Source organism: Niveibacterium umoris (genome assembly GCF_014197015.1).
GTDB lineage: Bacteria > Pseudomonadota > Gammaproteobacteria > Burkholderiales > Rhodocyclaceae > Niveibacterium > Niveibacterium umoris.
Map to the genome: position 1 here is coordinate 1 of NZ_JACIET010000003.1, position 219504 is coordinate 219504.

170 protein-coding genes and 2 pseudogenes are annotated in these 219504 nt (G+C 65.4%); 92 read left to right on the forward strand and 80 right to left on the reverse strand.

Annotated features, from left to right (window positions below; translation table 11 throughout):
* A partial coding sequence (locus GGR36_RS19470; protein WP_183637317.1) for a VCBS domain-containing protein occupies positions 1-3138 on the forward strand: 3138 nt, incomplete at its 5' end.
* A gap of 111 nt (positions 3139-3249) precedes the next feature.
* On the opposite strand, the gene GGR36_RS22165 is transcribed toward GGR36_RS19470, so the two are convergent.
* A complete protein-coding gene (locus GGR36_RS22165; RefSeq protein WP_183637319.1) occupies positions 3250-3873 on the reverse strand; it encodes a TetR/AcrR family transcriptional regulator in 624 nt (207 codons plus the stop codon).
* Between the two features lie 180 nt (positions 3874-4053).
* Between GGR36_RS22165 and GGR36_RS19480 the strand changes: the two genes are divergently transcribed.
* The gene (locus tag GGR36_RS19480; protein WP_183637322.1) at positions 4054-5361 is read left to right on the forward strand and encodes a DUF4397 domain-containing protein; all 1308 of its coding nucleotides are present in this window, start codon (positions 4054-4056) and stop codon (positions 5359-5361) included.
* Between the two features lie 83 nt (positions 5362-5444).
* Here GGR36_RS19480 and GGR36_RS19485 read toward each other — a convergent pair whose 3' ends face one another.
* Both GGR36_RS19485 and GGR36_RS19490 read right to left on the reverse strand, forming a co-directional pair.
* The gene (locus GGR36_RS19485) at positions 5445-7373 is read right to left on the reverse strand and encodes a bifunctional diguanylate cyclase/phosphodiesterase (protein WP_183637325.1); all 1929 of its coding nucleotides are present in this window, start codon (positions 7371-7373) and stop codon (positions 5445-5447) included.
* Positions 7374-7382: 9 nt separating this feature from the next.
* The gene (locus GGR36_RS19490) at positions 7383-8033 is read right to left on the reverse strand and encodes a transglutaminase-like cysteine peptidase (RefSeq protein ID WP_242533465.1); all 651 of its coding nucleotides are present in this window, start codon (positions 8031-8033) and stop codon (positions 7383-7385) included.
* A 308-nt stretch (positions 8034-8341) separates the two neighbouring features.
* On the opposite strand from GGR36_RS19490, the gene GGR36_RS19495 reads away from it, so the two are divergent.
* Complete coding sequence (locus GGR36_RS19495) at positions 8342-10150, forward strand: TolC family outer membrane protein (RefSeq protein WP_183637333.1); 1809 nt, start codon at positions 8342-8344, stop codon at positions 10148-10150.
* A gap of 67 nt (positions 10151-10217) precedes the next feature.
* On the opposite strand, the gene GGR36_RS19500 is transcribed toward GGR36_RS19495, so the two are convergent.
* Entirely contained in the window at positions 10218-11312 is a 1095-nt protein-coding gene (locus GGR36_RS19500) for an aromatic ring-hydroxylating oxygenase subunit alpha (protein ID WP_183637335.1), read from the reverse strand.
* A gap of 152 nt (positions 11313-11464) precedes the next feature.
* Here GGR36_RS19500 and xseB point away from each other — a divergent pair, with 152 nt between their 5' ends.
* The 4 genes from xseB to folE2 all read left to right on the forward strand — a co-directional run bounded on the left by xseB (position 11465) and on the right by folE2 (position 15485).
* Positions 11465-11710, forward strand: a complete 246-nt coding sequence (xseB, locus tag GGR36_RS19505; protein WP_183637338.1) for an exodeoxyribonuclease VII small subunit — start codon at positions 11465-11467, stop codon at positions 11708-11710.
* Complete coding sequence (locus GGR36_RS19510) at positions 11707-12600, forward strand: polyprenyl synthetase family protein (RefSeq protein WP_183637341.1); 894 nt, start codon at positions 11707-11709, stop codon at positions 12598-12600. Before xseB ends, GGR36_RS19510 begins: the two co-directional genes overlap by 4 nt.
* A 39-nt stretch (positions 12601-12639) precedes the next feature.
* On the forward strand, positions 12640-14517 hold the full coding sequence (dxs, locus tag GGR36_RS19515; protein WP_183637344.1) for a 1-deoxy-D-xylulose-5-phosphate synthase: 1878 nt from the start codon (positions 12640-12642) through the stop codon (positions 14515-14517).
* A gap of 146 nt (positions 14518-14663) precedes the next feature.
* Positions 14664-15485, forward strand: a complete 822-nt coding sequence (folE2, locus tag GGR36_RS19520; protein ID WP_183637348.1) for a GTP cyclohydrolase FolE2 — start codon at positions 14664-14666, stop codon at positions 15483-15485.
* Positions 15486-15651: 166 nt separating this feature from the next.
* On the opposite strand, the gene rpsI is transcribed toward folE2, so the two are convergent.
* Positions 15652-16044 carry a 30S ribosomal protein S9 gene (gene rpsI, locus GGR36_RS19525; protein ID WP_425576921.1) on the reverse strand — a complete coding sequence of 131 codons (393 nt, stop codon included), beginning with the start codon at positions 16042-16044 and terminating at the stop codon, positions 15652-15654.
* 18 nt (positions 16045-16062) lie between these two features.
* Positions 16063-16491 carry a 50S ribosomal protein L13 gene (gene rplM, locus GGR36_RS19530; protein ID WP_183637354.1) on the reverse strand — a complete coding sequence of 143 codons (429 nt, stop codon included), beginning with the start codon at positions 16489-16491 and terminating at the stop codon, positions 16063-16065.
* Between the two features lie 482 nt (positions 16492-16973).
* Here rplM and GGR36_RS19535 point away from each other — a divergent pair, with 482 nt between their 5' ends.
* Positions 16974-17390 (forward strand): OsmC family protein, encoded by a 417-nt coding sequence (locus tag GGR36_RS19535; protein ID WP_183637357.1) that lies wholly within the window; start codon positions 16974-16976, stop codon positions 17388-17390.
* Positions 17391-17467: 77 nt separating this feature from the next.
* Here the strand turns inward: GGR36_RS19535 and coq7 are convergent, their stop codons facing one another.
* Positions 17468-18088: a 2-polyprenyl-3-methyl-6-methoxy-1,4-benzoquinone monooxygenase gene (gene coq7, locus GGR36_RS19540; protein WP_183637853.1), complete on the reverse strand. Its 621-nt coding sequence runs from the start codon at positions 18086-18088 to the stop codon at positions 17468-17470.
* On the reverse strand, positions 18081-18620 hold the full coding sequence (locus GGR36_RS19545) for an RNA pyrophosphohydrolase (RefSeq protein WP_183637360.1): 540 nt from the start codon (positions 18618-18620) through the stop codon (positions 18081-18083). The genes coq7 and GGR36_RS19545 overlap by 8 nt, the downstream gene beginning before the upstream one ends.
* A gap of 115 nt (positions 18621-18735) precedes the next feature.
* On the opposite strand from GGR36_RS19545, the gene GGR36_RS19550 reads away from it, so the two are divergent.
* The 7 genes from GGR36_RS19550 to GGR36_RS19580 all read left to right on the forward strand — a co-directional run bounded on the left by GGR36_RS19550 (position 18736) and on the right by GGR36_RS19580 (position 24623).
* Positions 18736-20481: a proline--tRNA ligase gene (locus GGR36_RS19550; RefSeq protein ID WP_183637363.1), complete on the forward strand. Its 1746-nt coding sequence runs from the start codon at positions 18736-18738 to the stop codon at positions 20479-20481.
* 8 nt (positions 20482-20489) lie between these two features.
* A complete protein-coding gene (locus GGR36_RS19555) occupies positions 20490-21125 on the forward strand; it encodes a lytic transglycosylase domain-containing protein (RefSeq protein WP_183637377.1) in 636 nt (211 codons plus the stop codon).
* 89 nt (positions 21126-21214) lie between these two features.
* A complete protein-coding gene (locus GGR36_RS19560) occupies positions 21215-21598 on the forward strand; it encodes a COG4315 family predicted lipoprotein (RefSeq protein WP_183637379.1) in 384 nt (127 codons plus the stop codon).
* Between the two features lie 18 nt (positions 21599-21616).
* Positions 21617-22120, forward strand: coding sequence for a sigma-70 family RNA polymerase sigma factor (locus GGR36_RS19565; protein ID WP_183637380.1), 504 nt, complete (start codon positions 21617-21619; stop codon positions 22118-22120).
* Between the two features lies 1 nt (position 22121).
* On the forward strand, positions 22122-22898 hold the full coding sequence (locus GGR36_RS19570) for an anti-sigma factor family protein (protein ID WP_183637383.1): 777 nt from the start codon (positions 22122-22124) through the stop codon (positions 22896-22898).
* A gap of 82 nt (positions 22899-22980) precedes the next feature.
* Positions 22981-23919: a protein-methionine-sulfoxide reductase catalytic subunit MsrP gene (gene msrP, locus GGR36_RS19575; protein WP_183637386.1), complete on the forward strand. Its 939-nt coding sequence runs from the start codon at positions 22981-22983 to the stop codon at positions 23917-23919.
* A gap of 53 nt (positions 23920-23972) precedes the next feature.
* Positions 23973-24623 carry a protein-methionine-sulfoxide reductase heme-binding subunit MsrQ gene (locus tag GGR36_RS19580; protein ID WP_183637389.1) on the forward strand — a complete coding sequence of 217 codons (651 nt, stop codon included), beginning with the start codon at positions 23973-23975 and terminating at the stop codon, positions 24621-24623.
* A 10-nt stretch (positions 24624-24633) separates the two neighbouring features.
* Here GGR36_RS19580 and GGR36_RS19585 read toward each other — a convergent pair whose 3' ends face one another.
* The 10 genes from GGR36_RS19585 to GGR36_RS19630 form a co-directional block, all read right to left on the reverse strand.
* A complete protein-coding gene (locus GGR36_RS19585; RefSeq protein ID WP_183637392.1) occupies positions 24634-25956 on the reverse strand; it encodes an HlyD family type I secretion periplasmic adaptor subunit in 1323 nt (440 codons plus the stop codon).
* Positions 25949-27619 carry a type I secretion system permease/ATPase gene (locus GGR36_RS19590; protein ID WP_183637395.1) on the reverse strand — a complete coding sequence of 557 codons (1671 nt, stop codon included), beginning with the start codon at positions 27617-27619 and terminating at the stop codon, positions 25949-25951. The genes GGR36_RS19585 and GGR36_RS19590 overlap by 8 nt, the downstream gene beginning before the upstream one ends.
* Positions 27616-29667, reverse strand: coding sequence for an O-linked N-acetylglucosamine transferase family protein (locus GGR36_RS19595; RefSeq protein ID WP_183637398.1), 2052 nt, complete (start codon positions 29665-29667; stop codon positions 27616-27618). The genes GGR36_RS19590 and GGR36_RS19595 overlap by 4 nt, the downstream gene beginning before the upstream one ends.
* Complete coding sequence (locus GGR36_RS19600; protein WP_183637400.1) at positions 29664-31400, reverse strand: O-linked N-acetylglucosamine transferase, SPINDLY family protein; 1737 nt, start codon at positions 31398-31400, stop codon at positions 29664-29666. The genes GGR36_RS19595 and GGR36_RS19600 overlap by 4 nt, the downstream gene beginning before the upstream one ends.
* Positions 31397-33157: an O-linked N-acetylglucosamine transferase, SPINDLY family protein gene (locus GGR36_RS19605; RefSeq protein ID WP_183637403.1), complete on the reverse strand. Its 1761-nt coding sequence runs from the start codon at positions 33155-33157 to the stop codon at positions 31397-31399. The genes GGR36_RS19600 and GGR36_RS19605 overlap by 4 nt, the downstream gene beginning before the upstream one ends.
* Before the next feature lie 11 nt (positions 33158-33168).
* Positions 33169-33687, reverse strand: coding sequence for a class I SAM-dependent methyltransferase (locus GGR36_RS19610; RefSeq protein WP_183637405.1), 519 nt, complete (start codon positions 33685-33687; stop codon positions 33169-33171).
* A complete protein-coding gene (locus tag GGR36_RS19615; RefSeq protein WP_183637408.1) occupies positions 33684-35870 on the reverse strand; it encodes a methyltransferase domain-containing protein in 2187 nt (728 codons plus the stop codon). Before GGR36_RS19615 ends, GGR36_RS19610 begins: the two co-directional genes overlap by 4 nt.
* A gap of 82 nt (positions 35871-35952) precedes the next feature.
* Positions 35953-36552 carry a class I SAM-dependent methyltransferase gene (locus GGR36_RS19620; protein WP_183637411.1) on the reverse strand — a complete coding sequence of 200 codons (600 nt, stop codon included), beginning with the start codon at positions 36550-36552 and terminating at the stop codon, positions 35953-35955.
* A gap of 30 nt (positions 36553-36582) precedes the next feature.
* The gene (locus GGR36_RS19625) at positions 36583-38901 is read right to left on the reverse strand and encodes a tetratricopeptide repeat protein (protein ID WP_183637414.1); all 2319 of its coding nucleotides are present in this window, start codon (positions 38899-38901) and stop codon (positions 36583-36585) included.
* Between the two features lie 55 nt (positions 38902-38956).
* On the reverse strand, positions 38957-47851 hold the full coding sequence (locus GGR36_RS19630) for a beta strand repeat-containing protein (RefSeq protein ID WP_183637418.1): 8895 nt from the start codon (positions 47849-47851) through the stop codon (positions 38957-38959).
* A 434-nt stretch (positions 47852-48285) separates the two neighbouring features.
* On the opposite strand from GGR36_RS19630, the gene GGR36_RS19635 reads away from it, so the two are divergent.
* From GGR36_RS19635 to glgX, 5 genes are all read left to right on the forward strand, one after another.
* A complete protein-coding gene (locus GGR36_RS19635) occupies positions 48286-50469 on the forward strand; it encodes a TonB-dependent receptor plug domain-containing protein (protein WP_183637421.1) in 2184 nt (727 codons plus the stop codon).
* A gap of 89 nt (positions 50470-50558) precedes the next feature.
* Positions 50559-51062 (forward strand): YfiR family protein, encoded by a 504-nt coding sequence (locus GGR36_RS19640; protein WP_183637424.1) that lies wholly within the window; start codon positions 50559-50561, stop codon positions 51060-51062.
* Positions 51059-52957, forward strand: a complete 1899-nt coding sequence (locus tag GGR36_RS19645) for an ATP-binding protein (protein ID WP_183637442.1) — start codon at positions 51059-51061, stop codon at positions 52955-52957. The genes GGR36_RS19640 and GGR36_RS19645 overlap by 4 nt, the downstream gene beginning before the upstream one ends.
* Before the next feature lie 161 nt (positions 52958-53118).
* A complete protein-coding gene (locus GGR36_RS19650; protein WP_183637456.1) occupies positions 53119-55776 on the forward strand; it encodes a polysaccharide deacetylase family protein in 2658 nt (885 codons plus the stop codon).
* Positions 55777-55932: 156 nt separating this feature from the next.
* Positions 55933-58068: a glycogen debranching protein GlgX gene (glgX, locus tag GGR36_RS19655; RefSeq protein ID WP_183637459.1), complete on the forward strand. Its 2136-nt coding sequence runs from the start codon at positions 55933-55935 to the stop codon at positions 58066-58068.
* Between the two features lie 21 nt (positions 58069-58089).
* Here glgX and mog read toward each other — a convergent pair whose 3' ends face one another.
* Positions 58090-58677, reverse strand: coding sequence for a molybdopterin adenylyltransferase (gene mog / locus GGR36_RS19660; RefSeq protein ID WP_183637462.1), 588 nt, complete (start codon positions 58675-58677; stop codon positions 58090-58092).
* Positions 58674-59249 (reverse strand): ribosome biogenesis factor YjgA, encoded by a 576-nt coding sequence (gene yjgA, locus GGR36_RS19665; protein WP_183637465.1) that lies wholly within the window; start codon positions 59247-59249, stop codon positions 58674-58676. The genes mog and yjgA overlap by 4 nt, the downstream gene beginning before the upstream one ends.
* A 70-nt stretch (positions 59250-59319) precedes the next feature.
* On the opposite strand from yjgA, the gene pmbA reads away from it, so the two are divergent.
* The 3 genes from pmbA to GGR36_RS19680 all read left to right on the forward strand — a co-directional run bounded on the left by pmbA (position 59320) and on the right by GGR36_RS19680 (position 63217).
* Positions 59320-60663 (forward strand): metalloprotease PmbA, encoded by a 1344-nt coding sequence (gene pmbA, locus GGR36_RS19670; RefSeq protein ID WP_183637468.1) that lies wholly within the window; start codon positions 59320-59322, stop codon positions 60661-60663.
* A gap of 181 nt (positions 60664-60844) precedes the next feature.
* Complete coding sequence (locus GGR36_RS19675; protein WP_183637472.1) at positions 60845-61957, forward strand: TRAP transporter substrate-binding protein DctP; 1113 nt, start codon at positions 60845-60847, stop codon at positions 61955-61957.
* Positions 61958-62248: 291 nt separating this feature from the next.
* The gene (locus tag GGR36_RS19680; RefSeq protein ID WP_183637475.1) at positions 62249-63217 is read left to right on the forward strand and encodes a TerC family protein; all 969 of its coding nucleotides are present in this window, start codon (positions 62249-62251) and stop codon (positions 63215-63217) included.
* A gap of 38 nt (positions 63218-63255) precedes the next feature.
* Here GGR36_RS19680 and GGR36_RS19685 read toward each other — a convergent pair whose 3' ends face one another.
* Positions 63256-64938 carry a TRAP transporter large permease gene (locus GGR36_RS19685; protein ID WP_183637479.1) on the reverse strand — a complete coding sequence of 561 codons (1683 nt, stop codon included), beginning with the start codon at positions 64936-64938 and terminating at the stop codon, positions 63256-63258.
* Positions 64938-65540, reverse strand: coding sequence for a TRAP transporter small permease subunit (locus GGR36_RS19690; RefSeq protein ID WP_183637482.1), 603 nt, complete (start codon positions 65538-65540; stop codon positions 64938-64940). Before GGR36_RS19690 ends, GGR36_RS19685 begins: the two co-directional genes overlap by 1 nt.
* A 129-nt stretch (positions 65541-65669) precedes the next feature.
* Between GGR36_RS19690 and GGR36_RS19695 the strand changes: the two genes are divergently transcribed.
* The 4 genes from GGR36_RS19695 (at position 65670) to ribD (ending at position 69322) form a co-directional block, all read left to right on the forward strand.
* Positions 65670-66302, forward strand: coding sequence for a histidine phosphatase family protein (locus GGR36_RS19695; protein WP_183637485.1), 633 nt, complete (start codon positions 65670-65672; stop codon positions 66300-66302).
* A 99-nt stretch (positions 66303-66401) separates the two neighbouring features.
* A complete protein-coding gene (gene glyA / locus GGR36_RS19700) occupies positions 66402-67652 on the forward strand; it encodes a serine hydroxymethyltransferase (RefSeq protein ID WP_183637488.1) in 1251 nt (416 codons plus the stop codon).
* Positions 67653-67742: 90 nt separating this feature from the next.
* On the forward strand, positions 67743-68231 hold the full coding sequence (gene nrdR / locus GGR36_RS19705; RefSeq protein WP_183637490.1) for a transcriptional regulator NrdR: 489 nt from the start codon (positions 67743-67745) through the stop codon (positions 68229-68231).
* Entirely contained in the window at positions 68228-69322 is a 1095-nt protein-coding gene (gene ribD / locus GGR36_RS19710) for a bifunctional diaminohydroxyphosphoribosylaminopyrimidine deaminase/5-amino-6-(5-phosphoribosylamino)uracil reductase RibD (protein WP_207064550.1), read from the forward strand. Before nrdR ends, ribD begins: the two co-directional genes overlap by 4 nt.
* 12 nt (positions 69323-69334) lie before the next feature.
* Here the strand turns inward: ribD and GGR36_RS19715 are convergent, their stop codons facing one another.
* From GGR36_RS19715 to gpmA, 5 genes are all read right to left on the reverse strand, one after another.
* Positions 69335-70090, reverse strand: coding sequence for a HesA/MoeB/ThiF family protein (locus tag GGR36_RS19715; RefSeq protein ID WP_183637493.1), 756 nt, complete (start codon positions 70088-70090; stop codon positions 69335-69337).
* Positions 70091-70158: 68 nt separating this feature from the next.
* Entirely contained in the window at positions 70159-70620 is a 462-nt protein-coding gene (locus GGR36_RS19720; RefSeq protein WP_338086727.1) for a hypothetical protein, read from the reverse strand.
* A 32-nt stretch (positions 70621-70652) separates the two neighbouring features.
* Positions 70653-72056, reverse strand: a complete 1404-nt coding sequence (locus tag GGR36_RS19725) for a S41 family peptidase (protein ID WP_183637861.1) — start codon at positions 72054-72056, stop codon at positions 70653-70655.
* Between the two features lie 44 nt (positions 72057-72100).
* Positions 72101-73420: a peptidoglycan DD-metalloendopeptidase family protein gene (locus GGR36_RS19730; RefSeq protein ID WP_183637496.1), complete on the reverse strand. Its 1320-nt coding sequence runs from the start codon at positions 73418-73420 to the stop codon at positions 72101-72103.
* Positions 73421-73433: 13 nt separating this feature from the next.
* Complete coding sequence (gpmA, locus tag GGR36_RS19735) at positions 73434-74180, reverse strand: 2,3-diphosphoglycerate-dependent phosphoglycerate mutase (protein ID WP_183637499.1); 747 nt, start codon at positions 74178-74180, stop codon at positions 73434-73436.
* 153 nt (positions 74181-74333) lie between these two features.
* On the opposite strand from gpmA, the gene GGR36_RS19740 reads away from it, so the two are divergent.
* The 5 genes from GGR36_RS19740 to GGR36_RS19760 all read left to right on the forward strand — a co-directional run bounded on the left by GGR36_RS19740 (position 74334) and on the right by GGR36_RS19760 (position 77027).
* The gene (locus GGR36_RS19740) at positions 74334-74747 is read left to right on the forward strand and encodes a rhodanese-like domain-containing protein (protein ID WP_183637502.1); all 414 of its coding nucleotides are present in this window, start codon (positions 74334-74336) and stop codon (positions 74745-74747) included.
* Between the two features lie 10 nt (positions 74748-74757).
* Positions 74758-75024, forward strand: a complete 267-nt coding sequence (gene grxC, locus GGR36_RS19745; protein WP_207064548.1) for a glutaredoxin 3 — start codon at positions 74758-74760, stop codon at positions 75022-75024.
* An 87-nt stretch (positions 75025-75111) separates the two neighbouring features.
* A complete protein-coding gene (gene secB / locus GGR36_RS19750; RefSeq protein WP_183637505.1) occupies positions 75112-75573 on the forward strand; it encodes a protein-export chaperone SecB in 462 nt (153 codons plus the stop codon).
* 6 nt (positions 75574-75579) lie between these two features.
* A complete protein-coding gene (locus GGR36_RS19755) occupies positions 75580-76020 on the forward strand; it encodes an SH3 domain-containing protein (protein WP_183637508.1) in 441 nt (146 codons plus the stop codon).
* Between the two features lie 20 nt (positions 76021-76040).
* On the forward strand, positions 76041-77027 hold the full coding sequence (locus GGR36_RS19760) for an NAD(P)H-dependent glycerol-3-phosphate dehydrogenase (protein ID WP_183637511.1): 987 nt from the start codon (positions 76041-76043) through the stop codon (positions 77025-77027).
* 3 nt (positions 77028-77030) lie between these two features.
* Here GGR36_RS19760 and GGR36_RS19765 read toward each other — a convergent pair whose 3' ends face one another.
* Positions 77031-78020 (reverse strand): substrate-binding domain-containing protein, encoded by a 990-nt coding sequence (locus GGR36_RS19765; RefSeq protein ID WP_183637528.1) that lies wholly within the window; start codon positions 78018-78020, stop codon positions 77031-77033.
* A 206-nt stretch (positions 78021-78226) separates the two neighbouring features.
* Between GGR36_RS19765 and ptsP the strand changes: the two genes are divergently transcribed.
* From ptsP to GGR36_RS19790, 5 genes are all read left to right on the forward strand, one after another.
* A complete protein-coding gene (gene ptsP / locus GGR36_RS19770) occupies positions 78227-80710 on the forward strand; it encodes a phosphoenolpyruvate--protein phosphotransferase (RefSeq protein ID WP_183637531.1) in 2484 nt (827 codons plus the stop codon).
* Complete coding sequence (gene pfkB, locus GGR36_RS19775; protein WP_183637534.1) at positions 80707-81678, forward strand: 1-phosphofructokinase; 972 nt, start codon at positions 80707-80709, stop codon at positions 81676-81678. Before ptsP ends, pfkB begins: the two co-directional genes overlap by 4 nt.
* Positions 81679-81715: 37 nt before the next feature.
* A complete protein-coding gene (locus GGR36_RS19780; protein ID WP_183637537.1) occupies positions 81716-83461 on the forward strand; it encodes a PTS fructose-like transporter subunit IIB in 1746 nt (581 codons plus the stop codon).
* Positions 83462-83586: 125 nt separating this feature from the next.
* Positions 83587-84933, forward strand: coding sequence for a chromate efflux transporter (chrA, locus tag GGR36_RS19785; protein ID WP_183637540.1), 1347 nt, complete (start codon positions 83587-83589; stop codon positions 84931-84933).
* Complete coding sequence (locus GGR36_RS19790; protein ID WP_242533461.1) at positions 84924-86165, forward strand: MFS transporter; 1242 nt, start codon at positions 84924-84926, stop codon at positions 86163-86165. Before chrA ends, GGR36_RS19790 begins: the two co-directional genes overlap by 10 nt.
* A gap of 5 nt (positions 86166-86170) precedes the next feature.
* Here GGR36_RS19790 and GGR36_RS19795 read toward each other — a convergent pair whose 3' ends face one another.
* From GGR36_RS19795 to dnaE, 9 genes are all read right to left on the reverse strand, one after another.
* A complete protein-coding gene (locus GGR36_RS19795; protein WP_183637545.1) occupies positions 86171-87238 on the reverse strand; it encodes a calcium:cation antiporter in 1068 nt (355 codons plus the stop codon).
* A gap of 74 nt (positions 87239-87312) precedes the next feature.
* The gene (locus GGR36_RS19800; protein WP_183637548.1) at positions 87313-87777 is read right to left on the reverse strand and encodes a tRNA (cytidine(34)-2'-O)-methyltransferase; all 465 of its coding nucleotides are present in this window, start codon (positions 87775-87777) and stop codon (positions 87313-87315) included.
* Between the two features lie 3 nt (positions 87778-87780).
* Entirely contained in the window at positions 87781-88257 is a 477-nt protein-coding gene (locus GGR36_RS19805) for a WbuC family cupin fold metalloprotein (RefSeq protein WP_183637551.1), read from the reverse strand.
* Positions 88258-88318: 61 nt separating this feature from the next.
* Positions 88319-88981 (reverse strand): hypothetical protein, encoded by a 663-nt coding sequence (locus GGR36_RS19810; protein ID WP_183637554.1) that lies wholly within the window; start codon positions 88979-88981, stop codon positions 88319-88321.
* A 100-nt stretch (positions 88982-89081) separates the two neighbouring features.
* Positions 89082-90431, reverse strand: a complete 1350-nt coding sequence (locus tag GGR36_RS19815; RefSeq protein WP_207064547.1) for an HD domain-containing protein — start codon at positions 90429-90431, stop codon at positions 89082-89084.
* Positions 90424-91827 (reverse strand): efflux transporter outer membrane subunit, encoded by a 1404-nt coding sequence (locus tag GGR36_RS19820; protein ID WP_183637557.1) that lies wholly within the window; start codon positions 91825-91827, stop codon positions 90424-90426. The genes GGR36_RS19815 and GGR36_RS19820 overlap by 8 nt, the downstream gene beginning before the upstream one ends.
* The gene (locus tag GGR36_RS19825; protein WP_183637560.1) at positions 91820-94963 is read right to left on the reverse strand and encodes an efflux RND transporter permease subunit; all 3144 of its coding nucleotides are present in this window, start codon (positions 94961-94963) and stop codon (positions 91820-91822) included. The genes GGR36_RS19820 and GGR36_RS19825 overlap by 8 nt, the downstream gene beginning before the upstream one ends.
* A gap of 12 nt (positions 94964-94975) precedes the next feature.
* Complete coding sequence (locus GGR36_RS19830) at positions 94976-96106, reverse strand: efflux RND transporter periplasmic adaptor subunit (RefSeq protein WP_221229639.1); 1131 nt, start codon at positions 96104-96106, stop codon at positions 94976-94978.
* Between the two features lie 337 nt (positions 96107-96443).
* Positions 96444-99950, reverse strand: coding sequence for a DNA polymerase III subunit alpha (gene dnaE, locus GGR36_RS19835; RefSeq protein ID WP_183637566.1), 3507 nt, complete (start codon positions 99948-99950; stop codon positions 96444-96446).
* A gap of 139 nt (positions 99951-100089) precedes the next feature.
* Here dnaE and GGR36_RS19840 point away from each other — a divergent pair, with 139 nt between their 5' ends.
* The 3 genes from GGR36_RS19840 to GGR36_RS19850 are packed head-to-tail and all read left to right on the forward strand — an operon-like array spanning position 100090 to position 102481.
* Entirely contained in the window at positions 100090-100551 is a 462-nt protein-coding gene (locus GGR36_RS19840) for a hypothetical protein (RefSeq protein WP_183637570.1), read from the forward strand.
* Positions 100548-101297, forward strand: coding sequence for a hypothetical protein (locus GGR36_RS19845; protein ID WP_183637573.1), 750 nt, complete (start codon positions 100548-100550; stop codon positions 101295-101297). Before GGR36_RS19840 ends, GGR36_RS19845 begins: the two co-directional genes overlap by 4 nt.
* Positions 101298-101320: 23 nt before the next feature.
* Positions 101321-102481, forward strand: coding sequence for an alpha/beta hydrolase (locus GGR36_RS19850; RefSeq protein WP_183637576.1), 1161 nt, complete (start codon positions 101321-101323; stop codon positions 102479-102481).
* Between the two features lie 4 nt (positions 102482-102485).
* On the opposite strand, the gene GGR36_RS19855 is transcribed toward GGR36_RS19850, so the two are convergent.
* Positions 102486-103007: a YbjN domain-containing protein gene (locus tag GGR36_RS19855; protein WP_183637579.1), complete on the reverse strand. Its 522-nt coding sequence runs from the start codon at positions 103005-103007 to the stop codon at positions 102486-102488.
* Positions 103008-103158: 151 nt separating this feature from the next.
* Between GGR36_RS19855 and GGR36_RS19860 the strand changes: the two genes are divergently transcribed.
* The gene (locus GGR36_RS19860) at positions 103159-103581 is read left to right on the forward strand and encodes a hypothetical protein (protein WP_183637582.1); all 423 of its coding nucleotides are present in this window, start codon (positions 103159-103161) and stop codon (positions 103579-103581) included.
* A 9-nt stretch (positions 103582-103590) separates the two neighbouring features.
* Positions 103591-106650: a CHAT domain-containing protein gene (locus tag GGR36_RS19865; RefSeq protein ID WP_183637585.1), complete on the forward strand. Its 3060-nt coding sequence runs from the start codon at positions 103591-103593 to the stop codon at positions 106648-106650.
* Positions 106651-106686: 36 nt separating this feature from the next.
* On the opposite strand, the gene GGR36_RS21995 is transcribed toward GGR36_RS19865, so the two are convergent.
* The 3 genes from GGR36_RS21995 to gltS form a co-directional block, all read right to left on the reverse strand.
* Positions 106687-110172 carry a fibronectin type III domain-containing protein gene (locus GGR36_RS21995; protein WP_244971071.1) on the reverse strand — a complete coding sequence of 1162 codons (3486 nt, stop codon included), beginning with the start codon at positions 110170-110172 and terminating at the stop codon, positions 106687-106689.
* Positions 110173-110289: 117 nt separating this feature from the next.
* Positions 110290-110613 carry a hypothetical protein gene (locus GGR36_RS19875; RefSeq protein WP_183637588.1) on the reverse strand — a complete coding sequence of 108 codons (324 nt, stop codon included), beginning with the start codon at positions 110611-110613 and terminating at the stop codon, positions 110290-110292.
* A gap of 115 nt (positions 110614-110728) precedes the next feature.
* On the reverse strand, positions 110729-111934 hold the full coding sequence (gene gltS / locus GGR36_RS19880; protein WP_183637592.1) for a sodium/glutamate symporter: 1206 nt from the start codon (positions 111932-111934) through the stop codon (positions 110729-110731).
* A 166-nt stretch (positions 111935-112100) separates the two neighbouring features.
* On the opposite strand from gltS, the gene GGR36_RS19885 reads away from it, so the two are divergent.
* From GGR36_RS19885 to GGR36_RS19900, 4 genes are all read left to right on the forward strand, one after another.
* A complete protein-coding gene (locus tag GGR36_RS19885; protein ID WP_183637596.1) occupies positions 112101-112781 on the forward strand; it encodes an SDR family oxidoreductase in 681 nt (226 codons plus the stop codon).
* Positions 112782-112849: 68 nt separating this feature from the next.
* Positions 112850-113461 carry a hypothetical protein gene (locus tag GGR36_RS19890; protein WP_183637600.1) on the forward strand — a complete coding sequence of 204 codons (612 nt, stop codon included), beginning with the start codon at positions 112850-112852 and terminating at the stop codon, positions 113459-113461.
* Between the two features lie 63 nt (positions 113462-113524).
* Positions 113525-114178 carry an SOS response-associated peptidase gene (locus GGR36_RS19895; RefSeq protein WP_183637603.1) on the forward strand — a complete coding sequence of 218 codons (654 nt, stop codon included), beginning with the start codon at positions 113525-113527 and terminating at the stop codon, positions 114176-114178.
* Positions 114179-114431: 253 nt separating this feature from the next.
* Positions 114432-117146: a CHAT domain-containing protein gene (locus GGR36_RS19900; protein ID WP_183637607.1), complete on the forward strand. Its 2715-nt coding sequence runs from the start codon at positions 114432-114434 to the stop codon at positions 117144-117146.
* Between the two features lie 131 nt (positions 117147-117277).
* On the opposite strand, the gene GGR36_RS19905 is transcribed toward GGR36_RS19900, so the two are convergent.
* From GGR36_RS19905 to GGR36_RS19915, 4 genes are all read right to left on the reverse strand, one after another.
* On the reverse strand, positions 117278-119137 hold the full coding sequence (locus tag GGR36_RS19905) for a tetratricopeptide repeat protein (RefSeq protein WP_183637610.1): 1860 nt from the start codon (positions 119135-119137) through the stop codon (positions 117278-117280).
* 147 nt (positions 119138-119284) lie between these two features.
* Positions 119285-119809 (reverse strand): REP-associated tyrosine transposase, encoded by a 525-nt coding sequence (locus GGR36_RS19910; protein WP_183637613.1) that lies wholly within the window; start codon positions 119807-119809, stop codon positions 119285-119287.
* Positions 119810-119942: 133 nt separating this feature from the next.
* Positions 119943-120134 carry a hypothetical protein gene (locus GGR36_RS21710; protein WP_221229640.1) on the reverse strand — a complete coding sequence of 64 codons (192 nt, stop codon included), beginning with the start codon at positions 120132-120134 and terminating at the stop codon, positions 119943-119945.
* 987 nt (positions 120135-121121) lie between these two features.
* Complete coding sequence (locus tag GGR36_RS19915) at positions 121122-121577, reverse strand: beta-barrel domain-containing protein (protein ID WP_183637616.1); 456 nt, start codon at positions 121575-121577, stop codon at positions 121122-121124.
* 395 nt (positions 121578-121972) lie between these two features.
* Between GGR36_RS19915 and GGR36_RS19920 the strand changes: the two genes are divergently transcribed.
* Positions 121973-122314, forward strand: coding sequence for a zinc ribbon domain-containing protein YjdM (locus GGR36_RS19920; RefSeq protein ID WP_183637619.1), 342 nt, complete (start codon positions 121973-121975; stop codon positions 122312-122314).
* Between the two features lie 299 nt (positions 122315-122613).
* Here the strand turns inward: GGR36_RS19920 and GGR36_RS19925 are convergent, their stop codons facing one another.
* Positions 122614-123168 (reverse strand): porin family protein, encoded by a 555-nt coding sequence (locus GGR36_RS19925; protein WP_207064546.1) that lies wholly within the window; start codon positions 123166-123168, stop codon positions 122614-122616.
* A gap of 468 nt (positions 123169-123636) precedes the next feature.
* Between GGR36_RS19925 and GGR36_RS19930 the strand changes: the two genes are divergently transcribed.
* The 3 genes and pseudogenes from GGR36_RS19930 (at position 123637) to GGR36_RS19940 (ending at position 127591) form a co-directional block, all read left to right on the forward strand.
* On the forward strand, positions 123637-125091 hold the full coding sequence (locus GGR36_RS19930) for a hypothetical protein (protein ID WP_183637624.1): 1455 nt from the start codon (positions 123637-123639) through the stop codon (positions 125089-125091).
* Between the two features lie 558 nt (positions 125092-125649).
* Positions 125650-125793: pseudogene (locus GGR36_RS19935) on the forward strand (PhnA domain-containing protein); the annotation flags it as partial.
* An 82-nt stretch (positions 125794-125875) separates the two neighbouring features.
* Positions 125876-127591 carry a SulP family inorganic anion transporter gene (locus GGR36_RS19940; RefSeq protein ID WP_183637629.1) on the forward strand — a complete coding sequence of 572 codons (1716 nt, stop codon included), beginning with the start codon at positions 125876-125878 and terminating at the stop codon, positions 127589-127591.
* A gap of 9 nt (positions 127592-127600) precedes the next feature.
* On the opposite strand, the gene GGR36_RS19945 is transcribed toward GGR36_RS19940, so the two are convergent.
* Positions 127601-128986: a TFIIB-type zinc ribbon-containing protein gene (locus GGR36_RS19945; protein ID WP_183637632.1), complete on the reverse strand. Its 1386-nt coding sequence runs from the start codon at positions 128984-128986 to the stop codon at positions 127601-127603.
* Between the two features lie 75 nt (positions 128987-129061).
* On the reverse strand, positions 129062-129964 hold the full coding sequence (locus GGR36_RS19950; RefSeq protein WP_183637635.1) for a LysR family transcriptional regulator: 903 nt from the start codon (positions 129962-129964) through the stop codon (positions 129062-129064).
* A 218-nt stretch (positions 129965-130182) separates the two neighbouring features.
* Between GGR36_RS19950 and GGR36_RS19955 the strand changes: the two genes are divergently transcribed.
* Positions 130183-131364 (forward strand): acyl-CoA dehydrogenase, encoded by a 1182-nt coding sequence (locus GGR36_RS19955; RefSeq protein ID WP_183637638.1) that lies wholly within the window; start codon positions 130183-130185, stop codon positions 131362-131364.
* Between the two features lie 10 nt (positions 131365-131374).
* A complete protein-coding gene (locus tag GGR36_RS19960) occupies positions 131375-132586 on the forward strand; it encodes a CaiB/BaiF CoA transferase family protein (RefSeq protein WP_183637641.1) in 1212 nt (403 codons plus the stop codon).
* A gap of 23 nt (positions 132587-132609) precedes the next feature.
* On the opposite strand, the gene GGR36_RS19965 is transcribed toward GGR36_RS19960, so the two are convergent.
* Positions 132610-134073: a BCCT family transporter gene (locus GGR36_RS19965; protein ID WP_183637644.1), complete on the reverse strand. Its 1464-nt coding sequence runs from the start codon at positions 134071-134073 to the stop codon at positions 132610-132612.
* Between the two features lie 222 nt (positions 134074-134295).
* Here GGR36_RS19965 and GGR36_RS19970 point away from each other — a divergent pair, with 222 nt between their 5' ends.
* Together GGR36_RS19970 and GGR36_RS19975 are read left to right on the forward strand one after the other, a co-directional pair.
* Positions 134296-136266, forward strand: a complete 1971-nt coding sequence (locus GGR36_RS19970) for an acid phosphatase (RefSeq protein WP_183637647.1) — start codon at positions 134296-134298, stop codon at positions 136264-136266.
* A gap of 189 nt (positions 136267-136455) precedes the next feature.
* A complete protein-coding gene (locus GGR36_RS19975; protein WP_183637650.1) occupies positions 136456-137292 on the forward strand; it encodes a class I SAM-dependent methyltransferase in 837 nt (278 codons plus the stop codon).
* Between the two features lie 24 nt (positions 137293-137316).
* On the opposite strand, the gene GGR36_RS19980 is transcribed toward GGR36_RS19975, so the two are convergent.
* The 4 genes from GGR36_RS19980 to GGR36_RS19995 form a co-directional block, all read right to left on the reverse strand.
* Positions 137317-138648, reverse strand: coding sequence for an N-acyl amino acid synthase FeeM domain-containing protein (locus tag GGR36_RS19980; RefSeq protein WP_183637653.1), 1332 nt, complete (start codon positions 138646-138648; stop codon positions 137317-137319).
* Positions 138649-138868: 220 nt separating this feature from the next.
* Complete coding sequence (locus GGR36_RS19985; RefSeq protein ID WP_183637656.1) at positions 138869-140212, reverse strand: 3-oxoacyl-ACP reductase; 1344 nt, start codon at positions 140210-140212, stop codon at positions 138869-138871.
* Positions 140213-140218: 6 nt separating this feature from the next.
* Positions 140219-141502 carry an acetyl-CoA C-acetyltransferase gene (locus tag GGR36_RS19990; RefSeq protein ID WP_183637659.1) on the reverse strand — a complete coding sequence of 428 codons (1284 nt, stop codon included), beginning with the start codon at positions 141500-141502 and terminating at the stop codon, positions 140219-140221.
* A gap of 134 nt (positions 141503-141636) precedes the next feature.
* Positions 141637-142434 carry a substrate-binding periplasmic protein gene (locus GGR36_RS19995; protein ID WP_183637661.1) on the reverse strand — a complete coding sequence of 266 codons (798 nt, stop codon included), beginning with the start codon at positions 142432-142434 and terminating at the stop codon, positions 141637-141639.
* Between the two features lie 228 nt (positions 142435-142662).
* Here GGR36_RS19995 and GGR36_RS20000 point away from each other — a divergent pair, with 228 nt between their 5' ends.
* From GGR36_RS20000 to GGR36_RS20020, 5 genes are all read left to right on the forward strand, one after another.
* Entirely contained in the window at positions 142663-143523 is an 861-nt protein-coding gene (locus tag GGR36_RS20000) for a Rossmann-like and DUF2520 domain-containing protein (RefSeq protein WP_183637664.1), read from the forward strand.
* Positions 143524-143762: 239 nt separating this feature from the next.
* The gene (locus GGR36_RS20005; protein WP_183637667.1) at positions 143763-144161 is read left to right on the forward strand and encodes a hypothetical protein; all 399 of its coding nucleotides are present in this window, start codon (positions 143763-143765) and stop codon (positions 144159-144161) included.
* Positions 144162-144385: 224 nt separating this feature from the next.
* Complete coding sequence (locus GGR36_RS20010) at positions 144386-145051, forward strand: class I SAM-dependent methyltransferase (RefSeq protein WP_183637670.1); 666 nt, start codon at positions 144386-144388, stop codon at positions 145049-145051.
* Positions 145052-145135: 84 nt separating this feature from the next.
* Positions 145136-145606 (forward strand): cache domain-containing protein, encoded by a 471-nt coding sequence (locus GGR36_RS20015; protein ID WP_183637673.1) that lies wholly within the window; start codon positions 145136-145138, stop codon positions 145604-145606.
* 86 nt (positions 145607-145692) lie between these two features.
* Positions 145693-146355, forward strand: coding sequence for a pseudouridine synthase (locus GGR36_RS20020; protein WP_183637676.1), 663 nt, complete (start codon positions 145693-145695; stop codon positions 146353-146355).
* Between the two features lie 6 nt (positions 146356-146361).
* On the opposite strand, the gene GGR36_RS20025 is transcribed toward GGR36_RS20020, so the two are convergent.
* Positions 146362-147246, reverse strand: a complete 885-nt coding sequence (locus tag GGR36_RS20025) for an EamA family transporter (protein ID WP_183637678.1) — start codon at positions 147244-147246, stop codon at positions 146362-146364.
* A gap of 126 nt (positions 147247-147372) precedes the next feature.
* On the opposite strand from GGR36_RS20025, the gene GGR36_RS20030 reads away from it, so the two are divergent.
* Complete coding sequence (locus GGR36_RS20030; protein WP_183637682.1) at positions 147373-147930, forward strand: flavin reductase family protein; 558 nt, start codon at positions 147373-147375, stop codon at positions 147928-147930.
* 6 nt (positions 147931-147936) lie between these two features.
* Here the strand turns inward: GGR36_RS20030 and GGR36_RS20035 are convergent, their stop codons facing one another.
* Positions 147937-148680 carry an N-acetylmuramoyl-L-alanine amidase gene (locus tag GGR36_RS20035; RefSeq protein ID WP_183637685.1) on the reverse strand — a complete coding sequence of 248 codons (744 nt, stop codon included), beginning with the start codon at positions 148678-148680 and terminating at the stop codon, positions 147937-147939.
* A 177-nt stretch (positions 148681-148857) separates the two neighbouring features.
* Here GGR36_RS20035 and GGR36_RS20040 point away from each other — a divergent pair, with 177 nt between their 5' ends.
* The gene (locus GGR36_RS20040; protein ID WP_183637688.1) at positions 148858-149760 is read left to right on the forward strand and encodes a metallophosphoesterase family protein; all 903 of its coding nucleotides are present in this window, start codon (positions 148858-148860) and stop codon (positions 149758-149760) included.
* On the opposite strand, the gene GGR36_RS20045 is transcribed toward GGR36_RS20040, so the two are convergent.
* The 4 genes from GGR36_RS20045 to GGR36_RS20060 all read right to left on the reverse strand — a co-directional run bounded on the left by GGR36_RS20045 (position 149761) and on the right by GGR36_RS20060 (position 154359).
* On the reverse strand, positions 149761-150498 hold the full coding sequence (locus GGR36_RS20045) for a 2OG-Fe dioxygenase family protein (RefSeq protein ID WP_183637690.1): 738 nt from the start codon (positions 150496-150498) through the stop codon (positions 149761-149763).
* 79 nt (positions 150499-150577) lie between these two features.
* On the reverse strand, positions 150578-151513 hold the full coding sequence (locus tag GGR36_RS20050) for a VTT domain-containing protein (RefSeq protein WP_183637693.1): 936 nt from the start codon (positions 151511-151513) through the stop codon (positions 150578-150580).
* A gap of 66 nt (positions 151514-151579) precedes the next feature.
* Positions 151580-153349: a sensor domain-containing diguanylate cyclase gene (locus GGR36_RS20055; RefSeq protein WP_183637708.1), complete on the reverse strand. Its 1770-nt coding sequence runs from the start codon at positions 153347-153349 to the stop codon at positions 151580-151582.
* Between the two features lie 86 nt (positions 153350-153435).
* Positions 153436-154359, reverse strand: a complete 924-nt coding sequence (locus GGR36_RS20060; RefSeq protein WP_183637711.1) for a LysR family transcriptional regulator — start codon at positions 154357-154359, stop codon at positions 153436-153438.
* 120 nt (positions 154360-154479) lie between these two features.
* Between GGR36_RS20060 and GGR36_RS20065 the strand changes: the two genes are divergently transcribed.
* From GGR36_RS20065 to GGR36_RS20095, 7 genes are all read left to right on the forward strand, one after another.
* Positions 154480-154896, forward strand: coding sequence for an organic hydroperoxide resistance protein (locus tag GGR36_RS20065; protein WP_183637714.1), 417 nt, complete (start codon positions 154480-154482; stop codon positions 154894-154896).
* A gap of 42 nt (positions 154897-154938) precedes the next feature.
* The gene (locus GGR36_RS20070; protein ID WP_183637717.1) at positions 154939-155946 is read left to right on the forward strand and encodes an NADP-dependent oxidoreductase; all 1008 of its coding nucleotides are present in this window, start codon (positions 154939-154941) and stop codon (positions 155944-155946) included.
* Positions 155947-155962: 16 nt separating this feature from the next.
* Complete coding sequence (locus tag GGR36_RS20075; protein WP_183637720.1) at positions 155963-156763, forward strand: acyl-CoA thioesterase; 801 nt, start codon at positions 155963-155965, stop codon at positions 156761-156763.
* A 203-nt stretch (positions 156764-156966) separates the two neighbouring features.
* Positions 156967-158232: a M48 family metallopeptidase gene (locus GGR36_RS20080; protein ID WP_183637723.1), complete on the forward strand. Its 1266-nt coding sequence runs from the start codon at positions 156967-156969 to the stop codon at positions 158230-158232.
* Positions 158233-158299: 67 nt separating this feature from the next.
* Positions 158300-160177 (forward strand): diguanylate cyclase, encoded by a 1878-nt coding sequence (locus tag GGR36_RS20085; RefSeq protein WP_183637726.1) that lies wholly within the window; start codon positions 158300-158302, stop codon positions 160175-160177.
* Between the two features lie 55 nt (positions 160178-160232).
* Positions 160233-160616: a DUF6394 family protein gene (locus GGR36_RS20090; RefSeq protein WP_183637729.1), complete on the forward strand. Its 384-nt coding sequence runs from the start codon at positions 160233-160235 to the stop codon at positions 160614-160616.
* A 10-nt stretch (positions 160617-160626) separates the two neighbouring features.
* The gene (locus GGR36_RS20095) at positions 160627-162330 is read left to right on the forward strand and encodes a potassium channel family protein (protein WP_183637732.1); all 1704 of its coding nucleotides are present in this window, start codon (positions 160627-160629) and stop codon (positions 162328-162330) included.
* Positions 162331-162375: 45 nt separating this feature from the next.
* Here the strand turns inward: GGR36_RS20095 and GGR36_RS22175 are convergent, their stop codons facing one another.
* On the reverse strand, positions 162376-162846 hold the full coding sequence (locus GGR36_RS22175) for a YMGG-like glycine zipper-containing protein (RefSeq protein WP_183637737.1): 471 nt from the start codon (positions 162844-162846) through the stop codon (positions 162376-162378).
* A gap of 163 nt (positions 162847-163009) precedes the next feature.
* Positions 163010-163804: a pseudouridine synthase gene (locus GGR36_RS21715; RefSeq protein ID WP_207064545.1), complete on the reverse strand. Its 795-nt coding sequence runs from the start codon at positions 163802-163804 to the stop codon at positions 163010-163012.
* Between GGR36_RS21715 and GGR36_RS21720 the strand changes: the two genes are divergently transcribed.
* Positions 163781-165001, forward strand: coding sequence for a hypothetical protein (locus GGR36_RS21720; RefSeq protein WP_207064544.1), 1221 nt, complete (start codon positions 163781-163783; stop codon positions 164999-165001). The genes GGR36_RS21715 and GGR36_RS21720 overlap by 24 nt on opposite strands.
* A gap of 32 nt (positions 165002-165033) precedes the next feature.
* On the opposite strand, the gene GGR36_RS21725 is transcribed toward GGR36_RS21720, so the two are convergent.
* Together GGR36_RS21725 and GGR36_RS22005 are read right to left on the reverse strand one after the other, a co-directional pair.
* Positions 165034-165372, reverse strand: a complete 339-nt coding sequence (locus GGR36_RS21725; protein WP_242533471.1) for an FKBP-type peptidyl-prolyl cis-trans isomerase — start codon at positions 165370-165372, stop codon at positions 165034-165036.
* Positions 165361-165702 (reverse strand): annotated as a pseudogene (locus GGR36_RS22005) (FKBP-type peptidyl-prolyl cis-trans isomerase); the annotation flags it as partial. The pseudogene GGR36_RS22005 and the gene GGR36_RS21725, both read right to left, overlap by 12 nt.
* A gap of 291 nt (positions 165703-165993) precedes the next feature.
* On the opposite strand from GGR36_RS22005, the gene GGR36_RS20115 reads away from it, so the two are divergent.
* From GGR36_RS20115 to GGR36_RS20130, 4 genes are all read left to right on the forward strand, one after another.
* Entirely contained in the window at positions 165994-166470 is a 477-nt protein-coding gene (locus tag GGR36_RS20115; RefSeq protein WP_183637743.1) for a ferritin family protein, read from the forward strand.
* Between the two features lie 127 nt (positions 166471-166597).
* Entirely contained in the window at positions 166598-167614 is a 1017-nt protein-coding gene (locus tag GGR36_RS20120) for an AI-2E family transporter (protein WP_183637746.1), read from the forward strand.
* 43 nt (positions 167615-167657) lie between these two features.
* Complete coding sequence (locus GGR36_RS20125) at positions 167658-168806, forward strand: GGDEF domain-containing protein (protein WP_183637749.1); 1149 nt, start codon at positions 167658-167660, stop codon at positions 168804-168806.
* Entirely contained in the window at positions 168803-169981 is a 1179-nt protein-coding gene (locus GGR36_RS20130; protein ID WP_183637752.1) for a GGDEF domain-containing protein, read from the forward strand. The genes GGR36_RS20125 and GGR36_RS20130 overlap by 4 nt, the downstream gene beginning before the upstream one ends.
* Before the next feature lie 6 nt (positions 169982-169987).
* Here GGR36_RS20130 and GGR36_RS22180 read toward each other — a convergent pair whose 3' ends face one another.
* Together GGR36_RS22180 and GGR36_RS20140 are read right to left on the reverse strand one after the other, a co-directional pair.
* Positions 169988-172663: an HAD-IC family P-type ATPase gene (locus GGR36_RS22180; protein WP_183637755.1), complete on the reverse strand. Its 2676-nt coding sequence runs from the start codon at positions 172661-172663 to the stop codon at positions 169988-169990.
* Positions 172663-173616: a D-2-hydroxyacid dehydrogenase gene (locus tag GGR36_RS20140; RefSeq protein WP_221229641.1), complete on the reverse strand. Its 954-nt coding sequence runs from the start codon at positions 173614-173616 to the stop codon at positions 172663-172665. The genes GGR36_RS22180 and GGR36_RS20140 overlap by 1 nt, the downstream gene beginning before the upstream one ends.
* A 307-nt stretch (positions 173617-173923) precedes the next feature.
* Between GGR36_RS20140 and GGR36_RS20145 the strand changes: the two genes are divergently transcribed.
* Positions 173924-174691, forward strand: a complete 768-nt coding sequence (locus tag GGR36_RS20145; protein WP_183637881.1) for an IclR family transcriptional regulator — start codon at positions 173924-173926, stop codon at positions 174689-174691.
* A gap of 63 nt (positions 174692-174754) precedes the next feature.
* Here the strand turns inward: GGR36_RS20145 and pbpG are convergent, their stop codons facing one another.
* From pbpG to GGR36_RS20160, 3 genes are all read right to left on the reverse strand, one after another.
* Positions 174755-175801 carry a D-alanyl-D-alanine endopeptidase gene (pbpG, locus tag GGR36_RS20150; protein ID WP_183637757.1) on the reverse strand — a complete coding sequence of 349 codons (1047 nt, stop codon included), beginning with the start codon at positions 175799-175801 and terminating at the stop codon, positions 174755-174757.
* A gap of 74 nt (positions 175802-175875) precedes the next feature.
* Entirely contained in the window at positions 175876-177114 is a 1239-nt protein-coding gene (locus GGR36_RS20155) for a patatin-like phospholipase family protein (protein ID WP_183637759.1), read from the reverse strand.
* Between the two features lie 69 nt (positions 177115-177183).
* On the reverse strand, positions 177184-179463 hold the full coding sequence (locus GGR36_RS20160; RefSeq protein ID WP_183637762.1) for an NADP-dependent malic enzyme: 2280 nt from the start codon (positions 179461-179463) through the stop codon (positions 177184-177186).
* A gap of 300 nt (positions 179464-179763) precedes the next feature.
* Here GGR36_RS20160 and GGR36_RS20165 point away from each other — a divergent pair, with 300 nt between their 5' ends.
* Positions 179764-181596, forward strand: coding sequence for a phosphoenolpyruvate carboxykinase (GTP) (locus GGR36_RS20165; protein WP_183637765.1), 1833 nt, complete (start codon positions 179764-179766; stop codon positions 181594-181596).
* A gap of 80 nt (positions 181597-181676) precedes the next feature.
* On the forward strand, positions 181677-182864 hold the full coding sequence (locus GGR36_RS20170; protein ID WP_183637768.1) for a pyridoxal phosphate-dependent aminotransferase: 1188 nt from the start codon (positions 181677-181679) through the stop codon (positions 182862-182864).
* A gap of 49 nt (positions 182865-182913) precedes the next feature.
* On the opposite strand, the gene GGR36_RS20175 is transcribed toward GGR36_RS20170, so the two are convergent.
* Positions 182914-183651 carry a transglycosylase SLT domain-containing protein gene (locus tag GGR36_RS20175; RefSeq protein ID WP_183637781.1) on the reverse strand — a complete coding sequence of 246 codons (738 nt, stop codon included), beginning with the start codon at positions 183649-183651 and terminating at the stop codon, positions 182914-182916.
* 686 nt (positions 183652-184337) lie between these two features.
* Between GGR36_RS20175 and GGR36_RS20180 the strand changes: the two genes are divergently transcribed.
* Positions 184338-185621 (forward strand): hypothetical protein, encoded by a 1284-nt coding sequence (locus tag GGR36_RS20180; RefSeq protein ID WP_183637784.1) that lies wholly within the window; start codon positions 184338-184340, stop codon positions 185619-185621.
* 47 nt (positions 185622-185668) lie between these two features.
* Here GGR36_RS20180 and GGR36_RS20185 read toward each other — a convergent pair whose 3' ends face one another.
* From GGR36_RS20185 to GGR36_RS20215, 7 genes are all read right to left on the reverse strand, one after another.
* A complete protein-coding gene (locus GGR36_RS20185) occupies positions 185669-186802 on the reverse strand; it encodes a ribonucleotide-diphosphate reductase subunit beta (RefSeq protein ID WP_183637786.1) in 1134 nt (377 codons plus the stop codon).
* Positions 186803-187167: 365 nt separating this feature from the next.
* Entirely contained in the window at positions 187168-190017 is a 2850-nt protein-coding gene (locus tag GGR36_RS20190; protein WP_183637789.1) for a ribonucleoside-diphosphate reductase subunit alpha, read from the reverse strand.
* A 249-nt stretch (positions 190018-190266) separates the two neighbouring features.
* Complete coding sequence (ampD, locus tag GGR36_RS20195; protein ID WP_183637792.1) at positions 190267-190866, reverse strand: 1,6-anhydro-N-acetylmuramyl-L-alanine amidase AmpD; 600 nt, start codon at positions 190864-190866, stop codon at positions 190267-190269.
* An 8-nt stretch (positions 190867-190874) separates the two neighbouring features.
* Complete coding sequence (locus GGR36_RS20200; RefSeq protein ID WP_183637795.1) at positions 190875-192257, reverse strand: sigma-54-dependent transcriptional regulator; 1383 nt, start codon at positions 192255-192257, stop codon at positions 190875-190877.
* Positions 192254-193798, reverse strand: a complete 1545-nt coding sequence (locus GGR36_RS20205) for a sensor histidine kinase (protein WP_183637796.1) — start codon at positions 193796-193798, stop codon at positions 192254-192256. Before GGR36_RS20205 ends, GGR36_RS20200 begins: the two co-directional genes overlap by 4 nt.
* 1 nt (position 193799) lies before the next feature.
* Positions 193800-194036, reverse strand: coding sequence for a PP0621 family protein (locus tag GGR36_RS20210; RefSeq protein ID WP_183637800.1), 237 nt, complete (start codon positions 194034-194036; stop codon positions 193800-193802).
* 47 nt (positions 194037-194083) lie between these two features.
* Entirely contained in the window at positions 194084-195241 is a 1158-nt protein-coding gene (locus GGR36_RS20215) for a methionine aminotransferase (protein ID WP_338086731.1), read from the reverse strand.
* A 136-nt stretch (positions 195242-195377) separates the two neighbouring features.
* Between GGR36_RS20215 and GGR36_RS20220 the strand changes: the two genes are divergently transcribed.
* The 5 genes from GGR36_RS20220 to GGR36_RS20240 all read left to right on the forward strand — a co-directional run bounded on the left by GGR36_RS20220 (position 195378) and on the right by GGR36_RS20240 (position 201503).
* On the forward strand, positions 195378-197603 hold the full coding sequence (locus GGR36_RS20220; protein ID WP_183637805.1) for a GGDEF/EAL domain-containing response regulator: 2226 nt from the start codon (positions 195378-195380) through the stop codon (positions 197601-197603).
* A 126-nt stretch (positions 197604-197729) separates the two neighbouring features.
* Positions 197730-199019, forward strand: a complete 1290-nt coding sequence (locus tag GGR36_RS20225) for a putative bifunctional diguanylate cyclase/phosphodiesterase (RefSeq protein ID WP_183637806.1) — start codon at positions 197730-197732, stop codon at positions 199017-199019.
* Positions 199020-199073: 54 nt separating this feature from the next.
* A complete protein-coding gene (gene mtnA, locus GGR36_RS20230) occupies positions 199074-200114 on the forward strand; it encodes an S-methyl-5-thioribose-1-phosphate isomerase (RefSeq protein ID WP_183637808.1) in 1041 nt (346 codons plus the stop codon).
* Positions 200111-200746: a class II aldolase/adducin family protein gene (locus tag GGR36_RS20235; protein ID WP_183637809.1), complete on the forward strand. Its 636-nt coding sequence runs from the start codon at positions 200111-200113 to the stop codon at positions 200744-200746. Before mtnA ends, GGR36_RS20235 begins: the two co-directional genes overlap by 4 nt.
* Position 200747: 1 nt before the next feature.
* Positions 200748-201503 (forward strand): substrate-binding periplasmic protein, encoded by a 756-nt coding sequence (locus GGR36_RS20240; protein ID WP_183637811.1) that lies wholly within the window; start codon positions 200748-200750, stop codon positions 201501-201503.
* On the opposite strand, the gene GGR36_RS20245 is transcribed toward GGR36_RS20240, so the two are convergent.
* The 3 genes from GGR36_RS20245 to GGR36_RS20255 are packed head-to-tail and all read right to left on the reverse strand — an operon-like array spanning position 201500 to position 203768.
* Complete coding sequence (locus tag GGR36_RS20245) at positions 201500-202336, reverse strand: hypothetical protein (RefSeq protein ID WP_183637813.1); 837 nt, start codon at positions 202334-202336, stop codon at positions 201500-201502. The genes GGR36_RS20240 and GGR36_RS20245 overlap by 4 nt on opposite strands.
* A 44-nt stretch (positions 202337-202380) precedes the next feature.
* Positions 202381-202875, reverse strand: coding sequence for an LEA/WHy family protein (locus GGR36_RS20250; protein WP_183637815.1), 495 nt, complete (start codon positions 202873-202875; stop codon positions 202381-202383).
* Positions 202876-202880: 5 nt separating this feature from the next.
* Positions 202881-203768 carry an NAD(P)-dependent oxidoreductase gene (locus GGR36_RS20255; RefSeq protein ID WP_183637817.1) on the reverse strand — a complete coding sequence of 296 codons (888 nt, stop codon included), beginning with the start codon at positions 203766-203768 and terminating at the stop codon, positions 202881-202883.
* 84 nt (positions 203769-203852) lie between these two features.
* Here GGR36_RS20255 and ybiB (GGR36_RS20260) point away from each other — a divergent pair, with 84 nt between their 5' ends.
* Positions 203853-204764, forward strand: coding sequence for a DNA-binding protein YbiB (ybiB, locus tag GGR36_RS20260; RefSeq protein WP_183637821.1), 912 nt, complete (start codon positions 203853-203855; stop codon positions 204762-204764).
* A gap of 78 nt (positions 204765-204842) precedes the next feature.
* Here ybiB (GGR36_RS20260) and GGR36_RS20265 read toward each other — a convergent pair whose 3' ends face one another.
* Complete coding sequence (locus GGR36_RS20265) at positions 204843-206456, reverse strand: methyl-accepting chemotaxis protein (RefSeq protein WP_183637824.1); 1614 nt, start codon at positions 206454-206456, stop codon at positions 204843-204845.
* A 258-nt stretch (positions 206457-206714) separates the two neighbouring features.
* Between GGR36_RS20265 and GGR36_RS20270 the strand changes: the two genes are divergently transcribed.
* From GGR36_RS20270 to GGR36_RS20310, 9 genes are all read left to right on the forward strand, one after another.
* Complete coding sequence (locus GGR36_RS20270; RefSeq protein ID WP_183637827.1) at positions 206715-209447, forward strand: nitrate reductase; 2733 nt, start codon at positions 206715-206717, stop codon at positions 209445-209447.
* A 130-nt stretch (positions 209448-209577) separates the two neighbouring features.
* Positions 209578-210552 (forward strand): DNA-binding protein YbiB, encoded by a 975-nt coding sequence (gene ybiB, locus GGR36_RS20275; RefSeq protein ID WP_183637830.1) that lies wholly within the window; start codon positions 209578-209580, stop codon positions 210550-210552.
* Between the two features lie 123 nt (positions 210553-210675).
* Complete coding sequence (locus tag GGR36_RS20280) at positions 210676-211188, forward strand: disulfide bond formation protein B (RefSeq protein WP_183637833.1); 513 nt, start codon at positions 210676-210678, stop codon at positions 211186-211188.
* A 96-nt stretch (positions 211189-211284) separates the two neighbouring features.
* Positions 211285-212043: a hypothetical protein gene (locus tag GGR36_RS20285; RefSeq protein ID WP_183637836.1), complete on the forward strand. Its 759-nt coding sequence runs from the start codon at positions 211285-211287 to the stop codon at positions 212041-212043.
* Positions 212044-212409: 366 nt separating this feature from the next.
* The gene (gene nirB, locus GGR36_RS20290) at positions 212410-214854 is read left to right on the forward strand and encodes a nitrite reductase large subunit NirB (RefSeq protein WP_183637839.1); all 2445 of its coding nucleotides are present in this window, start codon (positions 212410-212412) and stop codon (positions 214852-214854) included.
* A gap of 134 nt (positions 214855-214988) precedes the next feature.
* Complete coding sequence (gene nirD / locus GGR36_RS20295) at positions 214989-215324, forward strand: nitrite reductase small subunit NirD (protein WP_172197008.1); 336 nt, start codon at positions 214989-214991, stop codon at positions 215322-215324.
* 21 nt (positions 215325-215345) lie between these two features.
* Positions 215346-216155 carry a type IV pili methyl-accepting chemotaxis transducer N-terminal domain-containing protein gene (locus tag GGR36_RS20300; RefSeq protein WP_183637842.1) on the forward strand — a complete coding sequence of 270 codons (810 nt, stop codon included), beginning with the start codon at positions 215346-215348 and terminating at the stop codon, positions 216153-216155.
* A 4-nt stretch (positions 216156-216159) separates the two neighbouring features.
* Positions 216160-217374 (forward strand): nitrate/nitrite transporter, encoded by a 1215-nt coding sequence (locus tag GGR36_RS20305; RefSeq protein WP_183637846.1) that lies wholly within the window; start codon positions 216160-216162, stop codon positions 217372-217374.
* 97 nt (positions 217375-217471) lie between these two features.
* Positions 217472-219154: a protein kinase domain-containing protein gene (locus tag GGR36_RS20310; RefSeq protein WP_183637849.1), complete on the forward strand. Its 1683-nt coding sequence runs from the start codon at positions 217472-217474 to the stop codon at positions 219152-219154.
* The last annotated feature ends 350 nt before the right edge of the window (positions 219155-219504 follow it).

Here is a 219504-nt window from a genome sequence, read left to right on the forward strand (position 1 = left end):
GTCACCGACGTGGATTCGGGTGAAGCCGTGTTCCAGACCCCGGCCACGCTGGCCGGCACCTACGGCACCTTCACCTTCAACACCACGACCGGTGCGTGGACCTACGCTGCGAACAACAGCCAAGCCGCGATCCAGTCGCTCGGCGCAGGCCAGTCGCTGACCGACTCGATCACCGTGAAGTCCGCGGACGGCACCGCTTCGCAAGTGATCTCGGTGACCATCAACGGCACCAACGACGTACCGGTGATTCAAGGCGGTGCTGCGGGAAGCGTGATTGAAGCCGGCGGCGTGAACAACGCTATCGTTGGCTCCCCAACGACCTCAGGTACGCTCTTCGTGATCGATACCGACGCAGGCCAATCGACCTTCCAGGGCGTCGCGCCCGCTTCGCTCAACGGCACCTACGGCACCTTCACCTTCAACGCCGCGACCGGCGCGTGGACCTATGCGCTGGACAACAGCAAGGCGGCCACGCAAGCACTCACCGCTGGCCAGATCGTGCATGACAAGCTGACCGTCACGAGTCTGGATGGCTCCGCGACCAAGGCGATCGATGTGACCGTGACCGGCGCGAACGACACCGCTGCGATCACCGGAACCGCCACCGGCACGATGACCGAGGACGTTGCCGTCACCTCGGGCAACCTCACTGCGTCGGGCAACCTGGCGGTGACCGACGTGGATTCGGGTGAAGCCGTGTTCCAGACCCCGGCCGCGCTGGCCGGCACCTACGGCACCTTCACCTTCAACACCACGACCGGTGCCTGGACCTACGCTGCGAACAACGCGCAGTCCGCGATCCAGTCGCTGGGCGTCGGTCAATCGCTGACTGACTCGATTACCGTGAAGTCGGCCGACGGTACGGCTTCGCAGGTCATCAGCGTCACGATCAACGGCACCAACGACGTGCCGGTTGCCGTGGCGGACACGGCTGCAGTCAAAGAGGACACAACGCTGACTGCCACCGGGAACGTGATCACCAGCGCGCCGGGCAGGGATACCGATGCCGACGCGACCGATTCGCTCACGGTCACCGGCGTAGCCAGCGGTACACCGGCGCTTGCCCCGGTCGGCGCTGTGGGCACGGCCGTTGTCGGCACCTACGGCACGCTGACGCTTAACAATGACGGCACCTACAACTATGTGCTGAACAATGGCAGCACGGCCGTGCAGAACCTGATCGCCGGACAGGTGGTCAATGACTTGTTTACCTACACGATCAGCGATGGCCATGGGGGCTCCGCGACGACGACACTGACCGTGGCCGTCACCGGCACACAGGACCTTACCGCGGGTACGCCGTCAGTCGTGAATGTGACGGCGACGGGCCTCAACGGCGAGTACTACGGTTACAACGAATCCGCCACGCCCGGCGCCGGCTACCGCACCCACAGCGACGACGGCACCGCCACGTTCGGCAACCACCTGGTGGCGGGCAACCTCAATTCGGTTGAGGACATGTATGCCATCATCAACGGGCGCAACGCGCTCGGCGGTGGTACGAACAACCTGGTCGGCACCTCCGCTACCGCGACGACCAATGTGGCTGATGTGACGTTCAAGGCGCGGACGCTGGACTACGGTTTCAACCCCACCGTCAATTCCGCGCTAGGCTCGAACAGCAACGTCGCGCCGGGGACCGCCCTGCCTGCCGGGGATGGCAACGCGAGCTCGACCACGCGTGGGCTGAGCAACTTCCTCGATCAGGATCAGCCGACCGGCATGGTGCAGATCGGCGCCGGCAATACCGGCGGCACCTCGGGGCTGGGCAAAACCACCGACGCGGCGGTGCGGCTATCGGGCCAGATGTACGTGCAGCACGGCTCGTATGACTTCCGCGTCACCGCCGACGATGGCTTCCGCCTCAACGTCGCCGGCCAGACCCTGCTCGAATACGACGGCAACCAGGGGCCGACGACGCGGATCTTCACGAACGTGCAGCTCGGCGATCTGAACGGCGGTCTGCAGGCCTTTGAACTGCTGTACTGGGAACAAGGCGGCAACTCGCGCCTGCGGATCGAGTACAAGCCCAGCGGTGACCCGGCAGCCAGCTACCAGGTGATGGGGCTGACGAACACCGCGCTGTTCACCAGTGAATCGGCGCCGACACTCACGGATCCGCGCATCCAGGATCTCGTCTATGACGCGGTCAGCGGCTCGTGGCAGCTTCGCACCGGCAGCATTCTCGACGGCGATGCCTCGAACAATACGATCACCGGTGGTGCGAGTCGCGACTGGCTCACCGGCGGCGCCGGCGATGACACGCTCAACGGCAACGGCGGCGCAGACGTGCTGGACGGCGGGTCCGGGAACGATGTCCTCAACGGCGGAGCGGGCAATGACATCCTGACCGGTGGATCCGGCACAAACACGCTGACTGGCGGCACCGGGGATGACACCTACCGGCTTACCACCGGCAATGACACGCTGGTTGAAAACGCCAGTGAAGGCACCGACACGGTCATCCTGGACAGCACGTATTACGCAGCCCACCCGGCGGTGACCACATTCACACTCGCGGCCAACTTCGAGAACCTGACCGCAGAAGGCACATTTGCCATCAATCTGACTGGTAACGCTGCCAACAACCGGATCGAGGGCAACAGCGCCAACAACGTCATCGATGGTGGCGCGGGCAACGACTACATCATCGGCGGCGGCGGCAATGACACGCTCACCGGGGGCAGCGGTTCAGACGTGTTTGCGTGGCGCCTCGCCGACGCCGGCCCGACCGGATCGCCGGCCTCCGACACGATCACCGACTTCACCTATGGCGGCGGCTACAGCAACGTGCAATCCGGTACGGCCGGAGTTCCCACAGGCGGCGGCGATGTGCTCGACCTGCGTGATCTGCTGCAAGGCGAACACACGAGTTCGGGCAACACAGGCAATGCCGCGTCGGCCGTCGAGATCAGCAATCTGCTCAACTACATCGACGTACAGATTTCCGGCGCCAACACGATCCTGCACATCAGCAAGAACGGTGGCTTCACGGGTGGCACGTTCAATGCCGCCGCCGAAGACCAGACGATCACCTTGCAGGGCGTGAATCTCTACACCGCAACCGGCGTCACCGCAGGGGACGAGTCAACATTGTTGAAGACGCTGATCAAGAACGGGACCCTGGTCGTGGATTGAGCAAGCGGCTCTTCGGTCAGCAACGCAAAAAAGGGCAGCGCATCAGCGCTGCCCTCTTTCATGCACAACCGGCGACGGAAACTCCGGCGCCGCGCACCGCGCGCCCGGCCTTCACATGCGCGGCGTCCGGACTCCGTCGAAGAACAAGGTCAGCATCGTCTGCACGATCGTCTCGTCGTCGAGCGCCCCGCCCCGCTTGAGAAAGTCGATGGTCGGATCGCAGGTCCGCGCATAAAACGACAGCAGGATGGCTTCATCCGGCAGATCGGTGCGCAGCTTGCCTGTGGCTTTGGCGAACTGGATCCAGAAGCCGAGTCGGCTGGACAGTTGCACCACCAGCGCGACATAAGCATCGTCTTTCGTCAGCGCATCCACCAAGGCCGAGTTGCTCGATGGCAGGGTCGGCAACCCGCCCGCCAGACGCAAGCGCAAGGCCCACTCCAGCACCGCCCGCAAGGACTCGTCCGGCCCCAGCTCGGGCGAAAGTGTGTCGATGTACGCAAGCACACGCCCGAGCATCCGCCGCATCGTCGCGGTCGCCAGTGCCTCCTTTGACGCGAAGTGCTTGTAAAGGCTTGCTTTTGCGATGCCGACAGCAGCAGCGACCTCGTCCACCGTCGTCTGATCGTAACCCCGGTTCGCCAGCAATTCGTGCGCGGCATCGAGGATCGCGTCTTCACGCGCCTCGAACTGGCGCTGCTTGAAGCTGGGTTTTTCGTTCACCACCGGTTCCATGCGCGAATTCTAGCCCAATACCGGCGCAAAAATACCGCGCCGGATACAAAAAGTCCATCTTGTATATTTTGTGACTGCTTAGTATAAATAGTGACACGGAGGTTGATTTGGGAACTGATTGTTCTCATCTCCCGGATCGCTCCGCTCACAAACCCGGTTTTTCGCCAAGGAGAGCTCCCAATGAAACTGGTACGCGCATGGCTGACATCTCTCATTTCCATCGGCGTCCTCGCCGCTTGCGGGAGCGACGACCCGACTCCGCCGCCCACGCCCAAAGCCAGCCTGCGTGTGGTTCACGCCAGTGCCGATGCGCCGGCTGTTGACGTGTATCTCGGCGGCAGCAAAGCGCTCACCAACGTGCCGTACGGCGCGGCAAGCAGCTTCCTGCAGGTAGCGGCCGGCAGCCCGGAGGTCAAAGTCACACCGACCGGAGCAACCACGCCGGAGGTGATCAAGGCGACGCTGACGCTCGCCGCCAACAGCTACACCACGGTCGTCGCCGTCGGCAGCCTCGCCGGCGGCACAATCGAACCCTTGGTGATTGCGGAAGACGGCACCGCCCCGGAAAGCGGCAAACTCAAATTGCGGGCGGGCCATGCATCGCCCGGCGTGCCGGCAGTGGATATCTATGTGACGGCACCGGATGCAGCGCTCTCGAGCGCCACCCCGGCCGTGGCCAACGCCGCTTACAAGGCCGTCAGCAACGCGCTGCAGATCCCGGGCGGCGACTACCGCATCCGCGCCACGCTTGCCGGCACCCAGACGGTTGCCTACGACTCGGGCAAAGTGACGCTGGCCGCGGGCTCGGATCTGGTGGCTTTGGCGGTGCCCGCCAGCGGCGGCAATTCGCCAGTGAGTCTGTTGGTGCTGACACGCGCTGCCGACACGCCGAAGCTATCGATCCCCGACGCGACGGCCCAGGTCCGTGTGATGCACGCTTCACCCGACGCCCCGGCGGTTGACGTCTTGGTGGATGACGTCAAGGCACTGTCCGCCGTGCCCTTCCCCGCTGACTCGGGCTACCTGAGCCTGCTGTCCGGCGCACGCAACTTCAAGGTAAACGCCGCGGGCACCGCGACCACGGTGATCAACGCGACACCGACACTGAGCGCAGGAAAGTCCTACTCGGTGTTTGCGGTCGGGTTCCTGTCGGGTATCGAAGCCCTGTTGCTTGAGGACGATCGCACGGTCAACGCCAACCTGGCGCGCATCCGCGTGATCCACGGATCGCCCGATGCGCCTACCGTCGATGTGCTGGCGAACGACGCGAAAGTGCTGAGCAACGTGCCGTTCAAGACCGCCAGCAGCTACCTTGAAGTGCCGGCCGGAAACTATGTCTTCAAACTGAACCTTGCGGGCACGGCCACCACCGCCTTCACTTCACCATCGGTCGCGCTGGAAGCAGGCAAGGTCTACACCGCCATCGCCATTGGATCGGCCGCCGGCGGCGCCCACCCGCTGACGATCAAGTTGCTGACTGATCGTTAACCCTCTGCTCGGCGGCGTTCCGAACCCGGGCGCCGCCATTTGCCACGCCAGCGCGCCGCAACCGAGTTGCAGCGCGCCCCGCCCTATGCCTGGCCGCGCTTGCTCACTGCCGGCCCGGTAACGCCAGCCACACCCAGCTCGGCCAGCATGTGCCATTCCGCTTCGCTGTGGACGCGCTCGGCGATGACCTGGATGTCGAGCCCGCGCGCAACATCGGCGATCGCCTTGACGAGACGCTGGTTGCCGGCGTTTTCCTCGATGCCGGCGACAAAGCTGCCATCGATCTTCAGGTAATCCACGCGCTGGGCGTACAGGCGCGGGATCGCAGAAAAATGCCGGCCAAAGTGTTCGATGCCGAGCTTGACGCCAAACTGCGAGAGGATCGGAGAGATTGCCGCGAGCCCCGAGAGTCCGTGATCCAGCCCGCCTTCGGCGACTTCCACCCACAGGCGACGCGCGGCCGCGGGTGCAGCCGCGAGCAGTTGCTGCAGGCCTTCGCGGAAGCGCAGGTCCTGCAGCGAGATCGGAGACAGATTCACCGCAATGGCGCCGCTGTGCGTCAGCAGGCGCTGCAACGCAAGTTCGACGGCCAGCAGGTCAAGATCGCAGGTGATTCCCAATCGATCGGCAGCCGGCATGAACTGGCCGGCGGTCCAGGGCGGGCCGTCATCCGGGGCGCGCATGCGAATCATCGCCTCGTCGTGCCATGGGCGGCCATCGACATGCACGACCGGAAAGGTCGCCAGCGCAAAACCACGCGCATGCAGGGCGCTGCCCAGCAGGTGGCGCCATTCTTCATGCGTGCGGGCAGCCAGCGGCGCTTCGTCGGTATTGACCACCGGCTCGCTGCGCCCGCCGCTCTCCGCGCTCATCAGTGCCGCATCCGCCCGCGCCAGCACCGTACCCAGTTCGTCGCCGCGCTTGTACAGCGCGACCCCGATGTGGCCTACCGGAGACTGGTCGGCGTGGCCGTGGCGGTGCAGCGCGTCGAGCCCGCGCGCCGCGGCCGATGCGAGTTCGCTTGCCAGCTTGGCGTCACCGCCGGGCATCAGCCAGGCAAAGTCAGCGCCATTGAGCCGAGCCAGCAGGTGGTCGTCCTGGCGCACGGCAAGCTCGCGCAGAACGTCCGCCGTCGCGCGGATCAGCGCATCTGTGCGCTCGCGACCGAGGCGTCGATTCACCTCTGCAAGATCGGCAAGGCGGATCAGCGCGATCGCGCCGCTGGCCGCACTGTCGTCACCGTCGAGTTCGCTGCGCAGGCGGCCGGTGAAGAATCCACGGTTGGGGAGCGCCGTCATGGTGTCGCGGTTGGCGTCCGAACGCAGATCCTCGATCCGGCTGGCCTGCTCGGCGAACATGGCCTTGACCTGTTCGACCATCAGGTTGAGCGCACGCACTGCGCTGCGCAGTTCCAGCACACGCGGTTCAGGCATCGTGATGAAGCGGCGCTCGCCGATTGCAGTCGCCTGCTGCACCATTTCGCCGATCGGCCGCTGGATCCAGCGCATCATGCGCGTGACGCCCCAGCCCAGTAGCACCGCCAGCACGGCCATCACCGCGAGCAATTGCAAGGTGCCGCGCCACAGCGCGTCATAGGCGAATCGCTTGTGGGCGACGACTGTAACCCTGCCTGCCTGCGTCCAGCCATCACTGACCAGCGCTTCGCCGGGTTTGACCGCGATCGGCAGCAGATGCACGAACCACCCCGGCGCCGCCGTCTCCACCTGGGCGTGCTGCCGTTCGAACAAAGTCTTGCCGGTCACGTCCGAAAATCGCACCAGTTCGAAGTGCCCTGAATCGAACAAGGCGGTGACCATCAACTCGCGCATTGCGGGGTCCTTGGCGTGCTGGGTCATCGACAAGGCGAGCGACGCAGCGCCATCGGCACTTTGCGCAAACAGTTGTTGTTCCAGGTAGTTGCGGGCCGTGATCGTGCTGACTGAAAAACTGCCCAGCCAGGCAAGCACACTCGCAACAATCACCGTGATCCAGAGTTGTCGAAGCAATGACATGAGTTCTCCTCAGGGCGTGTAGCCCTCGGCCTTCATTTTGAGCAGCAGGTCTTTCCACCGCGACAGCCGTTCGACCGACGAGACGGCGCCCCCGGCATACACGCCTTCGGCATTGAAGCTGAACACCGGCACCAGGTCCGGCCGCTGAGCAGCCGGGCGGATCTCGCCGATCAGGTTGTCAAGAACCAAGGGCTGGGCATCCGGCGTTTCGTAGTAACCCAGCACCATGTGCGCCTGCGTGATGGAGCTGTTCGGCCCGCCGATGCGTGCCTTGACGTAGATGAGGCGCAGCTTTTCGGCCGGCACGCCAAGCTCGCGCAGCGTGAAGTACTTGCCGATCGTGTAGTCCTCGCAATCGCCCGCGCCCTTGCCCAGCATTTCGATCGGCGTCGCCCAGTAGTCCGGCACACCCCAGACGGCCGAGTCGTCCTCGAAACGGACACGTCGATTGAAAAAGTCATTCACGCGGCGCAAGGTCTCGGCGCCACTTGCGGACTTGCCCGCTGCGACCAGCGCTCGCCATTCCATCACCAGATTGCCGGCAGCCTGCCCGTAACGCTTGGTGGCCAGCGCCACCAGCGCCGCATCGTCGGCCCAGCACCACAACCCGGCAGCAAGTGCAATGCAGATCGTAGCGGCGCCGCAGACAGTCGCGCGCATCGCCCTACCACACGCGGGAATCTGCAGAAGCCTAGGCAAAGTCATGCGCGGCATCGATTCGCTCGCTGCCAGAGCCTTCGAGCAGCCGGAGCCCGACCGCCGCGACCGGGCAGGACGCACCCGGCTCGGGATGCCGAATCGCTAAATTCGCAAAAACCCGTTAAATACACAGATAGATGTGTGAAATTAGGCACGCAATCGGGCTCAAGCCTTTGTTTTCCTTGATGTTACGTGAATAATCCTCGCCAGATCTCGCGCACACGCCGACAGAAGCGTGACGCGCGCATACCAACAAGGACACTTCGTTCATGCAATTTGGAAAACCTGTCTTGCTCACAGCGCTGATCGGGGCAATCGTTTCGGGGGCTGCCGCCGCGAGCAGCAACCTGCCTGAAGCCGTTGAGCAAGCCATCATGCACAACCCCGAGGTGATGGCACGCTATCACGCGCTGCGCGCCGCAGAAAACGAGCAAGGGGCGGCAAAGGGCAACTGGTTGCCGCGACTTGACGCGCAAGCCTTTGCCGGCCAGGAAAAACGCAGCTATCCGAGCCAGAAGACCGACTGGTACGACCACCCTGGCGCCAGCCTGGAACTGCGGCAACTGCTGTTCGACGGCTTCGCCACCTCAAGCGACGTCAAACGACTCGGCTATACCAAGCTGGCCCGCTACTACGACCTGCTCGGCACCTCGGACGACATCGCCCTGGCCGCCGCTCAAGCTTACGCCGACATGGTCCGCTATCGCCGCCTCGAAGAACTCGCGCGTGATAACTGGGCGACACACCGCGAAGTCTTCAGCCAGATCGAGGATCGGGTGAAGGCTGGCGTCGGGCGCCGTGTAGACCTGGAACAGGCCGCAGGCCGCCTCGCACTCGCCCAGTCAAACTGGCTGACCGAGACATCGAACCTGCATGACGTCACCGAGCGCTATCGCCGCATCGTTGGCCAGATGCCCGCCAACACGCTGGCCGCGCTGCCGGATGTCGCTGCGGCGCTGCCGAAGAGCGTCAATCCGGTCGCAGAGGCCGTCAGTGCCAACCCGGCCTTCCGTGCAAGCGTGGCGTCGGTGCGGGCGGCACGGGCGGAAACCGACCTGCGCCGCGCCAGCTACATGCCGAGCGTGGAACTGCGCGTCGGCCAGAACTGGGACCGTAACCTTGACGGCGCGCCGGGCAATTACAGCTCGACGCAGGCGCAAGTGGTGCTCAACTACAACCTGTTTCGCGGCGGCTCCGATCAGGCTCGTGTGAAGCAATCGGCGGAGCTTTACTACGCAGCGGTCGATATCCGCGACAAGACCTGCCGCGACGTGGCGCAGCAAACCGGCATCGCGCTCAACGATGTGCGAGCGCTGCGCGAGCAGATCACCTATCTGGAACAGCACGCGTTGTCGACGCAGAAAGCGCGAGACGCCTATCGCCAGCAGTTCGACATCGGTCAGCGCACCCTGCTCGATTTGCTCGACACCGAAAACGAGCTGTTCGAAGCACGGCGTTCGCTGGTGCGCACGCAAACCGACGCGCTGGTTGCCGAATACCGGCTGCTCGCGCAGGCGCACCGCATCCTTCCGGCCCTGAACCTCGCGCCGATGGCCAAGCAGGCGCCCGACGAAGACCGCCGTGACGGAGAAGCGGAAGACGCCGCCATGACCTGCGCGGCACACGTGGTGGTCGCCCGCCCGCTGGATCTGACCGCTGCCATGGCCAACCGGCCGCCCCGCACACCAAGCCCCGCACCTGCTGACGCGAAGCCGGCGGCACCGAATGACGCCGAGATCGAACTGCCGGTGCGCGCATGGGCAAAAGCATGGGCCAGCAAGGACGTCGCGGCTTACTCTGCGTTCTACTCCAGCGCGTTCACGCCGGAAAACGGCCGCTCGATCGAGCACTGGAAGTCGTTCCGCAACAAGTACGTCGCCAAGAACGGCCCGATCTCGCTCGATATCGGCCAGATTTCGGTACGCCGGGTAGACAAGGACACGGCTGAAGCGACCTTTCCGCAGGACTACCGCTCGGACGACTACAAGGACAAGGTGCTGAAGACGCTGGTGTTCAAGCGCGAGGGCAATGCCTGGAAGATCGTGCGCGAATACGCCAATCCGCCGACGCATTACTGAGCACCCGCGCGCTGAAATGCAAACGCCCCGCATCCGCGGGGCGTTTTCGTTAGCGGGCAAGCGTTCGTCAGCCCAGATGCGGCGCCATCACGCGGCGATAGAACTCGTGAAAGTGCTGCATGCCGTCTTCCATCGGCGTCTGGTACGGCCCGACTTCGTTGCGCCCCTCCGCCATCAGCGCGCGGCGCCCACGATCCATGCGCTCGCCGATCTCGTCGTCCTCGATGCAGGTCTCCATGTAGGCGGCCTGCTCGGCCTTGATGAAGTCCGGTTCGAAGGCAGCGATTTCTTCCGGGTAGTAGAACTCGACGATGTTGGTGGTGCGGTTGACATCGCGCGGCACCAGCGTGCTGACCACCAGCACATGCGGATACCACTCGACCATGATGTTCGGGTAGTAGGTCAGCCAGATCGCACCGTGCTTGGGCAGCTCGCCGCCGTAGTAGTCGAGCACCGCCTTGTGCCACTTCGCGTAGCTGGGCGAGCCTGCCTTCGCCAGCGAAGTAATACCGACGCGCTGCACCGAGTACCAGTCGCCGAACTGCCAGGTCAGATCATCACAGGTAACGAAGTTGCCAAGCCCGGGGTGGAACGGCGCAACGTGGTAGTCCTCCAGATACACCTCGATGAAGGTCTTCCAGTTGTAGTTGCACTCATGGACCTCGACGTGGTCGAGCACATAACCGGTGAAGTCCAGCTCGCCCGCGACCTGCATGCCGGCAAGATCCTGGTTTGCCGAGCGCGGCCCTTTGAAGAGCAGCCCTTGCCATGACTCAAGGCGCTGCTTGTTCAAATGCAGACAAGGGTTCTGCGGGAACTGGGGCGCGCCGATCAACGCGCCTTCCTTGTCGTACGTCCAGCGGTGAATCGGGCAGACAACGTTCTCGGCCTTGCCGGCCCCCTGCAGCATGATCGCCTGGCGATGGCGGCAGATGTTGGACATCAGCCACACATCATCCCGGTTGCGGATCAGCATTTTCGAGTGATCCATCCACTCGATCGAGCGATAATCCGATTCTTCCGGGACCATGAGCTCATGGCCCACGTAACCAGGTCCGGCATCGAAGATCAGGCGTTTCTCCAGTTCGAAGACCTTTTCATCGAAATACCATGACACGGGCAGTTGCGAGACTGCCGGCGCCAGCTGTTCACGCTGAGACATATGGGGAACCTTACCTCCACCGCCGGCCACGGCCGGCTCGCGAAAAAGCGACAAAGTATAATTAAACCAATGACCTACGAAAAGTCTTTCAGCTCGGGCATGATACCCCTCCCGCCCGGGAACTCCACGCCTTCACGGCTCACGTAATCTCGATGGCCAAATCCAGCGACAAACCCAAGTCTTTCGAGGCGGCAATGTCCGAACTCGAAGCAATCGTATCCGCCATGGAATCGCCCGATCTGCCGCTCGAGCAAGCGCTGGCGCACTACGAACGCGGAACGAAACTGCTGCGCTTTTGCGAAGGCACGCTCAAGGATGCCGAATCGCGAATCCGCATCCTTGAGGGCGATCGGCTGGAAACCTTCAGCGGCGACGCAGACGAAGAAGCCGCGCAATGACAGACAGCCAGTTCAGCACCTGGATGCGTGAGCGCCAGAGCGCAACCGAAGCCGCCCTCGATCGCATCCTCCCGGGCTCGCATATCGCACCGCAGCGCCTGCATGACGCGATGCGTTACGCAACGCTCGGCGGCGGCAAGCGGGTTCGCCCGCTCCTCGTGTTCGCAGCCGGTGAGCTTGCCAGCGCGGGCCCCCGCGCGCTGGAACACGCCGCCTGCGCAGTCGAGTTGATCCACGCGTATTCGCTGGTGCATGACGACATGCCGTGCATGGACGACGACGTGCTGCGCCGCGGCAAGCCGACCGTGCATGTCGAATACGACGACGCCACTGCGCTGCTCGTAGGCGACGCGTTGCAAACGCTGGCCTTCCAGGTCATCGCCGAACCGGGGCTGATGGCCGACTCCGCCCGCCAGCTCGAAGCAGTGACCCTGCTTGCCCGCGCCTCAGGCTCGCGCGGCATGGCCGGTGGGCAGGCGATCGATCTGGCATCGGTCGGCCAGACGATCAGCCGCGAAGCACTCGAAGTCATGCATCTGCACAAGACCGGCGCACTGATTCGCGCGTCGGTGCAACTTGGGGCGCTGTGCGGTGACGTCCCCCCTGACGCACTTCAGGCGCTCGACCGTTTCGGCAAGGCCATCGGCCTGCTCTTCCAGGTAGTCGATGACATCCTGGATGCCGAAGCGGACACCACCACGCTGGGAAAGACAGCGGGCAAGGACGCCGCGAACAACAAGCCGACCTATGTCACCTTGCTCGGCGCGCCCGAAGCAAAAAGGCTGGCCGCGGAACTACGCGCCGAAGCGCGTTCGCACCTTGCCGCGTTCGGCGATCGCGCCGGGCGTCTGACCCAGCTCACCGACTACATCGTGGACCGTTCATTCTGAAGAAACGGCCCGACACGCCATTTGGGGACCCTGTTTGAAATGACCTCTTTTCCCTTGCTTGACCGCATCGAAAGCCCGCAAGAGTTGCGCAAGCTCGATCGCAAGGAGCTGCAGCCGCTGGCCGACGAGTTGCGAGGGTTCTTGATCGATTCGGTCTCGAAGACCGGGGGACACCTCTCGTCCAACCTTGGCACGGTCGAGCTGACCATCGCGCTGCACTACGTCTTCAACACGCCTGAAGATCGCATCGTCTGGGATGTCGGCCACCAGACCTACGGACACAAGGTCCTCACCGGCCGCCGCGAAGGCATGGCGACGTTGCGCCATTACGAGGGCATCTCCGGCTTCCCGCGACGCTGCGAGAGCCCCTACGACACCTTTGGCACCGCCCATTCGTCGACCTCGATCTCCGCCGCACTGGGCATGGCGATTGCCGCTCAGCGCGCAGGGCAGGCACGCAAGGCTATCGCCGTGATCGGCGACGGCGCGATGAGCGCCGGCATGGCATTTGAGGCCCTGAACAATGCCGGCGTTGCCGAAAGCGACGTCTTGGTGATCCTCAACGACAACGAGATGTCGATTTCGCCGCCCGTCGGCGCGCTCAACAAACATCTGTCGCGCCTGCTGTCCGGCCGCATCTTCAACGGCGCCCGCGACATCGGCAAACGCTTCCTCGAGCAACTGCCGCCGCCGGTGTTCGAGTTCGCCCGACGCACCGAAGAACACGTCAAGGGCATGATGATGCCGGGCACCCTGTTCGAGGAATTCGGCTTCCGTTACTTCGGCCCGATCGACGGCCACGACCTCGACGCCCTGGTGCCGATGCTGCAGAACCTGCGCGACCTCAAGGGCCCGCTTTTCCTGCATGTTATAACCCGTAAGGGCCAAGGGTACAAACTCGCCGAGAACGACCCGATCCTTTACCACGGCGTGGCGAAGTTCGATCACACCGAAGGCATCGCGACCGGCGCGCCGAAGACGGGATCGAAGCAAACCTTCACCCAGGTGTTCAGCGACTGGCTGTGCGATATGGCCAACGAAGATCCGCGGTTGATGGCCATCACGCCGGCAATGCGTGAGGGCTCTGGGCTGGTGCGGTTCGAACAGGAGCACCCCGACCGCTACTTCGATGTCGGCATCGCCGAGCAGCATGCATTAACGTTCGCCGCCGGTCTCGCCTGCGAAGGCGCGAAACCTGTCGTCGCGATTTATTCCACATTTCTGCAGCGCGCCTACGACCAGCTCATCCACGACATCGCGCTGCAGAACCTCCCGGTGGTGCTGGCGATTGACCGTGGAGGGCTGGTGGGCGCCGACGGCGCCACGCACCACGGCGCCTACGACCTCTCCTTCCTCACCTGTATCCCGAATATGGTGGTAATGGCCCCGGCCGACGAAGATGAGTGCCGCAAGATGCTGACCACCGCATTCAGGCACGACGGCCCCACCGCGGTTCGTTATCCGCGTGGCAGTGGCACTGGCGTAATTCCCGACGCGGCGCTCACGCCGCTCCCGATCGGCAAAGCCGAAATCCGACGCAATGGCACGCGTGTCGCGCTGCTCGCTTTTGGCACCCTGCTCTCAAGCGCCCTGAAAGTCGGCGATGCGCTCGATGCAACCGTAGTGAACATGCGTTTCATCAAGCCGCTTGATTTGGAAACACTGCGCGCGGTCGCCGAATCCCATGAACTGATCGTCACGCTCGAAGAAAACGCCGTTATCGGCGGCGCAGGCTCCGAAGTGGCGCGCGGGCTTGAGGAACTGGACATTGCCCGTCCGATGCTACGGCTGGGCCTGCCCGATCGATTCATCGACCATGGCGATCAGGGCCAGTTGATGAAAGAGATCGCACTCACCGCCGATCAGATCGTCGCGCGCATTCGCACCAAGATGGACGCTATCGGCCTAATAGTTTAGTAACTTAGTCGGGAATGTTAGGATGGCGCCTTGATTACGGGCGCATCCGCCCCCACCTCCCGAAGATCCCGGGGCGCCAGCCCAAGCTCTCGCAGGACCACGCCTCCTCCCGGCCAATCCGATGCGCGCCCGGCAGGAAAGGACGTATGGAAACGACGAACACCCCCGACGTTGCAGCCACGATGGCCGACGTCCAGAGCAGCGAAGATCGACGACGACTCGCCATCAACAAAGTCGGCATCAAGTCGATCCGGCACCCGGTCAAGGTTGCCGACCGCAGCGGTGGCATTCAGCACACCGTCGCCACGTTCAGCATGTACGTGGGATTGCCGCACAACTTCAAGGGCACCCACATGTCGCGCTTCATCGAGATCCTCAATGGGCACGATCATGAGATTTCGGTCGAATCCTTTGAACCGATGCTGCGTGAGATGGTTGAGCGCCTGGAGGCAGAGACGGGACACATCGAGATGACCTTCCCCTTCTTCATCAACAAGGCGGCGCCGGTATCCGGCGTGCAAAGCCTGATGGACTATGAAGTCACCTTTGTCGGAGAGGTGAAGCCGGGAGGTGAATGCGAATTTACGATGAAGGTGCTGGTGCCGGTAACCAGCCTTTGCCCGTGCTCGAAGAAGATTTCGGATCGCGGCGCGCATAACCAGCGCTCCCACGTCACGGTTACCGCGTTCGCCAAAGAACGCGTCTGGATCGAGGAAATCGTCCAACTCGTCGAGTCGGAAGCGTCATGCGAACTGTTCGGCCTGCTCAAGCGCCCGGATGAAAAGTGGGTCACCGAGCGCGCCTACGACAACCCGAAGTTCGTCGAGGACATGGTCCGGGACGTTGCCGGACGCCTTAACGCAGAGCCGCGCATCTACGCCTACACCGTGGAATGCGAGAACTTCGAGTCCATCCACAACCACAGCGCCTATGCGTTGATCGAACGCGACAAGCGTACCGCGCACTGAAATGTATCGCCCGCCGTGTCGGGCGGCGAACGGTGAGCGCATTCAGAAGAAGGGACCGCATGCGGTCCCTTCTTCTTTTGCAACGACGTCCGAGCGGGCAAATTGCTGCTCCGAAAATAACAATGGCCCGCATAGCGGGCCATTGTTTGAACAGCGAATACAGCGATCAGCGCTTCGAGAACTGCTTGCGACGACGAGCGCCGTGCAGACCGACCTTCTTACGCTCGACTTCACGCGCATCGCGCGTCACAAAGCCGGCCTTCTTCAGCACGGGCTTCAGCGTCTCGTCGTAGTCGATCAGCGCGCGGGTGATGCCATGACGCACCGCGCCAGCCTGGCCCGACTCGCCACCACCATCAACGTTCACGAGGATGTCGAACTTGCCGACGGTCTCGGTCACTTCCAGCGGCTGACGCACGATCATGCGACCGGTTTCACGCGAGAAGAACACGTCGACCGGCTTGCCGTTCACAACGATGTTGCCGGAGCCCGGCTTGATGAAAACACGTGCCACTGCAGTCTTGCGGCGGCCCGTGCCGTACTTGTAAGGATTCGCGATCGCCATTGCTTCGCTCCGTTAGATTTCGAGGGCCTTCGGCTGCTGGGCGGCGTGCGGATGCGTATCGCCAGCGTAGCACTTGAGCTTCTTGAGCATCGCGTAGCCGAGCGGACCCTTGGGGAGCATGCCCTTGACGGCCTTGGTCAGAACGCGATCCGGGAAGCGCTGCTGCAGCTTCTGGAAGTTTGTTTCATAGATGCCGCCCGGATAACCCGAGTGACGGTAGTACTTCTTGTCGAGAGCCTTGTCACCCGTAACGCGAAGCTTTTCGACGTTCACGACGACAATGAAGTCACCGGTGTCGACGTGCGGGGTGTAAATGGCTTTGTGCTTGCCGCGGAGGCGACGCGCGATTTCCGAGGCAAGACGGCCCAGAACCTTGTCGGTCGCGTCCACCACGTACCAATCACGCGTAACTTCGTGCGGCTTGGCAGAAAACGTCCTCATGAGAATGTCCCTTGATTTCTTCTAGGACCCGTCAAGGCCCAAATGCGGAAAGCCGGCAATTCTACGCGCCAACTTCCCATAAAGTCAAACACTGATCGGAAACTGCAAAAAAAAACGCAGCCCGAAGAGCTGCGCCAAGTCCACACCAAAGGAGGAGGGTGGAGGAGACAAACCCGGGATTGGTTCGGCTCACGCGTTCGGAGCCAAATCAATCACTACGGAACGGATTATGCGTGACGTAACTTGTGCAACGCAAGAGTTGCGAGCCACTTCGCGAACGAGGCTCTTTATGTTCGAATAAACCCTGCTTATGGCGCTTTAAAGACTTGGATTTATTGATATTTTTCTAATGACTGAATGGTCATTCAAATTTCAAGTACAGCGGTTTCACAACAACCTGTGCTGCGCCGCAGCAATTCGCTCGGCAGGCTAGAATGAAGAACTTGCCCAAACTCCCGGATCAACAACTATAAGGACGAGCTATGGAATGCAGTGTGAAGTGGGTGGATGGCGCCACCTTCCTGGCCAGCACAGGCAGTGGGCACCTGCTCACGATGGAAGGCGCGGCCGATGCGGGGGGCCTGAACCGTGCCCCGCGTCCAATGGAGCTACTCTTGGCCGGTGCAGGCGGATGTTCGGCGTTCGACGTCGTCACGATCCTGAAACGAGGACGCCACGCGGTGACCGGATGCGAAGCGCAACTGACGGCGGAGCGCGCTGAAACCGATCCGAAGGTGTTCACCCGGATTCACTATCACTTCGTGGTTCGTGGCAAGGCCCTGAAGCATGAAGCAGTCGAGCGCGCGGTCAGCTTGTCTGCCGAAAAGTATTGCTCGGCCTCGATCATGCTCGGCAAGACGGCCGAAGTGACACATGACTTTGTGGTCATTGACGAGTAAGGCTTCATGACCCCCAACAAAAAGGCGGCCAGTCGGCCGCCTTTTTGTTGGGCTGATCCAAAAACGACGACGCCGCGTCAAACCCAGTAAGCCATCCGCGTCATCACTCCGGATGCCAGTTTCATGGCTGCTCGCACCGGGAGAGGCAAGTCTGCCGCACCCAACACGACTGCGGTCTCCGCATGACCCACCTCATCCCGGCGCATCTGTTCGAGGATCGCAAGACTACGGCTGTCCTGATGTGGCACACGCGCCATATGGCCAGACAGATGCGCCTCAACTTGTCGTTCAGTTTCGGCCAAAAATCCAAGGTTCCAACGATCGCCGAACTTGCCTGCGACGACGCCTATCGAGAGTGCTCCGGCGTACCACAAGGGATTCAACAGACTCTTGCGCCCGCCGAGTTCCTTGATCCTGAGTTCGGTCCAGGCAAGGTGCTCGGTTTCCTCGTCGGCGGCCCGGCGCAACGTTGCGGTCACGGCGGGGTCCCGCGAGGTCAGGGCTTGCCCCTGGTAGAGCGCTTGGGCGCAGATTTCCCCGACGTGATTGACGCGCATCAGCCCGGCAACGTGGGTCTTCTCTGCCTCCGACAACTCCGCATGGGGCTGGTCGGTGCCCGGCGTCGGCCGCACGCTGCGCGCGGGCGCAAACACCGTGCGCAACGCGCGATCAAATTCAATGATGAATCGGTCAATCATGATTGCTCGGATGCGCCTCGCTGAGAACGTAGGCCGGCGGCCGTTCGGGTGGATGTGAGCCACGGAACAAGACGCCAGACAACTCGTTGAGCGCCAGTCGATAGACCTGCCGCTTGAACTCGATCACCGCATCCAGCGGCACCCAGTAGCCGGCCCAACGCCAGGCGTCGAATTCCGGCTTCTCGGTTGCACGCAAGGTGACATCCGAATCGCGCCCGATCAATCGCAACAGGAACCAGATCTGCTTCTGCCCGCGATAAGTATTTCGCCACTCCCGCTTTACCCAGTGGCGTGGAACGTCGTACCGCAGCCAACTGCGCGTGCGACCAAGGACCTTCACGTGTTCCGGCCGCAAGCCTACTTCCTCGTAGAGCTCGCGGAACATGGCCTGCTCAGGCGACTCCCCGTGGTTGATACCACCTTGCGGGAATTGCCAGGAATGCTCACGGATACGTTTTCCCCAGAAGACCTCGTTTCGCGCGTTGACCAGGACGATGCCGACGTTGGGGCGATAACCGTCCCGGTCGAGCATGAAAACCACCTGAAAATTAGCTGAACTGTCGCGAATTCTTCCACATGCAGCAAACGAAGGAAAGCGGCCGCCCGTGCGCTAAAATGCGCGATTGACCCAAATTCAGCGATTCGACATGCGCGCACGCCAGTTCTTCATCACGACCCTCAAGGAAGCCCCCGCCGACGCCGAGATCGTCAGCCACAAACTGATGATGCGGGCGGGCATGATCCGCAAACTCTCCGCGGGGATCTACAACTACATGCCGATGGGCCTGCGGGTGATCCGCAAGGTCGAGAACATCATCCGCGAGGAGATGAACCGCGCAGGCGCCGTCGAACTGACGATGCCGCTGCTGCAACCCGCCGAGCTTTGGCAGGAAACTGGCCGCTGGGACAAGATGGGTCCGGAGATGCTGCGCCTGCAGGATCGCCATGAGCGCGAATTCGCCTTCCAGCCGACATCGGAAGAGGTCGTTACCGACATCGCGCGCCAGGAACTGAAGAGCTACCGCGCCCTGCCCAAGAACCTGTACCAGATCCAGACCAAGTTCCGCGACGAGCGCCGGCCTCGTTTCGGGGTGATGCGCGGCCGCGAGTTCATCATGAAGGACGCCTACTCCTTCGACCGCGACGTGGAATCCGCAGGCAAGAGCTACGAGCAGATGTACGCGGCCTACCGCAAGATTTTCGACCGTCTCGGCCTGACCTACCGCGCCGTCGCCGCGGACACCGGCGCGATCGGCGGTGACCGCTCGCACGAGTTCCAGGTGATCGCCGAAACCGGCGAAGACGCCATCGTGTATTGCCCGCAGTCGGAGTACGCCGCCAACATCGAACTCGCCGAGGCCCTGCCGCTGCTCGCCGAACGCGCCGCGCCGACGCAGGCAATGACCAAGGTACCGACCCCCGGCAAGACCGCATGCGCCGACGTGGCCGCCCTGCTTGGCACCGCCCTCGCCAACACGGTGAAGTCGCTGGTGCTGGCCACCGACGAAACCGACGACAGCGGCGCCATCGTCAAGAGCACCGTCTGGCTGCTACTGGTTCGCGGCGACCACGACCTCAACGAGGTCAAGGCGGGCAAGGTCGAGGGTCTGAAGAATGGCTTCCGCTTCGCGACCGAAGCCGAGATCGTCGAGCACTTCGGCTGCAAACCGGGCTACCTGGGTCCGATCGGGCTCAAGAAACCGGTCAAGGTTGTCGCTGATCGTACGGTCGCACTGATGAGCGATTTCATCACCGGTGCCAACGAGGCTGACTTTCACATCGCGGGCGTCAATTGGGGCCGTGACCTGCCGGAACCGGATCTGGTCGCCGATATCCGCAACGTCGTGGAAGGTGACGCGTCGCCGGACGGCGCGGGTACCCTCGCGATCCAGCGTGGCATCGAAGTCGGCCACGTGTTCTACCTCGGCAACAAGTATTCGAAGGCGATGAACGCCACCTTCCTCGATGAAGACGGGAAGCCGAAGTTCTTCGAAATGGGCTGCTACGGCATCGGCGTGACCCGCATCCTGGGCGCGGCGATCGAGCAGAACCATGACGCACGCGGCATCATCTGGCCGGATTCGATCGCGCCCTTCACCGTCGCGATCTGCCCGATCGGCTACGACCGTGCGGAAGACGTGAAGGTCGCCGCCGATGCGCTGTACGCCGACCTGACCGCTGCCGGCATCGACGTGATCCTCGACGACCGGGGCGAACGGCCGGGCGCGATGTTCGCCGACTGGGAACTGATTGGCGTACCCCACCGCGTCGTGCTGTCGGATCGTGGCCTGAAGGAAGGCCAGGCCGAATACCAGGGCCGACGTGACGCGGAAGCGACCAAAGTCGCAGTCGCCGAACTCGCGGCCTTCGTGAAAGCCCGACTCGCGCCGTAAATATCGGTATGAAGCGCCTCCCTGCCCTCCTCGCCACGACGATCGCCCTGCTCTGCGCCCAGCCCGCCCTCGCGGGCGCGCAGCGCGAGGAAGACCTGTCGGCAAGCGTACGGGCAGCGTTGCATGGGGCGGTAGCCGACCGTGCGTCGCCAGAACCCATCTTCCCCAGCGCGATGGAGCGCGTGCGCTGGCTTGGTGAAATGTCGGACCGCCTCTACAAGCGGGTACCCGATCCCAAGGAACGGATCGACTTCCTGAAAACGGTGTACTACGAAGCCCAGCGCGCGGGGCTCGACCCCCAGCTGGTGCTTGGTCTGATCCAGGTCGAAAGCGGCTTCAAGAAGTACTCGGTCTCGCCCGCCGGCGCGCGCGGCTACATGCAGGTGATGCCGTTCTGGGTACGCCAGATCGGCACGTCAGACCAGAATCTGTTCCACCTGCGCACCAACCTGCGCTATGGCTGCACGATCCTGCGGCACTACCTGAACATGGAAGACGGGGATCTGTACCGCGCACTGGGCCGCTACAACGGTAGCCTCGGGCGCCCCGAGTACCCGAACATGGTACGCGCGGCCTGGGAACGGCAGTGGGGCTGGAAACCGGTCGAACGGCTCGCGCAGGAAACGCCTCAAGCGCGCAACTGAGCGCGAGCCGGGAAGAATTGCAAGCCGGGCGGAATAAAACGCAGCGCCCACGTGTTTGGCAGGTACCACCCCAACGAAAGGACACCGCCATGCGCACCGCACTTGCCACGCTTTCCGCCGCCACCCTGTTGCTCGCCGCCTGTGCAAGCACGCCGCCGGCCCCGCCCGCCCCGGCAAGCGCCCGCGAGGGGGTGCTGACCAACGCTGCCGGCATGACGCTCTACACCTTCGACAAGGACAGTGCGGGCAGCGGCAAGAGCGTCTGCAACGGCCCTTGTGCAACAAACTGGCCGCCCTTGCTGGCTGCGCCGGGTGCCGCCGCGCAAGGGGACTGGACCCTGGTCACACGTGACGACGGCACGATGCAGTGGGCCTACAAGGGTAAGCCGCTCTACCTGTGGGCCAAGGATGCCAAGCCCGGTGATCGCACCGGCGATGGCTTCAACAAGGTCTGGCGCATCGCAACGCCCTGATCCGTCTGCGGGCCCGCCGTGCTGCCGCACGCCACGCTGATCGCCGAAATCCCGCGCCTGCGCCGCTACGGCCGGGCGCTGACCGGTGATCGCGCGCGTGCAGACGATCTGGTGCAGGACACGCTTGAGCGCGCCTTGCAGCATCGGGAGAAGTGGGCCGGCGGCAGCGCGCGCGCCTGGCTATTCACGCTGATGCACCGGATCTGGTTGAACCAGGTGCGGCGCCCGCAGGCCGACTCTCTTGATGACGGTGACCTCGCGCCGGATCAACCGGTCGCGGCCCTCCAGGATCGCTGGGGGGACAGCCGCGATCTCGAGCAGGCGCTTGCCCGATTGCCCGACGAGCAGCGCGAAGTGCTGCTGCTCGTTGCGCTCGAAGAGTTCAGCTATGAAGAGGCTGCCGAGGTGCTCGGAATCCCGGTCGGAACGGTGATGAGCCGGCTCTTCCGTGCGCGAGAACGCCTGCGGCGGATGCTCGAGCGCAGCCCGTTCCCGCAGCCAGCCCTGAAGCGGGTCAAGTGACATGACGACATCCGATACGCCGCTCTCGCCGGATACGTTGCAAGCCTGGGTCGACCGCCAGCTCGATGCCGAAGCCGCAGCCCGGGTTGCCGCCGCCATCGCCGACGATCAGGTGCAGACCGCCACCGTCGCCGCCTGGGTCATGCAACGAGACGCGCTGCATACCGCTTTCGATCCGGTGCTCGACGAACCCATACCGGCCCGGCTGCTGGCCGCCGCACGACCGCGCCGCCGCCCCTGGGCGGCCCTGTCGGCCGCCGCCGCAGCGGGTCTCGTTGCGGGCGTGCTGGCCGGCTACGCCCTGCCGCGCCCTGCGCCGCAACCGGATCCGCTCGCCGCGCTGCCCCGCGCTGCAGCCATCGCCCATGCGCTGTATGCCCCGGAGGTCAAGCATCCGGTCGAGGTCGGCGCGGATCAGCAGGCCCATCTTGTCGCCTGGCTCTCGAAACGGCTGGACCGCCCGATTCACGCGCCAGACCTCAGCGGACGCGGTTTCCAGCTCGTCGGTGGGCGCCTGCTGCCGGGCAGCGACGGTGGCGCGGTTGCACAACTGATGTACCAGGACGATGCCGGTCTGCGCCTGACGCTTTACGTGCGGCGCAATGCCGCCACCACAGAAACCGCCTTCCGTTTCGCGACCGAAGACGGTGTTTCGGTGTTCTACTGGGTCGACCACGGCATGGGCTATGCGCTCTCTGCCGCCGCGCCGCGCGCGCGCCTGCTGGAGATCGCGGAACAGGTGTACCGGCAATTCCAGGGGGATGGGCCTCCGGGTTGAACCGCTTTGACTGGCGAAGATCGAAGTGCTGTAAGTTCGACCGCACATTCCCGGTCTCCTCGCAAAAGCCAAGGAGCATCCCATGCTGATCCGCGTCACCCACGATTCCTGTCCGATTGCGCCGTCGGAGATCACGTCCGAGACCCTTTACCGCGGTCGGCGCGACTTCGTCCGCGCCGCAGGCCTTGGCGGACTTGCCCTCGCAGCCCCTTCGGCCTTCGGTGCGGCGAAGCTCGGCGAGATCCACAAGAGCCCCTACTCTGCCGACGAACGGCTCACGCCCCAGAACAGCGTCGTCAGCTACAACAACTATTACGAGTTCGGCACTGGCAAGGAAGACCCGGCGCGCAACGTTGGCCGCTTCAAGTCGCGGCCGTGGACCGTTCGTGTCGAAGGCCTGTGCGCCAAGCCGCGCACCTTCGCGATTGAAGACCTGCTCAAGCTCGCGCCGATCGAGGAACGCATCTACCGCATGCGCTGCGTCGAAGGCTGGTCGATGGTGATCCCGTGGAACGGCTTCCCGCTCGCCAGCCTGCTCAAACAGGTCGAGCCGCTCGGCAGCGCGAAGTTCGTGGAATTCACGTCTGCGGCAGACCGCGCGAGCATGCCGGGCCTCGCGCTTCCCGTGCTCGACTGGCCCTATACCGAAGGCTTGCGGCTGGACGAGGCCATGCACCCGCTCACGCTGCTCGCGGTCGGCCTGTATGGCGAAGAACTGCTGGCCCAAAGCGGCGCGCCACTGCGCCTGGTGGTGCCCTGGAAATACGGCTTCAAGGGCGCGAAGTCCCTCGTGCGCATCCGCCTTACTGACAGCCAGCCGGGCACCGCCTGGAACAAGGCCGCGCCCAACGAGTACGGTTTCTATTCGAACGTGAACCCGGACGTCGATCACCCGCGCTGGAGCCAGGCGAGCGAGCGGCGACTGGGCGAATTCGGCAAACGCAAGACCCTGCCCTTCAATGGCTACGCCGACCAGGTCGGCAAGCTCTATGCAGGCATGGATCTGAGAAAGTTCTTCTGATGTCACACGCGTCGCAACCAACCACCACACACCGCCCCCCCACGCGCGCCCCAATGGCCAGTCAGATCACGCTCGCCAAGTGCGTGCTGTTCGCACTGTGCCTGCTACCGCTTGGCTGGTATCTGAACGGGCTCTGGCAGGACCAACTCGGCGCCAATCCGGTCGAGGCGATCACCCGCGCCAGCGGCGAATGGACGCTGCGCCTGCTGCTCGTCACGCTCGCGATCACACCACTGCGCCGGCTCACTGGATGGCACTGGCTGATCCGCCTGCGCCGCATGCTCGGCCTGTTCGTGTTCTTCTACGCCAGCCTGCATCTCGCGACCTATGTTTGGCTGGATCAGTTTTTCGACTGGGCAGCAATCGCCAAGGACATCCTCAAGCGCCCCTTCATCACCGTCGGCTTCGCTGCCTTCGTGCTGCTGGTGCCGCTCGCTGCGACATCCAGCAACTTCGCCATCCGCAGGCTCGGAGGCCGACGCTGGCAAGCGCTGCATAGCAGCGTCTATGCCATCGCGGTGCTGGGCGTGCTGCACTTCTGGTGGCTCGTGAAGCGCGACGTCACCGAGCCGCTCATCTATGGACTAGTGCTCGCGCTGCTGCTTGGCGCACGAGCCTGGTGGCGCGAGCTGGAACGCCGGCGACAGAGCGCTCTGGTGCCGACGCGCAACAGCGCCTGCTGCGCGGGCGCACAACGGCCCTAGGGCGGTTTCCTCAGCGCTCGCGGAAGGCGCGGGACAGAGATAGGCGTACGGGATCAAAAAGGTAGCCGATGGCACTGCGCTCCCGCGTTTTGAGGAATACCTCGATCGGCATGCCCGGCTGGATCGCCCCGATCTGCGCGGCCTTGAGGGAGGCGCGGTCCAGCGTCACCTCGGCCGAGTAGTAGGGGGCACCGGACGGATCGCTCAGGACATCGGCCGAGACATAACTGAGGCGCGCAGCCACGAGCGGAGTGCTGCGCATCTGGAAAGCCAGCAGGCGGACCTCGGCCGCCATGCCAGGTCGCACCTCCGAAATCGCATCGACAGGCAAGCGCACTTCCGCGACCAGCCGGGCGTCGGCCGGCACGATCTCCATCAGCACTTCGCGCGGCATCAGCGCCGCCCCGACCGTATGCACCTTCAGGTTCATCAGTACGCCGTCGCTGGGTGCGACGACCGTCTGGCGCTTGAGTGCATCGCTCGCCGGTCGCCCGCGCTGGGTCAGCTCCACCATGCGGGCCGCCGACTGTTTCTGCTCCTCGATCGCAGATTCACGATAGGCATTGCGCAGTGCCTGCTTGCGCAGCTCCATCTCACCCCGCTTCTGCGCAGCACGCGACATGTTCGCGCGGTTCTCGGCGAGTCGGGACTGGTAATCAGCCAACGCCCGGCGCAGGTCAAGCAGCCGTGTCGGCGACACATAGCCTTGTGACTGCAGGGGTTCGTTGATACGCACCTGCGCCTCGGTGGCCGCGACTGCCGCCTGGTCTGACTCGACCTGCTTGTGTAGCGCCGAGACCTCGCGCTCGACTTCGAACAGTTGCTTGGATGTGATGTCGAGTTGCAGGTCGAGCGTGTGTCGCCTTTGTTCGAACAGCAGTTCCTCGGCCTTGAGAAGTTCTGCATAGCCCGGTGTAGTCGCCCGCCGGGTCAGTTCCTTCGGCCAGTCGACGCGTGGCGAGAAGGCAACCTCCTGTCGCAGGCGCGCCTGCCGCGCCGTCTCGGCAAAGATCTGCTGCGCCACCAGTTCCGAGTTCGCCGCCACTTCGGCGTCTTCAAGCTCGATGAGGGCCTGACCCGCCTTCACATGGTCGCCGTTGCGGACAAGGATGCGCTTCACGGTGCCGCCGTCACGATGTTGCACGACCTGCCTGGCACCGCCCTCGACACGGATGAGTCCGCGGGCAACGACTGCGCTGTTCAGTGGCGCCAACGCCCCCCATACGAGCAGGGACAGGGCGCACAGGACCGTCGCCCCCGTCGTGAGCCTGGACCAGCGGAGAAGCTCGTGCTTTGCACTCACCCGCAGGGTGGGCGTCTGACGCTCAGCCATGCGCCACCTCCCCGCTCACACCGAGCTTCTCGAGCACCAGTTCGCGTGGCCCGTAGAGCGCCGCCGCGCCATCGCGCATCACCAGCAGGCGAGCCGCCCTGTCCAGCAGGTTGCGGCGGTGCGAGACCACGACCAGGGTCTTGCCCGCGGCCTGGAGCTGGCTGAGCGCATTCCGCAATGCGAGTTCCCCTTCCGCATCGAGGTTCGCATCTGGCTCGTCAAGGATGACGACCGCAGGGTTGCGGTAGAGCGCCCGCGCCAGCGCGACCCGCTGACGCTGCCCCCCGGACAGGGCGGCTCCGCCGACGCCGATCTCGGTGTCGTAGCCCTTCTGCAGGCGCAGGATCATGTCATGGGCGCCGGCCAGCATGGCCGCCCGAATCACGTCGTCGGAATCCGGCACCGTCATGCGCGCGATGTTCTCTGCCACCGTACCCGGGAAGAGTTCAACATCCTGCGGGACATAGCCGATCTGCGCCCCGAGCGCCTCGGGTGTCCACTGGCTCAGCTCCGCCCCGTCGTAGCGGATCGCGCCGCTCTGGGGACGCCAAACGCCGGTGAGCAGACGAAGCAGGCTTGATTTGCCCGAACCGCTCGGGCCGATCACACCGAGGAATTCGCCCGGCTCAAGCTGGATCGACACGCTCTTGATCAGGGGCAGCTGCCCGGGCGCGACGGCGAACACGACACGCTCGACCTCGAGACGCCCGGCCAGCGGGGGCAGCGTCGTCACCGCGCTGGCGGGCCGCGGCGCCGAGAAGGCTTCATCGAGCCGGCGATAGGCCTGGATCGCATCGATGATGTCCTTCCAGCCGGCGATCAGATGCTCCACCGGTGTCAGGGCGCGCCCGAGGATCAGCGTGGTCGCCATCATGATGCCAGGCGTGGCGTGCTCTGCGACGACCAGCCAGGCGCCGACACCGACCATGCCGACCTGGATGAACTGCCGCGCGAAGCGGCCAAGGCCGCCGAACAGCGCAACGATACGGCCCGACGCATATTGGTGGTCGAGGGCCCCCCGGTTGATCGCACTCCAGCGGACTGCCAGCGCCGGGAACATGCCCATTGCCCGGACCGCCTCGGCGTTACGCATGCTGATATCGACATAGGCCGAGGCCTCGCGCGAGGCCTCTGTCAGGCCGACGAAGGGGCGTTTGGCGAGACGGTTGTTGAGCAGCGAGAGGCCGACGAGGACAGCGGTCGAACAGGTTGCCAGCGCGCCCAGCACTGGATGGAAGACGAAGATGAGCAGCAGCAGCAGCGGCAACCAGGGGACATCCATCAAACCGGTGAAGCCCGCGCCGGAAACAAAGCGCCGGAGCGAAGCGACATCGCGCATCAGGTATGCGTGCCGATGGAAGCCCGGCTGCGCAGCATCTTCCATGACAAGCCGCAGCACCCGCTCGCCCAGTTCCTCATCCAGAACGAGCGCGAACGCAGTCAGCATGCGGCCGCGGAACCACTCCACAGCGAAGTAGAACAGCAGCGTCACGACGACGATCAGCGTGAGCCAAGCCAGTGTATCGGTGCTCTGACTCGAGAAGACGCGGTCGAAGACCTGCATCATGTAGATCGCCGGCGAGAGCAGGAGCAGGTTGAGCAGCAGGCTCGCGAGGAAGGCCTGCAGGATCACGCGCCGGTACTCCCAAACAAAGCCCTTCATCGCGCACCTCCCGACTGTGCTGGCCCGTACTGCATGGCGGCCGGAGGCAAGCCAGCGCACCATCGCGCCCACATCGCCCGGTACAGCGACTCCATCGCACGGGTGAGCCGGGGCGAATCGAACAAGGGCAGACGGTCGCGCTGCTCGACGAGGTGCCGGCGCAGGCGTTCGCGCGTCTGTGGCTCGCGGGCCAGCTGCACCGCGAGCGCGCGATAACGGGGCCCATCCGCCGCAGCCAGCGATTCGAGCCCGACCGCCGCCAACAAGCTGGACGCCACCCGAGACGCGAAGGTCTGACCAGGCCAGGTGACCACCGGCACCCCCGCCCACAGCGCGTCGCTGCAAGTGGTGTGCGCGTTGTAGGGCCGGGTGTCCAGAAACACATCCGCATTCTGCAGGCGTCCAAGGTGTTCCCGCAGCGGTTGGTTCTCCGCGAAGACGATGCGATCGCGCGCGACGCCGCGTCGGGCCGCCTCGTCCCTGAGCCGCATCTCGGCCCAGGCGTTGGATTTGAGCAGCCAGAGGACGCTGCCCTGCACATCCGTGAGGATCGCGCACCAGAGATCGAACATTTCCGAGGTGATCTTGTAGGTGTGGTTGAAACACGCGAAGACCACAGCCTCTTCCGGAAGGCCGCAGCGTTTGCGTTCTGGACGCGCACCGATCTCGCGCTTCCTGTCGTTGCACTGATAGGTCACCGGGAGATAGGCAAACGCCTCGTCGTAACAAGCCGCATGCCCAGGTGGCGTGACGATGCGGTCGGTGAGGATGTAGTCGGCCATGCCGTTCCCGAGCGTCCCCGGGTAACCGAGGTAGTTGACCTGCACCGGCGCCGGCCGCAACGCGAGGACCGGGCTGCCGGTGTCCTTCGTGTAGCCCTTCAGATCGACGAGCACATCGATGCCCAGCGTATGGATGAGACGGGCGATGTCGGGCCAGGATCGCCCCCTGAGGTCATGAAAGTGTTCGAACGCGGCCATCAGGCGCTTGCGCATCGAACGCCCGTCGTCCGGCCCGAGGGAAAACGCGTGGACTTCGAACTGCGTCCGGTCGTGAAGTTCGAACACCTCGGCCATAAGCCAAGCCGTCGCGTGGTCATGAAAGTCCGAAGACAGGTAACCCAGGCGCAGCCGACGCTGTCCGGCCGGCCGGGCATGCACGAAGGGGGCCGACTGCGCGAGACGGCGCAACGAGGCGTACTGCACCTCCGCCCAGCGACGCGCGCACTGCTGTTGCTCGGCCTCGTCCGAATCGATCGCCAGGAAGGAGAACGGGAACACTTTGCCCGACCGTGCGCCCATCTCGCGCAGCCGTGCCGACAGCGCCGGCACCTCGTCCCACTGGCAGGTCGTCTGGAGCTGGCGCAGGAGTCCGTTGAGCGCCTCGACATAGTCGGGCTGCAGACGAAGCGCCTCGCGGAAGTGGGCGATCGCCTCGTCGAGGACACCGGTGTCGGTCAATGCGTTGGCGAGGTTGTAGTGCGCCATCGCAAAGGAAGGCCTGGCCGTCAGCGCCCTGCGGTAGTTGTCGACCGCCTCCGCAAGCCGGCCTAGTTTCTGCAGCGCGCCACCCAGGTTGTTCAGGGCATCGGCGTAATCCGGCCGGATCGCCAATGCGCGCTGGTACTGCTCCGCTGCGGCGGGAAAGTCGCCTCTGTCCTTGGATACGTTCCCCAGATTGTTCCAGGCCTCGACATACTCCGGAGCAAGACGCAGCGCTTCACGCAGCGCGGCCTCCGCCTCATCGAGCTTGCCGGCTTCGCGCAAGGTATTGCCGAGGTTGTTCTGCAGTGCGACTTCGCCGGGCGCAAAACGCAGGGCCTGCCGCAAGAACGCTTCCGCCTCGTCGAGCCGGCCCTGCCGCTTGACCGCCAGCGCCCGCAGATGCAGCGCATTGACGTCGTCCTTGCGCCTCGCCAGCACCGCAGCAGCGAAGCGCTCGGCGTCCTCGTTCCGGCCCGCCTCCAGGGCAGCCAGGGCTTCGGCCACACCGGCCTCGCCCCTCGATGCAGCGTTTCCGGATGCGGGATTGTGCGTCGAACGTTTCACCGTTTTGCTTCCACCAAGGACAGGAACACCCGCTCCAGCGCGCCGGCCAGACCGGATGCGTCGCAGAGGGCTGAGCGCTTCAGGGCATCGCGCAGGCAGCAACGCCACATGATGAGGGTCGACGGGTCATGCGCCAGACGGGTCGCCGCATCGAGATAAGCCTCATCCGTGCTCGCCACCCATTCAGGTGCCCGGACTGCATGGGCGACCAGCAAACCGTGTCGGCCCAGCATGCCGATCGCCGCGGCGCGTGTCACGACGGGCACGCCCATCCAGACGGTATCGAGCGTGGTCATCAGCCCGTTGAAGGGAAACGGGTCAAGCGCGATGTCCACCCGGTTGAAACTCGCAAAGTAGTCCGCACCGAAGGAGATCCCCTCGAAGACGAGGCGTTCGGCATCGATGCCATGCCGGGCGAACTGTGCCCGCAGCGCCTCGCAATGCGTCGCATCGCCATAGCAGCGTGACTTGAACAGGATGCGCGCCCCCGGCAGTCTCTGCAGCAGGCGGGACCAAAGTGCGATGACGGCGGGCGTTGTCTTGGCGGGGTTGTTGAAGGCACCGAAGGTGACATAGCCATTGCGCAGGCATGGAGGATCGCCGCAGGGCACCTCGGACTCGGGTGCGCCATAGGCGACATAGGGTCGATTCAGGTGAAGGACCGGCTCCGAAAAGAAGGCCTCGGCGCCTGGCGGTACGACATCGTGGTCGACGATCACGCCGTCGATCGCCGAGACACCCGTCGTACCGGCGTAACCCAGCCAGCTCAGCTGAACCGGCGCGGCCCGCCGGGCGAAGACGGGCAACCGGTTGCCGGCGGTGTGGCCAGAGAGGTCGACCAGGACATCGATGCCGTCACTCGCGACGCGATCGCCCAGCGCGTCATCGTTGAGTGCTGCGATATCGACCCAAGCATCGGCGGCCGCCCGCAGCCGTTCGCTGTAGCGATCCCGGACCGTATTCTGCGCATAGAGCGTCCAGTGGGTCCGGCCCCTCGTGCGCGCTTCGAGCACCGGCAGGATCAGGCGACCGACCGGGTGGTTGTAGAAGTCCGCGCCGACGAAACCGACGCGCACCAACGGGCCGCCCGCCGCCGACCGCGCCGGGAAAGGCGCCCGGCCATGCAGCAGGGCCTCCCCCACTCGCCTGGCGACGCCCAGGGTTTCCGCAGGAGAGACATCGCCCGAATAGTTGAGCACCAGCATCAGGTTCGACTGGGCGCGCAACAGCGCAGGATCGAGTTCCGCCGCGCGGCGGTAGGCTGCAATCGCCCCCTGCAGGTCACCGGCCCCCTTGAGCGCATTGCCGAGGTTGTTCCAGAGCACTCCCGATGGCGCAATCGCCAGAGCCTGTCGATAGCATTCGGCGGCCTGCGCGGCCTGTCCATCGTGGTCGAGGGCGGCTCCGAGGTTATTGAGTGCCTCGATGCCTGGTGCGAGCGCCACCGCACGGCGCCCTGCCACAATGGCTTCGCGTACCGCGCCGGTGTGGTTCAGCGCCGCCGCGCAGTTGCTCCAGGCGGTCGCACGCTCGGGCGCCAGATCGGTCACCCGCCGGAAGCATTCCGCGGCGCGCCCGTAGTCGGCCAGCCGGAAGTGCGCGAGTCCCGCCAGCTCCCAGGCGTCGGGGTCAAGGGGGTTCTCGGCAATGGCGGCCTGCGCGGCATCTACCGCCGTTGGCAGCAGCCCCTGGGTCAGTGCGGCACGCGCCCGCTCGATCAGCCCCTGCGTCATCGCTGCGCCTCCGCACACCATGCCTGCCAGGCCGTACGCAGCCGGATCTCGAGATGCCGCGTGAACAACCGTCCGTTGCACAACGGCGCCTCGGCAACAACCCCACGCATGCTCAGCCGGAGCATCGCCAGCATCTCCCGGTCGGTGACCAGCCGGGAAGCGATCCGCGCATAGGCCTCCTGGCTGTCTGCGATCCACTCCGGAAAGCCCGCGGCCGCCAGGTGCGACACGGTGTGGTTGGCGGAGAATCGCTCGCCGCGCAGCGTGACGACCGGCACGCCCATCCACAGGGCGTCACAGCTGGTGGCGCCACCCGAGAACGGAAACGGATCGAGCGCGACGTCGATGTCGGCGTACTGCCGCATCATCTCGGCGTAGGAGGAAGCCCCCCTGAACTCGATGCGCGGGGCGGCAACGCCATGCTGCGTGAGAATCGCGAGAACCCGCTCGCGCGCCATCGGGTCAGCGTAAGCGGCGGATTTGAGGACCAGCCGCGCATCGGGCACGCGCAGCAGGATCGAGGCCCAGCTTGCCAGCACCCCCAGATTGAGCTTGGCAGGCTTGTTGAAACAGCCGAACACCGGCTCGCGTGAGCTGCGCGGAGCCGGGGTCGGCGCAGCGTCGGGTGGAGTCCAGCACTGGAATGAATACGGCAGGCGGATGACGCCCTCCATGCCATGCAGGTCACCGGACACGGGGGCGACATTGGCGTCCGCGATCAGCGCGTCCATCGCCGGTACGCCGGTCGCCCCCTCGTAGCCCAGCCAGGTGAACTGGAGTGGGGCAAGGCGGCGCGAGAACGCCCGCAGGCGACCACGGCCGGTGTGACCGTTGAGGTCGATCAGGATGTCGATCGCGTCCTCCTCGACACGGCGAGCAAAGCCCGCATCGTCAAGCCGCCAGGTCTCGGTCCAGTGCGCCACTGCAGCGCGCATGCGGGCTGTCAGGGCGTCTGCGTCCGGCGCCTCGCAATAGGCATACACCTCGAAAGCATCAGCGTCGTGGTGGCACAGTGCGCTGGCAATGAACACGCCGGCAGCGTCGTGCCGGAAGTTCGAGGAGACATAGCCGATACGCAACCGTCGCCGCGGATCAGATTGGCGGGCGGGAACGGCCGTCGCCACCGCGGGCGCATGGCGCTCGGCCCACGCTCGGTGCTCGGCGGCGATCTGTGCGCCGCTGCAATCGGGATCGTAGTGCAGCAAGGTCAGCAGGTTGCTGTGGAACTCGGCCCGCTCGGGCGCGAGCGCGACCGCACGGCGAAAAGCAGCAATCGCCTCACCGACCTCGCCGACTTGCCAGCACAAGCGACCAAGGTTGTTCCAGCTTTCCGCAAAATCGGGCGCGATGCGCACCGCATGGCGCAAGACCTGGCTCGCGCGGGCATACGCCTGCAGCGCCGTCAGGGTGCTGCCGAGTGCATTCCAGGCCTGGAATGCCGCGGGATTAAGTCTGAGCGTCGCCTCGTAGGCTTCGACTGCCGCGGGCAGGTCGCCCTGCAGCACACAGGTGTTGGCGAGGTTGAACCATGCTTCGGCCAGCTCGGGCTCGCGCTCAATCGCACGGCGATAAGCGGCAAGGGCAACATCCAGTTGCCCAGTCTGGCGCGCCACGATGCCGCAGAGCATGTGGTAGCGCGCCGAGTCCGCCCCGGCTCTTGCGGCCTCATCAAGGACAGACAGTGCCTGCACGCGGTCGCCCGCGCTCCAGGCTGCCAGCGCCTGCGATACACGGTCTTCCGCAGACGGAACGGCCATGGCCGGAAGGCTCACCGCCCCGATCGGCGGGTCAGCGTCACCACCAGATCATTCACGGTGTTCTGCAGATGCCGCGCTGCATACCACTGCACCGACGTATCCCGTGAGGCCCACTCGCGGTCGATCGCAAACGCATGAGTGAAGTCGAAATCGCAATGGATCGGGTAGTGGTTGAGCTTGTTGACGTCCCGCCAGGGCTTGTTGAAGTAGGCGTAGGAGCTTTCGCAGACCGGCGGCCACTTGTGCGTCGGATCCTGGATGGCGCGCATCGAGGCCCAGTAGGGGGTGATGATCGTGGCCTTCCCGTCCGGCACCAGCACGCGCCAGAGCTCGTGCATGAACGCAATGCGCTCGTCACCGTCGAGATGCTCGAAGAAATGACTGCACCAGACTTCCTCGACCGACTGGTCAGCCCAGGGCCAGGGCGTCGTGCGCAGATCGAAGACGGTATCCACCCCCTCGCAGGCGGCGATATCGACGCCGAGGAAGCCCTCCCGTTTGCGTTGTCCGCAAGCCAGATCCAGTTTCATGCGCTTCCTCCGACATCCGGCCTGCGCCGGGCAATGATCTCCATGCAGGCCTTGTACCGCTGGCTGACGCCGTAGCTCACCAGGTCGAAGCCTTCCGCATCGAGGATCGCAGCCAGGCTGCGCCGCGAGAAGTTGTGCAGATGCTCGAGTTCATGCCAGTAGGGGTTCGCCCCCGCCGCGTCCATGCCGCGCCAGGCAGCACAGTCCATGTTCGGGCAGGAGACGAACAGCAGGCCGTCATCCTCAAGCAGGGCGCGCACCTTGCGCAGCGCATCGCGCGGGAACGGCACATGTTCCAGCACATCGGCGAGCGAAACGACAGAGAACCGCCGCTCGGGGACAAAACGCTCCAGATCCGCGCAGACCGCGCGGTAGCCCAGATCGCGCAGGCGCTTGGCCGCCTCTTCGCGCACGTCCAGGCCGGTCGCCTCGAAACCGAACTCGGCGGCCGTGAATACCAGGCCCCCTGCTCCGCAGCCCACGTCCAGCCAACTCAGCGCACCGGAAAAGACACTCCCTGCGCGCGGATGCTGCGCCAGCACCCGCTCCACCACCCTCGACCAGGTAAAGCGCTGGGCATCGAAGTCCCCGCCCCCCAGTTGCCCGGGATGTGCGCGCCGGAACAACTCGGTCAGCCCGTCTGCGGTGTAGCGCGCCGAGGCAAACACGTGGCCACATGAAGCACAGGTGCGCCAGCCGATTGTCGGCGGCAGCGGTGGGTGCCAGAGCGCATGGGCGCGACAGTCCCACACCCCGACGTCCCTCAGGGATTTACCCGCACAGAGCGGACACACACTCACGGGCTCCGTCAGGAGCGGGCCGCCAACATGGCCACGCCCGGAGACAAGGGCCTGCAGATCGCGCACGATCGCTGAAATCGGTGTCTGCCAGTCACCCAGCGCCGGTTGCCGGTAGAGACGAAGGGATGCGTACCACGCGGAACGTTCGCCGGCATGCCCCCAGCGCCAGTCCGGACTTGCATGCAGCAGGACCCAGGCTGGCTTGCCCAGGGCGCCAGCGAGATGGGCGACCGAAGTATCCGTGGTGATGACCAGGTCAAGGGCTGCGATGATTGCCGCCGTGTCGGCGAAGTCGTTGATCTCCGGGCCGAGCGCGGTGAAGTTGGCTTGACTGAGCGCTTCTGCGTCCCGTTCGCCATCGCCCTTCTGCAGCCCGTAGAACGCAACACCCGGCACCTGCAGGACGGGCAACATCGGGCCCAGCCGCGGCGAACGCCAGCGATCGTTCTTGACGTTCGGGTTACCCGCCCACACCAGGCCCACGCGCAGAGCGTCGGAACGAAGGCGCTCTGCCCATCGGGAAACATGCTCGGGTGGCGGAACCAGGTAGGCAGCATCGCCTTGCAGAGCGTCAGCACCAATGCCGAGGTAAAGCGGCAAACTGAGCAGCGGCACATGACAATCGAACTCCGGCAAGGGGCTGCCGGAAGTGACAAGCAGGTCGACGCCCAGGTGGGCTCCGACCAGAGCGCTCAGCGGCGCATGAACTTCCAGCACGACTCGCGCGCCGAGGGCCTTGAGGGCAGGCAGGAAGCGCAGGAACTGAATCGCATCACCGTAGCCCTGTTCCGAGTAGACCAGCACCGTGCGCCCCGCAAGCGCTTCACCCTGCCATGCGGGTTGTCGAAACTCCCTCGGCGCAGGCTGGCCTCGACGCCAGCGCCATTCATATTCTCGCCAGCCTTCGGCATACCGGCCTGCGGCCAGCAGCGCCAGGGCGTGGTCCCAGTGGATATCCGCCGAATCGGGTCGCAGCGCGAGCGCGCGCTGGAACCATGTTTCGGCCTCATCGAGCCGGCCGAGAGCATGCAAGGTGGCGGCCACCCGGTTGCAGCCTTCAGCCCAGTTCGGGCGAGCCTCGGCCGCCGCGAGGAAGCAGGCGAGCGCCGCTTGCTGCTCGCCCTGATCCATCAACAGGTTGCCCAGGTTGTGATGGGCGTCGGCGTAATGGGGCGCGGCAGCGATCGCCTGGCGGTAGAGGCGCTGCGCCTCGGCCACATTTCCGGCCCGGCGCGACAGGATGCCCAATAGCGTGAGCGCCTCCGGACGCGCAGGCGCCTCGACAAGCACGGCACGGCACAGCTTCTCGGCGCGCACGAAATCCTCCCCCGCGTACGCCTGAAGCGCAGCATTGAGCTGCTCGAGGATTTCGGCTTCGTCCATCTCTGAAGGTAACGGTGTCGACGCTGCCGAGTTTAGCGAAGGGTGTCAGCTCCGGTACGGCAAATAGCGCGACACAATGGCCTCATTCCTCCGTTTCGCGGTCGCCCTTCCTGGCGATGAGCACAAACTTCGACTGACGGATGACGTTGTTTTCACGTCGCGCCGCCTCGAACACTCCTTCACGATCCACCTCCCCGGCCTGCAAGCGCCGTTGCCACCAGGGGTCAAGGTCGATCTCCGTCGACACAAGATCGAAATCGATTCCGAGATACAGGCCAAGCGGTGTATTCGCGGCCCCCTGTTCCACCCACCGACGATTGGCCTTCTGGCTGAACATCAGCAGGCCGTCGCCGGTCACGGCGCGCACATGCGTCGGATCGTTCAGGAAGCTGTCATGCCGCGGATGGGGCACCACGATGTGCACGGCGGCCCCGTCGCAGCAGACCCGCCAGAGTTCCCGCATCAGTCCGAGGTAGACATCGGGGGCGGCCCCGAGATGCTCCAGCACATGCAGCAACTGGACCTCCGCGACGGAGTCATCTCCCCAGGGCCATGGGAACTGCTCGAGATCGACGACCGCATCGGGTTCGCACGCCGGGTACTTGTCGACGTTCAGGAAGCCGGGCAGCTTGCGATGCCCGCAGCCAAGGTTGAGTCTCAGGCGCGCACTGGTGTCGTTCATGGGCGATGACGTCATGGTGGGGTGTCGGAACTATGCGGCCAGACCTGCCAGCGCGGCCACGTCGAGCAGAGAGGGCAGCTCGCCCCGCTCGTGCCGCAACCACATCTCCCCGTAGGCCGCGTCGAGCGCCCGGGCAAAACTGGCGGTGTCGAACAGGCTGCATCGGGAACGCAGGGTCTGAACGCGATCGCGCATGGCCTGCAGGCGCGCGGGCTCGTGGGCGAATTGCAGCGCAAGCGCCCGATAGCTATCGAGATCCGGCGTGATCAGTTCCGGCATGCCCAGCGCATGCGCCAGACTCGCACCAACGCGCGCCGCAAAGGTAGCCCCCGGCACGGTGATGACGGGCACGCCGGCCCAAAGCGCATCACTGCCGGTCGTGTGCGCGTTGTAGTAAAGCGTATCGAGAAACAGATCGGCATGGACATGGCGCGCCAGATGCTCAGCCTTCGGCAGCGGCGGCGCGAAGACGAGACGGGAGCCGGAAACCCCCTGCGCCTCGGCCTCCCGGCGGAGATTGGCGATGGCCGTCGGGTTGCCGGCATAGAGCCACAAGACGCTACCTGGCGTCTGTCGCAGGAGGTCCATCCAGATCGCGAAGATGCGGGCATCGATCTTGTAGGGCGAATTGAAGCAGCAAAAGACGAAGGCGCCCTCCGGCAAGCCGCACTCGGCCCGCGTCGGCGACGCTGCCATCGGCTGCTCCGAATCGTTGACCTGATAGCTGCCGGGCATCCACACAACCTGCTCGCTGTAGTCCGCAAGTGCCTCGTCAGGAATCACGACGCGGTCGGCGATGATGTAGTCGAACCAGGGAGCACCAAGTGTTCCGGGGTAACCCAGCCACTGCACCTGGATCGGCGCAGGGCGCCACGCGAAGATCGCGGGCCGGGCGCTGCCGGTATAGCCCTTCAGGTCAACCACGATGTCGATGTCGCATGCGCGGATCGCGAGCGCCGCCTCCCGGTCTGAAAGCGCGGAGAGATCGTGGAATGCGTCGCAGTCCTCGACGATCCGGCGGCGATAGTGGCTGCCATCGTCGTGCCCGTAGGAGAAGCCGATCACTTCGACGCGCGCGCGGTCATGCCGGCTGAACAGGCCGAGCATGAGATGGGCGGTGGCATGGTTGTGATAGTCGGCCGAAACATAGCCGATGCGAAGGCGCCCCGCCCGGCGCTCACCCCTCGGAGGGAGCGGCGCCGGCACGGCGGCGCCAATCCAGTCTGCGTAGCGTCGGGCAATCACCTGCTGCTCCGCTGGCGTCGCATCCACCGGCAAGGCGGTGAACACGAACGGCGACGGCGGGCTGCCGGCCCCTTGCCAGCGCAAGGCAGGTTCGAGCAGACGCTCGCGCAGACGATCCATGCCGCGCCAGTCGCAGAGCTTCTGCTGCACGTGGATCGCCTCGGTCAGCAAAGCGATATCGTCGGGGTAGCGATCCAGCCCCTCCCGATAGGCAGCGAGCGCCTCATCGAGCTGCCGCAAGGCGTGATAGGCGTTGCCGAGATTGAGGAACAGCACCGGATTCGCCAAGCCCTGCGCGCGCGCCTGCAGGTAGCAGCCGACGGCCTCGCGCCAGCGGCCGGTTCGCGACAGCAGTGCGCCAAGATTGTTCTGGACCTCGGGCACGGTCGCTCGCAAGTTCAGCGCGGAGCGATAGGCTTGTTCCGCCTCCTCGTGGTGGCCCTCCTCCTTGAGCAGATCGCCCAGTTTGATCTGCGCATTCAGCGTTTCCGGCGCGAGCCCGACCAGCTGCCGGAGGCGTGCAATCGCCAGATCACGCCGACCGCAGCGTTCGCACGCCAGTGCGCTGTTGTAAAGCACCGCCGGGTGCTGGGGCTGCACTTGCAGGGCGCGTGCGTAGGCCGCCTCGGCCTGCTGCGGGCGCCCCGCGACAAAATGGGCGTTGCCCCGCATCTGCCAGAGTTCGGCGGGGTCCACCGTGGTCTCTGCGCCTGCGGCGGAAAGCGCCTCGTCGCAACGGCGGGCATCGATGAGCGCTTCGCAGAGTGCGACACGCAAGGGCAACGCCGCCGGCGCCCGGCTCAGCGCCTCGCGGTAGTGATCGATAGCCTCTTGGGTGCGCCCGGCGGACTTCAGGAGATGGGCGAGGTTCACATAGATGTCGGCACGATCCGGCTGCAGCGCCATCGCACGACGAAAACACGCCTCGGCTTCGGGGATTGCGCTCCGGGCGCGAAGGCAGATCGCGAGCATGAACCACGCATCGCTCTCGCCTGGATCGGCAAGCAGCCGGTCTCGCGCCCCTGCCTCGGCCACTTCGAATCGCCGCTCCTGCACGGCCCGCCACAGGTCGGTCACGCCATCCATCGCATCCCCTGCAAGCATGAAAAAAGGGCTGCCGGAGGCAGCCCTTGGAGTGTGCTAGGAAAGCGGAACTGACTCAACTCCAGAGGAAATCACTCTGATCCAGACTCGACAGCGACACGCCGGTGAGCTTGATCTGCATATCGACCGTCTGGTTGCCGTCAAGGTCGATCTCAAGCACCTTCGTTGTGTCATTGAAGCGGGCCTCGGTGTAGCCGCCACCACTGAAGGCAACGGTGCCGCCCCCGATGAAGTCGAACGCCCCGGACAGCAGCCCCTGGAAGACCAGCGTATCGGTTCCGTCGGACTGGAAGTTCGAGATCGTATCGGCTTCGCCCACCGCCGAATCCGCAATGGCGGTATAGACGAAGAGATCGCTGCCCGTTCCGCCCTTGAGAACGTCCGCCCCGCCCTTGCCGATGATCGTGGACCCGACCGAGCCGAGAACCGTGATCGTATCGACACCGGTCGTACCCACCACGGTCTCGACCGAGGAGACAGCCAGCGTGCCAGCGGCAAGCAGCGTCACCGTATCGGTGCTGCCGGAACCGATCACCGTCTCGACCGACATCGTCTTGAGGTCGGTCGCAGCAAGCAACGTGACCGTATCGACGCCCGAGCTGCCGATCACCGACTCGATGGCCGTCACGTTGACCGTGCCGCCCGCCAGCAGGGTGATCGTGTCGGTGCCGGTAGAACCGATGATCGAGTCGATGGCCGAAGTGCGCAGGCTTGACGCCGAGAGCATGGTCACCGTTTCGACGCCAGCCGTACCGATGACAGTCTCGACGCCCGACAGGCGCAGGTGGTCGGCGGCGAGCATCGTGATGCTGTCAGTGCCCGTGCTGCCGATCACCGATTCGATACCGGAGAGGCGGATCGTCGTCGCAACGCTGAACGTCAGGGTATCCGTGCCCGCCGAGCCGATCACGCTCTCGACGCCAGAGACCAGCATGCTGCCAGCCGACAGCATCGTCACCGTATCGGTGCCGACCGAGCCGATCAGCGTATCCACACCGCTGACGTGCAGGACACCGGCCGCCATCATGTTCACCGTATCGATGCCCGCGGTACCGATGAAGCTCTCGACGCCGCTGATCCGCACCTGCCCAGCAGTGAGCAGCGTGATCGTGTCGGTGCCGGAACTGCCCAGCACCGACTCCGTGCCACCGATGTACACGCTGCCTGCGTTCAACAGTTGCAGCGTATCGACGCCGGCCGAACCGATCACGCTATCGACCGATGCCGCGCGCAGTTGCGTCGCGGCAAGGAGTGTGACCGTGTCGGTACCTGTGGTGCCGACCAGGCTCTCCACGCCGGACAAGGCGAGCGCGCCCGCAGCAAGCAGGGTCACCGCGTCGCTACCGGTCGAGCCGATGACGGTCTCGATACCGGACGCACGAAGGTTCGTCGCGCCCAGCAGGGAAATCGTGTCTACCCCGGCCGATCCCAACACGCTCTCGATGGTCGACAGCCGCACGCTGCCTGCCGCCAGCAAGGTCACCGTGTCGGAGGAGGATGTGCCGACGACGTTCTCGATGCCGCTGATGTTCACGTTGCCGGTCGCGGCAAGCAATGTCAGCGTGTCAGTGCCGGTACTGCCGATCACGGAATCGATGGCGCTCGCGTAAAGGTTCGCCGCCGCGAGCAAGCTCACTGTATCGACACCGCTCGTACCGACGACCGACTCGATCCCGCTGAAGCTGATGCTCGACGCCGACAGCAAGGTCACGGTATCAACACCAGTCGTGCCGAGCACGGTCTCCACACCGGACGCGCGAAGGCTCGCCGACGCAAGCAGGGTCACCGTATCGACACCCGCCGAGCCGATCACCGACTCCACCCCGTTTTCACGAAGGTGGGTGGCGGCAAGCAGGGTCACCGTGTCGGTGGCGGTGGAGCCGACCACCGACTCGATCGCGGAAATCCGCAGGTTCGCGCCCGACAGCAGCGTCAGGGTGTCGACCCCCGTTGTCCCGATCACGCTCTCGATAGCGGCGATCCGCACATTGGCCGCCGACAGCAGGGTCAGCGTCTCGACACCGGATGTGCCGACGACGGATTCCACGCCGCTGACCGCCAGCGCCGCCGCGCTCATCATCAACACCGTATCGGTACCGGCGCTGCCGATCACCGACTCGACGCCAGAGATGCGCAGGTTGCCGGCTGCCAGCAGCGTCACGGTGTCCGTGTCGGTGCTGCCCAGCACGCTCTCGACTCCACTCACTGCAAGCGCACCGCCGACCAGCAGCGTCACCGTATCCGAGGACGAAGACCCGATCACGGACTCGACGCCCGAGATCTTCAGGTTCATCGCGTTGAGCAGGGTCAGGGTCTCGACGCCGGCGGTTCCGATCACCGTCTCTAGACCGGAAATGGCCAGGCTACCTGCGGCCAGCAGGGTCAGTGTGTCAGTCCCGCTGGTGCCGATGACGCTCTCGATCGCGGAAACGTAGGTGCTGCCCGCAGCCAGCAGGGTCAGCGTATCGCTGCCTGCGCTACCGATCACCGACTCGATGCCCGACGCGTTCAGGTTGGTCGCAGCCAACAGGACGACGGTATCGGTGCCGGTGGTGCCGACCACGCTCTCGACAGCCGAGAGTCGCGTTGTGCCGGCCGCCAGCAAGGTCACCGTGTCGGTCGCGGTACTCCCGATCACCGACTCGATGCTGGAGATCCTGACCCAGCGTGCGCCGAGCAATGTCAGGGTGTCGGTCGCCGTCGAACCAAGAACGGACTCCACACCGCCTGCACGCAGGTGCGTACCGACCAGCAGGGTCACGGTATCGACCGCCGACGAACCGATGACTGATTCCACGCCACTCAATGCAACCGAAGCGCCAGCCAACAGCGTCACCGTATCAACCCCGGTCGTGCCAAGCACTGTCTCGACGTTCGACACCGCCAGGCTGGCTGCACCGAGCAGGCTCACGGTGTCGCTTCCGGTGGAACCGATCACCGACTCCACGCCCGAGACCTTGAGGTCACTTGCCACCAGAAGCGTCGCGACGTCGGTCCCGGTGGTGCCGATCACGCTCTCGACGCCGGACAGCGCAATGCCGCCAGCGGCCAGCAGGGTAACCGTGTCAACGTCCGTCGTACCGGTCACCGACTCGATCCCCGAGACGGCAAGCGAAGCGGCCGCAAGCAAGGTGATGCGATCCGTGCCCGAGCTGCCGATCACCGACTCCACCGCGGTAATCATCATCGTGCCCGCTGTTGCCATGGTCACGATATCAGCCCCCGTCGAGCCGATCACGGATTCGATCGCCCCCACCGAGATCGCGCCAGCCGACAGCAAGGTCAGCGTGTCAGTGCCCGACGAACCCACCACATAGTCGACTGCGGACACGACGACCGAGTCCGCCGCGAGCAGCGAGACGGTATCCACGCCCGTCGTGCCGATGATGCTCTCGATATCGGACACCCGCACCGACGACGCTGCAAGCAGCGTCAGGGTTTCCGTATCCGTGGTCCCGAGCACCGATTCGACTGCGGAAACCGCCAGGTTGCCACCGGCAAGCATCACCACGACGTCGGTTCCGGTCGTGCCGAGGACCGTCTCGATACCCGTCACGCGGATGGAACCCGCGGACACCATATTCACTGTGTCGGTACCTGCAGTCCCGACCACGGTTTCAACGCCGTTCACATACAGGCTACCCGCCGCCAGCAAGGTCACCGTATCCGTGCCGGACGTACCCACCACACTTTCCACCGCGCTGACATAAACCGATGCCGCGTTGAGCAGGGTGACGGCGTCCGTCCCGGTGGTGCCGAGAATCGATTCCACCGCAGAGACCCGCAAGGCGCCGGCCGCCGTCAGTACGACCGTATCCGTTCCAGTCGTTCCGATCAGGGTTTCGACGCCGCTGATGCGGATCTGGGCCGCGGCAGCCAGGGTCACTACATCGACCCCCGCCGTACCGATGACGCTCTCCACCCCGCTGACGCGCAGCGCCCCGGAGGACAGCATGGTGACCGTATCAACGCCAGTGCCACCAAGCACGGTTTCGATGTTGCCAACGGCAACGCTGGCAGCATCGAGAAGGTTCAGCACCTCGGTACCGCTGGTGCCGACGATCGAGTCGATGGCCGACGCGGAATAGGTGCCGGCGGTCAGCAGCATGACCGAGTCGCTCGCGGTCGAACCGATGAAGGATTCGACCCCCTGAGCCGCGATGGTCCCACCACCAAGCAAGGTCACTGTCTCGGTACCGGTCGTACCGACGATGCTCTCGATCGAGGACACCGCGATGTCACCGGCGGCCAGCAGCACCAAGGTATCGGTGCCAGTCGAACCCAGCACCGATTCGACACTGCTGACTCGAAGGGTGCCGCCGATCAGGGCCGTCACGGTATCCGTACCGGCGCTGCCGACAATCGATTCCACGCTGGACACGACGATGCTGGATGCCGACAGCAAGGTCACGGTATCGACGCCGCCCGAACCGATCACGCTCTCGACCGCAGAGGCACGCAGGTTCGTGGCGGACTGCAACACGACCGTATCGGCGCCGGCAGAGCCGACGACCGATTCAATGCCAACCATCACCACGCGACCGGCGTTGAGCAGGGTCACCGTCTCGGTGCCGGATGTGCCGATCACGCTATCAACATCGGAAAGTGCCACAGCCGCTGCGCTGAGCAACGTCAGGGTCTCGACACCAGTCGTACCGATGATCGATTCAACGCCGGATACCGCGAGCGCACCCGCCGCCAGCAGCGTGATGGTTTCGGTTCCAGCGGTACCGATCACAGAGTCGATCTGCGACACGGCGACCGAGCCCGCCGCCAGCAGCACGAGCGTCTCGGCATCGGTCGTGCCGATGATGCTCTCGACCGCCGACACACGCACCGCACCACCCGACATCAACTGCACGACATCGGTGCCGCCCGTGCCGATCACGCTGTCGATCGCCGACATCACGACCGTACCGGAGCCTCCGATCAGGGTCACGGTATCGACGCCGGTCGTACCGAGGACCGATTCGACGCTGGAGAGCGCGATGGAGCCCGCCTCGGTCAGCGTCAGCGTATCAGTTCCGGTGGAGCCCAGCAGGGATTCAACCTTGGCCACCGACAGCGAGCCGGCAGCCAGCATGGTAACGGTGTCGGTCCCCGTGGTACCGACAAGGCGTTCGACGCCACTGATCGCCACGCTATCGGCTGCAAGCAGCGTCACCGTGTCGGCGCCAGCGCCGCCAATCAGGCTTTCGATGTCCGACACCGCAACGGCGCCACCACCCATCAGGGTCAGGGTCTCGACGTCGGTCGTGCCAAGGACGCTTTCGACCTTGGCGACCGTGACGCTACCTGCGGCAAGCAGGGTCAGGGTATCGACGCCCGAACCGCCGACCACGCTCTCCACCGCGGATACCGCGACGCTCGCGCTGACAAGCAGGTTCATCGTATCGATGCCCGCAGAGCCGATCAGCGTATCGACCGCGGAGGCGTAAAGGTCTGTGGCCGCCAGCAAGGTCACGGTATCGGTGCTGGTCGAACCAGTCAGGCTCTCGATCGCGGAGATGGCAACCGTGCTTGCGCCGAAGAGCGACAAGGCATCGTCACCGGACGAACCGATCACCGACTCGACGCCGCTGGTCTTGATACTGCCGGCGCTGAGCATCGTGACGGTATCCGTCCCGGCCGAACCGACGACGAGTTCAACACTCGACACCGTCAGCGAGGCTGCCGTCAGCAGGGTCAGCGTATCAGTGCCGGAGGAGCCGATCACCGATTCGATGGCCGAAATCCGCATCGCGCCACCGGCGAGCATCGTCACCGTTTCGGTGCCGGCGGTACCGATCAGCGTCTCGATCGAGGAGACGCGCACTGCACCTGCGGCCAGCAAGGTGATCCGGTCCTGGCCAGCGGAGCCGATCAGGGTTTCGATTGACGAAGTGGAGACCTGCCCAGCCGTCAGCAGGGTCAGGGTGTCGGTGCCGGTGGTACCGAGAACCGACTCGACGTCCTGGACGCGCAGGCTTCCGGCGGCGGCCATCGTCACGGTGTCGGTCCCGGTCGTGCCGATAACGCTGTCGATCGCCGAAACGACCAGCGTCGCCGCCTCCAGCAAGGTCACGGCGTCAGCACCTGCGGAGCCGATGACAGATTCCACTGCCGTCACCGCGACAGTGCCACCTGAGAGGATCGTCAGGGTATCGGTACCACCCGTGCCGATGACGGTTTCGACCGACTGGGTCGCAAGCGCCCCGCCGGAGATCATCGTGAGGACATCCACATCGGTCGAACCGAGGACGGACTCGATGTCGTCGATTGCAAGGCTGCCCCCCGCAAGCAGGGTCACAGTCTCGACGTCGGTGGTGCCGACGAGGGACTCGATGCCCGACACCGCCAGCGCGATCGCGTTATCGAGTGTGACGGTATCCGTACCGGCCGACCCGATCACGACGTCGATATCCGACAAGGTGATGTCGCTTGCCGCGAGCAGCGTGACCGTGTCTCCATCGGTGGTCCCGATCACGGAGTCCACCTGCAGCACACGAACATGGTTCGCGTTGAGCAGCGTCAGCGTGATGGTGTCGCTCGCGTTCGCACCGAGCACGCTCTCGACTGCATCCACCGCAACGCTTGCGGCATCCAGAACCGTCACTACGTCGGCATCGGCAGAGCCAATCAGGCTGTCAATCCCCGATACGGCAAAGGCACCACCGGAAATCATCGTGACGGTATCGGTGTCGGTCGAGCCGATCAGGGTCTCAACCCGCGTAACCGAGATCGTGGCCCCGCCGTCCGCCAGCGTGACGGTGTCGGTGCTGGTCGAACCGATCACCGTATCGACATCGCTGACCCAGAGCGATCCGGCCGCCAGCAGCGTCACCGTCTCGACCCCGGCAGTCGCAACGATCGATTCAATGCCGGACACCCGCACATGACCCGCTGCCATCAGCGTCAGCGTGTCCGTGCCCGCCGAACCGATCACCGATTCGACCGCGCTGATCGCGAGATCGGCGGCCGAGAGCAGCGTCACCGTATCGGCGCCCGCCGCGCCGGTCAGGCTCGCAATGTTGCCGTCGATCGCAATGTTCGAGGCAGAAAGGAGCGTAACCGTGTCGCCCGAGCCTGCGCTCAGCAGCGATTCGATGCCCTGAACGGCAATCGTCGCACCGCCCGCCGCCAGCGTGACGGTGTCGGTGCCGGACGAGCCGATCAGCGAATCGACGTCACTCACCTGGATCGCGACGCCATCGAGCAGGGTGACCGTGTCGACATCGGTCGTTCCGACCAGATCCTCGACACTTGAGACCGACAGGGCCCCCGCCGCAAGCAGCGTAATCGTGTCGCTATCGGTCGAGCCGATGACCGTCTGCACATCCGAGATCGCGACCTCGGCCTGGTCGAGGAAGGTCAGGGTATCGACGCCGGCACTGCCGATGACGCTATCGACGTTGCCGGAGAGAACCAGCGAGCTTGCGGACAGCAAGGTGACGGTATCGCCACCGGCACTGGACACCAGCGACTCGACGCCCCCCACCACGATGTCGGAAGCCGCGAGCAGCGTCACCGTATCGACGCCACCACTGCCGATGACACTTTCCACATCGGACAGCGCGCTGCTGCCAGCAGCAAGCAGCGTCAGGGTTTCGACATCGGTCGAGCCGAGCACGGTTTCGACGCCGGATGCCGCGATGGCGAGGCCGCCCGCAACGATCGTCACCGTATCGGTGCCCGTCGAACCGAGCACGGTATCCACGTCGCTGACCGTCAGGCTGCTGCCCGCCAGCAGCGAAACCGTGTCTGTGTCCGTGGTGCCGACGATGGACTCGACTGCCGACAAGGCAATCGAGCCGCTGGCCAGCAGCGTCAGGGTGTCAGCACCGGCTGAGCCGATCACCGTCTCGACGGCACTCAATGCGAGGTCGGCCGCCGACAGCAGCGTCACTGTATCGGCACCGCCCGAGCCAAGCAGGCTCCCGATACCGCCGTCCAGGGCGATCGAACCCGCCGCCAGCAGCGTTACCGTGTCACCGGAACCGGAGGTCAGCAGCGACTCGATGCCGGAAACTGCGATCGTCGCCCCACCGGCGGCGAGCGTCACGGTGTCCGTACCGGTGGAACCGATCAGGGTATCCACATCGCTGACGGTCATCACCGCTGCATCGAGCAGCGTCACCGTGTCGGTATCGGTGGTCGCGACCAGATTCTCGACGCCCGACACAGATAGCGAACCGTTGGCGAGCAGCGTCACGGTATCCGAGTCCGTCGAGCCGATGACGGTCTCGACTGCAGACACCGACACATCGGCCTGATCCAGGAAAGTCACCGTATCCGTGCCGCCGGAGCCGACGAGGCTGTCGATCGACCCCGACACCACCAGGTTGCTGGCCGCCAGCAGGGTCACGGTGTCGCCACCTGCAGTGGAGATCAGCGACTCGACATTGGCGATCGCGACATCGGACGCCGCCAGGAGCGTGATGGTGTCGACGTCGGTTGAGCCGGTCAGGCTGTCGATATCGGAAATGGCGACCGCCCCACCAGCCAGCAGCGTGACGGTATCGGCGTCCGTGGAGCCGATCAACGTATCGACCGCGGACACGCTGATCGAGAGCCCGCCAGCGTCGATGGTGACAGTGTCCGTTCCGGTCGAGCCGATCAGCGTCTCGACCGCACTCACCAGCATGCTGCCCGCAGCCAGCATCGTCACCGTGTCGGTATCGGTGCTGCCGACCAGGCTCTCGACGCTGCTGATCGCGATCGTGCTTGCGCTGGCCAGCGTAATCGTATCGGTGGCGTTGGAGCCGAGCAGCGAGTCGATGGCATCGACCACCATGTCGCCCGCGCTCAGCAAGGTCACGGTCTCGACCGCGCCGGTCCCGGTCAGCGACTCCACTGCGCCGATGGCCAGCGTCCCGCCAGTCAGCAGGGTTACGGTATCGGTATCAGTCGACCCGACAATGCTCTCGATCGGACTGACGGTGATCCCGTTGATGATCGCGGTTACGCTCATGGCAAGCACTCCGGGAGGGCGAGCCCTGGTCAGGACCTGCCCTCCGATAGATCTTTATAGTGCGGAGGGCTTCCCCTCTCGCTTCGTTCCGTACGGCTCTTAACGGCTTCGAAAACATGAACTTAAGGGGCACACACCCCGCAGAGTCCTGGCCCGGAACAGATTTAACAAAATCAACGGAACTGCCGTTTTTTGGTGGATTTGTCGGGCGCATGAACCCGAGAAACTCGACTGCCTCAACAGACAATTTCAGTATTGCGTGTGCGACGCACTGCTGAGCCCCCACAAGGGCACGGTCGACCGCGTCCTGTTCAAGCCCGCGACCATCGATGCCGTAACTGAAGGATGGGGGCGCAGGGCGCGACCCCTGCGTTTGCAGCCCCCTAATTCAGCGCCCTCTGCGACGATCGTTCATGCCAGCGCGAGGGAGCAACATGAAGAAGAACACGGTCAGGTACAGCAGCGGTTTGCTGATCGCTCTGACCTGTGCATCGGTTTCAGCGCAGACGGCAGACGATACGTTGCTCGACATGGATCTGGCGCGGCTCGGCGAAATCACGCTGGCGCCGAGCGCCACGATGACGCCAACGACCGCCCGCCGCCAGCCGGCTTCGGTCACCGTGATCGACCGCTCGATGATCCGCGACAGCGCGGCACGCAGTCTTTTCGACCTGCTCGAAACCTACGTCCCGAACTTTCACTACCTCCCGCACCACTGGGAAGCGCCCCACATGGGCATGCGCGCGATCATCGGTGACCGCGACGACAAATACCTGATCGTCCTCAACGGCCGAGTCCTGAACGAGCTGACGCACTACGGTGCGATGAGCGAACGGGATCTGCCGATGCTCGACGACATCCACCACATCGACGTCGTGCGCGGCCCCGGCTCGGTGATCTACGGCCCCGGTGCTGTGTCGATGGTCATCAACATCCAGACCGAATCGGCCACCGACAACAGCGGTGACGCGGCCACGCTCAAACTAGGGGCCGTCGAGCAATTCGAGAGCCTGGAGTTCAAGAAGAGCCTGAGCTTCGGCGCGCGGCATGGCTTGCTGCTGTATGCCGGCATGGCGGCCTACCAGGGCGCCGACCAGTCCGACGCCCCGATGGTCTATGGCAATACCTTTCAGACCACCTGGGGCCAGACCGTGCATGCCGGTGAGCCCACGCCGTTCGAGGTGCCGGACAACCATGCCGCCTTCCGAGGCAAGCCGCGCATGAAGTTCCACGCCGACTACGAACTGGACGACTTCCGCGCCTGGCTGCGCTACACCCAAGGCGGCGAAGAACTGACCTGGGAGCACAAGATCTTCGGCCTGCCACCGGTGGGATTCGGCGCGCCGGGCAGCCCACAGGCAAGCTTCCCGATCCAGGGTGTGGGTTACCGCCAGCTGGTGCTCGATCTGTCGAACCGCTGGGCACTGGGGCGCGATCTGTCGCTCGAACTCAAGGGGGGCTACGACAGCTTCACTTACGAACGCACCATCACCCGCATCGCACCGCCCTGGACACCAAGCGAGAACCACCGCGAGGATCACTACACCTTGCGCGGCACGCTGCGCGGCAAGGCGGGCGATACCCAGGCATTTGCCGCCGGAGCCGAATACGTCTATTCGCGCTACGGACTGCCGAGCCCCGGCTATGGCGATGTGCCGCCATACTCAGCCGCGATTGGCCCCAACACGCCCCAGTGGAGCACCAGCGCATTTGGTCTGTTTGGCGAACACCAGTGGCAAGCCACCGACACGCTCACCAATTTCCTGGGCCTTCGCGTGGACAAGGACGAATACACGCAAGCCATGTGGTCGCCGCGCTGGTCTGTTGTGTATGCGCCGAACGAACGCGACACGTTCAAGTCGGTGTTGAGCCGCTCGGTGCGCAAGAACAACGCAGAGGAACTGTTCAAACAGCACCGCGCCGGGCAAACGTCGGAACCCGAAATCCTGCAGGGCATCGAACTGATCTATCAACGAACCCTGACGCCCGCGCTACGCCTTGACGTCTCGATGTTCTACAACCAGGTGCAGGTGATTGGCATCAACACCGCAAGCCTGCGCTCGACCCGCATCGCCGACTTCAACTACACCGGCGCTGAATTCGAACTCAGCTACAAGACGGCGGCGTGGCGGCTCTCGGCTTCGCACGCGTCGACGCGCTTGCTTGAGTTCAATGCGGAACCCGGTGTGGTCACGCGCCTTTCGGCGGCCTATCTCGGCTATGGCAATGATCTGAATAACTGGAGCAACCAGATCACCAAGATCGCAGCGACCTGGCAATACGCCCCGCAGTGGCGTCTGAGCGGGGCGCTGCGCGTGTTCTGGGGCTACCCGGGCGCACAGGCAGTCACGCAAGCCATCAACGACGCATTTCATCCAGGCTCACCATCAACATCCTCCCTGTCCGATCCGGGTTACACCGACAGCTTCCAGGAAGCCGTGTTCCTGGACTTCGGCGCGCAGTACCAGATGACGCAGCGCGACACGTTCAGCTTCAACGCCTACAACGCGCTTGGCTGGGTGGACCATCGCTACAACAAGCGCCTCTACCTGCTCAACGGCACCAACTACCGCGCTGAGGCGCCCGCAATCGCAGTGGGATATCGGCATGAGTTCTAACGGATCGCCGATCGCGCCCCGAGACGCATCGCCTACGGCGCACAACACCATGCGGATAGGGGGCATCGATTAGCGCCTGGCCCCACCGCTTGCAGGGACGCATCACCCGCCTGGCTTGCCTGGCAGTCGCACTGGCCGCACAGCACGGCCACGCGGCACTCGGCGAAGCACAGGTGAAAGCGGCGTACCTGATCAATTTCACCCGTTACGTGCAGTGGCCTGCAACGTCAGGACACCAACTTTGCCTGGTCGGCGCAGACGACATCGCCGAATGGCTCGAACGCAACCAGGTCAGGAGCGGCGCAACAGTGAGGCGGCTGCTCGACCCGGGGGAAATTGAAGGCTGCACGCTGCTCTTCCTCGGTCGCGACAGCACGCAGACCCGCCAATGGCTGTCAGTCACGCGGGATCGCAGCGTGCTCACCGTAGGCGAACAACCGGGCTTCCTGCAAAAAGGCGGTGTGATCAACCTCGTGTATCAGAACAACACGTTGCGCTTCGAGGTAAATCTCGACAACGCACGGCAGGCGCATCTGCAAGTCAGCTCACGTCTGCTCGCCGTCGCCGAGCATGTTGAGGGCACCCTGCCATGAAGCTGCAACAACGCCTGATCCGCTTGAGCGTTGGCGTACTGCTGCTGGGGCTGATCCTCCATGTCGCCCTTTTGCTTGGCTACGAACAATTGACCTACCGCGACCGCGCGCTGCAGGACTTGCGCGGCCGCGCACAGATTCTCGCACTCAACAGCGCCGCCGCACTTGCCTTCAACGACACCCGCGCGGCCACCGAGAACCTGCAGACGCTGCGCACCGCACCTGCGGTTGTGCTGGGCTGCCTGTACGCCGAGGAAGCGACCCTGCTCGCGCATTACAGCCCGTCCGGCGCACGATGCCCGAAACGCCCGCAACCGGCCCAGGGGGCTGGCTCGATCCGCCACGTCGAATCCGTCATGGTTCAGGACCAGTCCGTCGGGCAGTTGCTGTTGGAAGAACGGCTGCCGACACTGGCCGAACGCCTGCCGCGATATGGCCTGTTGCTGCTCAGTGTGATCGCCGCCGAAGCGGTGTTGATTCTGGTGCTGGTCGTCGCACTTCGCAGGCGGGTGTTGATCCCGGTGCACGATCTGGCTGAACTGGCTGCGCGCGTGACCGAGCGGCGCGATTACAGCCAACGGGTCAGCACTCATGGCTCAGACGAGATCGCCGCGCTGGGCATGGCCGTCAACCGGATGCTTTGCGCAATCGAGGAGCGCGAGGCCGCCATCAAGGAAAACGCACACCTTCTGCAAGCGCTGATCGATCACGCTCCGGCCGCGATCACCATGAAGACCATGGACGGCCGCTACCTGCTCGCCAACCAGCAATTCGCCGAGCAACTTGGCGTCAGCACCGAGGCGGTCATTGGCTTGCAAGATATCGACCTGTTTCCGACACCTATCGCGCAAGCCCGCGACCAGGCCGATCGCGCGGCAGCGCAAGCGGAAGGCAGCCTGCGCGTTGAAGAACAACTGGGCGAACGCGTGTGGCTGAGCGAACGCTTCCCGCTGCGCAATGCAGCCAGCGAAATCTATGCCGTCTCGGCAATTGCGACCGATATAACCGAGCAGCGCGCGACGCAGGCATCGCTGGCTCAGGCGCTGGCCAATCTCACGCAATTGAACGAGACCCTCGAAGCGCGCGTGGCGCAACGCACTTTCGAGCTCAAGCAGGCAATGGACCAGCTGGTCCAGAGCGAGAAACTCGCAGCGCTTGGCAGCCTTGTCGCCGGCATCGCCCATGAGCTCAACACCCCGGTGGGCATGGTGGTCACGACCTCATCCACGATGTCCGAGCGCGCGCGTGAGCTGAAGGCAATGGTCGAGGGAGGCTCCATCTCGCGCAGCAAGCTCACCGAGTTTCTCGAAGACCTGGGCGCCGGCATGTCGCTGATCGAAAACAACAGCTTGCGCGCCGGTCGCCTGATCAACGACTTCAAGCAAGTCGCGGTCGATCAGACCAGCATGCGGCGGCGGCAATTCGACCTCGGCGCACTCATCGACGATACGCTGCACGCATTGGTGCCACTGTTCAAGCACAGCGGGCAACGCATCGAATCAAGCATTGGCCCCCAGATTGCCTGCGACAGCTACCCCGGCGCGATCGAGCAGATCGTCACCAACCTGATCCAGAACGCGTTGCTGCATGGCCTTGCAGGACGCAAGGACGGATTGATCGAACTGGGCGCACATGTCTCGCATGGCACGGTGCAATTGACGTTGCGCGACGACGGCAAGGGCATCGAAACGCAATACCTGCCGCACATCTTCGACCCCTTCTTCACGACACAGCTTGGTGCTGGTGGAAGTGGCCTCGGGCTCTACATCTGCCACAACCTGGCGCGCGGCATCCTCGGGGGCAAGATCGAAGCGAGCAATCACCCGCTCGGCGGCGCGACCTTCGTGCTGACGTTCCCGGCGGTCGCCCCGCAGCGGGCAAGCGACGCGAGCTAGGGGCGCAGGCGCCGCAGGCACTGGGGTGCGGCTCGCTTCGACATGACGAGGCCACCGAGCCCCCCCCGCACGAACCAGAGAAGAGCTGGACCCCGACAATGCGCAGCCAATGACATTGGACTGTCGTAGACTGCCGGGTTTGCTCTCCAGTCAAATCCGCCATGCGCCTCGTACCTGCCATCCTGCCTACGCTCCTGCTCTGCACCGGCCTCCTGGCAGGCTGCAAGCCCAACACCGCCTCGAACACCGCGGCAACCGCGACGAGCGCACCGTCCGCAGGCACCGTTGCCGCCGAAGATCTGCTGCCCGGCGCGCAGCTGCTGCTGGAGCGTTATCGCAAGCTGATCGTGTTGCTGGCCGACGAGCGCGCGATGAGCGACACGGAGCGCGCCGCAGCCAATCAAGTGGGGCAGGCGCTGTTCCACGAAAACCTCGCAGACCGCGCCAAGCTCGAAGCGCGCATCGCCGCGCTGACCACATCCGCCCAGGAGCGCCGCTTCGAAACCTTTGAGGCGCTGCTCGCCCAGGTCGAGTCCGGCAAGGGGCTCTTCGATGCCGACCGCCTCGCCTACCGCGAACTGCTCAAGGCGCTCGAACTGAGCCTGCAGCAGGACTCGACGCTGCCCGCGATCAAACTCCACAAGCGTGTCGGCGAAGACCTGGACGCCATGCAGGAAATCGAGCACCAGTACGACAAGGAGCTGCGTCAGGTGTTCGACCGTTTCGAGACCCGCGCGATCACCCTCAAGCGCGAGAAGTGGGACGACTACGTCGCGCACTTGAAGAAGCTGTACTCGCGTGAGCAGATCATGAAGGACTACGGGCAGATCGTGCCCTACCCCGCCGCCAAGGCGGGCGACGACGACCAGGAAAAGCCGGTGTTCGGTTACGACCTTCCGCCCAAGACGCTGGTATTGACCTTCGACGATGGCCCGCACAATGCCTACACCGACGAGATCGCAGCGATCCTCAAGCAATACAACGCGCCGGCGGTTTTCTTCGAGGTCGGCAACAACCTCGGGTCGGTGAATGATTCCGGAAAGGCGCAACTTGGCGCGCGTGCCAACGTGGCCAAGCGACTCAAGGATGCCGGTTACGTGCTGGCCAACCACAGCTACAGCCACGCCCAGTTGTCGAAGGAAACAGGCGATCCGCTCAAGGCGGAAATCAACCGCACCGACCAGTTGCTCAAGGTCGTCGACCCGAGCCCCTCGCACCTCTTCCGCTTCCCCTACGGCGCGAGCAGCCGCGAGGCCATGAACGAGCTGGCCGCACTGAAGCTGAGATCGATCATGTGGAACATCGATTCGCTGGACTGGGCTGATCCGGTGCCCAACTCCATCGCCGATCGCGTGCTTAAGAGCGTGGCCAAGGAGGGGCGCGGCATCATCCTGTTCCACGACATCCACGAGCGCACCGTCACCGCGCTGCCGAAGATCCTCGAACAGCTCACCGCCGAGGGCTACCGCTTCGCCGGGTGGGATGGCAAGGGCTTCAGCGCGTCGACCGCCGCCCCCTCGCCCGCCGAAGACAAGACCACGGTAACGACCGGCTATGAGGATTCCTGGGCGGTGGTCGTCGGCATCGACAACTACGCCAAATGGCCCAAGCTGCAGTACGCCGCGCGCGACGCCGATGCGATCCGCCAGGCCCTGATCGACGAATTCGGCTTCGCCAGCGAACGGGTGTTCAGCCTGAAGAACGGCGAGGCGACCCGCAACGCGATCCTCTCCACCTTCCATGATCGCCTTGCACACGGCGGCGTGAAGAAGAATGACCGCATCTTTGTCTTTTTCGCTGGTCACGGCGCGACGCGCAAACTCAGTTCCGGCCGCGATCTGGGCTACATCATTCCGGTGGACTCAGACCCCGCCCAGATGGCGTCCGACGCGATCCCGATGACCGAGATCCAGAACATCGCCGAGAGCCTCACCGCCAAGCATGTGCTGTTCGTGATGGACGCCTGCTACAGCGGCCTCGGCCTCACTCGCGGCGGAGGCAACAACGCCTTCCTGAAGGAAAACGCACGCCGCATCGGCCGCCAGATGCTCACCGCAGGTGGTGCGGACCAACTGGTGGCCGACGGCGGCCCGAACGGGCATTCGGTGTTCACGTGGACACTGCTGCAAGGCCTCGCCGGCAAGGCAGACCTGAACGGCGACGGTTTCATCACCGGCACCGAGCTGGCCGCCTACATTGCACCTGCAGTCGCAAGCATCTCGCAGCAGACGCCAGCCTTCGGCAGCCTGCCCGGGTCGCAGGGCGGTGAATTCGTGTTCCAGCTCAAACCCGAAACCGAGTTCCTCAGCCCCGCGACCGAACAACTGCCGCGCGAAGCCCTTGCACTGAACCAGAAGCTGGCCGAGGCGACGCCGGCGGCGTCTTCGGCACCGGTCACGGTGAAAGACCTGCAAGGCAACGAGACGAAACTTGCCGTGCCCAAACCGGTGGCGGCCAACGCCCGGCAACTCGCCCAGCGCGCCAATGACCGCGGCCTTCAGCTGTATCGCGAACAACAGTACGCCGCCGCCGAAGCGCAGTTCACCGAAGCCTTGAAACAGCGGCCGGACTTCGCGTTGGCGGCGAACAACCTTGGCTTCATCTACCTGAAGCAGCAGAAGTACAAAGAGGCCGCGCGCTGGTTCGAGAACACGATCAAGATGGACCCTTCTCGCGCGGTGGCCTACCGCAATCTGGGCGACGCCTGCATCCAGTCGGGTGAAAAGGATTGCGCCCGAAAAGCCTTCGGCACCTATCTGGAATTGGTACCCAGCGGCAGCGGCGCCGATTACGCCAAGCAGCAAATCGATCGACTCTGAAACAAACAAGGCTCGCCGGGTGTCGGACTTCACCCGGCGTCTCGGGCGGCGACGCACGACATCACGACGTCATTCAATTCCCGTGGCAAGCGTTTGATCCGGCTTCTACGATCAAGGTAATCGCAGGGCCAGCCTGCCTTTACAAGGATCGTCGCGATGGCCGCCACACCTGTCCCGCCCAGCCCGAGGAACGTTTTGCCCGGCCGCTGGTATCCGCTGGGCGCAACGCCCGAACCCGGCGGCGTCAACTTCGCACTGTATTCGCGCCACGCCACGCGGGTATTCCTGCATCTCTTCGACGAAGCGGGCGGTTCGCCGAGCGACATTCTTGAACTGACCGAACGCGACCGGTATGTGTGGCACGGCTTCGTACCCGGCCTCAAACCCGGCCAGTTGTACGGGTTCAAGGTCGATGGCGCGATCGATTCGGTGCGGGGGCTGCGCTTCAATCCGCACAAGCTGCTGCTCGATCCGTATGCGCGAGCGATCTCGGGCAAGCCGACCAACCCCGGCAACCTGCTGCTGGCGTATGACCCGGCATCGCCACTGGGGGATCTGTCGCTCGACACTCGCGACAACAGTGCGGTGATGCCCAAGGGCATCGTGGTCGACCCGGCCTTCGACTGGGGCAACGACACCCCGCCAATGATTCCGTTCGAACAATTGGTGATCTACGAGACCCACGTAAAGGGTTTCACCGCCGACCCCGCGTCCGGCGCCAAGCAGCGCGGCACCTACCTTGGCTTCATCGAGAAGATTCCCTATCTGAAGGAACTCGGCGTCAATGCCGTCGAGTTATTGCCGGTGCATGCCTTCCATGTCGAAGACTTCCTCGGCGAACGGGGGCTGACGAACTATTGGGGCTACAACACGCTGGCCTTCTTCGCGCCGGAGCCGAGTTACGGCACCGGTCGAGCGCCGGGCTGCGAGGTCACGGAATTCAAGACGCTGGTGCGGGCCCTGCACCAGGCCGGCATCGAGGTGATTCTCGACGTCGTCTATAACCACAGCGCCGAAGGCAATGAACACGGCCCGACACTGTCGCTGCGCGGCATCGACAACCCGAGCTACTACACCCTCACCGGCCCGGAAGCGGAGCCGAATCGCTACTACGTCAACACCACCGGTTGCGGCAACAGCCTGAATTTCGCCAGCCCCGCAGTGATCAAGCTGGTGATGGATTCACTGCGCTACTGGGTCGAGGAAATGCACGTCGACGGCTTCCGTTTCGATCTGGCATCGGTGCTGGGGCGCGAGGAGAGCGGCTTCCAGCGCACCGGCGCCTTCTTCGATGCGGTGGGCCAGGACCCTGTGCTGTCGCGGGTGAAACTGATTGCCGAACCGTGGGACCTGGGCACCTACCAGGTCGGCAATTTCCCGGTCGACTGGTCGGAATGGAACGGCCGCTTCCGCGACACCCTGCGCAAGTTCACCAAGGGCGACGGCGGGCTGCTGGGCGAGCTGGGCCGACGGCTCACCGGCTCGTCAGACCTGTATGGCGATGATGGCCGCTCGGCCTTCAACAGCGTCAACTTCATCACCTGCCACGACGGCTTCACGCTGAACGATCTCGTCAGCTACAACGGCAAGCACAACGAGGCAAACCAGGAGGGCAACCGCGACGGTTCCGACGACAACAGTTCGTGGAACTGCGGCGCCGAAGGGCCGACCAATGACGCCGAAATCGAGCGCCTGCGCGGCCAGATGATCCGCAACCACCTGTGCGCGCTTCTGTTTGCGATGGGCACGCCGATGCTGCTCGGTGGTGACGAAGTGCGCCGCACCCAGCACGGCAACAACAACGCCTACTGCCAGGACAACGCGATCGGCTGGTTCGACTGGTCCCTGGTGCAGCGGCACGCAGACCTGTTCACCTTCACCCGCCGCGCGATCGCCTTCACCCGGCGTTACACCGTGCTGCAGCGGCGCAAGTTCCTGATCGGTCAGGACATGAACTGCGATGGCGTCGCCGACATCACCTGGTACGGCACCGACCTGAACCCGCCGCGCTGGGACGACCCGCAGGCCCGTACGCTCTGTTACCGGCTCGACGGCGGCGAGATCGCCTCGGCCGAGGGGCGCTACTACCTGTTCCTGATCCTGAACGCCGATCCGGCCACCCAGTGGGTCAAGCTGCCGCCCGCCGGCCCAGGCATGCACTGGTACCGCGTGGTCGACACCAGTCTGCCGCCCGGCGAAGACTTTGCCGAGGAAGGCAAGGCGGTGCCGCTTTCGCCGGAAGACAGCTACATCGCCAACGGCCGCAGCACGGTGATGTTGATCGCGCGCTGACCAGGCAGGGCACCCGACGCTTCATCCCGCCGGGCGCTGCGCCGACTTGGGCCGGAACGCCTTGACCACAGCATCGTTGGTCTCGGCGTACGGCCCGCCGATCAGGTCGATGCAATACGGCACCGCGGCGAAGATGCCCGGCACGCGCACCGAGCCGTCGTCGTTGCGCACGCCTTCGAGCGTCTCGCGGATCGATTTGGGCTGGCCCGGCAGGTTGAGGATCAGGCTCTTGCCGCGAATCACGCCGACCTGGCGCGAGAGGATCGCGGTCGGCACGAAGGCCAGGCCGATCTGTCGCATCTGTTCGCCGAAACCCGGCATGACCTTGTGCGCCACCGCGAGCGTGGCTTCCGGCGTCACATCGCGCGGCGCCGGGCCGGTGCCGCCGGTGGTCAGCACCAGGTGACAGCCCGCGACGTCGCACAGTTCGATCAGGGTCGCTTCGATCGTCGCCTGATCATCCGGAATCAGGCGCTTCTCGGCCCGCCATGGCGTCGTCAGCGTCCGCGCGAACCATTCTTCGAGCGCCGGCAGCCCCTTGTCCTCATAGACCCCGGTCGACGCACGGTCGCTGATCGACACCAGACCGATGACAAGCGTTTCGCTCATGCCTCGTCGCCCTCTGCGTCCTCGTCACCCGGTTCAGGCTGATCGGCGTCATTGGCGTATTCCAGGTCGCGCAAGATGCGAAAGATCTCGCGATAGCTACGCGGCGGCTTGGCGGCCTCGCGTTCCTTGAGCGCATTGCGGCGCAGATTGCGCAGGTGCTGCAGATCGACGGCGGGGTAAGCCGATGCAATCTCGCCGAGCACCGCCTCGTCTTCGAGCAGACGCTCGCGAAAACGTTCGAGCTTGTGCTGACGGGCAATCTCGGCGCGCGAGACGCCCGCGAAGGCATCGAGCGCCTCGCGGATCGGTGCGGGGTCAACGTCACGCATCAGCTTGCCGATGTACTGCAACTGGCGCCGTTTCGCTTCGTGCTTGCCAACCCGCGCATATTCGAGCACCGCGTCGTGCAGGCGCTCTGGCAGCGGGACCTTGGCGAGGCGTTGCGGCGACAGGGCCACAAGCTCTTCGCCAATCGCCTGCAAGGCATGCATGTCGCGCTTGCGCTGCGATTTGCTGGGGCCGTCGTACTCTTCCGAGTCGTCGTCATTCTGGTGTTGCGGAGTGCGGGGCATGGAGTTTCCGAAGGCAGTTTGGCCACAAGAACGTAAAATTATAGCTTTCGACCCGACGGACGCTTCCCTAATGGCCACTGGAACAGGTTTCAGCTTCACCCAGGACTCGCTGCGCGAGATCGCCGCCGATGTGCTGCGCCATGCGACGACACAGGGCGCGTCGGCCTGCAGCGTCGACGTATCGGAGGGCTGGGGGCATTCGGTGACGGTGCGGCAGGGCGATGTGGACACGCTCGAATACCACCGCGACAAGGGCGTCTCGGTCACCGTGTACCTCGGCCAGCAGCGCGGCCACGCCAGCACCACCGACTTCGCGCCGCAGGCATTGCGTGACACGGTGGCCGCCGCGGTGTCGATCGCACGTTTCACCGCCAGCGACCCTGCCGCCGGCTTGCCGGATGCCGACCAACTCGCGCGCGAACCGCGCGAACTGGGCCTGTTCCACCCTTGGGCAACCGATGTCGACACCTCGATCGACATGGCTCGGCGCTGTGAGGAGGCCGGCTTTGCGGTCAGCGATCAGGTCAGCAATTCGGAAGGCGCCTCGGTCTCGACCCAGCAAAGCCAGTTCGTGTCGGCCAACAGCCTTGGTTTCTGCGAAGGATTTGCGACAACCCGGCACGGCTTTGGTTGCTCGATGATTGCCGGGGAAGGCGACGGCATGCAGCGCGACGACTGGTTCGTGACCAAACGCGACGCGGCCACTCTGCCCGCGCCCGAAGCCGTTGGCGCCTATGCGGCGCGGCGCGCGCTGTCGCGCCTGAATGCACGCAAGCTCAGCACCTGCGAGGTGCCGGTGTTGTTCGAGGCGCCGCTGGCGGCCAGCCTGATCGGCCACTTCGTCACCGCAGCCAGCGGCGGCAGCCTCTACCGCCGCAGTTCCTTCCTGCTCGATGCGCTGGGCGAAAAGGTGTTCTCCGATGTCGTGACATTGCTCGAGGACCCGTTCATCCCCGGTGGCATGGCGAGCGGCTGGTTCGACGACGAAGGGGTCGCCACGGCGCGGCGCGAGGTCGTCTCCCGCGGCACCCTGAACGGCTGGTTCCTCGGCAGCTATTCGGCGCGCAAGCTGGGGCTCAAATCCACCGGCAACGCGGGCGGCTGTCACAACCTGATCCTGCAGCCGGGCAAGCTGGACCTGAACGGTCTGCTCAAGAAAATGGGGCGTGGCCTGTTCGTCACCGAACTGCTCGGCCACGGCGTCAACAACGTCACCGGCGACTACTCGCGCGGCGCGGCCGGGTACTGGGTCGAGAACGGCGAGATCGCCTACCCGGTGCACGAGATCACCATCGCCGGCAACCTGCGCGAGATGTATGCAGATATCGTCGCCTGCGGTAACGACATGCTGACCCGCGGCTCGAAACACTGCGGCTCGGTGCTCATCGGCAACATGACAGTGGCCGGCGACTGAGCCGCAGGGCAGGAAGTCACCCAGCCCCGCAAGCCGCGCCGCGCGATCCTTACGGAATCCTTACGCAGCAAGGCTTTGCGGTTTTGCGACGCAGCGCATGTGACGCTTCACGACTGCCCCGCTGCTCTCGTATAGTCGCGACGTTCCCACACGAACAACCCCACAGAGGAGAGGAGACACCGTGGAACGTCGCAAATTCCTGAAGTCCGCCAGTGCCGGCCTGGCGGTCGGCGCCGCGGCGATGCCCGCGATGGCCGCCGATGCGCCGACGATCAAATGGCGCCTGGCGTCGAGCTTTCCCAAGAGCCTCGACACCATCTACGGCGCGGCCGAAACGATGGCCAAGCGCGTCGCGGAAGCGACCGGCGGCAAATTCCAGATCCAGGTATTCGCCGCAGGGGAAATCGTCCCCGGCCCGGGCGTTCTGGATGCCGTCAAGGATGGCACGGTCGAAATTGGCCACACCGCTTCGTATTACTTCGTCGGCAAGGATCCGACCTTTGCCTTCGACACCGCGATGCCCTTCGGCCTCAACAGCCGCCAACAGTCGGCCTGGATGCTGCAGGGCGGCGGCCTTGCCCTGATGCGCGAGCTCTTCAAGGACTACGGCATCTACAACATTCCCTGCGGCAACACCGGCGCGCAGATGGGCGGCTGGTTCCGCAAGGAGATCAAGACCGTCAAGGATTTCGATGGCCTCAAGATGCGGATCGGCGGCTTCGCCGGCAAGGTCATCGCCAAGCTGGGTGCGGTGCCGCAGCAGATTCCGGGTGGCGACATCTACCCGGCGCTGGAGAAGGGCACCATCGACGCCGCCGAGTGGGTTGGCCCCTACGACGACGAGAAGCTCGGTTTCAACAAGGTCGCCAAGTACTACTACTACCCCGGTTGGTGGGAGGGTGGTCCGCAGCTGTCGGTGTATGTGAACCAGAAGCAATGGGATTCGCTGCCGAAGGAGTACAAGGCGATTCTCGAAGATGCATGCATGTACGCCCATGTCGACATGCAGGCCGAGTACGACGCGAAAAACCCGTTTGCGCTGAAAAAGCTGGCCGCTACCGGCACCCAGCTGCGCCCCTTCCCGCCGGAAGTGATGATGGCTTCGTACAAGGCGGCCTTTGAGCTGTATGAAGAAACGGCGGCCGCCAATCCGAAGTTCAAGAAGATCTACGATCAGTGGAAAAAATTCCGCGATGACCAGATCCTCTGGTTCGGTGTGGCGGAAAGCCGCTTTGACAACTTCCTGCAACAGCAACGTAGCGGGACAGCCACCAAGGATACGGGCAAGAAATAGGCGTCTTGTACGGCCACGAACCGCCCCGCCTCGGCGGGGCTTTTCACATCGGACAACGGAACTTTCTCGCAAATCGAGAGACAAACCTGCTTGAACAAAGGGGAGTAGCTCCCGATCGGGTGTTCGTCATGACGCGACCTGTGGCAGGGTCGTCGGGCACCCGGGCAGCGCGGTACCACGGCCGCCTGCGAGCAAGACCTTTGCCGAAGCTGGCAAAGGTCCGTCCAGAAGGTACGGCCTGATCCGGCGACGGGCAGGCCGTTTTCATTTCGACGCGTTCAGGAGCTTTTGATGGCAACAATTGGTACCTGGTGGATGTGGGCGGGTTTCTTCGTGCTCGTACTCGCATTCATCCTGATGGACTTGTTCCTGCTGGGCGGCCGCAAGGCCCACAAAGTGGGCTTCAAGGAGGCGGCAGGGTGGTCGGTCTTCTGGGTGAGCATCGCAATGGGATTCGCCGCGGCGCTCTGGTTCTGGCTGGACACCACCGTAGGGCGCGAAGTCGCCAATCTGCGCGTCACCGAGTTCGTCACCGGCTATCTGATCGAGAAGTCGCTCGCCGTCGACAATGTGTTCGTGTGGCTGATGATCTTCAGCTACTTCGCGGTGCCGATCGAATACCAGCGGCGAGTGCTGCTCTACGGGGTGGTCGGGGCCATCGTGCTGCGTACGGTCATGATCTTTGCCGGCGCGGTACTGATCGCCAAGTTCCACTGGATTCTCTATCTCTTCGGTGCCTTCCTGATCGTCACCGGCATCAAGATGCTGATCGTGTCTGAGGGCGAGGCCGATCTGTCGAAGAACCCGGTGCTGCGCTGGATGCGCGGACATCTGCGCATCACCGAGAAGATCGAGAATGAATCTTTCACGCTGGTGCGCGACGGCGTGCGCTGGTTCACGCCGATGTTCGTGGTGCTGGTACTGGTCGAGATTTCTGACGTGATCTTCGCGGTGGATTCGATCCCGGCGATCTTCGCGATCACCACCGACCCGTTCATCGTGCTGACGTCGAACATCTTCGCGATCCTCGGTCTGCGCGCGATGTACTTCCTGCTCGCCGACATGGCGGACCGCTTCGTTTACCTGAAGCATGCGCTGGCCCTGGTGCTGCTGTTCATCGGCACGAAGATGATGATCGTCGAGTGGTACAAGGTGCCGATCGGCGTCTCGCTGGGTGTCGTCGCCGCGATCATTACCACCGGCGTGGTGCTCAGCCTGATGGCCACCCGACGCAGCACGGCAAAGCCGACCCAGCACTGATCAGCAAAAAGGCCCGCGAATCTCGCGGGCCTTTTTCTTTACTTCTTCGCCGAGTCAGATTCTGGCGGCGGAATGTCCGGCGGCGGCAGGTCCGGCGCCGACGTGTCCGCCCCGGGGGGCGTCAAATCGGGCTCATTCATCTGATCGAGCGGAATATCGAGTTGCACCTTGTCGACATCGACATCGACTTTCTTGTCCAGCCCCATCGTGACCAAGCCCGGGAACACGATTATGAGCGCCACCATGATGACCTGGATCACCACAAAGGGAACTGCACCCCAGTAGATGTCGGTGGTCTTCACGCTCGCCGGCGCGACCGAGCGCAGGTAGAAAAGCGCGAAGCCGAAGGGCGGGTGCATGAACGAGGTTTGCATGTTCACGCCGAGCAGCACGCCGAACCAGATCAGGTCGATACCCAGCTTCTCTGCCACCGGCCCGAGCAGCGGCACGACGATGAAGGACAGCTCGAAGAAGTCGAGGAAGAAGGCAAGCAGGAAGACCAGGATGTTCACCACGATCAGGAAGCCCACCTGGCCACCCGGCAGATCCAGCAGCAGATGCTCAACCCATTTGTGGCCATCCACACCATAGAAGGTGAGGCTGAACACCCGCGCGCCGACCAGGATGAAGACCACGAAGGCGGTGAGCTTGGCGGTGGACTCCATGGCCTGCTTGAGGAGTTTCACGTCCAGCCGCTTGCGCAGCACCGCCATGATCAGCGCACCGGTCGCGCCCATCGCACCGCCTTCGGTCGGCGTGGCAATGCCAAGGAAGATCGTGCCCAGCACCAGGAAGATCAGCAGCAGTGGCGGAATCAGCACGAAAGTGACTTGCTCGGCCATGCGCGAAAGCAGCCCCAGCTTGAACACCTTGTTGAACACCGCGAGCAGGAAGGCGAGGATCACACCCGAAGCCATCAGCAGAACAACCTTCTCGTCGGTCGGCGCATCCGGCTGATTCGCGTAGTACCAGTGCTCGAAACCAACCGCCACCGCAATCGCCAGCGCCACCACCACCGCCAGCGATAGCAGGCCACTCTTGCCGTTTGGCTCACGGATCGTGCGCGCTTCCGCCGGCAGGGCTGGCGCCCAGTTTGGCCGGATCATCGTCACCAGGATCACGTAGCCGACATACAGGCCAGTCAGCGTGAAGCCCGGGATGAACGCACCCTTGTACATGTCGCCCACCGATCGACCCAACTGATCGGCCATGATGATCAGCACCAGCGAAGGCGGGATGATCTGCGCCAGCGTGCCGGACGCAGCGATGACGCCCGAGGCGAGCCGCTTGTCGTAACCGTAGCGCAGCATGATCGGCAGCGAGATAAGGCCCATCGAGATCACCGATGCCGCCACCACACCGGTGGTCGCTGCCAGCATCGCGCCAACGAAGATCACCGCGAAGGCCAGACCGCCGCGCACCGGGCCGAACAGTTGGCCGATGGTTTCGAGCAAATCTTCGGCCATGCCACTGCGTTCGAGGATCAGGCCCATGAAGGTGAAGAAAGGGATCGCCAGCAGCGTGTCGTTGTTCATCACGCCCCAGATGCGGTCCGGCAGCGCCTGGAACAGGGAAGGTTGCAGCAGCCCGAGTTCGATGCCGACGAGGCCGAAGATCACACCTGTAGCCGCCAGCGAAAACGCGACCGGATAGCCGATCAGCAGCAGCACGACCATCGACAGGAAGATGATCGGTGCGATGTTGTGGATGAGGAAGTCCATTACTTGCCCTCCCCTTCCGCCAGGCCGCGCATCTTGCGGATCTCTTCAGCCAGTTCCTCTTCTTCGGACGGCCCAGCGATGCCCTCGGTCGGATCGGGTCCCTTGCCGGTCAGGAAGGCCACGCGCTTGAAGATCTCGGAAAACCCCTGCAGGATCAGCAAGGAGATCCCCACCGGCAACAGCAAACGCGCCGGCCACAGTGGCAGCCCCCCTGCGTTCGCGGACGTTTCGCCGGATGTGAGGCTGGTCATGAAGACCGGCCAGGAGAGTCGCAGGATGATGAAGGCCATCGGGAACAGGAAGAACACCGTGCCGAAAATGTCGATCAGCATCTGCGTGCGCTTGGAAAACTTCCCGTAGATCACGTCGATCCGCACATGCGCGTTCTTCTGCAAGGCAAACGCGGCGCACAGCAGGAAAACGCCTGAGAATAGGTACCACTGGATTTCCAGCAGCGAGTTGGAACTCATGTTGAAGAGCTTGCGTACCACTGCGTTGCCGGCACTGATCAGGGTGACGATCAGGATCAGCCAGAACGCAGCGCGCGCGACCCGCTCATTGAGCAGGTCAATCAAGCGGGATAACCGCAGCAGAATGCCCAAGGTGATGTCTCCTCACTGGTGGTCCGGGCGCCCGTTGCAGGGCCCGTTTTTTCGTTGTGGCGCAAGTATGGCATCGCGAACCGCTAGACATAAAATTCTGGATTGCGTTTCGATGGACTCTGCCTCCGCATGACTGCCCGCATCTGCCTGATCCGCCACGGCGAGACCGACTGGAACGTCGCCCGCCGCATCCAGGGCCACACCGATATCCCGCTCAACCATACCGGCCAGGAGCAGGCACGCCTGCTCGCGCAAAGCCTCGCCGACGAGCGCTTCGATGCGATCTACGCCAGCGATCTGTCGCGCGCCCGCCAGACGGCTGAAGCCGTTGCGCATCGTCTGCACATGTCGGTGCGGCTCGATCCGCACTGGCGCGAACGGCACTACGGCAGTTTCCAGGCGCTCACCTACGACGAGGCCCGCGAGCGCTACCCCGACGCCTATGCCCGCTTCGAGGCGCGGGTGCCGGACGCTGACTTTCCAGGCGGCGGCGAGAGCCTGCATGTGTTCCTTGAGCGGGTGCGCAAGGCGCTTGACCGGATCGCCGACGCGCATCCGGGCGGCCGGGTGCTGGTCGCCACGCACGGCGGCGTGCTCGACATGGCCCACCGGGTGGCAACCGATCTACCGCTCGAAAAGCGGCGCGACTTCCCGATCAGCAATGCCACCGTAAACTGGCTGATGCGCGAAGACGGCGACTGGCGCATCCTGGTCTGGGATGAACGCAGCCATCTCGATCAGGCGCTCGACGAGCTTCCCTGAGCCCCGCCACGCCATGCCGCGCCGCAAAAAACCTGAGGAAACAAGCACCTGACGCGTGCTAAAATCCGCGTTTTACCCCACAGCCAGACCCACATCGCCATGTTCTCAAAGCAGCAGACACTCGCCAAAGTCGATCCGGAACTCTGGGCCGCGATCGAAGCGGAAAACCGCCGCCAGGAAGATCACATCGAGCTGATCGCCTCCGAAAACTACGTCAGCGCTGCGGTGATGGAAGCCCAGGGCTCCCAGCTCACCAACAAGTACGCTGAAGGCTATCCGGGCAAGCGCTACTACGGTGGCTGCGAGCATGTGGACGTGGTCGAACAACTGGCCATCGATCGCCTGAAGAAGGTCTTCGGCGCCGACGCCGCCAACGTGCAGCCGAACTCCGGCTCGCAGGCCAACCAGGCTGTGCTGATGGCCTTCGCCAAGCCTGGCGACACGATCATGGGCATGAGCCTCGCCGAAGGGGGCCACCTGACGCACGGCATGCCGCTGAACATGTCGGGCAAGTGGTTCAACGTCGTTGCCTACGGCCTCAACGAAAAGGAAGAGATCGACTACGACGCAATGGAAGCGCTGGCGCGTGAGCACAAGCCGCGCATCATCGTTGCCGGCGCGTCGGCCTACTCGCTGCGTATCGATTTCGAACGCTTCGCCAAGATCGCCAAGGAAGTCGGCGCGATCTTCTGGGTCGACATGGCGCACTACGCCGGCCTGATCGCCGCCGGGTTCTACCCGAACCCGGTGCCGCACGCCGACGTCGTCACCTCGACCACGCACAAGACCCTGCGCGGCCCGCGCGGTGGCGTGATCCTGATGAAGGCCGAGCACGAAAAGGCGATCAACTCCGCCATCTTCCCCGGCCTGCAGGGCGGCCCGCTCGAGCATGTCATCGCCGCGAAGGCGGTGGCCTTCAAGGAGGCGCTGACGCCTGCGTTCCGCGACTACCAGGAACAGGTCATCAACAACGCCCGTGTGATGGCACGCGTGCTGGGCGAAGTGCGCGGTCTGCGCATCGTCTCCGGTGGCACTGACAGCCACCTCTTCCTGGTCGACCTGCGCGCCAAGAAAATCACCGGCAAGGATGCCGAGGCCGCACTGGGCCGTGCGCACATCACCGTCAACAAGAATGCGATTCCCAAGGATCCGGAGAAGCCCTTCGTCACCAGCGGCATCCGTATCGGCTCGCCGGCGATGACCACCCGCGGTTTCACCGAGATCGAGGCCGAGCGCGTCGCGCATCTGATCGCCGACGTGCTCGACGCCCCGACCGACGAGGCCGTGCTGGCCCGCGTGCGCGAAGAAGTGTCGGCGCTGTGCAAGAAGTTCCCGGTGTACGGCGCGTGACGAGCACGCCTCGACCCCGCTAGACTCGACGGGCGCCGCATTGCGGCGCCCGTTTCACATCCAGAACCCGATCGCGAGCGCCGACACCTCATGAAATGTCCCTTCTGCAGCACGCCGTCCACGCAGGTTACCGACACCCGTGAGAACGACGAAGGCGATATCGTCCGCCGCCGCCGCCGCTGCCTTGCCTGCGACAAGCGTTTCACCACCTACGAGCGGATCGAGTTGCGCATGCCGCAGGTCGTCAAGCGCAACGGCAGCCGCACCGAATACGACCACGAGAAGCTGCGCGCCAGCATGAAACTCGCGCTGCGCAAGCGGCCAGTAACTGCGGAAAGCGTCGATTCGGCGATCAGCCGCATTGAGGAAAAGCTGCTCTCGCTGGGCGAGCGCGAGATCCCGAGCGAGAAGCTCGGCGAACTGGTGATGCGCGAATTGCGCAAACTCGACAAGATCGCCTACATCCGGTTCGCCTCGGTGTATCGGAACTTCGAAGACGCCGAGGAATTCTCGGAAGTCATCCGCGAACTCAGCGCCCGCGCGCCGACCCGCGCCCGCAAACCCAAGGCCGGCGAGTGAGTTTCAGCGGCGACGACCATCGCTACATGGCGCGCGCCCTGCAGTTGGCAGAGCGCAGCCGCTACATCACCTCGCCCAATCCGCGCGTCGGCTGTGTGATCGTCCGCGATGGCAGCATCGTCGGTGAAGGCTGGACACAGCCTGCAGGCCAGAACCATGCCGAGGTCCAGGCACTTGCCGACGCGGCGGCGCGCGGCGAAGACGTCCGTGGTGCGACCGCCTACGTCACGCTGGAACCCTGCAGCCACTTCGGCCGCACCCCGCCTTGCGCCGATGCGCTGGTGCGCGCCGGTCTCGCCCGCGTCGTGTCGGCGATGGAAGATCCGAACCCGCTGGTCAGCGGCAACGGGCTGCGCCGCCTCAACGAAGCGGGCATCGAAACCGCCAGCGGCCTGCTCGCCGGCGAGGCGCGCGAACTCAATGCCGGATTCGTCTCGCGCATGACGCGCGGGCGCCCCTGGGTGCGCGTGAAGATCGCCGCATCGGCGGACGGCCGCACGGCATTGGCCAACGGGCAGAGCCAATGGATCACCAGCGCCGCCGCGCGACGCGACGTGCACCACTGGCGCGCCAGTGCCTGCGCGGTGCTGACCGGCATCGGCACCGTTCTGGCGGACAACCCCTTGCTCACGGTGCGCGAAGTCGAGACCACGCGCCAGCCGATCCGAATCGTGGTGGATGCACGGCTCGATACGCCGCCGGACGCCGCCATGCTCGGCTGCGGCACCGTCTGGATCGCCTGCGCCGACGACACCGGCCCCCGCGCCGATGCCTTGCGGGCTGCAGGCGCGGAGCTGATCCGCTGCCCTGCCGTGGATGGCCGCATCGACCTCGCCGCGCTGATGCCGCTGCTGGGCGAACGCCACATCAACGAACTGATGGTCGAAGCGGGCGCGCGGCTGTCCGGCGGCGTGATCAGCGCGCGACTTGCCGACGAGATCCTGCTCTACCTTGCGCCCTGCCTGATGGGCGACACCGCGCGGAGTCTCGCCACCCTGCCGCAGATTCCGTCGATGGCGGACGTCCCGCGAATGCGCTGGATGGATGTGCGCAAGATGGGTGAAGACCTGCGGCTCGTCTTGCGCCCTTAGCGCGCGAATCGACTACACCCCACGCGACCCGCACATCAGACAACCCGGATCGCGCGGATAGCGCACCTCGCGCCAGCGCATCGCCAGCGCATCGAGCAACAGCAAGCGCCCGACCAGCGCCTCGCCGCAGCCGGCGAGCAGTTTGAGCGCTTCGGCCGCCTGGGTCGTGCCGATGATGCCGGTGAGCGGCGCGAACACTCCTGTCACTGCGCAGCGCAACTCTTCCAGTGCCTCGCCTTCGGGGAACAGGCAGTGGTAGCAGGGGGCATCGTCGCGGCGCAGGTCGAACACACTGACCTGACCATCGAAGCGGATTGCAGCGCCGGAAACGAGCGGCTTGCGGTAACGCACGCAGGCGCGATTCACCGCGTGCCGCGTTGCGAAGTTGTCGCAACAATCGAGCACCAGGTCGGCCTCGGCGACAGCCCGATCGAGCACATCACCCTCCAGCCGGGCCTGAACGGCCACGACGCTGACCTCCGGATTCAGTGCATTCAGCGCCCTGGCGCCGGATGCCACCTTCGCCTCGCCCACCGTCGCTTGCGTGTGCAGGATCTGGCGCTGCAGATTCGTCAGGTCGACCTCGTCGCCATCCGCCAACACGATCGTCCCGACCCCTGCCGAAGCGAGGTAGAGCGCGGCAGGGGAACCGAGCCCCCCGGCGCCGACCACCAGGACGCGCGCCTTGCAGATCGCAGCCTGTCCGGCGATGTCGATCTCCGGCAGCAGGATGTGGCGGGAGTAGCGCAACAGTTGTTCGTCGTTCATCGATGGTTCCGCAAAACAGAACGGCGCGGAAAACTGCCGCGCCGTTCGATGGGTACGCCGCCGAATTGCTACTTGTATTCGCGCAGCTCGGCCGGCGTATCGTCGTGATCGCCGTGGAGGTGGTGTTCCCAGGCCTTCACATAGACCTCGTTCGACTGCTTGATCAGGCGCTCAGGGGAGCGCAGGTTATGCAACTGAGTCTCTTCGCAGTAGCGCACCAGGGCATTGAATAGGCGGGTGTACAGCGAGGGATCAAGGTGAAACCCCATGCTGTGCAACAGGGTTTCCACCTCTTCGAGAGAGTGGTCGACCAGCGAGTAGGTGATCCAGATCGAATCGCGGCGCAGCCCGCGCTCAACGGCGAGGCCAGGTACGGCCGACAGGCGCTGTACCGCCCGTTCCGCCTGCCCTTCGGGCAGACGCTGGAAGCGCACTTCGCGCCGTTTGCGCAGCGATTCCTCGTCGCAATTGAGGCGGCGGACCCCGTGTTTCCTGCCGGCGAGCCGGTAAGCCTTGTCGCGTTCCAACATGGCCAATCCCCCTTTTGCTACCGGCGCCGCACTCAGCGCGCTTGCTGGACGATCTGCATGCCCTTCAGCACATTGAGCGCTTGCGCCAGTTGATGGTCATTCTTGCCACCGATCTCGAACGGGGCGAGCGGTGCGTCCTGCTCGTCACCGTCCTTCTCTTTGCCCTTCGGGTTCGACGGCTTCGCCTTCGCGCTCGGCTCGGCCTTCGGCGGTGCTGCTTCCGGATTGCCCCCCGGCGTTTCAAGGTGGTGATCGAGATCCGCTTCGCGCAGACGCTGGAACGAGCCGTTCGGGGTGTCGTCCACCACGATGTCCGGCACGATGCCCTTGGCCTGGATCGAGCGTCCGCTCGGCGTGTAGTAACGCGCCGTGGTGAGCTTGATCGCCGTGTTGCCGGCAAGCGGCAGGATGCTCTGTACAGAGCCCTTGCCAAAGGTCTGGGTGCCGACCACCACTGCGCGTTTGTGGTCCTGCAGCGCGCCTGCAACGATTTCGGATGCCGAGGCGCTGGCGCCATTCACCAGCACCACCATCGGCGCGTTCTTCGCCGACGCAGGCAGCGCCTTGAGGAAATCGTCCTTGCTGCCGCGCAGGTAGTCCTGCGGTGCGACATAGAATTTATGGCGCGAATCGTCGGTACGGCCGTCGGTCGACACCACCAGGGTCTGCGACGGCAGGAATGCCCCAGAGACACCGACGGCGGCATGCAGCAGGCCGCCCGGGTCGTTGCGCAGATCCAGCACGATCGCCTTGATGCCCTGCTTGTCGAGCTTGGTGAGCTCCTTGGCGATCGCCGGCGCGGTGTTTTCCTGGAACTGCGCAACGCGCAGGTAGGCGATACCCGGCTCGACCATGCGCGCCTTGACGCTCTGAACCTGGATGACTTCACGCGTCAGGGTCAGTTCGATCGGCTTGCTCTCACCCTTGCGTGCGATGGTCAGCTTGATCGTGGTCTTGGGCTTGCCACGCATCTTCTTCACCGCGTCGTTGAGCGTCATGCCCTTCACCGCGGTGTCATCGAGCTTGATGATCAGGTCACCCGGACGGACGCCCGCGCGGAAGGCCGGCGTATCCTCGATCGGCGAGATTACCTTGACGAAGCCGTCTTCCATGCCGACTTCGATGCCCAGCCCGCCGAATTCGCCCTGCGTGCCAACCTGCAGATCCTTGTATGCCTCGGGATCAAGGTAGGTGGAATGCGGATCAAGCCCCGACAGCATGCCGCTGATCGCGCTGGTGATGAGCTTCTTGTCATCCACCGGCTCGACGTAGCCTTGCTTGATTGCGTTGAAGACTTCGGCGAACGAACGCAATTCCTCCACCGGCAGGGGCGCAGCAGCCTCTTTGTTCGCGCTGGCGGAATAGTTGAGGCTCAGCGCCACCCCGGCGCACAAGCCCACCATCACCAGCCCGGCTTGCTGCAACTTGCTGCGGATTTTCGTTTCGTTTGCCATCTGAATCTCTGAGTTTGCGACGCCGCTCACCGGCTGGCGACCCACTTCGCGGGGTCCTGAGCCTGACCGTGATGCCTGATTTCAAAGTATAAACCCGATTCCTCGCTCCCCCCGCTCGCACCAATGCTTGCGATCGGGTCGCCCGCCTTGACCTGCGAGCCGGCGGGCTTGTAGAGCGCCTCGTTGTTGCCGTAGACGGTCATGTAGCCGTCACCGTGATCGACGATCACCAGGTTGCCAAAGCCCCGCAGCCAGTCGGCATAGACGACCCGACCGGCGGCCACCGCACGCACGTCACCGGCGCCAGCGCGGATGAAAACGCCCTTCCACTGCGTCCCGCCGTCTGCCCTTGGAGCACCGAAGCGTCCCACAAGTTCGCCTCGCACCGGCCATTTGAGGCGGCCCTTGAGCGTGCCAAACGCGACCTCAGGGATTGATGCATCCGCCGCCTCGTCTGCTTTACCGATCACTGGTTCCACCGCAGCGCTTTGCGCCGACGCCGGCGGCGTTGCGGCGGGCCCCGTCGCGGACGGTTTTGCGGTGGCTGGCGCAGTGGCTTGCGTCGGCGACGCAGGGCGCGTCTTGGCCGGCTTTTTCGGCGGAGGCAGTCTGGCCAGCCCGTCGATCAGCTTGCCCAGGCGCTGCTCGTTCTGCTTGAGGGAGCTGACCTCGCGCCGTTGCGTACGCAGCTTGTCCTGGATCCGTGCCAGCACCTCGGCACGTTTCTTCTGCTCCGTCTGGAGTTGAGCCGTTTCCTTTGCTTGCTCGCGTTCGAGCGCGGCGACTTCCTCACGACGCTGCTTGACCTCTTCGATCAGGCGCTCATGCTCAGCCAGCGTCTTGCGCGCGTTCTCGATCTCGGCGCGGCGCACCTCGGCCAGCCGTTCAAGGTAGTAGGCGTCGCGGGCAATCTGGTTCGGATCATCGGCGCCCAGCAGCGTGCGCGTTCCGGCGCGACGCCCGAAAACATAGTAGCGGTACAAGGTCTCGCCGAGCGCCTTGCGCTGCGCATTCAGCCGGGCGGCGACAGCATCGCGCTCGGCCTCGCGGGCGCGAATCTCGGCCTCCACCGCGATACGTTCCGAGGCTATTTCGCGCAGACGACGACGCGCAGCCGAAATGGCTTTCTCGGAATCCGACAGCTCGTCGGCCGCTTCGCTGCGCGAGGCCTCGGCAGCGGCAATTTCGTCCTGCAGCGCACGAATGCGTTGGTGCAGTTGATCGAGATCGGCCTTGCGCGCCTCGACCTCGGATGTGGCATGCCCTGCCGGACATGCAGCATTGGCAAACAAAAAGGCGAGGAGCGCCGCAGCGCACCTCGCCCCGATCAGCAGGGAGCGGATCACAGAGCAGCCGGTCTTACTTGGCCTTGCCCTGATTCGCAACGGCAGCAGCCGCAGCAGCAATCACATCCGGATCGGCCAGATAGTAGTGCTTGATCGGCTTCAGATCGGCGTCGAGTTCATATACGAGCGGCTGCGCCGTCGGGATGTTCAGCTCGAGGATCTCGGCTTCCGACATGTTGTCGAGGTACTTGATCAGGGCACGCAGGCTGTTGCCGTGGGCGGCGATGATCACGCGCTTGCCAGCCTTCACTTCCGGGGCGATTGTTTCAAGCCAGTACGGCACGAAACGGGCAACCGTATCCTTCAGGCACTCGGTGCGGGGGAACTCGGCAGCCGGCAGGTCGTGGTAGCGCGGATCATTGGTGTTCAGGCGCGCGTCGCCTTCTTCCAGCGCGGGCGGCGGCACGTCGTAGGAACGACGCCAGATCTTGACTTGCTCGTCGCCGAACTTGGCGGCGGTTTCACCCTTGTCCAGGCCTTGCAGCGCACCGTAGTGACGCTCGTTCAGGCGCCACGAGTGCACCACCGGCAGCCACAGCTGGTCGATTTCTTCGAGCACCGTGTTGAGCGTCTTGTTGGCGCGCTTGAGCACCGACGTGAACGCGAGGTCAAAGGAGTAGCCCTTTTCCTTCAGGAGCTGACCCGCGGTCTTGGCTTCCTCGACACCCTTGGGCGTCAGATCGACGTCGGTCCAGCCGGTGAAGCGGTTTTCGAGGTTCCAGGTGGACTCACCATGGCGCATCAGAACGATCTTGTACATGCAGACTCCTGAGACACGTTTTTTAGGGGGAAGGATCCGCAGCGCCCGCCGCCGGGTGGAAATCCGGCAAAAGGCGTCCAGTGCGAGATGATGGTATTTTATCGGATTAGGCCGTCGCGGTTCCCGCTTTTAGGTCGCTTTCTGAGTTGGATCATGGAGTTCATCAAGCAAAACATTTTCCTGGTGGTCATCACCATCGTCTCCGGCGGCATGCTGATTGCCGAACTGTTGCGCGGCCGGGGCGGCGCCAGTGGCCTTTCGCCGGTCGAGGCAACGCTGCTGATCAACCGCGAGAACGCGGTCGTGATCGATGTGCGCGAAGCCGCCGAGTTCGCGACCGGACATCTGCCCAATGCCAAGAATTTCCCGCTCGGCGAGCTTGAGAAGCGCAGCGCCGAAATCACCAAACTGGCCAAGAACAAGCCGGTCATTCTCGTCTGCCAGAGCGGTGCGCGCTCGGGCCGAGCGATGGACACGCTGAAGGCCGCCGGCCTGGAAAAGGTCTTCAACCTCGCTGGCGGCATTGCGCTCTGGCGCAAGGACAACCACCCGGTCGTCAAGGCCTGAGGCAATTGCGATGGCGAAAGTCGTGATGTACGCCACCGCGGTCTGTCCCTACTGCGTTCGGGCCGAGCAGCTGCTGCGGCGCAAGGGCGTGGCCGAGATCGAGAAGATCCGCATCGACCTGGACTCGGCACAGCGCGAGATCATGATGCAGATCACCGGTCGTCGCACCGTCCCTCAGATCTTCATCAATGAAGCACATGTTGGCGGCTGCGACGATTTGTATGCGCTCGAGCACGAAGGCAGACTCGACGCGCTGCTCGCCGGCACGGGCGCGTAAGAATCGTCGGGCATAATCCGCAATCCAGATGCAGGCCCCAAAGCCCGCGTCGCAATTTCATACCTAACCACACCAGGCAGTCCAAAAATGAGCGAACAAGCACAACCGTCCTTCTCGATCGAAAAGCTGTACGTCAAGGATCTCTCGATCGAAGTCCCGAACGCCCCGCAGATCTTCCTCGACCGCGAGACCCCGCAGGTCAACGTCGAACTGAGCACCGGCGCCAACAAGATCGACGAGGGCTACTACAACGTGACCGTCAACGTCACGGTCAAGGCCACCTCGGGTGAGAAGACGGTCTTCCTGGTCGAAGTCGCGCAGTGCGGCGTGTTCCAGATCCGCAACTTCCCGGAAGCCGACATCGAGCCGGTGACCCAGATCGGTTGCGCCAACATCCTGTTCCCGTACGCCCGCGAAGCCGTCTCCGACGCAATCGCCCGCGCCGGCTTCCAGCCGATCCTGCTGGCACCGGTGAACTTCGAATCCCTCTACCAGGCCCGTCTTGAGCAGCAGAAGCAAGGCGCCGGCAGCGACGTGGTGATTCAGTAACCGCGCATGCGCACCCTCGCAGCCTGGCTGTCCGTCGCCGCGATCGCCTTCCCGGGCGCCGCGGCGGCGCTTGAATTCCGTTCGGTTTCCGAGGCCGCCGTCCTGTACGACGCACCGTCGAAACAGGGCAAGAAGCTCTTCGTGATCCAGACCGGCACGCCGGTCGAAGTCATCGTTGGACTCGACCAGTGGACCAAGGTGCGCGACGCCGCGGGCACCATCGCCTGGATCGAACGCAAGTCGCTCGCCGCAGCGCGCACGGTAATCGTCACTGCGCCGACGGCCGAAGTGCATGAGCAGGCCGACGCCGCCAGCCCCCTCGTCTTCCGCGCTGAAAAAGACGTGCTGCTGGAATTCGGCGAGAAGCTCTCGTCGGGCTGGGTACGCGTCAAACATCGCGACGGCACCTCCGGCTTTGCGCGCGCACAGGACGTCTGGGGCGAGTAAGGCCCGATGAGCGCTCACGCATGAGTCGCATCGCCATTCTCGGCGCAGGCGCCTGGGGCTCCGCGCTGGCAATCAGTTTCGCCGGGCGCCACTCGATTGCGCTGTGGGGTCGCGAAAGCGATCTGCAGGCGGAAATGCGCACCACGCGGACCAATCGGCTATTGCCTGGGGCGCACCTGCCCGCGGCTGTCGACATCGTCGACACGCAGGCAGAAGCCTTTACCGGCGCAGACCTCGTACTGATCGTCACGCCCACGGCAGGCCTGCGCGATTGCCTGCGCGCCACAGCACAAGCCAATCCGGCACTCCCGGTAATCTGGGCCTGCAAGGGCCTTGAGGCGGGTACCGGCAAGTTGCCGCATGACATCGCGGCCGAGGAACTCGGTGCGGACCATCCGGTCGCGGTGCTCACCGGCCCGAGTTTCGCGCTCGAAGTCGCCGCCGGCCTGCCCGGCGCCGTCACACTGGCCGGCACCGACATCGGCTTTGCCACGCACTGGGCCGCCCAGTTGCACCACAACCGGCTGCGCATCTATGCGGCCGACGACATCATTGGCGCTGAAGTCAGCGGCGCAGTGAAGAACGTGCTCGCGATCGCCACCGGCATCTGCGATGGCATGGGCTTCGGCCTCAACGCCCGTGCCGCCCTGATCACCCGCGGGCTTGCCGAAATCACCCGCTTTGGCCTCGCACTGGGCGGCCGACGCGAGACCTTCAGCGGCCTTGCCGGCGTCGGTGACCTCATCCTGACCTGTACTGGCGATCTGTCGCGGAACCGCCGCGTCGGGCTCGCGCTGGCGGAAGGCCGTCAGCTCGACGAGATCCTCGCCACGCTCGGCCATGTCGCGGAAGGCGTACCCACCGCGCGCGAAGTCGCCGCCAGAGCCCGCGAAGCGGGCGTCGACATGCCGATCACCGCGGCGGTCGATGCGGTGCTGCACCAGGGCCTACCCGCTCGCGAAGCCGTCGAACGACTGCTCGCCCGCGACCCCAAGATCGAAGGCTGAGCCTCAGGCTGCACGCGCAACAGTCGAGCCACGCTCGACCAGTTCGCCGCGCAACATCACCCGGCGTTGCGTCTGGGCCGGCTGGGCGATACGCGCCAGCAGCAGTTCAATCGCAGCGTGCCCGATGTCGTAGGTGGGCTGCGCGATCACCGTGAATCCAGGCTCGACCAGGCGCGCCCACGGCAAATCATCAAAGCCGGCGACCGCGACGTCGCGCGGACACACGAGCCCCGATTCACGCACCGCTTCCGCCACGCCGAGCAGCACCAGACCGTTGCTGGCGATGATCGCGTCCGGTGGTTCCGCGCTCCCAAGCAGATGCAATGCCCGCGCACGGGCGTCGGCCGCGGCCGGACGCAGCGCGATGCCGGTGCGCGACAACCCCGCTCGCAGCATTGCCACTTCGTAGCCTTCATGGCGCTGGCGGCCGGTCGCACTGGCCTCGCCATACAGGCAGGCGATGTGTCGATAGCCGCGTTCGAGCAGGTGCTCGGTCAGTCGCCGTGCGGCATCGAAGTTGTCCAGCGTCACCGCATCGGCATCGGTGTCGCGTTCGCAGCGGTCGACCAGCACCACCGGGAATCCGTAGTCGGCAGCGTTGAAGCGCTCCAGCAGCGTCAGCGTTGGCGACAGGATCACGCCGCTGACGTTCTCGTTGCGCATCAGGTCGAGATAGAAGGCTTCCTTCGCCGGGTCCTCGTCGGCGTTGCACAGGATCACCCGCAGGCCCCGTTCGTAGGCCATGTCCTCCACCGCCCGGCTGATATCGGTGAAGAAGGGGTTACGGATGTCGGACACGATCAGCCCGATCATGTCGGTGCGGCGCGAGCGCAGGCGTCGCGCGGCGAGATCGGGCCGATAGTCGAGCGCTTTCACGGCGGCCAGCACGCGCGCACGGGTTTCCTCGCTCACCTTGTCCTGCCCGGAAAGCACCCGCGAGACCGAGGCCACCGAGACCCCCGCTTCCCGCGCCACGTCCACAATTCGCGCCACAGACACCTCCGTAATCGATTACAGGCTGATTCTGCCTGAACTTGCCAGTGCGTGGCGATCCAGCCGACATTCCAGCACCCTGTCAGCCCGTTCCACACAGCGCGGACGCTGAGGCTCAAGCGCGATAAAAAAATTTTCTTGCGATATGCAATGTAATCGATTACAACTACATCATCAGATCGTTACAGAAACCTGAGGAGGCAAGGATGGAAACGATTACTTCGCGCACGGTGTGCTTGAATGCGCAAGCGCCAGACAAGGCGACCGCGATCCAGATCGCCGGTCAGATGCTGGTGGACGCCGGCTACATCGAACCCGGCTACATCGACAGCTTTGCGAAGCGCGAAGCGGTCGCGAACACCCTGCTCGGCGCCGGCGTCGCCATCCCCCACGGCATGGTCGACGACCGCCACCTGATCCGCGCCACCGGCGTCGCCGTGGTGCAGGTACGCGACGGTGTGCAGTGGAAGGAAGGCGAAAGCGCCCGTCTGGTCGTCGCGATCGCCGCGCAGTCGGACGAGCACATTGCCCTGCTGCGTCGCCTGACGCGCCTGATGCAGCATCCCGGCGGGATCGACCGACTGGTCACCACCGACGACCCGCAATTGATCGTGTCAGCGCTGGGCGATGCGCCGACCGAGAGCGCCTTCCCGGCGCCGGCCGTGCTGGAATGGCCTGCCGACGCAGAGCAAACCTGGACGGTGGACTACCCGAACGGCCTGCATGCCCGCCCGGCCACCCGCTGGGTCGAGACGGCGCGACGCTTTGGCTGCGAATTGCGCGTCTTCAAGGGTGGTGAATTCGCCGATGCGCGTGCGCTGACCGGCCTGCTGTCGCTGGGCATTACCCACGGCACCGAGATCCGCTTCGCCGCGCGCGGCATGCAGGCCGAATCGGCTGTCGCGGCGATGGTCTCCCTCGCGCAAACGCTGTCGGCCGAGGAAAAGGCGGATGCCGAGCGCGCCAAGCGCAATGCCCTCGCCGCGCGTCGCCTTGCGCCCGAATGGACGCCGGCCGGCACACCGCAAACGTTCTATGGACTGGGTGCGAGCCCCGGCCTGGCGGTCGGCACACTGGTCAAGCATCAGGCGCGTCGCCTCGATGTCTGCGACGAACCCACCGACGTGATCGCCGATGGTGAATCGCTCGAGCGCGCGATTCTCGCCGTCGATACCGACTTGCAGACGCTCGGCGCAGACGCGCAAGCGCGCCTCGGGGCCGCGCAGGGCGCCATCTTCAATGCCCACCGCGAGTTGTTGAAAGACGCCGATCTGCTGCGCGGCGCGATCGCGCTGATCCTGCGTGGGCACGGGCCGGCCTGGGCATGGCAGCAGGTGCTGCTGGGTCGCATCCAGGGCCTGCAGGCGTTGGGCGATCCATTGCTCGCAGCGCGTGCGACCGACTTGCGCGACGTCGGCGAGCAGGTGCTCGAACGCCTTCTCGGCTTGCAGCGCCAGCGCCTGGTGCTGACCACGCCGACCATTCTGGTGGCCGAAGACCTCACGCCCTCCGACACGCTGCAGCTCGACATGCGCTTCATCGTCGGCCTTGCGATCAGCGGCGGCGGACCGACCTCGCACACCGCCATCCTCGCCCGTACCCTGGGCCTGCCCGCCATCGTCGCTGCCGGCCCGGCGCTGCTGGAAACCGCTGACGGCCGGCGCGCCGTCATCGACGGCAGCAGCGGCGCGCTCTATGTGGATATCGCGGCGGGCGACCTCGAATCTGCCGAACGCGTGATCGCCCGCCAGCGTGCCGCGCGCGAAGCCCTGCGCGAACTGCGCCACCAGCCTGCCATGACGCCCGACGGTCATCGCGTCGAAATTGCCGCCAACGTTGCCAACGCAAAACAGGCAGAGGGTGCGGTAGAGGCCGGCGCAGAAGCAATCGGCCTGATGCGCACCGAATTCCTGTTCCTCGAACGCGACACCGCGCCCGACGAAGAAGAGCAGTACAAGGTCTATCGCGACATGGTCGCGGTCATGGCAGGTCGCCCATTGATCATCCGCACGCTCGACATCGGCGGCGACAAGCAGGTGCCCTACCTGAACCTGACCAAGGAAGAGAACCCCTTCCTTGGCGTGCGCGGCGCCCGGCTGCTGCTTGTCCGCCAGGACTTGCTCTACACCCAGTTGCGCGCGCTCTATCGCGCCGCCAAGCATGGCCCGATCAAGATCATGTTCCCGATGGTCACCCACACCGGCGAGGTCGAAGCCCTGCGCGTGCATTGCGCACGCGCCCGTGCCCAGGTCGATGGCCCGGTGGTGCCGATCGGCATCATGGTGGAAGTACCCGCCGTCGCGGTGATGGCCGACCGATTCGCGCCGCTGGTCGACTTCTTCTCGATCGGCACCAACGACCTGACCCAATACACGCTGGCGATCGACCGACAGCACCCCGAACTCGCCGCGCAGGCCGACAGCCTCCATCCGGCCGTGCTCGAACTGATCGGCAACACGGTACGGGCCGCGCGAGCACACCAGACCTGGGTCGGTGTCTGCGGCGGTCTGGCGGGTGATCCGCTCGGCGCGCGCATCCTCACCGGGCTGGGTGTCGACGAACTCTCGATGAGCGCGCAGGACATCGCTGCGGTGAAAGCCGCGCTGCGCGCCGAGAACTACACCGCGATGCAGGCGCTCGCCAAGCGCGCGCTGGCCTGCACAACCGCCGAGGAGGTGCGTGCGCTATGAGCATCCCTCGCATCCCGGCCGTACTCACGGTCACCTTGAACCCGGCGCTCGACCACACGATCGAGGTCGACAGCCTGGCCCTCGGCGAGGTGAATCGTGCCCTCAGCATGCAGGTGGACGTGGGCGGCAAGGGCATCAACGTCGCCTCCTGCCTCGCCGACTTTGGCGTCGCTACCGGTGTGACCGGCCAACTGGGGCGCGACAACGTCGCGCTCTTCGAAGCCCTGTTCGCCGCCAAGCGCATCGACAACCGCTTCGCCTATCTGGACGGGCTCACCCGCATCAATACCAAGCTGGTCGACCGCCGCAGCCGACAGACCACCGACATCAACATGCCCGGCCCCACCTTCGATGCTGGCGGTGCAGAAGCACTGCTGGGCCAGATCGAGCTTGAGATCGCCACACTGATGCCGGCCTGCCGCTGGGTGGTGCTGGCCGGCAGCCTGCCCCCGGGGCTCCCGGCCGACAGCTACGCGAGGATGGCCCGCACCGCCCGCCGCCACGGTGCCCGCGTGGTGCTGGATGCCAGCGGCGCAGCCCTGCGCGCCGCGATTGCAGCAGGGGTAACGATCGCGAAGCCGAATCGCGCCGAGTTGTCGGAACTGGTCGGCGAACCGCTGCCGACACCGGGCGCCGTACTGCAGGCCGCGCGCGCCCTGATTGCAGCCGAGCACGGGCCGCAACAGGTTGTCGTGTCGATGGGCGGCGACGGTGCGCTGTTCGTCACCGCGCATGAGGCGCTGCACGCGCATCCGGCCGACATCACGCCGCTGTCCACCGTCGGCGCGGGTGACGCCATGGTCGCCGGCATCGTTGCCGGTGCCATCGAAACCCTGCCGCTGGCCGAACAGGCACAGCTGGCCACCGCGTTCTCGGCGGCCAAACTCGCCCGCCTCGGCCCGCACCTGCCATCCGCAGGCGCCGTCCGCGAACTTGCCCGCAGCATCCGCATCACCGCCGCCCGCTGAACCACACATACAGACACACCACACGAGGAGATCCACCATGTCACGTATCGTTGCCGTGACCGCATGCCCCACCGGCATCGCGCACACATTCATGGCCGCAGAAGCGCTGGAGCAGGCCGCTGCCGCGCTTGGCCACAGCATCAAGGTCGAAACCCAGGGCTCGGTCGGCACCCGTAACCAGCTCGACGCGAACGACATCGCATCGGCCGAACTGGTCATCATCGCCGCCGACACACAAGTGGCGAAGGAGCGCTTCGCCGGCAAACGCATTGTTGAAGTCGCCACCGCGCCCGCGATCCGCGATGCGCAAGGCCTGATCCGCACTGCACTCAGTGCCACCCCGGCCCCCTCACCCGCGGCCCCGACGGCGACGCCACGCGCGGCCCATGGCGGGCCGCAAATCGTCGCCATCACCTCCTGCCCCACCGGCATCGCGCATACCTTCATGGCAGCCGAAGGGCTCGAAGGCGGCGCCAAGGCGGTCGGTTACACGATCAAGGTCGAGACCCAGGGCTCGGTCGGCGCGCAGAACGCACTGACGGCTGATGAAATCGCGAATGCCGAGATCGTCGTGATCGCGGCCGACACCAAGGTCGACAAAAGCCGCTTTGCCGGCAAGCGCATCTACGAGACCAACACCAAGGCCGCCATCAACGACGGCGCGGCCCTGATCCGCACTGCGCTGACCGAAGCACGCGTCGGCGCCGCCGCTGACATGGCCGACAAGGTGAAGGATGTGAAGGCCCAGCAATCGGCCGCGCGCACCGGTGCCTACAAGCACTTGATGACCGGCGTGTCCTTCATGATTCCCTTCGTCGTCGCGGGCGGCCTGCTGATCGCACTCGGCTTCGCACTGGGCGGCATCTATGTGTATGACGACGCACACAAGGGCACGCTGGGCTGGACGCTGTTCACGATCGGCGCGAAGAGCGGCTTTGCGCTGATGGTGCCGATCCTCGCCGGCTACATCGCACACTCGATCGCGGATCGCCCCGGCCTCGCGCCCGGCATGATCGGCGGCATGATCGCCGCGTCGATCGGCTCAGGCTTCCTCGGCGGTATCGCCGCGGGCTTCCTCGCCGGCTACACGGTGAAATTCCTTAACGACAAGATCCAGCTCGGCCGCAACCTCGACGGCCTCAAGCCGGTGTTGATCCTGCCGCTGCTCGGCACCACCATCGTCGGCCTGCTGATGTACTACGTGGTCGGCGAGCCGGTGGCTGCAGTGCTCGGGGCGATTACCGCATGGCTCAAGGGCCTGCAGGGTTCGAGCGCGGTGTTCCTTGGCCTGCTGCTCGGTTCGATGATGGCCTTCGACATGGGCGGACCGATCAACAAGGCGGCCTACGCCTTCGCCACCGGCCTGCTCGGTAGCGATGTGTTCGCACCGATGGCCGCGGTGATGGCAGCCGGCATGACGCCGCCGTTGGGCATCGCGCTCGCGACGATGCTGTTCAAGAACCGCTTCTCGGAAGACGAACGCGAAGCAGGCAAGGCCACCGCAGTGCTCGGCATCTCCTTCATCACCGAAGGCGCGATCCCCTTCGCGGCGAAGGACCCGCTGCGCGTGATCCCGGCACTGATGGCGGGTTCAGCCACCGCTGGCGCGCTGTCGATGGTGCTGGGCTGCACGCTGCGCGTGCCGCACGGCGGCGTGTTCGTGCTGCCGATTCCGAATGCGGTGGGCAACCTCGGCGGCTACATCCTCGCGCTGGTCGCGGGCACCGCGGTCACCGCCGTGGCGCTGTATGCGCTGAAGAAGCCGGTGGAAGCCACCGCCTGACGCAGCACTTCACGCAAGCCAACGCCCGCCGGCTAAAACCGGTGGGCGTTTTCCGTTCTGCGGGCGACAATCTCGCGCATACGATCCGGGCCACGTCGAGCCTGGACAATCCGTGAGCCCCCGACATGACGCACGCCTCACCCTCCGCCGCGCCGCCAGCGGTCAGCTTCCGCGAAGCCTTCCTGTTCTGGCTGAAGCTCGGCTTCATCAGCTTCGGTGGCCCCGCCGGGCAGGTTGCGATCATGCATGCGGAACTGGTCGAGCGCCGCCGCTGGATCTCCGAGCGCCGCTTCCTGCATGCACTGAACTACTGCATGGTGCTGCCCGGCCCCGAGGCGCAGCAACTGGCGACCTACATCGGCTGGCTGATGCACCGCACCTGGGGCGGCATCGTGGCGGGCGCGCTGTTCGTGCTGCCTTCGCTGCTGATCCTGATCGCGCTGTCGTGGGTCTACATCGCCTTCGGCAATGTGCCGCTGGTCGCCGGGCTGTTCTACGGCATCAAGCCGGCCGTTACCGCAATCGTGGTGCAGGCGGCCCATCGCATCGGGTCGCGGGCACTGAAGAACAGCATCCTGTGGGGCATCGCGGCCGCGTCCTTCGTCGCGATCTTCGCGCTGAACCTGCCCTTCCCGACCATCGTCGCGGCCGCGGCGCTGATCGGGTACTTCGGCGGCCGCGTGGCGCCTGAAACATTCAAGACCGGCGGCGGACACGGCAGTGCGCAGAAATCGTACGGCTTGGCGCTGATCGACGACGACACGCCTACGCCGCCGCATGCGCGCTTCCGCTGGGGCAGGCTGATGAGCATTGCGATCGTTGGCGCCGCGCTATGGCTGATCCCGATGGGCCTGCTGGCCTTGCACTTCGGCTGGCGTCACGATCTGACGCAGATGGGCTGGTTCTTCACCAAGGCCGCGCTGCTGACCTTCGGCGGCGCCTACGCGGTGCTGCCGTACGTCTACCAGGGTGCCGTCACCCACTACGGCTGGCTGACGCCGACGCAGATGATCGACGGGCTCGCGCTGGGTGAAACGACGCCCGGGCCGCTGATCATGGTGGTGGCCTTCGTCGGTTTTGTCGGCGGCTATGTGAAGGCGGTGTTCGGCCCCGACAGCCTGTTCCTCGCCGGCGCGGTGGCCGCCACGCTGGTGACCTGGTTCACCTTCCTGCCGTCCTTCCTCTTCATCCTCGCAGGCGGGCCGCTGGTCGAAGCGACGCACAACGACCTGAAGTTCACCGCGCCACTCACCGCCATCACGGCAGCGGTGGTCGGCGTGATCCTCAACCTTGCGCTGTTCTTCGGCTACCACGTGCTGTGGCCGGCCGGGTTCTCGGGCCGCTTCGATGCGATATCAGCGGCCATTGCGGTTGCGGCTGCGATCGCCCTGTTCCGCTTCAAGCGCAATGTGATCCATGTGATCGGCGCTTGCGCCTTGCTCGGCCTGCTGGTGAAACTGGCTTGGGGCTGATCCGGCGCCTGCTGCTGCCCGACGGCGCCGAGCCGGCGGCCTTGCCGCTGCTCTGCGGGCGCGCGCTGCGTGCTCTCGTCGACGGCTATGTTGCGGTGCTGCTGCCGGCCTACCTGATCGCGCTCGGTTTCGGCACCTGGGAGGTGGGCGTCCTGGCGACCACCACGCTGGCGGGCTCCGCGCTTGCCACGCTGGCCCTCGGCGCGTGGGGGCACCGCTTCCACCACGCAGACCTGTTGCGCGCGACGGCCTTGCTGATGGCCGCGACCGGTTTTGCCTTCGCGCTGGGATCGGCCTACTGGCCACTGCTGCTGGTGGCCTTCGTCGGGACGCTCAATCCAAGCTCCGGCGATGTCAGCGTCTTCCTGCCGCTGGAACATGCCCGCCTCGCCGACGCTGCGCAGGGCCCGGCGCGCACCACCTTGTTCGCGCGTTACAGCCTGCTCGGTGCGCTGTTCGCCGCCCTCGGCGCGCTGGCTGCCGGCGCGCCAGACTGGCTGGCCCAGCACACGACCCTGTCGCGAGTGAGTGCCCTGCGGGCGATGTTCTTCGGGTATGGCGTGGTGGGCCTTGGCGTGTGGTGGTTGTACCGCCGCCTGCCGGCACCGCACGCGGGCGCGCCGCGCCAACCAGCCGCGCTGAGTACCTCCCGCCCGGTGGTGCTGCGGCTGGCCGCGCTGTTCTCGATCGACTCATTCGCCGGTGGTCTGGTGATCAATGCCTTGCTCGCGCTCTGGCTGTTCCGCCGCTTCGATCTCTCGCTGACTGCTGCAGGCTCGTTCTTCTTCTGGGCAGGGCTGGCCTCGGCAGCCTCGCAGCTTGTCGCCCCACTTCTGGCGCGCCGCATTGGCCTCTTGAACACCATGGTGTTCACGCACATTCCCGCCAGCCTGTGCCTGATCGCTGCCGCCTTCGCCCCGCAGGTGGAAGTCGCCCTTGCGCTGATGCTGCTGCGCAGTCTGCTATCGCAGATGGACGTGCCGGCGCGCGGCGCCTTCGTGATGGCGGTGGTCACACCCGAAGAGCGCACCGCGGCAGCCAGTTTCACCGCGGTGCCGCGCAGCCTCGCCGCCGCCGCAAGCCCGGCGCTGGGTGGCGCGCTGTTCGCCGCTGGCTGGCTGGCCGCGCCGCTGGTGGCCTGCGGCGTGCTGAAGATCAGCTACGACCTTGCGCTGTGGTTCGCCTTCCGGCGCGTGGCCGCCCACCATGGCACCGCCACCTCAGCCGACTGAACTGATCAGGGCACCAGCGAGAGGAACAGGAAGGCCGCGAAGATCACCAGATGCACCGCGCCCTGCATCAGGTTCGTGCGGCCGGTGCCCAGCGTGATCGTGCTGACCAGGCAGGCCAGCGTGAGCAGCACCAGGTCTTTCGGGTCGAGCCCCAGTACCAGCGGCAGGTGGAACCACACCGCCGCGAGCACGACCACCGGAATCGTCAGCCCGATGCTGGCGAGCGCCGAGCCCAGCGCGAGGTTCATGCTGGTCTGCAGCCGGTTGGACATCGCCGCCCTGAGTGCGGCGGTGGTCTCCGGCAGCAGCACCAGCATCGCGATGGCGATGCCGATCACCGATTGCGGCGCGCCGGCAGCCTCGACCGCAGCCTCGATCCGCGGCGACAACACCTTCGCCAGCCCGACCACCGCCACCAGCGACACGAGCAAAAGCGCGAAACTGCCCCAGGCGGCCGCGTTGCTGGGCGGCGCCGCATGGACGTCGGCGTCGTCGGCGTGTTCAGGGGGCAGGAAATAGTCGCGATGCCGCACGGTCTGCACGAACACGAATACCGCCCAGAGCACCAGCGAAGCGACGGCGATGAAGAGCAGTTGCGAGGTCGAGTACAGCGCGAACGGCGCCGAGGTGGTGAAATCCGGCAACACCAGCACCATCGCGGCCATCGTCACCAAGGCGGCAAGTGCCGGACCGGCACCTTCGGTGCGGAAGGACTGTTCGTGATGCCGCAGCGCGCCCGCCAGCAGGCAAGCGCCAACCACGCCCGAGCAGATGATCATCACCGTCGCATACACCGAATCGCGCGCCAGCGTGGCCTTCTCCGGCCCGCCCGCGAGCATCATCGAGACGATCAGCGCGACCTCGATCACCGTGATCGCCAACGCCAGCACGAGCGTGCCGAAGGGCTCGCCAACGCGGTGGGCCACCACTTCCGCATGGTGCACCGCGGCCACCACAACCGCCATCAGCGCTGCCGCGCAGGCCAGGGTGAGCACGCCGCCGAGCGGCAACTGGAAGGCGGCAGCGAGGAGTGCCACCGCCAGAACGGGAACAAGCGTGGGCCAGTGACGCATGACAGCAGTCCTTTCAGATACAGATCGCCTCGGGGGTCATTGTGCCTGCGGGCTGCGCAAGCCGCCCACGCAGATCAGATGCCTGCCGCGAATCCGTGTTGCCGCCAGGCTTCGTACGCGACCAGCGCTACGGTATTCGAGAGATTGATGCTGCGGTTGCCCGGCAACATCGGGACGCGCAGGCAGTGTTCGGCTTCGAACTCATCGCGGATCGCCTGCGGCAGGCCGGCCGTCTCGCAGCCGAACACCAGCACGTCATCCGGCGTGTAGCGCACGGTGTCGTAGCGCACCGTGCCGCGCGAGGTCAGGGCAAAGAAGCGCTTGCCCGCAAGCGCTGCGCGACAGGCCGCCCAGTCTTTGTGCACGGTGACGTGTGCGAGGTCGTGATAGTCCAGCCCCGCCCGCTTGAGCTGTTTGTCGGACAAGTCAAAACCCAGCGGTTCGACCAGATGCAGCCGCGCCCCCACATTGGCGCTGAGACGGATCGCGTTACCGGTGTTGGGCGGAATCTCGGGATGAACGAGGACGATGTCAAGCATGGGTCAGTCCAGTTGGTTGCGCAGCGCCGCGATGTAATCGGCAACGCCCGCTTCACCCTCGGCCGGCGCCCAGGGCGCAAAGTCTTCCGGCGAAAACGGGACGTAGGGCCCGCCCTTCACCTCTATGAAAACGGTGCCCGGCTCCAGCGCCACGATGCTGTGCCACACGCCAAGCGGCACATGGATGCCGAAGGTATCGCCCCCCGCCCACGCCCGCGTTGCCTGGCGCACAGCGCCGTCGGCGTCGAATTCGAACAGCCCGAGGCTACCGCGCACGACCAGCAGTGTTTCTTCCTTGCCTGCATCCAGATGCCGATGCGGCCGCACGTAGCTGTCCGGCTCCATCGCATTGAAGAAACGCTGCGCCGGTTCGTCGGTGGAGGCGTGGAGGTTGAGGTTCTTGCGCCGGCGCGGCGTGGTGCGCGCGGCATCAATGGCCGGGGCAAGCAGATCAGTGTCGAGCAGTAGCGCGCGCGTCATGATGCATTCCTGAAAAGACAACGGGCGCCCGCAGGCGCCCGCATGTGGGCCGGCCAAAGGCTCAGAAGCCAACCGTGATGCCGATATTCGCCACCGGGTAGTACTGGAAGCGCTTCAACTCGTCGGACAGCTTGGCCTGTTCTGCCGCCGTATCCTGCTGCAGTTGCGTACAGGCCGGCGTGCCGACGATGGCGGAGCCACAGGTCGCATTCAGCGAGGTCTTGGGCGAGCCCTGGAACATCACACCCAGGTCGAAGTAGAAATTGACGCCGGTGGTGGCGACGTTGCCATAGCCAATGCCGAGGTAAGGCGCAGCCTTGTTGCCCACGGTCACTTCACCGGCGACCGAACCGACCGCAGAGGCGGGGTAGACGTGGCCGTTGAGCGTATAGCTACCACCCGTCGGGGTGCCGGTCACGTCGATCTTGTTGTTGTTGAAGATGAAACCGCCGGTGATGCGGAACGGGCCAAGCGGGCTCCAGTCCAGCAGTGCACTTGCATTCGACAGCTTGAGCTTGCCGTCATACTTGACGTCGGTCTGCTCGATGCTGTTGCTGTAGTTCAGGTAGGAGTAGCCCACGCGCGCCAGCAAGGTTGGCGCCACGCTGAAACCGATGTCGCCGCCGATGCCGTTGGTACCGGCGCGGACACCGACGCCGACCGCCTGAGCCTGGGTGGCCGCTGCGACGCCAACGGCCAGCAGCGCGATCCGGATTGCCTTCATTGTTGTATCTCCCACAGTGTGAAGCGCGATTATCCGCGCGCAAGGCGCATGGCGCAAAGCGTCAGCGGCCAGACGTCGCGCGACTGCAACGCGGGCGCTTTTACAGCGCGCGCGCCAGTTCTTCGAGCCGCCGCGCGAGGCGCGCGATCTGCGCCCAGTCGTGGCTGACGATGTCCTGAGCATGCGCAAGCCCGTTGCGCAGGTTCTCCAGATCGCGGATCAGGCGCTGGCTTTCGGCCTTGGAATTGCCGCGGATCACGGCGCGTGGCGTGTCGTCAATCGAGAGCGCAATGCGCAGCTTGTCCGACAGTTGCAGACAATCGAGCAGTGCAGCGGGGCGCCCCGCCTCGGCCCGCATCGCCTGCATCGCGCGGGCTTTCTCGAGCCGCGCAGGGCCGATCAGCGCCGACCAGTCGAGAGACTGCCCACGCGAACGAATGCCTTCGGTGACCATCAGTTCGAGTCCGGTGATGATGCCGAACAGCCACATCCGTACTTCCGGGCCCTGCATCTGCCGCCGGCCGACAAAGCTGGTGACCTGATCGTGTTCGAGGATGAAGACATGGTCGTGGCGGGTCAGGGCGAGCACGACTTCTGACAGTGTAGCGTCAGCAGCGAGTTGCTGCGACGGCGCGAAGGCTTGCATCCCATCCCCGAATGTTCCGGTTGCCGCCGGGTCCGGTCGCACATAGCCGCGCACGACGCCGCGCTCGCGCACGCCAAGAATCTCGGGCGCCCCGGCGGGGTCAGCCGTCGCGACAGCCGTGCCTGTGTCGAACGAAAGCAAGGGTTCCGCGATATCCGCAGCCGTGAAGAATCGCGCGAACATGGCCAGCGTGCGGTGCGCGCGTGGCAGCGCGAGGAGTTCGGTCGCAGCCGGATCCTTATCGGGCTCCGGCAAACCCGCGCCTCCCACCCGTGTTCGCCACTTCTCGAGGGTCTTGCGTGCGCGCTGCATCAGCTTCGGATCCGCCTCGGTGAGCACGTCCAGCAGATCCGACATTTCACTCAGGAAGAGCCGCCCGAAGCCGGCATCGTGCTTGCAGATGTCCTGACAATTGTCGATCAGATCCGCCAGCTTCACCGTCTGCGCCCGTGCCGGTGCGCGCGCCAGATGGGCACGGTCGATCGCCTTGCGCGCGGCGCGGTTGCCGTCCTGCGACCGCGACACATCGGTCAGCGCATCCACCAGTTCGCGTACCGCGGGACCGAAGGTTCGGCCGATCTCTTCGATGGTCACCGGCGTATCTTCGACCACATCATGCAGCCAGGCCGCGGCCTGCATGGCGGGGTCGTCGGTCACCGATGCGACGATTTCGGCGACCCGCCGCAGGTGTTCCGAATACGGTTGCCCGGTGTACTTGCGCAGCTGACCGACCTGCTGATGCGCAAGCGTGGCAAACGCTTGCGCGGCATCGACCAGGGCCGCGCCATCGAGGACATCAGCCACCCTTGGCGATCCTCTGATCCATCCAGGCACCGCCCAGCGCACGGTAGAGATCAACCGACGCCCCCAGCACGGCGCCTTGTGTGGCGATGCGGTTGAGGTCTGCGGAGAACAGCGCACGGTCGGCGTCGATGACTTCGAGATAACTGGTATAGCCATTCTCGTACCGCAAATGGGCCAGTTCCGAGTAGCGCGTCAGCGACTGCACCTGACGCACCGATGCCGCGAGCTGCTCGCGCAGCTTCACCCGCGACACCAGCGCATCGTCGACCTCGCGGAAGGCGTTCTGCACCGTCTTCTGGTACTGCGCGACGACCGCTTCGCGCGTGGCTTTTGCGCTGTCGACGCCGGCGCCGATACGCCCGGCATCGAAGATCGGCTGCGTCAGACCCGCAACGCCGTTCCACACGGTGGTGCCGCTCTCGAACAGCGAAGACAGATCGTTGCTTGCGGCGCCGAAGAGCCCGGTCAGGCTGATGCGCGGGAACCACGCCAGCCTTGCCGCGTCCACCCTCGCGTCAGCCGCGGCGAGCTGGGCCTCGGCCGAACGCAAATCCGGGCGACGCGCCAGCAGTTGCGACGGCAGCCCTGCGGGAACCTCCGGGTCGCTCAGATCGCCGAGCGCCTTGCCACGTGCGATCGGCCCCGGGTTGCGGCCGAGCAGCACCGACAGCGCATTCTCGCCGCGCGCAATCGCCGCTTCGATCTGCGGCACCGCGGCCACCGCCTGCTCGTATTCCGAGCGCACCTGCGACAGTTCGACCTCGGACACCACGCCGCCGTCGAATCGCAGCTGGAACAGGTCGAGACTCTGCTTGCGCAGCGCGAGCGTGCGCTTGGAAATGTCGAGCTGGCCATCGAGTTGCAGCAGCGTGAAGTAGCCCTGCGCCACCGAAGACGCGAGCGATAGCCACACACCGCGCTGCACTTCGCGCTGTGCGAGCAGGTCAGCGCGTGCGGCGTCCGTGGCACGGCTCAGCCTGCCCCACAGATCAATCTCCCAGGAGAGATTCACGCCGACACTGAAGACGTTGCTGGTGTGGATCGGATAGTCACCGCGCTGTCCGCGCCCCGCCTGAGCGCCGACTCCGACTTGGGGAAAGCGATCCGCACTGGTGGCCGTGACGCGTGCCCGGTAGTTCTCGACGTTGGCCGCGGCGATGCGCACATCCGGGTTCGCCTTGAAGGCCTGCTCGACCAGATCGTTGAGCACCGGGTCCGCGTAGGCGAGCCAGAAGTCCTTCGCGAGCACGCTCTCGGCGTCGCCGTCCGGCGCTTGCGTGCGCCAGTTCTCGCTCGCTGCCACCGGCGCCTTGGTTTCGCTGTGGATCAGTGCGCAGCCGCCCAGCAACGACGCGAGGGCGACGCTGATCACGGAGCACTGGAAGGTCTTAGTCATGATGCGCCTCCCCCGACTCGGCCTTCTTGCCAATGAGCTTCTCGGCCAGCGATTGAACCATCACGAAGAACAGCGGCACGAAGAACAGCGCCAGCGAGGTCGCACCGATCATGCCGCCGATCAGTCCGGTGCCGATCGAATGCCGCGAATTGGCACCCGCGCCGGTCGCGATCGCCAGCGGCACCGCGCCAGCGATGAAGGCCAAGGACGTCATCACGATCGGTCGCAATCGCAATCGCGCCGCCTCTACCGCCGCTTCGACGATCGGCAGCCCCTCCTGCCGCTTGAGCACCGCGAACTCCACGATCAGGATCGCGTTCTTCGCCGCCAGGCCCACCAAGGTGACGAGGCCAACCTGGAAGTAGATATCGTTTTCCAGACCCCGCAGGAAGATCGCCACCAGCGCACCGAAAATGCCGAAGGGCACGGCGGTGATCACCGAGAACGGCAGGCCCCAGGACTCGTACTGCGCCGCGAGGATCAGGAACACCATGATGATGCCGAAGGCGAACACGATCGCGGTGGTGCCGCCCGCCTGCTTCTCCTCGTAGGCAAGGCCAGACCAGGCAAACGAGAAACCGTCCGGCAAGGTTTCCGCCGCCACCTCCTCCATCGCCTGGATCGCCTGCCCCGAGCTGTAGCCCGCTGCGGCGTTGCCAGTGACCTTGGCGGCCGAGAAGCCGTTGAAGCGGCTGATCAGCTCAGCGCCGGTGGTGAAGTGGGTTGTGGTGACCGCCGAGAGTGGCAGCATCTTGCCGCCAGACTGCCGCACATAGATGTTCTGCAGGTCGGCCGGCGATTCGCGGTACTTCGGCTCGGCCTGCAAGATCACCTGGAACACGCGCGAGAAGGCGTTGTACTGGCTCACGTAGAGCGAACCAAACAGGGTCTGCATCGCGGCATACACGTCCTGCACCGGCACGCCAAGTGTCTCTGCGCGATTGCGATCCACGTCGACCTTCAGCTGGCGAGACGCCGCGTTGACCAGCGTGGTCATGTCCGCCAGTTCAGGCCGCTTCTTCGCCGCCGCCACAAACGCCTTGGTCACCCGGTCGACTTCCGCATAGTCCGCACCGCCCTTGCTCTGGATCCAGAACTCGAAGCCGCCCGAACTGCCCAGCCCTGGAATCGGCGGTGGCATCAAGGGCACCACCACGCCATCCTGGATCGAAGCACTGGCCTTACGCACCTGATACACCGCCGCTTTGGCCGACGCACGCAGCCCGCCGCCGCGCTCCTCGAAAGGCTTCATCTCGACGAAGACGATGCCTGCGCTCGACTTCATCTGGTTATCGATCATGCTGAAGCCGGGAATCGACGAGGTATTGCGCACCATTGGCAGCTTCGCGAAATCCTCAGCCACCCGCTCGGTGGTCTTTTGCGTGCGGTCCAGACTTGCCGCGTCGGGCAGGATCGTCGCGGCGAGCACGTAGCCCTGGTCTTCCATCGGCACGAAAGAGCCCGGGATGTGCTTGAAGAGCCCGAGAATCGCCACGACCATCACGCCAAACACCAGCATCGCCAGCGCCACCCGCTTGATCGTGAGCTGCACGCCGGCGGCGTAGCTGGCCGTCATGCGCTCGAAAACGCGGTTGAACCAGCGGAAGAAGCGGTTCGGTTCGCCGTGTTGGGGCTTCAGCATCAGGGCCGCCATCGCCGGCGTGAGCGTGAGCGCCACAAAGCCCGAGAGCGCCACCGAGATCACGATGGTGATGGCGAACTGCTTGTACAGCAGCCCGGTGGTGCCGCTGATGAAGGCGACAGGGATGAACACGGCCGAGAGCACCAGCACGATCGCGATCACCGGCCCGGTCACTTCGTCCATCGCCTTGAAGGCGGCGTCGCGCGGCGAAAGCTTGAACTCGTGCATGTTGCGTTCGACGTTCTCGATCACGACGATCGCGTCATCCACCACGATACCGATCGCGAGCACCAGGCCGAACAGCGTCAGCATGTTGATCGAGAAACCCAGCAGCGTCATGCCGACGAAGGTGCCGACCAGCGACACCACCACCGCGATCGTCGGGATCACCGTTGCGCGGAAATTCTGCAGGAACAGGTACACCACCAGCACTACCAGCACCACCGCCTCGAAGAGCGTGTGCACCACTTCGTTGATCGAGTCCTGCACGAAGGTGGTGGTATCGAGCGAGACAAGGTAGTCCATCCCTTCAGGGAAAGTCTTCTTCATCTCGGCCATCGTCGCGCGCACGTTCTTCGCCACATCCAGTGCGTTGGAGCCGGCCTGCTGATACACCGCAATCAGGGTGGTCGGCTTGCCGTTCATCGTGGCGCGGACAAGGTAATCCTTCTGCCCCACTTCAGCGCGACCGACATCACCCAGACGCACGATCGCCGCGCCCTTGGCATCTGTGCGCAGGATGATGCGTTCGAACTGGGTCGGGTCGGCGAAGCGTCCGCCGGCCACCACCGGGAAGGTCAGTTCGACCGGGCGATCCGTCGGTGAAGCGCCAACGCGGCCGATACCGAACTGCTGGTTCTGCGCCGACACGGCGCGCTGGATGTCGGTCGGCGTGATGCCCAGCGCCGCCATGCGATCGGGCTTGAGCCAGATGCGCATCGCCAGGTCCGGCACGCCCATGATCGAGGCCTGGTTGGCGCCCGGCACACGCTTGATCGCATCGAGCACATACACGTTCGCATAGTTCGCAATCGTCTTGTCGTCGAAACGGCCATCCGGCGAATACAGGCCCAGCAGCATCAGGAAGCTGTTGGAGCGCTTCGCGACGCTGACACCGGCTTTCTGCACGATGTCGGGCAGCTGCGTCATCGCCAGGCTGATGCGGTTCTGCACCTGTACCTGCGCGATGTCCGGGTCGGTACCAACCTTGAAGTACACCGTCAGCGAGTACTGACCCGCAGCCGAACTGGTCGACTGCATGTACATCATGTTGTCGACGCCGTTGATCTGCGCTTCGAGCGGCGCGGCCACCGAGTCTTCGATGGTCTTCGCGTCTGCACCCGGGTAGGCGGTGGAGATCGTGACCTGCACCGGCGAGATGTCGGGGTATTGCGCAATCGGCAGCGAATACATCGCCGCGAGGCCCGCGATCGTGAGCACGATCGAGAGCACCGAGGCGAGAATCGGCCGCCGGATGCAAAGGTGGGAGATCATCGTGTGGCTCCCTTACTTTGCAGCAGGCTGCGACTGGTCTGCGGGCGGTGCCGTCAGCAGCGCATCGGGTGTTACCCGATAGGCCTCGAGCGTCTTCACCACCTTGACCGGCACATCCGGCCGCAGTTTCATGCCGCCGTCGACCACCAGGTTGTCGCCGCCTTTGAGGCCCTGCGACACCACCCAGTTCTCGCCCTGCATCGAGGCAAGCTGCAGCGGCCTGACCTGTGCCTTGCCCTGCGCATCCACCACGAAGGCCAGATTGCCCTGAGCGGTCTGCAGCACCGCGCGCTGCGGCACAACGATGCCGTTGAGGCGATAGGCGCCATGCAGGCGCACCCGCACGAACTGGCCCGGACGCAGTGCGCCCTTCGCGTTCGGCAATTCCGCGCGCGCCAGGAAGGTGCCCGTCTCCTGGCTGAACGAGGCGTCGGTGAAGGTCAGGCGGCCGGTTTCATCGAAGCGCGAGCCATCGGCGAGCACTACCTCGACGCGGTAATCGCCTTCCTTCGGCGCACGCACGACCCCCTTCTTCACCATCTCGCCAAACTGCAGCGCCTGGTTCTCGGAGATGCTGAAGTTCACCCGCATCGGCGAGAGCGCCGCCACGTAGGTCAGCAGACTGTTCTGCGGATCGAGGTAGGTGCCTTCGGCCACCTTGGCAAAACTGGCCAACCCACTCACTGGGGAGCGGATCGAGGTGTAGGAGAGATTCAGCTCGGCGGTGATCACACTCGCCTTGGCAGCCTCGACACCAGCGGCCGCCGCGCGATAGTTACCGATTGCATCGTCACGATCCTTCTGGCTCACCGCGTTCTTTTCGGCCAGCGGTTCGATGCGCTTGCGGTTGGCCTCGGCGGTGACCAGACGCGCCTCCTCCTGCGCCAACTGGGCCTTTGCCACCTGCAGCTGCGCCTCGAAGGGCTTGCGATCGAGCTGGAACAGCGGCTGCCCTTCCTTGACCATCGCCCCTTCGCGATATTCCCGCTTCTCGAGGAAGCCGCTGACCCGCGCGCGGATCTCGACCTGCCGTGAGCTTTCGGTCTGGCCGACGAATTCCGGCACGATCGGCACGTCCTGCACCGTCACCGGCTGCACCGTCACCTCCGGCGGCTCGTTACCCAAAGCGGGAGGTTTTCCCATACCGCAGGCAGAAAGCAACACTGCCGTGCAAAGCACGGCAGTGACAGGGGCAAATTCGGCGAAATCCAAACGGGCGCGGCTGGGTGCCCGCAGACGGGCAATGGACGGCAGTGACATCGTGACTCCTCATTTCACGCTGTCGGAGCCCGGCCCGATACGGCCAAGCACGGCTCCGTTTTCTCGAAGAAGGGGCAAAACCTGGGCCGCCTGTCTGTGCGACCGAAAACATCGCATGACGTGCTGTCATCGAAACCTGCCAGCACAGCCGCCCTACACGCTAATCCACCATTAGCGACAATTGCAACCCGAAGATCGCGGGATCGCGCCGCCGCTCCCCTCAGTTGTAGATAATCTCGACCGCTTCGGGACTCAGCCAGTCGCGCAGGTTTTCGAGCAGCGGTTCTTCCAGGCGGACTTTCCAGCCCTGGCCAAAGGGCAGATCGGCCTCGGCCGCCGCGTTACGGTAGCGCAGTCGGATCGGGCAACCGGCCACGCCCTCGCCCTGCGCGCGGTACTGCGCCAGCAGGGTTTCGAGACGCTCCGCGGCGGCGCGCGGGCCACCACTGCTGGCCACTTCGCCATTGATCGCGAGCTTGAGCGTGCGGGCGAAACGCGCGCGCGCCTCACCCAGCGTCATCAACTTGTCGGCGATGATGCGCAGGCCGCCGGTGAAGTCATCGTGGCTGACCTTGGCTTCGACGATCAGCACTTCGTCCTGCACGATGCGGCCCTTGTTGGCCTCCAGCACTTCGGCAAACACCGACACTTCAAGCTGCGCGGTGCCGTCATCAAGCTGCACGAAGCACATCTTGCCGCGGTTGCCGATCTTGATGCGCTGGCCGGACACCACACCGGCAAATACCTGCGGCTCCTTCTGCGGCTCCAGCCGCGCCAGCGGTTTGCGGATGAAGCGCGCGACTTCGGCCTTGAAGGCGTTGTAGGGGTGGCCGGAGAGGAAGAAGCCGATCGCGGTCTTCTCCTCCATCAACTGTTCGCGCTCCTTCCAGGGGCGCGCCTCGACATACTGGATCGCCTGCGATTCGGCGTGCTCCGGCGCGTCGAACAGCCCCACCTGGGCGGCGTTCGCGGCGGCCTGCTCGGCGGCTTCCATGGCGATGCCGACCGACGCGATCAGGCGCGCACGGTGGGTATCCAGGGTATCGAAAGCGCCGGCACGGATCAGCGCTTCGACCACGCGACGATTCACCGCACGGCGGTCCACCCGCTTGCAGAAGTCGAACAGATCCTTGAACGGACCACCCTCTTTGCGTGCCGCGAGGATCGCGTTCACCGCCGGCTCACCGACGCCCTTCACGCCCCCTAGACCGTAGCGGATCGTTTTCGCGTCGGTCGGCTCGAAACGGTAGTTCGAGGCATTCACGTCGGGCGGCAGCACCTTGATGCCGTTGGCCACGGTGTCTTCGAAGAAGATCTTCACCGTGTCGGTGTTGTCCATATCCGCCGACATGGTGGCGGCCATGAAGGCCGCGCAGTGATGGGCCTTGAGCCAAGCGGTGTGATAGGTGACGACTGCATACGCGGCGGTGTGCGACTTGTTGAAGCCGTACTCCGCGAACTTGGTCATCAGGTCGAACAGGCGCTCGGCCAGTTCCGGGTCGTAGCCCTGTTTCTTGGCCCCTTCCGCAATCGTCGTGCGGTGCTTGGCCATTTCCTCGGGCTTCTTCTTGCCCATCGCCCGGCGCAGCATGTCCGCACCACCGAGGGTGTATCCCCCGATGATCTGCGAGATCTGCATCACCTGTTCCTGATACACGATCACGCCGTAAGTCGGCGACAGACAGCCTTCAAGCGCCGGGTGGTAATAGTCGATCGCCTGCTGGCCCTTTTTCCGCAGGATGAAGTCGTCCACCATGCCGGAGCCGAGCGGGCCCGGGCGATAGAGCGCCAACACAGCGATGATGTCTTCGAAACGGTCCGGCCCGAGCTTCTTCAGAAGCTTCTTCATGCCGTCCGATTCCACCTGGAAGATCGCGGTGGTGTTCGCGTCTTTCAGGATCTGGTAGGCCGCCGGGTCGCCGAAACCCAGCGACATCAGGTCGACCTTTTCGCCGGTCAGGCGCTCGACGTATTCGAGCGCGAGCTTGATGATGGTGAGGTTGCGCAGGCCGAGGAAGTCGAACTTCACCAGGCCCACCTGCTCGACGTCGTCCTTGTCGTACTGCGACACCGGCGAGGCGTCTTCGCCATCGGCGATATACAGCGGACAGAAGTCGGTCAGCTTGCCCGGCGCGATCAGCACGCCCCCGGCGTGCATGCCGACACCGCGCGTCATGCCTTCGAGCGGCAGCGCCAGCTCCCACAGCTCGCGGATGGATTCGCCGTCACCCGGGTCGTCCATCATCTCCTTGATCGAAGGCTCCTGCTCCAGCGCTTCTTCGAGCGAGACCGGCTTGTTCTGCACCACCGGGATCGCCTTCGACAGCCGGTCGCACAGGCCGTAGGGCAGATCGAGCACGCGGCCGACGTCCCGCACCACCGCCTTCGAGGCCATGGTGCCGAAGGTGGCAATCTGGCTCACCGCATCCTTGCCGTAGCGCTCGCGCACATACTCGATCACGCGCCAGCGGTTGTCCTGGCAGAAGTCGATGTCGAAGTCGGGCATCGACACCCGCTCGGGGTTGAGGAAGCGTTCGAACAGCAGCGCGTAGGCGGTCGGATCAATGTCGGTGATCTTCAGCGAATACGCGACCAGCGAGCCGGCACCGGAACCCCGCCCCGGCCCCACCGGCACGCCGTTGTTCTTGCCCCACTGGATGAAGTCCGCAACGATCAGGAAGTAACCGGGGAAGCCCATCTGGATGATGGTGTCGGTCTCGAACTTGAGCCGCGCCTCGTAGCGCGGTCGCTCGCGTTCGCGTTCTTCCGGATGGGGATACAGCTCGATCAGGCGCTCTTCGAGACCCTTCTTCGCTTCGGCGACGAGGAAGTCGTCCAGCGTCATGCCTTCGGGCGTCGGGAACTGCGGCAGGAAGTTCTTGCCCAGCGTGATCGTCAGCGAACAGCGGCGCGCGATCTCGACCGAGTTGGTGAGCGCCTCCGGCAGATCCGCAAACAGCTCGGCCATCTCGGCCTGCGTCTTGAAATACTGTTCCTCGGTGAAATTCTTGGGCCGGCGGGTGTCGGCCAGCACATAGCCCTGCGCGATGCACACGCGGGCCTCGTGCGCCTTGAAGTCATCGCGCTTGAGGAACTGGATCGGGTGCGTTGCGACCACTGGCAAGTCCAGCTCGGCGGCCAGCGCGACCGCCTGCCGGATGTAGCTCTCGGTGCCGGGGTGGCCGGCACGCTGCACCTCGACGTAGAAGCTGTCCGGGAACAGCCGCGACCAGTCGCCCAGCAGGCGGCGGGCCGACTCGGTGTTGCCGGCGGCAATCGCGGCCCCCACATCACCCAGCATTGCGCCGGAGAGGCAGATCAGGCCCGATGCGGCGCCGTTCTCGAACCATTCCTTGCGCATCTCGGCGCGGCCGCGGTGCTGGTTGTCGAGAAAGGACTTGGTCACGAGCTCGCACAACTGGCCGTAGCCCGCGCGGTGCTTGCAGATGAGCATCACGCGGAAGGGTTTTTCGCGATCCGCGTCGTTGGTGATCCAGGCGTCCACTGCCGCCACCGGCTTGATGCCGGCGCCGCGACAGCCCTTGTAGTGCTTGACCATGCCGAAGAGGTTGGCAAGGTCAGAAATGCCCAGGGCCGGCATGCCATCGGCCGCGGCGGCCTTGATGGCGTCGTCGATGCGCACGATACCGTCCTCGATCGAGAACTCGGTATGCATGCGCAGATGAACAAAGGCGGGCTGGTGCGGGGCGGGTGCGGCAGAAGTCATCCGGCGATTTTACCTGTGCCGGCGAATCAATCCTTCACATTCCGGCGACCGCGCTGGTGCTGCCGCTCGCGCCGGCCTTACGTTACATTCTCGGCTTCGCCCCAGCCCGCGCACTGCCGCGTAACGAGAGGATCCCGACATGACGACCGCCACGGCGCGCCGCCAGACTGTGTGCAGCCTGCTCCTGACCATTGCCCTCGCCCTGGCTGCCGGAAACGCCTGCGCGCTGGACCTGATCACCGCCGAGGAAGCTGCGCGCCCGAAGGCCGACATTCCGAAGATGCGCGGCATCACCCGTGGCCCCAGCGTGACCCAGGAGGCACCGGCGCCGGACGCGGCCTCACTGGTGACACCGCTGACGCTGAAGATCGCGTTCAAGGCGCGCGGTGGCGCAAAGATCGATCCGAAGACGGTGGAAATGACCTACCTCAGCACGCCACCGGTCGACCTGCTGCCGCGCGCCCGCGCCGGCGTCAGCGCCAGCGGCATCGCGCTGACCGACGTGCGCATGCCGCCCGGCACCCATCCGATACGGCTGCGCGTATCGGACAGCGAAGGGCGCGAAACCGAAACCTTCCTGAAGCTGGACATCGCCAAATGAAGTGCCCCTACTGCGTCAGCGAGATTGACGCCGCTGCGCTGGCCTGCCCGCACTGCACGCGCGACCTGTACCTCTTCAAACCGCTGCTGAGCCGCATCGAGGCGCTGGAACAGGAAGTCGCCGAGCAGAAGGCCCGGCTCGACGGGGTGCCGGCCGCGTCGGCCGAGCCGCAAAAAGACGGCGCCGAAGCCGCGGTCTCGCGGCGCTGGTGGCCGTGGGTCGCGCCCTTGCTGCTGCTGCTGCTCGCCCACTTCACGATCACCATCGCGCTCGACCTGCCGACGTTGTGGTTGCGCGTTGCCTCGCTCTTCATACCCCTGCCCTTCGGCTTCTTCGCGCTCTCCGGCAGCCAGCGCAGCTTCGGTCGGGTCTTGATCGGCGGGGCCGCAATGGCATTGCTGTCGGTATTGCTGATGAGCGCGGCCATCGCACTGATCGACCACACCCCGGTGCTGCCGTCGAATGCGCGCGAGTGGCAGGAATTCCTGCAGTACGCCACCAGCATCACGATGAGTTTCGCGACCGGCATGATCCTTGGCCGCCAGCGCGGCGAACTCCAGCGCGGCGAGTTGCGCAAGCATGCAGTGCTGGTGCGCGCGGTGCGAGCCCTGAACGATGGCGCGCTCGACCCGGAACGCCTGCACCACAAGATCGAGTCGCTGCAGAAGCTGATCGCCGCCGCCATGGCGACCGGCACGACCTTCGCGTCGATCGCCACCGGACTCAAGGATGTCGTCGGTGGCTGAGCCCCCCCCGGATTGACCCGACCATGATGCTTCATGCCCTCCCCCGCCGCCTGATCCAGACGTTTGCGCTCGCCGGCGCCGCGCTGCTCGCCGCCTGCACGACGACACCGCCCGCACCGCCCCCCGAAGCAGAAGCGCCGGTGATGCGCGGCAAGGAGCCCAACTACAAGCGCGTCACGGTGCATTTCGGCACCAACCGTGCGGAAGGCGACGGCAGCGATCCCGCGCGCGCCTTCGGCACGCAATTCTCAAGTCAGGTGAGTTACGGCAGCGCCGAAGTCAGCATCCCGCGCGACCACCGCATGGGCGAACTCGAAGGCCCCAACCCCTGGCTGCTCGAATTCCGCCAGGACCCGGAAAAGCATGTCGTGCTGATGTCGGTCAGCAAGATGGATCGCCAGCACTTCCTCGACGAGATCTCCGCCGAAGTCAACGACGCAGGCTCTCGCCATGCACTGGTGTTCGTGCACGGCTACAACACCGGTTTCGCCGACGCGGCCCGGCGCACCGCGCAGATCAGCTACGACATCGGCTTCCTCGGCGTGCCGTTGTTCTACAGCTGGCCGTCGCAGGATTCCTTGCTCGGCTACGCACAGGACGAAGACGCGGTCGCACGAAGCCAACCCTTGATGCGCGAGTTCTTCCGCGACCTCGCCGAACGGCTGGACGTCAACACGATCTACGTCATTGCGCACAGCATGGGCACCCGCGCCACTGCCGGCGCGCTGGCCGACCTGTTCACCGAACGCCCGGACCTGCGCGATCGCTTCCGCCAGATCATGCTGATGGCGCCGGACATCGACGCCAAGGTCTTCCGCACGCAGATCGCGCCGGCACTGGTGCAACCCGATTCACGGGTGACGCTGTACGCCTCGTCCAACGACCTCGCGCTCAAGGCCTCGCGCACGGTGCATCAGGCCGGGCGGCTGGGCGACGCGTCGCCGCTGATCGTGCTGCCGGGCATGGATTCGATTGACGCCAGCGATGTGGCCACCGACCTGCTCGGCCACTCGTACTACGCCGACGGCGACTCGGTGGTGGCCGACATCATCGAAGTGATCTCTGATAAAGGCCCGCCGGACAACCGCACCTGGCTGGAAGCCCTGCGCGGCGACCACGGGCGCTTCTTCCGCTTCAAACCGCTCTCGGCAGTCTTGCCGCAGTCGCGCGCCGCAACGCCTTGAGTGCTCAGCCGATCACATCCTCGGTATCGAACTCGGTGACGCCGCCACGTGCGACATTGATGAAGCGGCGGATCGTCGTCACCAGCTGGTAGGCAGGCAGGCCGCGTTCGAAGATCAGGTTGTAGTCGGCGTAGAGCACGTCCTCGTCGACCACCGAAAAGCGCACCAGGATCAGGCCCGCGTTCAGCCGGTTCGCAAGCACCAGGCGCGCGGCGGGGTCGCTGCGTTCGCGAAAGCGGAAGATCGTGCGCAAGGCGATCAGCTTGCGCGCTTCATCCACCATCACCCGCACCCGGCCACTCTCGGTCTCCACGACCAGCGAGTCGTCGTCGAGCTCGAAAGCCAGCAGCACGCGGCGGAACAGCGCCATCAACCCGCTCACCGTCACCTGTTCCTCAAGCAGGAAGTCTCCGTCCGCAGCCCACGGGGAACCCGGCATTTGCAGCGACGGTGCGAGCACGGTCGGCGGATCGGACTCCGCGGCGGACGTGAGCTGATTCTTGAAACGTGACAGAAACTTGATCATGACGCATCTCCGTGGCGGGTTCATGCAACGCAAACCGCGCTGCACAGCCTGAGACGAGTGCGACGCCCGGTTGTCAGGCACTACCCCTCACCTGACAAAACCGCGCGCCACGCGTCTCACGCCTCATCGCTCCGATTCATGAGGTCAAGTCATGCAGATCCCGCGCTTCAGCGCCGACCAGTGGCAGCAGGCGCTCGCCAGCCAACGCCTTCTTTTCCGCGTCGCCCAGGGCGGCGAGGTACTCGCGCAAGGCCTCCTGAGCGACGCAGCGCAGCTCGACACCCGCATCTACGTCGCGGATCTCGACGCACAAACGCCCGCCCACTTCGGGGGCGAGTTGCTGCGCTTCCTGGAATCCGGGCAGCGTGCGGCCACCTTCCGCTGCCAGGCCTGTTGCACCATCGAGAAATTCGGGCAGGCCATCCAGTTCTACGCTGATTACGCCGTGCGCTTCGAGTGGCAGCCATTGCCGGATGGAGCCAGCGATGCTTCGCGACCGAACGCGATCAGGCGGCTCTGCGCATGGTTGTCGCGGCGGCGCAGGGGCGGCGATACTCCCTCCGTCACGCCTTGACCCGTCACCATGCATTCCTGCCACCTGCTCCGAGCCCTCTGCGCCTGCGCACTTGCGCTGGCGCAGGCCGCAATCGCCGCGGACGCCTTGCCGCACATTCCGCTCGCGTCGGCCACGCAGGCACAGGGCGATTTGCCGCGGTTGCTGCGCGACGCGCTGACCGATTACGAAGCCGTGCTGCCGGATGCACATTCGATGCGCTGGCTCGAAGCCAATGCGAAGAACGAGATCATCACGCGCCACTGGAGCGAGCGGACACGCCGCTTCGAAGAAGCCTGCGCAGCTCAGCGTGAAGCCTGCTCCCCGTTGATCGCCGCGCAGATCAAGTCGATGGACCGCGGACTGCGCGAAGCCGGTGATGCGGCCTATTCGCTGGTTGGTGCTGCCACGGTGAGTGCCATCTCGGATCTGTGCACTCAGACCCCGCCCGACACCGCCTTTGGCGCATGCGGACTCTCGCAGCGAGCCCACCACGCGGCTGCACTGTGGGCGCAGCTCGGGCGCGATGCGCCCTTCGTTTACTACTTCAACCGATACCAGAACCAACGCACTCAATATCTCGGCTGGTTGCAAAGCCGGGGGGAACAGCCTTCGGCGTCAACGCTCGCCGATCTGCCCGAGCTGCCCGCATGGATGTCGGCACGCCACTTCGAGGCCACCTCGGAACTGGACGGCGCCCGCACCGGCTGGCTCAGCGCGATCTTCACGGCGTTGCAGACGCCCGACGCGCCCTTTCCGCTGGTCGCCGCGAGCCATATGTCGCGTTTGTCGTGGCGACTGGACGATGGCGACGCCGCCCGCGCATGGGACACGATGATCGCCGCGCAGCCAGCGCAAACCAGTTGCCCCGCCCGCAGCGAACAACTGCGCATCGACATCGGACGCCAGCGTGTCGAGGGCGGAAACGCCAGCGACACGAACAAACGCCTGCGCGCGCTGATTGCGGACAGTTGCCCCTATACGCAAGCATTGTTCGAATACGCCAGCGATAGCCTGCAAGCGCCGGCACCGGGCGAGACAGCGCTGGCCGCGCTGCGCCAGACACTCACGCTTGGCATTGCAAGCTGCGAAGCGACCGGCCTTTGCCTGCGCTCCCGTCTTGAGCAGCTGCGCCAACTGCTGACCCTCACCGGCAAGGACCTGACCAGGATCGCCGCCATCGGCAGCGCGCAGCAGCGACGCTTCGACCATCCCGAAGACACGATGCTGGAAGCGGATCTGCAGATGGCATGGGCGACAGCCATGGCTCAGATACGCGTGCCGACGCTCAAGTCACAAGGCTTCGCGCTGCTCCGCAGCCTGCAGCAGACCTTGCTGGTGAGCGCGGGTGCAAATCGCCAGGCATCGGTCTCAACGCAGGCCAACTACAACCGCTTCGACGCCCTGCACCGTACCGTCGCCCGCGTATCGACCGAGCTGGGCATCGCGCTACCGATCGCGCAGGTCGAGGGCCTGCGCGCCCAGACGCTGCTGCGCCGCCTGCGGCTGGAGAGCCTCGCAAGCCAGCTCGCCGACGTTCACGACGCGCAAGCCGATGCGGAGCATGCGGCGCAGCTTGCGCAGGCGGAGCAATGCCGCGCCAATCTGGCATCCGTCAGCCGGCCGGCGCAGGGCGACTGGCGTTTCAGCTTGCAGCAACAGGCCATGCCCTTGTGCGAACAACTGGTGTCGCTGGCCGATCTGCGCCGACTCGAGACCCTCGCAACACGCAAGCTCTACGGCAACGACAAGGAAAAGGCCTGGCTCGGCTCACTCGGCATCGGCGCGCTCAACACGCTCGACACCAGCACGCAAAACGCATTCCTGAAGACTGAGACCGACTCGCTCGGCGCCGACGAAGCCTACCTGAGCTGGCTGCAAGTTCCCGGCGGCTACGTCGCCAGCCTCGCGTCAACCAGGACCGATGCCGCGAACGGCCCGACCCGGCACAGCCTGCGCAGCCGCTACATCGCGCTCAGCGCCGCCCAGGAGGCAAGCATTGCGCTGTATCGCGAGCTCTTGATGGCGGGCAGCACAGCAAGCCGCGGCGCGCGCCGGGCAGACGCGCAGCCCGATTCGGGCGATGGCCTGCGCCTCAAGGGCATGCCGGTCTGGCGCATGGCAGACGGCAGCTACGCAGTGCAAGCGATAGCGCCGCAAGGAGGCATTCGCGTGCAATCGATCAGGGAGATCGGCGAAGCGCTGTATGCGGTGTTGCTGGCGCCGATGCAGGCCGAATGGGGTGGCGGGAAACGCCTGACGATCAGCCCCGATGGCCCGCTCGCCTTCCTGCCCTTCGAAACCCTGTGGGCTGGTGACCGGCAGGTGCTCGAGATGATCGACGTCGCCTATGTGCAATCGCTTGCGGTGCATGCAGAACTGAGCCGCCGCGCGGCGCAATCGCGCGCCGCCCAGCCCGCCTTGCTGTCGGTTGCCGACCCCGACTACGCGCGCCCGGTGGGCGATGAAGGCGCCCTGCCGGACTGGATGGCCGCGCTGCGCTGGAATCCACTGCCGGGCACGCGACGCGAAGCCGACGCACTGGCGCCGCTGTTCAGCACATCGAGCACATTGCGCGGCAGCGATGCCTCGCGCAAGCGCTTCCTCGGCCTGGATGCGAAGGGCGAGATCCGCGACTTCCGCGTGCTGCACTTCGCCACGCACGGCTTCGCCGACGACCAGCGCAGCGCACTGGTGCTATCCACCCGGCAAGGCATGCAGCAGGCCTACCTGCTCGACAGTGACATCGCAACGCTGCGGCTGAGGTCCGATCTGGTGCTGCTCTCAGCCTGCGACACCGGGCTCGGCCGCAGCCAGTCCGGCGAGGGTGTGATGGGCCTGCCCTACGCCTTCATGCTGGCTGGAAACACCAACACCGTGATGTCGCTATGGCCAGTGGATGACGCCGGCGCCGCGCTGTTCATGCCCACGTTCATGAAGCATGCGCGTGAGGGGCTGGACCTCGTCGCCGCACTCAACGCGACCAAGCGTGAATTCGCTGCCGGCACACACGGCCAGCGCAATCGCGACCCGCGCATCTGGGCCGCCTTCGTACAGTACGGCGTGCCGGTGTCGCTCGGCCAGCCTTGAAGGCAGTCGGCGTGCCTGATCGCGCGCCGCCCGGCCTCAATTGATCGACACCGACTGCAGGTTGATGCCGCCGCTGACAATCTCGATCCGCACCACTACCAAACCGGCCGGAATCGCCACGCTCAAGGGGCTGCTGTTGGTGAGGTGACTGCCGGCCGCGATCACCACCTGCCCCTTCTTCACCCCGTTGATCCACACATTGGCGGTGGTCGCGGTATTTGCGATGCCGGCGACGACCAGTTTGCCGGTGAAGGCGCTGCTGGCATGTGCAGGCAACGCGATCCACTCGCCCGCGTCGTTGCCGCCCACGCAAGGCAAGGCATCGCAGGTCGTGTTGTAGTCGTAGCCAGTGCGGATGCGGTAAGCCGCCTGGTCGGTCGCGACAATAGTGCCCGGCAGCGCCTGCCCCAGCGTCACCGCCGCGCGTGGCTGCGCCCGCAGCTGGTCGAGCCCCTTGAATTTCGGCGTGTTGGTGATGCGGATGTCGGGCGTGAATTCCCACGGCGGGGCCCCGCGCACGGTGTAATACACCAGCAGGTCGCCGCCGACGCCGGACCACGCATCGTGCGTTTTCACCACCATGTCCTGCATGCGCGGATCAGCGTTGATCAGGCGGGCATTGGCGTCGGAGTAGTTATCGAGGCTTTGCCCGCCTTCGTAGGCGATCCGCTTGAGCCCGAAGTTGGTGGCCCACACCGCATCCACCGCCATGCCCTTGATGTTCTGCGTGGCAGGGTAATTGCCGGGGGCGAAGAAGAGATCGGCGTTGCCCTGGTCTGCCGGCGGCACCGGCGAACTGTTCACGTTGTAATAGCCCGAACCACCTGCGCCGTAGAGGTAGCTGCGTACCTCGCGAGCCGGCGCCTTGCGATGGGCGTAGGCGTCGAGCCAATTGAGCGCCTGGCTCAGGGTCAGCTGCCCGTCGCCCTGCTGGGTCATCAGCACCGGGCGCACGCGGTTCATCATCGATGCGTCGCCATAGACGCCGCGGAAGATGTCGCTGATCGCCGCCATGCGATAGGCCGGATAGCGCCACATCTTGAACCAGATGCTGCTCTCGGCGGGCGTCAGCAGCGGGTGACCGGCCGGCAGCACACCGACGATGTCCTGGATCACACCGAAGTTGTCGAAACCGCCAGCCGAGTTCCAGATCTCGTTGGCGTATTCGATGTAGATGCGCAGGCTCGGGTCGAGCGGCGGATACACCGGATTGGTCTGGCGGCTGGTGTAGGGGTTGGTGCCGTCGGTGCCGTAGCGCAACGCCAGCGCCATCTTGGTGACGAAGTCGTCATCAGCCACGACCGGGACGTTGATCCAGCAGTCGGCGTGCAGCGCGTTGCAGAGCTGGATCTGGTGCTCCAGCGCCACGCCGGTCGACGAGGTCGGCCAGGATGCGCCACCGGGGCCGGTGTAGGGCTTGCCGTCCTTCGACATATGCAGCGGCGTACGGCGATCGGCCCAGTGCTGCACGAGGTTCGCGTTGGTCGCCGTCCAGTCCATCATCCGCACGACGCTGGTCTTGCTCATCGCGGCGAGGTAGGGCGTAGTGAACACCTGGCTGCCATCGGTCGCATAGCCCGGCCGGTAAAGGCGGGCGTTGGTGAAACCGGTGTTGACCGCACTCGATGCAGTGCGGTGTGTGTTGCGGAACACCAGCCCGACGCTGCCGCTGACCGTGACGTTGTAGGTCACATCTGCCGTTGTGGTGTTGCTCGCAGCGTCATACACCTTTTTGCTTACGCTACCGGCAGCCCACATCAGCGAGACATCGGCCTGGCCGTTGAAGACCAGTTTATACGTACCGTTGATGTCGGCCGGCGTGCCGGTCATGATTACCGTCGAGGCATCGGCGGTGGGCCACCCCAGCGCATCGACGCCCGCCACCGGGTTGTTCCAGTTCGCACCGTCCTGCCAGGGTCGCGCCTGCTTCATCGCATCCACAAAGGCGTTGCCGCCATCCCAGTCGCTGAGGAACCAGGTGTTCATGCCGATGTAGTTCTTCGTCGGATCGTTCGCCGGCAATACCGGCAGCGACGAGCTCGGGGTCGCCGACACTTCGGCGGACGCGGCCGACTCGCCGGCCGCGGTGGTGGCGGTGACCACGTAGAAGTAGGCAGTGCCGTTGCTGCGCCCGGTGTCGGTGTAACGCGTCGTGGTCGCCGTGCCTGCGTTACCGTACGGCCCGCCCGCGGTCGTGGCACGCTTGATCGTGTACAGCGTCGCCCCCCCCACCGCGTTCCAGCTCAGCGACACCTGCGTGTCCGCACCGACCGCGACCAGACCGGTCGGCGCGGCCGCCACGCTGGCGACAGGCGTCGCCCACACAACTGGCGAATTCGCACTTTCACCGCCGGCATTCGACGCACTGACCACGTAGTAGTACGTCACCCCGTTGATGCGGCCGGTATCGGTATAAGCAGGGTTGGTCGGCGCCGCGATTTCGGTGAAGGGCCCCGCCGCCGCGCTGCCGCGCTTGACGTGATAGGCCGTCGCGCCGCTGCTGGCGGACCAGCTCAGTGACACCTGCGTGTCCGCACCGACTGCGACCAGACCGGTCGGCGCGGCCGCCACGCCGGCGACCGGCGTCGCCCACACGGCTGGCGAATTCGCACTTTCGCCGCCGGCATTCGACGCACTGACCACGTAGTAGTACGTCACCCCGTTGCTGCGGCCGGTATCGGTATAAGCAGGGTTGGTCGGCGCCGCGATTTCGGTGAAGGGCCCCGCCGCCGCGCTGCCGCGCTTGACGTGATAGGCCGCCGCGCCGCTGCTGGCGGACCAGCTCAGTGACACCTGCGTGTCGGCACCGACTGCGACCAGACCGGTCGGCGCGGCCGCCACGCCGGCGACCGGCGTCGCCCACACGGCGGGCGAATTCGCACTTTCACCGCCGGCATTCGACGCACTGACCACGTAGTAGTACGTCACCCCGTTGCTGCAGCCGGTATCGGTATAAGCAGGGTTGGTCGGCGCCGCGATTTCGGTGAAGGGCCCCTCCGCCGTGCTGCCGCGCTTGACGTGATAGGTCGTCGTGCCGCTGCTCGCGGACCAACTCAGTGACACCTGCGTGTCGGCGCCGACTGCGACCAGACCGGTCGGCACGGCCGCCACGCTGGCGACCGGCGTCGCCCACACGTCAGGCGAATTCGCACTTTCGCCGCCGGCATTCGACGCACTGACCACGTAGTAGTACGTCACCCCGTTGCTGCGGCCGGTATCGGTATAAGCAGGGTTGGTCGGCGCCGCGATTTCGGTGAAGGGCCCCGCCGCCGCGCTGCCGCGCTTGACGTGATAGGTCGTCGTGCCGCTACTCGCGGACCAGCTCAGAGACACCTGCGTGTCGCCCGCCGCGGCCGTCAAGCCGGTTGGCGTGGCCGGCGCCGTGACGCCGCCGCCTCCTCCGCCACCTCCGCCACCTCCGCCACCCCCGCCGCCGTTGCCACCACTACCGCCGCCCCCTCCGCAGGAAACAAGCGACAACATGGCCAACACAACACTCAGGGCGCGAATCAGGGGCGTCATGGCTAGGTTCCACAATGGGGGGGGGGTCGAAAGGCTATTCCATCATCATAACCCAGCCATCTTCCACCTACCCATGACGCGCACGCCGCTTGCGTGTGATCTGCCCGAACCGTGCGGTCAGCGCATCCCCGGCAACACATACACCGGCCGTGGTGGAATCGGCACCGGCACCCAGGCGCACTGGTTCTGCCCGCTCACCGGATCCCAGTACCAGGTGTTGCAGGGCGGCGGGGAGTAGTCGTACGCGCGACGCCGGGCCTCGCGCCGTTCCAGCCGATCGGCCTCGGCGCGGTAGCGGCGGGTCTCATATTCCTTGCGGGCATAGCACGCCTCGTCGAGCCCGCGCTTGGCGTCGTAGCAGTAATCGAAGTTGTCAGCCTGCGCGACGCTCGCCGCAAGCAGCAGGATGGCGGAAATGATGCGAACGGGCGGGTGGCACATGGGCGCGGCATTCCTCGCTGGTGTTGGAATACCGCTTGGACGCAGCGCCGCCGGCGATGTCAGGTTGGCACGCATCCGCGCTGCCCTTGGGCGACGCGGCCGGCGCCAACACGTGTCAGCGGATCAGATCCACGACCAGCAGAAAGCCCTTGATCACCAGCGCGTTGGCGATGTCGATGAAGAAGGCGCCCACCATTGGCACGATCAGAAACGCCACCTGCGAAGGGCCGAAGCGATCAGTCACCGCCTGCATGTTGGCAATCGCGGTCGGGGTCGCGCCCAGGCCGAATCCGCAATGCCCAGCCGCGACCACGGCCGCGTCGTAATTGTGCCCCATGACCCGGAAGGTGACGAAGATCGCGTAGGCCGCCATCAGCGCCGCCTGGCTGAGCAGGATCACCAGCATCGGCAAGGCCAGCGCGGAGAGCTCCCACAGGCGCAGCGACATCAGCGCCATGGCCAGGAACAGCGCCAGCGCAACGTTGCCCAGCACCGACACTGCGCGCTCGAAGACCTGGTAGAGCCCGAGTGCCGCCAGACCGTTGCGCAGGATCACGCCGACAAACAGGGTGCACACGAACACCGGCAACTCGAACGCCGTACCCTTGAGCGCGCCCGCAATCGCATGCCCGCCCATCAGGCAGCAGGCGATCAGGGCCAGCGTTTCGATCATCGCGGGCGCGGTGATCAAACGCACCGTATCCGGCGCTTCGAACGCGGTCGGCGACGCATCCCCCGCCCCGCGCTGGCCAGGCAAGCGAAGACCCGAAGTCAGGTAGCGCGCAACCGGCCCGCCCAGCAAACCACCCAGCACCAGCCCGAAGGTCGCGCAGGCCATCGCCAGTTCGGTCATCGAAGCCAAGCCGTAGCGTTCGGCAAACACGGCCCCCCATGCCGCCCCGGTACCGTGACCGCCCGAAAGGGTGATCGACCCTGCCAGCAGCCCGATCAGCGGATCGAGCCCCAGCAGCTTTGCCAGCCCCATCCCGAGCAGGTTCTGCATCGCCAGCAGCCCCAGCACCACACCGAGTAGCACCAGCAGCCGGCGACCACCGTGGCGCAGGCTCGCCAGATCGGCGTTGAGCCCGATGCAGGCAAAGAAGGTCAGCATCATCGGCGCCTGCAGCCCGGTATCGAATCGCATCTGGAAACCGGTGGTGGCGTGTGCCGCGAGCAGTGCCAGCGCCACCAGCAGGCCACCCGCCACCGGCTCGGGAATCGTGTAGGTCTTGAGTACTGCGATCCTGCCCACCAGCAGGCGGCCGGTGAGCAAGACCAGCGAGGCCGCAACCAGGGTTCCGTAGATATCGAGCTGCACCATGCGTGATCCTCGTCGGGCCGCGTGTTGGTCATCGGAGCGGCGTGATCGTAACGGCTGGACAGCGCCGCTGGATAGCCTCATCCGCCATCAGCGTGCGTCGCTTGCGCCGCCGCCCTGCACCACGAGCCTGCGCTAAAGTGCCCACTGCTGACAGGGAGGCCAAACCATGTCCCGCATGCTCGAAGGCAAGCGCATTCTCGTCACCCAGGCCGGTGACTTCATGGGCCCGGCGCTGTGCGAGGCGTTTGCCGCACAGGGCGCCACGCTCATCGCCAGCACCGCGGCGCTTTCCGCCCCCGAGGCTGCGGGCGAGGTCATCGCGGCGGCGGGTCCGGTGGACGTGCTGGTCGCCAATCTCGCCATCGCGGCACCCTCGACACCCGCGGTCGATGTCGGCGACGACGAGTGGCGCAGCACCTTCGCCGCCCTGGTCGACCCGTTGCCGCGACTGGTGCGGGCGGTGGTGCCCGGCATGCTGGCGCGTGGCGGCGGCAAGATCCTCGTCATGGGCAGTGCCGCCGCGCTGCGCGGCATGCGCCGGGCCTCCACCTACAGCGCGGCGCGAGGCGCCCAGCTCGCCTATGTGCAGGCGATCGGCGTTGAACTGGCGCCGCGCAACATCCAGGTCAACGCCATCGCACAGAACTTCGTCGACAACCCGACTTACTTCCCGCCAGCCGTCCAGCAAGATCCGCGCTTCCACGATCGGCTCAAACGTGAAGTGCCGCTCGGCCGCCTCGTCAGCGCCGGCGAAGACGCCGCCTTCGCCGCCTACCTTTGCAGCGATGCCGCCGACTGCTTCGTCGGCCAGGTCTTTCCGGTCTGCGGCGGCTGGGCGATCCGCTGAGCGGTCAACCGCGGCTTGGCAGCGCCATGCAGGCGATATAGTGGCGGCTTTGCACCCGCCCCTGCCCGATGCCCGCACTGGGACTGACCCTCGCCCTGCTCACCCTGTTGATCGTCGCCGGGCTCTGCGCCGCCATCGCCTGTCGCCAGACCCTGCGCGCCCGAGACCGCGACGACGCCTGGCGCTACCTGGCCTGGGACGAGGCCAGCCTCGCCAAGCTGCGCGCCGGCCTTGCGCCGCGCAGTGCCTTCACCCGGCTGCTGAGTGGCGAACCCTCGCCGCGCGCGGTCGACGACGCCATCGCCATGAAACGCGAGTTCGCCCGCCGCATCGCCGGCACTCACAGCGATTTCGACGCCAGCGGCGACATGGAAGTGCGACTGCTGGCGCTGGACCAGCGCGGCCTGCGCTACGAACTGGTGCCGATCTGCCTCGCGCGCCTCGATCTGGAAGCGCTGCAGCGCTCCGGCCGCCTGAGCTGTGTCTCTGACCCGGTGCGGGGCCACACCGCCTTTGCGGCCGTGATGACGCGCGAAACCCTGCGCCACTTCATGCTGCCCGAAAACCACCCGTGGTTCGCTCCCACCTTCCGCTGGTATTCGGCGCTGCCGACTTCCGTTGCCTTCGTGCTGGCGCACCTGGTGCCGGCGGAACGCCCGCAAGCGGAAGAGCGAAGCTGAAGCACACCGTGCTGCAAGCATTTACGGTTTCGCCGAGCGCGTGCGACGGGCACAATTTTCACCATGTGCGCAAACTACACCCCGGCCAAGCTTGAAAAACTCGCCCGCATCGCGCTGAGCCTTGCGATCCGCGAGGACTCGACCGACTACCGCGAAGCCTTTCCGGGCGGCGTGGCGCCCTTTCTGGCCAACATCCTGCCGCACGAATGGCTGCCCGGCATGTTCGGCCTGGTGCCGCATTGGGGCGACCCGGCCAGGCTCTCGCGCATGACCTACAACGCCCGATCGGAAACCGTCGCCGAAAAGCCCAGTTTTCGCAACGCGTGGAAGCAGCGCCAGTTCGGCCTGATCCCGGTCGACTGCCTGTACGAGCCGAACTACGAGAGCGGCAAGGCGGTGCGCTGGCGCATCGAACGCGCCGACGGCGAACCCTTCGCCCTCGCGGGGCTGTGGGAACGCCGCATGAACGATGAAGGGCCTGCGCACTGGTCGTTCTCGATGCTCACCGTGAACGCCGACGAACACCCCTTCATGCGTCAGTTCCACAAACCCGGCGACGAAAAGCGCAGCGTCGTCGTGCTCGACCCCGACGATTACCCGGGCTGGCTCCGCGCCCGCACCGAGGCCGAGGCGCGCAGCTACTTGCGCCTGTTCGATCCGGACATCATGACCGCGAGCCCCGCCCCGCTGCCTCCGCGCAAGAAACCGGCCGCCTGATCCGCACGATCGCGGACACTACCGGCCCCTTGGCCATTGCCGCAGAATGATCGAGAGACCATCCGCCTGCATCGCGCTGACCACGCACCGAACCGACGACCGGTGCCGCACAGCGGCGCGCGCACCGTACAGACGATCACACGGGGGCCTCGCCATCGGCAGCATCATCCACCCGGTGAGTGCCGCATGTCGCAGCACCAAGCCAGACCCTGATCGCCGCACTGTGCGGCGGATTTCGACGGGAGCCTCTGTCATGCACATTGCTTTGCCTCTCAGGCTGTTCCTGCTCACTGCCGTATTGGCGGCCACGCCCACCCTGGCCAGCGAGCCCACCCTGCTTGAACTGGGCGGACTGAACCTGGATGGCTACTGCAAACACCTGATGCCCGACGCGCAAGCCGGACTGCAGCGCCCCGCCCAGGGCGAGGATGCCGCCCGCAACAACTGGCAATGCGTGCGCGGCGAAACCCGACAGCTCATCGACTTTACCGCCGCCTGTCGCTGGCAGTACCCGGCGGCGCATGCCGCGATACCGAAGGTCAAGAATCCGGATTCCGCCTACTCGATCGTCTGCGCACAGGCGCAGGCGCCGCAGGAAAACAGCCCGAGTCCGCCGCCCGATGCCGCCCGGCAAAGGCGCCTCGACGATTGCGCACGACGCTGGACGCAGAAGCTCCCGATCTCCACGGAGGAGCTGGAGGCCTGTCTTCAGGATGGCACACAGGACTTCGCAGACCTGAGCAACAGCAATAGCGTGGAGTGGCTGTACTACCTCGCTAGCCGCTATGCCGAGGCCAAACGCCCCGCCGACCAGCGGCGCATGCTGGAGCTCTGTGTCGCCAACGCCGAGCGGGTGCTTGGGATCGCGCACGCGACAACGTTTGGATGCTGGCAGGACTGGGCCGACATGCAATTTGATCTCGGTGACGTCAAAGGCGCAGAAAAAGGCTTGCGCAAGGCGCTCGCCGCAGCGCAGGCGATGGGCGAACCCGGCCAGGAACGCGCACGCCCGGTTGAGCTCAAATTGAAGTTGATCGCAGCCATGGCGAGCGGTTCTGAGGCTGACATGGCAGCCGTCATGAATGAAGCTTTGGCGAGCGCCAAGACCACCCAGCAAGCCAACGAGCGCTACGAACTTGTGCAACAGATGGCGGCGACCTTGCAGGGCAAGGCGAATGCGCCTGCGGTGGGCGATCTGATGGCGAAGGCCGGCGTGATCACCGCCAACGACGATGCCGACGACATACCGTCGCTGCTGATAAGGGTCGCCGGTGAACTCTCGGCGCTGACGAAGCCGGGCGCGCCGCTGACGCCGGAGGAACGCGAACGCCGCATGCGCACGATCGAGCAGCTCGCCGGTCGGGCCCGCCAGCTGGTCGGGCTGGATGATCGGCAGCAAGCGCAAGCCTATGCCGGCTTCGCCTACTACCTGCGCATGCTCGCCGGCATGCGCGCCGAAATCGGCGACGTCGCCGAAGGCTTTCGCGTGCTCGAGCAAAACAAGGCCAGCCTGCTCACGACCCGCGTCGCCCAGAGCCTCGCCTTGCAACAATCGGTGGTCAGCGACCGGCAGGCCCAGGCACTCAAGTCAGCATGGCAACAGGTGGAAGCCGCCGAGCGCGAGCGGGCGAAGCTGCAGGCGGGCAGCGCGGACCATGCACGCGCCCAGGCCCGTGTGATCGCTGCACGGCAGGCATTTGCCCAGGTGCGCGAAGCGGCCGTAGCCGCCTCCCCGCGCCTGGCGAGCATGCTTGAGCCTCCGGTGCCCGCCCAAGCCAAGGTCCAGGCCGCTCTGGCGCCGGACGAGGTTTGGATCAGCTATCTGGTGCTGGCAGATCGCGATGCGGCCGGAGAGTACGGGCTCGCCTCGTCCTCGAACAAGCAAGCGCATCTTGCCGCCTTCGTGCTCAGCAGGAACGAGGTGCACTTCAAGGATCTGGGACAGATCGATGTGCTGGACGACCTGGTATTCCAGTTCCGGCTATGGCTGTCGGGCGGTTCGGCCACGCCGAGCAGCGCGCGGGCGGCCGGCGTAGAGCGCGGCGCGAAACGGCCGCTCGCGTGGTCGGCCGAGTCGCTACGCGCGTCTGGCGATCGGCTTCGCACGCGATTGATCGACCCCTTGCTGCCCTGGCTCACAGGCAAGCGTCTGATCATCTCGCCCGATGGCCCGCTGTCGCAGCTTCCGTTTGCTGCGCTGCCATACCAGCGCAGTTACCTGGTGGAGCGCTACGAACTGGCATTCACGCCAAATGCGAGCCTGTGGCTGATGCAAAGGGCGCGACCACCGGCGCCAGCGCGCGACGCCACCATCCTCATCGGTAACGCGCGCTACGAATCCCGCGCGACCCGGATGAGCAGTGGCGACGCACATGATCCGGGCGCCACGCTCATCTGGCCGGATCTGCCCGGCACGGCGCAGGAAATCGACGCCATTGCCAGGATCATCCCGAGCGCACGCCGTTTCGAACAAGCACGCGCGAGCGAAATGCAGTTGCGGCAGCTGGACAGGCAAGGGGCGCTTGCGTCGAGTCGCGTCCTGCATCTGGCCGCCCATGGCTACCTTGATGCCGACGACCCGCTCCGCAGTGCAATCGTGCTGGATCTGCCCGCCGCCACGCCGGAATACGACGGCTTGCTCACCGCCGGCGAAATGCTGCAGATGAACCTGAATACCGATCTGGTAGTGCTCTCGGCGTGCAACAGCGCGGTGAGCCAGAACCGCATCGGCGCGGGCCCGCTGGGCCTGCCCTGGGCCCTGGCGGTAGCCGGCAATCGCAACCTGATTGCCAGCCTGTGGCCCGTCAACGACGATGCCACTGCGTGGATGATGACAGCGCTCTATCAGCACCTCGCAAAAGGCGTTAGACCCGGCGAGGCGCTGACCGCGGTACAACGCACGATGCTGCGCGACCCGACATTGAAGACTCCGCTCTTCTGGGCGCCCTTCATACTTTTTGGCAGCTGAGCGTTTCCGGTGGCGGCGTGGCCAACGTACACCACGCCGACGGCTCGGCTAAGGCTCGGGCGCTGCCCAACCCGGCGCAAGCGCTTGCAGCTTGACTCCGCGCCTCCGGGACACGAATGCTGCGCACGCCATCACGCCCCCCTCACCACCCGCAACAGCACTGCAATGCAGACAATGAAACCGATGCCGGGGATCAGCGCGAGCACGGCGAGGAAGGCGCGTTTGGCTTCATCCCAGGCAAGGTCCGCGGTGCTGCGCCAGACGCCCCAGGCGCCGATAAGGCTCACCAAGAGCATGAGCACCTTGAGGCCGCCGCGCCCCACTGATGGTGCAAGCGTCAACAGCACGGCAAGGCTGAGCGCGCCGATCACAAGCGCGACATGGCCCCCGTGCAGGGCGCGGCGGGGCGCATCGTCGGGCTCATCCTCAAGATCCGATTCGGATTGTGCCGCCGACGCGGGCATCGACCTGGACGTTGCCCGCAACGTAAGGACCGGCGCTGGCGCCGGGGTGCGCGCGGCAAGGCGTGCCTTGAGCAGCGCGGGGAGTTGCTTGATGTCGGCGCCCAGCTCGCGCGCCAGCGCAAGCACTTCGGCGGATTCGCCCGGCGTGGGGGTGAGCACCGGAAGCAAGCCCGGATGTTCCGCGCAGACCTTGGCGGCGCGGGTGCGCGCGAGTTGCATCACCGCCTTGGCGGCAATGTCGTCGCGCGGCGTACCGATTTCGTCGTACAGGCGCACCGCAAGCCAGAACAGTGCGCGCGGGCTACCCAGCGCGGCTGCACGCATCAACAGTTCCGGCACGCGGGCCTGGTTGCGCTGGCTGGTCGGGTCGCTACGCTTCTCGATCCTGTCTGCGCCTGGCGGGCGGCGCACGCTCTTTTCGTAGAGGAACTGGGCGAGGTAGTTGAGGCCATCGACATCGTCCGCGGCCGCTGCAGCTTCCAGCAAGGCGATGCCGCGCTCCATGTCGATCGGAAAGCCGCGCCAGCCGCGCAGCAAGCCTTCGCCGAGCAAGGCCTGCGCAAGGCTTTGCCCCTGCGCGGCGGATCGTTCGAGCCACAGCAGCGCGAGCTTGCCCGAGCCCGGCACCGCCGCTTCCTTCGCGTGCAGGAAATCGATCGCCAGCTTGCATTGCGCCTGCGCGCTGCCCGCCTCGGCCCGTGCCACCAGCGCGGGGTCGATGCCCATCGCGGTCGCGGCGGCTGCGGTGGCGGCATCGGGCGGTGTGGTCGGCGCAGCGCCACCACCCACTGCCGCAGGTGCCGGCGCGCGCTGCAATTCGGCGTCGACATAGGCCAGCACATCGGCCGCCGCGCGCAGGCCGGCGAGCAGGCGCGCCCGTTCTGCCTCGAGGGCCGGCGGCACCTTCTTCAGGCACCACTCGACGCGCCGATCCTTGGTCGCATCGACACCGCTGAACTGGGCCAGCGCAGCCCCCAGCGCGGGGTGTGCCGGCGCCATGCGGCCCTGCGTCACCATCACCCCCCACACCACCCACGCCTCGGCTTCTTTGCGCGGCGCGAGGCGACGACACTCGCCCCACGCGGCCGCCCAATCCTTGCGCGAGAGCGCGTCGTCCAGCCTCGCGGTGCGTGAATGGGCACCGAAGGCCAGCACCTCGCCGTTGGCCAGATACACCGCGCCGTTCTGGCCATCCATCACATGCAGGCCAAGGTCGTTGGCCTGCACCACCAGGTGATTGAAGCCCACCTCGAAGCTGTCGTCGCGCGCCCACAGGCCGATGTTGTAGTAGCGGTCGTTATCCGGGCGCTGCTCGAGGATCTCCAGCCCATGGTCGTACATGTCGCCGTCACCGTCTTCGGTGTTCGGAAAGCGGGCATCGAGCGCGCGCGCCAGTGCAAGGAAGCGAGGTTCGGGCTGCGTGCCCGGTGTCTCCTGCACTGCATCGAGCTGGGCTTGCGCCTGCATCACATCGGTAGGCAGGGGCAGATTCTCGGGCTGAGCCCAGACAGTCAGCGTAAAGCTCATGGCGTGGAGGTCGAGTGCTAAGCAGCGCGCATGGTAGCGGAGCCGCCCGGCGCTGGGCTACGCCGCGTTGGGCGGCGCTGGATTGCCTTGTGGAATGACGCAACCCCTAGCTTCGACACCGGGCGCGCCTCGCGATTGAACGTGGGGCTAGAGGGGTACAGCCACACCCCAATCCAACGGATAGTTGCCCAGCGCCACATGGCGGTGAAACGACGACCAGGGCCAGTCGGCAACCTGCTTTACCCGTCCGTGTTTGACCGGGTTCCAGTGCAGGTAATCCAGGGGGTGACGACGATCCGCCTCGTCGCGCAACAGATGTTCCCAGTAACGGTGTTGCCAGAGTGTCCCGCAGGCCTTTTTGGCTCGGCGATCGGTGAGCCACGCGGAGCGGAAGTACGCGCCGCCGCAGGCACGGGTAACGTGTGATTTGATCAGGCGCCAACGGGTTGCAAAGTCAGCATCGCCCTCCGGCAGCGTCCAGATCGTATGCTGGTGGTCCGGCAACAACACCCAGCCATCGATCCGGAAGGGGCGCCTTACCCGCACCGTTTCAATTGCCGCCCGCAGCGCCTCGCGTATCGCGGCGTCGGTCAGAATCGCCTGCCGCCGCTCCGTCACCACCGTGAAGAAGTACGACCCACCCGCCACGTTTGCACGCCGATACCGCGCCATCGCGATGGCTCCGAAAAAATGAACGTGACAGCGTAGTTGAATTGCGTGTTAGCCAAAGGCGTAACCCGCAATTCAACGGGTCACGAATTTGCAACCGTTTTCTCCGCGCGGGTACGCCTGCGGCGGAGCCGCCCTACCAGGCTGTCTGCTTCATGCAATTCAATGCCGTCTGCCCTGCGAGCGTATCCCCTTTTGCCACTCCGTTGGCAAGCTCAGCATAGCGATCCCCTTTGCTTGCGAGCAAAGAATACATATCGCTCAGGCGCCCCTGATTCAATAGCGTCTCTGCATCACTAATGTCCTTTGAAACAATATGCATTCCCATATATGTAGCATCCTAGCGAAATTGCTGAATGTTAATAGTGCGCTTTGATGGAAGACAAATAGCGACGTGAAGCGACCTCAATGATTCTCCACTGCGGAAGAAGATCTGAGGAATACCCAATCTCGACGCTAGACTGAAATTCCGGAACTACGAATCGATGCCTGCATCTATGAATGGTGGTGGGATCTGGCAATTTGCCATTCCCACAACTAATTAACGTATCTATCGCCCCTGAGGGACCTTCCGTCCAGTACAACAAATCGTTTCCAAGCCACGCTGTATCGGTCCCACGTCCGGTAGGCGCTGCGAAACGAAGACCAAAATGCGCCTTTTCGTCAAGCGACACGGAATACTTGAGATCTGGGTGGCGGATCGGCATCTTGTCGCCAGAAAGCATGTGGGATTCACTTGCCATGCGATTCATAAGGCTTTGCAATAGCCGGGAATTTTCTAGGGCGAGCGATTGATGGGTGGCTGCGGCGTCTTGGGCAGGTTCCGCTACAACTGATATGGATATCCAACTACTTGGCGAGAACGAAGTAGTGCTTTTTGCATAGCTCGCGTCGTTGAATGGCCCTCGTGGGGCTAGCGAAGGCCATTGGAGATAAACAGTAAAGTCGCTTATTTCAGAGTCGTTCGGATCTGACTTGCGACGTGAATACTCATTGTCAGACCCCCACACAGATGTGCCAAGATAGTGAATAGGGTACTTGAGATGATCTCGCTTTATCGCAACAGGAATGCCATTGAGCCTTCCCTTCACAAGTATTGAGACTGAAGATACGCCAACGGACGGGGATCCTTTTGTGTGGTTTACTCTCTCTGACCTAATGCAAGCAACAAGGGCAGAGCCTGTGGAAATTAGCGTGAGCGGAATCAAGGCGAGCAATACTGGCTTCCGTGCGAACAACCACATTTGCGATCTGCGCATTTTCGATGTTCCAGACTCCAAATTCGTGGTGCTAGTATCCGCCATACTCATAGACTTCACCGCTCCTTCAAACTCTCATTCGTCGTCCCAAGCACGGGACTCAGGAAATACTCAATCACCCGCCGCTGCCCGGTTTTGATTTCGGCGCTCACCGCCATACCGGGTGAAAGCGGCACAGCGCGTTCATCCACCTGAATCGCATTGCGATCGAGTTTCAGCCGGGCCTGGAAAATGAAGCCCTGCTTGTCGTCCTTGATCGCATCGCCACTTACGAAATTGACCTGACCGGGAATCGTCCCGTAGCGGGTGAAGGGGAAGGTTTCGACCTTGATCTCGGCGACCTGGCCTGGTTTTACGAATCCGATGTCATTGTTCTCCAGCACCGCTTCAACTTCCGCCTGGCCTTCCTTGGGCACGATCACCATCAGCGCTTGGGCCGGGGTTTCGACACCGCCTTCGGCGTGGATCGCGAGTTGCTGCACGGTGCCGTCCACCGGGGCGGTGAGTTGCATCAGGCGTTGCCGGTTCTCGGTGCGCCGGATGTCTTGCCCTGAGGCCTTGCCCGAGGCCGGCGACCTTGGCTTCGGCCTGGGCGAGGGTTTCGGTGGTCTGGCCAGGCAAGAGAAGTCGACGTGCGTACAAGGGCAGATTGTCGCTGCTTGCCGCGCCGCTTGCGCAAGGGCATGTCACGCTGCGCGGTCGTTTCGTGGCGGATGCCTTGCGCTGGGCTGCCGGCCCGGCTGCGGCGGCGGTCGGCCAACGTGTCGGGCATAAACCATGGCGTCGGCGGGGTAAAATGCCGCCCTTCCTCGCAAGCCTGATTCCCCGCCCCCTTCGATGCCGCTGCGCGGGGGCGATACCGGGGGCTTCGCGACCACCCGCGGTTTCAACGAATACAAGGCCCCTCGTGAGCACCCTGCCCAACTGCCCCCAGTGCAAGTCCGAATTCACCTACGAAGACAACGGGATGTACATCTGCCCGGAATGCGCCCATGAGTGGTCGACCACCGCGCCGGCCGAGTCCGCCGAAGCGGCGCGGGTGATCAAGGATGCCAACGGCAATGTGCTGCAGGACGGCGATTCGGTGACCGTGATCAAGGATCTGAAGGTCAAGGGCTCGTCGCTGGTGGTGAAGGTCGGCACCAAGGTCAAGAACATCCGCCTCGTCGATGGCGACCACGACATCGATTGCAAGATCGACGGCATTGGCGCGATGTCGCTGAAGTCGGAGTTCGTGCGCAAGGCGTGAGCGCAGCGCGCAGCAGTTGGCAAGCCCGGCTGCGCGCCCAGCAGCGTGCCGACGTCATCGCGACGCGGCTGCAAGCGGCCAGGTTGTCGCGACACCTGGGTCGCGCCCCGCTCCAAACGAAGCCGCGCCAGCGTCATGGCGCTGTGGTAAAGGGCCTCTCATACCCAGCCCCGACCAATGATCAAAATTACGGATGCGTGCCAGACGCCGCATGGTGGCGTCTGGCACGCATTGGGGAACAGTCATTCCGCGTGCTTGCACCAGCGCCCGGTCCGCCGTAGCGGGCCCGGCACAGGCCGTTAGAACGCGTATTGGACGTTGACTGAACCCAACGCCGTGTCACTCGCGTAGCCCTCGTACTCGGCACCGATCGCAAAGTTCGGGGTGAACTTGTAGCGCGCGCCCAGACCGTACATTCCGCCGGACTTCGACTCCGATGCGCTTGCACCGTAGCCGTACAGGGACGCGTCCGCCTTTGCCGAATTCGATGCCAGGCCCACCTTCGCAGAAAGCGCGAAGTTGTCACCGAGCGGGATTACTGCCACCAATGCGCCGTAGTACGTATCCACGGTCGTCTTCAGGTTCACGCCATAGCATCCGCCTTCGCACGCATAGACCGTCCCGGAAGCCTGAGTGTGCGCATAGCCCACCTCGGCCCCAAGATTACGGGTGAACATGTATCCACCAAAGAACTTGTAACCCGTGTCGCCGCTTACGTTGTCGAAACCGGTGTCGTGGTAGGAAAGGCCGACGCCGACGCCAACATAGGCGCCAGTACCCGACTCAGAGACGGGTGCGGCATGGGCCGACGCACCAAAAGTAGCCAGCAAAGCGACGAGCAGAATCTTCTTCATGATTACCATTGCAGAGTTGAGAAAATCGAGGTTCGCCGAGCGTGTTTGAATTGCTCGACCAGTGCGAATTATGGCAGCAATGTCCATGCTCCCCGCTTTGCGGGCAATCGTCCCCTTTTGCCTTGACGAAGGTCTGGAGCGGTTTCCGGCGTCGCAAGCCGAACTTCCAAGGACTGTAGCCCCATGCCGAGAGGCTAGATGTCGCCCGCTTCCGCTGCACGGCGAAACGGTGACAGCTGGAATACAGATTGTCCGCTGCACCGGCGCGTGGCAATTCAACGGATCACCATTCGCAACCGTTGGCGCCACGCGGGTACGACTGCGGCCGCCTCGCCCTGCCTGACTTAAGGCGGCGATAACACCAACGGGCTATAGTGGACACATCACCATTCCCGGGCGCGATATCTGCCAACGGTAGCCGCGCGACACATCATGTTTCAGGACTCATTTCGCCACATCGCGATCGCAATGCTTGCGATCGCGGCGGCTGCCTGCGGCGGCGGCGACAAAGCTAACGACAACGCGTATCCCGCGGCAGGTCGCTACGCCTTTGCAAGAAGCGGTACCGCGCTGCTCGCCATTCCACTTGATGGACAGCGCAATGGCCCCCTGACGGTTTCAAGCATCACGGCCGAGCAGGATTTCGCGTTGCCGGTCGAGCGCCCAGAAGAAGCAAGGCATCACGACCTGCTTTTGATCAACGGCGGAAAAGCCCTCTGGGTCAGCGGCCGTGCTGACGGTCACAGCGCGCTCGTCCAAGAACTCGATACAGGCGGTCAGCAGATCCTGGCTTGTGGCCACAAGGCTGCGCCGGATGATCCGGCGGTCACACAGGTGCGTGCTCGTCAAGGCAACGTGCTGGCCGCTCTGGGCGTGCGCTTTGCCACCGATAGTGGATGCATTTCGGCAACCGGAGACAAGGTGCTCTGGGTCACGATGGCGGCGCATGCGACCAGCGTGCTTCCCGCCGACCAGGTGCCCGTGGGAATCGGCGCGGACGGCGCAATGGCCGGCAGCCTTCGCCTCGCAGCGGCACAGCTCTACTACCGCCATACCGTCAATGGCACCGTCCAGGAGGATCCGGTAAACCCTGTTGCGGGAGATGTCGGTCGCATTACCGGCTGGAGCGTGCTCGCACAGGATGTCGAGGGTGCCGCGCTCTGCGCCACGACCGATGCCACCGCACGTTGCGCGCTTTACTACTTTGCACCCGCGGCATCGCCGCAACTGACCAAGCTGGCCGATGCGGACTACGATCGTGTCACCCTGGCCGGGGTTGCCGACGGCCGGCTCTACTTGCTGAGCATCGGACCTGCGCCAACGCAGGCAGGGGAAATGCGCATGTCGGAGGTTCGCGAAATCACGCTGGACGCTGCGCACACGATGCGGGTGGGGCTGAGCATGAGCCCTGCAGATCGGGCGATCTCGCTGGATCAGAGCGTGCTGTTCGGGGCCCATGACATGGTTCGCGACAGCGAGTACTACCTCAGCGATGCTGCAACCGGTGACAAGATGTCGACGCAGTTTGTGATGTACGGCAGCGGGGCCTCATCACTCTATGCTGACCATATGCTCGGCTGCGTCGTCGCCAAGACGAGGCCTCTGCGCCGGGTAGACAACGGCTGCGCTGCAATGGCGACGATCGGGCCAAATTACTTCAGTGGCGTAACGGACAGGACGGTTCATCTTTACAGCAGTGCCACTGAGATCGGTAGCTACGTCTTCAAGAGCATCGCCCGCGCGAACGGCTTGGTGGCGTATGAGACCGTGACGGACATGCTGGTCGCCACACAGCTCGGTGATGGCAAGGTGCAACTGTGGCGCGTGCCGCTCAACAACGGAGACCTTCGCACACTCGTCGCAGAAGGCGACGTCACGCTCTACGGAACGATCCGACCACGGGGATACTGGTTGTGGCCGTAGCCTCCACCCGGACGTGCACGACCTCAAGACCGATGCTTGAGGACGCGCACTCACAAACACCTTTGTAGGCGGTGACGAAAACGCGATAACCGTATTGCCGCCTGAAGGTCTCCTGCTGAAACTAAATCTGACGCTCTTCAGCGTCGTCGGCCAATCTTGGCTGTCGCCTGCGTGACGACCAACTGCCGATGTTCGGCGAGCGGACAGTAAGCTTGGCGCGGCCCCTCGCACTCGTACCGCTCTGCGACCAGAACCGCGTGCATCGAATGCCGGTCTCGCAGATGGGGCTGAAGCCTTGCAACGCACAAGCTCACGGCCCCGTTTTGCCTCACTCTGCAGACGACGCCGAGAGTCCGAACACTTGGCGGCAGTGACGTAGAACCAGAAGGACGACGCGCCGGAGTAAGATTTCGCACGCATTCGCAAACCGGACTCCCCGTCGCCCAACCAATGCCACGCAATGGGGCCGACGCAGGGCTATCGTGACCACCCCGCGGTTCAAACTCGACGAGATCCCTCCAGTGAGCACCCGGCCCAACTGTCCGCAATGCAAGTCCGAAGGTGAAGGGGGCGCCGCTGGTGGTAAAGGTAGGCACCAAAGTGCAAAACATCAGCCTCGTCGATGACGACCACGACATCGATTGCAAGATCGACGGTATTGGCGCGATGGCGCTGAAGTCGGAATTCGTGTGCGAGGCGTGAGTACCGCACGCCGCAGTCGGCGCATCCGGCTGCGCTTTTGCTGAACCGCCCCGCGAAGTGCGGCGCGATTGGGGGAGCCCGCTTGGAACCATCGTTCAAACTGCTTGGCTGGCTGCGCGACTACCAGCGAGCCGACTTCAGCGAAGACCTGATCGCCAGTTTCACGCTGGTGCTGTTCCTGGTGCCGCAGGGGCTGGCCTATGCGCTGCTGGCCGGCTTGTCGCCGCAGGCGGGCTTGTACGCCAGCATCGTGCCGGTGGTCGGCTATGCGCTGGTCGGCAGCAGCGCGGCACTGTCGGTGGGCCCCGCGGCCCTGCCCTCACTGATGACCACCGCGGCGCTGGCCGGGCTCGCGCAGGTGCCGCCGGCCGACTACCCGGTGCTGGCGGCGGCGCTCGCGTTGTTTTCCGGCCTTGTGCGGGTGGCGCTGGGCGCGCTGCGCTTTGGCTTCATCGCCAACTACCTGTCAGCTTCGGTGGTCGGCGGCTTCGTCACCGGCTCGGCCTTGCTGATCCTGCTAACCCAGTTGCCCAACCTGCTCGGCATCGACAGCCATGCCGCGAATGCGGGAGCCATGATCGAACGGATCTGGAACGCCCGCCGCGACATTGGCTGGGCCGCACCGGCGCTGTCGGCCGCCACCCTGATCGCCCTGTTCGCCTGCCGCGCGTGGCTCGCAACCGGCCTGCGCCGCATCGGCGTGCCGGCACGGCCGGCCGACCTGCTGGGCAAGGCCGCGCCCCTTTTCGTGATCGTGATCGCGGCACTGGCCGCCAACGCTGCGGCGCTGCCTGTGAAGGTGGTCGGCCCCCTGCCGCCCGGCTTGCCGCCGCTCGCCCTGCCCCTGCCAGATACCGGCTTGCTGGTGCGGCTGCTGCCATCGATTGCGGCGATCGCGCTGATCGGCTTCATCGACAGCTACTCGATTGCGCAAGTGCTGGCGATGAAGCGGCGCGAGACGGTGAGCCCGGATCGCGAACTGATCGCGCTGGGGCTGGCTAACGTCGCCTCAGGCGTCACCGGCGGGTTCCCGGTATCGGCAAGCTTTGGCCGCTCCGCTGCGAACGAACTCGCCGGCGCCCGCACGCAACTGGCCGGGTTGCTTGCTGCAGTGTGGATGCTAGTGATCCTGCTTGTCGCGGTGGGGCTGTTCGCGCACCTGCCGCTCGCCGCGCTGTCGGCCACCATTGTCGTGGCGGTCGTCCAGCTGATCGACCTCTCTGTGCTGCGCCTTGCGTGGCGATACGAACGCGGCGATGCGTGGATCTTCATCGCCACCGCCGTCACGGTGCTGGTCGCAGGCGTGGTGGATGCGGTGGTGCTGGGCGTGGCGTTGTCGCTGGCCTTGTTCGTGTGGCGCACCAGCGCGCCGCACCTGGCGGAACTGGGCCGCGTGCCGGGCACCGAGCACTACCGCAACCGGCTGCGCTACGCAGTGGAGATGCAGCCGGGCGTACTCGCGGTCCGCGTCGATGAGAGCCTGTACTTCGCCAACATCCGATTCGTCAGCGACGCCATCGTCGGCCTGTTGCGCAGCCGCCCGGACACGCGCTGCGTGCTGCTCGTGCTGTCGGCGGTGAACGCGGTGGATGTCTCCGCCCTGCAAGGCCTGCGTGACCTCAACCGCGGCCTCGCCGACCAGGGCATCGCCCTGCATCTGGCCGAGGTCAAGGGCCCGGTGATGGACCGCATCAAACAGAGCGGCTTTCTCGCCGAACTCAGCGGCGCAGTGCATCTATCCACCCACGCGGCGATGCGTGCGCTGGAAGGCGAAGGCGTGGTCGACTTCGTGATCTGAGGCCACCGCTCAGTCGAAGAACGCCGAGTCGGACTTGTAGATATCCCGGCCGCCCGAAGTGACGATGAATTCGTATCGCCCCTTCCGACGCAGGGTGTCGGAGCAATGAGGCATGGGGCGAAAACTGGCCGAGGCACCGCGCGTGCCCAGCACGGCGTAACGGCCATTGCCAGGCGTGGCTTGGTCGAGCTGCATGCCGCAGCGTATCCAGGCATCGCGCAACTGCTCATAGGCGAGGTTCACCGAAACCACCAGCGGAAGGTCCGAATCGGCGGTGAGGACCAGAGCCTCGCCGCGCTGCTGAAGCTTCAATTGCGGCGGGGCCTTGCCGGCAGGGCCATGGTCGACACCCCGCTGCGCGCGGTCGCGGCTGCGGGCTTCGATCGCTTCGTATTCGCGTGCCGACATGCGCGTTTCGGAACCGTCGTCGTTCAAGACCACGATCGGACTGCGAAAACCGATGCCTACGCTCGATAGCGACAGCCATATGCCCAGCGAAGCCAGCACGGACAGCCCCATCGCGAACAGCCGCCGACGTCGCTTGCCCGCATCTTCTTCGTCATAGGCGCCCGCAACGACGCGGTGGTCGCCTTCTTCGAGCTTGCGGCGTGATACGTAGGGCGTTTGCCGCTCATGGTTACGCGCCACGTCTTCCGCCACCTCGGCCGACACCGCAACCGCGCTCGCCGTGTCGCTCGGCCGGATCAGCGCATGGCAGTGCGGGCAGGCGGTGTCGCGGCTGAGATCGACCATGCCGCCGCAGGCGACACAGGCGGCTTGCGCGGCGCGCGGGCTTGCCACCACTGGCGCGGCAGCCTCGTCACGATCGATGGCGCGGGCAAGCCGGGCCGGGTCATAGACGCCGACCGGCGACGCGCAATACGGGCAGGTGTGCTGCGGCCGCGCATCCAGCGTGGCCCCGCACTGGCTGCACCTGGGCGGCTGGCCAGCGGCTGCGAAACGCTGGATGTCTGCCCATTCAAAGGGGCGGAAATAGCCCTTCTCGGCGAGGAAGAGCATGAAACTCTGGTACGTGCCGTGCTGCGCCGGGCAATCGAGATGCGCGGTGCGGCCGTAGCGCGTCTGGTTATAGACCCGCTTCAAAGGCGCGCCGCACACCTGACAGGGCAAGTGCGCCGGCATCGGCAGGAAGGTCGGCACGACGCGCATGCTGGCATCGATCACCTTCACCAGTTCCACCAGACCGGGGCCGGCGATCCGGATCGATTCGGTCTCGTCGAACCAGATCAGCGTGCAGGGCGCGCACACGTCGATCTCCACCGACTTCCCGTAATGCCCGACAAGCCGCAATACCTGCATCGGCTGGTCACAGTGGCCGCAGCGCCGCGTTGGAGTTGCGCCGGATTCGATGATGTCGGCAGAGGGTGTCTTCATGGCACAGGGCAATCCGCGCCGGTGTGTGGACGGCGCGAGAGCTTAGCAGGCGTACCGCCCCGCCGACCGATCACGTCATTCGTGCAACATGCAGGCGACGGACTCGTCCGCCAACCAGGCGCGGAACGCACGCATCAACGGCCCCTCGCCCCGCCCCTCCGGCCAAACCAGCCAGTACGCCCGCCCCTCGTCGAGCACCGAATCGCTGGCGCACACCAGCCGCCCGCTCGCCAGTTCCTCGGCAATCAGCAGTGGCGGGATCAGCGCGACGCCGGCACCGCCGGCTGCCGCCTCGGCGAGCATCGAGAACAGTTCGTAGCGCGGGCCGGCGAGGTCGCCCTCGACGGTAAGACCCTGCGCCGCGAACCACTGCCGCCAGGCGTAGGGTCGGGTGCTCTGCTGCAGGCGTGGCAGGCGCGCGAGTTCGCTGGCCGGCAGCGGCGTCGTGCCCCCCAGCAAGGCCGGGCTGGCGACCGGCACCGACACCTCGCCCAGCAGCCGCTGCGCCTGCGTGCCCGGCCAGGGCGCCAGCGCCGCAGTGATCGCAGCATCCAGGCCCGACTCGTCGAACAGGAAGGCCTGGGTGCGGACCGAGAGGTTCACCGTGATGTCCGGGTGCTGCGCGTGAAAGCGCGAGAGCCGCGGCACCAGCCAGCGCGTCGCGAAGGTCGGCACCACGCCCAGCTCCAGCGTGCCGCCCTGCCCGCGTCCGGCCATCAGTTCCAGCGTGTCGCGCTCGACCGCATCGAGCCGGCTTGCGACCTGCCGCCGGTAACGCTCGCCCGCTTCGGTCAGCAGCACGCCGCGGCGGGTGCGACGGAACAGTTCGACACCGAGGAATTCCTCCAGCCCGGCGATCTGCCGGCAGATCGCGCTTTGCGTCAGCGCCATCTCTTCGCCGGCCTTGGTGAAGGAGCGGTGTCGGGCCGCGGCCTCAAAGGCGACCAAGGCAGCGGTGGAGGGGATCTTGCGGCGCATCGGCGGCTCCGGAGTGCATCGAACTCAATCATCAGCCCGCATTCTGCGCCCAGCGGACGCTACAAGTGCACGTTTCGCACACCGTCATGCAGGAAAAGCGTTTGCGCCCCGCAAGCGGCGGCGGCACGATGCGGGCTACCACAGGCTGCTGACGCTGCGCGTTCCGAGGGGACTGCGCACCGCTCGCGCCCGCAGCCCCGACACCAAAGGAGAGAGACATGGCCGGCACCGCCACCTTCAGCTGGGACGACCCGCTGCACCTGCGCGCGCAACTCACCGAAGACGAGCGCATGGTCTGCGACGCCGCAAATGCCTATGCGCAGGAGCGCCTGCTGCCACGCGTGACCGAGAGCTTTCGCCATGAGCGCACCGACGCGGCGATCTTCCGCGAGATGGGCGAACTGGGCCTGCTCGGTGCGACGATCCCGGCCGAATACGGTGGCGCCGGGCTGGGCTATGTCGCCTACGGCCTCATCGCGCGCGAGATCGAGCGCGTGGATTCCGGCTACCGCTCGATGATGAGCGTGCAGAGTTCGCTGGTGATGCTGCCGATCTACGAATTCGGCAACGAGGCCACCCGCCGCAAGTACTTGCCCAAACTTGCCAGCGGTGAGTGGATCGGCTGCTTCGGGCTGACCGAACCGAACCACGGCTCCGACCCCGGCAGCATGGTGACCCGCGCACGCAAGGTCGAAGGCGGCTACAGCCTCTCTGGCAGCAAGATGTGGATCACCAACTCACCGATCGCCGACGTATTCGTGGTGTGGGCAAAAGACGACGAGGGCAAGATCCGCGGCTTCGTGCTGGAGAAAGGCTGGAAGGGCCTGAGCGCGCCGGCAATTCACGGCAAGGTCGGCCTGCGCACCTCGATCACCGGCGAGATCGTGATGGACGAGGTCTTCGTGCCGGAGGAAAACGCCTTCCCCGACGTGCGCGGCCTCAAGGGCCCCTTCACCTGCCTGAACTCGGCGCGCTACGGCATCGCCTGGGGCGCGCTCGGTGCGGCGGAAGACTGCTTTGCCCGCGCCCGCAGCTACGTGCTCGAACGCAAGCAGTTCGACCGCCCGCTCGCTGCGAACCAGCTGATCCAGAAGAAGCTCGCCGACATGCTCACCGAGATCAGCCTCGGCCTGCAGGGCTGCCTGCAGCTCGGGCGCATGAAGGAGAGCGGCACCGCCTGCGTCGAACTGACCTCGATCATGAAGCGCAACTCCTGCGGCAAGGCGCTGGACATTGCGCGGCTGGCGCGCGACATGATGGGCGGCAACGGCATCAGCGACGAATTCGGCGTCGCCCGCCATATGGTGAACCTCGAAGTCGTGAACACCTACGAGGGCACGCACGACATCCATGCGCTGATCCTTGGCCGGGCGATTACCGGCATCCAGGCTTTCAGTTAAGGGGCCCACGATGACCACCGGCGCCCTCTCGCACCTGCGGGTGCTCGACCTCTCGCGCGTGCTCGCCGGGCCCTGGGCCACGCAGCTGCTGGGCGACCTCGGCGCCGAGATCATCAAGATCGAGCGCCCCGGCTCGGGTGACGACACCCGCGCCTGGGGCCCGCCCTGGGTCAAGGATGAGGCGGGCGAAGACACCGACGTCGCCGCCTACTACCTCTGCACCAACCGCAACAAGCGTTCGGTGACGATCGACTTCACCCAGCCCGATGGCCAGGCGCTGGTGCGCGAACTGGCGATGAAGAGCGATGTGTTGGTCGAGAACTTCAAGCTCGGCGGGCTGGCGCAGTACGGGCTGGACTACGCCACGCTGTCGGCGCTCAACCCGCGCCTGATCTACTGCTCGATCACCGGCTTCGGGCAGGACGGCCCCTACGCCGAGCGCGCCGGCTACGACTTCCTGATCCAGGGCATGGGCGGGCTGATGAGCATCACCGGCCAGCCGGACGGCCCGCCCACGAAGGTTGGCGTCGCCCTCACCGACGTACTGACCGGGCTCTACGCCAGCAATGCGATCCTCGCCGCCGTGGCGTGGCGCGAGCAAAGCGGCAAGGGGCAGCACATCGACCTCGCCCTGCTCGACGTGCAAGTCGCCTGCCTCGCGAACCAGGCCATGAACTGGCTCGCCAGCGGCAAGGCGCCGCGCCGCATGGGCAATGCGCACCCGAACATCGTGCCCTACGACGCCTTCCCCACTGCCGACGGCCACATGATCCTCGCCATCGGCAACGACGGGCAGTTCGCCCGCTTTTGCAAGGAAGCCGGCACCGGCTGGGCGCAGGACGATCGCTTCGCGACCAACGCCGCCCGCGTGAAGCACCGCGACACCCTGATCCCCGCGATGCATGACGTCACCCGCACGCGCAGCACCGTCGACTGGGTCGCCGCGCTCGAATCCGCCGCCGTGCCCTGCGGCCCGATCAACGACATCGGCCAGGTCTTCGACGACCCGCAGGTGCAGCACCGCGGCATGCGCATCGACCTGCCCCACCCGGCCGCCGGCCATGTGCCGCTGGTCGCGAACCCGATCCACCTGTCCGAGACGCCGGTCAGTTACCGCGCTGCGCCGCCAATGTTGGGCGCCGATACCCGGGCGGTGCTCGGCGGGATCCTGGGCTTGCCTGACGAAACGCTCGACCGATTAAGGGCGACCCACACCCTCTGAGGCTCCATCGAGGAGGCGCAAGGCTATGCCGTATCAGCGTCCAGCGCCCGCCAGGTGGCGACGCACAGCCCGATCAGCACCAGCGTGAAGGGAAGCGCAGCAACTATGGCCATCGTCTGCAAGCCTTTGAGGCCGCCGCCGATCAGCAACACCGCGGCGATCAGCGAGATCAGCACGCCCCAGACCGTGCGCGGAAGGACGCCCGGGTTGTGCGCCCCCTTCGACGACAACATGCCCAGCACGTAGGTCGCCGAATCAGCCGAGGTCACAAAGAACACGCCGACCACGAGGACAGCGAGGACCGAGAGCACTTCCCCCAGCGGCAGGGAGGCGAGCAGCAGGAACAATGCGTTATCCACATTGGCCTTCGCGGCCGCAGCGATCGGCACGTTGCCGAACATTTCCAGTTGCAGCGCACCGCCACCGAAGATCGCGAACCACAGGAAGCTCACCAGCGAAGGCACCAGCATCACGCCGACCATGAACTCCTTGATCGTACGGCCGCGCGAAATCCTCGCGATGAACATGCCGACAAAGGGTGCCCAGGTAATCCACCAGGCCCAGTAGAACACGGTCCAGTCCGCGGTCCAGGAGCCTTGGGTGAACGGCGTCAACCGCATTGACTGCTGCACCAGCCCACCGAGGTACGCCCCCACGGTGGTGGTAAAGGCATCCATGATGAAAAGCGTCGGCCCCATGACCAGCACCACCAGCGCCAGCAGTGTCGCAAGGACCATGTTGGTGCTCGACAACCACTTGATGCCCCGGGTCAGCCCGGTCGCCGACGAGAGCAGGAACAGCACGGTGGCGCTGGCGATCACGGCCAGTATCAGCGTCTGGGTCTTCGCTATGCCGAAAACCTGATTCAGCCCCCCCGCGATCTGCATTGCGCCAAAGCCCAGTGATGTGGCGACACCGAACACCGTCACCACAATGGCCAGCACGTCGATGCAGCGCCCGATCGGCCCGTCCGTACGCGCCCCCAGCAGCGGCCGGAAGGCGGCACTGAGCAGGCCGGGTGCGCCGTGATTGAACTTGAAGTACGCAAGGGCAACCCCGACCACCGCATACAGTGCCCAAGGATGCAGCCCCCAATGGAAGAACGCAGCACGCAGCGCGAAGCGTGCGGACTCGGGCGAGGCGGCCTCGATGTACGAGGGCGGCGCAACATAATGGGACAGGGGTTCGGCCACCCCCCAGAAAACCAGGCCGATGCCCATGCCGGCCGAGAACAGCATCGCGAACCATGCCGCACGCGAAAACTCCGGCCGGGCATCGGCACCACCCAGCCTGACCTGCCCGAAGCGACCGAATGCGAGGGTGAGCGCGAACACGACGATGCCGAATACCACCAACAGGTAGTACCAGCCGAAATTCCGCATCGTGGCGGCGAGCCAGCCCGAGCTGCTTGCCGCCAGCCCCGCAGGCGAGATCAGGCCCCAGGCCACGAAGGCCGACACGATCAGCAACGATAGTCGAAACACCATGGCGAGCTCCGGAATCTGGGGTGTCGACAGCCTACGCACGACGCCGCCATGAGGCCATGTCCGTCCGGGCCAGCCGCCTTGCCGTGCGGGACAAGCCTTGCCAACCCGGCGGCAAGGTCAATGACCTGCGCCCCCAAGGTCGGCCACGCCCTAAATAATTTCGTAACCCGGCCGAACTAAAGTGCCGCGCTCCATACTCACAATGACTGTCGGAGCAGCTGCATGCAGACCCCCACCCCCTTCCGTACGGCCGCGCTATTCGCCGCCATCCTCTCAGCCCTGAGCCTCGTCGCGTGCGGCGGCAACGACAGCACTGACACCAGCACGGCAACGCCCGCCACGCCGACTGCGCCAGCCGCGCCGGCCGGCCTCGGCAAGGAAGACAGCGCCCCGGCCGCCGCCAACGTCGCCGCCTATGTCGACAACGGCGCGACCAACGTGCGCGGCGATGCCTGTCATGCCACCGTCGATACCAACGCCGGCGTGCGGGTAGTGTCTGGCTTCCTGGATATCTGGACGCCGCGCAGCCTGCTCGTCGACGCAGGCCAGACGGCAGCTGCCAACGGCACCTGCGCTGCGGTCACCGCGTCCGACTGGAGCGGCATCCCCGGCAGCGCGACCGACGGTGTGGTGAAGAACGCCACGGTGCACGCCGCCAACATCGCCTACGTCGAAACCGCGACCGCCGCCCGCACGGCCGACCAGGAACTCGCCGCCTATCTGGACGACCGTCGCGCCAAGGGTTACAGCGTCTCGGACGGCATGGGCCCCTTGACCAACGCCTGGCGCACCGGCGCCCAGCAAACGACGACGATCACCAGCATCGCGGCCGATGCGAGCACCGTGAAATACGACGACAGCGGCAATAACCTGGGCGTCGGAAGCGCCAGCAACACCAACCTGGGTCTTGCCGTCGACTTCATCGCCGCAATGAGCGGTGACGGTTCCACCGAGCCCGCGAAGCGCTTCTTCAAGTACGGGCGCCCGTGGCGCTGGAGCAGCAAGGTCGTGGTCGCGCCGTCGCTGGTGCCGGCAAAAGGCACAACGCCGGCGACCGACGGCGGCTTCATCAGCGGCCACACAGCCGAAGGCTGGCGCGACGCGCTGGCGATGGCCTACCTGGTACCGGAGCGCTACCAGGAAATGCTGACCCGCGCGATGGAACTGGGCGAGAACCGCATCCTCGCCGGCATGCACTCGCCGCTGGATGTCATCGGCGGCCGCATTCAGGGTACTGCCGTGGTGGCCTACAACCTCAACAAGGCGGCCAATGCCAGCCTCAAGACCACCGCCTTCACGCAGGCGCACAGCTGGCTGCAGACCCAGGCAGGCGTAGGCTCCGCGGCCGACCTCAATACCTATGCCCATGCCGCAACGACCAGCAGCGACCGTTTTGCAGACTACGCGACCAACAAGGCCAATTTCACCAAGCGCCTGACTTACGGCTTCCCGCAGATCGCCAGCGCGACCTCAGCCGCAGTCGTGCCCAAGGGGGCCGAAGTACTGCTTGAAACCCGCCTGCCTTACCTCAGCGCCGACCAGCGCCGCGTCGTGCTGATGACCACCGCCATCGCATCGGGCTACCCGGTCATGGATGACGCAGAGGGCTGGGGACGCCTGAACCTGTTCGCGGCGGCCGATGGCTACGGCGCCTTCAATGGCGACGTCACCGTGACGATGGATGCCAGCCAGGGCGGCTTCAACGCCGCCGACAGCTGGAAGAACAACATCAGCGGCGCGGGTCTGCTGACCAAGAAGGGATCGGGCGCACTGGCCCTGGCCGGCGTCAACACCTGGACCGGCGGCAGCGTCGTGTCCGCCGGCACGCTGACCGGCGCGTCGACGACGGCCTTCGGCAAGGGCGATGTTTATGTCAGTGGCGGCACCGTCAAGATCGCCGCGCCCGGCATCTTGACCATCGCGGGCAAGTACTCGCAACTGGCCAACGGTAGCCTCGAACTAGCCCTGGGCAACGGGTCGCGGGGGCGTCTCGCGGTCAGCGGCGCGATGACCCTCGTCGGCGGCGCGCTGAACGTCAGCTTCGCCAATGGCTACCAACCCGTCGTGGGTGACACGATCAGCCTGATCACTGCAGGCAGCGTCGCCGGCAAGTTCAGCAGCGTCAGCATGCCGGGCTACAAGGTCACGCCGATCTACACCGCCACCTCGGTGCAACTGCGCATCGACGGCTAAGCTGTTCTCTCCTGGCCGCGCGGGGCCTTGGTGCGCCGCGCGGCATCGCTTTGTCTGGCCGCACCGCAGCGGCCACGTCCACATCACCCGCAGATGACTACCGCAGGTGCATCACGGCCTTCGCCCGGCAAGCGTCGGCGTGGCGCATAATCGCGCCCTCGTTTCACCCGGCCTTGCGGCCGTACTGCCATGACCAAGACCTACGACGTCCGCCCCGGACAGTCCGTCGAACTGCTGAAGGAGCTCCACATCCTGACGCGCGACGGAAAGATGAACCAGGACAGCCGGCGCAAGCTCAAACAGGTCTATCACCTGTACCAGTTCATCGAACCGCTCCTGCAGGATGTGCTGTCGGCACATCCGGAGGTGAGTCTGGTCGACCATGGCGCCGGCAAGTCCTACCTCGGCTTCATCCTCTACGACCTGTTCTTCAAGGATTCGGCGAAGCAGGGCCATGTGTGGGGCATCGAAACCCGCGAAGAGCTGGTCACGCGCTCGCGCGAACTGGCCGGCCGGCTGGGCTTCGGTGGCATGAGCTTCCTCAACCTGTCGGTCGCGGAATCGATCAGTTCGTCATCGTTGCCCGAGAAGATCGACGTGGTGACCGCCCTGCATGCGTGCAACACCGCCACCGACGATGCGATCCGCTTCGCGCTCGCCAAGCAGGCGCGGCACATCGTGCTGGTGCCGTGCTGTCAGGCCGAGGTGGCGGCGGTGCTGCGCAAGAACAAGGGGCAGGCGCTGAAGACACCTCTGGCCGAATTGTGGCGCCACCCGATCCACACCCGCGAATTCGGCAGTCAGGTGACCAACGTGCTGCGCTGCCTGCAGCTCGAAGCTCACGGCTACCAGTTGAATGTGACCGAGCTCGTCGGCTGGGAACACTCGATGAAGAACGAGCTGATCATCGCTACCGCGAAAGGCCTGCCAGGACGCAAGGCCGCAGCGCGACTGGCGGAGATTCTGGACACGCTGGGCATCGCGGAACTGGGCGAACGCTTCTTTGCGCCGGTCGGCATGGCCTGACCGCTTCGAGCGTCGCGGCCGCGATCAGGCCGGTACGGTGGCGGCCGCGCGCTGTTCAGCGAACTGAGTCGCGTCACCGAGTTCGCTGTGGGTCCGTGCCATGCGCAGGGCACGCACGAACTTGAGCCAAACGGGATCAGGCTCCACCAGCTTGAACATCGCGATCGTCTCGCTGCTGCGGCCATGGCGCAGCACTTTGGCCCGCAGCATGCAGCGGTCAGCTTCGCCCAGCTCGACAAAGGCCACGCCTTCCATATCCACCGGGATCGGCTCTTCGCACTGCGCGCGGAAGCCGGTGCGGGAACACTCGATCACCCGCATCGGGAACACTCTTGACCGCAGCCCCTCACCCACCCGCACGTGGAAGCCGGCCGGGCACATCACCGAAAAACGCTGGTGCTGCCGGCGCTTGAGTTCGGTGCGGTAGGAATCGTCCGGCAGTGGCGGCAGGTAAGCCTTGTAGGCGGGCAGATCGTAAATGCCGTGCAGCAGCACCTTTTCCCGCTGCGTGGCCTTGCGGAAGGCATCGGTGCGCTGGTTGAAGAAGTAGTTGATCAGCGCCGGCGTCATCACCGGATCGTTGGTGGTGAAGAAGCGTTTGTCCGGGAAGCGGAAATGCGGCAGCTTCAGTTCGAGGAAATAGCGGTGCAGGTTCTTTGACGGCGGCTGGTGGGCGTAGGCTCGGCGATAAAGTTCGGGCATCTCGTGCAGGTCGAGATGTGCGCCCACCGCCGGCGCGCCATTGACGAAGTCGTAGTGCGCAACCGGGTTCTGCTTGAGCCGGCGGAAGCACAGCAAGCCCTCGTACATCGGAATGTGGCGCGGGTTCACCGCAATCACCAGATGCCGGGTATCGAAGTACTTCACCGCGTACTCGCGCATGAACTTCATCAGCGGAAACAGCACCAGCCCGCCACGCATGCGGAAGCGCTTGTGCACCGCCAGCGCCGACACCTCGGCGATATTGCCACCCTTGGCGCGGATCGCGTCGATATCGAAGATCTTCTGCAACGGAAAGCCGAGCGCGCTCTCGCGAATCAGCGAAATCGTGCCGACGACCTGATCGTCGTACTTGGCCAGCAGCGTGGTGGTCGTGGGCAGCGCGTGGTACAGCGTGACGCGCATGCCGGATTCGTCAGGCTCCATGAACCCGGCGCCAACGTAGGCCTCGTGCAGTAGCTCGAAGCAGGCTTCCAGCTCCTCGCGCGTTTCGGCAAGTTTGAAAACGAGATTATCCGGCGGCGCGTCTTCGCAGCGCACGGCGTTGCGCAGCAGCGCATTGCGCGAGCCGCGGGGAAGCAGCGCGGCTGCGAGCCGCATCGTCTTGCGTGCCAGATTGCGAATCCGTCGTTTCATAGCCGAAACACATCGCGAGCGAATATGACAGGTGTCGCAGTGTAGGGCTTTTTCCGACGGCGCAACCATCCCCCGCACCGAAAAAGTGCGGAAATGGCCATCAAGATCAAGGATTTGGCCATCGATGCGCCATTTCCGGGCAATGCGAATTTTTTGTGACAGCTTTCAACGCACTGTCCACACATGTCGGGGCCGCGCCGCCGACCGGCCGACGCGGCCGTCAGGCGCCGATCAATGCCAGGCCGCAGGCCCGAACCGTGTTGCCCGAGACCCCAGCACTCGCCGGCAACGCAAAGAAGGTGACAAGTTCGGCTACGTCGCGGGGCTGTCCGCCCTGCGACAGTGCATTCAGGCGGCGCCCTGCCTCACGCATCATCAACGGGATCCTGGCGGTCATCGGCGTCTCGATGAAGCCCGGCGCTACCGCGTTGATCGTGATGCCCCGTGCCGCCAGCCGCGGCGCCTGCGCAGCGACATAGCCGATCAGCGCGGCCTTGCTGGTCGCATAGTTCGTCTGGCCAAAGTTGCCGGCCACGCCGCTGACCGACGAGAGGCACACAACGCGACCGGAATCGTGCAGCAGTCCGTTCGCCAGCAATTCAGCGTCGATCGCGGTGATCGCAGTGAAGTTGACCGCGATGACCGCGTCCCAGACGTCCGGTTTCATGTTGGCGAGCGTCTTGTCGCGCGTGATGCCGGCGTTGTGGACGAGGACATCGACACCACGGGTCTTTTCGCGCAGGAAGGCCGAAAGCGCCGCCGGCGCATCGGGTGCCGCGATGTCCAGCACCAGCGGCAGGCCGCCGACCCGCGCCGCCGTTTCGTACAGTGCGTCGCGCGCCGCAGCGACGTCCACGCAAACAACCCTGGCGCCCTCTTCCGACAGCCGCTGCGCAGTCGCGGCGCCGATACCACGCGCAGCCCCGGTCACCACTGCCACCTTGCCGGCCAGCTGCCGCGCCGCCGGGGCTGGCGCAGGCGCCGACGTTAGCCGGAACACCTGGCCGGAAACATAAGTGCAACGCGGGCCGCCGCAGAAACGCACGAGACCGGCAAGTTGCGACTCGGCCCCCGGCGCAAGCCGCGCGAGGTTGGCGGTGGCACCGCGACGCCCGATTTCCTTGCCCAGCGCGCGGACGAAGCCTTCAATGCCGCGCGCCGTCGCGGCGGCGACCGGGTCGGCCAGTTCCGAAGGATCGGCCGACACGACCAGCACCCGCGCATTGCGTGCAAGCCGCCGCAGCTTGGGCGCGAAGAAGCCGTGCAAGGCGGCAAGGTCGGCGGGTGCGCGGCAAGCGGTCGCGTCGAACAGAAGTGTGTCGGCCGATTGCCCTTCGGCGAGTGCGGCCACGCAGGTCGCGCCGGCTTCGGCAGCGGCTTTCTGCAAGGCGTCGACGGCAAGGCCGCCGGGCGCTGCACCGACCAAAGTGACTCGCCCTGCCAGCGGCGCGTCGTCGTAAGCGCCTTCGGCCCGCGCCAGTCGCACCGGCGTCGGGAGCCCGAGCTTGCGGATCAGCCCGGCGGAGCGGCGATCGTTTGCGAGGCGCAGCAGCAGGTCGGCCATCGTCGTTCAGCGCTCCAGGATCGCAGTGACGCCCTGCCCGCCCGCGGCGCAGATCGAGATCAGGCCACGGCCCGATCCCTTTTCGGCAAGCAGCTTGGCAAGCGTAGCGACGACGCGGCCCCCGGTGGCCGCAAAGGGGTGGCCCGCCGCGATAGAGCTGCCCTTCACATTGAGGCGGCTGCGGTCGATGCTGCCCAGTGCGCCGGACAGCCCAAGCTTGGTGCGGCAGAACTCGTCGCTCTCCCAGGCCGCCAGCGTGCACAACACGACGGCCGCGAAGGCTTCGTGGATCTCGTAGAAATCGAAGTCCTGCAGCTTGAGGCCCAGCCGCGCGAGCATGCGCGGAATCGCGTAGGCCGGCGCCATCAGCAGACCTTCGCGCTCGTCGATGAAATCGACCGCCGCGACCTCGCCGGTGACGAGGTAGGCGAGGATGGGCAGGCCCTTCTTCTGCGCCCATTCTTCGCTCGCCAGCAGCACGGCCGAGGCGCCGTCTGTCAGCGGCGAAGCGTTGGCGGCGGTGATCGTGCCGCCGTTGCGGTCGAAGGCTGGCGGCAGCTTGGCGAGCTTCTCCTGCGACGAATCCGGCCGCAGATTGTTGTCACGCTTCAGACCGTGGTAAGGCATCACGAGATCGTCGAAGAAGCCTTCGTCGTAGGCCTTGGCGAGCTTGTGGTGACTCGCGAGCGCCAGTGCGTCCTGCGCTTCACGCGTGATGCCGTAGCGCTTGGCGGTGATCTCGGCGTGCTGGCCCATCGATTTGCCGGTACGCGGCTCGGCGTTGGCCGGCAGTTCGGGAATCAGGTGCGAGGGCTTCATCGCCCGCAGCAAGTGCTTGAGCTTGGCGCCCGTCGTCTTCGCGGCGTTCAGGTCCATCAGCGCGCGCTGCAGGCCGCGATTGACGGCCACCGGGGCGTCCGACGTAGTGTCGACGCCGCAGGCAATCCCCGCCTCGATCTGGCCCAGCGCGATCTTGTTGGCGACCAGGATCGCCGATTCCAGCCCCGTGCCGCAGGCCTGCTGCACATCGAAGGCCGGTGTGTTGGGGTTCAGGCCGGACGAGAGCACGCACTCGCGCACCATGTTCCAGTCGCGCGAGTGCTTCATTACCGCGCCCCCCACAACCTCGCCGAGCAGCTCTCCCTGCAGGTGGTGCTTCTCGACCAGACCGCGCAAGGTGTCGGTCAGCATGATCTTGTTCGTCAGCTGCGCATAGGCAGTGTTTGAACGCGCGAACGGAATGCGGTTGGCGCCGACGATGGCGACACGACGGGGCAGGTTTTGCGACATCAGAGGGCCTTTCGGAGATGACAGTTCACCGGACTGCCTGAGCAGGAGTTCAGGCGAAGCCGGACTGTACGCATCCGTATGGAGCGAGGTCAAGATCGATCGGTAATGCAGGGGCGCTGCAGGTCGTCGCCCGCTCAACCACCTGCGGGCCGCCCCTCGCTGACGGTCGGCAGCGCCGAATTGATGCGCTTGATCAGCGTGTCCGGCACCAGGCGGCTGCACAGCAGATAGCGCGCCTCGCCCTCGCCGAGATCGGCGAAATGCAGCACCGTCACATCGCGCGGCCCGAGGCCGGCCTGCGCGATCAGGTAGCCGGCCTCTTCTTCGGTCGCCGGCATCCAGTCGGCACGGTCAGCCTTGAGCATCTGCACCATCTGGACGCTCTCGACGGTCACCCACTCGGTGGTCGGCTTGCGCTCCCTGACCATGCGAGCCAGTTCGGTGCCATAGGTCAGCCCTGACTTGAGCATCAAGCGTTTGCTGCGGTCGTCCATGAGGTCGGCCGCGCGAATGCCGTCGCGCAATCCAAGCTCTGCACGGGCAATCCCCACCATCCTGAGATCACGGTAGATCGGGGCCGAAAACTTGCCATAGCGCTCGCGCTCCGGGTTCCGGAACATGCCCACCATGCATTCGTTGCCCTTGCCCAGTTCAATCATCTTGAACTGGCGCGCCAGTGGCGTGTTCTCCCATCGATAGCGGATACCCAATGCACGAAGCGCATTGACGAGCGGCGTTGCAACCAGGCCCGAGACTTCCCCGCCCTCTCCACTGATGTTGTAGGGCGGGCGTTCGTTGTAGAGCAGCACCAGCGTCTCTTGTGCTGCGCATGGTGCGGCGAGCACCAGCGCAAGCAGAGCGCCGAAGAAGCTGCGTAGCAGCGTCGCACCCGGCGAGCGCGACCACCCCACCCACGCGGCATTCATCGGCATGCTCTACCCTTGCAGAATGGCGACACGATCGGATGTTGCAGTTCGGATCCGTTCAAGCTTGCCTCCCCTTCATGGCGCTGTGGCAGATCGCCGTATCCTTCAGTCCCACCGCATGCCGACACGTGTATCAATGTTTCTGATTATGGATGATCCCTGCACCAACTTGAAGCCGCGCAGCTTGCCGCGCACGACCACGGGCTGGCGCCGCGGGACTCCGGAAGGACTGCAATGACGACACGCCTCCCCCGCCTGAACCTCATCGGCGCAGGCCGGCTCGGCCGCTCGCTGGCACGCTTGTGGCACCGCGCGGGCGTGCTCGAGATCGGCCTGGTCTGCGACATTGCCACGGACGTCGCGGCCGACGCCGTGCGCTTCATCGGAGCCGGCACGGCGGCAACGACGACGCCCAGCGTGCCTGCCGCCTTCACGCTGATTGCCACCCGCGACGACGCGATCCGCGCTGCCGCCGTGACGCTGGCGAACAGCGGGATCCTGCGCAGTGGCGACATCGTGTTTCATTGCAGCGGCGCGCTTACCGCCGATGTGCTGAGCGTTGCACGTGCGCGCGACGCAATGGTCGCGAGCGTACACCCGATGCGCGCCTTCGCCGACCCGGCCGCGGCCACACAAGCCTTTGCCGGCACGGTGTGCGCAAGCGAGGGGGATGCCTCGGCGGTGGCGGCACTCGCCCCGCTGTTCGAGGCCATCGGGGGCCGGCGCATCGACATCGCGCCACAACACAAGCTGCTCTACCACGCCGGAGCGGTGATGGCCTGCAATCATCTGGTCGCGCTGATGGAAGGCGCCGTGCAGTGTCTCGAACACGCCGGGCTGCCGCGCGACGACGCCTGGCGCGCATTGCGTCCGCTGGTCGACGGCACCCTTGCCGCGATTGACCACGCTGGCACCCAAAAGGCGCTCACCGGCCCGCTCGCACGCGGCGATCGCGAAACCGTGCGTGCCGAATGTGCGGCCACTGCCGCGCTCGACCCGGATATCGGTCGCGCCTACGCCGCCCTCTCTGCGCTCGCGCTACATCTCACGCCGGCCGGGCATCCGATCAGTCGCAGCGACCTCGGGCTCGACTGAAAGCCATGGCGCTCGTGCGCCTCGACTCGCCCGACACGCATGCCAGACAAGGGCTCGCGGCGGCCATCAGCGGCACAACGTAACTGCCCAAGCCGCTTTGCGGCCCACGACAGGAATTTGTCCCACGATTGAACAAAGCCGTGAAGCAATGCCGCCCCTAGGGTTTTCCCTGGGGTCGCACCAGCTATGCAACAGGGATATTCTTGGCACTCCCCCAGAAGAATTCCAAAGGCATAGCAATGACCGAGACACTGCAGGAACAGGTGGAGACAAACTTCATTGACGGCATCGATGATCTGCTCGCCCGCATGGAAGCAGACATCGTCGCGCCGCCAAATGCTGAACTCGCGATCCCGCTGCTGCCGGAGGGTGCGAGCTACCTGGGCGATCGCCGTGTGCGCGGTCGCATCAGCGGATGGTGGCTTTCCACCAGCGTGCGCACCGAGCAAGTGACCAATGCCGCCGCCATCATCGGCGCCTTCCTGCGCAGCCATCGCGGCAGCACCACCGCAATTGCAGCCTACGACCCGGTCAGCAAACGCATCGAAACCGAGTCCGGCAGCGTCTATGAGCTCGGCATGCCCGACACGGTCTTCGCGGCGCGCGGCCGCCATGTGCTGCGCAAGCTCGGCTTCTGAGCAAAACAAACCTGCCCGGTCCACGATAACCGGGTAAACTGCGGCATCGAACCGGCGGGACACCCGCCGGTTTTCATTTCTGTTTTGCCCCGCGAAATCGCCCTCGGCCCCGCACCCTGCTTCTTCCAAGCCTCGTGCCCGTTCGATCATTTCCCAGACGCACGACGCCCAGCCACTCGCCCGCGCATTCGCTTGCCGCGCCGGCCTCACCGAAGAAGCGCCCCATGCCGGGTTACGAAGTCAAACACGAACGCATCGCCGTCGAAGGCGTTGCCGACATTCACATCCGTTCGCTGCTCGATCGCCAGCAGTACGCCGACCCGCATGGCGAAGCCGAGGCCCTTGGCATCAGCTCGGCGAGCTGGCCGCTGTTCGGGCTGCTGTGGCCGTCAGGCCGCGTTCTTGCCGGCGAGATGGCAGTGCGCGATCTCGCCGGACTGCGCATTCTGGAAGTCGGCTGCGGACTCGCCCTCGCGAGCCTGATCGCCCACCGCCGGCTTGCTGACGTCACCGCGAGCGACGTGCATCCGCTGACCCGCACTTTTATCGACGAGAACCTGCGACTCAACGCCCTGCCGCCGATGAAGTACGCCGACGGCGACTGGGCAACCCGCGACAGCGAACTGGGCAAGTTCGACCTGATCATCGGCAGCGACGTGCTGTACGAGCGTGACGAGGGAGGCCGCCTGGCCGGATTCATCCAGCACCACGCAGCGCCAAACGCCGAAGTCATGATCGTTGATCCGAACCGGGGCAATCGCGCCGCCTTCACCCGCCACATGGCGGCCATGGGTTTCGACCTGACCGAGACCCGCGCCGACTGCATGCACGGCACCGAGCCCTACCGCGGCCGGCTGCTGCGCTATCTGCGACATACCGGCGGCCACTGACGCGCTCAAGCTCAGCAGCGGCGGACCGTAAACCGCTGATACCCGTGTCATGGTGACGCTGGCAACCCGAGACAGGAGACTCCCATGCATACCCTGCGCCGTCTGTTTTGCGCCGCGCTGCTGACCCTGGCCGCCGGAGCGGCCTTCGCACAGGAACAGGGCTCCCGCGAAGAAGCCCGCGCCCTGGTTGAGAAGGCGCTGGCCCACATCAAATCCGCCGGCATGGAAACCGCATTCACCGAGTTCAGCACGCCCGGCAGCAAACCCTGGCATGACCGCGATCTCTACCTGTTCGCCTACGACTTCAGCGGCAAGAACGTTGCCCACGGCGCAAACCCCAAGTTGCGCAATACCAGCCTGATCGACCTGAAGACCGCAGACGGGAAGTTCCTCATCCGCGAAATGATCGAGATGGCCAAGACCAAGGGCGAAGGCTGGATCGACTACACCTGGCCGCACCCGCAGACCAAGGAGCTGGAAAAGAAAAGCGCCTATGTGAAGCGGATTCCGGGCTACGACGGCTTCGTCGGCTGCGGCGTGTACTTCAAGAAGTAGTCCGACAGCCAGGCGCCCCGGGGACGGGCGCCACGGGCCGCGCGGGTGCGCTACAGTCGCGCCTCGCGCGCAGCCCGAACACCCAGATGCACCAGATTCCCTACCACCCACCGGCCCACACCGGTCTCGCCCTGCTCCACTGCGACGATGCCCTGCTGATCGTCGACAAACCCGCCGGCCTGCTATCGGTGCCGGGCCGTGGCGAAGGCATGCAGGACTGCCTCGCCGCGCGTGTGCAGGCCGAATACGCCGACGCCCTGATCGTGCATCGGCTCGACCTGGCGACGTCCGGGATCCTTGTGTTCGCGCGGGGCGCAGCGATGCAGCGGGCGCTGAGTGTCGCGTTCCAGTCGCGTGCCGTCGAGAAAGGCTACGTCGCAGAGGTCGAAGGCCTGCTGGCTGAGGATGCCGGCTCGGTCGACCTGCCACTCATTACGGATTGGCCGAACCGGCCGCGGCAAAAGGTCGACCACGCCATCGGCAAACCCTCACTGACCCACTGGCAGGTCGTGTCGCGCAATCGATCAACCCATTCGACCCGGGTCGCGCTGACGCCGGTAACCGGGCGCTCCCACCAGCTGCGCGTGCACATGCAGGCGATCGGCCACCCGATTCTCGGCGACGCGCTTTACGGCACCACCAGGGGCCAGGCGGCCGCGCCGCGCCTGCTGCTGCATGCCGCCACGCTCACCTTGCCGCACCCCGTGTCCGGCACCCTGCTCCGCATCCGCAGCGACGCGCCGTTCTGAGGCCGCTCAGCCGCGCGCGGTGCGCAGACGGTCCGCGAACAGGTTCAGCGCCAGCCCGGCCATGACCAACGCCGCCGCGAGCAACTTCCAGCCCGGCAGCGATTCGCCGGCAAGCATGGTCGACGCCCCCATGCCGAATACCGGAACGAGCAAGGCCGTGGGCGCCACCGTCGCCGCCGGATGCCTCGCCAGCAGCCAGTTCCAGGCGCCATAACCGAACAGCGTATTGCCCACCGCCTGCCACACGACCGCGCTCCACGCCAGCGCCGAAGCATGCCCGATGCCGGCGATGATCGCGGCCGGCCCATCGAGCAGCGCGCTGAGCGCGAAAAGCGGGAGTACCGCAAACAGGCTCGACCAGGCCATGAAGGCCAGCACATCGACCTTGCCGACGCTGCGCGCAACCGTATTCGCCGCCGCCCAGGCCATGGCGGCGCACAGCACCAGCAGCAGCCCGCTCAGCGTCACCGTGTGGTTGCCCGTTGCCGTGACGTGCGCGGCGATCACACCAATGCCGGCGAGCGCCAGCGCGAGGGCAATTGCCTGCGCACGCTGCAGCCCCTCGCCGCGTTGCCAGCGCGCCAGGCCGATGGTGAAGAAGACTTGCGACTGGATCACCAGCGAGGCCAGCCCGGGCGAGATGTCCGCGCGCATCGCGAGGAACAGCAGGCCGAACTGGCCGACGCCGAGCAAACAACCGAAGGCTGCCAGCTTGCGCCAGGGCGCCTGCGGCCGCTTCAGGAGGAACACCAGCGGGAACGCCGACAGCGTGAAACGCAGCGCGGCAAACAGGAAGGGCGGCAGCTCGGCGAGCCCGAGCTTGATCACCACGAAATTCGTGCCCCACACGAAAACCACGGCAAGGGCGAGCAGGAGGTGCGTGAGCGGCATCGGCGACAACCCGTGAGCGAGGCCGCAGTGTAAGCGGCACGATCGTGCTCCATGTGTCGCCGGCGTATCACTTGCCAGCAGCAATCCGCGACAATGCCTGCCTGCACAGTACCGCCCGGAGCCCTCATGCGAACCCCCGTCGAACTCGCCAAAGCCTATCGTCTGCTCAACCACGGCCCGGTCACGCTGGTCAGCAGCGCCCATGGCGAGCGGCGCAATCTCATGGCCGCGGCCTGGTCGATGCCGCTGGATTTTTCACCGCCCAAGGTCGCGGTCGTGATCGACAAGAGCACCTTCACACGCGAACTGGTGGAAGCCTCGGGTGCGTTCGTGCTGAACATCCCGAGCCGCGCAATTGCTGCGCAGGTGATCGCCGCCGGCGGCTGTTCCGGGCGCGAGGGCGACAAGTTCGACGCGCTCGGCATCGGCGCACTCGCGGCCGATGTGCTCGCCGCACCGCTGGTGGCCGGCTGCGTCGGCTGGCTGGAATGCCGCGTGATCCCGGAACCTCACAACCAACAGGCCTACGACCTGTTTCTCGGCGAGGTTGTGGCGGCGTCGGCCGATGCGCGGGTGTTCTCGAACGGGCGCTGGCATTTCGACGAGGCCGACCCGGCATTGCGCACGTTGCACTATGTCGCCGGCGGGCAGTTCTATGTGAGCGGCGAATCGCTCAACGTCTGAGGCGCGTCAGGGCGACGGCACAGCGCGTGCCTGTTCCGCGATGCAGGCGACCAGCGCCGGGTCGAGCCCGGCAAGGCCGGTCTGCGGCGCCCCGTAGTGCAGCGCGAAGGCCATCGCCGCGGCGTCGGGCGCCTTGAGGTCGTAGCCGATCGCCTGCAAGCCCAGCGCGGTATCGAACCCGGCCGGCGGATTCGCCATCGGCGCGTCGCACCAGAGCCCGAAGCCGCGCCGCGCCATCTCGCGCCAGGGAAAGAAGGACGACGGATCCACCTTGCGGCCGGGCGCGACGTCGGCGTGCCCGACAAAGGCGAGCGGCGTGAGGCGATGTCGCTCGCGCAGATCGGCGAGCAGGCGGTAAAGCGCCGCCATCTGCGCGGCGGGAAACGGCTCGTCGCCGGTGTTATCGAGTTCGATGCCGATCGACGCGGCGTTCACATCGGTGATCGCGCCCCAGCGGGATTGCCCGGCATGCCAGGCGCGTTCGCGCTCGTCGACAAGCTGCACGATCTGGCCGTCGCGGGTGAGCAGGTAGTGCGCACTCACTTCGAGCAGCGGGTTGGTCAGCGTACGCAGCGCCTGCGCCGCGTCCCCGTCGCTGGTGTGGTGGATGACGACCAGACTGATCCGCCGCGCCCCGTGATTGGGTGAGGGGGTCCAGGTATCGGCAAGCGGGTTGCGCTGCGCCGCCGGCATGCAGGCACTCAGCACGGCGGCACAGGCGAGCATGATGACGTTCTGGATCAGGCGCATCAGGATCGGGAGGCTTCACAGGTTTTGCGGCAGCACATCTGTCTTTCGCATCGCGCGATTGCAGGTGGCATGCCGACGACGGCGATTGTGCGATGGTGCGCGATCGCATTGCCGGCGCCAAGCGCATCCGCCACAAACTGCTACGCTCACGGCTTTCCCGTTGCGCCGCCAACTGCCATGAAGCTCATCCTGCGTGTTTCCCTCTTGCTCGCCTTAGCGGGCCTGTCGGCCGCCGCGCGGTCTGCCGCGCCATCCGCCAATGTGCCGGAGGTGGTCTACGCGGTCGGTGACATCGCCGACTGCCGGACAAATGCCCACCGCGACGTCGCCACGCTGATTGCAGCAGACCGCGCGAAACTGCCGGCCGACACCTCGTCGCACCTGCTGCTGCTCGGCGACCAGGTCTACCCGAACGGGACGGCCGCGGAGTTCGCCGATTGCTTCGATCCGGCCTGGGGGCGTTTCAAGCCCGACACTCTGGCGGTGCCGGGCAACCACGACTACCGCACTGCCGCCGGCGCGCCGTTCTACGCCTATTTCGGCGCTCCGGCCGCGCCCTTGGGCTATTACGCCCAGACGCTCGGCAACTGGCTGATCCTCGGGTTGAACAGCAACATCGACATGGGCCCGGATTCGGCGCAGGCGCGCTGGATGTCGGAACAACTCGCGGCGAATACGCGCCAGTGCGTCATCGCAATGTGGCATCACCCGCGCTATTCCAGCGGCGCGCATGGCAACAACGCCGAGGCCGATGCGCTGTGGCGGACGGCCCAGCGCGGCCGGGTATCACTGGTGCTGGCCGGGCACGATCACCACTACGAGCGCTTCGTGCCGCTCGACGCAAGCGGTGCTGCCAGCGATCGCGGCATCCGCAGCTTCGTGGTCGGCACCGGGGGCGCCGGGCTCTACCCGGTGAACCCGAGCCGACCGGCGATCAGTGCCGCGCGGATTTCACAGCGCCACGGCGTGCTTAGGCTCACCCTGGGCGAAGGCAGCTACCAGTGGCAGTTCATCGGCCTGCCCAATGCCGAAGTGCTCGACGCGGGTGAGGGGCAGTGCCTCGCCCCGGCCAAACCGTGATCACGGCCCCTGGAAGCCGCCGCTGCGGAAGGTGACGACCAGGGTGTCGCGATGCCCGCCCGCGGCAAGCGGCAGGATGGGTGTCGATTCGTGGATCACCCGCGCGTCGTCCAGCAATAGCGCCGTCCACGGCTCGGTCATCGTGAAGCGCACGCCTGCCGGGCCGTCGGCCTCGAATACACGGGTCTCGCCGCCCTTGATGCCTGCCCGCCCGACGAGCATCACTGCGACGTAATCCACGCCGTCGCGATGGGCGCCTTCCGGCGTCGGGCGCCCGATGCCGTCGGCGGTATCGATGCGGAACTGGTGGGTTTCGATGAACCACTGCGCCACGCCGGCCACACGCGCCAGGACAGAAGCCAGCCCGACCAGCAACGCCTGCCAGTCGGGCGACGCGAGGGTCTCCGCTTCAACCGGCGCGAACCAGCGTTCGATGCCGCCGTGCAGCGCGTTGTAGGACACCGGTTGCCAATGCGCCCGATGCGCTTGCAGCGTCAGCGCATGTGATCCGGCATCGAAGACGAAGCAGGCATGACGGCGGAACCGGTAACGGCCGCCATCGCGCAAGTAGGCGTCGGCCGGCAAACGATCCCAGGATGGTCGCAAGGCTTCAAGCCCTTCGAGGCGGGCGCCGGTCAGTGCGCACAGGCCGTGCGCATCCAGTGCGGCAAAACCGCCGGTGCGCAGGGTGCTATCGAGAATTTCGGGCGAGACGGTGGGCGGTGCAAGCAAGGTCATCGGCGGACGCGGCGGAAGGCGAAACGCGCGAGTCTATCCGGCGCGGTGCGCGTCGATAAAGCGCCACTTCGGGCGGACGCTAAGGGCGGTCTTGTTCGAGATGCGTGCGCCAGGCGTCGAAACCGCCCTCCAGCGGGCGCACGTTGCGATAGCCGAGCGCCTTGATTTCCTTGGCCGCATGCACCGCCCCCGCATCCTCGGGGCACGCGCACAGCGTCACGACGAGCGCATCCTGCGGCCACTGCGCAACGGCGGCGGCAAGCGAGGCGGCGCTGTAGTCCGCGACCACGAAGTCCTGCAGCTCGCCCGTTTCAGCACGCAAGGTCGCGCCGCGCAGATCAACCATGCGGACCGGCTGGCCGGCGACGAGCATCGCGCGCAGGTCTGACGGGCTGATATGCGGCATTGCCGCGAGGCGCTCGAAACGCTGGCGTAGCCACAATTTCCAGGCCAGCCACAACGCGAGTGCCGCACCGAGAATGAGCAGCGCGTTGAAACCGTAGCGCAGGGCGAGCGCGACCAGCACCTCGATCTGCCCGCGCAGCAGCGCCCCGGCGAGCAGGGCAAGGCCTGCCCACAGCCCGGCACCGAGCGCCGCCGCGAACAGGAAACGCGCCAGTGGCATGCGCAAGGCGCCGGCGATCGGCGGCGCCACCGTCGCGAACCCCGGGATGAACTTGGCCACGACCAGCGACCACAACCCCCAGCGCAGGAAGCGGCTTTCGGTCTGATTGACGCAGGACGCCGGGTTGAGCGAGAGCCGGCACAACCCGTTGAGTACGCGGTAGCCGAAGAAACGCCCCGCGAAGTACCAGACGGCGTCTGCCAGCACCGAGGCCAGCACTGCCGCGGCCAGCATCAGTGCCAGCGACGGCGCGCCGAGCGCAAGGCTGCCCGCGGCGATGAGCGTCGGCACCGCCGGCACCGGCAGGCCAAGTTGCTGCAGCAGCACGTTGGCGAAGACCAGGAACGCGCCTTGCTGCTGCAGGGCGCGGGCGATTTCTGCGTTATCCATGCGCGGATGATCGGGGCGCAGGCCGCCGATTTCCAGTCCCGCCCGCGTGCGTTTTCGGCGGCCGCATCACTGCCGTGTGGCTTCGCTGTCGCCCCACGGGCGTTCGCCGCGCGCGCCGAATTTGCGGGTGTACATCTCGCGGTCGGCAACGCGCATCAGCAATTCAGCCTCGTCACCATCGAGCGGGAAGAGCGCCATTCCGACTGCGCCACCCAGCGCCTGTTCGCCCAGCGGTGCCGGGTCGACGCTGCGCAGCGGCTGCGCCAGGACGTGTTCGATATGGGCACGCACCCGTTCGGCCTGATCGCGATTCTCGACCCGGTCGAGCAGCACGACGAATTCATCCCCGGCGTAACGCGCGACGAAATCGGAAGCGCGCACCGCCTCGCGCAGGCGTTCGGCGATTTCGACCAGCACTTTGTCGCCCGCCTCATGGCCGAGCCGGTCATTGACCTGCTTGAAGTGGTTGAGGTCCACGAACAGCACGGCAAAGGGTATGCCGTCGGCGAGACGACGGTGTCGGTGGATACGGCCGTCGAGGCGACGCATGAACGCGTCGCGGTTGGCCAGGCCGGTGAGTTTGTCGGTGCGCAGGCGTTGCTGCATCACCTCGAAACTGCGCGCCAGCTGGCCGATTTCGTCGTTGCGGCGAATGCCGACCGGCGACTCCAGGTCACCTTCACCGATCGCACGCGCCGACTGCGACAGGCGGCGCAGATCGCCCGCCACCCAGCCGAGGATGCGCAGGCCGAGCACCACCGCGAGCAGTGCCGCAAAGCCGCCGACGATGGCCGTGCGCAACACGTTCTCGGTCACGCCCTGCATGAAATCGCTCGCCGGAACGGCAACCACGGTAATCCATTCCAGCCCGGCATCGTCCTTGACCCGGTCGAAAGCGGCGTGGATCGTCTGCCCGTCGGGCCCGGAGAAGGTGCGCGTCTGCGGCAGCTTGGCCTGCTTGAGCGAGGCGAGGGTGTCGCGCACCTCGGCATAAGTGGCGGCCAGCAGCGGGTGGCCACTGTCGGCGGCGGCCAGGCGCTTGTTGCTGCCGTCGGGCTGGCGGGCGATGTTGGGGCTGGCGGAGGATGCGATCAGGTCGCCGTTGGGCTCGACGATGAAGGCGATGCCGTTCTTCGACAACGCCAGATTCGCCACAAAGTCATTGAGCCCCTTGAGGGAGATGTCGGTCGCGACGACACCCTCAAACTCTCCGGCGGCATTGAGCACGCGGCGGGCGCGGGTTGCGACCAGGCCACCGTGGCGGAAGTCGATGTACACCGCCGTCCAGGTGTGCATGCGGGCGCTCTCTCCCGCCTTGTACCAGGGGCGCAAGCGCGGGTCATAGACTTTGGCCTCGCGTGAAGCCTCCTGCAACTCGCCGCTGATGCCCTTGAAGTTGTAGAAGGTGCGCGCGTCTTCCGCCTTGAGCTTGAGGCGCAGTTCACCGTCGTCGAGCGAATTGCGCCAGAGCCCCATGAACTGCCCGGCGCGGTTGCCGTAGTACGCGTAGTTGTTGGGGTCGATGTGCAGCGAAGTGGCGATCCACATGCGCGTGCGCAAGCTGCCCAGGTCACTCTCGATCGATGCCGGCGCCGGCATGCCATTCGGGAACACGGCTTCGAGCACCGCGCCCGAACCCACCACATGCCGATCGACCGCCTGCCCGATGCGGCCGACCGTTTCGATCAGCAGGTGGTCGGATACCGTCGCCACCGCGCGGCTGCCGGCGACGTAGGACAGGATGCCGATGGTGACCGCGAGGATCAGGATCAGCGCGACGTAGGGGACGGTGAGGACCTGGCGCAGCGATAGCGAGGATTCGGAGGTCTGGCTCATGAATCGTTATTCTTGTCTCGGGCGAAGCGCGATTGTCCCAGCAACAGGCGATCCGTGCAGTGCAAATTCCTGCCGATGCAACACTTTCAATGGCAATCGGCCAGCGCCCGCGTGATTTCCTCGAAGCAAAGGGTGCGCAACCAGCTGTGGCCGGGGTCGTGGTGCAGGCGCTCATGCCATAGCAAGGCGTAACGGATACGCGGCAGATCGAGCGGCACTTCGCGTTCCACCAGCCCGAGGCCGCTGCCATACAGCCGCGCGAGCGTGCGCGGCACGCTCACCACCATGTCGCTGCGCGCCGCGATCGACAACGCCGCCATGAAGTTGGCGACCCGCACCGCCACCCGCCGCGCGCGCCCGATGCGCTCCAGCGCCAGATCCACCACCCCGCGCGGATCGGCGCCACCGAGGTGGATCAGGATCTGCGGAAGCTTCAGGAAGGTCTCGAGATCGAAGTCCTGCGACAAGGCCGCATGCCCCGCACGCAGCAGGCACACGAACTGGTCGTCGCCCAGCCCGCGCCCATGGATGCCGGCCGGCGCCTGCGCCACCGTGGCAAGCGCGAGTTGCGCCTCGCCGCTTTCGAGCTGGCGATAGCCCTGGTCGTCGCGCCAGGCGCTGATCGTCAGGTCGAGCTGCGGCGCCTCGCGGTGCAAGCGCTCGACGACGCGCGGCAGCATCGAATTGGCACCGTAGTCGGTGGTGCTGATGCACCAGCGACCACGCGCCTGCGCCGGGTCGAACAGCGGCGGTGCAATCAGGCCAGCGACGTCGGCCAGCGTCGCGTCGAGCCGTTCGCGCAGCGCCTCGGCGCGGGGTGTCGGTTTGAGCCCGCTCGGCGTGCGTACGAACAGCGGGTCGCCGAACAGCGCCCGCAGGCGCCCGAGCGTGCGACTCATCGCCGGCTGCGTGACGCCCAGACGCTCGGCGGCGCGCGTGACATGCGCCTCCTGCATCAAGGCCTGCAGCGCCACCAGGAGGTTCAGATCGATACCGTTCAGATCGGCCATGCGTAATCATTACTTTCAGTCATGACCGCAATTCTAATCATGCATTGGATTAATGCCGAGCCGATCGATACAGTGCCTCTCACCCGCTGCCCCGGCAGCCTACCCACGAGAGACCCCGACATGAAGACCCTCTACACCGCTGTTGCCACCGCCACCGGCGGCCGTGAAGGCCGCGCCGTCAGCAGCGACGGCGCCCTCGACGTGACCCTCGCGCTGCCGCGCGAACTGGGCGGTTCCGGCAAGCTCGCCACCAACCCCGAACAACTCTTCGCCGCCGGCTATTCAGCCTGTTTCGAGAACGCGATCCGCCATGTCGCACGCGCCGCGAAGATCAACATCACCGAGTCTTCGGTCACCGGGCGTGTCGGAATCGGTGCCAATGCCTCGGGCGGCTTCGTGCTGAGCGCAGCCCTCGAAGTGAGCCTGCCGGGCCTGGACCGCGACACCGCCCAAACGCTGATTGCCAAGGCGCACGAAGTCTGCCCCTATTCGAACGCGACACGTGGCAATCTCGACGTCCAGATCACCCTGCTCTGACACTTGATACCCCGCCCATGGGCGGGGACTGGAGAACACACCATGTTCATCGAATCGACCCGCGAGATCCGTCTCGCCTCCTACCCGGCGGGTCTGCCGACCGCTGCGAATTTCGAACTGGCGACGACGCCGGTGCCGCCACTCAAGCAGGGTGAAGTGCTGGTGAAGAACCTGTGGATGTCGGTGGACCCTTACATGCGTGGCCGCATGGTGAATCGCGAGAGCTACATCCCGCCGTTCCAGATCGGCAAGGCGCTGGATGGCGGCGCGGTGGGCGAGGTGATCGAGTCGAGCAGCCCGCGCCTGAAGGTGGGTGACGTGGTGCTGCACCAGTTCGGATGGCGCGAGCATGTGGTCGCCACCGATAGCGCGTTTCACCTGATCGACACCCGCCTCGCGCCACCGCAGGCCTGGCTGGGGGCCATCGGCATGCCGGGCATGACGGCGTGGACCGGGCTGACCCGCATCGCCCGCGCACAGCCGGGCGAGACGGTCTTCGTCTCGGCCGCCTCGGGCGCGGTCGGCACGATCGCGGTGCAGATCGCAAAGATCCTCGGTTGCCGCGTCGTCGCAAGCGTCGGCAGCGAAGAGAAGGCGGAACTGGCACGCACGCTGGGTGCCGACGCGGTGATCAACTATCGCAGCGCCCGCGACCTCACCGCCGCCCTGCATATGGCAGCGCCGGAAGGCATTGACGTGTACTTCGAGAACGTCGGCGGCAGCCACCTCGAAGCGGCGCTCAACTTGCTCAAGCCGAACGGGCGCGTCGCGCTGTGCGGCATGATCGAACAGTACAACGCCACCGAAGCGCCGCGCGGCCCGGCCAATCTCGGCCTGGCGATCGTCAAGCGGCTGCGGCTGGAAGGCTTCATCGTCTCCGACCACTGGGGACACTACCCCGAGTTCGTGAAGGCGATGGCCGGCTGGCTCGCGGCCGGAAAGATCCAGACGCGCGACACGATCCGCGAGGGCCTCGCCGCCGCGCCAGACGCATTCATCGGCCTCTTCCGCGGCGAAAACACCGGCAAAATGCTCGTCAAACTTGCCTAAGAACGAGGCCGCGCACATGGTCCTGACACCCTTCTCCGCCCTGATCGAGAACCGCAGCCACCGCGGCGATACGGTGTTCTTCGAACTGACCGAAGACTGGCTGCAAGGCCGTACCGCCTTTGGCGGCGTCAGTGCCGCGCTGGCGGTGCAGGCGATGCGCGACGTCGCCGGCGCCGAGCGGCCGCTGCGCGGCCTGCAGACCAGCTTCGTCGGCCCGGTGCCGGCCGGACCGCTGCGGGTCGATGTACGGGTGGTACGCGAAGGCAAGGCGATGCGGCAGGTCGAAGCCGCGCTGAAGGTGGGCGAGGACACCGCCTGCCTGCTGGTCGGCAGCTTCGGCCTCGCCCGCCAGTCGACGATTGGCACATTCGCCCCGCCGCAACCTGCGGCGCCGGCACCCGAAGCATTGCGGGCCATGCCTTACGTCGAGGGCGTCTCGCCCGCCTTCACCCAGCATGTCGAGTTCCGCTGGGCCGCAGGCGACGCGCCCTTTGCCGGCGGCAGTGCGCGCGACATGAAGGTGCATTTGCGTCTGCGCGATGAAACGATCGACCACGAACTGCTCTGCGTGCTGCTCGGCGACGCCGCACCGCCGGTCGCCTTCGGCCACTTCGACCGCCCGACCATGGGCAGTTCGGTGACCTGGGCGCTCGAACTGCTGCACTGCGCCAGCGCACCCTCACCCGACGCCTGGTGGCGCCACGACACCGGCATGGTCGCCTTCAGCGCCGGCTACTCGCACGAACGCGCCGAACTGTGGACGCCGCAGGGCGAACTCGCTGCGTTCGGATATCAGATCGTGGCGGTGTTCGGCTAGGTCACCGCGCCAGATTCAGTCGCACTGCCATCCGCGCATTGAGCCGGGCTTCGGGGGCGCCGTCACAAGCGAGCAACACAGCGACGTGCGCACGGCACAGCTTGGGGGCAGATCGAGGCCGACAAGCTTCGATACAAAGCCTGCCGACAGCGTGCGATGCAGTCGGGATAATGCGGCCGGTCACTTCACCGGATCTGTACGCCATGCAACTGCGCCGCCTTGCTCCCCTCGTCCCGCTCCTCGCCCTGCTCGCGGCACCGGCTTGCGCGCTCGCCGCGGGCGCCTTTGACGCCGAACAGGCCACACGCGCCTGGCTGGACACGATCCCGCATGAGGCGAAATTGCGATCGGACGCTTACTACGAAGGCGGCTACTGGCTGCAACTCGTCGACCTCGTTTTCGCCCTTCTCGTCGCCTGGCTGTTGTTGCGCGGCGGGCTGTCGGCGCGGTTGCGCAACAATGCCGAGCGGCTGACCCGCTACAAGCCCCTGCAGAGCATGGCCTACGCCGCGCAATACCTGATCCTGGTGACCCTGCTGAGCCTGCCGCTGAACGCCTACGAGGGCTACTGGCGAGAGCATGCGTACAACATGTCGAACCAGACGCTGGCGGACTGGGCGCTCGATCAGCTCAAGGGCCTGTTCGTCTCGATCCTGTTCATGGCGCCGGCGGTGGCGGCAGTCTGGGGCGCGATCCGTCGCGCGCCGAAAACCTGGTGGCTGTGGGGTTCGGCCATCGCCACCGGTTTCCTGATGATCGGCATGGTGCTGGGGCCGGTGTTCATCGCACCGCTGTTCAACGACTACAAGCCGCTGTCCGATCCGAAGGTGCGCAGCGAGATCCTGTCGCTGGCGCGCGCCAACCAGGTGCCGGCCACCGAGGTGTACGAGTTCGACGCCTCGCGCCAGACCAAACGGATCAGCGCCAACGTCAGCGGCTTCATGGGCACCGAGCGCATCTCGCTCAACGACAACCTGCTCAAGCGCACCAGCCCGGCCGAGATCCGCGCGGTGATGGGGCATGAGATCGGGCACTACGCACTGAATCACGTGTACAAGCACCTGCTGACCTTCACCGTGCTGACCATCATCGGCTTCGCGCTGGCACGCTGGGCGATGGAGCGCCTGATCGCACGGCACGGCGGCACCTGGGGCCTGCGCGGCAGCGGCGACGTGGCGGCCCTGCCGGTGCTGGTCGCGATATTCGCGGTGCTGGGGTTCATCGGCACGCCGATCACCAACACGGTGATCCGGACCGCCGAGTTCGAAGCCGATCTCTACGGCCTGAACGCCGCCCGCGAACCGGATGGTTTCGCGCAGGCCGCGGTGCGCCTGGCGGAGTACCGCAAGATGGAACCGGCGGCGTGGGAAGAGTTCCTGTTCTACGACCACCCGAGTGGCCGCACACGCATCCGCACCGCAATGCAGTGGAAGGCGGAGCATCTGGCGGACCAGCCTGCCGGTCGTTAAAGCCGGGCCGGGTTTGCCGCTGCAGGCACTCTCGGCCAGAATCGCGCTTTCGCCATTTAGCTGACCGATGTCGCCCTCCCGCCGCAATACCCCGTTTGCGATTGCGCTGGCCCTCGCTGTAGCCGGCGTGTCTTTCGCATCGGCCGTCGCCGCGGCACCGGATGCGGCGAGCCTGGTGGACCAAGCGCGCGCCAACATCAGGCTGAACCCGGAAGCCAGCCAGCGCTATGCAGAGAGCGCGCTTGATGCGCTGAAAGCGCGGCCGGACCCGGATCTGGAGGTCGCCGCCCGCCTGGTGCTCTGCGACTATCAGGGCGAGCGCAGCCCGCAGGCAGCGCAATCCGAAATCGATGCTGCCTGGGCGCTGATGCCCAAGGTGAAGCGCACCGGGCTGCGCGCGGGCATCATGCTGTGCGAAGGGCAACTGCTTGAACTTGCCAACAAGACACATGAAGCCCTGGCGAGGTTCGACGAGGCCGCGCGCTTTGCCGAGGGCGCCCATGACAGCGAGATGCTGGCCGATTCGCTGTATCAGCGCGGTTACATGCGCGCCTTGCTGGGCCAATACGCGGAAGGCCTGATCGACGAGCGCCGCGCCCTGTCGCTGTACGAGAAGCTGTCGCTCACCTCGCGCGCGCGCACCGCCCTGAACGGCATCGCGATCCTCTACAACCGCATGGGCGACTATGCGCAGGCCAAGCACTACTACATGCAGTCGCTCAAGGGCCACATCGCCGAGGGCGCCCGGCGCGAACAGGCGGTAACGCTGCACAACCTCGGCCGCGCGCATGAAAACCTCGGGGAGTGGCACGAAGCCAAGCAAGCCTTCGAAGAATCGCTCGCGATCAACCATGAACTCGGCTACTCGCGCGGCGAGGCCTACGCCCTGCGAGGACTCGCCAGTGTCTGCAACGCCACCGGCGATGCAACGTGCGCCACGGCCTACCTGGCGCGTGCCGAGGCCGCCGCGAAAGGCGCACCGGATGCCCGCCTGCATGCGCAGATCCTGCTGCAACGCGGTATCAGCTACCGTCTGCAGAAACGCTATCCGGAAAGCATTGCCGCGCTGCAAGAGGCGGCGACGACTTTCGCCAGTGCCGATTCGCTCGCCGAACTGCGCGACACCTATCGCGCGCTGTCGGCCACCTACGCCGAATTCAACGACTGGCGCGCGGCATACGAACGTCAGGTCGAATTCAAGAACACCTCCGACACCCTGCTGCTGCGTCAGCTCGACCAACGCTTTGCGACACTGAAAGTGGAGTTCGACACCGCCGCGAAGGACAAGGAAAACACCCTGCTGCTACGCGAAAAGGCGGTGACCGAGCGCGCGCTGGAACAGGAACGCACCGTCGGCCGCCTGCAGGCCGCGGTGATCGCGCTGGCGACCGTGCTGACGCTGATCCTCGCCACGCTGGTGGTGCGCCACCGCCGCGCGAGCCAGCGCATGGAAGCGCTCGCAAATACCGACGAGCTGACCGGGCTACCGAATCGGCGCGACATCCTGGGCCGGCTCAGCGAGTGGCTGGGGACCCCGCAAGGACCAAGCTGCGCGACCCTGATTGCGGATCTCGACCATTTCAAACCGATCAACGACAAGTTCGGCCATCTGGTTGGCGACGACATCCTGCGCGAAGTGGCCAAGGCGCTCACCGAGATCGTGCGCGAACCGGCCTGCGTTGGCCGCATTGGCGGCGAGGAATTCCTCGTGATGCTGCCGGATACCGGGCTCGAAGAAGCCGCGCAGATGGCCGAGCGACTGCGCGAACGCGTGCTTGCGATCGATACCTCGCGCTGGTTCACCGACCGTGGCATCAGTGCCAGCTTCGGTGTCACCGCCAGCGCGGCTGGCGACACGGTCAGCAGCATGTTGCGACGCGCCGACGAGGCGCTTTACGACGCCAAGGCACGCGGCCGCAATTGCGTCGCCACGCGTGGTGGCTGACGTGAGCAGCGCAGACACCGCATAATCGGGCCGACCCCGCCCGCAGGAGCCACGCATGAATCTCGAGAAGGTCGTCTTCGGTTTCTTCATCGTGCTGGCTGCGACGATGAACTTCGGTTTCTTCGTCGGCGATATCGACAACCCGGTGCACCACGACGTCTTTGAACTGTTCACCGCGATCGTCGTGAACCTGATCGCGACCGTGCTGAAGTTCGGCGACCGCACGCAGATCGGCGCCATCCATCTCGCCACCAGCCTGGTGGCGGACCTGCAATTGATCGCGGCCGCAATCTACTGGGCCTACTCGGTCCATGTCTCCGGCGTCGGCATGACCCCGGGCGTTACTGCCAGCGTCGTTTCGCTGGCGGCCGGCGCGATGCTCGCCAACGTCGTCTCCGTGATCATCCTCATCGCCGAAACCGTGATGATGCGCCGCTGACGGGCGCGCCATGGACAGCGTCATCTTCCTGATGCTGCGGCGCATGCGTGCGCCGCTGATCGTGCTGATCGCGATCTACGCGATCTCGGTGCTGGGCCTTGCGCTCATCCCGGGCATCGACGCCGACGGCAGACCCGCGCCGCCGATGAGCTTCTTCCACGCCTTCTACTTCGTCAGCTACACCGCGACCACCATCGGCTTTGGCGAAATCCCCGGCGCGTTCTCCGACGCGCAGCGGATGTGGACGGTGCTTTGCATCTACCTCACCGTGATCGGCTGGTCCTACTCGATCATCACCCTGCTCGGACTGCTGCAGGACAAGGGCTTCCAGGCTGCATTCGCGAAGATCCGCTTCGCCCGCGCGGTGCGACGCCTGCGCGAACCGTTCTACCTGATCTGCGGCTGCGGCGAGACCGGCACGCTGATCGGCAGTGCCTTCGATCGCATCTGCACCCGCTTCGTCGTGCTGGAGTTGTCGGAGCATCGCGTGCAGGAACTCGACCTGCTCGAATGGCGTGCCGATGCACCGGCGCTTGCGGGCGACGCGCGCGCGCCGGAACTGCTCAAGCTCGCCGGCCTGCTGCATCCGAAGTGCCGCGGGGTGCTGGCGGTGACCAGTTCTGAAGAGGCCAACCTGGCGGTGGCGATTGCGGTGCGCCTGTTGCGTCCCGAGATACCGGTGCTCGCACGGGCGCGGTCCGACGCCGTCAGCGCCAACATGGCTTCGTTCGGCACCGACCATGTCATCAACCCCTTCCGCCGCTTTGCCGACCAGCTCGCGCTGGCGGTGCGGGCGCCCGAGGTCTTTCGCCTCGAACAACTGCTCACCGGCATCCCGGGTGAAGCCACGCCAACGCCGCATCGCCCCCCGCGCGGCAACTGGATCGTATGCGGCTACGGCCGCTTTGGCCATGCGATTGTGGCCGCCCTCGACAGCGAGGCGCTGCCGGTGACGCTGATCACCCCGGATCCGCCCGAGCAGCCGGGCCGGCGCTGCATTGCCGGCCTCGGCACCGAAGCCGAACCGCTGCTGGCGGCAGGCGTCCGCACTGCCGCAGGCATCGTCGCCGGCACCGACAACGATGTGAACAACCTGTCCATCGCCGTCACGGCACGCGAACTGAACCCTTCGATCTTCGTCGTGATGCGCCAGAACCAAGCCGCGAACGGCGCCTTGTTCGATGCCTTCGTCGGCGATTTCGCGCTGGTGCCAAGCCGCCTGATCGCGCAGGAATGCCTGGCCACGCTGACGACGCCCCTGCTTTCGGAATTCCTCACGCGCATGCGCACGCAAGACAACGACTGGGCGGCGCAACTGATCGGCAGTATCGAAGCGGTGTGCCCGGCACAGGTCCCCGACATACGCGGTATCACCTTGAACATTTCAGAGGCCCGCGCGGCGTATCTGCACCTCATGGCCGACGCACCGCTGACCTTGGGCGACGCTCTGCGCGACAGCGCCGCCCGCGACAGCCGGCTGCCGCTGGTGCCGCTGATGCTGCGGCGCGCCAGGCAGATCACGCTGCTGCCGTCGCCGCAGACGCCCCTCGTGGCGGGCGACGCCCTGCTGCTGGCAGGGCCGCACAGCGCGCATATGCGGCTGCAGCTCGCGCTGCAAAACGCCAATGCGTTCGACTATGCCCAGCACGGGCGCAACAGCCCGGGCGGCTGGATCTGGCAACGCCTTGCCCGGCGCAAGGTCGCACCGCCATGAAAAAAGCCCGCATGTGCGGGCTTTCTTTTGTTGGGCGCGGGCCGCTCAATCGTCCCAATCGCCATGGCGATGATGCTTGCGATGGCCCGGCGGCACCCAGTCGTCATCATCATGCCCATGGCGATGATGGCGATGGTGCGAGTCATAGTTGCCGCCCTTCGGCTCGCTGACGTTCTTGCCGATCACCGAACCGGCCGCACCGCCAAGGCCTGCGCCGATGATCGCGCCGTTCTTGCCGCCGGTCGAGCGCCCCACGGCAGCGCCGGACGCGCCACCAATCGCCCCGCCGATCATCGCGCCGTTCTTGCCACGCTTGTCTGACGCGACCCCCGCACCGAGGGCGCCACCAATCGCGCCACCGAGCACTTCACCGCTCTTGCCGCCCATCGAATGCCCCAGCGCGGTACCCGCCGCCGCGCCAAGACCACCGCCGAGTGCCGTCTGGCCGTCGTTCGCGAATGCGCTGCTGGCGAGCGCCACCGTGACGGCCAGCGCCGAAATGACTTTCTTGTACATGAAACCCCTCTGTTGAAACCGCTCTAACGTGGATTATTTTCCCATTTAATGACAGGAACATCCATGCCTCTTTGTTGCAAACTGCAAATGCGCCGCTGACAAAGAAGCGGCCCGGAATACCGATCACCGGGCCGCGCTCGCCTGCGATAACTGACTGTGCCGACTACTCGAAGGATTCATCCTCGCGCAGAAAGCGCCACTGCCCGAGCGGCAAATCGCCCAGCACCACCTTGCCGATACGGATGCGCTTGAGCCCGGTCACGGTAAGGCCGACCAGCTCACACATCCGGCGGATCTGGCGCTTGCGCCCTTCGCGCAGCACGAAGCGGAGCTGATCCTCGTTGATCCACTCCACCTTGGCCGGGCGCAGTTGCTTGTCATCGAGTTCGAGGCCGTGGTTCAGCAAGGCCAGCCCTTCCGCGCTCAACTGGCCCTCGACCCGGACGAGGTACTCCTTTTCGACCGTCGAGTCCTCGCCGATCAGCTGGCGTGCGATGCGTCCGTCCTGCGTCAGCACCAGCAGCCCGGTCGAATCGATGTCCAGCCGCCCGGCCGGCGCCAGCCCGTGGAAGTGCGCCGGCTTGAGCAGCGGGCCGCCATCCGGCCGGTACTGGCTGGCCTGCGTCACCAGCGAGGCCGCCGGCGGATAGTCGTCTTCCGGCTGCCCGGAAACAAAACCGACCGGCTTGTGCAGCAGGATCGTCATGCGGGTGCCCTGCAGCTTTGCCGCCTCGGGCGCCAGCGTGATCTTCGCGTCTGGCTCGGCGCGCCGACCCAGTTCCTTGACCCGCTCGCCATCGACGAAAACCCAGCCGCGCTCGATGTACTCGTCGGCCTCACGGCGCGAGCAGATGCCGCGCGCAGCCATCAGCTTGGAGATACGCACGCCCTGCGGCAGATCGTCTTCTTCGTCCTCGTCATCCTCGTCGACTTCATGGCGACGGGGGCGCGGCACCATGCCCGCGTCGCGCGGCGGCTGCGGGTAACGCCCGCGTTCGCCTGCCGGGCGCGGTGGCCGGTCGCCCCAGGCCGGGCGCTCACCACGCGGCGCGCCGCGGGTGTCGCGGGCCGGGGCGCGGCCATCGCCAGCGCCCTCGCCACGGCGCGGGCGTTCGTCCCGCGCAAAACCGCTGCCGCCGTCGCGGCGTGGCTGCCCTTCGCGCCCATAGCCGCCTACGCGCGGCCTGTCGTCGCGATTGAATCCACCCTCGCGTGGTCGATCGGTGCGGTCGAAACCACCGCTGCGCGGCCGATCGTCGCGGCCAGAAAAGCCTTCACGTCGCGGCGCTTCATCACGATTGAAGCCACCCGGCCCGCGCGGTCGCTCATCGCGGTTGTAACTGCCTTCGCGGCGCGGACGTTCGTCACGCGCAAACGAAGCATCGCCGCGCAGCGGACGATCACCCCACTGGCGCTGATCACGCGGCCGACCATCGTCGCGACCGCGCGGCCCTTGCGCATTCGCGTCGCCACGCGGCCGATCGCCCTGGTAGCGCGGACGCTCACCGGTGTCGCGCGAGCGCTCGCCTTCGTATCGCGGCCTGTCGGATGGCGCACGCGCGCGATCACCCTCATAACGCGGGCGGTCGGACGGTGCGCGCGCCCGGTCACCTTCGTAGCGCGGCCGATCCGACGGCGCACGCGGGCGATCGCCGTCGTAGCGGGGCCGATCTCCCTGATAACGCGGGCGATCATCCGGCCCACGGCTGTCGGCACGGGGCGGGCGATCATCACGCTCGAAACGGGGGCGGACATCGTTGCGGCGCGGGCCACCTTCGCCACGCCGGAAATCGTCGCCGCCGCTGCGGCGGATGTCGTCGGTCGGGTAGTCGCGGCGCGGGGTGCGGGGCCCCTCGTTTGCGTCGCGGCGCGGCCCGCGCGGGGCATCGCGCCCGTCACGGCCGCCTCGCGGCGCGTCGCCGGCACGTGCCGGCCGCTCGCGCGTGTCACCGCGTTCGCCACGCGGCTCACCGCGCGGTCGATCGCCCCAGCCGCCCTGGCGGCGGTAGTCCCCATCGCCCGACTGGGCGCGGCGAGGCTCGTCACCCCCTTGCCCGGACGCATCGCGCGGCGCATTCGCGGCGGCGCGCTTTCCGGCAATAGCGCGCTCCAGCGCGGCGCGTGCACGCGGGCCGGTACGGGTACCGGTCAGTGAAGGCCGTTCGGCTTTGGGCTTGTTTGGCTTGTTCACGCGATCTCCAGCAATTCGACTTCGAACACAAGCGTCGCGTTCGGCGGAATCACACCGCCCGCACCACGACGGCCATAACCGAGTTGCGGCGGAATCGTCAGCTTGCGGCTGCCACCCACCTTCATGCCGGCGACGCCATCATCCCAGCCACGAATCACCTGGCCGCGACCGAGCAGGAAGCTGAACGGTTCGTCGCGATCCTTGCTGGAATCGAACTTCGTCCCGTCAGTCAGCCACCCGGTGTAGTGCACCACCACCGTTCGGCCCGGTTTGGCTTCAGCGCCGGTGCCGAAGATGACGTCTTCGATGACCAGTTCGCCGCCCACGTCGAGCAACTCGACTTCGAATACCAGCGTCGCGTTGGGCGGAATCACGCCCCCTGCACCGCGCTCGCCGTAACCGAGTTGCGGCGGAATCGTCAGCTTGCGGCGACCACCGACCTTCATGCCCGCGACACCTTCGTCCCAGCCACTGATGACCTGTCCGCGTCCAAGGTCAAAACTGAAGGGATCATTGCGATCCTTGCTCGAATCGAATTTGCTGCCGTCGGTCAGCCAGCCGGTGTAATGCACGGTGACGGTACCGCCGGTCTTGGCCTCGGCGCCGGTGCCGAGCACGGCGTCTTCGATGATGAGGCCGCTGGCCGTGGTGATCGCTTCGCTCACGGGAAATCTCCTGCTGAAAAGGGAAACGCCGGACGGCGCTCGAAGGCGGTCCGGCGTGCTACGCGCGTAGTATCTCACGACGCCTCTCATTTAGGGCGCCCGATGCGCTTGCCCTTGTCACCGGCCGGTGCTTGGCGCAGAGCAAGTGCGCCGAACGCCAACGCGGGTGCGCCGGCTAGGGGTATTCCCTCGCGCACCCGCCGCATTTGATCCAGATCGATTCGCGCTTGGCTGCGCTGCGTCTAGATTGAATGAAGCGCGCACCCCAGATTGCGCTGGAGGAGAACGTTCATGAGCTTGCAACCGGTTCGGTCGGTACCCGAGTTTTATGCTCGCGCCATTGCCATAGAACGCGAAGCGATCGCCTGCTACAACGACTTCGCGGGGCGGATGGAGGCGCTTGGCAACGCCGAAACCGCGCAGTTGTTCCGCGAGATCGCGCGTCAGGAAGAAGGCCATGCGCAAGAACTGGTGCGCTGCGCAGACGGCTGCCGCATGCCGGCCATCAGCAGCGCCAGCGTTCCGCCCCCGCTCAGCATCGCCGGCGATTCGGCGGCCTTGATCGAAGCCTCGCTGAGTCCGATCGGTGCGATCCAGATTGCCATGAGTGCGGAGCGACGTGCCGTCAGCTTCTACCAGAACGTGAGCCTGACCTCGCCTGACCCGGTCGTAAGGGAACTGGCCGAGAGCATGATTCTCGAAGAGTTCGAGCATTTGCAGTTGCTCGAACGGCTGGCGGCAAGGCTTGACGCCAAACCGGCGCACTAGGCCCGCGCCACAACGGCGTCAGCAAATGCCCTTCGCGGCCGGGCCGGTGTTGGCCTTGCCGCTGCGGGCTTGCGGAGGCAGCGCGTTCCGCGCGATAGTCAGCGCATCGTCTTCTCATTGCCGCTAGATGCCCTCACCCCGTCGCGCCACCACTGGCGTCGAGATTGCCGCTTGGCTGCTTACCGGCGCTGCGCTCATCTCGGTGCTCCTGCTGCATCTTGTGCCCCCCCTGCTCGCCGGGCTGCTCGTCTTCGAACTGGTCGCCCTGATCAGCCCTTTCTTTGCGCGCGCGATTCCGAACCAGCGCGCCAAGCTCGTCGTGGTCACCTTGCTTTCGATCATCGTGGTCGCAGCGCTGGTGGGTACCGTCATTGCCGTTGCGCGCGTGCTGGGGCAGGAAGTCGGCAGCGCCGCCGGACTCTTCGGCAAGCTCTCCTTGCTGCTCGAAGACGTGCGTACCGTATTGCCGCCCTGGTTGATCAATTACCTTCCGGCCGACCCGGACGCGCTGGAGCACAGCATTGGCGCCTGGCTTTCAACGCATGCGAAACAATTGCAGACCACCGGCGCCGCGTTCGGCCGCGGCTTCGTCAAGGCGTTGCTGGGCATGGTGATCGGCGCGATGCTCGCGCTTCACGAAGTCCAGCCCAATCACGCCAGCGGCCCCCTGGCGACGGCGCTGCGCGGCTGCGCGATGCGTCTGGCGCAAGCCTTCCGGCGCGTGGTGTTCGCCCAGTTCTGGATCTCGGCGATCAACACGACGCTGACGGCGGTCTTCCTGCTGCTGGTCTTGCCCCTGTTCGGCGTACATCTGCCGCTGGTCAAGACGATGATCGCGATCACCTTCTTTGCCGGCCTGCTGCCAGTGATCGGGAATCTGGTGTCGAACACGCTGATCACGTTCATCGCGCTGTCGATCTCGGTGCAGATCGCGGCCGCCGCACTGGTGTTCCTGATCGTCGTGCACAAGCTGGAGTATTTCCTGAACGCGCGCATCGTCGGCGGCCACATCGATGCACGCGCCTGGGAACTGCTGATCGCGATGCTGGTGTTCGAATCGGCCTTCGGGCTTGCCGGCCTGATCGCTGCGCCAGTGTTCTATGCCTTCATCAAAGCTGAGTTGCGCAGTCGCGGCCTGGTCTAGCCCTGGACACCATGAACCCCAAGCAATCAACGCCCGCTGCCCGATGATCGACGTTCCCACCCTTCTCACCGTGCTGTGCCTGGACTGCGTAGCGCTCGCACTGACGCTGCTCGCCATGCAGATCGGCCGCATGAAGGATGGACAGACCCAATGGTTCTCGGCCTTGATCTGCCAGGCCATTGCAGTCGCGCTGTTTGTCTGGATGGCCTACACGCCCCCCACGCCGACCGTCATTGTCAGCAGCATCGTGCTGCTGTCCGCGAGCTTTTCCTTGTATGCCGCGTCGATGGCGGCGTTTGCCAACGCACGGCTGCCGCGTCTCGCGCTGGTCCTGCCGCCGGTATTGCTGGGCCTCCAGCACGCGCACTGGGTCGACGACTTTGCCGCGCGCGCACTTTGCTCGAACGCCGTGTTCGCTTTCCAGCTGGGGCTCTGCGCGTGGCCGCTGGTCCGCATGCCGGCAGACGGCAAGGCACACTATCGCTGGCTGGTCAGCGCGAGTTTCCTGCTCGGCGCTTTTTCAATGCTGCTGCGCTTGGGGGAGCTCGTATTTGCGCCCGAGCGCCTGCCCGATCTGTCGGTCAGCGAACCGATCAACGCGACCGGCGTGTGGCTCAACCACCTCAACCTGATTCTCAGCAACCTCGGGATTGCACTGATGCACCAGGCCCGCGCGCGCGCCGCGGCGGATCAGCTCGCCACCCGGGATGCCCTGACCGAGCTGTTCAACCGGCGATCGTTCATGCTCCAGGCCGCGCGCGAAGTCCTGCGCGCCGAACGCAGCGAACAACCGCTGTCGGTGCTCATCATCGATCCCGACCACTTCCGGCAAATCAACGCGACCTATGGCAGCCTGGCCGGCGACCGCGTCTTGCGCCACCTCGCGCAACAGACCGAGGCGCTGCTGCGCGGCCAGGATCTGTGCGCCCGTTACGGTGACGAGGAAATCGCGATCCTGCTCCCCGATACGCCCCAAGGTGGCGCACACACACTGGCAGAGCGACTGCGCGAACACATTGCCAAACAGTATGTCGGGCCAGACATGGTGCGCTACACCGTGAGCATCGGCACTGCCAGCCTCAAGCAGGGCGAACGCGACGCCGCGACCTTGGTGGCCCGCGCCGAGGCCTCGCTGGCTGTGGCCAAGCAGGCCGGCCGCAACCGCGTCGCACCCGCAGGCGAAGCCGCATGATGCTCGACGCCTTCACGATGCAGTTTGCAACCGTTTTGACGGCGCTGGCGCTGGTGACCGGCCTGCTGGTGGCGAACGAGAACCTACGGCGACATGAGGCGCTGCGGCTCTGGCTGGCCGGCCTCGCGCTTTTCGGCATCGGCGTCACCGCCTTCATGCTGCAGAAACAGTTGCCGCTGCGCCTGAGCATCGCGCTCACGGCGCTGTGCACTTACGGCGGCGTCATGTTGCTGCTGACAGCGGTGCTCGCTCTGAGCGGGCGGCGCGCACCGGCATGGCTGCTGGTGTTGCCGATCGCCGCGCTGACGGTGGCGCAAATGTTCCAGACCGAAGACGCTGATTCGCGCCGGCTCCTCAACGCGATCGTCGGCGTCGCGCTCTACGTCGCGGCCGCTTTTGCGGCCCTGCACCCGGTGCAGGGTGTTTCGCGCCGCGCACGGCTGGTGCTGGCGAGCAGCTTGCTGCTCGGGGCCGCGGCCTACGCCTTCCGCATCCACGCGGTGATGCAGCCAATCCTGGCCGGGACGCAGCGCAGCGGCATCGACACCAGCCATGTGCTGCTGCTGATTGCTTCACTGCTGGCAAGCACCATCGCGATGGTGCTGATTCACTATGAACGCGAGGGCGAGCACAGCCACCGCCTTGCCACCCTCGACCCGCAGACCGGTGCCTACAACCGCCGCACCCTGTTCGATCTTGGGCAACGCGAGCTGGCGCGGGCCCAGCGGCGCGAGCGGCCCTTGTGCGCCGTGGTGCTGCGTATCGACGAGCGACCGGCAGGCCAGGAACCGCGGCTCCCGCACGAAGATGAACGCGCGCTCTTGCACCTTGCCGAACTCGCGACCAGCACGCTGCAGCGCCAGGACCTGTTCGGACGCCTTGGCAGCGCGGAGTTCTGCATCGTGCTGCCGGACACTGCGCTGGACGGTGCGATGCAGGTTGCCGAACGGCTTCGCCTGCGCGCAGAAACCGTGTCGCAGACCGAGTGTGGCGTGGCCTACACGGTATCGCTCAGCGCAGCGGAGCGCGCGCCGAGCGAGCTTTCGTTCATGCATCTGAGCACGCGCGCGCAAACGGCCTTGCTCGCCGCCGAAGCGCCCAATCAGGTGGTGCAAGACATCGACGGGCAGAACGGCAGCCGCGCACGCGTCACGCAGGCCTTCGAGCCCGGCTGAGGTCGCTCACCGCTGGCGGTGCCGTTTGGGGTGACGGATCAGTTTCTCCGCACCGACGATCAGATTCACCAGAGCGCCGATCAAAAGGATGTCACCCCAGCTTGCGGCATCGATCGCGACGCTGCCGAAGGCCGCCTGCATCAGCGGTGCGTAGGTAAAGGCCAGTTGCAGAAGGGCCATGCCGGCAATACCGGCCCACAGCGAGAGATTCGAGAACACGCCCACACTCCACCAGCTGTGCAGCAGCGAGCGGCAGTTGAGCAGGTAGGCCATCTCGCCGAACACGAAGACGTTGACCGCCGCGGTCCGGGCGTAGTCGACGCTGTGCCCGGCGGCCAGCTCACGTTCGAACAGCCCGAATGCGCCGACCACCAGCAGGCTGCCGGCAAGCACCACCCGTGCCGTCAGCGCACGCGTCAGGATGGGCTCTGACGGGGCGCGCGGCGGGCGCGTCATGACATCGCGCTCGATCGGCTCGAAGGCGAGCGGCAAGCCGAGCAGCAGCACGGTGCTCATGTTGATCCACAGGATCTGCAGCGGGGTGATCGGCAATGCCACGCCAGCGAGGACGGCCACCATGATCACCACCCCTTCGGCGAAGTTGGTCGGCAGCGTCCATACGATGAACTTGAGCAGGTTGTCGTACACGCCGCGCCCCTCTTCCACCGCAGCTTCGATCGAGGCGAAATTGTCGTCAGTCAGCACCATGTCGGCGGACTCCTTCGCGACATCGGTGCCGCCCTGCCCCATGGCCACGCCGATATCCGCCTGACGCAGCGCCGGCGCATCGTTGACGCCATCGCCGGTCATCGCGACCACCTCGCCGCGTGCCTGCAAGGCTTCCACCAGCCGCAGCTTCTGCTCCGGCTCGACACGTGCGAACACCGACACCCGGCCTACCGCTGCGTCCAGCGCTGCTTCGTCCAGTGCCGCCAGTTCGCGTCCGGTCATCACGCCCGAGTCTTCGCTGCCGATGCCCAGCGCGCCGGCAATCCCCGCCGCGGTCGTGGCGTGATCGCCGGTGATCATCACTACGCGAATGCCCGCCGCCTTGCAGCGCGCGACGGCAGCCATCGCCTCATCTCGCGGCGGGTCGACCATGCCCTGGAGGCCAAGGAACACGAGTCCCTTGCCGATCGCGTCGCGCTCGATCCGGTCGGCCGGGTGAGGGCCGCAGGCGAAGGCAAGCACCCGCATGCCGCGCGCTGCCATGGCCTCGGCCGCCGCATGGATGGCGCCGCTGTCGATCGGTACGCGGTCGCCATTGGCATCGAGCGCGCTGTCGCAACACCCCAGCACCCGCTCCAGCGCGCCCTTGAGCCACAAGCGCTGCCCGTCGCCGTTGCGGTTGAGGGTCGCCATGTACTGGTAGCGTGCGTCGAAAGGCAGTTCGTCGGTCCGCGGGTGGGATGCGCGCAAGCCTTCGACATCGAGCCCGCCGCGCGTGGCGGCGAGCAGCAGCGACCACTCGGTCGGGTCGCCGGAAAAGACGTAGTCATCGCCTTCGACGCGCATCTGCGCGTCATTGCAGAGGATGCCGGCGCTCAGCAGCGGCGCCAGCGCCGCGTTGGCGACGGGTGCGCCAGCGCCGGGCCGAATCCGCCCGCTCTTCGGCGAGCCGCCGCCCTCCACCGTGTAGCCGAATCCGCCGACGAGCAGCTCGGTGACCGTCATGCGGTTCTGCGTCAGCGTGCCGGTCTTGTCCGAACAGATCACGGTCACACTGCCGAGCGCCTCGACCGCGGGCAAGCGGCGGATCACCGCCGCGCGGCGCGCCATGCGGCCGACGCCGATTGCCAGCGTGATCGTCAGGGCTGCCGGCAGCCCTTCCGGGATCGCGCCGACGGCCAGCGCAACGGCCGCCATCAGCATGTCTGGAACGGTTTCGCCGCGCGCAAGACCGACACCAAAGGTCAGCGCCGCAAGGACGACGATGATCCACAGCATCAGATTGGAAAACACGGCAAGCCGCCGCGTCAGCGGCGTCGCCAGCAGCGGCGCGGCATCGATCAGCGCGGCAATGTGACCGACCTCGGTACGTCCGCCGGTGGCGACGACCACGCCTCGCGCCCTGCCCCGCAGCACATGGGAGCCGGCGTAGGCCATGCACAAGCGCTCACCGAGGGCAGCTTCGACCGCAACCGGGTCCGCTGCCTTCGCCACCGGCAGACTCTCGCCGGTGAGCATCGACTCGTCCACCGTGAGGTCGCGCACGCGCACAAGCCGCAAATCGGCCGGCACGCGGTCGCCGGGATCGAGCAAGACGATATCGCCCGCGACCAGGGCGGAAGACGCCACGCGCGTCCGCTCGCCATTCCTGACAACGCTGGTGAGCGCCGCAACCTGGCGTGCCAGCGCCGCAATGGCGGCCTGTGCGCGGACCTCTTGCGCCGCCCCGACGATCGCGTTGATCAGCACGACGAGGAAAATCACGCCGGCGTCGACCCATTCACCCAGGGCCAGCGCCAATACCCCGGCCGCCAGCAGGATGTAGATCAGCGGCTCGCGCAGCTGTGTGAGGAAGCGCGCGAACGGCCCGGCGGGCGGCTTCCCGCTGATCTGGTTGGGGCCGTCCCGGGCGATGCGGCGGGCAACCTCGTTCTCGTCAAGGCCACGCGCAGCATCGACTTCGAACGCCGCAAGGCACTCGTCGGCCGCACTGGCGTGCCAGGGCCGCGACATCAGGCCACCCGGTTGATGGGTTCGCCGCGCAGGTAGGCATCGATGTTGTCGACCGCGCTATCCGCCAGGCGCTGGATCGCTGCACGCGACGACCACGCCATGTGCGGCGTGATGATGAGGTTGGGAATGTCGGGCGCGAGCAGCGGATGCCCGGGCGGCGGAGGCTCCTGCGACAGCACGTCTGTCGCCGCCCCGGCGATGCGCCCGCTGCGCAGCGCTTCCGCGAGCGCCGGCTCGTCCACGAGCCCCCCCCGCGCGGTATTGATCAGCACCGCCGTGGGTTGCATGCAGGCAAATTCGGCCGCGCCCATCAGCAGGCGCGTCTCGGCGTTGAGCGGACAGTGCAAGGACACCACATCGGCGACGCGCAGCGCATCGTGGAACGCCATGTAGCCGTCGCGCACCTGGGATGCGCCCTTGCGCTCGGCCAGCACGACCCGCATGCCGAGCGCTTCCGCCCGCCGGATCAGGCCATCACCGAGCGAGCCGCGCCCGACAACCGTCAGCGTCGCTCCGCACAGGTCGGCCACCGGCCGGTCAAAAAGCCCGAAGCTCGCGGCGCGGCTCCAACGCCCGCTGCGCACGTCATCGACATAGGCCAGCAGGTTGCGGCGCAGCGCCATCATCAACATCAGTGCGTGCTCCGGCACGGTGTCGGCGGCATAGCCACGCACATTGCTCACAACGATGCCGCGGGCGCGACAGGTCGCGAGGTCGACGTTATCGGTACCCGTCGCGGATACCGAAACCATGCGCAGCTCGGGTAGCTTTTCGAGTATCGCGGCACTGAGCACGGTCTTGTTCACCAGCGCGACGCGCGCGCCTGCAAGGCGCACCACGACCTCGTCGGCCGGTGTCGTCGCATGATCGATCCATTCATGCGGCGCCGCCGGGCGCTTGAGCGTTACCGGAAGCGAGGCAGTTTCGAGCGAGACGACGCGCGGCACGGTCATGAAGAGACTCCCCTGCATCCTGAACAGATCCTGGTTCAAGCATAGCCGCTGCACGGGATCGCTTGCGGGACGAAGTCAAACAATCGTCGCGAGGGACGCGCCGCCATGGAAGGCAACGCGCCCCGAAGGCGCTCCATTCAGAGCTCAGGAAACGCCCAAACCGAGATCGCAGCCCGCTGGACGTATCAATATTTCACATTGCGAAACATCCCGCATTGCAATATGATGCGCCGTATTCCAAAAGAAAGAAGTTGTCGCAGTGGCTGCCGAAGAACCCAAAGCATCGTCGATCCAGGTGATCGAGCGGATGATGAATCTGCTCGATACGCTGGCAAAGCACCCGGACCCGATTCCGCTCAAGCAACTCGCAGGCGAAACCGGCCTGCACCCGTCGACCGCGCATCGCATTCTCGCGGCGATGACCGCGCGCGGCTTTGTCGAACGCGTCGATGCCGGCGTGTATCGCCTCGGCATCCGGCTGCTGCAGTTGGGCAATGTGGTCAAGTCGCGCATCTCGGTGCGCGATTCGGCGGTTGAGTCGATGCAGAAGCTGCACCTTGCGACCGGAGAGAGCGTCAACCTTGGCATGCGCGACGGCGACGACATCGTGTATGTCGAGCGCACCTCGAGCGGCCGCTCTGCAGTGCGGGTGGTGCACATCGTCGGGGCACGCGCCCCCTTGCACACCACGGCGACCGGCAAGCTCTTCCTCGCCGAAGAGAGCAACGCGCGCATCGCCGAGTACGCGCGCCGCACCGGCCTGCCACCTTCGACGCCAGCCTCGATCACGACCCTCGCGGCGCTCGAAAAAGAGCTCGAACGGGTGCGTCGGCATGGCGTCGCCTATGACATGGACGAGGTCGAAAACGGCGTGCGCTGCATCGCCGCCGGCATACGGGACGATTCCGGCGAGCTGATTGCCGGGCTGTCGCTCTCTACCCCGGCCGATCGCTTCAACCCCGACTGGGCGCCGCTGGTGCGCGACACCGCGGCCGAAATCTCCGCAACGCTGGGATACTTCAAACCCGAATCGAGCACCGTCGCCCTGCGCAACGACAAAGCACCAAGACGTTGATCCGCTTGCGACAAAAACAAAGCGCGCCGTAAGGCGCGCTTTTCGTTTTGCCGACCCGCAGGCTCAGCCAGCAGGCACATGCGCACCAGCCTGATGCGCCACAAGGTTCTCGACCCAACGCTTGACACGCTGCGCATCTGCGACACGAGTGAATTTGCCGACCGAGTCGAGCAGCACGATCACCATCGGCTTGTCCGCGAGCCAGGCCTGCATCACCAGGCAGCGTCCGGCCTCGTTGATGAAGCCGGTCTTGGAAACGCCGATCTGCCAGTCCGGGCTCTTGACCAGCGCGTTGGTGTTGCGGAAGGTCTGCTCCCGCCCGCGGACCATCAACGTTTCTTCGTCGTCGGTCGAGAACTGCCGGATCAGCGGGTAGTGCGAGGCGGCAGCCACCATCTTCGCGAGATCGCGCGCCGAAGACACGTTTTGCGGGTTGAGGCCGGTCGAATCGTGGAAGAAGGTTTCGCTCAAACCCAGCGCCTGCGCCTTGCGGTTCATCGCGAATACGAAAGCGTTGATGCCGCCCGGGTAGTTCCGGCCTAGCGCTGCTGCGGCGCGGTTTTCCGATGACATCAGCGCGACGTGGATCATCTCCTCGCGCGTCAGTTCGGTACCCACCACCAGGCGCGAACTGGTGTTCTTGAGCTTGTCCGTGTCGTCGTCGGTGACGGTCAGCGTTTCAGACAGCGAGAGCTTCGCATCGAGCACCACCATCGCGGTCATCAACTTGGTGATCGACGCAATCGGCAACACCGATTCGGCATTGCGTTCGAGCAGCACCTTGCCGGTCCCCAGTTCCTGCACCACGAATGCGTTGGAATGCAGCAAAGGGTTGCCGTCACGATCAACCGAAACCGACGTCGCGCGCACCGGCGACACCTTCGACGTGCGTGAATCCTGATACAGCGCCTTGGCAACGCTCACGCGTTTGCTCTTCTTGCTGTTGACCGAAGCATGTACGACATGGTGCCGCGACGAGGTGTGCGCTTTAGCCGTCGATTTGCGCGTGGGCGTTTTCGCCGATGCGTCTTTCGAATGTGCTGCGAACGCGGGCGTTCCCACGATGCTGGCCGCAACCAGCAAGGCGTAAATCATTCTGGGCTTTTTCATGCTTCCCCTTATTCGGCTGGTAAGCGAAACCGGCCTTTTCTTCATAGCGAGATTCTAACAATTTCTCAAGCGGATTAAGAGGATAGCGCACCAATTTCAGACTGAATCTCAGCATCCTGTTCGGCGGTCATGGCACCGAAACCACTGCGATGGCCGCGAAACTCGCTTTTCACCGAAGCAGGATCCAGACGCAGAAAGCGGATCAGATCGTTGCGTTTCATCATGGCGTCACGATAGCCCAGATCGATCAGGGCACGCGTATAAGACGCCTCGAACAACAGATACGACAGCACTGTCGACCCTGAACGCCCACCAGAACCCACGCCCCGCAGCATCACCCGCATCGGGCGCGGGAGTGCCTTGAAGTGGCGCGCGGCAAGGTGGTCGAGGCGCTCCGACGGCGAAATCACCAGCGTTTCAATGGGCTTGAGGTTGATGCCCAGCTCGGCACGCAAATGATCGGGAATCTTCGCAACCGTCGAATTGATGCGCTCAAGGCGTTCAAGGTCCACCGCCAGACCGTCTAGGAAGATAGACGAAAGCGCGTGACCGGCAATTTGCGCCGGCGACGGGTATTTGTCTCCACGCGCCCGACGCGTTTCATCCTTGGCTCGCCCGGCCCCGACGACGAGGATGCGCGTGGCGCCAAGGTGCACGGCTGGCGAGACCGGCGCGAGCTGGCGCATCGATCCATCACCGAAGAACTCACGGTTGATCTTGATGGCCGGGAAGACGAAGGGGATCGCGCTCGAAGCCATCAGGTGATCCACGTTGAGCCGCGTCGGCACACCCACCCGCGCAGCCCGGCGCCAGGGTTGCACCCGGTGCGCCGCCTCATAGAAAGTCAGGCTCTCGCCGGTCGCGTAGCCGGAGCAGGTGACGCTGACCGCATAGAGCGCACCGCAGTCGAGCGCGCGCCCGATCCCGTCGAAATCGAGTTTTGACGAGAGCAGCTCGCGCAGGGGCCGATTGTCGAGCAGCGAGCGCGGGCCGCGCCGCAGCAGCCATCCCCATAGCAGCGTGCCGCCCCACAGGAGCGCCGACTTGGCGACGGCGAGGCTGTCCGCCCGATAGACGTGCCGCGCGTGAAAGTGCCTCCAAATCCAGGCGAGGCGACGCACGCTGCGATCGAAGTCTTCGGCGTAGGAGGCAAGCGCCACCGCGTTGATCGCGCCGGCCGAAGTCCCGCACAGGATCGGGAATGGATTGTCCGAGCGCCGCCCCCGCAGTTCGCGGATCGCCCACAACACGCCGACCTGGTATGCCGCTCTGGCGCCTCCACCCGTCAGTACGAGTGCAGCACGGTCTTCCATGCATCTTCCCCCTATCGCCCCTGACAGGGTTTGCGGCACGAATCTGACAAAGCTTTAGCGCCGAGCAGGCTATTTGGTGCGCGCGTGGCCGGCCTCCACCACCGTCAATGCGGTCATGTTCACGATGCGCCGCACGGTGGCCGTCGGCGTGAGGATATGCACCGGCTTTGCCGATCCCAGCAGGATCGGCCCCACCGTCATGCCGTCGCCAGCCGCGGTCTTGAGCAGGTTGAACGCAATGTTCGCCGCGTCCAGCGTAGGGAAGATCAGCAGGTTGGCATCGTCGCGCATACGCGCGTTCGGAAACACCTGCAGCCGGACGCTTGCGTCAAGGGCCGCATCGCCATGCATTTCGCCCTCCACCTGCAGTTCCGGATGGCGTTCGTGGAGCAGCGCCAGCGCGGCGCGCATCTTCTCGGCAGTGGGCGTGTCGTCGGTGCCGAAACTCGAATGCGACAGCAGTGCCACACGCGGCTGGATACCGAAGCGGCGCACTTCTTCCGCGGCGAGGCAGGTCATCTCGACGAGTTGCTCGACCGTGGGGTCGTAATTGACGTAGGTATCGCACAGGAACACGGTGCGGCCGGGCAAGGCCAGCAGGTTCATGGCATAACAGCTGCCCACCCCCTTGGCGCGCCCCAGCACGGTTTCCACGAACTTCAGGTGCAGCTGGTGCAGACCCGACGTGCCGCATATCAAGCCGTCGGCATAGCCGAACTTGAGCATCAATGCGCCGATCAAGGTCGCGCGCCGCCGCACTTCGCGCCGCGCGTATTCGACCGAGACGCCACGCCGCTCCATCAGCGCGTGGTAGTGCGTCCACAGCTCGCGGTAGCGCGGGTCGTCGTCCTGATTGACCATCTCGAAGTCGAGTTCCGGCCGCAGGCGCAGACCGAAGCGCTCGATGTAGCGCGTGATGACCTCGGGGCGACCGATCAGGATCGGCCTTGCCAGCCCCTCGTCCACCACCGTCTGAACCGCGCGCAGCACCCGCTCGGATTCGCCCTCAGCGAAGATGATGCGCTTGGGCGCGCGTTTGGCCGCGGCGAACACCGGCTTCATGATCAGGCCGGACTGCCAGACGAAATTGTTGAGCCCCTGCCGGTACGCCTCCCAATCGGTGATCGGCCGCGTCGCCACGCCCGAATCCATCGCCGCCTGGGCCACCGCCGGCGCGATCTTGACGATCAGGCGCGGATCGAAGGGCTTGGGGATGATGTACTCTGGGCCAAAGCTCGCGATGCCCTCGCCATACGCGGCGGCGACGACGTCGCTCTGTTCGGCGCGCGTGAGTTCGGCGATGGCCCGCACGGCAGCAAGCTTCATCTCGTCGGTGATGGTGGTCGCGCCGACATCCAGCGCACCGCGGAAGATGAACGGGAAGCACAGCACGTTGTTCACCTGGTTCGGGTAGTCCGACCGCCCGGTGGCGATGATCGCGTCGTCGCGCACCGCCTTGACCTGTTCCGGCAGGATCTCCGGCGTCGGATTCGCCAGCGCGAGAATCACCGGATTGGGCGCCATCCTTGCGACCATCTCGGGCTTCAGCACCCCACCGGCAGACAGGCCGAGAAAAACATCGGCCCCTTCGATGACGTCGGCGAGCGTGCGGGCATCCGTCTTCTTGGCAAAGCGGTCCTTGACCGGGTCCATCAGCACCGGTCGCCCCTCATAGACCACGCCTTCGATGTCGGTGACCCAGATGTGCTCGACCGGTATGCCGAGCATCACCAGCAGGTCGAGGCAAGCGAGCGCCGCCGCGCCGGCGCCAGAGGTCACAAGCTTGATCTGTGACAAATCCTTGCCAAGCAGGTGCAAGCCGTTGAGCAAGGCGGCGCCGACCACGATCGCGGTGCCATGCTGGTCGTCGTGGAAGACCGGGATGTTCATCCGCTTGCGCAGTTCGCGCTCGATGTAGAAACACTCGGGCGCCTTGATGTCTTCAAGGTTGATGCCGCCGAATGTGGGCTCCAGCGAGGCGATGGTCTCGATCAGCTTGTCCGGATCGGGCTGCTGGAACTCCAGATCGAATACATCGATCCCGGCGAACTTCTTGAACAGCACCGCCTTGCCCTCCATCACCGGCTTCGCGGCGAGCGGCCCGATGTTGCCGAGCCCCAGCACGGCGGTGCCATTGGTGACGACGGCGATGAGGTTGGCGCGCGCGGTCAGCGTGCCCGCCTCTGCCGGATCTGCGACGATCGCATTGCACGCTGCGGCCACCCCTGGCGAATACGCGAGCGACAGATCCTGCTGGTTGGTCAGCGCCTTTGTCGGCGTGACGGCTATCTTCCCCGGCTTGCCCGCGCGGTGGTATTCCAGCGCTGCAGCCTCAAAACGCTTGTCCATGCTCTCCCCGATCAAGTCGTGCCATGAAACGCAACGCCCCCGTGCGTCCGGCTACTTTCAAACTCGCGGCAGGATACTCGCTGCATGCGACCTTGGGATAAGTCCTTAGTTGTGCTGCCTGTGCCGGGGGCATAGACTTCTATAAGACTCAGGATTTTGGTTCGCGCCAGCCAAGAAGAAAAGCTCTTGGTGCGAATGCTGCGGCGTCGTTTCTCTCCTCCCACCGACGCTGGGCCACGTGCGGTACTCGTCCGCGGGGTATCTGCGTGCGTTCGAATTCGTGGTAACCAGGAGAGAATCATGACCACACGTTTGCCCGAAGCGGCGCTCACTTCCGCTCCGGAATATGTCCGCCACGCGCGTCTCAAACAGTGGGTGGCAGAAGTCGCCGCCCTCACCCTGCCTGATCGCGTTGTCTGGTGCGATGGCTCCGAGGAAGAATCCGCACGGCTGTGTGAAGAAATGGTCGCAGCCGGCCAGATGATCCGCCTCAATCCGGAAAAGCGCCCGAACTCCTTCCTGGCACGCTCCGACCCTTCGGACGTGGCGCGCGTCGAAGACCGCACCTACATCTGCACCACCGATCCGCATGACGCCGGCCCCACCAACAACTGGGAGTCGCCGGCCAAGATGAAGGCCACGCTGACCGAACTGTTCCACGGCTGCATGCGTGGCCGCACGCTGTACGTGATTCCGTTCTCGATGGGGCCTCTGGGCAGCCCGATCTCGCAGATCGGCGTCGAAATTTCGGATTCGCCCTACGTGGTGGTGAACATGCGGATCATGACCCGCATGGGTCGTGCGGTGTATGAGGTGCTTGGCGACAACGGCGATTTCGTGCCGTGCCTGCACTCGATAGGCGCCCCCTTGCAAGCGGGCGAAAAAGACAGCAGCTGGCCGTGCAACCCGACCACCAAGTACATCTGCCACTTCCCCGAGACCCGTGAGATCTGGTCCTACGGCTCGGGCTACGGTGGCAACGCACTGCTCGGCAAGAAGTGCTTCGCGCTGCGCATTGCCTCGACGATGGCACGCGACGAAGGCTGGCTGGCCGAACACATGCTGATCCTTGGCGTTGAAAACCCGCAAGGCGAGAATACCTACGTCGCGGCGGCGTTTCCGTCTGCCTGCGGCAAGACCAATTTCGCCATGCTGATCCCGCCGGAGAGTCTGGGCGGATGGAAGGTCACGACGGTTGGCGACGACATCGCCTGGATCAAGCCCGGTCCCGATGGCCGCTTCTACGCCATCAACCCGGAGGCCGGCTACTTCGGCGTGGCGCCGGGCACGAACGAGAAGACCAACCGTAACGCGATGGCGACCCTGCATGCCAACGTGATCTTCACCAACGTCGCGCTAACCGACGATGGCGACGTGTGGTGGGAAGGCATGAGCAAGGAAGTACCCGCACACCTGATCGACTGGACCGGGCAAGACTGGACGCCAGACTGCGGTCGCAAAGCCGCGCATCCGAACTCCCGCTTCACCGCGCCGGCGGGCCAATGCCCGTCGATCGACGCGAAGTGGGAAGACCCGGCGGGCGTGCCGATTTCTGCCTTCGTGTTCGGCGGTCGCCGCGCGACAACCGTGCCGCTGGTCTACCAGGCCTTCAACTGGAATTTCGGCGTCTACATGGCGGCGACACTCGGCTCTGAGACCACCGCAGCGGCCTTCGGGCAGCAAGGCGTGGTGCGCCGCGATCCGTTCGCGATGCTGCCCTTCTGCGGTTACCACATGGGCGATTACTTCAACCATTGGCTGAAGATCGGCCATACGGTCGAGCACACACCGAAGGTGTTCTGCGTGAACTGGTTCCGCATGAACGAAAGCGGCGATTTCATGTGGCCAGGCTTCGGCGACAACATGCGCGTGCTCAAGTGGATCGTCGAGCGCTCACGAGGCGAAGTTGGCGCGCGTGAAACCGCGCTCGGCTGGATGCCCAAGTTCGAGGACATCGAATGGTCCGGCATGGGCATCGGCCGCGAAGAATTCGAAGCGCTTACAGCGATCGACGCTCAAGCCTGGCGCAGCGAGCTTGCCCTGCACAAGGAATGGTTCGACAAGCTGGGCAAACGCCTGCCACGCACCCTGGCGCTGCAGCGCGAGCTGTTCGAAGAAGCCATCGGCCGCTGAGCCACAGTCCCTGACTGTCACGAGCGCCGCCCTCGGGTGGCGCTTTTCATTTCCGCCTCTGCCGGGCGTAAAGTGTCGCCATGTCGGAATACACCCATTCACTTTGCGCCGGGCCGCTCGCGCGCCGCGCACGCGACATCGAACCTTTCCACGTCATGGAATTGCTCGCGCGCGCCCACGCGCTGGAGGCTCAGGGACGCGACATCATCCACATGGAGGTCGGCGAGCCGGACTTTCCGACGCCCCCGCCCGTCATCGCCGCGGCGCAAGCCTTTCTTGATCAAGGCTACGTCCGTTACACGCCAGCGCTCGGCCTGCCAGCCTTGCGCGAGGCCATTGCGGCGCACTACGCCAGGCGCTTCGGCGTCACGATTGAAACCGAACGCATCGTCGTTACCGCTGGCGCATCGGGCGCCCTGCTACTGGCCCTTGCCGCGCTGACGGAGCCCGGCGATGCGTGGCTGTTACCCGACCCCGGTTACCCTTGCAACCGGCACTTCGTGCGCGCGTTCGAGGGAGTGCCGACGGCACTGCCGGTCACCGCTGCCGCTGCTTTTCAGCCAACGCTCGCACAGGTCGAAGGCGCCTGGACGCCCGATACGCGAGGCATCATCGTCGCGAGCCCCTCCAATCCGACCGGGACCGTGATCGACACCTCGACGCTTGACCAGATCGCGCAGTTCGTCGGTGCGCGCAAGGGCGCGCTGATCGTGGACGAGATCTACCAGGGGCTCACATACGACACCCCGCCGCACACCGCGCTTGGTGGTGGCACCCCCACATTCGTCATCAACAGCTTCTCGAAGTATTTCGGCATGACCGGGTGGCGACTGGGGTGGCTGGTGGCGCCCAAGGCTTACGTGCGGGAAATCGAGAAGCTCGCGCAGCACTTCTTCATCAGCCCATCGACCCCTGCGCAACACGCCGCACTGGCGGCCTTCGCGCCGGAGTGCATCGCGATTCTCGAATCGCGTCGTGCGGCGTTTGCGCGACGTCGAGAAGTGCTGATAGACGGTCTGCTGGCACTCGGTTTCGACATCCCTGCCCGCCCAGCGGGCGCGTTCTACGTCTACGCGGACGTCGGCGGTTTGAGCACTGACAGTTTCGCGCTTGCGCACCGCCTGCTCGAAGAGGCTGGCGTTGCGGTCACTCCGGGCAGGGATTTTGGCGCCCAATCTCCGGACCGCTGGCTGCGTTTCGCCTACACCACGGACGAAGCGCGTATCACCGAAGCGATCGGGCGCATGGCGCGCGTTCTGGCCGGGTAGAAATGAAAAGGGCCGGCTTGGCGCCGGCCCTGCGAGTGAAGCGTCTGAATCAGCGGGCGGACGCCAGCTTGGCGCCCTGACGCATCGCCAGTTGCAGGCGTTGCTTCTCGGCGATCACCTTGTTGGCGTAGCCTTCAGTCGGGTCATCAGCCGCGCCGCCGTATTGCTGCAGACCCGCCATCAGCGAGCCATTGCGGCGAATGTATTCCTTCAACACCTGTGCGCCGACACGGATGTTCTCGGTGGGATCAAGCAGCGGTGCAGCACCGGCCTTCTCGTCGAATTTGTCCTGGTGGAAACGTGGCACCACCTGCATCAGACCCTGAGCACCCACTGCACTTTCGGCAAACGGATTGAAGCTCGACTCGATGCCGACGACAGCAACGATCAGCAGCGGATCAATGCCGACTGAATGGCCCGCTTTCTGTGCGGCAACAATCAGTGGTTCTACTGCAGCACGGGCGACACGATAACGACGGGCAAGGTAGTCGGTCACGCGTTCCATTTCCGGCGAGAGCTGATCCGGGTGATCCGGATCCACCAGTGCCGTGTCCTGCTCAACGGTTGCCAGATCAGCCGGGGACAGGCTGTCCTCGGCGGCAACTGCTGCCTCGGCACGTCCGAACAGACTCTGCAGCGGCAAGCCGCCCAGGCCCTGGTCGAATACGCGTACGCCGAGAATCACTGTTACCACGAGCCCTGCGACGAGCAGACTTCCGTGGGCGAAGTGCAGAACAAAGGAACCAACGTGCCGAGCAGCTGCTGCGACGCGAGTTGCGTAGATCATCATTCCTCCTCTGAGGCTCTGACGGCATATTCGCCTGAACGGTCTGAACAGACACGCGACATTCCTTACGCCCAAGAACAAATCCCTGGGTCATGCGGAAAACTGGTCTGTCAGCGCACGGGCGATACCGCGCAAAGTGGTCAAGGGTCGATCGAGGTGTACCGCCGCAACCAGACGATGCACCGACTAAGAAACACCAAGAATTACCAGGAACGAAACAGAAGCTGGCGGTCTGTTCGCTTCTCTGAATGAACTACTGCGATATATCGATCGCAACCAGACGAGGCGCAGTGTATTGATTCCAATAGGATTTGTCAATCCCACCCGGAATCGTTGCACTGCAACAACAATGCCGTTTGGATATTCATAGAGCCTTGGTGGTGGCGGCTTGGCGGCCGGCATCACGCGCAATCCCAAGAAAAAAGGCACGTGCAAGCACGTGCCTTCGTCGATCGCTTTGCTGACCTGATCAGGACGGGCGTGAGCCTGTCGGGAACGGCCACGCGGCAGTCGGATTCAACGACGACTTCAGCCCCGGAGTTGCTGCGGTCGAGGGTTTCGCGTCAGCGGCGGCCGGCGCATCCGCTGGCTTTGCGGCAGGTGCTGCCGCATCGGTCTTGGCTTCAGCTTCAGCCTTGGGCGCCTCGGCCGCCGGAGCAGCAGGCGCCGCTGCAGGCGTCGCCGGTTTGGCTGCGGCTTTCTTCGCGGCGGGCTTCTTCTTCGGCGCGGCCTTGGTTGCCTCAGATTTCACCTCTGCCGGTTTGGCTTCAACCGGTTTCGCTTCAGCGGCCGGTTTGGCCGTAGGCGCTTTTGCGGCTGGCTTGGCAGCTGGCTTTGCGGCCGGCTTGGCCGCCGGTTTCGCCGCCTTCGCAGCGGGCTTTGCCGGCGCCTTCTTCGCTGCAGGCTTCGCTGCGCTTTCAACCGCCTTGGCGACAACCTTCTCGGCCTTGACCACAGCCTTTGTGACAGCCTTCTTCACGGCGGTAGCCTTCGTCGCCGCTTTCTTCGCTACTTTCTCGACAGCTTTTTCAGCCTTGGCGACGACTTTCTTCGCTGCCGTCACTTTCTTTGCCGCCTCTTTCTTGACGGTCTTCTCAGCCTTCGCCACGGCTTTTTTTGCTGCGGTTACCTTTGCAGTCGCGGTCTTCTTCACAGCCTTCTCGGCCTTCGATACAGCCTTCTTGACTGTGGCGACGGCGGCCGTGGCCTTCTTCGCTGCAGGCTTCGCAGCAGCTTTCGGTGCAGCCTTCTTCGCGACCGGCTTCGCAGCAGCCTTGGCCGGTGCGGCCTTCTTCGCGGCTGGCTTCGCAGCGGTCTTCGGTGCGGCCTTGGCGGCGACCTTCTTTGCCGCAGGCTTGGCGGCGGCCTTCGGCGCAGCCTTCTTCACTGCGGGCTTGGCCGCCGGTTTTGTGGCCGCCTTGGTTGCAGTCTTCTTGGCAGCGGGTTTGGCTGCAGCCTTAGGAGCAGCTTTGGCCGTTGTCTTCTTTGCCGCAGTCTTCGCAACCGCGCGGGTAGGCGTCGGATGCACCAGAGTGGTCTTGCGTTCCGTCACCTTGGCGGCGGGTTTGGCTGCGGTGGCCTTCTTGGCCGCCGGTTTGGTGACGGCGGCCTTCTTGGCGGCGGGTTTCGCGGCTGGTTTGGCGGCAACCTTCGCTGCGGGTTTCGCGGCCGCCTTGGCGGCGGGCTTTGCCGCCGGCTTGGTCGCCGCCTTGGCGGTCACCTTCTTCGCTGCCGGTTTGGCTGCCGCCTTGGGGACAGCGGCCTTCTTTGCCACCGGTTTCGCGGCGGGCTTGGCTACTACCTTCTTCGCCGCAGGTTTCGCGGCTGCCTTGGGGGCCGCCGCTTTCTTGGTCTTGTCAGTGCTCTTTGCTGTTGCCATATCACCCTCCATCGTAGCGTCGTGGGTCAGTCAATGCGCACGTCACCACGCGGAAGTGGCGCGCCGCAGCCGCACAAGTGCGCGGCGGTAGTAAAACCTGTGAAGCGGTGTACGAGACGGTGGAGAGCAAGCGGCAAATCAATCCCAACTCAGCGCCCCTCCCGTCTGATACTCGATCACCCGCGTCTCGAAGAAGTTGCGCTCCTTCTTCAGATCGATCATTTCGCTCATCCAAGGGAACGGGTTTTCCGCGCCCGGATAGATGGCATCGATGCCGATCTGCTGGCAACGCCGATTCGCGATGAAACGCAGGTATTCCTTGAACATGGATGCATTGAGGCCGAGCACGCCGCGCGGCATGGTGTCTTCGGCATAGCGGTATTCAAGCTCGACACCACGCTGCATCAGCGTGCGGATCTCGTCGCGGAATGCCGGCGTCCACAGATGCGGATTCTCGAGCTTGATGGTGTTGATGAGGTCGATGCCGAAGTTGCAGTGCATCGACTCGTCACGAAGGATGTATTGGTATTGCTCGGCCGCGCCGGTCATCTTGTTCTGGCGGCCGAGCGCGAGAATCTGCGCGAAGCCGACGTAGAAAAACAGGCCTTCCATGATGCAGGCGAAGACGATCAACGAGCGCAGGAGTTGCTGGTCCGCCTCGGGCGTACCCGTCTTGAATTCCGGATCGGTCAGGGTCTCGATGAAGGGGATCAGGAATTCGTCCTTCGCACGGATCGTCGGGATCTCGTGGTAGGCGTTAAAGATCTCGCCCTCGTCGAGACCGAGCGATTCGACGATGTACTGGTAGGCGTGCGTGTGGATCGCTTCTTCAAACGCCTGGCGCAACAGGAACTGACGACACTCGGGCGCGGTGATGTGGCGATAGGTGCCAAGCACGATATTGTTGGCAGCGAGCGAATCGGCCGTGACGAAGAAGCCGAGGTTGCGCTTGACGATACGCCGCTCGTCCTCGGTGAGGCCGTTCGGGTCCTTCCACAGCGCGATGTCGCGCGCCATGTTCACTTCCTGCGGCATCCAGTGGTTCGCGCAAGTGGCGAGGTACTTCTCCCACGCCCACTTGTACTTGAAAGGAACGAGCTGGTTGACGTCTGTCGCGCCGTTGATGACACGCTTGTCAGCAGCGTTGATCCGTCGAACGCTCACCGCGTCGTCCTGCTCGATGCCGCGCTCGGCGACAGACGATACCTCCGCCTCAACCGCGCGGGGCTGTTTCCAATTTGCAGAAACGAGGTCGTCGTCAAAATTCAGCATGCCAATATCCTTTAGTTCAATTTTTCGAATCGATCAACAAATTTCTGCAACTCGTCGACGGCCGGAGACGTACTGCCGGCGCGGCTTTCCGTGAAGTTGTGCGTCACCCTGTCACAACCAATATCGCGGAAACCCGCATAAATACTAGTTCTCAGAGGATCGCCCGGAGAGCCTTATGCTGCGCGGCTCTGCGGCGAGCGGTGTTGCAAAGAGCGAACACTGCGTGCGACGCGTCTACCGGTTTCATGAGACGACGTGGCACCGGTCCACACATGCGACACGAAGATTCCGGACCACATCTCGCACCTTGCGCATGCCACGTCGTCCCCCGTTTCTCATCACGAGCCGAGGCGCATGTAGGACGTTTACTGACACGCCTCGCAATCGGGGTTGTCGATGCTGCAGAACTTCGCGGGCTCGGCGGCGGACGCAGCAGCACTCACGCCTCCGCTCACCGGCACCGCGTTCAGTTCGCCCCCGCGACCCGTCGACTTCTCCGCCGACGTCGCACCCAGGGCACGCAGGTAGTAGGTCGTCTTCAGGCCACGCAACCAGGCGAGCTTGTAGGTTTCATCGAGCTTGCGGCCCGATGCACCGGCCATGTAGATGTTGAGTGACTGCGCCTGGTCGATCCATTTCGCGCGCCGCGCGGCGCATTCGACGATCCACTTCGGCTCGACCTCGAACGCGGTGGCGTAGAGCCGGCGCAACTCGTCCGGAATGCGGTCGATCTTCGCGAGCGAACCGTCGAAGTACTTGAGGTCGGCGACCATTACCTCGTCCCACAGGCCGAGCTTCTTCAGGTCGCGGACCAGTGACTCGTTGGCGATCGTGAACTCGCCCGAGAGGTTCGATTTGACGTACAGGTTCTGGTAGGTCGGCTCGATGCAGGCGTCGACGCCGATGATGTTGGAGATCGTCGCCGTGGGCGCGATCGCGACGCAGTTGGAGTTGCGCATGCCGACCTCGCCAATGCGGCGCCGCAGCGCGTCCCAGTCGAGCGTGCTGGAGGTGTCGACTTCCAGGTAGCCGCCCCGTTCCTCGGCCAGCAGCTTGAGGCTGTCGAGCGGCAGGATGCCACGGTCCCACAGCGAGCCACGGAAGCTCGAATAACGGCCCCGCTCCTCGGCCAGATCGGTCGAGGCCCAGTAGGCGTAGTAGCACACCGCTTCCATCGCACGATCGGCGAAGGCGATCGCATCCTCCGAGGCGTAGGGGATGCGCTTGGCGTGCAGGCAGTCCTGGAAGCCCATGATGCCGAGGCCGACCGGGCGGTGCTTGAGGTTCGAGTTACGCGCCTTGCCAACCGCGTAGTAGTTGATGTCGACCACGTTGTCGAGCATCCGCATCGCGGTGCGGATGGTGCGGCGCAGCTTGTCGTGATCGAGCTCACCATCCTTGCCCAGGTGCGCGAGCAGGTTCACCGAGCCGAGGTTGCAGACCGCGATCTCGGTATCCGAGGTGTTCAGCGTGATCTCGGTGCAGAGGTTGCTCGAATGCACCACGCCCACATGCTGCTGGGGCGAGCGGATGTTGCACGGGTCCTTGAAGGTGATCCACGGATGCCCGGTCTCGAACAGCATCGTCAGCATCTTGCGCCACAGCTGCAGCGCCGGGATGCGACGGAACAGCTTGATATCGCCACGGTCCGCACGGCGCTCGTACTCGACGTAGGCTTCTTCAAAGGCACGGCCGAACTTGTCGTGCAGATCGGGCACATCAGAGGGCGAGAACAGCGTCCACTCGGCACCTTCCATGACCCGCTTCATGAACAGGTCCGGAATCCAGTTCGCGGTGTTCATGTCGTGCGTGCGGCGGCGGTCGTCGCCGGTGTTCTTGCGGAGTTCGAGGAACTCCTCGATATCGAGGTGCCAGGTTTCGAGATACGCGCAGACCGCGCCCTTGCGCTTGCCGCCCTGGTTCACCGCCACCGCGGTGTCGTTCACCACCTTGAGGAAGGGGATCACGCCCTGGCTCTTGCCGTTGGTGCCCTTGATGCGGGCGCCGAGCGCGCGCACCGGGGTCCAATCGTTGCCCAAACCTCCCGCGAACTTCTGCAGCAGCGCGTTTTCCTTGATCGCCTGGTAGATGTCGTCGAGGCTGTCATCCACGGTGGTCAGGTAGCAGGACGAGAGCTGGGAATGCAGCGTGCCGGCGTTGAACAGCGTCGGCGTCGAGCTCATGAAGTCGAACTGCGAGAGCACGTTGTAGAACTCGATCGCACGCGCCTCACGGTCGATCTCGCCCAGTGCCAGACCCATCGCGACACGCATGAAGAAGACCTGCGGCAGCTCGATTCGACGCTCTTCGATATGCAGGAAGTAGCGGTCGTAGAGCGTCTGCAGGCCGAGGTAGCCGAACTTCAGGTCACGGTCGGCGACGATCGCTGCGCCCAGGCGCGCGAGGTCGAACTGCGCGAGCTTCGGGTCGAGCAGTTCCGCCTCGATACCCAGCTTCACATACCGCGGGAAATACTCCGCGTAGCGCGTTGCCATTGCGGCATGGGCAACTTCCTCGCCCAGCACCTCGTCGCGGATCACATGCAGTTGCAGCCGCGCGGTGACGTAGTCGTAGGCCGGTTCCTTCTCGATCAGCGTGCGGGCGGCGAGGATCAGCGCCTTGCGCACTTCGTCCAAAGGCACGCCGTCGTAAAGGTTGCGCAGTGCGCCTTCGAGGATCGCCTCGGGCTGCACCTGCTCGCCTAGGCCGGCGCAGGCGGCCGCAACCAGATCGGCCAGCTCGGCGCGGTCCAGCGGCCTGCGTTCGCCGCGGTGCGTGACATGCAACGCCGCGGCCGGCGGCGTTGCCTTCGCCTTCTGCGCACGCTCGGCAGCGCGCTTTTCGCGGTACAGCACATAGGCGCGCGCGACGTCGTGCTCGCCCGAGCGCATCAGCGCAAGTTCGACCTGATCCTGGATGTCTTCGATGTGGAAGGTGCCGCCGTGCGGCTGGCGACGCACCAGTGCGCGCACGACCTGTTCGGTAAGGCTGCCGACCACCTCGCGCACCCGTGCCGACACGGCCCCGTGCGAGCCCTCCACCGCGAGGAAGGCCTTGGTCACCGCGAGCGCGATTTTCGAGGGTTCAAAACTGACGACCGCACCGTTGCGCCGGATCACCTTGAAGTCGCCAAAGCGCTCCGCCTCATTCTGGGTGTCTGACGTCGGCGTCGAGAGCGCCGGATTGATGGTTGCCTCGCTGGCGATGACCTGCATCGATCTCTCCTGTCTGGGGTCTGCCGCATCTGATTGCCTCGGCAGCACACTTATTATTGACCTACTAGATCTAGTAGTTCGATTACTAATTTGAACTAATTCTAGTGAGCAAACCCAGGATCATGCAAGAAAGAAAATTTGCGCAATGCGCAAATCAAAGGCGAAGGACGAGGTCGCGGGCAGCGCATCTGGCCGCCCGAACCGGGCGCCCGTCGCGCGAGGACTCCGAAACGTAACGAAGCTGGCGCGTCAGCGCAGCAGCGTGGCGAGGAGGTGCCAGTCGAAGAACGGGCCGGGATCGGTCTTGCGCCCCGGCGCGATGTCGCTATGGCCGGCGAGGTCGGCTACCGGGTGACGCCCGGCGATGCTACGGATCAGTCCGGCGAGCGCCGGATACTGCAGCGCCTCGAAGGGCTGCGTGTCACTGCCCTCAAGTTCGATGCCGACCGAGAAGTCGTTGCAGCGCTCGCGGCCGTTCCAGCACGAAGCGCCTGCATGCCAGGCGCGCCGGGTCGTCGGGACAAATTGCTCGATCGCGCCGTCGCGGCGGATCAAGAAATGCGCCGAGACACGCAAGTGATGGATGCCCGCGTAATACGGGTGTTCGGCCGGGTCGAGCGTGTTGGTGAACAGTTGTTCAATCCCCTGCCCGCCGAACTGTTCCGGCGGCAGGCTGATGGCATGCACGACGATCAGGCTGACATCGCAATCGGAGGGTCGCTCGTCGAAGTTCGGCGAGCCGATCTGTCGCGCCGTCGGCAACAGGCCGTCGGCATTCACCACAGGATAAGGCGCGAAGACGCCCTCCGTCAGGTCAAGCGAGTCGTCGCCGCGCAGCGTCAGACGCATCGCCGCGCTCAATCCTTCATGCCGAGGCGGTCCATGCGGTAACGCAAGGAACGGAAGGTCACGCCGAGCAGGCGCGCCGCCGCCGTGCGATTGCCGTCGGTTTTGGCAATCGCTTCGTTGATGGCCTGCCTTTCGACGCGGTCGAGATAGTCCTGCAGCGACTCGCGCTCCAGCGCGACGCCTCCGCCGGGCACCGCGGCAACGCCGTCTTCGCCTTCGCGCGGCTCGATGTGCAGATCGTCGGCGGTGATGCACTCGGCGCTGTGCAGCGCGAGCGCACGCTCAAGCACGTTTTCCAGTTCGCGCACGTTGCCGGGGAAGGCGTAGCGCATCAGCGCCGCCATTGCGGCATCCTCGATGCGCGGTGTCGGCAGGCCTGCATCGTTGGCCAGCCGGCGCAACAAGGCCTCGACCAGCGCCGGGATGTCTTCGCGCCGCTCGCGCAAGGCCGGCATGCGCAGTTCGATGACATTGAGGCGATAGAACAGATCCTGGCGGAAGCGCCCCTGATCGACCAGGTCTTTCAGATTGCGATGGGTCGCACTGATGATGCGCAGGTCCACCGCCAGCTCGGATGTGTCGCCGACGCGCCGCACCCGCTTTTCCTGGATCGCACGCAACAGCTTCACCTGCATCGGCAGAGGCAGGTCGCCCACCTCGTCGAGGAACAGCGTGCCGCCGTTGGCGGCCTGAAAGAAGCCATCGCGGTCGGCGTCGGCGCCGGTGAAGGCGCCTTTGCGATAGCCGAAGAACTCGCTTTCCATCAGGTTTTCCGGGATCGCACCGCAGTTCACGGCCACAAAGGGTTTGCTCGCCCGAGCGCCGTGCTCGTGAATCAGGCGCGCCGCCCGCTCCTTGCCGCTACCCGATTCGCCGCTGATGTACACCGGCGCCTGACTGCGCGCCAGGCGTTCGATCATGCCGCGCACTTGCTGCATGGTCGGCGAATCACCGGTCAGCGACGTGGCGCCGATCGGCCGGGACTCCGCGGTGCGCTTGGGCAGATCGAATACCGATTTGACCAGCGCTCGTAGCTGTTCGAGCGACACCGGCTTGGACAGGTAATCGAAAGCGCCGACCTTCAGCGCCGTGACCGCGTTTTCCATGCTGCCGTAGGCGGTGATGACCGCGACCGGCAATTCTGGGTGATGCTGCGCGATTTCCTTCACCAGCGTCAGCCCCTCGCCGTCCGGCAGACGCATGTCGGTGAGGCAGAGCTTGTAGTTGCGCTCGGCGAGCAGTGCGCGCGCCTCCGCCAGCGATCCGGCCGCGTCGGCACCAAGTCCCATGCGCAGCAAGGTCAGCTCAAGCAGTTCGCGAATATCCGCTTCGTCATCGACGATCAGCACTGCCGCGTCCGTGCGGGCTCGCCGCTCACTCGCTCCACTCATGCAATCCCCTTCGCTACCAATCTGAAATGCGCGCCGCTGCGCGAATCGCACAATTCGAGCTGCGCGCCGTTGGCCTGCGCCAGTTCGCGCGCAATGTAGAGCCCCAGCCCGGTGCCGCGCGGATCCGAGGTAAAGAAGGGCTCGAAGATCTGTGCGCGGGCCTCTGGTGGCACACCGGGGCCGTCATCCACCACATCAAGCAGGACTTCACCTTCATCCCCGCTCTGGATCGTGACCTTGACACTTCCGGGCGCCCCCGAAGCGTAGCGGCGAGCATTGCCAATCAGGTTCCACAACACCTGCTGCAAATGAATGCGGTCGAAGCGCAGGGGCAGCGCCATGTCACCCACGAGCATCACGAGCGCCGGGTCGAGCCCCTCGAAAGCCACCTGTTCATCGACGAAGGCGCGCACAAAAGGCAGCAAGGGGATCGTTTCCGGCGTGGCACGATCGCGCCGCCCGAGTTCCAGCACGTCGCGCACCATGCGGTCGATGCGCAGCGTGTTGTCATGAATGATCCGGGTCAGCCGCGACTGCATTTCGGCGCGCTTCTCCTCTGCGAGCAACTCGCTTGCATGGCTGATCGCGGCCAGCGGGTTGCGAATTTCGTGCGCGATGCTTCCAGTCAGCCGGCCGAGCGCCGCCAGCTTGATCTGCTGCGCCTCACGCTCGATGCGCTCAAGGTCTTCGAGGTACACGATGGTGTCGCCCTGGCCACCCAGGCGCAGGGTTCGCACCCGCACGCGGCTGCCTCCGTCGTTCATGCGCACCTGCCCACCGCCCTGCTGCACCGCATCGGCAAGTTCCGGGGAAATCACTTCCAGCGGAATGCCGCTGCCGGGTATGTCGCCGAGCAGCTCGGCCGCTTTCGGGTTGGCCTGCAGCAGCACGCCATCGGGGTCCAGCACCAGAATCCCATCGTGCAGATCAGCGATCACCTGTTCATTCACCTGCACCTGGCGCCGCAACGCGGCGCCGCGCTGGTGCGCAAGCCGTTCGTTGGCCAGCGCGCGCGTAGCCAGCAGGCGTGCGACGGTCGCCACCGCAAAGAAGCCGATGCAGATGAGGCCAACCGCGGTGATGTCGGACGCCGCCTCGGTATCGATCGCCAGCGCGCGCAAGCCCTGCACCACCAGCACCGACACCGACGCGAGCGAGGCATAAAAATAGACCAGGCGCCCCTCGCCCAACAGGCCTCCGGCCGCCACCACCACCATCATCATGTAGGGCAGCCCGCCCTTGTGGCCGCCACCCACGTACATCATCGCGCTCAAGGCGAGGATATCGACCGCGATGTGGGTACTGACCACCCAGTGGAAGGGTGCGCGCGACATGCGCAAGAAATAGAGCAACGCCACTGCGGCGAACAGGTAGCCGCTGACGACCCCGTACCAGGCATCGGCACTGTTGCCGTCGGAAATCAACATGCGGCCGATGAAGGCAAGCCCGCAGGCGACGATGAGCCGGTAGTAGCTGTAATAGCGCAGCGATTCCCAGCGCGATTCGGCCGGTTGCCAGACCTGCGCCGTCGTGGCGGACATTTCAGCCACGCGGCCCGAGGCGCCGGTGTGCCTCGCTGCAGTAGAAATGCCCCCCCTCGCTGACGCCCTCGCTTTCGGGCACATGCAAGCCGCAGTGGGCGCATCCGGCAATACGTTCCGAAGGCGCCGGCGCGCGCGGCGCCGCCCCGGACTGCGCTCGTCCGGATTCACCATTGACGAGGCGCCGCAGCCACCAGATACCGAGCAATCCCAGCAGGAAGAGAAGGATGTACCGCACGTTGAGGCTTCCGATGCAATTGAAGTCCGGGCGAGTCTACCACCCGCTCACAGGCAGACCAGCCGCGCCACGGCAGCGTCCAGTGTCGCGTCCTGTTTGGCGAAGCACAGCCGCACGATGCCGCGGTCGGCCCGATCGTGCGAGAACACCGAAATCGGGATCGCCGCGACACCCGCCTCGCGGGTAAGCCACTCGGCGAAGGCGACATCCGGCAGATCCGAGATCGCGCGATAGTCGACCAGCTGGAAATACGTGGCGGCGCAGGGCAGCAGGCGCAAGCGGCTCGCCGCCAGCCCGCTGCGCAGGCGGTCGCGCTTGGCTTGATAGAAGGCGGCAAGTTCGCGCCAGGTTTCGGCACGCCCTGCCACGCTTGCGAATGCCGCCTGGGCGGGGCTATTCACGGTGAATACATTGAACTGGTGCACCTTGCGGAATTCGGCCATCAGGGCGGCCGGTGCGAACACGTAGCCGACCTTCCAGCCGGTGACGTGATAGGTCTTGCCAAAGCTCGACACGCCGATCGCGCGCTGCGCCAGCGCAGGGTGGCGCGCAACGCTCTCGTGGCGCCGGCCGTCGAAGACCATGTGCTCGTAAACTTCGTCGGCCAGCACGCAGACGCGGCTGCCGTCGAGCAGTGCGGCAAGCGTCTCCATGTCTTCGCGCGGCCAGGCCGAGCCGGTCGGGTTGTGGGGCGTGTTGACGATGACCAGGCGGGTGCGCGGCGTGAGGGCGGCGCGAAACGCCGCCCAGTCCGGGCGCCACTCGGGCGCAAGCAAGGCCACCGGGCGCACCACCCCACCCTGCAGGCGGACGGCCGGACCATACGAATCGTAGGCCGGCTCGAAGACGATGACTTCGTCGCCCGGCGACACCAGCGCGGCAATCGCGGTAAACAGCGCCTGGGTGGCCCCGGCGGTAACGGTGATTTCGCTTTCGGCGTCGTACGCTGCACCATATTCAAGTTGCAGTTTCGTGGCGATCGCCTCGCGCAGTGCCGGCACACCCGCCATCGGCGGATACTGGTTGGCGCCGGCCGCAATCGCCTCGCCGACCGCGGCGGCGAGCGCCGGATCGGGCTGGAAGTCCGGAAAACCCTGCGACAGGTTGATCGCGCCGCACTGCTGCGCCAGGCGCGACATCACGGTGAAAATGGTCGTGCCTACGTCGGGCAAACGACTGTCAATCGGAACTGGCGTATCCAAGATAGGTGTCCTCCCTGCTGGAAACGACAGTCTATTCCGGCGTAAGCTGACAAAGAGGTTCTCAAGTCCGGGCGCGTGCGTCCGTTGACGAGGGAAGAGCGGCTCTGGCGGGGCAGATTGTCCCGACCGCGTGGAGGGAATGGTGGTGACCGATCTAGTGGCGGACGACGAACTGCTCTTTGCTCCGGAGGCGACGGACGAAACAGCCGAGGAAGCCGGCGCCGTCTGGCGCATCCTGATCGTCGATGACGATCACGACGTACATGCCTCGACCGAGCTGGCGCTCAAGGGCACGCCCATCCTCGGGCGGCCCCTCGAATTCCTGCACACCTACAGCGGCGCCGAGACGGTGCAGTTCCTGCGCCGCGAGCAGGACATCGCGGTGATCCTGCTCGACGTGGTGATGGAGAGTGAAAACGCCGGCCTCAAGCTGGTACACATCATCCGTGAAGAACTCGGCCTGACCGAAACGCGCATCGTGTTGCGCACTGGCCAGCCGGGCTATGCGCCGGAAATCCAGGCGATCCGCGACTACGACATCAACGACTACAAGACCAAGTCCGAGCTGACGCACACGCGGCTCTACACCACGCTCACCGTCGCAGTCCGTTCCTACGACCAGATCCGTGCCATCAACGCCAGTCGACGCGGCCTCGACATGATCGTGCGCGCGAGCGGCGAGTTGATGGAGCTACGCGGCATGCAGGGCTTTGCCGCCGGCGTCATCACCCAGCTTGCCGCGCTGCTGCGTCTGCCGCCGGAGGGGCTGATCTGCGCGCAGGAGAACGGCTCCGGGGAAGATGCGATGCAGGTCGTCGCCGCCGGCGGAAAGTTCAGCGGGCTGATCAACCAGTCGGTCGGTGATATCCCGAACAAGGATGTACGCGATCAGCTCAACCGGGCTCTGACGAGCGGTCGCAACCAGTACGAACACCACTCGACGACGCTGATACTGGCGGGGTCCGGGCGGCGCATTGCGGTTTACCTCGAACGCCATCACCCGATCGAGGAAATCGACCGCCACTTGCTCGAGGTCTTCTGCGCGAATCTGGCGGTGGGCTTCGAGAACACGGCGTTGTTCAGCCGCCTCAACAGCCTGGCCTATGTCGATGCGCTGACCGGGCTACCCAATCGGGAGCGATTCAAGGACGAACTCAACGAACGCATGCGAGGCACCCGCAAGTCTGACGCGGCTGTAGCATTGGTGGACATCGATGCCTTCGCCGAAACCAACGATGCGCTGGGCCACCAGTTCGGCGACAAGTTGCTGAAGTCAGTAGCCCTCCGTCTTCGCAACCGACTTCCCAGTGCCTTCATTTCACGTGTGGCCGGCGACACCTTCGGCGTGCTTGGCGACGCCAACCAGGTGACCCCGCCGGTCGTCGCGAGCCTGTTCGAAGAACCCTTCATCGTAGACGGTCAGGAAATCCAGATCTCCGCGACCCAGGGCTATCTGAACCTGCGCGACCACGAGGGCAGTGGAAGCGACGCGCTGAAGAATGCCAACATCGCGCTCAAGCGCGCCAAGTCGAGCCAGCGGGGCGAGCACATCGTCTTCACGCGCGCCATGGAAATCGAGATGAAGGAGCGGGTGCGACTGGTGCAAGGGCTGCGCACTGCGTTCAACGAAGATCGGCTGTTCCTGATGTACCAGCCTCAGGTACGCATCGACGGCGGCCAGCCGGTTGGTGTCGAGGCCCTGATCCGTTGGCGTGCCGACGACGGCCGCTTCGTTCCGCCGGATCGCTTCATCCCGCTGGCCGAGCACTCCGGGTTGATCGTGAGCATCGGCAGCTGGGTGATGCGGCTGGCTTGCTATGAACAGGTCAAGATCGCCGCCGCGGGCTTTACGAACATGCAGGTCGCGGTCAACGTATCGCTCGCGCAATTCCGCCATCCCCTGTTCATCGAGCAGGTGCGCGAAGCCCTGCGCGACACCGGGGCCGAGCCGGGACGCGTGGAACTGGAAATCACCGAGTCCATGGCAATGGAAGATGCTGACTTCGTCGCCGACAAACTCAACGACCTGGCGCAGATCGGCGTCAAGGTCGCCATCGACGACTTCGGAACCGGTTTCTCCTCGCTCTCGTATCTGCAACGTCTGCGGGTCGATCGCCTGAAGATCGACCGCTCCTTCGTGCAAGAGCTGTGCACCAATCAGCGCGGCCGCCAGGTTGCGGAGATGGTGATCCAGCTCGGCCGCAAGCTAGGCCTTGCCGTCATCGCGGAAGGCGTGGAGGAAGTCGACCAAGCCAACATGCTGCTGGAACTGGGCTGCCAGGAAGCGCAGGGCTACCTGTACGGCAGGCCAATGGAGCCCGCAGCGCTCTACGCCTGGCTTGCGGAACGTCGCAACGCCACCTGACAGCCGCTGTGAGCGTCGCTTGCGGGCACTTCCGCGAGCGGCGATCATCTCCGTTTAACGCACCCCGTTATTGCTTGCGACGACTTCAGAGAGTCATCGAAGAGACCTTGCCGCACTATGCACTTGTTGAACAGCCTCAATGATTTGAGCTTCGACGACACCCTCACCGGGCTCCCCAATCGTTTGCGCTTCCTGCTCGAGGTCGATGACCGATTGCGTGGCAGCCGCAACGCGGACGCAACCGTAGCCATGGTCGACATCGATGCCTTCGCTGAAACGAACGACGCACTGGGTCACGAATTCGGTGACAAGCTGCTAAGGGCTGTGGCGCAGCGTCTGCGCGTTCGTTTGCCTGGGGCGTTCATCGCGCGGGTGGCGGGCGACACCTTCGGTCTGCTGGGCGAAAGTTCGCTGGTCGCACCGCGCGTTGTTGCGTGCCTGTTCGAAGAGCCTTACTGCGTAGAGGGGCAGGAGATCCGGATTTCGGCAACTCATGGCTACGTAAATCTTGGGGAGCACGAAGGCAACGGTGCTGATGCACTCAGGAACGCCAGCTTCGCGCTCATACGCGCCAAGTCCACCCAGCGCGGCAACTACAGCATGTTCACGCGGACGATGGACATCGAGATCATGGAGCGGGTGCGCATGTTGCACGGGCTGCGCTCTGCCCTCAACGAAGACCGTCTCTTTCTGATGTACCAGCCGCAGGTACGCATCGACGGCGGCCAACCGGTCGGGGTCGAGGCCCTGATCCGCTGGCGTGCCGATGACGGCCGCTTCGTTCCGCCGGATCGTTTCATCCCGCTGGCCGAACACGCCGGGCTGATCGTGGATATTGGCAGCTGGGTCTTGCGACAGGCCTGTTATGAACAAGCAAAAATCGCAGCAGCTGGTTTCCCGAACATGCGAATGGCGGTGAACGTCTCCGCTGTCCAGTTCCGCCACCCACGGTTCATCGAGCAGGTGCGGGACGCCCTGCATGAAACCGGGGCTACTGCGGGGCAAATCGAGTTGGAGTTCACCCCGACGATGCCAGTGGAAGCACTCAATTTCGTTGAGAACATACGGAATGAACTCGCGGGAATCGGTGTCAAACTTGCGATCGACGGCTTCGGAACCGGATTTTCGTCGATGTCCGCCTTGCAACGCCTGCGCGTCGATCGCCTGAAGCTCGACCGTTCGCTCTTGCCAGCGCAGAGCACCAACCCAAACAACGGTCATCAGATTGTCGAAATGATGATCCAGTTGGGACACAAGTTGGGCGTCGCCGCACTTGCCGTGGGGGTCGAAGAGACCGAACAGGCCAACATGCTGCTGCAACTGGGCTGCCAGGAAGCACAGGGCTACCTGTACGGCAGGCCAATGGAACCCGCAGCGCTCTACGCCTGGCTTGCGGAACGTCGCAACGCCACCTGACAGCCGCTGCGAGCGTCGCTTGCGGGCACTCCCGCGAGCGGCGATCATCGCGGCATGAATCTCGCCCCACTTGTTCCGCACGATGACCACATCGAGGTCATCGACCAGACCCGCCTGCCGTTCGTCCTCGCGACGCTGGCCCTGCGAACACTCGAAGACTGCGCGCAGGGCATCGAAACCATGCAGGTGCGCGGCGCGCCGCTGATCGGCGCCACGGCAGCCTTCGGCGTCGCGCTGGCGATGGCCGGCGACGCCGGCGATGCCGCACTCGAAGCCGCGCTCGCCCGCCTTGCGCGCACCCGCCCGACCGCGGTCAATCTGCACTGGGCATTGGCCCGCATGGCGAGCCGCCTGCGCCCGCTTGCGGCCAGCACCCGTGCGGCCGCCGCGTGGGCCGAAGCCCGGGCCATCCACGACGAGGACATCGCCGCGAATCACGCCCTGGGGGAGCACGGCGCGCGCCTGATCGCCGAACGCGCGGCCACGCTCGGACGCCCGCTGCGCGTCATGACCCATTGCAACGCAGGTGCGCTCGCCACCTGTGGCTGGGGCACCGCGCTGGCCCCGGTTTACGTAGCGCATGCCGCCGGGATTGCCGTCGAGGTATGGGTCAGCGAGACCCGCCCGCGCAACCAGGGCCTGCTCACCGCCTGGGAGCTGGGCCGCGCCGGCGTTCCGCACGCGCTGATTGCCGACAATGCCGCGGGTCACCTGATGCGGCAAGGCGAGGTCGATCTCGTGATCACCGGTGCCGACCGCATCGCCGCCAACGGCGACACAGCGAACAAGGTCGGCACCTACCTCAAGGCGCTCGCGGCGCGCGAACACCAGGTGCCGTTCTACATCGCCGCACCGACCAGCACCATCGACGCCACCTGCCCGGACGGCGCCGCGATCCCGATCGAAGCGCGCAGCGCTGCCGAGGTGCAGGTCGTACACGGCGTGGATGGCGCCGGCAAACCCGCGCAGGTCACTATCTTCGCCGGTCGCTGCGCCAACCCGGCGTTTGACGTGACGCCCGCAGCGCTGATCAGCGGCATCTTCACCGAGCGCGGGCTGTACCCGTCAACGCACATCACCGAGGCGCTCGCATGACAGCCCTATCGCTACCGCATCAGCTGCTCGCCTGCGCCCGCCACATCGCAGCGCTCGGCCTGAATCCCGGCGCGGCCGGCAACCTGAGCGTGCGCGAGGCCGACGGCATGCTGATCACGCCATCCGGCCTGCCCTGGGAGGAACTGGGCACCGACGACTTCGTCCACGTCGACTGGGCGGGCCAAAGTCAGGGGCCGCGCGCGCCTTCGTCGGAATGGCAACTGCACCGCGACCTCTACCTCGCACGCTCCGAGTTCGGCGCGGTAATCCACACCCACGCCCCCTTCTGCACCGCGCTGGCCTGCCTGCACCGCGAGATTCCGTCCTTCCACTACATGGTCGCCCGCTTCGGTGGCAGCACCGTACGCTGCGCGCGCTACGCAACCTACGGCACGCCAGCCTTGTCGCTCGCCACCGCCGAGGCGATGGCCGATCGCAACGGATGCCTGCTTGGCAATCACGGCATGGTCGTCGCGGGGCGCGACCTGCGCCACGCGCAAGCGCTTGCGATCGAACTGGAAAGCCTGGCCGAACAGTACTGGCGTGCCTGCCAGCTCGGGACACCGATACTGCTGCCCGAGGACGAGATCGCCCGCGTGCTGGAAAAATTCAAGGGATACGGGGTGCGCTGACATGCGCCCCCTGGCTTTCGCGGTGCTGGTGGCGACCGCGCAACTGGCATCCCCGGCCCACGCCGAGGTGCTGGATATCGTCGCGCCCGCCTTCTGGTGCCCTTTCGCCTGCCAGGCAGGGGATGCGCGCGAGGGCTTCACGATCGAAATCCTGCGAGCGATCTTCGAACCTGCAGGGCACAAGGTCGTGTTGCACAACGAAAACTATGCACGCGCGCTGGCGGATGTGCGAAGCGGTCAGTTCCTGGCAACGCCCTCGACCCTGCATGATGAAGCGCCGGACTTCGTCTTCCCCGAGGAACCGGTTTCGCGCAACCGCTACTGCTTCTTTACCCGGCCGAACGACGCCTGGCTGTATTCCGGAGCAGGCACGCTCAAAGGCCGCACAGTGGGCGTCGTGCAGGGCTACTCCTACGGCGAAGCCATCGACCATGCGATGGAGAAACACGCCGCGCGCTTCGAGGTCGTCGCCGGAGACGACCTCACCTTGCGCCTCGCCCGCATGATGCAAGCCGAACGCATCGATGCCTTCGTCGAAGAAGAGAATCTCGTCGCCTGGCTGCGCTTCAAGGAAGTCGTGCCGCCACTGCGTGCGGCAGGCTGCGAGGCCCCGCTGTACGGCTATGTGGCCTTTTCGCCCACCAACCCGCGATCCAAGACCTATGCTGCCCAGTTCTCACGCGGCATACGGCAATTGCGTGCCGACGGTCGGCTCGCGCGCATCCTTGCGCGATACGGACTGCGAGACTGGCGTTAGGGTTTGCGAGTCCGCGCACGCCGCCAGAGCAGGTAAGGCGTCGTCACGACGAGAGAGCAGAGCATGTAGGCGGTCACCACCAGCGCCGCGTTCGGCCCTGGCATCGACGCCGCAAACAGCGCGGCGAGGCCGACATGCCGGGTCGCACAGGTAATCGCCAGCGCAGTGCGTTCGTCGGGGTCCGGCCCCCCGAGCAGATGGCCAGCAGCGAGCGCGACCAGGAGCAGGCTGCCGAGTGCCGCGAACGCACGCAGCGGGATCTGAGCGAGCGCGCCACCGAAGATCGCAATGAGGATCACGCCCAGCCCCATCAGCAACGTGCCGAAGACGGCGAGGATGCGATTCGCCCAGCGCTCGCACGGCACGGGCCAGAGGCCGCGCAGCAGCATGCCGACGAACAAGGGCAGCAGGAGCGTGCGGCCGACCGCGCCCGCGATCAGTGCGGGCGACACCGAACGGTCGAGTTGAAAGTGCTCGCCGAGCCACATCACCCAAGCCGGCACAACGGCCACCGCCAGCACGGAAGAAGTGACCACCATGCTGAACAGGTAGGGGGAGTTGCCGAGCGGGCCGAGCTTGCGCGGCAACATCGGAGCGCCCGCCGAGACTGCCAGCACCAGCAGCGCCGCGCGCGCCAGCGGGCCGAGCGGCACGAACTCGTCGATCAACACGGCAGCCAGCGGCACGGCCGCGTACATCGCGAGCAAGGTGCGCATCAGCAGGCGCGGACGCTGCCACAGATACAGCGCGGAGCGGGCCGGCAGGGCGGCGCCGAGCGCGCAGATCATCCCCGCCACCGCGAGCTTGATCAGACCGAAGAAGAGCGCCAGCACCTTGCACCTTCCAGGCGGTCAGGCCGACGGCTGCCGGCGTTGCATCAGATCTGCCCTCGTACCGCGCCAGGCACGCCGCCACCGAGCTTGTCGAGCGACACTTCGCCCTTGCGGTCGAAGGGCAGCCGGCCATAGTCACGGGTCACTACATCGCCATACACCCGGTAACCCAGCGGGCGCCCGCCTTCAAGCATCTTCGGCGCGTGGCGCAGCAGGTCGACAATCGAACCGCTCACGTCCACCGACATCGTCGTTTCACCGAGCTTCGGCAGCACCACCGCCTGGTTGCTGAGCCCGCGCGCCAGATCGTGACCATCGACTTCGAAGCGGAACGAGAGGCCGTCGATGGCGATTTCGCGGTTGTTCGGATTGGCGACCCGCAGGGTGAGCCGCAGGCGCTGTTCGAGCAGGCTGCCGCCGGGCAGGATCTGCAGTTCGGTCACGCTCACCTCGGGCTTCTCCAGCCCCAGCGCCATCATCGCGCAGCCCGACAGCAGCGCAACCCACAGCAGGATCAGCCAGCGACTTGGCACACGCATCGCGATCACTCCCGCCCCGACATTTTCTCGAGCAAGCGCAGCAGCGAGATCGAATCGTCCTCGCCCATGCCGCTGCCGACGAGGCCGTTGAGCATCTGTGCGGTCGCCGCGCTGTTGGGCAGCGACACACCCATCTTGTGCGCCTCGTCGAGCACGATGCGCAGATCCTTCTGGTGCATCCATGCCTTGAAGCCTGGCTTGAAGTTGCGGTCGAGCATGCGTTGGCCGTGGTTTTCGAGGATGCGGCTGTTGGCGAAGCCACCCATCATCGCTTCGCGCACCCGCGCCGGGTCGACGCCGGAAGCGCGCGCGAAGTGCAGCGCCTCGGCCACGATCGCCACGCCGGCCCCGGTGAGGATCTGGTTGCAGGCCTTGGCCACCTGCCCCGCCCCGCTCTCGCCGATCCAGGTCACCGTCTTGCCCATGCATTCGAGCACCGGGCGCACCCGCTCGCAGGCGGCCTGGTAGCCGCCGACCATGATCGTCAGGCTGCCGGCGATCGCGCCGACTTCGCCGCCCGAGACCGGTGCATCCAGCATCGTCACGCCACGCTCGGCCATGCGCGCAGCGATTGCCCGCGCAGCCGAAGGCGCAATCGTGCTCATGTCGATGAACACCAGATCCGAGCGGCCGGCAGCCTCGGCGCCTTCCGCCACGCCCTGCGGGCCGAGTGCCACCTGCTCAACGTCCGGCGCGTCGGCCACCATGCTGATCACCACGTCGCAGTCGCGCGCCAGCGCCGCGGCCGAGTCCGCTGCCGTTGCGCCGGCCGTCAGCAGCGGCTGCATCGACTCCGCACGCCGCGTCCACACCGCCACAGCATGCCCGCCCTTGAGCAGGTTCAGCGCCATCGGGCGCCCCATGATGCCGAGACCGACAAAACCGACTTTCATGATTCCTCCGTAGAATGCGCGCTCGGGCAGCGCAACCGGTGCGGTGCCCGATAGATCCGAGACACGGAACGAAAGACCCGCTCCATGCAATACGCCCCGATCATCAAGGAAATCGGCCGAGGCGCCAAGGGCGCAAGGCCAATGAGCGAAGCACAGGCCGAAAGCCTTTTTGGCGACATCCTCGACCAGCGCGTGCCGGATCTCGAATTGGGTGCCATTCTGCTTTCAATGCGGATCAAGGGTGAGGCCGCCGACGAAGTGGCCGGCTTCAAGCGCGCGATGGATGCGCGCACGGCGCAGGTCGCAGTCCCGGCCGGCCCGCGCTGCGTGGTGCTGCCGACTTATAACGGCGCGCGCAAGCAGGCCAACCTGATGCCGCTGGTGGCGATGCTGCTGGCGCAGGAAGGGGTGCCGGTACTGATCCAAGGCCGTCATGATTTCGAGAGTCGGGTCAGCCCCTTCGAGTTGCTCGCCGCCCTTGGAATCACGCCCGCGGCATCCCCTGAAGACGCCGCTGCGCAACTGGCCGAGTACAGGCTGGCCTGCATCGCGTTGGTCGATCTCTGCCCGGGTCTCGATGCGTTGCTTGCGCTGCGACGCCGCGTCGGCCTGCGCAACAGCGGCCACACCCTCGCCAAGCTGCTCGACCCCTGCGTCGGGCGCAGCGTGCGGGTAATCGCGGTGACGCACCCGGAATACCTCGACCGCATGGCTGAGCAACTCGACCGCGAACATGCCTGCGCGCTGCTGATGCGCGCCACCGAGGGCGAGGCCTACGCGCACCCCCGCCGCCGACCACGCTTGCTCGGCTACGTCGATGGCGCCGCGCGGGTGCTGTTCGAGCAGGAAGAAAGCGACCCCAGCCGCGAACCTGCAGAGGGCTGCAGCGTTGCCGACAATGCGGCGCAGATCCGGGCGATGCTTGCCGGCACGGTGCCGGTGCCCCAACCGATCCGCGACCAGGTCAGCGCGCTGGCGCAACTCGCTCGCGCCTGATCAAGCGGGCGCGCGTTCCGGCAGTCCCCACGCCCGCCCTTCCCGGCCAGGTCGCCCGGAATGGCGGGCATCGAAGCACTACACAGTGAAGCGGCCGACCGATCCAGACAGGCGGCTCATTGCGCCGGCAGCCTCGTCGGCCAACCCGGCGACACGGTTGGCATGGGCGGCGTTGCGGTCCGCCGCTGCCGCGATATCACTGATCAAGGTGTCAAGCCGCCGCGTCGCTGCCTGCTCGTCGTTCAAGGTCTGCTGGATGCCGGTCATGCCGCTTTCGACCTCGGCCGCCACGCGCGGGATGTCATCCACCGCTGCGCCGGCCTGTTCGGCGCGCGCCACGCTGGATTGCACCTCGGCGACACTCTGATCGATCGCGCCAACGGCCGAGTCGATGGTGGTGCGGATACGCCCGACCGTGCCGACTATCAGCTCGGTCGAGTGCGCAGTACGCTCGGCCAGCTTGCGCACTTCGTCGGCCACCACCGCGAAGCCGCGCCCCTGTTCCCCGGCGCGCGCGGCTTCGATCGCGGCATTGAGCGCCAGCAGATTGGTCTGATCTGCAATCGCCTTGATTTCGCCCACCAGCGTCGCGATCTGCTCCGCCTCGCCGGACAGGGACGACACGACTTGCGCGGTCTGCCGCACAGAGTCGGCAATGGCATGCACGTCGGAGGCCACCTGGCGCACCTGCAGCGCCCCGTTGCGTGCGCACTCACCCGACATGCGCGCCGCGTTCAACGCCTGACCTGCGCTCGCGGCCACCGTTTCGATGCTCTCGCGCACTGCAGCAAAGTCGCCGGTGGCTTGCGCGACCAGCGCCTGTTGGCCGCCCGCCTCCCCCCGCACCGCACTGCCTACCGCCTGCAGCGCCTGCACGGCGGACACCGTTTCCTCGGCGGCGCGCAGCGCATCGCGGACAACACCCTGTTGCACCGATAGCAAGTGATCGAAAGCCGCTATCGCATCGCCGATCTCATCGCCTGCAGCACCGTCAATGCGCCGCGACAGGTCACCGGATGCCGCAATGGCAGACGCCTCGGTGGCGACCCTGCGAAGCGGCGGGCCGATCCGCCGATAAACAAATGCGGTCAGTGCGATCAGCACCAAGGCGGCAAGCGCACCTACCGCGCCGTTGCGCCAGACCCCTTGCCTGACGGCGTTCTCGGCGTTTCCGCGCTCCGCATCGGCCGCCGCGGAAATCAGGCCGGTCAGCTTTTCCAGGCCGGCTTCCAGCGCTTCGAAGTCCTGATTGAACGCGGCCATCTCGGGCGACTGGGGCGAGGGATTCGCCACCAGTGCTTCGGCCACTTTAAGGTAGCGCTCGACCGTCGGTGCCGCCGCGTTCGCCGCGGCAGCGGCCGCTTCGGGCAGTTCCTTGCGATTGCGTTCGAAGTTTTCGCGCAGGCGCTGGGCGTGCTCGGCAAAGTCCTTCTGGATCGCCGCCTTGTCATCGCCGCCGCCCCCACTCGCGCCCAGCAAAGCGCGCAACACGTCGCCGCGAATGGCGTCATGCATCATGTCCACGTCGGTCTGACGCAAGACCTGCTGCTGCGTGCGCAGGATCGCGTCGATGCCGTTCGCCATTTGCCGCGATCCAAGCTGCGCGAATGCCGCGTTGAGCAGAACCGCAGCGATACCTGCCGCTGCAAGCCCCAGAAGCAATACCTGTATCGACAGTCTTCGCTTGGTCATCGCACCCTCCGCTCGCAACGCAATCGCTACAACGACACCGATGGCGATATCTTGAGACGGGGATCGCGCCCTATCGCGGTGCCTCACTTCGGAACGCCCCCACCGCCACAAATCCCGCCCCATAGCGGCGCAAACAGGCTTCAATCTGGTGCCGAACCTGTCGATCGACGCGTACTGGAGGCGCCACCACACAGCGCGGCCGTATGCGCAGGGCCATGGCACAGCCATTGCTAACCCGTCCCCGGAGACGAGGAAAACATGGCGGAAACGAAATCAACCTGCTGCTATTGCGGCGTCGGCTGCGGCGTGATCATCGAACACGATGCAGGCGTCATTACGGGCGTGCGCGGCGACCCCAGCCATCCGGCAAACTTCGGCCGCCTGTGCACCAAAGGCTCGACCCTGCACCTGACGGCCGCGCCGAACACCCGTGCGGCGCGCGCGCTATACCCGGAATTGCGCACAGCACGCACCGAGAAGCGCAGCCGCGCAAGCTGGGACGAGGCACTCGACCATGCCACCGCGCGCTTTGCCGCGATCATCCGCGAGCATGGCCCTGACGCCGTGGCCTTCTATATTTCGGGCCAGTTGCTGACCGAGGACTACTACGTCTTCAACAAGCTGGCCAAGGGCCTGATCGGCACCAACAACGTCGATACCAACTCGCGCCTGTGCATGAGCAGCGCGGTGGCAGGCTACAAGCAGACGCTTGGCGCCGACGCGCCGCCCGCCTGCTACGAAGACATCGACCACACCGACTGCCTTTTCATCAGCGGCAGCAACACCGCGTTCGCGCACCCGATCGTGTTCCGCCGCATCGAAGATGCGCGCAAGGCCAACCCGGCTATGAAGCTGATCGTGGTCGATCCGCGCCGCACCGACACCGCCGAGGCGGCCGACCTGCACCTGGCGATCCTGCCCGGCACCGACATCGCGCTCTACAACGCAATGCTGCATGTGATGCTGTGGGAAGGCTGGGTGGACGAGGCCTACATCGCCGCGCACACCGAGGGCTTCGATGCGCTGCGCAAGGTCGTCCGCGCCTACACGCCGCAAATGGCGGCCGGCATCTGCGGCGTACCCGCCGCCGACATCGAGCGCGCCGCGCAATGGTTTGCCACCTCGAAAGCCACCCTGTCGATGTACTGCCAGGGCCTCAACCAGTCTTCGCACGGCACCCACAACAATGCCGCGCTGATCAACCTCCACCTCGCCTCTGGGCACTTGGGCCGGCCCGGCGCCGGCCCCTTTTCATTGACTGGCCAGCCCAACGCAATGGGCGGGCGCGAAGTGGGTGGCCTTGCCAACCTGCTCTCTGCCCACCGCGATCTGGCCAACCCGCAGCACCGTGCGGAAGTCGCCACCCTGTGGGGCGTGCCGGATGTGCCGGCCGCGCCGGGCAAAAGCGCGGTCGAACTGTTCCACGCACTCGAATCCGGCGAGATCAAGGCGGTCTGGATCGCCTGCACCAACCCCGCGCAGTCGATGCCCGACGCCGCGCAGATCGCCCGCGCGCTGGCCAAGGCCGAATTCGTCGTGGTGCAGGAAGCCTACGCCACCACCGAAACCGCCGCCTATGCCGACCTGCTGCTGCCGGCCAGCACCTGGGGCGAGAAGGGTGGCACCGTCACCAATTCCGAGCGCCGCATCTCGCGCGTGCGCCCCGCCGTCGCTGCGCCGGGCGAGGCGCGCCACGACTGGGAGATCACGGTCGATTTCGCGCGGCGCCTCGGCCATGCGCTGGGCAACTCGCGCACCGATGCGCTGTTCCCGTATGCCGATGAAGAGGCCATCTGGAACGAGCACCGCGAAAGCACGCGCGACCGCGACCTCGACATCACTGGCCTGTCGTACGCCACGCTGGAAGCCGAAGGCCCGCAACAGTGGCCCTTCCGGAGCGGGGCGAGCGGCGGCAAGACCCGCTTGTACGAAGACGGCCTCTTCCCCACCGAAACGGGCCGCGCGAAGTTCGTCGCCACCGAACACCTGCCGGTCGCCGAGCCGGTATCGGCCAAATACCCGATCGCGCTGACCACCGGACGCCTGCGCGACCAGTGGCACGGCATGAGTCGCACCGGCACCCTGGCGCGACTGTTTGCGCATGAAGCCGAACCCCTGCTGCACATGAACCGGGCCGATCTGGATCGCCGCTCGCTCGCTGAAGGCGACCTGGTAAGGGTAAGCAGCCGCCGCGGCGCGGTCACCGTGAAGGTCGCCGCGAGCGATTCGGTGCGGCCCGGCCAGGCCTTCCTGCCGATGCACTGGGGCAGCAATTCGATGGGTGGCCACGGCATTAATGCGCTGACCGTGCCCGCCTTCGATCCCTGGTCGAAACAGCCAGAGCTCAAACACACCGCGGTGCAAGTCGAGAAGTTTGCCGAGGGGCGCGAGATCGTCGCACTTCGCCGCGTCGAGCCCGGCGCCGACGACAGCGCGATGGTGGTCATGGCGCGGGTACGCGAAGCACTGCACAGCAGCCTGCCGGACGCCAGCTATTCCAGCCTCACGCTGGCCGGGCGCGATGCACCGGTCGTGGTGCTCAAGGCCCGCGCGCCAGCAACCGGCGACGCAGCGATTGCAGCGCTCGACCGTGCCGTGGCGCTCGACGATGCACACGCGCTCAGCTACCGCGACGCACGTCGCGATATCGCCAAGCGAGCGCTGATCGACGGCGACACGCTCAGCGCGGTACGCCTGGTCGGCGAAACCAAAGCGGCCGGCTGGCTGCAAGACATGATGGCGCAAGGCACCCCTGCCGGAGAGGCGCGCAAATGGCTGCTCGCCCCGCTGACGCAGCCCCCTGCCGGGCAACAGCAACAGCGCGGCAAGGTGGTCTGCAACTGTTTCGACGTGGCCGAACGCGACATCGTTGCCGCCTTCGCATCCGGTGAAACGCTTGAGTCGCTGCAAGCCCGCACCCGGTGCGGCACCAACTGCGGTTCCTGCGTTCCCGAACTCAAACGGCTCTGCACCGGGGGACAACCCACATGAGCCACCGCGGCGTCGTACGGCAACCCCGAACGGCGCTGCGTTCCGGAGCGCGCGCCGGCAACCCCTGCGAGACGCTCCGACAACAACAAGACCTTTCACCAAGCACTCGATACCCCAGGAGGACCGTGTGATGGATGTTGCTACCGCGCTCACCAAAATCGGGCGCGGCCCCGCCTTGTGCGAAGACCTCGCGCAAGACGAAGCCCACGATCTGTTCAATCGCATGCTCTCCGGCAGCGTCTCGCAGGTGCGCCTCGGTGCGCTGCTGATGGCCCTGCGCTGGAAGGGCGAGACGATCGACGAGATGCTCGGATTCGCCACGGCGCTCGCCGAGCACACGCTCGAACTCGAAGCACCGCACGGTTCGCGCCGCGTCGCGATCATCCCGAGCTACGCCAGCCGCCACAGCCAGCCCAACCTGATGCCCGCACTCGCCTTGCGCCTGGCACAGACCGGCGTGCCGGTACTGGTACACGGCTCGCTCGGCGAAGGGCGGGTGCCGCCCAGCTTCAGCGTGTTCGAACACCTTGGCCGCCCGACAGCAAAGTCACTCGGCGACGCGATGGAAACCCTCGCGGTGCACAACCTTGCGGTAGTCCCGACCCACCTGCTTGCGCCGGATCTTGACCGTCTGCTTAACCTGCGCGACGAACTCGGCGCCCGCCATGTCGGCCACCTGATCGCAAAACTCATCGACCCGATGCCGACGCAAAGCCTGCGCCTGATCTGCGCAAGCCAGCCGGAAGCGGTGGCCGCGCTGCACGACTTGCTGATCGACCAGCGTGCAGAAGCCATGCTGATGCATGCGCCCGACGGTGAATCGGTGGCCAGCGCAGACCGCCGCCCGCGCATTGCCTGGCTGCGCAACGGCGAGGCCAACGTGCTGTACGACGAAGAGGTCTCAGGCTGGTCGCCGGCGCCGATCCGCTGCGACCCGAACGATCCGGCGATGGTCGCGCAGGTGATCCGCGACATGATGGAGGGCCGCCGTGCGACGCCGACGCCGCTGTCGAACCAGCTGGCCGCCTGCCTGTTCGCGACCGGCCACGCGCGCGACCTGATGCATGCCCGTGCGATGGTCGCGGTCGGCGTCGGCATGACCTGAGGCACGGCACAAAAGCAGGCACACACTGCAGCGCGAATCTCCGAATCTGACAAATCCGCGATTGGCCGCAAGGCGTCGTACAATCGAGGGCTTGTCAATCGATGTCGCCGACCGCCCTTCACCATGATCAACCGCTTCTCGCAACGCCAGCGCTTTTCTGCGATTGCCCTGTTCTGTTTTGCCCTGATCGGGGTCGGCCTGATCCTGCAAGTCCTCAAACACGTGCAGCCTTGCCCGATGTGCATCATGCAGCGTTACGCCTTCGTAGCCGCGGGCGCGCTGGCAGTGCTCGGCGCGCTGCACAACCCGCTTGGCCGCGGCGGGCAGATCTATGCGGCACTGATCAGCCTGACCGCGCTGACGGGCGCCGGCATCGGCGCACGCCAGAGCTGGCTGCAGTGGTTCCCGCCGCAGTTTGTCGAATGCGGGCCTGACCTTGAGTTCATGATGAACAGCTTCCCGATCGCGCAGGCTTTGCCGATGATCTTCCAGGGTAGCGGCGACTGCGCGAAAGTGGACTGGACCTTTCTCGGTCTCTCGATTGCCAACCTCGCGGTAATCGGTTTCACCGTGGTGCTCGGCATCGCGCTGTCGGTGGTGCTGCAGCGTCGCGAACGCAAACGCTTCGCGCGCTGAGCCGACCACGCCGGGCTCGGTTCCGGCGCGAATGTTTAACCCGAATCCTGATGCAGCGCCGTTCAAGTGGGTGTCACCACTCACAGGAGCTGCATCATGTCCCGCCCTCATCCCTTAGCCACCCACGCCGCCCTGCTCGCGCTCGTAGTGCTCGCGAACGGCTGCGCACAGGCAGCCCTGGTCGAACTCGAAGTCGTCGACCGCAGCAGCAATACCGCGCTCGACACTTACGTCCACCGCGGCACGCGTTTTGTCGCTGGCACGCCGGGTCAGCGGTATGCGCTGCGCCTGAACAACCGAAGCGGTGGCCGCGTGCTGGTAGTGCTATCCGTCGATGGCGTGAATGTCGTCAGCGGTGAAACCGCCGCCTGGGGTCAGACCGGCTATGTGCTGCCGCCCTGGGGCAGCGCCGAGATCGCGGGCTGGCGCAAGAACATGTCGGAGACGGCGGCGTTCTACTTCGCCGCCTTGCCGGAATCCTACGCCGCGCGCACCGGCCGCCCCGACAACGTCGGCGTGATCGGCGCCGCGGTCTTTCGCGAGCGCTACATTCCGCCGCCAGCCCCGCTCGCGGCCGCTCCCGCTGCCCGCAGCGCGGAAGCCGCCGCGGGCACGAGCGCCGACCGCGCGATGGCGAAAAAATCCGAACAACTCGGGACAGGGCACGGCGAACGCGAGTACGCCCCAACCGAGTACACCGAGTTCGTGCGCGCGAGCAGCCGACCGGACGAGGTCGTGCAGATCCGCTATGACAGCTACCCGAACCTGCTCGCCAGCGGCGTGATCGCACGCCCGCGACCCATGCCGCTAGAGCCGCAAGCCTTTCCCGGCTTCGTGCCGGATCCACGCTATTGAGGCCCGGCACGCGGCCATCCACGAAACACGCCCACATCGCACCACATCGGCGCATCGGCGCACCGCAGCGATGCGCCGATTTGTCGGTGCGCGTGTTCCCGGTAGCACGCATCCCTTTCACCACGGCGAGCCGGCAGCAGGCATACGGATTGCTAAGGAAATTGCGACCGGAACATCCGCTGCATGCCGGGCGCCACCGAAGGCCGCCGCTGCAGTTTCGCGATGATCCACCGCAGGGCCACGACGGCCTTCCGGGTGGCAAGCGCGGCCAACGACGGCCGCCGCACGGATCAGCGTAGATCCCCACGAACGCAAACACTTTTCTGCATGGCCGCTGGCCGTGCGCGTTTCGTCGAGGGATGCAACATGCGCAAACTCAAACTGGTGATGGTGGGCAACGGCATGGCCGGCTGCCGCACGCTCGAAGAGCTGATCAAGCTCGCACCGGACATGTACGACATCACCGTGTTCGGGGCCGAGCCGCACCCGAACTACAACCGCATCCTGCTCTCGCCGGTGCTCGCCGGCGAGATGACCGTGCAGGACATCATCCTCAACGACTGGGACTGGTACCGCGACAACGGCATCACCCTGCATGCCGGCAAGACCGTCGCCACCATCGACCGCATCAACCGCAAGGTGATCGCGGACGACGGCACCGAGGCCGAGTACGACCGCCTGCTGCTCGCAACCGGCTCGACGCCTTTCATCCTGCCGGTGCCGGGCAAGGATCTGCCGGGCGTGATCGCGTATCGCGACATCAAGGACACCGACGAGATGATCGACGCCGCGGCGAAGCACAAGCACGCGGTGGTGATCGGCGCCGGCCTGCTCGGCCTGGAGGCGGCCAACGGCCTCGCGCTGCGCGGCATGGACGTGACCGTGGTGCACATCGGCGAATGGATCATGGAACGCCAGATGGACCCGACCTCGGCGCGCATGCTGCAGAAGGCGCTGGAGGCGAAGAACATGCAGTTCCGCCTTGCCGCCAGCACGGCCGAGCTGATCGCCGGGGAGTCGGGCCGTGTCGCGGCGGTGAAGTTCAAGGATGGCGAGACGATCCCGGCCGATCTGGTCGTGATGGCCGCCGGCATCCGCCCGAATACCGCGCTGGCCGAGAAGGCGGGCCTGCACTGCAACCGCGGCATCGTCGTCAACGACACGCTGCAGACCTACGACCCACGCATCTACGCGGTGGGCGAATGCGCGAACCACCGTGGCACCGCCTACGGCCTCGTCGCACCGCTGTTCGAGCAGGCGAAGGTATGCGCGAACCACCTCGCGATGTTCGGCATCGGCCGCTACCAGGGCTCGGTGACCTCCACCAAGCTGAAGGTCACCGGCATCGACCTGTTCTCGGCTGGCGATTTCATGGGCGGCGAAGGCACCGAGGACATCGTGCTGCACGACCCCGGCATGGGCATCTACAAGAAGGTGGTGATCAAGGAGAACAGGATTGTCGGCGCGGTGATGTACGGCGACACGGCCGACGGCGCCTGGTACTTCCAGCTGATGAAGGATGCGCAGGATGTGCATGACATCCGCGACCACCTGCTGTTCGGCAAATCGCATCTGGGTGACGTGGGCCACAAGGGCGCCAACAGCGCCGCGAGCCTGCCGGACACGGCGGAGGTATGCGGCTGCAACGGCGTGTGCAAGGGCACCATCGTCAAGGCGATCAAGACGCAAGGCCTCTTCACGCTGGACGAAGTGCGCAAGCACACCAAGGCATCGAGCTCCTGCGGCTCCTGCACCGGCCTGGTCGAGCAGATCCTGGCCTCCACCGTGGGTGGCGCCTACACGCCGGCCGACTCGAACAACAAGGCGGTCTGCGGCTGTACCGATCTGTCCCACGGCGAAGTGCGCAAGGCGATCCGCGACAACAAGCTGCTGACGATTCCGCAGGCGATGCACTTCATGGAGTGGAAAACGCCGAACGGCTGCGCAAGCTGCCGTCCGGCACTCAACTACTACCTGATCTCGACCTGGCCGCACGAGGCGCAGGACGACCCGCAGAGCCGCTTCATCAACGAACGCGCTCACGCCAACATCCAGAAGGACGGCACCTACTCGGTCGTGCCGCGCATGCTGGGCGGCATCACCACGCCGGACGAACTGCGCGCGATCGCCGACGCCGCCGACAAGTACAAGGTGCCCACGGTGAAGGTCACTGGCGGCCAGCGTATCGACCTGCTCGGCGTGAAGAAGGAAGACCTGCCGCTGATGTGGGCGGACTTCGCCAAGGCCGGCATGGTCTCCGGCCACGCCTACGGCAAGTCGATCCGCACGGTGAAGACCTGTGTCGGCGCCGAGCACTGCCGCTTTGGCACGCAGCTCTCGATGAGCATGGGCGTCAAGCTGGAGAAGATGCTGTTCGGTATGTGGAGCCCGCACAAGGTGAAGCTCGCTGTCTCCGGCTGCCCGCGCAACTGCGCCGAAGCCGGCATCAAGGACGTGGGCGTGATCGGTGTGGATTCCGGCTACGAGCTCTACGTCGCCGGCAACGGCGGCATCAAGACCGAGGTGGCCGAGTTCTTCGCCAAGGTGAAGACCGACGAGGAGGTGATGGAGTACTCCGGCGCCTTCCTGCAGCTCTACCGCGAAGAGGGCTACTACCTCGAGCGCACGGTGCACTACGTGCAGCGCGTGGGGCTGGATTACGTCAAGAGCAAGGTCGTCGAAGACGCCGCCAACCGCCGCGCGCTGCATGAGCGCCTGCTGTTTGCCCTGCAGGGTTACAAGGACCCGTGGCAGGAACGTACCGAGGGTGCGCTCAAGCGGCCCTACATCCCGATTGCCGTCGTCGCGTAAGGAGAGCCGCCATGAGCGAATGGGAAGACTGGTTTGAAGGTGACGACGCAGCCGACTAGGCCTGCGCCCGTCCCCACCCGAATGCACCGCGCCGCGCGCCCCACGGGCCGTGGCGCCAGAGAGGATCTTCATTCATGAGTACAGCCGTCATGGACACAGCAATCGACTGGAAGCGTGTGTGCACGCTCGACGAAATCCCGGTGCTCGGCTCGCGTGTGGTGCGCGGCACCAAGCACGGCGACATCGCGATCTTCCGCACCTCGGACGACGAAGTCTTCGCGCTGCACGACAAGTGCCCGCACAAGGGCGGCCCGCTGTCGCAGGGCATCGTGCATGGCAAGACGGTCACCTGCCCGCTGCACAGCTGGAAGATCGGGCTCGACAGTGGCGAAGCGGTGGCGCCCGATGTGGGCTGCACCCGCCCCTTCGCCGCCAAACTCGAAGACGGCGTGGTCTGGCTCAACGCCTGATCGAAAGCGGAGACACGGCACATGGATCGCACGCGTCGCCACTTGATCATCGCCGCGGCCAGCCTCGCGCCGGCCGCCCTCCTGTCGAACGCGATGGCCGCCCCCCCGAAGGACAGCGGCCTCTCGATGCTCGAAGCCATCAACCAGGCTGGGCGCCAGCGCATGCTGTCGCAGCGCATGGCCAAGTGCTACGCACAGCAACTGCTCGGCGTGAAGGTGGATCAAGCGCAGCAGTTGCTCGCAGCGTCGGCCACCCGCTTCGATGAGCAACTCGCGAACCTGCGCCGCCTCACCGCAGCCAAGGATCGCGCCGAGGCGGCCGCCACCTACGAACAGCTCGCCGCGCTTTGGGGCAGCTACCGCGTAGCCGTCACCGCCGCACCGAACGCCGCAGGCCTCGCCACCGTCGCCAAGCTCAACGAGCAGGTGCTCGCCACCGCGCATGAGGGCACGCAGCAGCTTGAAAAGCTGCAGGCGACACCGATCGGCACGCTGGTGAACCTCTCCGGCCGGCAGCGGATGCTCTCGCAGCGCATGGCGAAGTTCTATTTCTTCGAACGCGCCGGCCTCAATGCGCCCGAGACCAACGCCGCCCTGAAGAAGTCGCGTGCCGATTTCATCGCCGCTTTTGCGCAATTGAAGGCCGCACCGCAGAACAGCGCCGAGGTGCGCAACTGGCTCGCGCTTGCGGACACGCAGTGGCAGTTCTTCGACGAGGCGATTTCGCAAGCCGGCAACTCACGCGAACACGACCAGAACGTCGCGACCACCTCCGAGAACATTCTGGACGCGATGGACAAACTCACCGCGCTCTACACCCAACTGGGCTGAAACGATGAACAAGACCGCATTCCTCAAGGCCGGCCACACGCCCACGCTGCTCGCCGCCTTCCTGTACTTTGACCTCGCCTTCATGGTGTGGGTGCTGCTCGGCCCGCTCGGTGTGCAGATCGCCAAGGACCTCGCGCTCACGCCTGCGCAGAAAGGTCTGATGGTCGCCACACCGCTCCTGACCGGCGCCTTCCTGCGCATCGTGATGGGCGTGCTGGTGGACCAGCTCAAGCCCAAGATGGCCGGCGCGATCGGTCAGGTTGTCGTGATGGGCGCACTGTTCTTCGCATGGCAGCACGGCATCACGAGCTACCACGAAGTGCTGATCCTCGCCGGCTTCCTCGGTGTGGCCGGTGCCTCCTTCGCCGTCGCGCTGCCGCTGGCCTCGCGCTGGTATCCGCCGGAGCACCAGGGCACCGCGTTAGGCATTGCTGGCGCCGGCAACTCCGGCACCGTGCTGGCCGCGCTTTTCGCGCCCAGCCTCGCGATGGCCTACGGTTGGACCAACGTGTTCGGGCTGGTGCTGATCCCGCTGTCTATCGTGTTCCTGTTCTACCTCGCGGTGGCGAAGGACGCGCCGAACTGCCCGCCGCCGAAACCGCTGGCGGACTACCTCGCCGTGCTAAAGGATCGTGACGCCTGGTGGTTCATGTTCTTCTACTCGGTCACCTTCGGCGGTTTCTCCGGCCTTGCTTCATCGCTGACGATCTACTTCAACGCACAGTACGGGCTGGACCCGAAGATGGCGGGCTTCTTCACCGCAGGCTGCGTATTCGCGGGCTCGCTGGTGCGCCCGATCGGCGGCAACGTGGCGGACCGCATCGGCGGCATCAAGAGCCTCACGGTGATGTACGCGCTCGCGGCGCTGTTCCTCACCATCGTCAGCTTCGGCATGCCGACGGTCTGGAGTGCTGCAGCGGTGTTCGTCGGTGCAATGCTGGCGCTGGGCATGGGCAACGGCGCAGTGTTCCAGCTGGTGCCGCAGCGTTTCCGCAAGGAGATCGGCGTGATGACCGGCCTCGTCGGCATGGCCGGCGGTGTCGGCGGCTTCTACCTTGCCTCCAGCCTCGGCTACGCCAAGCAGATCACTGGCTCCTATCAGATGGGTTTCCTGATCTTCGCCGGCCTCGCGCTGCTCGCCCTGGCCGGCCTTACCGGCGTGAAGACCCGCTGGCGTACCACCTGGGGTGCGGCGCACCTCACCGCAGCGCGGATCTGAGCGCAGGGGTCATGCCCGAAACTGCCCCGGCCCTAACAGGGCCGGTTTTTGGGGGTGCTACGATCGTGGCACCCCATTTTTCATCTGTGGAGCAGCCGTGAGCCTGTCTGTCCGCCTGGGTCATGCTTCGCTCACCGGCCCGCGTGCCCGCAACGAGGACTTTGTCGGCGCGGTCACGCCGGAAGGCGCCGAGCTCGATAACAAGGGCCTGCTCGCCGCACTGGCGGACGGCGTCGGCGGCCATGCGGACGGGCGGGAAGCCGCGGAATTCACCGTGCGCAGCCTGCTCTGCGACTACTACGCGACACCCGATACCTGGGCGGTACCCAAGGCGCTCGACAAGGTGATCGGCGCCGCCAACCGCTGGCTGGTATCGCAGTCCGCCAAGCGTGGCGAGGCCGCCGGCATGGCCACCACACTCACGGCCGTGGTCCTGCGCGGCCGCCGCTGGATCAGCTCGCATGTGGGCGATACCCGGCTATACCTGCTGCGCGACGGCGCGCTGAAGCGGCTGACGGTCGACCATGTGTGGGAACACCCGGAGCTCTCCACCGTGCTGTCGCGCGCGGTGGGGCTCGATCGGCACCTGGCGGTGGACTACGCCGAAGGCGAACTCGCAGTGGGCGACCGCTTCCTGATCTGTTGCGACGGCGTGTGGGGCACGCTCAACGAGGCCCGCCTGCTGGCAATTCTGGAGAAATACGACGACCCGCAGGAGGCCGCCTTCGCGCTCGCTGACAGTGCGGTCGACAGTGGCAGCCAGGACAATTGCAGTGCGTTGGTACTGCAGGTGGATGTGCTGCCGCGCGACACACTGCGCGATGCGCTGTCGCGTATCCGCGCCTTGCCGCTACCCCCGGTGATGAAACCGGGTCAGCAGATCGACGGCCTGACGGTGGAAGACGTGCTGCACGAATCGCGCATCACGATGCTCTACCGCGTGCGCGCCGTCGACGGCACGCTCGCGGTGCTGAAGACGCTGAGGCCGGATGCCGACGCACAGGACACCGCCGCGCTGGCGCATGAGGAATGGCTCGCACGGCGCGTGACCGACGCCGCCTTCCCGCAGGTGCTCGAGTGGCCGCAACGCAGCCACCTGTACTACCTGATGAGCTGGCACGAGGGCGAAACGCTCGCGCAACGGCTGGCGCGCGGGCACCGCTTCACGGCGGTGGAAGTCGCCGATCTCGGCCAGCGCTTGATGAAGGCGCTCGGCGCGCTGCACCGGCTGGCGGTCATCCATCGCGATGTGAAGCCGGCCAACCTGCACCTGGGTCACGACGGCCGCCTGCGGCTGCTGGACCTGGGCGTTGCAGCATCCGATGGGCACGACGAACTGTTCAACGAGATCAACAATCCCGGCACGCCCTCCTACATGGCGCCGGAGCTGTTCGGCGACGGCCGAGCGAGCGAGGCCACCGACCTCTACGCCGCCGGCGTGACCCTGTACGAATTGTTGACGCGCAAGTACCCCTACGGAGAAGTCGAACCCTTCCAGCGCCCCCGATTCGGCGACCCGGTCCCCGCCACGCGCTACCGGCCGGACACCCCGGAATGGCTCGAATCGATCCTGCTCAAGGCCTGCGCGCGCGACCCGGCGCAGCGCTTCGAAACCGCCGAGGAATGCCTGCTCGCGCTCGAACGCGGCGCCCACCGCCCGCTGCAGGTACCGCGCCGCCGCCCGCTTGCACAACGCGATCCGCAACTCGCACTCAAACTGCTGGCAGCGGTATCGCTGCTCGCCAACGTGGTGATGATCGCCTTGTTGCTACGCCGCTGAACAGTCGCCGTCCCCGCTACACTGGCGCGTCTCCACGCCCCTGCAAATGTGGAAAGGCCGTCGCCGACCCAAACACGTCGCGCCAAAGCAGCACAGGGGCTCCGCGCTGCTTCGCCCAAGCCGCTCCGGTGGATCGCCTTGAACTTGTACGGAGTACGCTGCGCCCGATTCCTGTCGCTCAGCATGCTGGTGCTTGGCCTCGCTCAAGGTGGGTTCGGCGGACGCTTACGCTCCTCCGGTTGCGTAGCTCGTTCCCAAAAGCAAAAACCCCCGCCAACATATGAAGGCGGGGGTTCTGGCATGGGGTAGTCTGACGCTGACCTACTTTCTCACGGGAGACCGCAATATCA

Excerpts from the sequence above, each read along its gene's own strand:
- chrA (WP_183637540.1), top strand. The coding sequence starts at position 83,587 with ATGACGCACGCCTCACCCTCCGCCGCGCCGCCAGCGGTCAGCTTCCGC.
- GGR36_RS20090 (WP_183637729.1), top strand. The coding sequence starts at position 160,233 with ATGAATCTCGAGAAGGTCGTCTTCGGTTTCTTCATCGTGCTGGCTGCG.
- GGR36_RS20010 (WP_183637670.1), top strand. The coding sequence starts at position 144,386 with ATGCCGGGTTACGAAGTCAAACACGAACGCATCGCCGTCGAAGGCGTT.
- GGR36_RS20055 (WP_183637708.1), bottom strand. The coding sequence starts at position 153,349 with ATGAGCCAGACCTCCGAATCCTCGCTATCGCTGCGCCAGGTCCTCACC.
- GGR36_RS19755 (WP_183637508.1), top strand. The coding sequence starts at position 75,580 with ATGCGCACCCTCGCAGCCTGGCTGTCCGTCGCCGCGATCGCCTTCCCG.
- GGR36_RS20155 (WP_183637759.1), bottom strand. The coding sequence starts at position 177,114 with ATGGAAGACCGTGCTGCACTCGTACTGACGGGTGGAGGCGCCAGAGCG.
- GGR36_RS19590 (WP_183637395.1), bottom strand. The coding sequence starts at position 27,619 with ATGAAGGGCTTTGTTTGGGAGTACCGGCGCGTGATCCTGCAGGCCTTC.
- dxs (WP_183637344.1), top strand. The coding sequence starts at position 12,640 with ATGACCTCTTTTCCCTTGCTTGACCGCATCGAAAGCCCGCAAGAGTTG.
- GGR36_RS19580 (WP_183637389.1), top strand. The coding sequence starts at position 23,973 with ATGGCCAGTCAGATCACGCTCGCCAAGTGCGTGCTGTTCGCACTGTGC.
- GGR36_RS19930 (WP_183637624.1), top strand. The coding sequence starts at position 123,637 with ATGCTTGCGATCGCGGCGGCTGCCTGCGGCGGCGGCGACAAAGCTAAC.
- GGR36_RS20025 (WP_183637678.1), bottom strand. The coding sequence starts at position 147,246 with ATGCCGCTCACGCACCTCCTGCTCGCCCTTGCCGTGGTTTTCGTGTGG.
- GGR36_RS19975 (WP_183637650.1), top strand. The coding sequence starts at position 136,456 with ATGACCAAGACCTACGACGTCCGCCCCGGACAGTCCGTCGAACTGCTG.
- GGR36_RS19990 (WP_183637659.1), bottom strand. The coding sequence starts at position 141,502 with ATGTCGCAAAACCTGCCCCGTCGTGTCGCCATCGTCGGCGCCAACCGC.
- GGR36_RS19685 (WP_183637479.1), bottom strand. The coding sequence starts at position 64,938 with ATGGACTTCCTCATCCACAACATCGCACCGATCATCTTCCTGTCGATG.
- GGR36_RS19965 (WP_183637644.1), bottom strand. The coding sequence starts at position 134,073 with ATGGTGTTTCGACTATCGTTGCTGATCGTGTCGGCCTTCGTGGCCTGG.
- GGR36_RS20220 (WP_183637805.1), top strand. The coding sequence starts at position 195,378 with ATGGTGGTGACCGATCTAGTGGCGGACGACGAACTGCTCTTTGCTCCG.
- GGR36_RS19550 (WP_183637363.1), top strand. The coding sequence starts at position 18,736 with ATGCGCGCACGCCAGTTCTTCATCACGACCCTCAAGGAAGCCCCCGCC.
- GGR36_RS19545 (WP_183637360.1), bottom strand. The coding sequence starts at position 18,620 with ATGCTCGACCGGGACGGTTATCGCCCCAACGTCGGCATCGTCCTGGTC.
- GGR36_RS19585 (WP_183637392.1), bottom strand. The coding sequence starts at position 25,956 with ATGGCTGAGCGTCAGACGCCCACCCTGCGGGTGAGTGCAAAGCACGAG.
- GGR36_RS20015 (WP_183637673.1), top strand. The coding sequence starts at position 145,136 with ATGCATACCCTGCGCCGTCTGTTTTGCGCCGCGCTGCTGACCCTGGCC.
- GGR36_RS20065 (WP_183637714.1), top strand. The coding sequence starts at position 154,480 with ATGAAGACCCTCTACACCGCTGTTGCCACCGCCACCGGCGGCCGTGAA.
- GGR36_RS20170 (WP_183637768.1), top strand. The coding sequence starts at position 181,677 with ATGTCGGAATACACCCATTCACTTTGCGCCGGGCCGCTCGCGCGCCGC.
- GGR36_RS20280 (WP_183637833.1), top strand. The coding sequence starts at position 210,676 with ATGATCAACCGCTTCTCGCAACGCCAGCGCTTTTCTGCGATTGCCCTG.
- GGR36_RS20080 (WP_183637723.1), top strand. The coding sequence starts at position 156,967 with ATGCAACTGCGCCGCCTTGCTCCCCTCGTCCCGCTCCTCGCCCTGCTC.
- GGR36_RS19985 (WP_183637656.1), bottom strand. The coding sequence starts at position 140,212 with ATGGCCGACCTGCTGCTGCGCCTCGCAAACGATCGCCGCTCCGCCGGG.
- GGR36_RS19850 (WP_183637576.1), top strand. The coding sequence starts at position 101,321 with ATGATGCTTCATGCCCTCCCCCGCCGCCTGATCCAGACGTTTGCGCTC.
- GGR36_RS19795 (WP_183637545.1), bottom strand. The coding sequence starts at position 87,238 with ATGCGTCACTGGCCCACGCTTGTTCCCGTTCTGGCGGTGGCACTCCTC.
- GGR36_RS20075 (WP_183637720.1), top strand. The coding sequence starts at position 155,963 with ATGGTCCTGACACCCTTCTCCGCCCTGATCGAGAACCGCAGCCACCGC.
- GGR36_RS19620 (WP_183637411.1), bottom strand. The coding sequence starts at position 36,552 with ATGAACGACACCAGTGCGCGCCTGAGACTCAACCTTGGCTGCGGGCAT.
- GGR36_RS19955 (WP_183637638.1), top strand. The coding sequence starts at position 130,183 with ATGGCCGGCACCGCCACCTTCAGCTGGGACGACCCGCTGCACCTGCGC.
- GGR36_RS19925 (WP_207064546.1), bottom strand. The coding sequence starts at position 123,168 with ATGAAGAAGATTCTGCTCGTCGCTTTGCTGGCTACTTTTGGTGCGTCG.
- GGR36_RS19720 (WP_338086727.1), bottom strand. The coding sequence starts at position 70,620 with ATGTTGGAACGCGACAAGGCTTACCGGCTCGCCGGCAGGAAACACGGG.
- yjgA (WP_183637465.1), bottom strand. The coding sequence starts at position 59,249 with ATGCCCCGCACTCCGCAACACCAGAATGACGACGACTCGGAAGAGTAC.
- GGR36_RS19845 (WP_183637573.1), top strand. The coding sequence starts at position 100,548 with ATGAAGTGCCCCTACTGCGTCAGCGAGATTGACGCCGCTGCGCTGGCC.
- mtnA (WP_183637808.1), top strand. The coding sequence starts at position 199,074 with ATGAATCTCGCCCCACTTGTTCCGCACGATGACCACATCGAGGTCATC.
- GGR36_RS20005 (WP_183637667.1), top strand. The coding sequence starts at position 143,763 with ATGACCGAGACACTGCAGGAACAGGTGGAGACAAACTTCATTGACGGC.
- GGR36_RS20035 (WP_183637685.1), bottom strand. The coding sequence starts at position 148,680 with ATGCGCCTGATCCAGAACGTCATCATGCTCGCCTGTGCCGCCGTGCTG.
- GGR36_RS19855 (WP_183637579.1), bottom strand. The coding sequence starts at position 103,007 with ATGATCAAGTTTCTGTCACGTTTCAAGAATCAGCTCACGTCCGCCGCG.
- GGR36_RS19560 (WP_183637379.1), top strand. The coding sequence starts at position 21,215 with ATGCGCACCGCACTTGCCACGCTTTCCGCCGCCACCCTGTTGCTCGCC.
- GGR36_RS20250 (WP_183637815.1), bottom strand. The coding sequence starts at position 202,875 with ATGCGTGTGCCAAGTCGCTGGCTGATCCTGCTGTGGGTTGCGCTGCTG.
- GGR36_RS19895 (WP_183637603.1), top strand. The coding sequence starts at position 113,525 with ATGTGCGCAAACTACACCCCGGCCAAGCTTGAAAAACTCGCCCGCATC.
- GGR36_RS20185 (WP_183637786.1), bottom strand. The coding sequence starts at position 186,802 with ATGCTGAATTTTGACGACGACCTCGTTTCTGCAAATTGGAAACAGCCC.
- GGR36_RS19490 (WP_242533465.1), bottom strand. The coding sequence starts at position 8,033 with ATGCGCGCGACTGTCTGCGGCGCCGCTACGATCTGCATTGCACTTGCT.
- GGR36_RS19980 (WP_183637653.1), bottom strand. The coding sequence starts at position 138,648 with ATGAAACGACGGATTCGCAATCTGGCACGCAAGACGATGCGGCTCGCA.
- GGR36_RS20125 (WP_183637749.1), top strand. The coding sequence starts at position 167,658 with ATGATCGACGTTCCCACCCTTCTCACCGTGCTGTGCCTGGACTGCGTA.
- nrdR (WP_183637490.1), top strand. The coding sequence starts at position 67,743 with ATGAAATGTCCCTTCTGCAGCACGCCGTCCACGCAGGTTACCGACACC.
- GGR36_RS19715 (WP_183637493.1), bottom strand. The coding sequence starts at position 70,090 with ATGAACGACGAACAACTGTTGCGCTACTCCCGCCACATCCTGCTGCCG.
- GGR36_RS19825 (WP_183637560.1), bottom strand. The coding sequence starts at position 94,963 with ATGATCTCCCACCTTTGCATCCGGCGGCCGATTCTCGCCTCGGTGCTC.
- GGR36_RS19875 (WP_183637588.1), bottom strand. The coding sequence starts at position 110,613 with ATGTGCCACCCGCCCGTTCGCATCATTTCCGCCATCCTGCTGCTTGCG.
- secB (WP_183637505.1), top strand. The coding sequence starts at position 75,112 with ATGAGCGAACAAGCACAACCGTCCTTCTCGATCGAAAAGCTGTACGTC.
- nirB (WP_183637839.1), top strand. The coding sequence starts at position 212,410 with ATGCGCAAACTCAAACTGGTGATGGTGGGCAACGGCATGGCCGGCTGC.
- glyA (WP_183637488.1), top strand. The coding sequence starts at position 66,402 with ATGTTCTCAAAGCAGCAGACACTCGCCAAAGTCGATCCGGAACTCTGG.
- GGR36_RS21710 (WP_221229640.1), bottom strand. The coding sequence starts at position 120,134 with ATGGGAATGCATATTGTTTCAAAGGACATTAGTGATGCAGAGACGCTA.
- mog (WP_183637462.1), bottom strand. The coding sequence starts at position 58,677 with ATGAGCGAAACGCTTGTCATCGGTCTGGTGTCGATCAGCGACCGTGCG.
- GGR36_RS22165 (WP_183637319.1), bottom strand. The coding sequence starts at position 3,873 with ATGGAACCGGTGGTGAACGAAAAACCCAGCTTCAAGCAGCGCCAGTTC.
- GGR36_RS20050 (WP_183637693.1), bottom strand. The coding sequence starts at position 151,513 with ATGGATAACGCAGAAATCGCCCGCGCCCTGCAGCAGCAAGGCGCGTTC.
- GGR36_RS19635 (WP_183637421.1), top strand. The coding sequence starts at position 48,286 with ATGAAGAAGAACACGGTCAGGTACAGCAGCGGTTTGCTGATCGCTCTG.
- GGR36_RS20030 (WP_183637682.1), top strand. The coding sequence starts at position 147,373 with ATGCGAACCCCCGTCGAACTCGCCAAAGCCTATCGTCTGCTCAACCAC.
- GGR36_RS19860 (WP_183637582.1), top strand. The coding sequence starts at position 103,159 with ATGCAGATCCCGCGCTTCAGCGCCGACCAGTGGCAGCAGGCGCTCGCC.
- GGR36_RS20235 (WP_183637809.1), top strand. The coding sequence starts at position 200,111 with ATGACAGCCCTATCGCTACCGCATCAGCTGCTCGCCTGCGCCCGCCAC.
- xseB (WP_183637338.1), top strand. The coding sequence starts at position 11,465 with ATGGCCAAATCCAGCGACAAACCCAAGTCTTTCGAGGCGGCAATGTCC.
- GGR36_RS19495 (WP_183637333.1), top strand. The coding sequence starts at position 8,342 with ATGCAATTTGGAAAACCTGTCTTGCTCACAGCGCTGATCGGGGCAATC.
- gltS (WP_183637592.1), bottom strand. The coding sequence starts at position 111,934 with ATGGTGCAGCTCGATATCTACGGAACCCTGGTTGCGGCCTCGCTGGTC.
- GGR36_RS20070 (WP_183637717.1), top strand. The coding sequence starts at position 154,939 with ATGTTCATCGAATCGACCCGCGAGATCCGTCTCGCCTCCTACCCGGCG.
- GGR36_RS19500 (WP_183637335.1), bottom strand. The coding sequence starts at position 11,312 with ATGTCTCAGCGTGAACAGCTGGCGCCGGCAGTCTCGCAACTGCCCGTG.
- GGR36_RS20160 (WP_183637762.1), bottom strand. The coding sequence starts at position 179,463 with ATGGACAAGCGTTTTGAGGCTGCAGCGCTGGAATACCACCGCGCGGGC.
- GGR36_RS21715 (WP_207064545.1), bottom strand. The coding sequence starts at position 163,804 with ATGGTGCCGCGCCCCCGTCGCCATGAAGTCGACGAGGATGACGAGGAC.
- GGR36_RS19865 (WP_183637585.1), top strand. The coding sequence starts at position 103,591 with ATGCATTCCTGCCACCTGCTCCGAGCCCTCTGCGCCTGCGCACTTGCG.
- GGR36_RS19695 (WP_183637485.1), top strand. The coding sequence starts at position 65,670 with ATGACTGCCCGCATCTGCCTGATCCGCCACGGCGAGACCGACTGGAAC.
- GGR36_RS20045 (WP_183637690.1), bottom strand. The coding sequence starts at position 150,498 with ATGACCTTGCTTGCACCGCCCACCGTCTCGCCCGAAATTCTCGATAGC.
- pbpG (WP_183637757.1), bottom strand. The coding sequence starts at position 175,801 with ATGAAAAAGCCCAGAATGATTTACGCCTTGCTGGTTGCGGCCAGCATC.
- pmbA (WP_183637468.1), top strand. The coding sequence starts at position 59,320 with ATGGCCACTGGAACAGGTTTCAGCTTCACCCAGGACTCGCTGCGCGAG.
- GGR36_RS19605 (WP_183637403.1), bottom strand. The coding sequence starts at position 33,157 with ATGGCCGTTCCGTCTGCGGAAGACCGTGTATCGCAGGCGCTGGCAGCC.
- ybiB (WP_183637830.1), top strand. The coding sequence starts at position 209,578 with ATGGATGTTGCTACCGCGCTCACCAAAATCGGGCGCGGCCCCGCCTTG.
- folE2 (WP_183637348.1), top strand. The coding sequence starts at position 14,664 with ATGGAAACGACGAACACCCCCGACGTTGCAGCCACGATGGCCGACGTC.
- GGR36_RS19820 (WP_183637557.1), bottom strand. The coding sequence starts at position 91,827 with ATGACTAAGACCTTCCAGTGCTCCGTGATCAGCGTCGCCCTCGCGTCG.
- GGR36_RS20000 (WP_183637664.1), top strand. The coding sequence starts at position 142,663 with ATGACGACACGCCTCCCCCGCCTGAACCTCATCGGCGCAGGCCGGCTC.
- GGR36_RS19890 (WP_183637600.1), top strand. The coding sequence starts at position 112,850 with ATGCCCGCACTGGGACTGACCCTCGCCCTGCTCACCCTGTTGATCGTC.
- GGR36_RS20140 (WP_221229641.1), bottom strand. The coding sequence starts at position 173,616 with ATGACCGTGCCGCGCGTCGTCTCGCTCGAAACTGCCTCGCTTCCGGTA.
- GGR36_RS19600 (WP_183637400.1), bottom strand. The coding sequence starts at position 31,400 with ATGACGCAGGGGCTGATCGAGCGGGCGCGTGCCGCACTGACCCAGGGG.
- GGR36_RS19910 (WP_183637613.1), bottom strand. The coding sequence starts at position 119,809 with ATGGCGCGGTATCGGCGTGCAAACGTGGCGGGTGGGTCGTACTTCTTC.
- ybiB (WP_183637821.1), top strand. The coding sequence starts at position 203,853 with ATGCAATACGCCCCGATCATCAAGGAAATCGGCCGAGGCGCCAAGGGC.
- GGR36_RS19885 (WP_183637596.1), top strand. The coding sequence starts at position 112,101 with ATGTCCCGCATGCTCGAAGGCAAGCGCATTCTCGTCACCCAGGCCGGT.
- GGR36_RS20120 (WP_183637746.1), top strand. The coding sequence starts at position 166,598 with ATGCCCTCACCCCGTCGCGCCACCACTGGCGTCGAGATTGCCGCTTGG.
- nirD (WP_172197008.1), top strand. The coding sequence starts at position 214,989 with ATGAGTACAGCCGTCATGGACACAGCAATCGACTGGAAGCGTGTGTGC.
- GGR36_RS19805 (WP_183637551.1), bottom strand. The coding sequence starts at position 88,257 with ATGACGCGCGCGCTACTGCTCGACACTGATCTGCTTGCCCCGGCCATT.
- GGR36_RS20085 (WP_183637726.1), top strand. The coding sequence starts at position 158,300 with ATGTCGCCCTCCCGCCGCAATACCCCGTTTGCGATTGCGCTGGCCCTC.
- ptsP (WP_183637531.1), top strand. The coding sequence starts at position 78,227 with ATGGAAACGATTACTTCGCGCACGGTGTGCTTGAATGCGCAAGCGCCA.
- GGR36_RS20205 (WP_183637796.1), bottom strand. The coding sequence starts at position 193,798 with ATGTCCGCCACGACGGCGCAGGTCTGGCAACCGGCCGAATCGCGCTGG.
- GGR36_RS19645 (WP_183637442.1), top strand. The coding sequence starts at position 51,059 with ATGAAGCTGCAACAACGCCTGATCCGCTTGAGCGTTGGCGTACTGCTG.
- GGR36_RS19610 (WP_183637405.1), bottom strand. The coding sequence starts at position 33,687 with ATGAAACTGGATCTGGCTTGCGGACAACGCAAACGGGAGGGCTTCCTC.
- GGR36_RS19915 (WP_183637616.1), bottom strand. The coding sequence starts at position 121,577 with ATGCAACTCACCGCCCCGGTGGACGGCACCGTGCAGCAACTCGCGATC.
- GGR36_RS19800 (WP_183637548.1), bottom strand. The coding sequence starts at position 87,777 with ATGCTTGACATCGTCCTCGTTCATCCCGAGATTCCGCCCAACACCGGT.
- GGR36_RS20300 (WP_183637842.1), top strand. The coding sequence starts at position 215,346 with ATGGATCGCACGCGTCGCCACTTGATCATCGCCGCGGCCAGCCTCGCG.
- GGR36_RS19615 (WP_183637408.1), bottom strand. The coding sequence starts at position 35,870 with ATGGACGAAGCCGAAATCCTCGAGCAGCTCAATGCTGCGCTTCAGGCG.
- GGR36_RS19905 (WP_183637610.1), bottom strand. The coding sequence starts at position 119,137 with ATGAGCTTTACGCTGACTGTCTGGGCTCAGCCCGAGAATCTGCCCCTG.
- rplM (WP_183637354.1), bottom strand. The coding sequence starts at position 16,491 with ATGAGGACGTTTTCTGCCAAGCCGCACGAAGTTACGCGTGATTGGTAC.
- GGR36_RS19945 (WP_183637632.1), bottom strand. The coding sequence starts at position 128,986 with ATGAAGACACCCTCTGCCGACATCATCGAATCCGGCGCAACTCCAACG.
- GGR36_RS20285 (WP_183637836.1), top strand. The coding sequence starts at position 211,285 with ATGTCCCGCCCTCATCCCTTAGCCACCCACGCCGCCCTGCTCGCGCTC.
- coq7 (WP_183637853.1), bottom strand. The coding sequence starts at position 18,088 with ATGATTGACCGATTCATCATTGAATTTGATCGCGCGTTGCGCACGGTG.
- GGR36_RS20165 (WP_183637765.1), top strand. The coding sequence starts at position 179,764 with ATGACCACACGTTTGCCCGAAGCGGCGCTCACTTCCGCTCCGGAATAT.
- GGR36_RS19570 (WP_183637383.1), top strand. The coding sequence starts at position 22,122 with ATGACGACATCCGATACGCCGCTCTCGCCGGATACGTTGCAAGCCTGG.
- GGR36_RS20305 (WP_183637846.1), top strand. The coding sequence starts at position 216,160 with ATGAACAAGACCGCATTCCTCAAGGCCGGCCACACGCCCACGCTGCTC.
- GGR36_RS19630 (WP_183637418.1), bottom strand. The coding sequence starts at position 47,851 with ATGAGCGTAACCGCGATCATCAACGGGATCACCGTCAGTCCGATCGAG.
- GGR36_RS22180 (WP_183637755.1), bottom strand. The coding sequence starts at position 172,663 with ATGTCGCGGCCCTGGCACGCCAGTGCGGCCGACGAGTGCCTTGCGGCG.
- dnaE (WP_183637566.1), bottom strand. The coding sequence starts at position 99,950 with ATGACTTCTGCCGCACCCGCCCCGCACCAGCCCGCCTTTGTTCATCTG.
- GGR36_RS22175 (WP_183637737.1), bottom strand. The coding sequence starts at position 162,846 with ATGTACAAGAAAGTCATTTCGGCGCTGGCCGTCACGGTGGCGCTCGCC.
- GGR36_RS20240 (WP_183637811.1), top strand. The coding sequence starts at position 200,748 with ATGCGCCCCCTGGCTTTCGCGGTGCTGGTGGCGACCGCGCAACTGGCA.
- GGR36_RS21995 (WP_244971071.1), bottom strand. The coding sequence starts at position 110,172 with ATGACGCCCCTGATTCGCGCCCTGAGTGTTGTGTTGGCCATGTTGTCG.
- GGR36_RS19950 (WP_183637635.1), bottom strand. The coding sequence starts at position 129,964 with ATGCGCCGCAAGATCCCCTCCACCGCTGCCTTGGTCGCCTTTGAGGCC.
- GGR36_RS19480 (WP_183637322.1), top strand. The coding sequence starts at position 4,054 with ATGAAACTGGTACGCGCATGGCTGACATCTCTCATTTCCATCGGCGTC.
- GGR36_RS20200 (WP_183637795.1), bottom strand. The coding sequence starts at position 192,257 with ATGAGTGGAGCGAGTGAGCGGCGAGCCCGCACGGACGCGGCAGTGCTG.
- GGR36_RS20175 (WP_183637781.1), bottom strand. The coding sequence starts at position 183,651 with ATGATCTACGCAACTCGCGTCGCAGCAGCTGCTCGGCACGTTGGTTCC.
- GGR36_RS20255 (WP_183637817.1), bottom strand. The coding sequence starts at position 203,768 with ATGAAAGTCGGTTTTGTCGGTCTCGGCATCATGGGGCGCCCGATGGCG.
- GGR36_RS19485 (WP_183637325.1), bottom strand. The coding sequence starts at position 7,373 with ATGTCATTGCTTCGACAACTCTGGATCACGGTGATTGTTGCGAGTGTG.
- msrP (WP_183637386.1), top strand. The coding sequence starts at position 22,981 with ATGCTGATCCGCGTCACCCACGATTCCTGTCCGATTGCGCCGTCGGAG.
- GGR36_RS20190 (WP_183637789.1), bottom strand. The coding sequence starts at position 190,017 with ATGCAGGTCATCGCCAGCGAGGCAACCATCAATCCGGCGCTCTCGACG.
- GGR36_RS20270 (WP_183637827.1), top strand. The coding sequence starts at position 206,715 with ATGGCGGAAACGAAATCAACCTGCTGCTATTGCGGCGTCGGCTGCGGC.
- GGR36_RS19830 (WP_221229639.1), bottom strand. The coding sequence starts at position 96,106 with ATGGGAAAACCTCCCGCTTTGGGTAACGAGCCGCCGGAGGTGACGGTG.
- GGR36_RS19650 (WP_183637456.1), top strand. The coding sequence starts at position 53,119 with ATGCGCCTCGTACCTGCCATCCTGCCTACGCTCCTGCTCTGCACCGGC.
- pfkB (WP_183637534.1), top strand. The coding sequence starts at position 80,707 with ATGAGCATCCCTCGCATCCCGGCCGTACTCACGGTCACCTTGAACCCG.
- GGR36_RS20145 (WP_183637881.1), top strand. The coding sequence starts at position 173,924 with ATGATGAATCTGCTCGATACGCTGGCAAAGCACCCGGACCCGATTCCG.
- GGR36_RS19960 (WP_183637641.1), top strand. The coding sequence starts at position 131,375 with ATGACCACCGGCGCCCTCTCGCACCTGCGGGTGCTCGACCTCTCGCGC.
- GGR36_RS20060 (WP_183637711.1), bottom strand. The coding sequence starts at position 154,359 with ATGGCCGATCTGAACGGTATCGATCTGAACCTCCTGGTGGCGCTGCAG.
- GGR36_RS19555 (WP_183637377.1), top strand. The coding sequence starts at position 20,490 with ATGAAGCGCCTCCCTGCCCTCCTCGCCACGACGATCGCCCTGCTCTGC.
- gpmA (WP_183637499.1), bottom strand. The coding sequence starts at position 74,180 with ATGTACAAGATCGTTCTGATGCGCCATGGTGAGTCCACCTGGAACCTC.
- GGR36_RS19840 (WP_183637570.1), top strand. The coding sequence starts at position 100,090 with ATGACGACCGCCACGGCGCGCCGCCAGACTGTGTGCAGCCTGCTCCTG.
- GGR36_RS19510 (WP_183637341.1), top strand. The coding sequence starts at position 11,707 with ATGACAGACAGCCAGTTCAGCACCTGGATGCGTGAGCGCCAGAGCGCA.
- GGR36_RS19535 (WP_183637357.1), top strand. The coding sequence starts at position 16,974 with ATGGAATGCAGTGTGAAGTGGGTGGATGGCGCCACCTTCCTGGCCAGC.
- GGR36_RS19810 (WP_183637554.1), bottom strand. The coding sequence starts at position 88,981 with ATGAAGGCAATCCGGATCGCGCTGCTGGCCGTTGGCGTCGCAGCGGCC.
- GGR36_RS20020 (WP_183637676.1), top strand. The coding sequence starts at position 145,693 with ATGCACCAGATTCCCTACCACCCACCGGCCCACACCGGTCTCGCCCTG.
- GGR36_RS21720 (WP_207064544.1), top strand. The coding sequence starts at position 163,781 with ATGGCGACGGGGGCGCGGCACCATGCCCGCGTCGCGCGGCGGCTGCGG.
- GGR36_RS20040 (WP_183637688.1), top strand. The coding sequence starts at position 148,858 with ATGAAGCTCATCCTGCGTGTTTCCCTCTTGCTCGCCTTAGCGGGCCTG.
- GGR36_RS20265 (WP_183637824.1), bottom strand. The coding sequence starts at position 206,456 with ATGACCAAGCGAAGACTGTCGATACAGGTATTGCTTCTGGGGCTTGCA.
- ampD (WP_183637792.1), bottom strand. The coding sequence starts at position 190,866 with ATGCGTCTGACGCTGCGCGGCGACGACTCGCTTGACCTGACGGAGGGC.
- GGR36_RS19780 (WP_183637537.1), top strand. The coding sequence starts at position 81,716 with ATGTCACGTATCGTTGCCGTGACCGCATGCCCCACCGGCATCGCGCAC.
- GGR36_RS20095 (WP_183637732.1), top strand. The coding sequence starts at position 160,627 with ATGGACAGCGTCATCTTCCTGATGCTGCGGCGCATGCGTGCGCCGCTG.
- glgX (WP_183637459.1), top strand. The coding sequence starts at position 55,933 with ATGGCCGCCACACCTGTCCCGCCCAGCCCGAGGAACGTTTTGCCCGGC.
- GGR36_RS19900 (WP_183637607.1), top strand. The coding sequence starts at position 114,432 with ATGCACATTGCTTTGCCTCTCAGGCTGTTCCTGCTCACTGCCGTATTG.
- GGR36_RS19995 (WP_183637661.1), bottom strand. The coding sequence starts at position 142,434 with ATGCCGATGAATGCCGCGTGGGTGGGGTGGTCGCGCTCGCCGGGTGCG.
- GGR36_RS19970 (WP_183637647.1), top strand. The coding sequence starts at position 134,296 with ATGCAGACCCCCACCCCCTTCCGTACGGCCGCGCTATTCGCCGCCATC.
- GGR36_RS20130 (WP_183637752.1), top strand. The coding sequence starts at position 168,803 with ATGATGCTCGACGCCTTCACGATGCAGTTTGCAACCGTTTTGACGGCG.
- GGR36_RS19625 (WP_183637414.1), bottom strand. The coding sequence starts at position 38,901 with ATGCTTGCAGGGGATGCGATGGATGGCGTGACCGACCTGTGGCGGGCC.
- GGR36_RS19680 (WP_183637475.1), top strand. The coding sequence starts at position 62,249 with ATGGCAACAATTGGTACCTGGTGGATGTGGGCGGGTTTCTTCGTGCTC.
- grxC (WP_207064548.1), top strand. The coding sequence starts at position 74,758 with ATGGCGAAAGTCGTGATGTACGCCACCGCGGTCTGTCCCTACTGCGTT.
- GGR36_RS20115 (WP_183637743.1), top strand. The coding sequence starts at position 165,994 with ATGAGCTTGCAACCGGTTCGGTCGGTACCCGAGTTTTATGCTCGCGCC.
- GGR36_RS19760 (WP_183637511.1), top strand. The coding sequence starts at position 76,041 with ATGAGTCGCATCGCCATTCTCGGCGCAGGCGCCTGGGGCTCCGCGCTG.
- GGR36_RS19740 (WP_183637502.1), top strand. The coding sequence starts at position 74,334 with ATGGAGTTCATCAAGCAAAACATTTTCCTGGTGGTCATCACCATCGTC.